The organism is Candidatus Endoriftia persephonae, assembly GCF_023733635.1.
In the GTDB taxonomy this organism is placed as follows: domain Bacteria; phylum Pseudomonadota; class Gammaproteobacteria; order Chromatiales; family Chromatiaceae; genus Endoriftia; species Endoriftia persephonae.
The window spans coordinates 1,377,641-1,608,326 of record NZ_CP090569.1 but is presented as its reverse complement, the minus strand read 5'-3'; the positions used below and the strand labels follow the sequence as shown (position 1 = coordinate 1,608,326).

At 58.7% G+C, this 230,686-nt stretch carries 187 protein-coding genes, 1 pseudogene and 1 riboswitch (2 of these 189 cut by a window edge); of the genes and pseudogenes, 91 read left to right on the top strand and 97 right to left on the bottom strand.

All coding sequences use genetic code 11. From position 1 onward, the window contains the following. From L0Y14_RS07210 to L0Y14_RS07165, 10 genes are all read right to left on the bottom strand, one after another. Positions 1-783, bottom strand: the 5' portion of a protein-coding gene (locus L0Y14_RS07210; RefSeq protein ID WP_039959646.1) for a PAS domain S-box protein. Its footprint begins 2,574 nt before the window's first position; 783 of the gene's 3,357 nt are visible here — the first part of the coding sequence; it begins with the start codon at positions 781-783; its stop codon lies beyond the left edge, outside the window. An 84-nt stretch (positions 784-867) separates the two neighbouring features. Beyond that, the gene (locus L0Y14_RS07205; protein ID WP_005959188.1) at positions 868-4,116 is read right to left on the bottom strand and encodes an EAL domain-containing protein; all 3,249 of its coding nucleotides are present in this window, start codon (positions 4,114-4,116) and stop codon (positions 868-870) included. After that, entirely contained in the window at positions 4,113-4,754 is a 642-nt protein-coding gene (locus L0Y14_RS07200; RefSeq protein ID WP_006474675.1) for a response regulator, read from the bottom strand. The genes L0Y14_RS07205 and L0Y14_RS07200 overlap by 4 nt, the downstream gene beginning before the upstream one ends. Before the next feature lie 202 nt (positions 4,755-4,956). After that, complete coding sequence (locus L0Y14_RS07195) at positions 4,957-5,991, bottom strand: cyclic di-GMP phosphodiesterase (protein ID WP_081417694.1); 1,035 nt, start codon at positions 5,989-5,991, stop codon at positions 4,957-4,959. Between the two features lie 56 nt (positions 5,992-6,047). Beyond that, positions 6,048-6,206: a rubredoxin gene (locus L0Y14_RS07190; protein WP_005959185.1), complete on the bottom strand. Its 159-nt coding sequence runs from the start codon at positions 6,204-6,206 to the stop codon at positions 6,048-6,050. A gap of 26 nt (positions 6,207-6,232) precedes the next feature. Further along, a complete protein-coding gene (locus L0Y14_RS07185; RefSeq protein WP_040819512.1) occupies positions 6,233-6,427 on the bottom strand; it encodes a hypothetical protein in 195 nt (64 codons plus the stop codon). Between the two features lie 102 nt (positions 6,428-6,529). Further along, entirely contained in the window at positions 6,530-7,105 is a 576-nt protein-coding gene (locus L0Y14_RS07180) for a hypothetical protein (RefSeq protein ID WP_006474680.1), read from the bottom strand. A gap of 117 nt (positions 7,106-7,222) precedes the next feature. Beyond that, positions 7,223-10,903, bottom strand: a complete 3,681-nt coding sequence (locus tag L0Y14_RS07175; RefSeq protein ID WP_251859291.1) for an EAL domain-containing protein — start codon at positions 10,901-10,903, stop codon at positions 7,223-7,225. A 338-nt stretch (positions 10,904-11,241) separates the two neighbouring features. Continuing rightward, on the bottom strand, positions 11,242-11,886 hold the full coding sequence (locus L0Y14_RS07170; protein WP_251859290.1) for a response regulator: 645 nt from the start codon (positions 11,884-11,886) through the stop codon (positions 11,242-11,244). A 165-nt stretch (positions 11,887-12,051) separates the two neighbouring features. Further along, positions 12,052-14,016: a PAS domain S-box protein gene (locus L0Y14_RS07165; protein ID WP_006474685.1), complete on the bottom strand. Its 1,965-nt coding sequence runs from the start codon at positions 14,014-14,016 to the stop codon at positions 12,052-12,054. A gap of 392 nt (positions 14,017-14,408) precedes the next feature. Here L0Y14_RS07165 and L0Y14_RS07160 point away from each other — a divergent pair, with 392 nt between their 5' ends. From L0Y14_RS07160 to L0Y14_RS07095, 14 genes are all read left to right on the top strand, one after another. Continuing rightward, complete coding sequence (locus L0Y14_RS07160) at positions 14,409-16,220, top strand: hybrid sensor histidine kinase/response regulator (RefSeq protein ID WP_006474686.1); 1,812 nt, start codon at positions 14,409-14,411, stop codon at positions 16,218-16,220. A 57-nt stretch (positions 16,221-16,277) separates the two neighbouring features. After that, the gene (locus L0Y14_RS07155; RefSeq protein ID WP_040819520.1) at positions 16,278-19,148 is read left to right on the top strand and encodes a chemotaxis protein CheB; all 2,871 of its coding nucleotides are present in this window, start codon (positions 16,278-16,280) and stop codon (positions 19,146-19,148) included. 326 nt (positions 19,149-19,474) lie between these two features. Then, on the top strand, positions 19,475-20,296 hold the full coding sequence (gene ppsR / locus L0Y14_RS07150) for a posphoenolpyruvate synthetase regulatory kinase/phosphorylase PpsR (protein WP_006474688.1): 822 nt from the start codon (positions 19,475-19,477) through the stop codon (positions 20,294-20,296). A 320-nt stretch (positions 20,297-20,616) separates the two neighbouring features. Further along, positions 20,617-21,279, top strand: a complete 663-nt coding sequence (locus L0Y14_RS07145; protein WP_240991639.1) for a response regulator — start codon at positions 20,617-20,619, stop codon at positions 21,277-21,279. Continuing rightward, positions 21,279-22,619, top strand: coding sequence for an ATP-binding protein (locus L0Y14_RS07140; RefSeq protein WP_006474689.1), 1,341 nt, complete (start codon positions 21,279-21,281; stop codon positions 22,617-22,619). The genes L0Y14_RS07145 and L0Y14_RS07140 overlap by 1 nt, the downstream gene beginning before the upstream one ends. Before the next feature lie 720 nt (positions 22,620-23,339). Then, the gene (locus tag L0Y14_RS07135; RefSeq protein ID WP_006474690.1) at positions 23,340-25,286 is read left to right on the top strand and encodes a hypothetical protein; all 1,947 of its coding nucleotides are present in this window, start codon (positions 23,340-23,342) and stop codon (positions 25,284-25,286) included. A 244-nt stretch (positions 25,287-25,530) separates the two neighbouring features. Further along, positions 25,531-26,910: an adenylate/guanylate cyclase domain-containing protein gene (locus tag L0Y14_RS07130; RefSeq protein WP_006474691.1), complete on the top strand. Its 1,380-nt coding sequence runs from the start codon at positions 25,531-25,533 to the stop codon at positions 26,908-26,910. Then, positions 26,907-27,857, top strand: a complete 951-nt coding sequence (locus L0Y14_RS07125) for a hypothetical protein (RefSeq protein ID WP_005964700.1) — start codon at positions 26,907-26,909, stop codon at positions 27,855-27,857. Before L0Y14_RS07130 ends, L0Y14_RS07125 begins: the two co-directional genes overlap by 4 nt. Before the next feature lie 124 nt (positions 27,858-27,981). After that, complete coding sequence (locus tag L0Y14_RS07120) at positions 27,982-32,421, top strand: EAL domain-containing protein (RefSeq protein WP_083825143.1); 4,440 nt, start codon at positions 27,982-27,984, stop codon at positions 32,419-32,421. Between the two features lie 198 nt (positions 32,422-32,619). Beyond that, entirely contained in the window at positions 32,620-34,281 is a 1,662-nt protein-coding gene (locus L0Y14_RS07115) for an NAD(P)-binding protein (RefSeq protein ID WP_006474694.1), read from the top strand. A gap of 3 nt (positions 34,282-34,284) precedes the next feature. Continuing rightward, entirely contained in the window at positions 34,285-37,860 is a 3,576-nt protein-coding gene (gene nifJ, locus L0Y14_RS07110; RefSeq protein ID WP_005964713.1) for a pyruvate:ferredoxin (flavodoxin) oxidoreductase, read from the top strand. Then, complete coding sequence (locus tag L0Y14_RS07105; protein ID WP_006474695.1) at positions 37,860-39,050, top strand: hypothetical protein; 1,191 nt, start codon at positions 37,860-37,862, stop codon at positions 39,048-39,050. Before nifJ ends, L0Y14_RS07105 begins: the two co-directional genes overlap by 1 nt. Positions 39,051-39,260: 210 nt before the next feature. Further along, positions 39,261-40,625: a hypothetical protein gene (locus L0Y14_RS07100; RefSeq protein WP_251859289.1), complete on the top strand. Its 1,365-nt coding sequence runs from the start codon at positions 39,261-39,263 to the stop codon at positions 40,623-40,625. Positions 40,626-40,936: 311 nt separating this feature from the next. After that, on the top strand, positions 40,937-41,986 hold the full coding sequence (locus L0Y14_RS07095; RefSeq protein ID WP_006474696.1) for a class I fructose-bisphosphate aldolase: 1,050 nt from the start codon (positions 40,937-40,939) through the stop codon (positions 41,984-41,986). A 64-nt stretch (positions 41,987-42,050) separates the two neighbouring features. Here the strand turns inward: L0Y14_RS07095 and L0Y14_RS07090 are convergent, their stop codons facing one another. Then, positions 42,051-42,596, bottom strand: coding sequence for a hypothetical protein (locus L0Y14_RS07090; RefSeq protein WP_240991640.1), 546 nt, complete (start codon positions 42,594-42,596; stop codon positions 42,051-42,053). Between the two features lie 23 nt (positions 42,597-42,619). Then, positions 42,620-44,434: an RNB domain-containing ribonuclease gene (locus tag L0Y14_RS07085; RefSeq protein ID WP_251859288.1), complete on the bottom strand. Its 1,815-nt coding sequence runs from the start codon at positions 44,432-44,434 to the stop codon at positions 42,620-42,622. Between the two features lie 141 nt (positions 44,435-44,575). Here L0Y14_RS07085 and ygfZ point away from each other — a divergent pair, with 141 nt between their 5' ends. The 4 genes from ygfZ to L0Y14_RS07065 are packed head-to-tail and all read left to right on the top strand — an operon-like array spanning position 44,576 to position 48,333. Continuing rightward, positions 44,576-45,592 (top strand): CAF17-like 4Fe-4S cluster assembly/insertion protein YgfZ, encoded by a 1,017-nt coding sequence (ygfZ, locus tag L0Y14_RS07080; protein WP_006474706.1) that lies wholly within the window; start codon positions 44,576-44,578, stop codon positions 45,590-45,592. A 1-nt stretch (position 45,593) separates the two neighbouring features. Further along, the gene (locus tag L0Y14_RS07075) at positions 45,594-46,433 is read left to right on the top strand and encodes an HDOD domain-containing protein (protein WP_005965292.1); all 840 of its coding nucleotides are present in this window, start codon (positions 45,594-45,596) and stop codon (positions 46,431-46,433) included. Between the two features lie 21 nt (positions 46,434-46,454). After that, positions 46,455-47,333 carry an ABC transporter ATP-binding protein gene (locus L0Y14_RS07070; RefSeq protein WP_006474707.1) on the top strand — a complete coding sequence of 293 codons (879 nt, stop codon included), beginning with the start codon at positions 46,455-46,457 and terminating at the stop codon, positions 47,331-47,333. A gap of 1 nt (position 47,334) precedes the next feature. Then, positions 47,335-48,333, top strand: coding sequence for an ABC transporter permease (locus L0Y14_RS07065; RefSeq protein ID WP_005965296.1), 999 nt, complete (start codon positions 47,335-47,337; stop codon positions 48,331-48,333). A 133-nt stretch (positions 48,334-48,466) separates the two neighbouring features. Here the strand turns inward: L0Y14_RS07065 and fusA (L0Y14_RS07060) are convergent, their stop codons facing one another. Further along, entirely contained in the window at positions 48,467-50,545 is a 2,079-nt protein-coding gene (gene fusA / locus L0Y14_RS07060; RefSeq protein ID WP_005965298.1) for an elongation factor G, read from the bottom strand. A gap of 370 nt (positions 50,546-50,915) precedes the next feature. Between fusA (L0Y14_RS07060) and L0Y14_RS07055 the strand changes: the two genes are divergently transcribed. The 3 genes from L0Y14_RS07055 to hypE all read left to right on the top strand — a co-directional run bounded on the left by L0Y14_RS07055 (position 50,916) and on the right by hypE (position 53,648). Continuing rightward, a complete protein-coding gene (locus L0Y14_RS07055; protein ID WP_005965300.1) occupies positions 50,916-52,046 on the top strand; it encodes an aminotransferase class V-fold PLP-dependent enzyme in 1,131 nt (376 codons plus the stop codon). A gap of 202 nt (positions 52,047-52,248) precedes the next feature. Beyond that, positions 52,249-52,536, top strand: a complete 288-nt coding sequence (locus tag L0Y14_RS07050; RefSeq protein WP_006474708.1) for a hypothetical protein — start codon at positions 52,249-52,251, stop codon at positions 52,534-52,536. A 104-nt stretch (positions 52,537-52,640) separates the two neighbouring features. Beyond that, on the top strand, positions 52,641-53,648 hold the full coding sequence (gene hypE / locus L0Y14_RS07045) for a hydrogenase expression/formation protein HypE (protein ID WP_005965304.1): 1,008 nt from the start codon (positions 52,641-52,643) through the stop codon (positions 53,646-53,648). A 27-nt stretch (positions 53,649-53,675) separates the two neighbouring features. Here the strand turns inward: hypE and sppA are convergent, their stop codons facing one another. Genes sppA through rluC form a run of 3 tightly spaced genes read right to left on the bottom strand, consistent with a single transcriptional unit; the run spans position 53,676 to position 56,329 of the window. Next, positions 53,676-54,665, bottom strand: coding sequence for a signal peptide peptidase SppA (sppA, locus tag L0Y14_RS07040; protein WP_005965306.1), 990 nt, complete (start codon positions 54,663-54,665; stop codon positions 53,676-53,678). Between the two features lie 43 nt (positions 54,666-54,708). Next, complete coding sequence (locus tag L0Y14_RS07035; protein WP_240991641.1) at positions 54,709-55,332, bottom strand: HAD-IA family hydrolase; 624 nt, start codon at positions 55,330-55,332, stop codon at positions 54,709-54,711. Between the two features lie 43 nt (positions 55,333-55,375). Further along, positions 55,376-56,329, bottom strand: coding sequence for a 23S rRNA pseudouridine(955/2504/2580) synthase RluC (gene rluC, locus L0Y14_RS07030; RefSeq protein ID WP_005965313.1), 954 nt, complete (start codon positions 56,327-56,329; stop codon positions 55,376-55,378). A gap of 633 nt (positions 56,330-56,962) precedes the next feature. On the opposite strand from rluC, the gene rne reads away from it, so the two are divergent. Further along, on the top strand, positions 56,963-59,965 hold the full coding sequence (rne, locus tag L0Y14_RS07025) for a ribonuclease E (protein ID WP_251859287.1): 3,003 nt from the start codon (positions 56,963-56,965) through the stop codon (positions 59,963-59,965). An 80-nt stretch (positions 59,966-60,045) separates the two neighbouring features. Here rne and L0Y14_RS07020 read toward each other — a convergent pair whose 3' ends face one another. Beyond that, positions 60,046-60,573: a low molecular weight protein-tyrosine-phosphatase gene (locus tag L0Y14_RS07020; protein WP_006474711.1), complete on the bottom strand. Its 528-nt coding sequence runs from the start codon at positions 60,571-60,573 to the stop codon at positions 60,046-60,048. Positions 60,574-61,336: 763 nt separating this feature from the next. Between L0Y14_RS07020 and L0Y14_RS07015 the strand changes: the two genes are divergently transcribed. The 4 genes from L0Y14_RS07015 (at position 61,337) to L0Y14_RS07000 (ending at position 70,293) form a co-directional block, all read left to right on the top strand. After that, the gene (locus L0Y14_RS07015) at positions 61,337-64,828 is read left to right on the top strand and encodes an immunoglobulin-like domain-containing protein (protein WP_083825144.1); all 3,492 of its coding nucleotides are present in this window, start codon (positions 61,337-61,339) and stop codon (positions 64,826-64,828) included. Positions 64,829-65,483: 655 nt separating this feature from the next. Beyond that, positions 65,484-66,410: an ABC transporter ATP-binding protein gene (locus L0Y14_RS07010; protein ID WP_005959788.1), complete on the top strand. Its 927-nt coding sequence runs from the start codon at positions 65,484-65,486 to the stop codon at positions 66,408-66,410. Positions 66,411-66,420: 10 nt separating this feature from the next. Continuing rightward, positions 66,421-69,321, top strand: coding sequence for a Gldg family protein (locus L0Y14_RS07005; protein WP_006474713.1), 2,901 nt, complete (start codon positions 66,421-66,423; stop codon positions 69,319-69,321). Positions 69,322-69,333: 12 nt separating this feature from the next. Beyond that, entirely contained in the window at positions 69,334-70,293 is a 960-nt protein-coding gene (locus tag L0Y14_RS07000) for a DUF4340 domain-containing protein (RefSeq protein WP_006474714.1), read from the top strand. A gap of 184 nt (positions 70,294-70,477) precedes the next feature. On the opposite strand, the gene kdsB is transcribed toward L0Y14_RS07000, so the two are convergent. From kdsB to L0Y14_RS06970, 6 genes are all read right to left on the bottom strand, one after another. Then, positions 70,478-71,242 carry a 3-deoxy-manno-octulosonate cytidylyltransferase gene (gene kdsB, locus L0Y14_RS06995; protein WP_006474715.1) on the bottom strand — a complete coding sequence of 255 codons (765 nt, stop codon included), beginning with the start codon at positions 71,240-71,242 and terminating at the stop codon, positions 70,478-70,480. Positions 71,243-71,251: 9 nt separating this feature from the next. Further along, positions 71,252-71,440, bottom strand: a complete 189-nt coding sequence (locus tag L0Y14_RS06990) for a Trm112 family protein (RefSeq protein ID WP_006474716.1) — start codon at positions 71,438-71,440, stop codon at positions 71,252-71,254. Continuing rightward, positions 71,421-72,479 carry a tetraacyldisaccharide 4'-kinase gene (lpxK, locus tag L0Y14_RS06985; protein WP_005959793.1) on the bottom strand — a complete coding sequence of 353 codons (1,059 nt, stop codon included), beginning with the start codon at positions 72,477-72,479 and terminating at the stop codon, positions 71,421-71,423. The genes L0Y14_RS06990 and lpxK overlap by 20 nt, the downstream gene beginning before the upstream one ends. A 15-nt stretch (positions 72,480-72,494) precedes the next feature. Further along, entirely contained in the window at positions 72,495-72,908 is a 414-nt protein-coding gene (locus L0Y14_RS06980) for an ExbD/TolR family protein (protein ID WP_005959794.1), read from the bottom strand. A gap of 4 nt (positions 72,909-72,912) precedes the next feature. Then, complete coding sequence (locus L0Y14_RS06975) at positions 72,913-73,533, bottom strand: MotA/TolQ/ExbB proton channel family protein (protein WP_005959795.1); 621 nt, start codon at positions 73,531-73,533, stop codon at positions 72,913-72,915. A gap of 83 nt (positions 73,534-73,616) precedes the next feature. After that, entirely contained in the window at positions 73,617-75,911 is a 2,295-nt protein-coding gene (locus L0Y14_RS06970) for a DNA internalization-related competence protein ComEC/Rec2 (protein WP_006474717.1), read from the bottom strand. Between the two features lie 162 nt (positions 75,912-76,073). Here L0Y14_RS06970 and L0Y14_RS06965 point away from each other — a divergent pair, with 162 nt between their 5' ends. After that, positions 76,074-76,556 carry a DUF2062 domain-containing protein gene (locus L0Y14_RS06965; protein WP_006474718.1) on the top strand — a complete coding sequence of 161 codons (483 nt, stop codon included), beginning with the start codon at positions 76,074-76,076 and terminating at the stop codon, positions 76,554-76,556. A gap of 53 nt (positions 76,557-76,609) precedes the next feature. On the opposite strand, the gene lolD is transcribed toward L0Y14_RS06965, so the two are convergent. Together lolD and L0Y14_RS06955 are read right to left on the bottom strand one after the other, a co-directional pair. Further along, entirely contained in the window at positions 76,610-77,296 is a 687-nt protein-coding gene (gene lolD / locus L0Y14_RS06960) for a lipoprotein-releasing ABC transporter ATP-binding protein LolD (protein ID WP_005959798.1), read from the bottom strand. Then, a complete protein-coding gene (locus tag L0Y14_RS06955; RefSeq protein ID WP_006474719.1) occupies positions 77,289-78,536 on the bottom strand; it encodes a lipoprotein-releasing ABC transporter permease subunit in 1,248 nt (415 codons plus the stop codon). The genes lolD and L0Y14_RS06955 overlap by 8 nt, the downstream gene beginning before the upstream one ends. A 106-nt stretch (positions 78,537-78,642) precedes the next feature. On the opposite strand from L0Y14_RS06955, the gene L0Y14_RS06950 reads away from it, so the two are divergent. The 6 genes from L0Y14_RS06950 (at position 78,643) to L0Y14_RS06925 (ending at position 82,723) form a co-directional block, all read left to right on the top strand. After that, on the top strand, positions 78,643-78,933 hold the full coding sequence (locus L0Y14_RS06950) for a hypothetical protein (RefSeq protein ID WP_006474720.1): 291 nt from the start codon (positions 78,643-78,645) through the stop codon (positions 78,931-78,933). 20 nt (positions 78,934-78,953) lie between these two features. Next, on the top strand, positions 78,954-80,000 hold the full coding sequence (locus tag L0Y14_RS06945) for an agmatine deiminase family protein (RefSeq protein WP_005959801.1): 1,047 nt from the start codon (positions 78,954-78,956) through the stop codon (positions 79,998-80,000). A 5-nt stretch (positions 80,001-80,005) separates the two neighbouring features. Then, positions 80,006-80,908 (top strand): carbon-nitrogen hydrolase, encoded by a 903-nt coding sequence (locus tag L0Y14_RS06940; RefSeq protein WP_005959802.1) that lies wholly within the window; start codon positions 80,006-80,008, stop codon positions 80,906-80,908. 60 nt (positions 80,909-80,968) lie between these two features. Beyond that, positions 80,969-82,078 (top strand): anthranilate phosphoribosyltransferase, encoded by a 1,110-nt coding sequence (locus tag L0Y14_RS06935; RefSeq protein WP_005959803.1) that lies wholly within the window; start codon positions 80,969-80,971, stop codon positions 82,076-82,078. 5 nt (positions 82,079-82,083) lie between these two features. Continuing rightward, a complete protein-coding gene (locus L0Y14_RS06930; RefSeq protein ID WP_006474724.1) occupies positions 82,084-82,395 on the top strand; it encodes a non-heme iron oxygenase ferredoxin subunit in 312 nt (103 codons plus the stop codon). Positions 82,396-82,564: 169 nt separating this feature from the next. Further along, complete coding sequence (locus tag L0Y14_RS06925) at positions 82,565-82,723, top strand: hypothetical protein (RefSeq protein WP_006474725.1); 159 nt, start codon at positions 82,565-82,567, stop codon at positions 82,721-82,723. Positions 82,724-82,753: 30 nt separating this feature from the next. Here L0Y14_RS06925 and moaA read toward each other — a convergent pair whose 3' ends face one another. The 11 genes from moaA to L0Y14_RS06870 all read right to left on the bottom strand — a co-directional run bounded on the left by moaA (position 82,754) and on the right by L0Y14_RS06870 (position 94,067). Beyond that, complete coding sequence (moaA, locus tag L0Y14_RS06920) at positions 82,754-83,734, bottom strand: GTP 3',8-cyclase MoaA (protein WP_005959805.1); 981 nt, start codon at positions 83,732-83,734, stop codon at positions 82,754-82,756. A gap of 332 nt (positions 83,735-84,066) precedes the next feature. Then, positions 84,067-84,633: a NapC/NirT family cytochrome c gene (locus tag L0Y14_RS06915; RefSeq protein WP_005959806.1), complete on the bottom strand. Its 567-nt coding sequence runs from the start codon at positions 84,631-84,633 to the stop codon at positions 84,067-84,069. Positions 84,634-84,721: 88 nt separating this feature from the next. Continuing rightward, a complete protein-coding gene (locus tag L0Y14_RS06910) occupies positions 84,722-85,150 on the bottom strand; it encodes a nitrate reductase cytochrome c-type subunit (protein ID WP_006474728.1) in 429 nt (142 codons plus the stop codon). Positions 85,151-85,203: 53 nt separating this feature from the next. Then, positions 85,204-86,112, bottom strand: a complete 909-nt coding sequence (napH, locus tag L0Y14_RS06905; RefSeq protein ID WP_005959808.1) for a quinol dehydrogenase ferredoxin subunit NapH — start codon at positions 86,110-86,112, stop codon at positions 85,204-85,206. Further along, positions 86,112-86,972: a ferredoxin-type protein NapG gene (napG, locus tag L0Y14_RS06900; protein WP_005959809.1), complete on the bottom strand. Its 861-nt coding sequence runs from the start codon at positions 86,970-86,972 to the stop codon at positions 86,112-86,114. Before napG ends, napH begins: the two co-directional genes overlap by 1 nt. Positions 86,973-87,058: 86 nt before the next feature. Next, positions 87,059-89,539 (bottom strand): nitrate reductase catalytic subunit NapA, encoded by a 2,481-nt coding sequence (gene napA / locus L0Y14_RS06895; RefSeq protein WP_305790626.1) that lies wholly within the window; start codon positions 89,537-89,539, stop codon positions 87,059-87,061. 43 nt (positions 89,540-89,582) lie between these two features. After that, positions 89,583-89,852, bottom strand: coding sequence for a chaperone NapD (locus tag L0Y14_RS06890; protein ID WP_005959812.1), 270 nt, complete (start codon positions 89,850-89,852; stop codon positions 89,583-89,585). Further along, positions 89,849-90,397, bottom strand: coding sequence for a ferredoxin-type protein NapF (gene napF, locus L0Y14_RS06885; protein WP_138921830.1), 549 nt, complete (start codon positions 90,395-90,397; stop codon positions 89,849-89,851). Before napF ends, L0Y14_RS06890 begins: the two co-directional genes overlap by 4 nt. Positions 90,398-90,705: 308 nt before the next feature. Then, entirely contained in the window at positions 90,706-91,359 is a 654-nt protein-coding gene (gene narL, locus L0Y14_RS06880) for a two-component system response regulator NarL (protein ID WP_005959814.1), read from the bottom strand. Beyond that, on the bottom strand, positions 91,352-93,253 hold the full coding sequence (locus L0Y14_RS06875; protein ID WP_050799376.1) for a type IV pili methyl-accepting chemotaxis transducer N-terminal domain-containing protein: 1,902 nt from the start codon (positions 93,251-93,253) through the stop codon (positions 91,352-91,354). Before L0Y14_RS06875 ends, narL begins: the two co-directional genes overlap by 8 nt. A 109-nt stretch (positions 93,254-93,362) precedes the next feature. After that, positions 93,363-94,067 carry a Crp/Fnr family transcriptional regulator gene (locus L0Y14_RS06870; protein WP_139042056.1) on the bottom strand — a complete coding sequence of 235 codons (705 nt, stop codon included), beginning with the start codon at positions 94,065-94,067 and terminating at the stop codon, positions 93,363-93,365. A 480-nt stretch (positions 94,068-94,547) separates the two neighbouring features. Here L0Y14_RS06870 and ccmA point away from each other — a divergent pair, with 480 nt between their 5' ends. The 12 genes from ccmA to L0Y14_RS06810 all read left to right on the top strand — a co-directional run bounded on the left by ccmA (position 94,548) and on the right by L0Y14_RS06810 (position 105,206). Further along, entirely contained in the window at positions 94,548-95,201 is a 654-nt protein-coding gene (gene ccmA, locus L0Y14_RS06865) for a cytochrome c biogenesis heme-transporting ATPase CcmA (RefSeq protein WP_050799335.1), read from the top strand. Beyond that, the gene (ccmB, locus tag L0Y14_RS06860; RefSeq protein WP_005959820.1) at positions 95,198-95,881 is read left to right on the top strand and encodes a heme exporter protein CcmB; all 684 of its coding nucleotides are present in this window, start codon (positions 95,198-95,200) and stop codon (positions 95,879-95,881) included. The genes ccmA and ccmB overlap by 4 nt, the downstream gene beginning before the upstream one ends. Position 95,882: 1 nt before the next feature. Beyond that, complete coding sequence (locus L0Y14_RS06855; protein ID WP_005959821.1) at positions 95,883-96,629, top strand: heme ABC transporter permease; 747 nt, start codon at positions 95,883-95,885, stop codon at positions 96,627-96,629. Beyond that, the gene (gene ccmD, locus L0Y14_RS06850) at positions 96,626-96,793 is read left to right on the top strand and encodes a heme exporter protein CcmD (RefSeq protein ID WP_005959822.1); all 168 of its coding nucleotides are present in this window, start codon (positions 96,626-96,628) and stop codon (positions 96,791-96,793) included. Before L0Y14_RS06855 ends, ccmD begins: the two co-directional genes overlap by 4 nt. Further along, positions 96,790-97,257 (top strand): cytochrome c maturation protein CcmE, encoded by a 468-nt coding sequence (gene ccmE, locus L0Y14_RS06845; protein ID WP_005959823.1) that lies wholly within the window; start codon positions 96,790-96,792, stop codon positions 97,255-97,257. The genes ccmD and ccmE overlap by 4 nt, the downstream gene beginning before the upstream one ends. Beyond that, on the top strand, positions 97,254-99,251 hold the full coding sequence (locus L0Y14_RS06840) for a heme lyase CcmF/NrfE family subunit (RefSeq protein WP_005959824.1): 1,998 nt from the start codon (positions 97,254-97,256) through the stop codon (positions 99,249-99,251). Before ccmE ends, L0Y14_RS06840 begins: the two co-directional genes overlap by 4 nt. Further along, positions 99,251-99,796 carry a DsbE family thiol:disulfide interchange protein gene (locus tag L0Y14_RS06835; RefSeq protein WP_006474123.1) on the top strand — a complete coding sequence of 182 codons (546 nt, stop codon included), beginning with the start codon at positions 99,251-99,253 and terminating at the stop codon, positions 99,794-99,796. Before L0Y14_RS06840 ends, L0Y14_RS06835 begins: the two co-directional genes overlap by 1 nt. Then, entirely contained in the window at positions 99,793-100,275 is a 483-nt protein-coding gene (locus L0Y14_RS06830) for a cytochrome c-type biogenesis protein (protein ID WP_005959826.1), read from the top strand. The genes L0Y14_RS06835 and L0Y14_RS06830 overlap by 4 nt, the downstream gene beginning before the upstream one ends. Further along, positions 100,272-101,540, top strand: coding sequence for a c-type cytochrome biogenesis protein CcmI (gene ccmI / locus L0Y14_RS06825; protein WP_005959827.1), 1,269 nt, complete (start codon positions 100,272-100,274; stop codon positions 101,538-101,540). Before L0Y14_RS06830 ends, ccmI begins: the two co-directional genes overlap by 4 nt. 154 nt (positions 101,541-101,694) lie before the next feature. Then, the gene (fusA, locus tag L0Y14_RS06820) at positions 101,695-103,725 is read left to right on the top strand and encodes an elongation factor G (protein ID WP_006474122.1); all 2,031 of its coding nucleotides are present in this window, start codon (positions 101,695-101,697) and stop codon (positions 103,723-103,725) included. Between the two features lie 281 nt (positions 103,726-104,006). Continuing rightward, on the top strand, positions 104,007-104,585 hold the full coding sequence (locus L0Y14_RS06815) for a tetratricopeptide repeat protein (RefSeq protein ID WP_005959829.1): 579 nt from the start codon (positions 104,007-104,009) through the stop codon (positions 104,583-104,585). A 342-nt stretch (positions 104,586-104,927) separates the two neighbouring features. Continuing rightward, positions 104,928-105,206, top strand: coding sequence for a hypothetical protein (locus tag L0Y14_RS06810; RefSeq protein ID WP_006474121.1), 279 nt, complete (start codon positions 104,928-104,930; stop codon positions 105,204-105,206). A gap of 122 nt (positions 105,207-105,328) precedes the next feature. Here the strand turns inward: L0Y14_RS06810 and L0Y14_RS06805 are convergent, their stop codons facing one another. Continuing rightward, positions 105,329-106,774 (bottom strand): multiheme c-type cytochrome, encoded by a 1,446-nt coding sequence (locus L0Y14_RS06805; protein WP_039959688.1) that lies wholly within the window; start codon positions 106,772-106,774, stop codon positions 105,329-105,331. Positions 106,775-107,216: 442 nt separating this feature from the next. Here L0Y14_RS06805 and mfd point away from each other — a divergent pair, with 442 nt between their 5' ends. Both mfd and L0Y14_RS06795 read left to right on the top strand, forming a co-directional pair. Beyond that, positions 107,217-110,690: a transcription-repair coupling factor gene (gene mfd, locus L0Y14_RS06800; RefSeq protein WP_006474119.1), complete on the top strand. Its 3,474-nt coding sequence runs from the start codon at positions 107,217-107,219 to the stop codon at positions 110,688-110,690. Between the two features lie 84 nt (positions 110,691-110,774). Next, entirely contained in the window at positions 110,775-111,632 is an 858-nt protein-coding gene (locus L0Y14_RS06795) for a CsiV family protein (protein WP_006474118.1), read from the top strand. Between the two features lie 41 nt (positions 111,633-111,673). Here the strand turns inward: L0Y14_RS06795 and L0Y14_RS06790 are convergent, their stop codons facing one another. From L0Y14_RS06790 to L0Y14_RS06775, 4 genes are all read right to left on the bottom strand, one after another. Continuing rightward, on the bottom strand, positions 111,674-112,291 hold the full coding sequence (locus tag L0Y14_RS06790; protein WP_138921752.1) for a PqiC family protein: 618 nt from the start codon (positions 112,289-112,291) through the stop codon (positions 111,674-111,676). Further along, a complete protein-coding gene (locus tag L0Y14_RS06785) occupies positions 112,291-113,334 on the bottom strand; it encodes an MlaD family protein (protein WP_005966256.1) in 1,044 nt (347 codons plus the stop codon). Before L0Y14_RS06785 ends, L0Y14_RS06790 begins: the two co-directional genes overlap by 1 nt. Before the next feature lie 31 nt (positions 113,335-113,365). Beyond that, positions 113,366-114,082 (bottom strand): ABC transporter ATP-binding protein, encoded by a 717-nt coding sequence (locus L0Y14_RS06780; protein ID WP_006474116.1) that lies wholly within the window; start codon positions 114,080-114,082, stop codon positions 113,366-113,368. 68 nt (positions 114,083-114,150) lie between these two features. Next, positions 114,151-115,293, bottom strand: coding sequence for an MlaE family ABC transporter permease (locus tag L0Y14_RS06775; RefSeq protein WP_006474115.1), 1,143 nt, complete (start codon positions 115,291-115,293; stop codon positions 114,151-114,153). Positions 115,294-115,454: 161 nt separating this feature from the next. Here L0Y14_RS06775 and L0Y14_RS06770 point away from each other — a divergent pair, with 161 nt between their 5' ends. Next, on the top strand, positions 115,455-117,185 hold the full coding sequence (locus L0Y14_RS06770; protein ID WP_006474114.1) for an ATP-binding SpoIIE family protein phosphatase: 1,731 nt from the start codon (positions 115,455-115,457) through the stop codon (positions 117,183-117,185). A gap of 40 nt (positions 117,186-117,225) precedes the next feature. After that, on the top strand, positions 117,226-120,675 hold the full coding sequence (locus L0Y14_RS06765) for a hybrid sensor histidine kinase/response regulator (protein WP_006474113.1): 3,450 nt from the start codon (positions 117,226-117,228) through the stop codon (positions 120,673-120,675). Positions 120,676-120,822: 147 nt separating this feature from the next. Here the strand turns inward: L0Y14_RS06765 and L0Y14_RS06760 are convergent, their stop codons facing one another. The 11 genes from L0Y14_RS06760 to mtnA form a co-directional block, all read right to left on the bottom strand. Then, a complete protein-coding gene (locus L0Y14_RS06760) occupies positions 120,823-121,149 on the bottom strand; it encodes an integration host factor subunit beta (RefSeq protein ID WP_005963820.1) in 327 nt (108 codons plus the stop codon). Between the two features lie 69 nt (positions 121,150-121,218). Next, on the bottom strand, positions 121,219-122,895 hold the full coding sequence (gene rpsA, locus L0Y14_RS06755) for a 30S ribosomal protein S1 (RefSeq protein ID WP_006474112.1): 1,677 nt from the start codon (positions 122,893-122,895) through the stop codon (positions 121,219-121,221). 143 nt (positions 122,896-123,038) lie between these two features. Continuing rightward, entirely contained in the window at positions 123,039-123,701 is a 663-nt protein-coding gene (gene cmk / locus L0Y14_RS06750; RefSeq protein ID WP_006474111.1) for a (d)CMP kinase, read from the bottom strand. Further along, positions 123,698-125,023 carry a 3-phosphoshikimate 1-carboxyvinyltransferase gene (gene aroA / locus L0Y14_RS06745; protein WP_005963808.1) on the bottom strand — a complete coding sequence of 442 codons (1,326 nt, stop codon included), beginning with the start codon at positions 125,021-125,023 and terminating at the stop codon, positions 123,698-123,700. Before aroA ends, cmk begins: the two co-directional genes overlap by 4 nt. A 144-nt stretch (positions 125,024-125,167) precedes the next feature. Next, positions 125,168-126,034 carry a prephenate dehydrogenase gene (locus L0Y14_RS06740; protein WP_005963805.1) on the bottom strand — a complete coding sequence of 289 codons (867 nt, stop codon included), beginning with the start codon at positions 126,032-126,034 and terminating at the stop codon, positions 125,168-125,170. Beyond that, entirely contained in the window at positions 126,031-127,137 is a 1,107-nt protein-coding gene (gene hisC, locus L0Y14_RS06735) for a histidinol-phosphate transaminase (protein ID WP_006474108.1), read from the bottom strand. The genes L0Y14_RS06740 and hisC overlap by 4 nt, the downstream gene beginning before the upstream one ends. Positions 127,138-127,191: 54 nt before the next feature. Then, on the bottom strand, positions 127,192-128,289 hold the full coding sequence (gene pheA, locus L0Y14_RS06730) for a prephenate dehydratase (RefSeq protein WP_005963800.1): 1,098 nt from the start codon (positions 128,287-128,289) through the stop codon (positions 127,192-127,194). Positions 128,290-128,306: 17 nt separating this feature from the next. Next, positions 128,307-129,488: a phosphoglycerate dehydrogenase gene (locus tag L0Y14_RS06725; protein WP_006474107.1), complete on the bottom strand. Its 1,182-nt coding sequence runs from the start codon at positions 129,486-129,488 to the stop codon at positions 128,307-128,309. Positions 129,489-129,623: 135 nt separating this feature from the next. Continuing rightward, the gene (gene serC / locus L0Y14_RS06720) at positions 129,624-130,706 is read right to left on the bottom strand and encodes a 3-phosphoserine/phosphohydroxythreonine transaminase (protein ID WP_005963794.1); all 1,083 of its coding nucleotides are present in this window, start codon (positions 130,704-130,706) and stop codon (positions 129,624-129,626) included. 98 nt (positions 130,707-130,804) lie between these two features. Further along, positions 130,805-133,390 carry a DNA gyrase subunit A gene (gene gyrA / locus L0Y14_RS06715; RefSeq protein WP_005963792.1) on the bottom strand — a complete coding sequence of 862 codons (2,586 nt, stop codon included), beginning with the start codon at positions 133,388-133,390 and terminating at the stop codon, positions 130,805-130,807. A gap of 130 nt (positions 133,391-133,520) precedes the next feature. Beyond that, on the bottom strand, positions 133,521-134,585 hold the full coding sequence (gene mtnA / locus L0Y14_RS06710) for an S-methyl-5-thioribose-1-phosphate isomerase (protein WP_251859286.1): 1,065 nt from the start codon (positions 134,583-134,585) through the stop codon (positions 133,521-133,523). A gap of 65 nt (positions 134,586-134,650) precedes the next feature. On the opposite strand from mtnA, the gene L0Y14_RS06705 reads away from it, so the two are divergent. The 9 genes from L0Y14_RS06705 to L0Y14_RS06665 all read left to right on the top strand — a co-directional run bounded on the left by L0Y14_RS06705 (position 134,651) and on the right by L0Y14_RS06665 (position 143,317). Further along, on the top strand, positions 134,651-135,970 hold the full coding sequence (locus L0Y14_RS06705) for a TRZ/ATZ family hydrolase (RefSeq protein WP_005963785.1): 1,320 nt from the start codon (positions 134,651-134,653) through the stop codon (positions 135,968-135,970). Positions 135,971-136,174: 204 nt separating this feature from the next. Further along, positions 136,175-136,888 (top strand): bifunctional 2-polyprenyl-6-hydroxyphenol methylase/3-demethylubiquinol 3-O-methyltransferase UbiG, encoded by a 714-nt coding sequence (gene ubiG, locus L0Y14_RS06700; protein WP_005963783.1) that lies wholly within the window; start codon positions 136,175-136,177, stop codon positions 136,886-136,888. Continuing rightward, complete coding sequence (locus L0Y14_RS06695; protein WP_005963780.1) at positions 136,885-137,538, top strand: HAD family hydrolase; 654 nt, start codon at positions 136,885-136,887, stop codon at positions 137,536-137,538. Before ubiG ends, L0Y14_RS06695 begins: the two co-directional genes overlap by 4 nt. Continuing rightward, a complete protein-coding gene (locus L0Y14_RS06690; RefSeq protein WP_005963777.1) occupies positions 137,526-138,362 on the top strand; it encodes a squalene/phytoene synthase family protein in 837 nt (278 codons plus the stop codon). Before L0Y14_RS06695 ends, L0Y14_RS06690 begins: the two co-directional genes overlap by 13 nt. Before the next feature lie 322 nt (positions 138,363-138,684). Further along, positions 138,685-140,052 (top strand): adenylosuccinate lyase, encoded by a 1,368-nt coding sequence (purB, locus tag L0Y14_RS06685; protein WP_005963775.1) that lies wholly within the window; start codon positions 138,685-138,687, stop codon positions 140,050-140,052. A 325-nt stretch (positions 140,053-140,377) separates the two neighbouring features. Beyond that, complete coding sequence (locus tag L0Y14_RS06680; protein WP_005963773.1) at positions 140,378-141,550, top strand: cupin domain-containing protein; 1,173 nt, start codon at positions 140,378-140,380, stop codon at positions 141,548-141,550. After that, a complete protein-coding gene (locus L0Y14_RS06675) occupies positions 141,543-141,980 on the top strand; it encodes a GNAT family N-acetyltransferase (protein ID WP_006474104.1) in 438 nt (145 codons plus the stop codon). The genes L0Y14_RS06680 and L0Y14_RS06675 overlap by 8 nt, the downstream gene beginning before the upstream one ends. 12 nt (positions 141,981-141,992) lie before the next feature. After that, positions 141,993-142,529 (top strand): DUF7931 domain-containing protein, encoded by a 537-nt coding sequence (locus tag L0Y14_RS06670; RefSeq protein WP_005963769.1) that lies wholly within the window; start codon positions 141,993-141,995, stop codon positions 142,527-142,529. Between the two features lie 53 nt (positions 142,530-142,582). Beyond that, positions 142,583-143,317, top strand: a complete 735-nt coding sequence (locus L0Y14_RS06665) for a hypothetical protein (RefSeq protein ID WP_040818873.1) — start codon at positions 142,583-142,585, stop codon at positions 143,315-143,317. Here L0Y14_RS06665 and L0Y14_RS06660 read toward each other — a convergent pair. Further along, positions 143,314-143,451, bottom strand: coding sequence for a hypothetical protein (locus tag L0Y14_RS06660; protein ID WP_006474102.1), 138 nt, complete (start codon positions 143,449-143,451; stop codon positions 143,314-143,316). The two genes, L0Y14_RS06665 and L0Y14_RS06660, sit on opposite strands and share 4 nt — an antisense overlap. 171 nt (positions 143,452-143,622) lie before the next feature. Then, positions 143,623-144,228: an NUDIX domain-containing protein gene (locus L0Y14_RS06655; RefSeq protein ID WP_006474101.1), complete on the bottom strand. Its 606-nt coding sequence runs from the start codon at positions 144,226-144,228 to the stop codon at positions 143,623-143,625. Positions 144,229-144,730: 502 nt separating this feature from the next. On the opposite strand from L0Y14_RS06655, the gene L0Y14_RS06650 reads away from it, so the two are divergent. Beyond that, on the top strand, positions 144,731-145,183 hold the full coding sequence (locus L0Y14_RS06650; protein WP_005964364.1) for a bacteriohemerythrin: 453 nt from the start codon (positions 144,731-144,733) through the stop codon (positions 145,181-145,183). Positions 145,184-145,439: 256 nt separating this feature from the next. Here the strand turns inward: L0Y14_RS06650 and L0Y14_RS16650 are convergent, their stop codons facing one another. Both L0Y14_RS16650 and L0Y14_RS16645 read right to left on the bottom strand, forming a co-directional pair. Next, positions 145,440-145,664, bottom strand: coding sequence for a helix-turn-helix domain-containing protein (locus L0Y14_RS16650; RefSeq protein ID WP_369126557.1), 225 nt, complete (start codon positions 145,662-145,664; stop codon positions 145,440-145,442). Continuing rightward, on the bottom strand, positions 145,579-145,785 hold the full coding sequence (locus L0Y14_RS16645; protein WP_083825118.1) for a transposase family protein: 207 nt from the start codon (positions 145,783-145,785) through the stop codon (positions 145,579-145,581). The genes L0Y14_RS16650 and L0Y14_RS16645 overlap by 86 nt, the downstream gene beginning before the upstream one ends. Here L0Y14_RS16645 and L0Y14_RS06645 point away from each other — a divergent pair. The 6 genes from L0Y14_RS06645 to acnB all read left to right on the top strand — a co-directional run bounded on the left by L0Y14_RS06645 (position 145,773) and on the right by acnB (position 155,138). Next, positions 145,773-147,056: a lysylphosphatidylglycerol synthase transmembrane domain-containing protein gene (locus L0Y14_RS06645; protein WP_006474100.1), complete on the top strand. Its 1,284-nt coding sequence runs from the start codon at positions 145,773-145,775 to the stop codon at positions 147,054-147,056. The genes L0Y14_RS16645 and L0Y14_RS06645 overlap by 13 nt on opposite strands. A gap of 74 nt (positions 147,057-147,130) precedes the next feature. After that, positions 147,131-148,582 (top strand): UbiA family prenyltransferase, encoded by a 1,452-nt coding sequence (locus tag L0Y14_RS06640; RefSeq protein WP_050798755.1) that lies wholly within the window; start codon positions 147,131-147,133, stop codon positions 148,580-148,582. Continuing rightward, on the top strand, positions 148,582-149,904 hold the full coding sequence (locus L0Y14_RS06635; protein ID WP_005964373.1) for an FAD-binding oxidoreductase: 1,323 nt from the start codon (positions 148,582-148,584) through the stop codon (positions 149,902-149,904). The genes L0Y14_RS06640 and L0Y14_RS06635 overlap by 1 nt, the downstream gene beginning before the upstream one ends. Further along, complete coding sequence (locus tag L0Y14_RS06630) at positions 149,901-150,638, top strand: SDR family oxidoreductase (RefSeq protein ID WP_006474099.1); 738 nt, start codon at positions 149,901-149,903, stop codon at positions 150,636-150,638. The genes L0Y14_RS06635 and L0Y14_RS06630 overlap by 4 nt, the downstream gene beginning before the upstream one ends. Positions 150,639-150,676: 38 nt before the next feature. Further along, positions 150,677-152,386 (top strand): hypothetical protein, encoded by a 1,710-nt coding sequence (locus L0Y14_RS06625; RefSeq protein WP_005964382.1) that lies wholly within the window; start codon positions 150,677-150,679, stop codon positions 152,384-152,386. Positions 152,387-152,570: 184 nt separating this feature from the next. Then, entirely contained in the window at positions 152,571-155,138 is a 2,568-nt protein-coding gene (gene acnB, locus L0Y14_RS06620) for a bifunctional aconitate hydratase 2/2-methylisocitrate dehydratase (protein WP_006474097.1), read from the top strand. Between the two features lie 165 nt (positions 155,139-155,303). Here the strand turns inward: acnB and sat are convergent, their stop codons facing one another. Beyond that, positions 155,304-156,494: a sulfate adenylyltransferase gene (gene sat / locus L0Y14_RS06615; RefSeq protein WP_005964387.1), complete on the bottom strand. Its 1,191-nt coding sequence runs from the start codon at positions 156,492-156,494 to the stop codon at positions 155,304-155,306. Between the two features lie 432 nt (positions 156,495-156,926). Continuing rightward, positions 156,927-157,826, bottom strand: a complete 900-nt coding sequence (locus tag L0Y14_RS06610) for an HDOD domain-containing protein (protein ID WP_138921749.1) — start codon at positions 157,824-157,826, stop codon at positions 156,927-156,929. 164 nt (positions 157,827-157,990) lie between these two features. Here L0Y14_RS06610 and L0Y14_RS06605 point away from each other — a divergent pair, with 164 nt between their 5' ends. The 4 genes from L0Y14_RS06605 (at position 157,991) to L0Y14_RS06590 (ending at position 162,247) form a co-directional block, all read left to right on the top strand. Continuing rightward, on the top strand, positions 157,991-158,206 hold the full coding sequence (locus L0Y14_RS06605) for a hypothetical protein (protein WP_005964393.1): 216 nt from the start codon (positions 157,991-157,993) through the stop codon (positions 158,204-158,206). 250 nt (positions 158,207-158,456) lie between these two features. Next, positions 158,457-160,868 (top strand): DUF1631 domain-containing protein, encoded by a 2,412-nt coding sequence (locus tag L0Y14_RS06600; protein ID WP_005964398.1) that lies wholly within the window; start codon positions 158,457-158,459, stop codon positions 160,866-160,868. Between the two features lie 9 nt (positions 160,869-160,877). Continuing rightward, on the top strand, positions 160,878-161,222 hold the full coding sequence (locus L0Y14_RS06595; protein WP_006474095.1) for a PilZ domain-containing protein: 345 nt from the start codon (positions 160,878-160,880) through the stop codon (positions 161,220-161,222). Between the two features lie 11 nt (positions 161,223-161,233). Further along, positions 161,234-162,247: a glycosyltransferase gene (locus L0Y14_RS06590; RefSeq protein WP_005964404.1), complete on the top strand. Its 1,014-nt coding sequence runs from the start codon at positions 161,234-161,236 to the stop codon at positions 162,245-162,247. A gap of 6 nt (positions 162,248-162,253) precedes the next feature. On the opposite strand, the gene L0Y14_RS06585 is transcribed toward L0Y14_RS06590, so the two are convergent. From L0Y14_RS06585 to hrpA, 3 genes are all read right to left on the bottom strand, one after another. Beyond that, on the bottom strand, positions 162,254-162,895 hold the full coding sequence (locus tag L0Y14_RS06585) for a transglycosylase SLT domain-containing protein (RefSeq protein ID WP_138921748.1): 642 nt from the start codon (positions 162,893-162,895) through the stop codon (positions 162,254-162,256). 159 nt (positions 162,896-163,054) lie between these two features. Beyond that, positions 163,055-163,543 carry a YchJ family protein gene (locus L0Y14_RS06580; RefSeq protein ID WP_005964409.1) on the bottom strand — a complete coding sequence of 163 codons (489 nt, stop codon included), beginning with the start codon at positions 163,541-163,543 and terminating at the stop codon, positions 163,055-163,057. 240 nt (positions 163,544-163,783) lie between these two features. After that, positions 163,784-167,644 carry an ATP-dependent RNA helicase HrpA gene (gene hrpA, locus L0Y14_RS06575; protein ID WP_006474093.1) on the bottom strand — a complete coding sequence of 1,287 codons (3,861 nt, stop codon included), beginning with the start codon at positions 167,642-167,644 and terminating at the stop codon, positions 163,784-163,786. Between the two features lie 153 nt (positions 167,645-167,797). Between hrpA and L0Y14_RS06570 the strand changes: the two genes are divergently transcribed. Together L0Y14_RS06570 and L0Y14_RS06565 are read left to right on the top strand one after the other, a co-directional pair. Next, a complete protein-coding gene (locus L0Y14_RS06570) occupies positions 167,798-170,629 on the top strand; it encodes an AMP-binding protein (protein WP_006474092.1) in 2,832 nt (943 codons plus the stop codon). A 157-nt stretch (positions 170,630-170,786) separates the two neighbouring features. Then, on the top strand, positions 170,787-172,016 hold the full coding sequence (locus L0Y14_RS06565) for a methyl-accepting chemotaxis protein (protein WP_240992108.1): 1,230 nt from the start codon (positions 170,787-170,789) through the stop codon (positions 172,014-172,016). Positions 172,017-172,277: 261 nt separating this feature from the next. On the opposite strand, the gene L0Y14_RS06560 is transcribed toward L0Y14_RS06565, so the two are convergent. The 9 genes from L0Y14_RS06560 to L0Y14_RS06520 form a co-directional block, all read right to left on the bottom strand. Continuing rightward, complete coding sequence (locus L0Y14_RS06560; protein WP_050798763.1) at positions 172,278-174,368, bottom strand: TonB-dependent copper receptor; 2,091 nt, start codon at positions 174,366-174,368, stop codon at positions 172,278-172,280. Positions 174,369-174,569: 201 nt separating this feature from the next. Further along, the gene (locus L0Y14_RS06555) at positions 174,570-175,739 is read right to left on the bottom strand and encodes a cation:proton antiporter (RefSeq protein WP_005965204.1); all 1,170 of its coding nucleotides are present in this window, start codon (positions 175,737-175,739) and stop codon (positions 174,570-174,572) included. A 36-nt stretch (positions 175,740-175,775) separates the two neighbouring features. Next, entirely contained in the window at positions 175,776-176,975 is a 1,200-nt protein-coding gene (locus L0Y14_RS06550; protein WP_005965206.1) for a tetratricopeptide repeat protein, read from the bottom strand. Next, the gene (locus L0Y14_RS06545) at positions 176,972-177,598 is read right to left on the bottom strand and encodes an energy transducer TonB (RefSeq protein WP_005965207.1); all 627 of its coding nucleotides are present in this window, start codon (positions 177,596-177,598) and stop codon (positions 176,972-176,974) included. Before L0Y14_RS06545 ends, L0Y14_RS06550 begins: the two co-directional genes overlap by 4 nt. Continuing rightward, entirely contained in the window at positions 177,595-178,008 is a 414-nt protein-coding gene (locus L0Y14_RS06540; RefSeq protein ID WP_005965208.1) for an ExbD/TolR family protein, read from the bottom strand. The genes L0Y14_RS06545 and L0Y14_RS06540 overlap by 4 nt, the downstream gene beginning before the upstream one ends. Next, the gene (locus L0Y14_RS06535; protein WP_005965209.1) at positions 178,008-178,433 is read right to left on the bottom strand and encodes a MotA/TolQ/ExbB proton channel family protein; all 426 of its coding nucleotides are present in this window, start codon (positions 178,431-178,433) and stop codon (positions 178,008-178,010) included. Before L0Y14_RS06535 ends, L0Y14_RS06540 begins: the two co-directional genes overlap by 1 nt. Beyond that, positions 178,417-179,772, bottom strand: coding sequence for a MotA/TolQ/ExbB proton channel family protein (locus tag L0Y14_RS06530; protein ID WP_005965210.1), 1,356 nt, complete (start codon positions 179,770-179,772; stop codon positions 178,417-178,419). The genes L0Y14_RS06535 and L0Y14_RS06530 overlap by 17 nt, the downstream gene beginning before the upstream one ends. Beyond that, positions 179,769-180,536: a DUF3450 domain-containing protein gene (locus tag L0Y14_RS06525; protein ID WP_006474085.1), complete on the bottom strand. Its 768-nt coding sequence runs from the start codon at positions 180,534-180,536 to the stop codon at positions 179,769-179,771. Before L0Y14_RS06525 ends, L0Y14_RS06530 begins: the two co-directional genes overlap by 4 nt. A gap of 148 nt (positions 180,537-180,684) precedes the next feature. After that, a complete protein-coding gene (locus tag L0Y14_RS06520; protein WP_006474084.1) occupies positions 180,685-181,539 on the bottom strand; it encodes a sterol desaturase family protein in 855 nt (284 codons plus the stop codon). A gap of 132 nt (positions 181,540-181,671) precedes the next feature. Between L0Y14_RS06520 and lpxL the strand changes: the two genes are divergently transcribed. Beyond that, on the top strand, positions 181,672-182,586 hold the full coding sequence (gene lpxL / locus L0Y14_RS06515) for an LpxL/LpxP family Kdo(2)-lipid IV(A) lauroyl/palmitoleoyl acyltransferase (RefSeq protein WP_006474083.1): 915 nt from the start codon (positions 181,672-181,674) through the stop codon (positions 182,584-182,586). A gap of 136 nt (positions 182,587-182,722) precedes the next feature. Here the strand turns inward: lpxL and L0Y14_RS06510 are convergent, their stop codons facing one another. The 5 genes from L0Y14_RS06510 to zwf form a co-directional block, all read right to left on the bottom strand. Next, entirely contained in the window at positions 182,723-184,858 is a 2,136-nt protein-coding gene (locus tag L0Y14_RS06510) for an FAD-dependent oxidoreductase (protein ID WP_006474080.1), read from the bottom strand. A 90-nt stretch (positions 184,859-184,948) separates the two neighbouring features. Then, positions 184,949-186,268, bottom strand: a complete 1,320-nt coding sequence (locus L0Y14_RS06505; RefSeq protein ID WP_006474079.1) for a TrkH family potassium uptake protein — start codon at positions 186,266-186,268, stop codon at positions 184,949-184,951. A gap of 190 nt (positions 186,269-186,458) precedes the next feature. Then, on the bottom strand, positions 186,459-187,859 hold the full coding sequence (gene gndA / locus L0Y14_RS06500; protein WP_006474078.1) for an NADP-dependent phosphogluconate dehydrogenase: 1,401 nt from the start codon (positions 187,857-187,859) through the stop codon (positions 186,459-186,461). Between the two features lie 40 nt (positions 187,860-187,899). Beyond that, on the bottom strand, positions 187,900-188,580 hold the full coding sequence (pgl, locus tag L0Y14_RS06495) for a 6-phosphogluconolactonase (RefSeq protein ID WP_006474075.1): 681 nt from the start codon (positions 188,578-188,580) through the stop codon (positions 187,900-187,902). Then, entirely contained in the window at positions 188,580-190,109 is a 1,530-nt protein-coding gene (gene zwf, locus L0Y14_RS06490) for a glucose-6-phosphate dehydrogenase (protein WP_006474074.1), read from the bottom strand. The genes pgl and zwf overlap by 1 nt, the downstream gene beginning before the upstream one ends. 95 nt (positions 190,110-190,204) lie before the next feature. Between zwf and L0Y14_RS06485 the strand changes: the two genes are divergently transcribed. From L0Y14_RS06485 to L0Y14_RS06470, 4 genes are read left to right on the top strand one after another with little or no spacing between them, the layout of a single operon-like run. After that, a complete protein-coding gene (locus L0Y14_RS06485) occupies positions 190,205-190,915 on the top strand; it encodes an ABC transporter ATP-binding protein (protein WP_005960705.1) in 711 nt (236 codons plus the stop codon). Beyond that, positions 190,912-193,293 carry an ABC transporter permease gene (locus L0Y14_RS06480; protein ID WP_251859285.1) on the top strand — a complete coding sequence of 794 codons (2,382 nt, stop codon included), beginning with the start codon at positions 190,912-190,914 and terminating at the stop codon, positions 193,291-193,293. Before L0Y14_RS06485 ends, L0Y14_RS06480 begins: the two co-directional genes overlap by 4 nt. Before the next feature lie 2 nt (positions 193,294-193,295). Then, entirely contained in the window at positions 193,296-194,594 is a 1,299-nt protein-coding gene (locus L0Y14_RS06475; RefSeq protein ID WP_005960703.1) for an efflux RND transporter periplasmic adaptor subunit, read from the top strand. Positions 194,595-194,596: 2 nt separating this feature from the next. Continuing rightward, complete coding sequence (locus tag L0Y14_RS06470; RefSeq protein WP_006474070.1) at positions 194,597-194,974, top strand: 1-pyrroline-5-carboxylate dehydrogenase; 378 nt, start codon at positions 194,597-194,599, stop codon at positions 194,972-194,974. Positions 194,975-194,981: 7 nt separating this feature from the next. Here the strand turns inward: L0Y14_RS06470 and L0Y14_RS06465 are convergent, their stop codons facing one another. Then, on the bottom strand, positions 194,982-195,221 hold the full coding sequence (locus L0Y14_RS06465; RefSeq protein WP_006474069.1) for a hypothetical protein: 240 nt from the start codon (positions 195,219-195,221) through the stop codon (positions 194,982-194,984). A 187-nt stretch (positions 195,222-195,408) separates the two neighbouring features. Here L0Y14_RS06465 and L0Y14_RS06460 point away from each other — a divergent pair, with 187 nt between their 5' ends. Then, positions 195,409-196,254: an NYN domain-containing protein gene (locus L0Y14_RS06460; RefSeq protein WP_005960700.1), complete on the top strand. Its 846-nt coding sequence runs from the start codon at positions 195,409-195,411 to the stop codon at positions 196,252-196,254. A gap of 11 nt (positions 196,255-196,265) precedes the next feature. Here the strand turns inward: L0Y14_RS06460 and pruA are convergent, their stop codons facing one another. Together pruA and L0Y14_RS06450 are read right to left on the bottom strand one after the other, a co-directional pair. Beyond that, positions 196,266-199,187: an L-glutamate gamma-semialdehyde dehydrogenase gene (gene pruA, locus L0Y14_RS06455; RefSeq protein ID WP_251859284.1), complete on the bottom strand. Its 2,922-nt coding sequence runs from the start codon at positions 199,185-199,187 to the stop codon at positions 196,266-196,268. Between the two features lie 78 nt (positions 199,188-199,265). Continuing rightward, positions 199,266-199,835, bottom strand: a complete 570-nt coding sequence (locus L0Y14_RS06450) for an NUDIX hydrolase (RefSeq protein ID WP_039959802.1) — start codon at positions 199,833-199,835, stop codon at positions 199,266-199,268. A 140-nt stretch (positions 199,836-199,975) separates the two neighbouring features. Here L0Y14_RS06450 and L0Y14_RS06445 point away from each other — a divergent pair, with 140 nt between their 5' ends. After that, complete coding sequence (locus L0Y14_RS06445; RefSeq protein WP_006474065.1) at positions 199,976-200,479, top strand: SixA phosphatase family protein; 504 nt, start codon at positions 199,976-199,978, stop codon at positions 200,477-200,479. A 70-nt stretch (positions 200,480-200,549) separates the two neighbouring features. Beyond that, positions 200,550-202,067: an exopolyphosphatase gene (gene ppx, locus L0Y14_RS06440; RefSeq protein WP_006474064.1), complete on the top strand. Its 1,518-nt coding sequence runs from the start codon at positions 200,550-200,552 to the stop codon at positions 202,065-202,067. A 111-nt stretch (positions 202,068-202,178) separates the two neighbouring features. On the opposite strand, the gene L0Y14_RS06435 is transcribed toward ppx, so the two are convergent. The 3 genes from L0Y14_RS06435 to parE form a co-directional block, all read right to left on the bottom strand. Next, positions 202,179-202,781: an SCO family protein gene (locus tag L0Y14_RS06435; protein ID WP_006474063.1), complete on the bottom strand. Its 603-nt coding sequence runs from the start codon at positions 202,779-202,781 to the stop codon at positions 202,179-202,181. A gap of 28 nt (positions 202,782-202,809) precedes the next feature. Then, on the bottom strand, positions 202,810-203,337 hold the full coding sequence (locus tag L0Y14_RS06430; RefSeq protein WP_006474062.1) for a hypothetical protein: 528 nt from the start codon (positions 203,335-203,337) through the stop codon (positions 202,810-202,812). A gap of 88 nt (positions 203,338-203,425) precedes the next feature. Then, positions 203,426-205,318 (bottom strand): DNA topoisomerase IV subunit B, encoded by a 1,893-nt coding sequence (gene parE, locus L0Y14_RS06425; protein WP_006474061.1) that lies wholly within the window; start codon positions 205,316-205,318, stop codon positions 203,426-203,428. Positions 205,319-205,469: 151 nt separating this feature from the next. Here parE and L0Y14_RS06420 point away from each other — a divergent pair, with 151 nt between their 5' ends. The 3 genes from L0Y14_RS06420 to folE2 all read left to right on the top strand — a co-directional run bounded on the left by L0Y14_RS06420 (position 205,470) and on the right by folE2 (position 207,668). Further along, positions 205,470-205,700 carry an exodeoxyribonuclease VII small subunit gene (locus tag L0Y14_RS06420; protein ID WP_005960690.1) on the top strand — a complete coding sequence of 77 codons (231 nt, stop codon included), beginning with the start codon at positions 205,470-205,472 and terminating at the stop codon, positions 205,698-205,700. Positions 205,701-205,719: 19 nt separating this feature from the next. After that, a complete protein-coding gene (gene ispA / locus L0Y14_RS06415) occupies positions 205,720-206,592 on the top strand; it encodes a (2E,6E)-farnesyl diphosphate synthase (RefSeq protein ID WP_006474060.1) in 873 nt (290 codons plus the stop codon). A 254-nt stretch (positions 206,593-206,846) separates the two neighbouring features. Beyond that, positions 206,847-207,668, top strand: a complete 822-nt coding sequence (gene folE2 / locus L0Y14_RS06410; protein ID WP_005960688.1) for a GTP cyclohydrolase FolE2 — start codon at positions 206,847-206,849, stop codon at positions 207,666-207,668. A gap of 85 nt (positions 207,669-207,753) precedes the next feature. Here folE2 and L0Y14_RS06405 read toward each other — a convergent pair whose 3' ends face one another. The 6 genes from L0Y14_RS06405 to ribBA form a co-directional block, all read right to left on the bottom strand. Then, positions 207,754-208,413, bottom strand: coding sequence for a retropepsin-like aspartic protease family protein (locus L0Y14_RS06405; protein WP_138921744.1), 660 nt, complete (start codon positions 208,411-208,413; stop codon positions 207,754-207,756). Continuing rightward, a complete protein-coding gene (locus L0Y14_RS06400) occupies positions 208,410-208,901 on the bottom strand; it encodes a phosphatidylglycerophosphatase A family protein (RefSeq protein WP_006474058.1) in 492 nt (163 codons plus the stop codon). The genes L0Y14_RS06405 and L0Y14_RS06400 overlap by 4 nt, the downstream gene beginning before the upstream one ends. Then, entirely contained in the window at positions 208,894-209,859 is a 966-nt protein-coding gene (thiL, locus tag L0Y14_RS06395; protein ID WP_006474057.1) for a thiamine-phosphate kinase, read from the bottom strand. The genes L0Y14_RS06400 and thiL overlap by 8 nt, the downstream gene beginning before the upstream one ends. A 100-nt stretch (positions 209,860-209,959) precedes the next feature. Next, a complete protein-coding gene (nusB, locus tag L0Y14_RS06390) occupies positions 209,960-210,382 on the bottom strand; it encodes a transcription antitermination factor NusB (RefSeq protein ID WP_006474056.1) in 423 nt (140 codons plus the stop codon). Next, entirely contained in the window at positions 210,382-210,849 is a 468-nt protein-coding gene (gene ribH, locus L0Y14_RS06385) for a 6,7-dimethyl-8-ribityllumazine synthase (protein WP_005960682.1), read from the bottom strand. Before ribH ends, nusB begins: the two co-directional genes overlap by 1 nt. A gap of 51 nt (positions 210,850-210,900) precedes the next feature. Then, on the bottom strand, positions 210,901-212,016 hold the full coding sequence (gene ribBA, locus L0Y14_RS06380) for a bifunctional 3,4-dihydroxy-2-butanone-4-phosphate synthase/GTP cyclohydrolase II (protein WP_006474055.1): 1,116 nt from the start codon (positions 212,014-212,016) through the stop codon (positions 210,901-210,903). A 463-nt stretch (positions 212,017-212,479) separates the two neighbouring features. Here ribBA and L0Y14_RS06375 point away from each other — a divergent pair, with 463 nt between their 5' ends. The 8 genes from L0Y14_RS06375 (at position 212,480) to L0Y14_RS06340 (ending at position 221,927) form a co-directional block, all read left to right on the top strand. Next, complete coding sequence (locus L0Y14_RS06375; RefSeq protein ID WP_005960680.1) at positions 212,480-214,048, top strand: XrtA system polysaccharide chain length determinant; 1,569 nt, start codon at positions 212,480-212,482, stop codon at positions 214,046-214,048. Positions 214,049-214,363: 315 nt separating this feature from the next. After that, positions 214,364-214,588: riboswitch (cobalamin riboswitch) on the top strand. A 210-nt stretch (positions 214,589-214,798) separates the two neighbouring features. Next, positions 214,799-216,619, top strand: coding sequence for a TonB-dependent vitamin B12 receptor (gene btuB, locus L0Y14_RS06370; protein ID WP_006474053.1), 1,821 nt, complete (start codon positions 214,799-214,801; stop codon positions 216,617-216,619). Positions 216,620-216,756: 137 nt separating this feature from the next. Next, positions 216,757-217,323, top strand: coding sequence for a cob(I)yrinic acid a,c-diamide adenosyltransferase (gene cobO / locus L0Y14_RS06365; protein ID WP_305790636.1), 567 nt, complete (start codon positions 216,757-216,759; stop codon positions 217,321-217,323). Positions 217,324-217,461: 138 nt separating this feature from the next. Further along, positions 217,462-218,991, top strand: a complete 1,530-nt coding sequence (locus L0Y14_RS06360; RefSeq protein WP_005960677.1) for a cobyric acid synthase — start codon at positions 217,462-217,464, stop codon at positions 218,989-218,991. Further along, complete coding sequence (gene cobU, locus L0Y14_RS06355) at positions 218,988-219,518, top strand: bifunctional adenosylcobinamide kinase/adenosylcobinamide-phosphate guanylyltransferase (protein ID WP_006474052.1); 531 nt, start codon at positions 218,988-218,990, stop codon at positions 219,516-219,518. The genes L0Y14_RS06360 and cobU overlap by 4 nt, the downstream gene beginning before the upstream one ends. Further along, the gene (cobT, locus tag L0Y14_RS06350) at positions 219,515-220,573 is read left to right on the top strand and encodes a nicotinate-nucleotide--dimethylbenzimidazole phosphoribosyltransferase (protein WP_006474051.1); all 1,059 of its coding nucleotides are present in this window, start codon (positions 219,515-219,517) and stop codon (positions 220,571-220,573) included. The genes cobU and cobT overlap by 4 nt, the downstream gene beginning before the upstream one ends. A 9-nt stretch (positions 220,574-220,582) precedes the next feature. After that, complete coding sequence (gene cobC / locus L0Y14_RS06345; RefSeq protein WP_005963970.1) at positions 220,583-221,182, top strand: alpha-ribazole phosphatase; 600 nt, start codon at positions 220,583-220,585, stop codon at positions 221,180-221,182. 1 nt (position 221,183) lies between these two features. Beyond that, positions 221,184-221,927 carry an adenosylcobinamide-GDP ribazoletransferase gene (locus L0Y14_RS06340; RefSeq protein WP_006474050.1) on the top strand — a complete coding sequence of 248 codons (744 nt, stop codon included), beginning with the start codon at positions 221,184-221,186 and terminating at the stop codon, positions 221,925-221,927. Positions 221,928-221,957: 30 nt separating this feature from the next. On the opposite strand, the gene L0Y14_RS06335 is transcribed toward L0Y14_RS06340, so the two are convergent. Together L0Y14_RS06335 and L0Y14_RS06330 are read right to left on the bottom strand one after the other, a co-directional pair. After that, positions 221,958-222,704 carry an Ig-like domain-containing protein gene (locus L0Y14_RS06335; RefSeq protein WP_039960290.1) on the bottom strand — a complete coding sequence of 249 codons (747 nt, stop codon included), beginning with the start codon at positions 222,702-222,704 and terminating at the stop codon, positions 221,958-221,960. Positions 222,705-222,866: 162 nt separating this feature from the next. Continuing rightward, a complete protein-coding gene (locus tag L0Y14_RS06330; RefSeq protein WP_006474048.1) occupies positions 222,867-223,460 on the bottom strand; it encodes a MarC family protein in 594 nt (197 codons plus the stop codon). Positions 223,461-223,704: 244 nt separating this feature from the next. Here L0Y14_RS06330 and L0Y14_RS06325 point away from each other — a divergent pair, with 244 nt between their 5' ends. Next, positions 223,705-223,962, top strand: coding sequence for a hypothetical protein (locus tag L0Y14_RS06325; RefSeq protein WP_305790624.1), 258 nt, complete (start codon positions 223,705-223,707; stop codon positions 223,960-223,962). A gap of 64 nt (positions 223,963-224,026) precedes the next feature. Here the strand turns inward: L0Y14_RS06325 and L0Y14_RS06320 are convergent, their stop codons facing one another. The 8 genes and pseudogenes from L0Y14_RS06320 to L0Y14_RS06290 all read right to left on the bottom strand — a co-directional run. Beyond that, complete coding sequence (locus L0Y14_RS06320; RefSeq protein WP_005963981.1) at positions 224,027-224,530, bottom strand: ferritin family protein; 504 nt, start codon at positions 224,528-224,530, stop codon at positions 224,027-224,029. Continuing rightward, a complete protein-coding gene (locus tag L0Y14_RS06315; protein WP_006474046.1) occupies positions 224,523-226,358 on the bottom strand; it encodes an FAD-dependent oxidoreductase in 1,836 nt (611 codons plus the stop codon). Before L0Y14_RS06315 ends, L0Y14_RS06320 begins: the two co-directional genes overlap by 8 nt. Then, positions 226,358-226,582, bottom strand: coding sequence for an NADH-quinone oxidoreductase subunit D-related protein (locus L0Y14_RS16440; RefSeq protein WP_305790635.1), 225 nt, complete (start codon positions 226,580-226,582; stop codon positions 226,358-226,360). Before L0Y14_RS16440 ends, L0Y14_RS06315 begins: the two co-directional genes overlap by 1 nt. A gap of 170 nt (positions 226,583-226,752) precedes the next feature. Beyond that, a pseudogene (locus tag L0Y14_RS16435) lies at positions 226,753-227,097 on the bottom strand (NADH-quinone oxidoreductase subunit D-related protein); the annotation flags it as partial. 410 nt (positions 227,098-227,507) lie between these two features. Further along, entirely contained in the window at positions 227,508-228,074 is a 567-nt protein-coding gene (locus tag L0Y14_RS06305; protein WP_006474044.1) for an NADH-quinone oxidoreductase subunit C, read from the bottom strand. Positions 228,075-228,128: 54 nt separating this feature from the next. Continuing rightward, the gene (locus L0Y14_RS06300) at positions 228,129-228,818 is read right to left on the bottom strand and encodes an NADH-quinone oxidoreductase subunit B (RefSeq protein WP_005963987.1); all 690 of its coding nucleotides are present in this window, start codon (positions 228,816-228,818) and stop codon (positions 228,129-228,131) included. A 77-nt stretch (positions 228,819-228,895) separates the two neighbouring features. Next, the gene (locus tag L0Y14_RS06295; RefSeq protein ID WP_005963991.1) at positions 228,896-229,792 is read right to left on the bottom strand and encodes a respiratory chain complex I subunit 1 family protein; all 897 of its coding nucleotides are present in this window, start codon (positions 229,790-229,792) and stop codon (positions 228,896-228,898) included. Continuing rightward, positions 229,792-230,686: the final stretch of a proton-conducting transporter transmembrane domain-containing protein gene (locus L0Y14_RS06290; protein WP_005963993.1), read on the bottom strand. 983 nt of this gene lie beyond the right edge of the window; the window shows 895 of its 1,878 coding nt (coding positions 984-1,878); its start codon lies off the right edge, out of view; its stop codon occupies positions 229,792-229,794. Before L0Y14_RS06290 ends, L0Y14_RS06295 begins: the two co-directional genes overlap by 1 nt.

The following is a 230,686-nucleotide window of genomic DNA, read 5'->3' as shown; positions in this document are numbered from 1 at the left end:
ACGGTAGTTCGGCGGCAGCTCGCCGTGCTCGAAACCAAGCATGGTCTCCCAACGCGGGCTGAAATAGGTCTCACCGGTCGCAACATGCCAGTCCCAGATACCGTCAGTGGCGTTCTCCAACGCCAGCGACAGCCGGGATTCGCTCTCACGCAGCGCCTCCTCGGAGTGCCGCTGGGCAGTGACATCAAACAGAGCGCAGTATGTATTGGCACAAATATCCCCAGCCTCTCCATGCCAGAACTCCCGATGCACACGGATCTCCACTTTCAGAATCAGCTCCCGACCATCACGATGGCACAGGAGCAGCTCTGTGCCCCCGATATCTTCGCCACGCAAAAAGCGGGCATAGGTCGCATCAAAGGCCGGTAGTCCCCGTTCGGAGATCAAGCTACGCATGGGGCGGCCCAAAGCCTCCTGCCGTGAATAGCCGGTCAAGCATTCCCACTGATGATTGACCTCACGAATGTTTCCCTTTGAATCGACAGACTGATAGGCGACCGGCGCCTCTGCGTAAAACTGGCGGTAGTGGTCCCGGTTCTCTATCAATGCCTGCCGATGGCGCGCGGCAATGGCCGCCTCACGTCGCAACAGCAGAAAGAAAATCAGCGAGATAACCAGCAGATGCAGCCCTTCCTTCCAGGCCTCCTGCCATTCGGGAGAAGCAGTGTTCGGGAAGAGCCCGCTGATAGCAGTATCGCCCCCCAACAACCAGAGCCCGGCCACTAGGGCAAAGATCAGGGTCAGCAGCAACGTGCGGCGGAGGCCGTCACCCCATGCCTTCACCGAAGCCTCCTCCACTGTCCGACCACCGCCCAGCGACAGGCAGTACTTGAGGTTATGATGAGTGAGGGGCAAGGGACCGTCACGTCAATGTCCGACATAGCGCTGGGTGAATAGCTTCGACGTCATGGGCCGCCCGAAGAGCCATCCCTGTCCCTCCTGGCAACCATGTTGTCGAAGGAAATCGCGTTGCGCCTCCGTCTCCACCCCCTCAGCAATAGTCTGCAAGCCAAGCCCCTGCCCCAGGGCGATCACCGCCCGCGCGATGGCCTTATCCTTACCTGCATTGGGCAGATTGCAGACAAAGGCCCGGTCGATCTTCAGTTTGTCCACCGGCAGGTGCTGCAGATAGCTGAGAGAGGAGTAGCCGGTGCCAAAATCATCCACCGAGAGCTGCACACCTAGGGATTTGAGTTCCTGCAGCATCGTCAGAGTCTGGCCCGTCTGTTCCATGATGACGCTTTCCGTGATCTCCAGCTCCAGGCGGGTGGGATCGAGGCCGCTCAGCTCCAGCGCCGTTGTCACCCGTTCCACCAGGGTGCCACGCCGAATCTGCACACCTGAGACATTAATCGCGATGCGGCCGAAGGAGATGCCTTGAACCTGCCATTCCACGGCTTGGCGGCAGGCGCTCTCCAGCACCCAGGCACCGATGGGTTCGATCAACCCCGTCTCTTCCGCCAGCGGGATAAACCTGTCAGGGGTCACCAATCCCTCCTGTGGATGATGCCAGCGCAGCAGTGCCTCGGCACCACACAGGCCGCCATCGGCAAGATTGACCTGAGGTTGGTAGTGAAGCTCAAACTCCTGACCCTCGATAGCTCTACGCAGTGCCGACTCCATGGCCAGACGCGCCCGCGTACCAGCACTCATCTCATCGTTGTAAAAATGATATTCACTGAGGCCACGCTCCTTGGCATGATACATGGCTATATCAGCATGCCGGATCAGTTCATCCGCACTCTCACCGTCGTTGGGATAGAGGCTGATCCCCATGCTTACCCGCAGAATGATCTCCGAGGTCTCCAGCCGGATCGGCACCTCCAGACCCTGCATCACCTTTCTCGCCACCAGCTCCGCCTCGCTGGCTGACTCCACATCTCCAATGAGAATCACAAACTCATCACCACCGAGTCGGGCGACGGTATCCTCCTCCCGCACCTGCCCGCGAACGCGCGCAGCCATCTCCAACAGCAACTGGTCGCCCATAGCGTGCCCCAGACTGTCGTTGATATCCTTGAAACGATCGATATCGAGGAACAGCACTGCCAACGCATGGCCGCCGCGACGTGCCTGACGCACGGCGACCTTGAGGCGATCCAGAAACAGCAACCGATTGGGCAGACCGGTAAGAGGATCATGGTTGGCCAGGTGCTCGATCTGTTCGAGGCTGTGCTTGAGGGGGGAGATGTCGGAGAAGATACCGACATAGTTGGTCACTTCTCCCTGGTCATCCTTGACGCTGCTGATGGTCAGCCAGGCAGGAAAGATATCCCCATCTCGATTCCTGTTTCGGATCTCACCCTGCCAGCGTCCCCGCTGGCGAATCGTCGACCACATGGCCTCATAAAAATCGGCCCTCTGCTTGCCGGACCGAAGCAGGCGGGGATTCTGCCCCCGCACCTCGGCCTCACTGTAACCGGTGATCTCGCTGAAGGCCGGGTTGACCGTCAGGATGGTTCCTTTTTCATCGGTGACCAGAATGCCGTCGTGGGTGTTGTCGAACACCGTGGTTGCCAGCCTCAGCCGACGCTTGACGGCCTTGCGTTCGCTGATGTCCTGAAAGGTGACAACGACTCCCTCCACCTCTCCCCCGTCAACCAGGGGGGAACAGGTGAATTCCACGGCTATTCCCCGGCCATCGCGATGAAAGAACAGCTCCTCGCCATGGACTATCTTGCCAGTCTGCAGACTCTGGTGGATGGGGCATTCCGAGAGAGGGTAGGTACTGCCGTCGGATTTCGCATAATGCACCCGGTCGTGGTGGGTGCCGCCTAGCAGCCCCTCCTCGCTGTGCCCCAGCAGACGGCAGGCAGCGCCATTCACGAAGGTGACCCTGCCATCTCGGTCGAGGCCGAAGAGACCCACGGTGGTCGCATCGAGAATGGCGGCAAAACGCTGGCTCAACTGGCTGTAGTCCACCACCGCCAAGCGGGAGGCGTCCTGCCGAGGCTGCCCGGCGAATTCGGCGGCATCCTCTTTCCGCCAGCGGCGTCCAGCGGAGGAAAGCTCCGCCTTCGCCAGTGGCGGTATGCTGGCCCGCTCCTTTGCCTCAGGCTCCAGATCCATGAGGCTCTCGACGATAGAAAAATCGTCCGGGGCGTTCTCTCCCCCGGCCGGGAGCTGCATCTGACCAAGCGATTCCTGGAGGAAATCGAGAAACCGACCAGCCAGTTCCGGATCAAGGCGCCCCAGGTCCCGCTCCCGCTCCAAATACCTGATGATCTCTCCGTGGGGCAGAACACCCTTGTAGGGCCTCTCTGCGGCCAGGGCGTCGTAGATATCGAGCAGTTGGAAGACCCGCGCAAGGTAGGGAACCTCCTCTCCCCGCAGACCATCTGGATAGCCACTCCCATCCCAATGTTCATGATGGTGTCGGATCAGCGGAACCAATGGCTCCAGCGCCTTGATACCGCTGCAGAGTCTGGCCCCTACCACCGGGTGCAGACGCATCACTCGCTCTTCCTGGGCATTGAGCTGTTCCTGCTTGAGCAGAATATGATCCGGGATCGCCAGCTTGCCGATATCGTGCAGGGTGCCCAGGTGCTCCAGCAACTCGATGGAGCGGTCATCGAGCCCAAGATATCGGCCAAACAGGGCCCCATTGTGGGCCAACCGAACACAGTGGCGGCCGGTGTGCCAGTCTCGCGCTTCCACCATGCGGGCGACCACAAAGTAGATCGACTCCACATGCTCCAACTGGTCGAGCAGACGCTTGTGGCTAGCCGCCGCCTCCACCCGGGCAATCAATTCAGTGGGGGTATAGGGTTTGCGGATGAAATCAGTGGCGCCGATGTTGAGGCTGCGAGCCAGCTCATCGCTGCTGCCCATGCCGGTCACCATGATCACCGGTAGCAGCCGGTCGTCCATCTCCTCGCGGATCCGGCGGCAGACCTCGTCGCCGGTCATGCCCGGCATGCGTTTATCCAGCAGGACCACATCGAAAGGGTGCTCTCTGATCGCCTTCAGGGCGGAGCGGCCATCGGTTGCCTCCCGCACCTCAAAATCGGGCGAGGAGAGGATCTCCCGCTGTAGGAACCGCTGCCCCGACTCATCATCGACCAGTAGCACCCGGTAGGGATTGGACTCGCTGAGCTGTCTGGCTGGCTGAGTCATCGTTTCAATCCTTTATCAGCGGCGGCATGACCCCTGATCTTCACCTCCGCCCCGGCAGCACCCTTCCCATCCAGACCCAACAGTGCAAAAAGCCTGTCGCGATCGAATGGCTTAGCCAGACAGACCTCGGCGCCAGCCTGCAGAATGCGCGCCTCATTCTCTGGGGTATGGAAGCCCGTCATGGCAATGATCCGAACGGCACGGGTGACGGGATCGCTTCGCAGCTGCCGGCACACCGTGAAACCATCGAGCCCCGGCATCATCAGGTCGAGGAGGATCACATCAGGATTGAAAGAGCGCACCTTCATGCCGGCTTCGAAACCGTCGTGGGCGCTCTCGACCACCTCCAACCCGGAACGATCCACCAGCAGCTCGGTCAGGTAACGCACCAGTTGCCGATCGTCATCGACAATCAGCAGCCGCAGATCCCCTCCCGGCCGGGTATGGAGACGAATGCCTCGCTCGTGAGCGAAGCGCTCTACTTCGCGCCACAGGAAACGGCGGTGACCACCTCCGGTCATCTCCGCATGCAGCCAGCCCTTCTGAGCCCATTGGCGCACGGTTACCGGTGCCACCAATAGCATCTCCGCCACCTCGGCAGGTGTCAGGTAGATGGCGCTGCCCTGCTTCTGTTTCATGCCAGTTTCCTCTGTTGACCGATCCATCATGAGAGCGATACCGAAAGGCAAACATCTAATCGCTATGCGCAATTCTATCGAATATAGCGATTTAACGGCGCCAGAGTAGGCAACTTTAGCAGGATAAGAGACAAGAGAAAGGAAATTGCTTTTATTCGCTCAATGACCGGCGCCTCTTCCATCGCCGCCATGAACCGCATATCTACTGAAACAGCAGCACGAATCGGCTAAACAGCTCTCTGTCAAAGTGGTGGGACATCTGCTGCTGCATTAGCTTCAGCGCATCAAAGGGCGTCATGGCCTTCTTGTAGGAGCGCTCCGCGGTCAGGGCATCGAATACATCCGCAATACCGCAGATATGTCCGTAGATATGTATCTCATCACCTTTGAGGCGCTTCGGGTAGCCACTGCCATCAGTAAACTCGTGATGTTGCATCACGATATATCGGCACTCCTCGGAGAGTGCTCCTGCTTCAGCCAACATCTTGTAGCCCTGGTAGGGGTGGGTGCGCATCCGCTGCATCTCCCGATCCGTCAGGCGACCGGGCTTGTTGATGATGGCAGTATCGACCTTGACCTTGCCGAGATCATGCAGAAAAAACCCCGCACCCAGTTCATGAAGGTCGTGGGCATCAGACTTGCTGAACAGTGCCTTGGCCAGCATGATCGCCGTCACCCCCACATTGACCGAATGGGTATAGGTATAGAAATCGTGGGAGGTAATGCGTAGCAGGCTTTTAGCTGTTTGATCATCAGAGAGGATCAGATCGGTGATGGCACTGACCGCCTGCTTGGAAGTCAGAATATTCTCGCTGGTTGGATGCTCCACCAGCCGCTCCATCATGCCCATGGAGTGTTGATACACCGCCTGAGCCTTTTCCTGCGGTGTCAGACTCTGGTCTTCGATGGCAGCGGTCAGCGCTTCCACCTTCAATCGGTTTGGGTCCCACCCCTCTGGCGGCGCCTGTGTCTTCGGATCTACAACCTTCCCCTCATGACTCAGATGTGCCAGCTCATCCAGTGAAGGCCCTGTATCCTCTGTTGCCGGTGGCACAGGTACCGTACTTTGAGCAGGATCAACAAAGACCTCCACTATGCCGGATTCGGCGATCTTTCGAATCTGGTCCTGGGACTTGATTCTGAAGCGGTTTCGCAAAAAAGGATGCGTGCTCCACGACCCCGGCAACAGGATATGCATACCGACTCGGAGTTGCTCCGTCCTTGCTTTCCTTAACATCTCATCTCCTCTGCCTATCAGACACAATGATCGTTCAATCTTTTCCGTGGTCGCACTCAGATTTGGTTGAATACGTCCTTGTCGGCACCGCAATCGGGACAGACCCACTCCTCTGGTATCTGATCGAGTGGCGTGCCTGGTGGAATCCCCTTCTCGGGCATCCCCTGTTTTTCATCGTAAACCCAACCACATATCTCACATTCATAACGATTCATCTTGGTTTCCCATTATTTCTATCACATCAGAACAGCTCGACTTCCCCGCCCGCTGCTTCGGCAACGGATTCGTAGCGTTTCTTTTCGTCGGTCAGTTGATCGAGGATGGCCATCAATGCCTGGCTTGCGGCCCCGAGCATTTGAAAATTTTCCAATACCAACTGTTGGTTTTCTTCAATATCCTCCCAGTCTGTTTTCAGAACCAACAGCGCCCTATGCATGGAACTGTGAACCTTTTCGTGGGGTTCCCGGAGCCGCTCATAGGCAGGAAGATGGGAGAACTCCTGGCGTCCGACACCGCTGTCGTACCATTTACCGAAACGTCAGTTGTGATGGTCCACCGCAACTGCCCGGCCAAACTCCGAATCAGCGCCGTGCATGAGCGTTGCATAGCCGTTCTGCATATAGATCAGGTGATCAACCTTGACCTCTGCCTCACTCAGGTTGGCCAGCAGGACCGTCCGGTTCAGTTCCTTCATCCGGCCGCTGATCTGCTGCAACGACCCATCCACCTGCCCCAGCAGGGCCAGAAAACCCGCATCGGATTCACCCTGATCGGTCATGCCACGGTAGACACCCGATACGGTCTCCTGCAGACCTTGGAGGATAGTCCGGCGAGTGCCATCCAGCCGCGCCATGGCGCTGTTCAGCCGGTCTGCGATATCGCCGAGGCGCCCCCCCCGGCTTGCCGAGCCGATACGATAGTCAAAGTGGCCGTCGTTCAGTGCGTCCGCAAGCCTCGAGATCCCTTCCAGCGCGCTCCGCGACTTACCGATACTCCGCCAGTAGCGGCTGAACAGCCCCATTCCGGCAAGTAGCAACAGGCTCTGCATCGGCAGGCTGATTATGCCAAGACCGGTCCCTGCCACCGATAGTGTCAGCAGGCCCAACAGAAGCATTGATGTCATCTCCTCCCGGACCAAAAGCGTGCTCATCTTCATAGCAATGCATCCCTTTGTAACCTTCCTCCATTTCCGAAATGGGGGCGTAAAATCTGCAGTGGCAAATCTCTACAGCTACATTGCTGCAGACCTGGAGGCACACGTCCTCCCCTGCTCAGCCTGATCCTGCAAAAACCGCGCAATCTCATCGACCGGCATCGGTCTAGCCATCAGGAAACCCTGGCCATAACTACAGCCCATCTCCCGCAGGCGCTGCATCTGCCACTCCTCCTCGATACCTTCGGCCACCACCTCCATATCGAAACTGTCTGCCAGATCTAGGATGGTTTTTATCATCTGTTCGTTACGCTCATGCTCCCCCATACGTGTGATGAACGAGCGGTCGATCTTGAGCACGTCCAGGGGAAAATTGTGCAGATAGCTGAGCGAAGAATAACCGGTGCCGAAATCGTCCATGCTGAGTCTGATACCCAGGGCCTTGAGTTCGCCCAGCACCTGGGCCGCCGACTCCGGATCTTTCATGATCACGGACTCTGTAATCTCCAGCTGCACCAGGCCCGGATCGATCCCGTGACCGGTCAGGAGGTTCTTCACCGTCTTGACCAGTTTGGCATCGGTGAGCTGTCGCGGTGACAGGTTGATGCTGATCCGAGGTGAAACATCCTCCGGATAGTGAGCCTTCAATTCATTCAGGAAACCGAAGGCACGGTGCATAACCCAGGTACCGATGGGCAGTATCAACCCGGTATCCTCAGCCACCGGGATGAATTCAGCAGGTGACAACCAGCCCCGTTCAGGATGCTGCCAGCGCAGCAGAGCCTCGAACCCCCGGATGCAGTGATCCGTCAGCCTGACGATGGGCTGCAGGTAGACCTCTAGTTCCCCATTGTTCAGCGCACTCTGTAGCTCGTTCTCCAGGTTAAAGCGGGCCATCGTGCCCTGGTGCATCTCACTGCGGAAGACTTCGAACGTGCCCCCGCCTCGCTCCTTAGCCCGGTACATGGCATTGTCCGCATCCCGCAGCATATCTTCAGGACGATGATACGCCTCACCGATAAAGGCGATTCCAATACTGGCGCCGGTCCTCACCAAATGCTCGTTCAGATCGATGGGGCGATCCAGCTCCTGCTGGATGCGGCGGGCGATCTCATACACCCTGACTTCCGTATCCATGCCCTCCAGCAGCACCACGAACTCGTCGCCACCGAGACGCGCCACCGTATCCTCCCTCCGTAGCAGGCCACGCAAACGCCGGGCCACCTCCACCAGCAGCTGATCACCGAGAAGGTGCCCCAGGCTGTCGTTGATCAGTTTGAAACGATCCAGATCCAGAAATAGTATGGCCACTTCATAATCCGGTCTTCTCTTTACCATTTGCAGGACATGACCCAGCCGTTCCACCAGCAACGCCCGGTTGGCGAGTCCGGTCAATGCATCATGAAAGGCATCATGCAGCAGCTGCTCCTCGATCGCCTTCTGTTGACTGATGTCGGTGGTGGATCCCACCATGCGATGTGGCTCGTTTTCCGTTCCCTGGATGGCCAGCCCCCGGCTCAGCCGCCACTGATACTCGCCATCTCGATGGCGCATCCGGTACTCGCAGACAAAATGATCGGAGGCGCCATCCAAGTGGCGCCTGATGGCCTGCTTCAGGTTGTCGACATCATCGGGATGGACCTGGGTCATCCAGGCCTCCGGCGGCTGCACCACCCCCTCCTCCGCATACCCCTGCATGGCGTGGTAACGGGGTGAAAAATAGATCTGGTTGGCCTTGAGATCCCAGTCCCAGAGCCCATCGTTGGTTCCCCGCATGGCCAGGGAGAACCGCTCCTCGCTGTTGCTCAGGGCCTCTTCAGCTCTGGCCCTTTCCGCGATACCGGCCAGGGTTACACAGGCGGTCTCAAGGAAGGTCGTTTCCTGCCCGGCCAGCTGGCGCCCGGCATCCAGATAGAGCATGAGCACGCCAATCACAGTGTCGTTGATGATCAGGGGCAAGAGATACTGCTCATTCTCCAGCCCTGCGCGACAACCACTTTTCAGCTGCACTTCTGCCTGACTTGCCAACAAGGGATGAGCATGCCGTACGACCCAGCCACAGGCACATTCACCGACAGGCACTCTGCTACAGACCTTCTGCAGCTCCACTGGCGTGTTGAGCTGTGCCGAAAGCCGCAGGTGACATCCTTCCTCTTCCATCAGCACGATCGCCCCTTTGGGCTGCAAACCCAGCCACTGCTGGGAACAGAGGATAGCGAGGGCAGATTCCAGCTTATCGCTCAGCGCACCTCTTGCCTGGTGGATCTGCAGCAGTTGGTTGAGGATCTGTTTCTGCTGCTTCTCCCGCTCGATGGTCTGCGTCCGCTCCTGAACACGCTGTTCCAGGGTCTGGGTCAGTTGCTGGAGTCCATTTTCCGCCCGCTTCCGCTGCCGGATCTCCGCCAGTAGGTTCTGGTTGATCTGCTCCAGCCTGTCGGCCCCCTCGATCCTGCGGATGATGGGATTGACCCTGAGCAGCACCGCCAGGGCACTGACCAGGATAACCAGACCCGCCAGCACCCCGGCAAACAGAAAGGCGTGAAGATAGGGGGCCACGATCTCTTCGGCCAACAGACCAACCACCAGACCCAGACTGGAATCAGGTACCGGACGGTAGGCCAACAGCCACTCCCTGCCCTGGCGATCCTGCCCCGTATAGACCCCCTGTTCCCCCTGCAGGGCCCGGCGCATGGCCTCATCCGGCGCATAGGCAAGCGGCTTTGTGATCTGTTCGACGTCTGCCAGTGCCCCTGAACCGTCCAGCCAGTGCAACCCCGTTCCCTGGCGGCGAGCAATCAGGGTCTCAGACGCCAGACTGTGCGGATCTCGGGGTAACCCGTTGCGATCATCATGCCGCAGGTAGTCCATCAGGAGCCCCTCTTGGCCCTCGGCGTCGTGGGAGAAGGCCTGAACGACGCCAGCCATCCTTTCCGCCTGCAGCATCAGGTGATTCTCTTCCTGCAGCCATTCCGAGTGGAGCAGTACCCGGCTTACCGTGACTCCAACCAGCAGTGATGCCATAGCCATAATCAGGGTTACATTCCACAGGATCCGCAAGCGCGCCTGTTTCGCGGAATCGAGCCAGTTGCTCAGATCCAGACCCTCATCACTCTGGCGACGCCATATCGATATCAGTTCCCAGCTCGTCCAGGCGACTGACAGACCACCGATACAGAAGAACAAAAAGGCGCTATGCAGGGCCATGCGGGTAAACGAGAACCAGCCATAACCGGATTCCAGCCCCGCCATGTAGCCAACCAACGATTCCAGTGCGAGATAGCTGATGAGGAGTCCAGCTACCTGCCCCAGACTCACCAACCAGCCGGTATGCCTGGTGAAGGAGAGGCTGAGCAGGACTATACCGCTGAGGGCAAACGCCAGTGCGGTATTGGGTGCCAAACGTCCCGGGCTTGAAACCCCGTGCTGCAGAGGCTGTTCCATCAGTAGCTGGTCGATACCGAAATCCGCTCCCATGGGATACTGAAGACCAGTTGCGATCCCTAGCACAATAACCAGCAGACCAAATATGGAAGCCAGGAGAGACCTCTGATGCGCAAGGGACCAGAAGCCCATACCCATCAGAATAAAACCGAGGGTGGTGTTGAGCTGCATGGGAGGGAGTGATGCCCGAAGCTGGATCAGGCCCTGAATGTCGAACGCCCAGCCGATGATCACCAGCAGGCTCATGGCGATCAACAGGACACTGCCCAACAGGGTCAGGGAGAACAACCATGGAGGTTGGGGGTGCGTATGCTTCAATTGTGATCTCTGTAATCCAAAAATCAACCCAAAGCGCTTTGCCGTGCGCGAGGGTCCTCCAAATCATTTCTTTGATTGATATGGAGATAGCGACCTGGAAACGGATCACTGTATAGCCTGCAGTCACAGAAAACTTCTGTTATCGTCACTACAAATGCCGGGACTTTTTCCCTCTTTTATCAGGAACTTTTCCCTCTCTCGCCCATACACGCAGCTCTACCAGAGCTTACGTCTTAGGGGTCGGAGTCAAATTTGATCGAAGCAACGGGGCATTCAGTGCCGCTGATTTCCATCAAACCTGACTCCACTCCCTTTACCTAAGGCTGTTTGCTGCGCGACTAGGTTTTGATCAGGCCGTGGCGGATTGCCAGGTGAACGACCTCAGCATCAGTGGATAAGCCCAGTTTTTTCTTGATCTGATGGGCATAGTTGGAGACCGTCTTGACACTGATGTGCAGAGTCTCTGCAATGGTGGCCCGTTTGTTGCCCGCCGCCATCATTAGGAAGATCCCGAATTCCTTTGCAGAGAGCTGGCTGAGCGGTGAGTTATTCTTGCTGATCTGGCGCAGTGCCAGCTCTTTCGCGATATCCGGTCCCAGATAGGTCTCACCTGCCGCCACCTGAGCCACTGCCTCCAGCAGAACGTCCGGATCGCTGGATTTGGTAATGTAACCCGACACCCCCATCCTCAGGGCGCGTTCTGCAAAGACGCTGCTGTCATGAATGGTGAAGATCAGGATACGCACGTGCGGGTGGTGAGAAAGCATCCGTCTGGCGGCCTCCATCCCGCCCATGCCCGGCAGGGAGAGGTCCATAATCACCAGATCCGGGTGATGTTTGTGATACTGTCGACAGGCCTCTGGTCCGTCACCTGCCTCAGCCACCACCTGGAATTCCGGCTGCATCTCCAGAAGACGCCGATAACCGGCTCGAACCACGGAATGGTCATCGACCAGCATGATAGTGGTTTTCTGATGGGGCATTCCAAGAGAATAGTATGTTTTTCCTGCACTCATAATAAGAGTCATCACTGCTTTGGATGATTGGCAAACGCTGCATGCTCGGGAACCGGAGCCCCTTCTGGACAATAACCCACTCCCAGAGTGACCAACGACGATGCATTGGCCAGCCAAACCGACAACAGCTCATCAGTCATTGCCGTCCAGCTTCGCCGGGGCGAGTGGCAATACCATACTCAACCAGAAACCCTGCCCGCCCACCGACCGACAGCATACAGCACCACCAACGGCCTCGGCACGCTGCTTCAATCCGTACAGTCCAAGACCATCATGGGTCGAAGCGGGGTCCATACCACGCCCATTGTCCTCCAGGGCCAATACCAGCCATTCATCCTCAAACCGCAGGCTTACAGTTACGTAATCGGCCTGGGCATGGCGGCTGATATTGGTGAGACCCTCCTGAACACAGCGATAGAGGGATATCTCCTGCAGATCCGACAGCCTCGGTATCTCATCCACCATCGACAGGCTGATCTTGGTATCACGATTACGCTGTCGCCATTTATCCACCAGCTCCTGTATGGCATCCAGAAGACCAAACTGGTCCAGCATCGGCGGTCGCAACCGCTGGGTGATCTCCCGGATGCCTTGGATGCCCTGAAACACGATATCCTGAATATCCGCTGTCACCGATGCCAGTTCGGTCGAATTATGGCCCCATTTCTTCTGGATATAGGCGACATCCATCTTGATTGCGCTCAACAGTTGTCCCATCTCGTCATGGAGTTCGTGGGCCAGCCGCTTTCGATCATCTTCCTGAATGCGCATACTGCGACGATGAAGCCGCTGGTTCTGTTTCAGGAGTTGTTGCAACTGTTGTTCGGTCTCTTTCTGTCTGGTGACATCCTGTACACTACCCCTCATGCCCAGCGGATTGTTCGAACCATCGAAGATCACTTCGCCCTGCTCATGCACCTCCCGCATGCTCCCATCCGGATGTTGGATTCGATGATCAATCGAATAGACAGCCCCTTCCCACAAGGCGGCATCCACCGCCGCTCTCACCCGCTCCCGGTCATCCGGGGCAACACATTCCAGAAAGCCCTCGTAACTGGTCACGAACCTGTCCGGGTCCACACCAAAGATCCTGTAGGTCTCATCGGACCAGACCAGCGAATTGTCATGCAGGCACCACTCCCAGCTCCCGATATGGGCGATCCGCTGGGCCTCTGACAGGCGTTGTTCACTGTTGCGCAGCGTGGTCTCCGCCTTTTCATGGGACAGATAGACACCCAGCATTTCAGCTGCCGTGCGCAGAACATCGACCTCCCCATCCAGCCAGTCCCGCTTGTTCCAGACATCGTCCAGACCAATGTACCCCCCCCATTTCTTATCGATCCAGATCGGCATAATCAGAATCGACAGGACCCCTCGTTCCAAAAGGCAGGCCTGCTCCTCCGCTGGCAGGTCATCCACCAGGCCTAAAACGGGTTGATTCTGTCTCAGCACCCGCAGCCAGCGTTGCGGTGAGCTGACCTGAAGGGAACCGCTCTGGAATTCTGGCTCTTTGAACCGGGGCTCGACGGCCGGGGCACACTGCTCATGGCTTGAAGCAATGCTGACTACCTGGTCCGGTGTATCTCCCACCTGCGCCAGATAGACCCGGCTGGCAACAGTGGCCTCCAGCAGATGCTTCAACGCACAGGGTATGGCATCTGGAGACGGCTGCAGAAGTCCCCGTGAGAAAGCGGAGAGACGGGTGACATATTGGAGGCGCCGCTCAAGCAGTGCCTCAGTTTTTCTGTGCTGAGAAATATCACGGGCGATGCTGAGCAGGTACTCCCTGCCACCATACCAGAATCTGGAACTGATCACCTCTACTGGAAAGATCTCCCCACCCTTGCGTCGATGGTGGGTTTCAAAGGTCCAGGAGCCAATCTGGGGCATCCTTTCCCAGTGCTTCATCCAGAGAGTTTTATCCGCATCCGGGTTGATGTCCATCACGCGCATCTGCAGCAACTCCTGACGCGTATAGCCGAGATTGCGTATTGCTGCCCTATTCACAGACCTGATGCAGCCGTCCTTCCCGAGAAGAAACAGGCTGTCGTGCATCTGCTCAACCGCTGCCTGGGTCAACTGCAGTTCCTGTTGCACCCTGGACAGCTGCCAGTCCTCCCTCTGCCGCCACTTCATAACCACGATGATACCCAACAGGCCAACCAACCATATCAGGAGATCAAGCGCAGTATGAATCCAGCCAGGATTGACAAAAACGCTCTGAAACTTAAGTTCTATGTCCCCAGCACGGTTGAGAAGGAAAAGGAAGAGGGGAGGTGTAACCACCACGCCCGTCCATAGAAGTGCAGCCATCCAAGTATGACGCCTGAGTGGGCGCTGATTTGACGGGTATTCTGCTGTCTTTTCCATGGCTTGTCAGATGAGATAGAGTCGATGGCTTTTGCTTGGAAACGTTTCCCAATGGGGCAAACCCCGGTTTTGTTACTCGCGCTTGCGAGTATTATAGGTGGAGGGTGAGAGGTGGAACCATGTCAAACGACGACTTCAAGAACACAAACAATAAACAACTGCTTGAGCGTCTCGAACGCCTGCAATCCACACTTTTACCGTCGGGGGAAAAACAGAACCTTTCCCAACTGTTGCACGATCTTCAGGTCCATCAGATCGAGCTGGAACTACAGAACCGCACCTTGCAGTCGGCCCAGGTAGAGCTGGAGGAGAGCCGCGACCGTTACGCCGCGCTCTACGACTTCGCGCCGGTAGGTTATCTCAGCCTTGATGCCCAGGGCATTATTCGCCAAATCAATCTGACAGGCGCACGGCTGCTCAACCGGGAACGGGGCCGGCTGCTGCAGACTCCCTTCTCCCGTTACCTGGCGCCGATGGAATCGGAGATCTTCTTCGGCCACCTGCGAGCGGTATTCCACAGCCGCGGCACACAGAACCAGCTGCTCTCTATCACCCAGCCCGAAGGCGAACAACGCCAGCTCCGCATGGAAAGCCTGGTTACCAGTGGAGAGGGGGAGCAGCAAGAGTGCCGTTCGGTGCTGTTCGACATCACTGAAGAGATCCGTGCCCGTGAGGAGAAGGCACGCCTACAGCGTGAACTGCAACAGGCGCAGAAGATGGAGAGCATCGGCCTGCTCACCGGCGGCATCGCCCATGACTTCAACAACCTGCTGGCGATCATTCGCGGACACACCCAGCTCATCCAGGAGCGGCTTAGCATCGATCCCCCAGAACGACAGGGCGAGCGGCTGGAACAGGTACTGGAGGCGAGCGGACGGGCCCGTGACCTGATCGCTGACCTGCTGAACTTCAGCCAGCGCCGGGAGGCCCCGCCCACAACGCTGGCCCCAGCCCGCAAGATCGCCGACATGCTGCCGCTGCTGCGGGCCACCTTCCCCAGCAGCATCAAGCTGCAGACCCGCCTGCGATCCGATACCCCTGCCATCCAGATCGCTCCCGTGGCCTTCGACCAGTTACTGATGAACCTCTGTCTCAACGCCCGGGACGCCATGGAGGGACAGGGTCGTCTGCTGATTGAACTCTGCCGGCAACAGCTCAGCGATAGCGAATGCGATGCCTGTCACCAACCGTTCACGGGAGAGTGGGTGGAGATAAGCATCAGCGACACCGGGAGTGGCATCCCGATGAGTGATCGGCACCGGCTCTTCGACCCCTTTTTCACCACCAAGTCCCCAGGACAGGGGACCGGCCTGGGGCTCTCGATGGTCTACAGCATCCTGAAACAGCATGGTGGCCATGTGCTGCTGGAGAGCCGACCCGGCCGGGGCAGCCGCTTCAGGCTGCTGTTCCCCCCGGTGGAAGCAACGCTCGGCAGCACTCCGGAAACGACAGGGACAATCTCATCCACCCCACCGCCTCCGGCTGGTGGCCAACAGATCATCGTTCTGGATGACGAGCCAGCCATCGCCCGGCTGCTGGGGGAGTTGCTCACCGCCTCCGGCTACCAGGTCAGCGTCCATACCGATGCTCCGGCCCTGCTGCGGGATCTGGAATCAGGCAAATACGCCCCCGACCTGCTGATCACCGACCAGACCATGCCCGGGTTGACTGGCGTCGAATTGATCCAGCATCTGCGTCCTGACTATGCCAAGCTGCCGATCATTCTTTGCAGTGGCTACAGCGAGGTAGTCAACGCCGCCAATGCCAATGCGTTCGGGGCTGATCGCTTCCTAGAAAAGCCGGTGGATGCCGCCAACCTGCGGGCACTGGTGCAGGAACTACTGGAGGCGAGTGGCACTGCGCGCTCACATGGGAAGACACACCCGTTCGAAAGAGAGGGTCGGAGTCAAACCAGGCAACGCTCCAGATAAACAGAACGGGGTAGCTCAGTTTGACTCCGACCCCGGGAAAATCATCATAATGGGCGAATGATAAAACGAGACGAGACCCAAACAAGCGATTCGACGGTTCTTCCCGTGGTCGGCATCGGCGCCTCTGCCGGCGGTCTCGAGGCCTTCCGCGAGCTGCTGAGCGCCCTGCCCCCCGACACTGGCATGGCCTTCGTGCTGTTGCAGCACCTATCGCCAGATCATTCCAGCCAGTTGGCCGAACTGCTCGCCGACACCACCAGCATGCCGGTGAAACCGGCCAAAGACGGCCAGCGGTTACAAGCAGACCACGTCTATATTGTCCCACCGGCCACACAGCCCGGCCTGCTGCACGGCCGGCTACAGCTACTACCGCTGCACCACAAGCCGGGAGCGCCGGTGGTGATCGATGAGTTCTTCAAAAGCCTGGCTGTCGATACCGGTCCCAAGGCAGTGGGGATCATCCTCTCTGGTGCCGGTTCGGATGGCGGTGGGGGACTGGAGGCGATCCGCGCCGCCGGCGGCGTCGCCTTCGCCCAGAGCGAGCATTCGGCGGCCTTCGACAGCATGCCCCACAGCGCCATCGAACGTGGCCTAGCGGACTATGTGCTACCACCGACAGCCATCGCCAGTGAACTTGGGAGGTTGGCACGAAGCCCACGCTTCACCCTCGGCAAGCGGCAACAGCTCCCCTTCGCCAGTTCCAGACAATCCCTGCAGAAGCTCTTTCTGCTACTGCGTCAGAGCACCGGCACCGACTTCAGCCTCTACAAACCCAGCACCATCCAGCGGCGGTTGCAGCGGCGGCTGATGCTGCACCACCTGAATCGGCTGTCCGATTACCTGAAGCTGATCCAGCAGCAGCCTGAGGAGCTGGAGCATCTATTCGATGATCTGCTAATCAACGTCACCCATTTCTTCCGCGAAGCGGAGAGTTTTCGCACCCTGGAGCAGTCTGTCTTTCCCGCGCTCGTGGAACAGAAGAGACAGGGTGAGCCGATCCGCATCTGGGTTCCGGCCTGCTCCAGCGGTGAAGAGGCCTACTCCGTCGCCATCACCTGGCTCGATTTTCTCGAACAGGCGCAGATCGACCGCCCCTTGCAACTGTTTGCCACCGACATCGACGCCGCTGCCATCAAACAGGCCAGGCGCGGCATCTTTGCCCCAGATCAGGTGGTCCCCCACCTCTCCCAGCGGCGGCTGGAATACTACTTCAACCGGACGCCCCAGGGTTGCCAGATCAACCCGGAGGTGCGCGACCTCTGCATCTTCTCGGTACAGGATCTATTACGTGACCCACCCTTCTCTCGTATCGACCTGATCTGCTGCCGCAACCTGCTGATCTACCTCAAACGCAAGCCCCAGCAACAGCTGCTGCAGACCCTCCACCGCTCCCTCAACCCCACCGGCTTCCTCATGCTCGGCGGTTCCGAATCCATCGGCGCCTCCTCCGACCTGTTTCAGGTGGCAAACAAGCGCACCCGCCTCTACCACAAGAAGACACTGCCAGGCGAGCTTTCGCAGCAGTTCCTGCGAACCAAGGGTCGCCTGCCGTTGGAACCGGTAAAACCGGTCTCCGAACCCCCCACTCCGAACAGCGCAGAGATGGCGATCAACACCCTGCGCGAACGCCGCTGCCCTCCTGGTGTGACGCTTGACCGAACACACAATATCCTGGCCTTTCACGGCGATGTCTCGCCCTATCTCGCTCACCCCCCTGGCAGGCCTGATCTTAAACTGCTACGGATGGTCCAGGGGGAGTTACGCACGGAACTCAATCTAATGGTCTATCGGGTGATCGAATCGGCCAAGGCCGAGACACGCACCCTCCGCCACACCATGCCCGATGGCCAACAGCACACGATCTCTCTCAGCTTCGAGCCGGTTCCCCGCAGCGACCACCAAGAGCCCCTGTTTCTGTTGCTGTTTCAGGATCTTGGCAAATGCGAGACACCATCTCCCGCGGCTGACGGTTCCAGCGACAGCCGCATCGCTGAGTTGGAGCAGGAACTGACCCGGGTGTGGCAGCACACCGAGCAGATGATCCTGCAGCTACGGGCTACCAATGAGGAGCTGCACACGGTCAGCGAGGAGAATCTCTCCGCCAATGAGGAGCTCCAGTCCACCAATGAAGAGCTGGAGACCGCCAAGGAGGAGTTGCAATCGAGTAATGAGGAGCTGAGTACCCTCAACCATGAGCTGCTGGCTGCCAACGAGGAGCTGCACCGGCTCAATGAGGAGCTGCGTCAGTTGCTGGAAAGCGTGGAACTGCCGATCCTGATGCTGACCCGCGAACTCAGGCTACGCCGATACACCCCGGCGGCCCTGCGGCTTTTCAACCTGCTACCCGGCGATCTCAACCGTCCTTTGAGCGACCTCCAACCCCGCTTCCACTCACCCAGTCTGGAGACGGAGCTCCATGATGTCATCCACAACCGCCAGAGCCGTACCCTGCAGATCGAGGACGGCGAGCGCAACCCCTGGTCCCTGAGCATCCTGCCCTTCTTCGACGAACAGGGGGCGCTGGACGGGCTGGTGCTGCGATTCATTGACCTGCGACCCTATCGCGAACTGGAACAGCACGAGCGGCTGCTACTGACATTTCTGCAAAACTCCGGCGAGGCAGTCATTCTCGAGGATCTCAACGGCACCATCCTGAGCTGGAATCGGGGCGCCGAGCGACTCTACGGATACAGCGCGGATGAGGCTGTCGGCATGAGTGTATTTAAGCTGATTCCGGCAGAAGAGCAGCCCCCCCTGCGGGAGATCATCGGACGCTTGGCGCTCAACGAAGAAGTTCAGCCCTTCGAGACCTGGCGCATCGGCAGGGATGGAACCCGCCATAGAATCCAACTCAGCCTCTCGGTGGTACGCGATGCTCACGGCCAGCCCGTATCCCTAGCCAGCACTGGCCGGGAGATCAGCGACTGACTCCAACCCCTGGGACATTCCCTATCGGGGACTCTAATTCCACTGCGTCAGCTTTCATCATCCTATAACCGATTGTTTCAGCAGATAATTTCAGCATTACCGGGTCGATAAACGCTTGTGAAAAAGGGCAAGTTCATCTCTCTCATCGGCCATCGATGAAATCCTTAGGTGGATCTGCCGCGGCCAAACGACGTTTCCAAGGATAGCAGCAGCAAAGAACCCAAGCTCCGGCTGGCAGGCTAATTATAACGAATCGATACCCTTGCCAGGTGAGGTCTGGAATGCGATCTTGTGGCCTGTCCCTTGATCCGATTTGGTGAGCCCCAATGACAAAGCGCAGTGTCTTTTTTCTCTCCGATCACACCGGCATCACCGTCGAGGCGATGGGGCGATCACTGCTCAGCCAGTTCCCGGCGCTGGAGTACGACACGGTGCACTGGCCCTTCATCGACACCATCGAGAAGGCCAAGCGGGCAGCTGGGCGGATCAACCAGGAGACAATGCGCTCCGGCGCTCGACCGCTGGTCTTCAGTACCCTGGTCGATCCCACCTTGCGCGCCTGCTTCCGTGACAGCGCCGGGCTGATCTTCGACTTCTTCGAGCACTTTACCCAGCCCATCGAAGAGGAGCTGCAGATCCCCTCCGCCCCCGCCCTGGGGCGCCTCCACAGCATCGGCAAACAGAACGCCTACAACGAGCGCATCCATGCGGTGAACTACGCCCTGACCAACGACGATGGCGCAGTGACACGCAACTACGACAGCGCCGATCTGATCCTGATCGGTGTGTCACGCAGCGGCAAGACCCCCACCTGCCTCTTCATGGGGCTGCAACACGGCATCCTCGCCGCCAACTACCCGCTAACCGACGATGATCTGGATGATCAGAACCTGCCCAGGGTGCTGCAACCCTACGTCGAGAAACTCTACGGGCTCACCATCGACCCCCGACAGCTGCAGCGCATCCGCAAAGAGCGCCGCGCCAACGGCCGTTACTCTTCCTTCGAGCAGTGCCTGAGTGAGGTGCAGCGAGCCGAACGACTGTTCAAACGCCACAGCATCAGATTTCTCGATACCACTGCCATGTCGATCGAGGAGATTGCCGCCCGCTTGCTACAAGAGGCCGGACAGGAGAGTCGGCTGGATTAATGACGACAGATCAAGTCAGGGAAAAAGATTCGTTTTTGATCAAAAAACAGGAGTAACACCTCTTTTTTTCGTCAAGAAGCGTCTCACGGGTACCGATATGAGCTTTTTTTGGGCCTTTTCAGATTTTCTGATCCCGGCTAGTGGCATCGCAAACAAGGCCCAAAAGACGTACCTGAGCCCCCCTTCAATCGTTCGCAGGATGTTACGCAAGTCTCTCCAGACTTGGTTTACCGGACTTGCTAGCATAGCCTCCAGGCAGGGTGGCAATGACATAACAAAAAAATATTGCTTTCCTTTCCGCACAGAAAGAAATGATGGCAATGCGCTTATTGTTGGTAGAAGACGACGAGTTGCTGGGGGATGGCCTCAAAACGATACTCTCGCTGGAAGGCCATTCGGTCGACTGGGTCAAAGATGGGAGGGCAGCGGATGTCAACCTGGCGGGCACAGCTTATGAGGCGGTAGTGCTGGATCTCAATCTGCCCTACCGCTCCGGTCTGCAGATCCTGGAGCAGCTGCGCAGACAGCGCAATCAGGTGCCAGTGATCATCATCACCGCCCGGGATCAGATTCAGGACCGCGTCTGCGCGCTCGACAACGGGGCAGACGACTATCTGGTCAAACCCTTCGACACAGACGAACTCTGCGCCCGGTTGCGCGCCATGCAGCGGCGTTTCTACCGGGTGGTGAACACGATCATCGAACACGGCAACATCCAGCTCGATCTCTCCTCCCACAGGCTGGAGATCAACGGCATCCCGGTAACCCTGTCACCACGGGAGTTCACTTTGCTGCAAGTATTGCTGGAGAACGCCGGACGCGTGCTGTCGCGTCAACGGCTAATCGAGTCGCTCTATGGCTGGGACGACAGCATCGACAGCAATGCGGTCGAGGTCTTCATCCACCATCTGCGTAAAAAGGTTGGCCCCGGTCTGATACGCACCGTCCGCGGTATCGGCTACCTGATTGAGCGGCCCGGCTGATGCGCTCCATCCGCTTTCAACTGCTCGCCCTGTTGCTCAGCCTGACCTTCTGCGGCTGGCTGCTGCTGGCGCTGCTCACCTCGTTCAGCGAACGACATGAGATCCGCGAGCTGCTGGATGCCCATCTTGCACAGGTGGCACGGCTGATCATGGTGACAGTCTTCCATGAAGCGGAGGAGAAGGACGGCCTGGGCTTTCAGAAAGACCTCCATCGCCTGCACAAATACGAATATTCGATCATTTTCAAAGTCTGGTCGAGAAACGGAACCCTGCTGTTTCAGACACCTAATGCCCCCGCTGAGCTGTTGCCTACAAGTCCATCCGGTTACTCCGATTTCGAACTGCAGGGAGAGATGTGGCGCCAGTTCAGCATCGAAGACCCCGACGCCGGCCACCGCCTGCTGGTGGCTGACCGCTACGGCGATAGAGACATCCTGGCATCGAAAATCATCTTCAACATGCTGCGCCCCTTCCTCTGGGTATCCCCCCTACTTACCGTGCTGATCTGGTTTGGCATCGGGCGTGGACTGGCGCCGCTGAGACGTCTCGCCACCGATATCCCGAATCGAGACTACAACTGCCTCAGCCCGGTCAGCATGCGCGATGTGCCGCAGGAGGTCGCCCCCCTGGTGCGCGAGCTCAACGCCCTCTTCTCACGCCTCGACAACGCCTACATGCGTTTCAGCCGCTTCACCTCCGATGCTGTCCACGAACTGCGCACGCCGCTAGCCGGCATCCGCGCCCAGGCCACCGTCGCCCTGCGCAGCCCCGACAAGGCGGGGCGGGAGCATGCACTGCGGCAGGTATTGAAGGGCAGCGACCGGGCAGCTCATCTGGTAGAACAGATGCTGCTGCTGGCCCGCGTCGATCCGAATGCGATTGCCACCTCGTTCAAGCCGATCGACCTACGCCAGGCCGCCTCCGAAGTGGTGGATGAGATGAGGTCAAAAGCCACTGAGCAGGGGCTCGAACTGCAGCTGGAGGCGCCACAATCAGTCAGTGTGCCTGGCGATCTCGAACTCATGAAGTTGCTGCTGGGCAACCTGATCGGCAATGCCATCGCTCACACCCCCTCCGGGGGGCGGATCCAGGTCCGCCTGGAGCAGCGGCAAAACCGGGTCGACTTAAGCGTGGAAGACACCGGCCCCGGGGTCGCAGCAGCGGAGCTGGAGCGGATCTTCGACCGCTTCTACCGCCATCCCGACAACCAACGCGAGGGGTTCGGGCTGGGCCTCTCCATCTCGCAGCGCATCGCGGAGCTTCATGGCGCCAAAATCAAGGCCAGCCCAGGCCAGCAAGGGCTGCGCATCCAGATCACCTTTCTCGACAGTGATTCTTAAAAAATTCTGGTTTCTTAACGAATCTTAATCTTCGCCTGCTAGCTTGCCAGTTGCGGGGACAGTAGAAGGCGGCAGAAAGCCCTCACACCCGACAGACTGTGCACAGCCACCTGCCCTAACGACCCAGGCAGCAACGGAAGAACGGCCTATCGCCGTGTTCTCCAAGCGAGGAGATCAGAATGAAAAATCCAAGGCGCGTCATACTCCCTTCCATCACCACTGGCCTGGCTCTCTGCCTGGCCGTCTCAACGACCACATGGGCCGACGAATTCAAGATCAAGCGAAGTCAATGGGAGGCAGAAGACAACCAGTTAAAAATAAAGGGTGAAGGCCAACACAACGAGAAGGTAAGCGTCAGCAATGCTGGGGCTGATGTGATCATCAGCAGTGTCACCGTCAACCAGAAGGGTAAATGGGAACTCACTCTCAACGACCTGGCAACCGTGCCCTGCCGGATCCACGCCGAGTCGGCCGGGCTCGTCCAAGAACGCGATGTACGCAAAGCCCCGGCTGACTGCGACACAGGTGCTGGTGGCGGAGGCGGAGGAACAGTGCAGACCAGCCCGTTCCGGGTGCTGGCCGCCAACGACCTCGGCATGCACTGCGCTGATCAAGACTACCAGATCTTCAGCATCCTACCACCGTTCAACGTGGTCCACGCCCAGGTAATCGAGATGGGCAGCGACGGCAGCCCCCCCCCGCATCCTCAGCGACACCGACGTGGATCTGGTCTACTCTGCCAGCAGCAACCTGAGAGACCCTGTCGGCCCCGCTTCCATCAACACCACCAGCTTCAACGGGCCGGGGATCTTCAAATCCAATTTCTGGGAGATCACCGACTCGGGCAACACCCAGGGTGCCCTCGGTTACGCCTCGCTCTATCCGAGTGTGCTGGCCGTGGGACTCGACAGCCTGTGCGATCCCAATCCGGCCATCGGCTGTCCCAGCGTGTTAACCGCCGCCTTCGACCCGATCCCCGGCGACCTTGGAATTCCGGTGCCAGATCCAGCGCATCTGCCGGGGCTGGTGGTCGGGCAGCAGGCGATGCCCAGCGCGGTCAACCATACACCCTTCATCACCTCGCCCTTCTCCGCCAACGAACCCCAGCCATTCGACCGATTCGATGTCGACCTGCCCTTTTTCACCGCTCTGCCCATCGGCACCACCGTACTGGGTGTCAACTGGTTCGCCGCGGACGGCATCCCGATGCTGCCGGTGGATGACCTTGGGCAGAGCAACGCCTACCCACTGATGAAGGTCTCGGCGATCAGCAAGGGTATGGCCCCCCATATCACGAATAACGTACTCGCCAGCACCGAGGTGGTGCTACCGGTGGCCTCGGAGGCCGACTGCCAGGGGTGTCACGCCGATCCAGCCGACTTCGGCAATGGCGCGGCGGCCAACTTCGCCTCGGTCTCCAACTACGCCGACGGCACCCCTTGGGAGGTGATGCTGACGGCAGATGCCCCCGGACCCGAGCCGCTGCTCAACGCCGCCAAGATCAACGTCCTGCGACTGCATGACGCCAAACACGGCGCCAACTACACCTCCAGCATCGATACCAGCCCACTGCCGTGCACAAGTGGCAGCGAGGCCTCCTGTCTCGACGTGCGCCGCAACATCCAGTGCTCCCAGTGCCACTACTCACCGGCCCTCGACCTGGCCCAGATCGGGCCGGTGGACGAACCCGAGCAGGGTATTCATGGCCGCCAACAGACCCGCCACATCAGCATGTCACGGACGATGCATGGCCATCACGGTGAGTTCACCGATCTGTTCCCCGAGATGCCTGCCCCCAGCGATCCCGCCCGCACCCCCGAACTACAGGCCCAAGTGTTGCAGGAGAGCTGCTACCAGTGCCATCCAGGCAAGCGCACCCAGTGCCTGCGCGGTGCAATGGCCAGCGGCGGCGTGGTCTGCCAGGACTGCCACGGCAACATGAAGCAGGTGGGCAATGACTTCAGCGAAGGACTGCCCGGCGGTACCGGCCTCGACCTCACCCGACGGGTACCTTGGGCCAACGAACCTCAGTGCCAGGCCTGCCACATCGGCGACGTGCTAACCATCGCCCAAGCCGACACCAGTGACTTCGAACTCGCCGTCGACGGCATCCGCCTGCGCCAGACCTATCGCAAGTCAGATGCCACAGCCGCCAGCCTCCCCTTCATCAGCGCACCCGGCTCGCGTTTCGCCGAAGACCAAGGTCTCTATCGTCTGAGCAAAGGCCACGGCGGCGTGATGTGTGAAGGCTGCCACGGCAGCACTCACGCCATCTGGCCGGTGCAGCCGGATGGTGATGATGTCAACTCGCCCTTCCTCGCCAATGACAACCTGGCCGCCATCGGCCTACAGGGCCATACCGGTACCATCACCGAGTGCGACACTTGCCATGCGCCTGGCAGTCTCGGCCTGACCCTCGACGGTCCCCACGGCATGCATCCGGTGAACGATCCCAACTGGACCCATCGCCACGAGAGCGTCGCCGAGCAGAACCCCAACAGCTGCCGCGCCTGCCACGGCAGCAACGGTGAGGGCAGTGTGCTGGCGCGCACCGCCGACCTGCGTATCCTGGAGAGCCATGACAAACAACCCGACGGGAGCAAGCAGATCACCCTCAGCCGAGATACCGAGGTGAGTTGCACCTTGTGTCACGAAAATAAGCTCTAAGGCCAACCCATCCCCCGCCGTAGCCTTGGCCCCTCTCCACGAGGGGCTTTTTTCTTTCCCAGTCACTTAATTGTTTTGGCAAATGATGCGATCAACCGCATACTAACTAGCGTGGAGAACTAAGAAAAATATCCCAAGTCATCTCAACCTTTTTGTAACCTAAGCCATCATGCCAGCTCCCTTTTTTCGCCAGATACGCGGTGTCTTTCGCAAAGCTGCCCTGCCCCTTGCGGTGAAGTGGACGATGGTAATCGGTGCTCTGATCGCGCTGGTCATGAGCGCCTTAGGCTGGCTGCTGATCACCCTGCAGGACCGGGTACACACAGCGGAGATCGAGATCTTTGGCGGGACCATCGTGCAGCAGTTCGCCCACTCCGCCAGCGAGCCCCTGCTGGCAGAGGACCAGCTCGCCCTGGAGGGCCTGGTCAATCGCCAGCTAAAAAACCGGAATCTGGTGGGAGCGGTGGTCTCAGGGATCAAACAACTGCACATCGCTGCTGGTACGAATCCAGAGAAGCTCCCCGATCCAAGCAAGCCCTACTACTGGACTGACCGCAGCAAACCCAATATCAAACGTCCTCTGGTCACCTTCAGCAACCCAATCCTGTTCAACAAGATCAAGGCGGGCGAGGCCTACGTCACCCTAGACAGAGCCTTTCTCGACAGCTACCGGCAAACCATTATCAACGTCATCGCCGGCGCCACCCTACTGCTGATCGTAATCGCCTCGTTTCTCACCTATGGATTGAGCCGGCAGCTGGCGCGACCAATCAGCCGCTTGGCGGAAGCGGGCCAGTCTGAATCCTCTGAGGAGCCGGCCTACTCTACCTACACTGACCGCCGCGATGAGATCGGCCAGGTCTACTCCCATTTTCAGCGCATGAGCACCGGCCTATTACAGAAGCAGCAGGTTGAAGAGGCACTGGCCCGCTATGTCTCCCCCAAGGTGGCGGAGATGATCCTCGCCAACCTCTCCGACACACGCCTCGCCAACAGTCAAATCAAGGGTAGTGTGCTGTTCTGCGACATCGTCGGCTTTACCAGGATGTCAGAGCATCTGCCGCCGGACCAGGTCGCTGAACTGCTCAATCTCTACCTAGGCAACATCGCCGAGGCGGCCCAGCACAGCCACGGCATGGTGGACAAGTTCATCGGTGATGCTGCGATGATCCTGTTCGGCGCCCCCGACCCGGACCCACACCACGCCGCCCATGCGGTGCGCTGCGCCTGCCTGATCGTGGCGCTGATCGACCGCATCAACCGCAACCGCCACCTCAACCATGAGCAGCCGATCCAGGTGCGCATCGGCATCAACAGTGGTGATATGCTGGCGGGCAACATCGGTATCCCAGAGCGACTCGAATACACCGTAATCGGCGACACCGTGAACGTCGCCTCGCGCCTCTGCGACCGGGCGCCAACCAGCGGCATCCTGATCAGCGAGGCTACCGCATCACCCCATGCGGTCAGGAATACGGTGGATCTCACCCTACAAGCACCGATCAACGTCAAAGGCAGAAAAGAGCCCGTCAGCACACTGCTGGTTAACGCACCTAAAGACAAGTTCGCCCGCCGGCTGGCGGCCACCGTGAAAAAAATCAGAAACAGCCAAGAAACAGCATGAAAAAAAGCAAGACATGGACGGCCCTGATCATGACAGCAGCCCTGAGCGGCTGCGCCAGCCTGCCGCCTGAACTGAAGCTGCCACAGTTGGGCGAACCCGAACCCAAAAAGGTCGAAAAACCACTGAAAACGGCCAACCAGCTGCTGAAGAAGGGTGAACTGGGTGAAGCAGTGGCCCTGCTGGAGAAGGCGATCATGGCGGGCGAGAAGGATAAGGCCGTGGTCAGGCTGCACAACAAACTAAGCGCCATCCAGACCCGTCGGGAGGAGCAGCTTGAGGATCAGTTGCTGCTGCAACAATACGATGCACTGCAAAAACAGTTGCCCCTGATAACGAAGCTGGCAGAAAACCGGCCGAGAGACGCCCACCTCCACTCCAAACTCCTCGATGCCCAGTCCGAGCAGGAGCAGCAACACCTCTACCTGACCCGCTGCGGCTGGCGGGAGTGGCGCCACCAACCCAAACTGGCGACCCGCTGCCTGACAGTGGCGCTGTCGATTAAGGAGGATGAAGATGATCGGCGCCTATTGAAGCTACTCAACTCCCGCTCCTCCAAAGCGGTTAAGCGGGCCCGGAAAATTAAAAAGTCGCAGCGCGCCGCGATCTCAAAGAAAGCATCCACCAACAAGCTCAAGCAGGCTCAGGTTCTGTTTGAGAAGAATGAGCTGAGCAAAGCCAAGATGCTGCTGCAGAAGTTGCTGCAAAAAGAGCCAAAAAACAGCGCCGTACGAGAGCTCTTGCAGCTGGTGCAGAAAGAGCTACAGATTCATCTGAAGAACCTATTCAAGACAGGCGACCGGCTATACTCACAGGGAGAGGTTGCCGGCGCTATTGCAGTCTGGGAGGCCGCCCAGAAGCTCGACCCCAACGACGATCGGGTGGTGGTGAAGATCGAGCGAGCACAGCGAATTCTGGACAACCTGGAGCAACTCAGGAAATCGAGGTAGTATCAGGATGATCGACGCGGCTAGATCGGCCAGTAGATTCTCGCGCTGGAGGCATTTGTCTAACGTGGCACCAGGATCAGCCCGACCTAGGGTTGACGGCAAGCAGCCATAGTGGCACCTCGCTATGCCCCCTCTTCATCCGTCCACACCAAACACTGCTCTCTCTTTCCTATCACGGCTACTGATCATCCTTCTCTGCTGGCTACCTCCTCCCAGCTTTGCAGATAACCACCTGGTACCGGTTACCCTGCAGCTCAAATGGAAGCACGCCTTCCAGTTCGCCGGCTACTATGCTGCTCTCGAGAAAGGCTTCTATAGCAATGCAGGGCTGGAGGTCAGGATCCTTGAACATCAGGGGGAATATTCACCTATCGAGGCTCTGTTGGAGGGCAGGGCCGAATACGCGGTTACCGCTGCCGATATTCTCATCCACCGTACCCAGGGCAAGCCAGTGGTGGCTCTCGCCAGCATCTTCCAGCACAGCCCCTACGCCTTTCTGGTCAAGGCGGAGTCAGGCATAAACAGTGTGACAGAGTTCGCTGGACAGCGGGTGATGCTGGGATCGGGCATCCAGGATGCTGCGCTCCGTGCCACCCTGCGTCGCGCCGGCCTGAGCCTCGACGATCTCACCATTCTACCCACCAGTTTCGATGTGCGCTCACTGATCCGAGGCGATACCGACGTCTTCAATGCCTATGTCACCGATCAGGGTTTTGCCCTGCAAGAGACAGGCACCGAGGGTCGCTATCTGTTACCCAAGCAGTATGGAATCGACTTCTATGGCGATGTTCTCGCCACCACTGAAGCCGAGGCAGAGCAGCATCCGCAACGGCTGCGTAACTTTCTCAAGGCGAGTCTCAGGGGCTGGGAGTACGCCCTCAACCACCCGGATGAGCTGATTGATCTAATCCTGGCCAAGTACAACACTCAGGAATTGAGCCGCAAACATTTGGAGTATGAGGCACGCACCTCCCGTGAACTGATTCAGCCACTGTTGGTCAGGATCGGTCATATGAATCCGGCCCGCTGGGAGCATATCCGCGACGTCTTCACCGAGTTAGAACTGATCCCGCCGGGCAGCCGCATCGCAGGACTGATCTACGCCGAAGATGACCAGGCCAGCAGTTGGGCGCGCTGGCTGGTCGAATACTGGAACCTCCTGCTCGCTGGCCTGGTCCTCTTCCTAGTCGCGTTACTGCTGCTGTTCAATCTGCAGATGCGCCGCCTGATCCGCCAACGCACCGCCGAACTCGCCCAGAGCGAGCACTCTCTGCGCACCCTGATCGATATGGAGCCCGCCTGCGTCAAGACTCTGGATCGCAAGGGCCGCCTGCTTACTATAAACAGAGCCGGCCTGGCGATGATCGATGCAGACAGGATCGAGCAAGTACGCGGCCATCCGATCACCGAACTGGTGGATAAGCCCTATCGAAAACAGTTCATCGAACTCATTAAGCAGGTTTTTGCCGGCCACTCCGGGAGCCTGCTGTTCCGTGCCACCGGGCTGAAGGAGCACAAACTGTGGCTGGAGACCCACGCCGTTCCCTTCCGCGAAGCCAATGGCGAGATCAGCCGCCTGCTCAGTGTTACCCAGGATGTCACCCAGCGCATCAAAGCGGAGAACACCGCTCTGCAGCAGCAGCGAAGCAACCAGTCGATGCTCGCCAACATCCCCGGCGCCATCTACCGTTGCATGTACGATCGCAGCCGTAGCATGCTGTTTATCAGTGACTATATCGAACAACTGACGGAATACCCGGCAGATGATTTCATCAACAACGCAGCAATCTCGTTTTTGGAGCTGATCCACCCGGCCGATATCGAACCGAGCCTCGACTATCTCGACAAACGGCTCTGGGATCACGACGACTACTACCTCGAATTTCGCATCATCCGCCAACATGACCGGGCAATCCGTTGGCTGGCAGACCGCGGCACAGCAAGCCGGGGGCAGGATGGGAAGATCCTCTGTCTGGATGGCGCCCTGTTCGATATCACCGAGCGTAAACAGACTGACGACGCACTGCACATCCTGGTCGAAAGCATGGTCGGCCTGACCGGTCAGGCCTTCTTCGACAAAACAGTCAGTGCGCTCTGCCGTTGGTTCAATGCCGATGGCGCCAGCATCGGGGTAATCGAAGATGATGAGTGGGTACAGGCGATTGCACTGACACTCGATGGCGAGCTGATATCTGACTACGGCTATCCACTGGCCGGCTCACCCTGCAGGGAGGTGACTGCCACTGCCACCTGCCTCTATCCTCAGGATGTCGCACAGCAGTTTCCTGAAGACCCGGAGCTGGAAAAACTCGGCGTCCAAGGCTATGCCGGCACACCAATTCGTGACCAGCATCACAAGGTTATTGGCATCGTCTGGGTTATATCGCGTCAGCCGCTCAACGTGCCCACCCACTGGGAGGATGCCCTGAACATTATCGCCGCCAAGGCCGGCGCCGAGATCCTGCGCAGGCGCACCGAGCGCTCCCTCAAAGAAAATATGGAGCGCTACCGGGCATTGGTCGAATCGACCCAGGACTTTGTCTGGGAGACCGACAGTCAAGGCCGCTACACTTACTGCAGCCCCCAGACAAAAACGATTCTCGGCTACAAGCCCGAGGAGCTGATCGGCAAAACCCCCTTCGACTTCATGCCCCCTGAGGTTGCTGATCAGGTCTCCAGCCAGTTCACGGCCATTATCCAACAGCGGCGTCCCTTCAGCTCCCTGGAGAACCTCAATCGGCACAAACAGGGCCATCAGGTAATACTCGACACCAGCGGCATGCCCTTCTTCGATGCCAACGGCGAACTGGCCGGCTATCGTGGCATCGACCGCGACATCACCCAACGCAAACAGGCCGAGAGTTATCTGCGGGAGAGTGAAAGACGCTTTCGCGAACTGATCGAGAGCCTGCCCAACGTGGCAGTACAGGGCTACGACAAAGAGCTCCGGGTGATCTACTGGAACGCCGCCAGCTCGCGACTCTACGGCTACACGGAAGAGGAGGCGCTCGGCGCCCAGTTGCAGGATCTGATCATCCCCGAGTCGATGTACGACTGCCTAGTCGAAGCCCACCACGCCTGGCTCGAGCGGGGGCAGCCGATCCCCCCCGGCGAGCTGGAGCTGCTACACAAGGACGGCCATCTGCTGCCTGTCTTCTCCAGTCATGTGCTACTCAACCAGGACACAGATAATCCCGAGATGTTCTGCATCGATGTCGATCAGTCAGAGCAGAAGCGGGCGCTAGACAAACTTGAACACCTCGCCACCTACGACCAGCTGACTCATCTGCCCAACCGCTACCTGCTGGAGAGTGAACTCAGCAACCGCATCAAGGAGGCCGAGCGGTTCGGGCAGAAACTGGCGATCCTCTTTATCGACCTCGACAATTTCAAGGTGATCAACGACTCGATGGGCCACGAGTATGGCGACATCCTGCTGCTGCAGGTGGCCAAACGCCTCTCCAGCCAACTACGGAAGTACGACACTGTGGCGCGCTTTGGCGGTGACGAGTTTGTGCTGATGATGCCGATGATCCAGGAGAATAGTGAGGTCGCTGCTGTAGCCAAGAAGATCATCCGTGAGTTTGCCACGGTGTTCGATCTCAAAGAACAGGAGGCCTTTGTCACCACCAGCATCGGTATCAGCCTGTTTCCCGATGATGGCCAGACTACCGGCGAACTGCTGCAAAATGCCGATGCCGCCATGTATCGAGCCAAAGATGCCGGGCGCAACCGCTACCAGTTCTTTACCCAAACGATGAATGACGAACTGCGCCGCTACCAGCAGATCGAGACCCAGCTACGGCGTGCCCTTGAGACTGAGGTCCTGCAACTTTACTACCAGCCACAAGTGGACCTGCGGAGCGGCAAGATCAAAAGCTGTGAGGCGCTGCTGCGCTGGCTGCCCGAAGATGGCGAGCCGATCTCACCGGCCGAGTTTATCCCGGTAGCAGAGCGCTCGGAACTGATCATCCGCATCGGCGAGTGCGTGATCAACGCCGCCTGCCGGCAACGAGCCGCCTGGAAAGCACGCGGGCTGCGCGACTTCCAGATCGACATCAACATCTCCGGACGGCAGTTTCTGTTTCACGATCTTTATCTGGTCATCACTAAAACTCTGCAGAAATACGGGCTCTCTCCTACCGATATCGGCATCGAGCTAACCGAAAACGTGTTGATCAAGGCGGATGAAAAGATCCTCTCCGACCTGAAACGGCTCCACCAGGCCGGCATGCAGATCGCCATCGACGACTTCGGCACCGGCTACTCCTCCCTCAGCTACCTAAAACGTTTTCCGGTCGACAATCTCAAGATCGACCGGGCGTTCGTGCGCGACGCCCCCCACGACAGCGATGACCGGTCGATCATGGAAGCGATCGTTGCAGTCGGCCACCGGCTCGGTATGAAAGTGGTGGTGGAAGGTGTTAAAAATCAGGCCCAGCACGCCCTCTCCATTGAGATCGGCTGTGATCTTGCACAGGGCTACTATTTCCACCGCCCGATGCCTGCTGAGCAGCTGGAGGCGCTACTGGAGTTTCCGGTCCCAGCACACAATAGCCACTGAAAAGCCAATACTAAGCATTAATTTTCTGTGGAAATCCCCGGTCGATTTCTCTATCCTGTGCCGCCATTGAGTTGCGGAACCAACCCCGGCAGCGGCCCTGCGGCGCGCCTGCCAGCAACAAAATTTCCAAAGAATAAACAGTAGGATAGGACGCCTTCCTAATCCTGCATCCTGCTATTCACTACAGGACAACTACCAATGACCGTAAAGGACATGACCGGGAGCACCGATCTGACCCGGTTCGACAAGGGCACAGGCGCGGTGCGTACCCGCCGCCCCGTCTACCTCGACTTCCTGCCCCCCTGCAATAGTGCCTGCCCCGCCGGGGAAGATATCCAGGGCTGGCTGGCACTGGCTCAGGAGCAGCGCTACGAAGAGGCCTGGCAGCTGCTGATCGAGAACAACCCGATGCCGGCGATCCACGGCCGTGTCTGCTACCACCCCTGCGAGACAGGCTGCAACCGCAACTTCACCGACAGCACCGTGAGCATCCACGCGGTGGAACGCTTCCTCGGTGACATGGCGCTAGAGCAGGGCTGGAAACCGAAGTTCGAGGCGAAGCCCGGCGGCAGCAAGGTGCTGGTGGTCGGCGGCGGGCCTTCCGGTCTCTCCGCCGCCTACCACCTGACCCGCCTCGGTCATCAGGTGGAGATCCGTGAGGCCGGCCCGATCGCCGGCGGTATGATCCACTTCGGTATCCCCGCCTATCGCATGCCGCGGAACGAGCTGGCCGCCGAGATCCGCCGCATCGAGGAGATCGGGGTCAAGATCAGCCTCAACCACCGGGTCAAGGATCTGCTCAAGGAGAAGCAGGAAGGCGGCTTCGATGCAGTCTTCATCGCCGTCGGCGCCCACATCAGCAAGAAGATCGAGATCCCTGCCCGGGATGCCGGCAAGATGCTCGACGCGGTCAGCTTCCTGCGCCAGGCTCACAGCGACAACCCGCCCAAGCTGGGTCGCCGGGTGGCGATCTACGGCGGCGGCAACACCGCCATGGACGCGGCCCGCACCGCCAAGCGCCTGGGCGTCGACGAGGCGATGATTATCTACCGCCGCGACCGCGCCAGCATGCCGGCCCACGACTTCGAGGCCGATGAGGCCCTCGAGGAGGGCGTAAAGATCAAGTGGCTGCGCACCATCAAAGAGATCGACCAGACCACCTTCAAGGTCGAAGTAATGGAGCTGGACGAGAATGGCCGCCCCCAACCCACCGGTGAGGTCGAAGAACTGCAGGCCGACGCCCTGATCCTGGCAGTGGGTCAGGACACCGATACCGGCTTCCTCGACTCAGTGCCAGGCATTGAATTCAACCGCGACGGCACCGTGATCGTTGGCGAGGACATGATGACCGGCGCCCCCGACATCTTCGCCGGCGGCGACATGGTGCCCAGCGAACGCTCGGTGACCATTGCGGTCGGCCACGGCAAAAAGGCGGCCCGCTTCATCGACGGCTACCTGCGTGGCAAGCCCTATCAACCCGCCAGAAAACATCCACTGGTCGATCACGAAAAGCTCCATCTCTGGTACCGCACCAACGCCCCCCAGCGGGAACAGCAACAGCTGCCGCTGGTGGAGCGCATGGACAACTTCGACGAGATCCTGCAGGGGTTGAACGAGGGCGAGGCGCAGTTCGAGGCGCAGCGCTGCCTCTCCTGCGGCAACTGCTTCGAGTGCGACGGCTGCCTCGGCTCCTGTCCAGAAGGCGCCGTGATCAAACTTGGCCCCGGCAAACGCTACCGCTACGACTACTCGCGCTGCACTGGCTGCGCGGTCTGTTACGAGCAGTGCCCCTGCCACGCCATCGAGATGGTGCCGGAGCCCGGCTCAATCTATGAAAAAGTCGGCATGAGCGGAGGCTGAGCCATGAGCGAGAACAACAAAAAATTTGTCACCATCGACGGCAACGAGGCGGTGGTTCACGTCGCCTACCGGGTCAGCGAGGTCTGCTCGATCTACCCAATCACCCCCTCCTCACCGATGGCGGAGTCGGCCGATGTCTGGTCTGCCAAGGGCACCACCAACATCTGGGGCCAAGTGCCCGATGTGTTCGAGATGCAGTCGGAGGGAGGCGCTGCCGGCACCGCCCACGGTGCCCTGCAGGCCGGCGCCATGACCACCACCTTCACCTCCTCCCAGGGGCTGATGTTGATGCTGCCGAACATGTACAAGATCGCCGGCGAGCTCACCTCCACGGTGTTCCATGTGGCGGCCCGCTCGCTGGCGGCCCAGGCGCTGTCGATCTTCGGCGACCACCAGGACGTGATGGCAGCACGCACCACCGGCTTCGCCATGCTCTGCTCCGCCTCGGTGCAGGAGGCCCACGACCTGGCGCTGATCAGCCACGCCGCCACCCTCGAGACCCGGGTACCTTTTATCCACTTCTTTGATGGCTTTCGCACCTCCCACGAAGTGAACAAGATCGAGCTGCTCTCTGACGCGCAGATCCGCGCCATGATCAATGAAGACCTGGTGATCGCCCACCGCCAGCGCGCCCTCAACCCAGACAACCCCTTCATCCGCGGCACTGCACAGAATCCGGATGTCTATTTCCAGGGCCGCGAGAGCGCCAACCCCTACTACGAGCGCATCCCCGGCATCCTGCAGCAGACCATGAACCGCTTCGCCGAGCTCACCGGCCGCCAATACAGCCTCTATGAGTATTTTGGCGATCCACAGGCGGAGCGGGTGGTCATCATCATGGGTTCCGGCATCGAGACGGTGCAGCAGACCGTCGAGCAGCTCAACGCTCAGGATGAACGGCTGGGTGTGCTGCAGGTTCGCCTGTTCCGCCCCTTCCCCGCCGATGATCTGCTGGCGGTGCTGCCCAGCAGCGTAAAGTCGCTCGCGATACTAGACCGCACCAAGGAGATCGGCGCCAACGGCGAACCGCTCTATCAAGAGATCATGACGCTGCTGATGGAGGCCTACACCCAGGGCACGATCAGCAACCTGCCGCGGGTGATCGGTGGCCGCTACGGCCTCTCCTCCAAGGAGTTCACCCCGGCGATGGCCAAGGCGGTGTTCGATGAGCTGGCCAAGGCAGCGCCGAAGAACCACTTCACCATCGGCATCACAGACGATGTGACCCATACCAGCCTTGAGTTCGACCCCAAGTTCAACATCGAGGGCGAGGATGTCACCCGCGCCCTGTTCTTCGGCCTCGGCTCCGATGGTACGGTTGGCGCCAACAAAAACAGCATCAAGATCATCGGCGAGAACACCGAGCTGAACGCCCAAGGCTACTTCGTCTACGACTCGCGCAAGGCGGGCTCAACCACCGTCTCCCACCTGCGCTTTGGCCCGCAGCTGATCAAGGCCCCCTACCTGATTCAGTCGGCTAACTTCATCGCCTGCCACAAGTTCGACTTCGTCTCCAAGGTGGAAGTACTGCGCGAGGCCGCAGAAGGTGCGGTGTTCCTGCTCAACAGCCCCTACAGCCCGGACGAGGTTTGGGAAAAATTACCCAGACCAGTGCAGCAGATCCTAATCGACCGACAGATCGCCCTGTATGTGATCGACGCCTCCACCGTAGCCCGAGAGGCGGGCATGGGGCGGCGCATCAACACCGTGATGCAGACCTGCTTCTTCGCCCTCTCTGGGGTGCTGCCGAGGGACGAGGCGATCGCACAGATCAAACAGGCGATCGAGAAAAGCTACTTCACCAAAGGCAAGGCGGTGATCGAGCAAAACTTCAAGGCGGTAGACGCCGCTCTCGATCATCTGCACAAGGTCGACTACCCCGATCAAGTCAGCAGCCAGCGCGAGCTCGATCCAGTGGTACCGCCCCAGGCCCCTGAGTTCGTACAGGAGGTCACCGCACCGATGCTGCTCGGCCGCGGTGATGAGCTACCGGTGAGCAAACTGCCGGTGGACGGCACCTACCCCAGCGGTACCACCCAGTGGGAGAAGCGCAACATCTCCGACTTCATCCCGGTGTGGGAGCCCGATATCTGCATCCAGTGCGGCAACTGCAGCTTCGTCTGCCCGCACAGCGTAATCCGCTCCAAGTTCTACCATGAGAAGAAGCTGGCGGACGCGCCCGACTCCTTCCCCTCGGCCCGGATCAGCGCCCGCGGCTTTCCCGAGACCCGCTACACCCTGCAGATCTATCTAGAGGACTGCACCGGCTGCGGCCTCTGCGTCGAGGCCTGCCCCGCGTACGACTTCGAAGATAAAACCACCAAAGCGATCAACATGAAGCCGAAAGCGCCGGTGTTCGAGGCGGGCAAGACCAATGTGGGATTCTTCGAGAGCCTGCCGGTCAACGACCGCGCCAAGGTCGACTTCTCCTCGGTGCGCGGCGCGCAGTTTCTGGAGCCGCTGTTCGAGTTCTCCGGCGCCTGCTCCGGCTGCGGCGAGACCCCCTACGTGCGGCTCCTCTCCCAGCTATTTGGCCCTCGCCTGCTGGTGGCCAACGCCACCGGCTGCTCCTCGATCTACGGCGGCAATCTACCCACCACCCCCTGGACCAAAAACAAAGAGGGCCAGGGCCCGGCCTGGTCCAACTCCCTGTTCGAGGACAACGCCGAGTTCGGCCTCGGCATGCGCATCAGCTCCGACCACCACACCACGATGGCTAAGAAGCTGATCAAAGAACTGGCTCCACAGCTGGGTGAGGAGTGCGTCAATGCCCTGCTCAGCACCGACCAGCGGGTCGGTAGTGAGCTGCGCGCCCAGCGCGAGCGAGTCGTCCAGCTGAAACAAAAGCTGAAAAACATCAACGATCCACGAGCAAAAAACCTGCTGTCGCTGGTCGACCATCTAGTGCGCCGCTCGGTCTGGCTGGTAGGCGGCGACGGCTGGGCCTACGACATCGGTTCCGGCGGTCTCGATCATGCACTCGCATCTGGGCGCAACATCAACGTGCTGGTGCTCGATACTGAAGTCTACTCCAACACCGGCGGGCAGATGTCGAAATCGACCCCCACCGCCGCCACGGCCAAGTTCGCCTCAGCGGGCAAGCGCATCGGCAAGAAGGATCTGGCAATGCAGGCTATCTCCTACGGCAACGTCTACGTGGCACGGGTGGCGATGGGCGCCAGTCCCCAGCAGACCCTGCTGGCGATGCGTGAGGCTGAAGAGTACGATGGCCCCTCGCTGATCCTCGCCTACAGCCCTTGTATCGCCCACGGATACGACCTGCGCCAGGGCCTGGAGCAGCAGAAACTGGCGGTGGAGAGCGGCTACTGGCCGCTAATTCGCTACAGTCCGGCGCTGCGCAAGGCGGGCCACCGGCCCTTCGTGCTCGATTCGCCGCGGCCGCGGATCCGCCTCAAGGACTACGCCTACAACGAGATGCGCTATAAGCTGCTGACCCGTACCCACCCGGATGAGGCGGAGCACCTGATCCAGGTGGCACAAGAGTTGGTCGATCTACGATGGGATACTTACGAACACATGGCCGAACAAGAGCCGACCGAGTTCCAGCCGGTCGCCTAATGCAGCGCGCGCTGCGACGGCTCTTCATCCTCTTCGCTCTGCTGCCACTCCCCCTGTTAGCGGGGGAGTGGTCGGGCTATATCGAGGCCCAAGGCCGCTATTTCAGTCAGCACCCGCTGGAACCTGAGCAACGCAGCAGCCTGCTCTCCCTCGCCGCCGAGCCGGAGTTCTACCACGCTTGGGATGACGACCGGCAGAGCCTGGTGTTCCGCCCCTTCTACCGCTGGGACTCAGCCGACAGCGAGCGTAGCCACGGCGACATCCGCGAGCTGCTCTGGACCTACGCCGCAGAAAACTGGGAGCTGCAAGCCGGCATCGGCAAAGTCTTCTGGGGTGTGACCGAGGCACGTCACCTGGTCGACATCATCAACCAGACCGATCTGGTGGAGAACCTGGATGCCGAGCAGAAACTGGGCCAGCCGATGATCCGCTTCTCTAGCGAGCGCGACTGGGGGCTGCTCGATCTGTTTGTGCTGCCCGGCTTTCGTGAACGGACTTTTCCGGGGATCCACGGACGGTTTCGCAGCCAGCCCCGGGTCGATCGTGACCTGACCCGCTACGAATCGGACAAAGAGGATCGCCACATCGACCTAGCGATCCGCTGGGCCCACAGCCTCGGCGACTGGGACATCGGCCTGGCCCACTTCCACGGCACCAGCCGCACCCCAGACCTGGCCCCCGCGAGCAATACCGCTGGCGAAACTGTGCTCGCCCCCTTCTACCCGCTGATCGACCAGACTAGCCTCGATCTGCAGGCCACCAAGGGCGACTGGCTGTGGAAACTGGAGGCGGCCTACCGCAGTGGCCAGGGCGACGCCTACAGCGCCGCCACCGGCGGTTTCGAGTACACCTACGTGGGAGTGCTGCAGAGCGATATGGACCTGGGGGTACTGATGGAGTATCTCTACGACGAACGCGGCGATGCTGCCCCCATCGCCTTTGAAAACGACCTCTTCATTGGCCTGCGCCTCACTGCCAACGACGCGCAGAGCAGCGAACTGCTCACCGGCGTGATCCGCGACCTCGATTCCGGTGCGCTGCTATTCAACCTGGAAGCAAGCCGACGCCTCGGCGACAGCTGGAAGGCCGCGGCGCAGATCCGTATCTGGAGCAACATCCCTGAAGATGATCAGCTCTACGCCTTCAGCCGGGATGACTATGTTGAGCTAAGTTTGGCGCGTTATTTCTAGGAAACAGTGCCCCCTACCTCTTGGCCTACCTACCTCTTGGCCTACCTACCTCTTGGCCTAATGCCGGCTCAGCCGGTATCAGGGGGGGACTCAGCCGCTAGCGGCTATGGATGCAGATCAATTGTTCTCTGACCCGGTTTTTCGTAGTTTCACCAAGGGAGACCAACTCACTGCACAATCGACTATTTATCTTATTGAAGGGATTTGCTTATGACCAAGAAAAGACTGATTGGATATGTATACCTGTCTCTCATGCTCTACTTCCCACTATCGGCCGAGGCGACGGAACTCAAGGCATCTCAAACACTTTCTCTGCATAAATCAGAAGCCAAAGAATCAGCGATCAAAGACGTAGGAAAGGAGACACTGGGTACGCCTCCGACAGTTCGACTAAATATGTGCGGTAAAGGTTTGTGGTTTAACAATAGATGCCAACGCAGGAATTTCTTCGTGGAAATGGTTCCGAAGGGCGAAGCATTTGTTAGCGTTTTCGGATCGCGACTACGGTCTGAAGGCCCGGGTTCAATCGTACTCTTTACAGTGGACAGCGATGCAGTCGCTCGTCAGTACCACATCTCTGCTGAGCGCTCTAGGGAGGCGCCAAGAACAAGCGATATAACTACTAAAGCCAAGGACTCCAGAAGTTTAGAAGTAAAGAACACTGGAGGCAAAGCATCAGACAGCCGAAGCATCAAGAAAAAAACAACTGGTGCTAAAGTTACGCCCCCAATCACTCATGTAGATACACCAATGATTCTACAGGCAGGGGATTTCAAGGGCTTTAAACTACTGAGCAGGGTCACGGAGACCCGAGGCATGCATGGCGGTTGGTCGAACATGTACTATGAGATTGCCACACCCAAGCCTACTGGTGATCTGACCCTATATTACAGCAAGTATCGCCAATATGGACCTTCGCGCTGGAGAGATACGATTTGCCGCAGCGACCAGTATCTCACCAACTCCGGCGAATCAGGCGACAGCGGTTGCCATTCAATAGGAGTCATAGCGAGCAGCAGCGGCCCCAGCATTCGTCAGCAGTGCATGGCCAGTGAAGTTATGGCGGGCGATGCGGTGAAGTGGACGGTAACAACAGGCTGCAATTCAATCGGCGGAGGCATTGTGGCTGCAGCCGCTATAAGAGCCAGCCTACCAATATTTGCTGCTGTCACTATCGAGACAGAGAACCCAATTGCGGGCGGAGTCGCCGGCCTTACCACACTCGCGGGTATCACGTTGGCAGGTGGTTATATTGTCGGCAACGCTTGCAATGTCGCAGGTGCACTTGCCGATGATCTGACGGGCAAGTTGACTGGGTGTGTAACAACTGGGCTTCCTGGGACTGCGGAAGAAATTGCTGACATCTACGATCAACTAGAGCTGCTTAAAAACGCAGCGAATGAATGGTTCACCGAACCCGGCACATGCATGGTCTGCAACGCAACTTCAGTTGAAACAGTCGGCGGTGGATGGAACGAACAAGAAGGCACCATGGAAGTGATTGGTGAAGTGGTTTGCTCAGACTGGAGTTGGTCACATGGTAATGACTCGAACGGTGATTTGTTTTGTGACTAGATGCTGAGCTCCCCAACTTCTCAACCACCCGTGGACTATGTCACAAGTCCACGGGTATTTTTCTACAAACAGGACCTACATTAGATCAAACAGAGTCCATTCAGGAAATTGTTCTCTGACCTGATTTTGTTATCGATTTACACCCTTTGACGATATTGGCGGAAATTGCTCTCTGACCCGATTTCGCGCAAAACATCACCGGCATTTTGCAAGCAGAGCTTCGATCAGTGCGGCCCTTTCCTTTTCAGTATTTTTCTCCTATCCAATAAGAGGAGCCAAAAAATACCATAAGCAATTCAGGAGGCCTGAAAATGTCCAATATCCAAAGCATACTGGGTAACGAGGCTGAAGATCTGCTACAGCACCGCTGTGCTGGTATTCCCAGCGAGCAGTTGCACCTGCCGGGGCCGGACTTCATCGACCGGGTGGTGGCCCAATCTGACCGCAAGCTCGGCGTGTTGCGAAATCTTCAGGCCATGTTCAACCACGGCCGGCTCAACGGTACCGGTTATCTCTCCATTCTGCCAGTGGACCAGGGGGTGGAGCATGCGGGCGGCGCCTCCTTCGCCCCCAATCCGATCTATTTCGACCCGGAGAAGATCATTGAGCTCGCCATCGAAGGGGGCTGCAACGCGGTGGCCTCCACCTTGGGCGTGCTCGGCTCGGTCGGCCGCAAATATGCCCACAAAATCCCCTTCCTGGTGAAGCTCAACCACAACGAGCTGCTCACCTATCCCAACATCTACGACCAAACTCTGTTCGCCAGTGTGGAACAGGCCTTCGACCTCGGGGCAGCGGCGGTGGGCGCCACGGTCTATTTCGGCTCAGCCGAGTCGCGCCGCCAGATCACAGAGATCAGCGAGGCCTTCCAGGCCGCCCACGAACTGGGCATGGTGACCGTACTCTGGGCCTACCTACGCAATCCAGCCTTCAAACACGAGGGTAGCGACTACCATTCGGCGGCGGATCTCACCGGTCAGGCCAATCACCTGGCCGCCACCATCGAGGCGGATATCATCAAGCAAAAACAGGCAACCCTGGATGGCGGCTACACCGCCATCAACTTTGGCAAGACCCACCCCCGGATCTATGAGGAGCTCTCCGGCAGCCACCCCATCGACCGGGTGCGTTACCAGGTTGCCAACTGCTACATGGGGCGTATCGGCATGATCAACTCAGGTGGGCCCTCGGGCAAGGATGATCTACACCAGGCGGTGCGCACTGCGCTAATCAACAAACGGGCTGGCGGCATGGGGCTGATCTCTGGGCGCAAGGCGTTCCAGAAGCCCATGACCGAGGGCGTGGCCCTGCTTAACGCCATCCAGGACGTCTACCTATCGCCGGAGGTAACCATCGCTTGAAACGAGCAAGCTGTCACCACGAAGTCACGAATGGGATAGAAAAAGTTTGTGGTGCCCGCAAGCGCTAGGGCAGAATCAGTGACGCATAACCTCCCAACGCCTGACGCATCGCATCGATGGAAGGTGGGCTGGCCCAGGCCATGTCATCCAGCCCGCCACGACAGGTCAGCCGCATCACGTCAGGCTGTCGGTCTGAGCCAATCCAGAGATGTAGCGCGCGCATGATCATCGGTCTCCCGCTGCCATCCATTCCGGCGGATCTGAGCCCAGCCAACTGTAGTGGCTGCGGATGGTAGACGATCTCTGAGGTTTGTGGCTGAACCCTTACCACCAGGAAGGCTTCAGGCTGGATAGTTCTGTCGGTTTCGCTCAGTTTTTTCAGCTCAAAATTACAGCTTGGATAGTAGCGATCCAGCGCCTTTTTTGTGACCACGACGCCGCGCTGCAGATAGACCCGGGTCTCTCCTCCTGGCACCGTCAATGCGGTTTTCAGCTCGATACTCGATCCCACCGGCGGCGCAGAGTAGACATTCGACGAATCCTGCTTGCCCCCACCCATGGCACATCCGGTGAGAAGCAGAAACGCCCAGAACAGCACGCTGTTTTTCATGCTCACCCCCAGTTTGTATAAAGCTAGCCCAGGACCCGGAAATAGCAGGCCAGATCGGGCAGATCGACCTCGCGAGGCGCGATCTTCACCACCGAGTTTAGTGCAGGCTTGCTCTTCATTCTGACTCGCGCCTCCATCGCCAGTTCCGGGATCAGCACACTGGCCCGCTCCCCCTCAATGGCGACCACCACCCCCTCCCCCTGCCATTTGGGGTGGTCACGCAGATAGACCATGCGCCAGTGGTTGTTGGATTGGCGTTCCGCCTTGCGGATCGACATGCTCCCCAGCTCCGCCTGACTGATGCGTTCCGAGATGGTGTGGATGTCGAGCAGCGGCTCACCTTTGAGATGCGCACGCAGCTGCTGGTGGGTAAGCAGATCGGAGTAGCGCCGCAGCGGACTGGTGGCGCGAGTGTAGCGCTGCAGGCCGAGGCCGCTGTGGGGCTCCGGCTGGGTCTTCACCTGAGTCGGCTTGAACTTGCGCACATAGGCGTACATGGCCGCCAAATCCTGCGGCGAGGCCGGCGTGTCAGGCGGCGCCTGGGTGGCGAAGGGCACAGGGATCTCATTATCGCTACAGTAGATCGCCACCGCCTCCCCCGCCATCAACATCAGGTCGGTGATCATCTCACGGCTCTTCAGTGCCGGCAGCGGGGTGATCGCCACCCCCTCTTCGGTTGCCCGTATCTTCACCTCCGGCAGCTGGATGAAGGCTGCTCCGGCTGCCTTCCGCCGCGCCCGGTAACAGGTCGCCTTCTGCTGCAGCGCCGCCAGCAGCGGCTCCTCCAGACGCTTATCGGCCTCATCATAGGAGAGACGCTCCACCTTCAGGCGGGTGAGTTGCATCTGCACGTCCATCACCTCGCCAGCTTCAGAGAGCAGAAAACCAATCGACAGCGCCGGCGACTCCTGCTGCAGCCCCAACCCCAGCAGATGGGTGATGCCCGGCGGTAGCATCGGCACGATCTGCTCTGGTGAATAGAGGTTAGAACCACGAGAGCGCGCCTCGATATCGATCTCACTCTCCGGCGTCACCAGCGCCGCGGCATCGGCCACATGTACCCAGATGCGCTCATCATCGAGGCTCACCGCGTCGTCCGGATCCTGGTTGCCCGCATCGTCAATGGCATAGGCGGTCAGATGGGTCAGGTCGAGGCGCTGATCCTCAGGCAGCGCCGGCACCGGCTGCTGCGGCGTCTCCATCTGGACACCCATCCGTCTCGGATAGGGGTTTTCATTCTGCGACCAATAACCAGTCTTCACCAGCAGTCGATGGGCATTCAGCGGTGACTCCTGAAAACCCAGCGCCTTGAGGATGCGGCTGTTTTCACGACGCCTCAACGCCAGCGCCTCCACCTCACCCATCGCTTTGTTATCCTCCGGCAGCAGCTGCCCCTGTTCCACCCGTTCGACAAACGCCTCCCAGGCCTGCGCCTCAGCCGCCTTCGCCTGCCGCTGCTCACGCTCCGCATGCACCAGATCCGCCGGACGGGCACGAATCGCGCCGGGCGTGCCCTCAAAATAGAGGCCATCGGTAACCAACTCCCAGGCGGCCCAGGCAGTGGCGGGGGTATAGTCATCAAACACCAGCTCGGAGAACTCGCCGATCTCGACCTCGCTGCCATCCAGCAGCTCCCAGTTCTCCTCGATCTCACCCTGTTGCGGGGTAAGGTCCTTGAGACTGGTCAGCGGGCCAGGGTGCAGCAGTACAACGTCTTTGTCCCTGACCCGCTTGCGCTTGCCGCCCTCCAGCTCGATCTCGATCTTGTCGCTGATCTCAACTACCTTTGCAGGACGGATTTTGTAGAGGACAAGGCTGCCGACAGAGGGTTTACTCATTCAATTCTTCCAGGCCAGAGAGACAAATAACCGCAACGACAGGGAGCCTGCCGTCGTCAGGATGATGGGGTATGATACCGGCTGCGGACAATCAAACCCACAAACCTACGGAGTCAGATGAACAGTCAATGGATAAGATTTATGCGTGAGCGCAGTGCCGCAGCAGACGAGGCAAACAGCGAGCCGCTCACCAAAGCCCCTCAGATTGAGGAGTGCGCACTGAACGATCTCTCGCATTTCGCCCTGATCCAGGTGGAGGGTGAAGACGCAGAGCAGTTTTTGCAGGGTCAGCTGACCAACGATATCCGGGAAGTCACCGAACAGCACAGCCAGCTGGCCGGCTGGTGCACCGCCAAGGGGCGCATGATGGCCTGTTTCCGCGTCTTCCGCCGCGGCGATACGTTTCTGCTGCAGACCCCGACGGGTAATCTCGACGCGCTGGTCAAGCGCTTGCGTATGTACGTATTGCGCGCCAAGGTGAAGATCAACGACCTCACCGAGGATCTGGTACGGATCGGACTCAGCGGTGGCTGTGCGCTCGATCTGCTGGGGGAGCACTTCTCCTCCATCCCCTGGGAAGAGAACGATGTGGTAATGGAGGATGAGGTCACCCTGATCCGCCTACCCGGCAGCCGTCCTCGCTTCGAACTGGTTGGTCCAACGGCGACGATGCGGGAACTCTGGCAGAAGTTTGAATCCCAGGCCGCCATCGCGGACGAATCTTTTTGGGCGCTACAGAAGATCCGGGCTGGCCAGCCCACCATCTTCCCCCAGACCAGCGAGGCATTCGTGCCGCAGATGCTCAATATGCAGCTGGTAGACGGCATCAGTTTCACCAAAGGGTGCTACGTGGGCCAAGAGGTGGTCTCACGCATGCATTATCTTGGCAAGCTGAAACGCCGCATGTATCTTGCCCATCTGGAGAGCGATCAGCCGCCACAGCCTGGCGATGAACTGTTCGCCGAGCAGAGCAGTTCCGGCCAGGGCGCCGGCAAGGTGGTGGATGCCCGCCCCACCAACGACGGCTACGAACTGCTGGCGGTAATCGAGATCGCCAGTGCGGAGAGCGGTCGGGTGCTATTGGGCAAGACGGGACCGGCACTGCAGCTGCGCGAGCTGCCCTACCCGTTCACTGAGGAAGTCGTAACCAAGGAATGAGATGATAGACGAACACGCCTTTCTGACGTCGCTGTTCAAGGCGATTGACAATCACAAACTGACTCTACCGACCCTGCCCGAAGTGGCGTTGCGGGTACGCGACTCGGTCGAGCGCGAGGAGAGCACGGCCAAGTCAATCGCCGATATCGTCGCCACCGATGCGGCCCTCTCCGCACGTCTGCTGCAAGTCGCCAACAGCCCGCTTTACCGTGGCCGGGTAGCGATCGACAATCTGCAGATGGCAGTGGCGCGACTCGGCACGCGCATGGTGCGCAGTCTGGTGGTCAGCCTGATCATGCAGCAGATCTTTCAGCCCACCAGCGAGCAGCTCGACCAGCGCTTTCGCCAGGCCTGGGAGGAGAGTGTTCAGGTGGCGGCCCTGTCCCGGGTGCTCACCTCCAACCTCAAGCACCTGGACCGGGAACAGGCGATGCTCGCCGGCCTGATCCACAATATCGGTACCCTGCCGATCCTCACCATGGCTGAGCACGACGCGAAGCTGATCGACGACCGGGAAGAGCTAGAGCGGCTGATCGAACTGATCAGCGCACCCATTGGGCAGCGTATCCTGCAGTCCTGGGGCTTCCCCGAGTCACTGATCAAGGTGCCGGGCAGCTATCAGGATCTCAGCTATGATGGCGGCGAGCTGGCCAACTATGTCGATGTGGTCCAGGTAGCCCGCCTGCAGACTCTGCAGGGCAGCGACCACCCACTCGCGCAGCTCGACTGGAGCAAGATCCCCTCCTTCGCCAAAGTTGGCATCGACCCCGAGGTCAGCGTAATCGAGATCGAGGGCGTGGCAAAGGATGTGGCCGAGGTCGAGGTGATCTTTCTCGGATGAGCCTGCGCGGATCCGATCAGCATGATTGAGGTAGAAAACCTTAGCAAGCACTATGCCGGCGTGCGTGCTGTGGATGGCATCAGTTTCTCTATCCCCCAAGGCATCTGTTTTGGGCTGCTTGGCGCAAATGGGGCAGGCAAAACCACCACCGTGGAGATGCTTGAGGGGATTAAGAAACCCAGCTCCGGCAGCATCCGCTATCGCGGCGAACCCTTGGGTGAACGGTTCCGCAGCGAAGCCGGCATCATGTTCCAGCACACCGCGCTGCAGGAGTATATCCGGGTCGACGAAGTACTACGGCTATTCAGTCGCTTCTATGAAAAAACCCGGCCGCTGCACGAATTGATCGAGATCTGCGCCCTGCAGGAATTTCTCGATCGCGACACCCACAAGCTCTCCGGCGGACAGAAACAGCGTCTGTTACTTGCCATCGCCCTGATCAACAATCCCCAGGTGGTGTTCCTCGACGAACCAACCACCGGCCTCGATCCGCAATCCCGGCGCAATCTGTGGCAGCAGGTGGAACGCATCAAGGCGGAGAACAAGACCCTGGTGCTGACCACCCACTACATGGAAGAGGCCTATGAACTGTGTGATGAGATTGTGATCATGGATCACGGCAAAATCATCAGTCAGGGCTCGCCGCGGGCACTGCTCGATCACCACTACGACAATACCATCCTGACCCTGCCCCTCGACGCGCTGCCCGACGATTTTCCCCTGCAGAACGGTGAGACACGTCACCCGGTTGGGGATCGTCTGGAGATCCTCTCACAGGATCCTGACCGCACCATCCGGCGTCTGGTCGAATCAAGTATCTCACTCAGACAACTACAGGTCCGCTCCCCCACCCTGGAGGATCTGTTTCTCGAACTGACCGGCCACCACCTCAGGTCCTGACATGTCGCCACGCCGCTTGTTTGCCATCTTTGTCGCCCGCAACAATGAGTTTCTGCGCGATCGCACCGCCATGGCCTGGAACATCCTGCTGCCGGTCTTCATCGTGATCGGCTTTGCCTTTGCCTTCACCAGCGGCGACCAACACCTCTTCAAGGTCGGGGTGTTTGGTGATGACAGCGGGGAGCCGGCGCTTGAGCGTTTTCTGCAGACCCGCCACATCCAGTTCATTGCGCTGCAATCCCTGGAGCCCGCGATCAGCAAGGTCGATCGCCATCAACTCGACATGCTGCTCGATCTGCAGGACGCGCAATACTGGATCAACAGCAACTCCGCCAACGGCTATGTGCTCGAACGGCTGTTGGGCGACAGCCCGCTGCAGCGCCAGGCGGTGAGCGGTGAGGAGATCCGCTACGTCGACTGGGTGGTGCCCGGGGTGCTGGGCATGAATGTGATGTTCAGCTCATTGTTCGGGGTCGGCTTCGTGATCGTGCGCTACCGCAAGAACGGGGTGCTGAAGCGGCTCCACGCCACTCCCCTAACCGCCTTCGAGTTCCTCACTGCCCAAGTCGCCTCGCGCCTGCTGATGATCCTGCTGGTCACCTCGCTGGTCTACACCGGCACCAATCTGCTGGTGGGCTTCAGAATGCACGGTGCCTACTGGCTGCTGTTTCTGATCCTCACCGCCGGCACCCTGAGCATGATCAGCGTCGGACTGCTGGTGGCCGCCCGCTTCAGCAGTGAGGAGGCGGCAAACGGCATCCTCAACCTGATCAGCTGGCCGATGATGTTGCTCTCCGGGGTCTGGTTTTCGCTCGAGGGTTCCAACCCGCTGGTGCAGCAGTTCGCGCTGCTGCTGCCGCTAACCCACATGCTGGATGCAGCCCGCGCAGTGATGATCGACGGCGCCGGCCTTCAGGATGTGTTGACAGAACTTGTCACTCTGTTCGGATTCAGTGCGCTGTTTCTCGCCATCGGGGCGCGCAGCTTTCGTTGGGAGTAACACCCGACAGATGCCCCTCCAACCTCCTCCCACACAAAATATGCGGGCGCAAAAAAACCGGGGACAGTAGCCTGTCCCCGGTTTTTTATTGCGATCCCACCGGGGCTGAACCCCGGATCAGATCACCATCTGCCTACTTGTTGCGCTCCTGCACTTCCTTGATAACCGCCTCTGCCACGTTGGCAGGGCACGGCGCGTAGTGGGAGAACTCCATGGAGAACTGGCCACGACCAGAGGTCATGGTACGCAGGTCACCAATGTAGCCGAACATCTCACTCAGCGGTGCATCGGCCTTGACGCGCACGCCGGTGGCACCGGCTTCTTGGGACTTGATCATGCCACGGCGACGGTTCAGATCGCCGATCACATCACCTACGTGGTCATCGGGGGTGAACACATCGACCTTCATGATCGGCTCCAGCAGCTGCGGCCCCGCCTTCGGGATCGACTGACGATAGGCCGCCTTGGCGGCAATCTCGTAGGCAACCGCCGATGAGTCCACGGCGTGGAAGCCACCGTCCATCAAGGTGATCTTGACATCGAGCAGTGGAAAACCAGCCAGGGTGCCCGACTCCATGCTCAGCGCAAAGCCCTTCTCTACCGCCGGCCAGAATTCACGAGGTACATTACCACCGGTCACCTTGGATTCGAACTCGAAGCCGCTGTTCTGCTCGCCCGGCTCGATGATGTAGTCGATCTTGGCGAACTGACCCGAACCACCAGTCTGCTTTTTGTGGGTGTAGCTATCTTCGATGCGCTTGGTGATGGTCTCGCGGTAGGCCACCTGGGGCTTGCCGACGTTGACCTCGACACCATGGGTACGCTTGAGGATGTCGACCTTGATGTCGAGATGCAGCTCGCCCATGCCCTTGATGATGGTCTCGCCGGACTCTTCGTCGGTCTCGACACGGAACGAGGGATCCTCCTGGATCATCTTGGAGATCGCGATACCCATCTTCTCGGCAGCGCCCTTGTCCTTGGGTGCGATGGCGATGGAGATCACGGGATCGGGGAATACCATCGGCTCCAGGGTAGCGGGCTTCTTCGGGTCACACAGAGTGTGGCCAGTCTGGGTATTTTTCAGACCGATCAGGGCGACGATGTCACCGGCCCGGGCGGAGTCGAGCTCTTCACGGGAGTCGGCATGCATCTCTACGATACGCCCGATGCGCTCGGTCTTGCCGGTGAAGGTGTTGAGCACAGTGTCGCCTTTGTTCAGCACACCGGAGTAGATACGGGTGAAGGTCAAGGCACCGAAGCGGTCGTCCATGATCTTGAAGGCCAGGGCGCGCAGCGGCCTACTTTCATCAACAATGGCGAACTCTCCGGTCTCGTTACCTTCCAGGTCCACCTCGGGCTGGGGCTTGACCTCGGTCGGGTTGGGCAGGTAATCAACGACGGCATTCAGCACCAACTGCACGCCCTTGTTCTTGAACGCGGAACCACAGTAGGTGGGGAAGAAGTCGAGTGCGATGGTGCCCTTGCGAATGCAGGCATGGATGGTATCGAGGTCAGGCTCTTCGCCCTCCAGATATTTCTCCATTGCATCGTCGTCCTGCTCGACGGCCTTTTCGATCAACTTCTCACGCCACTCTTCGACAGCGTCGGTCATATCGGCAGGCACGTCCTGGATCTCGTACTTCTCGGGATCCCCGGAGTCATCCCAGACCCAAGCCTTGCGGGTCAGCAGATCGACCACGCCGATAAAGTTCTCTTCGACACCAATCGGCAGCACCATCACCAGCGGGTTGGCGGCCAGCACATTCTCGACCTGATCCACTACCCGGTAGAAGTCGGCGCCAAGGCGATCCAGCTTGTTGACGAAGATGATACGCGCCACTTCGGACTCATTGGCGTAGCGCCAGTTGGTCTCGGACTGGGGCTCAACACCACCGGAACCGCAGAACACGCCCACACCGCCATCGAGCACCTTCAGGGAACGGTAGACTTCGATGGTGAAGTCCACATGTCCGGGGGTGTCGATGATGTTCATGCGGTGGCCGTTCCACTCACAGGAGGTAGCAGCCGACTGGATGGTGATACCGCGCTCGCGCTCCTGGTCCATGAAGTCGGTGGTGGCTTCGCCCTCATGCACCTCGCCGGTCTTATGGATCTTGCCGGTGAGCTTGAGAATTCGCTCGGTGGTGGTGGTCTTGCCCGCATCCACGTGGGCAAAGATGCCGATGTTCCGGTATTTAGTAAGGTCTGTCATTTCTGCTCTCTAGTTAAACCCAAATAAAGTTGCTGGAGACCACCCTCGAGCGTTACTCAGCGGGATCCAACGCTTCCTTCCGTAACGACCAGGAAACAGCCTATGGCAGGCAACTGCGGCCAGCATCCGGCATCACCGCCGAAAACCCCATAAGTAGCTGTTTCTTAACAACTTTTGTAGGAAGTCATTTTATCAAGCCGCACACTATACCATACCCACTTGTTTTCTCGTATCTTTATTGGGAAATTGCTGTAAGGCGACTAAAACGCAGGGAAAACGCCCCTCCTGTTGCTAAAAAGCGACAGTTTGGATCGATTTCGAGAGGCCATCTCTCTCCCTACACATACCCCTGCCACAAGAGACAATCCCCATGCAACCATTCTCTCTCGCCCCCGACATCATCTACCTAAACCACGCCGCTGTTGCCCCCTGGCCACAGAGCACTGTCGATGCAGTGGTGCGCTTTGCCCAGGAGAATGGCACCCTTGGCGCCACCAACTACCCCGCATGGCAGCAGGAGGAACTGGCTCTCAAGTCACTGCTAGCACGCCTGATCAACGCGGCGGATGACTCAGAGATTGCGCTGCTGAAAAACACCTCCGAGGCGCTCTCGATCATCGCCTACGGACTCCCCTGGAAACCAGGGGAGAACATCGTCAGCATCGCCCAGGAGTTCCCATCCAACCGCATCGTTTGGGAGTCGCTCGCCTCCCAGGGGGTCGAACTACGGCTGGTCGATCTGCAGCACTCGAGCGGGGAGCCAGAAGAAGCCATCGCCGAGGCAATCGACCAAAACACACGGCTGCTATCGGTCAGCTCGGTTCAGTATGCCTCCGGTCTGCGCCTCGACCTGGGTCGACTCGGTAAGACCTGCCGCAAAGCGGGGATACTATTTTGCGTCGATGCGATCCAGAGCCTGGGGGCTATTCCCTTCGATGTGCAGGCGTGCCAAGCCGACTTTGTGGTGGCGGATGGCCACAAGTGGATGCTCGGTCCGGAAGGCGTGGCGCTCTTCTATGTACGGCCTGAGGTGCGCGATCATCTCCGCCTACAGCAGTTTGGCTGGCACATGGTGGAGGCGATGATGGATTTCGATCGACACGACTGGAGACCCGCTCCGGACGCCCGGCGCTTCGAGTGCGGCAGCCCCAACATGCTCGGCATCCACACCCTGGCGGCGAGCCTGCGGCTGCTGCTGAAGACCGGCATCGAGCAGGTGGCGATCCGCATCAGGCATAATATGGATTTCGCCCTGCAGCAGGTGTCTGAATACGGATTTGAGAGCCTGACACCTGCTGCAGCGAACCGCCGCGCCGGGATTCTCTCTTTCCGCATCCCCGGCCATGACAATCAGCAGATCCAGCAGGCTTTGATGCAACAACAGGTGATCTGCGCCTATCGTGGCGGCGGGATTCGCTTCTCTCCACATTTTTACAATACAGCCAATGAGATAGGAGACGCTTTTAACGTCATCAGGCAGATCACCAAAGCTATCCGCTAAAGCACGCCACAGTGGCTCCATTAATATCCACTTATTTAATGATTTGCATCAAAAAAAAAGGAACCCGGTTTATCTATATTTGTTGCTGTAGTCCGCTTCTTCCCATTGGAAAAGCAAAGAAGCCTCAAGTAGTAATTGACCTTATTTTTCCAGGGAACCGCAGACCGTTTGTACCCTCGATCGTGACAATGGAGTAAGCAAGATGAAACGAACCCTGCAACTTGTAGCCGCAGCAGCACTGGCTGGTTCCGCAATGATGGCATCCACCTCCGCCTCTGCCTTCTGGGGACCTTTCGACTGGTTTGATGATGGTTATGGGCCTTGGGGCGGAGGGCCTTGGGGCGGCTATCCTTACTATGGTGGTTATCCCTACTACGGTGGTTATCCTTATGGCGGCGGCTATCCGGGCTGGGGTGGTTACACGCCCTACTATGGCTATCCCTATGCGGCTCCCGCGGCGCCGGCACAGCCAGCAGCAAAGGCTGAATGAGCCGACTACATCCGACTCCACAACAGAGCCCCGCCCAGTGCGGGGCTTTTGTTTCCCAACCCGCCACTGCTAAGCTGCCGTTTTGCAGCCAACACTAGTACAAGATGCAGGATAGACAGATCTCACTGGCCCACGGAAACGGCGGGCGTTTCATGCGCGAACTCATCGAAGAGATCTTTGCGCGCCACTTGGCCAATCCTGAACTCGACGTGCATGCTGATGCGGTGGCCTTGCCGTTGGAGCGGGACGGCGATCTGCTCTTCACCACCGATGGCTTTACCGTGCAGCCACTGGAGTTTCCGGGCGGCAATATCGGCTCACTGGCGGTACACGGCACCTGCAACGATCTGGCGGTGGCCGGCGCCCTGCCCCGCTATCTCAGCCTCAACGCCTTTATCGAGGAGGGCTTCGAGATCGAACAGCTGGAGCGGATTGTCAGGAGCATCGCCGCGGCGGCCAACGCCATCGATGTGCGAATTGCCGCCGGTGATACCAAAGTGGTGCGCCGTGGCGAGGGTGGCGGCATCTACCTCGCCACCACCGGTGTCGGGCTACGCCCGGCCGGAGTGCGGCCCGCACTGGACAGAATCCAGGCCGGAGATCGGGTGCTGGTCAGCGGTCCGGTGGGGGATCATGGCATCGCGGTGATGCTGGCGCGGGAGCAGTTCGGCCTGCACGGTGATCTCAGATCAGATGCCGGCAGTGTGCTGCGGCTAACCCAATCGCTGCTCGATCTGCCGGGGCTGCACTTTATGCGCGACCCGACCCGCGGCGGTCTGGCCACCGTCGCCCATGAGATCTGCCGCGCTACCGGCCTGCAGGTGCGGTTGAATGACAGCGCCATCCCGGTCAGGGATCAGGTACGCTCGGTGTGCGAGATCCTCGGCTACGATCCCCACTACCTGGCCTGCGAGGGCCGGGTGGTAGCGATTGTTTCACCTGATCAAGCTGAGACTGCGTTGGAACGCTGGCGGGGTTTTGATGAGGGGTGCGATGCAGCACTCATCGGCACCCTCCTGGCCGAGGATGCCCATGTCATCCTGCAGACGGAACTGGGGGGTGCGCGCATCCTCGAGGAGCTGGAAGACGACCCCCTGCCACGCATCTGCTGATGACCCAGCAGATACGTGGCAGTCGGATCACCTCAGACTCCAGCCTTCGGTCAGCCCTCCCATGCGGGCAATCGCCTGAGCCGCTCCAGTTCCGAGCTTTTCAGCAAAACGATCCCAGATATCCTCTTCCGGGGTGAAATCGACGATATCCTCGGCACCGATCACCTCCCGTGCGACGTAACTGCTGCTGCCGAAGGCGTCCACCAGCCCAATCTTCAGCCCCTCCTCGCCACTCCAGAAGAGCCCGGAAAAGAGCTCAGGATATTCATCCACTTTGAGGCGCTCACCTCGACCCTGCTTTACCGTCTCGATGAATTGGGCATGCAGTTGATCCAACATGCGCTGGATATGTTCCCGCTCATAGTCGTTCACCGGTGAGAAGGGATCGAGGATCCCCTTATGTTCGCCGGCGGTCATCAGACGGCGTTCGATGCCCAGCTCCTGCATGACATCGACAAAGCCGAAGCCGTTCATCAGCACACCAATCGAGCCGACAATGCTACCCTCATCGGCATAGATCTCATCCGCCGCCGCCGCGATGTAGTAACCACCTGAGGCACACATATCGACGATCACCGCATAGAGCGGGATATCGGGATATTTTTCCCGCAGCCGGGTGATCTCCTGATTGATGTAGCGCGACTGCACCGGACTACCGCCGGGTGTATTGAGGCGCAGGATCACCCCCTTGGTGTTTTTATCTTCAAAGGCATTGCGCAGGCCAGTCACCACCTTGTCGGCGCTCGCCTTGGTGTCGGGGGCGATGATGCCGTTGACCTCCACCAGCGCGGTGTGTTTTTCGCTGCCCGCCATCTTCACGTCGATATCATCCGACCACCAGATCGTCAGCAACAGGAATAGATAGAGGAAGGTAAGGGACTTGAAAAAGATACCCCAGCGACGGGCGCGACGGCCCTCGTTGAGGGAGGTCATCACCACCTTGTTGAGCAACTCCCGCTCCCACCTGGAGGGGTCGCCCTGCTTAGGCTGTGGGTTTTCGTGACTCTGATCCGACATAAACTACTCCTCTTATCCTTTTGATAATCTTCAATTACGTCTATCAGGCAATATCCGCAGAAAAGCTTTCGAGCCACTGTGGGATCTCGCTAACCCGGTCAACACAACCCAACGGATTGTGCTGTCGCAGACGCTCCACACTGTGCACCCCATAGCTCACAGCAAGGGATTTAGTGCCCGCATTGTTGGCCATCTGCAGATCATATTCGGTGTCGCCAATCATCAGCGACTCTTTGGGCAGAACCCCGAGTTCATCGAGAATCTGCTCCAACATCTCAGGGTGAGGTTTGGAGAACGCCTCATCGGCACACCGGGTGGAATGGAAATAGCTGCCCAATCCGCTGCTCTCCAGCACCATATCAAGACCTTGCCGACCCTTGCCGGTGGCCACCGCCAGCAGATAATCCTCAGCAGCCAAACGCTCGACCACCTCCCGTGCCCCTTCAAACAGCTCTGATGGGGTAGAATTTTCGCCCAGGAAGTGAACCCGGTAGCGGGTGACAATATCGTGATGCAGTTGATCATCTGCACCAGGGAAGAGCATATCAATCGCCTCCCGCAGACCCAGCCCAATGATATTGCGGATCGCCTCATCGCCAGGAGAGGTCAGCCCAAGGTCATCCACCGCAGCCCGCACACAGTTCACAATACGGGCCTCTGAGTCCATCAAAGTCCCATCCCAATCAAATATTAACAGCTTAAACTTCATCTTATTTATCAAGTTCATTTAAAACAGCTTCAAGCACATCTGGTAGCGGTGCCTTGAACTCCTGGTCACGCTTTTCGCCCGGCCAGCGGAATTTTATCGAATGGGCATGCAGAAACAGCCGCTTCAGTCCCAGTTGGCGCAACTGACGGTTAGCGATCTCATCCCCGTAACGCGTGTCGCCCAGGATCGGTGACCCCAACCAGGCACTGTGAACGCGAATCTGGTGGGTACGCCCGGTCACCAATTCTGCCTCAACCAGGGTGGCCTGCTTAAACCGCCGAACCCGTGTAAAACGGGTCAGCGAGGGCTTGCCAGCCGCATCGACCCTTACTACACGCTCACCGCCCTTGAGGGTGTTCTTCAGCAAGGGGGCATCAACCTCTTGTCTACCCTTGCGCCAACTTCCGGCCAACAGAGCCAGATAGCGTTTGTCGACAAGATTTTTCTGCATCAGTTCATGCAGGGATCGTAAGGCACTGCGACGTTTGCTCAGCAGCAGACAGCCCGAGGTATCTCGGTCGAGGCGATGCACCAGCTCAAGCGAGCGCTCCTCGGGGCGCAGCGCCCGCAACGCCTCAATTACCCCAAAGCTGAGACCGCTCCCGCCATGCACAGCCATGCCGGCCGGTTTATTGATCACCATGATGCGTTCATCCTCAAACAGGATCGACCGCTCCAAACGCTCCCGCTGTTCTCGCGAGAACCTGGGAGGGGCGGGTGAAGCTGCCAGCCGTACCGGTGGAATACGCACCTGGTCACCCAATTTTAGGCGGTAGTCGGCCTTCACCCGACCACGATTGACCCGCACCTCCCCCTTGCGGAGGATGCGATAGATATAGCTGCGTGGTGCACCTTTAAGCTCTCTCAGCAGAAAATTATCGATTCGCTGCCCCTCGCTGCCCTGTTCCACCGAGACCATCCGTACCGTCGGGGTTTTCTTTTGTCTATCTGGCATTTAGCTTCTGCTTTTGTTCCACGGTGATTGATGCCCTCGCCGAAGATTGTTATATTTCCAGGTGATTTTTTTGACGCTGGTGAATGCGAGGCACTCTCCGGCGTCAGCACGGCAAGAAATTTCATCCCCCCAGCCTCCGCAATTTTGGGGTGAGGGAACGATGTCAAAGCCACGCCGGAAGGCCTTAACGAGCCGGTACCTCAGCCTCTGCTTGCACTGTTCAGAGACCCGTACCGCCCTCAGCCGTTTCCGTCGTGGGATCGACCGAAAAGAATTGAGGTGCCGTCTGACTCGGCCACCCTCCCCTGCAACTTCAGTGCTGCGCCACGTCGGGAAAGCGCCGGAAATCCGCATGATTGCGGCCGTAGCGCCCCGGGACGCAAACGCGCCCATTCCGTGGCGAGCCTTTTCCGAGCAGGGGACTGGCCCCCAGACGGCGAACTTTAACAGTTTTTCAACTGTCCGAGCTAGCATGAAATCAGCTAGCTGATCCGGAGCCTGTGCCGTGAAATTTGGCCTGCTCTTGATCCAGACAATGCGCAACCGGCCCCGAGATTTATTGGATGAGGCCGCCGCATGGCCGAGGCTCTGCTGCTTTCCAGCTCGGACAGTTGATAATGGACACAACACAACATGAAAAGAATGCTGATCAACGCAACTCAGCCAGAAGAGTTGCGCGTTGCGACTGTCGATGGACAGAAGCTCTTCAATCTCGACATCGAGATTCCCGGCCGGGAACAGAAAAAAGCCAACATCTACAAAGGGAAGATCACCCGAGTCGAACCCAGCCTAGAGGCTGCGTTTGTCGAATATGGTGCTGAGCGCCACGGCTTCCTGCCGCTGAAGGAGATCTCCCGCAGCTACTTCACTGAAGCAGCCCGCCAATCCAGCGGACGCGTCAACATCCAGGAGGCGATAAAAGAGGGCCAGGAGGTCGTCGTCCAGGTGGAGAAGGAGGAGCGCGGGAATAAAGGCGCCGCACTGACCACCTTCATCTCACTGGCCGGCCGTTATCTGGTATTGATGCCTAACAACCCCCGCGCCGGCGGCGTCTCCCGCCGCATCGAAGGCCAGGACCGGGCCGAGCTCCGCGAGGCGATGAGCACGCTCGAGATCCCTGACGGCATGGGTCTGATCGTACGCACTGCCGGCATCGGCAAGAACGCCGAGGAGTTGCAATGGGATCTGGACTACCTGATCCAGCTCTGGCAGGCGATTGAAAAGTCGGCCACGGCCAAACCCGGCCCTTTCCTGATCTACCAGGAGAGCAACATCATCATCCGCTCGATCCGCGACTACCTGCGCGCGGATATCGGCGAGATTGTCATCGACGACGCAGAGGTCCACGCCCAGGCCCAGCGCTTCATCAGCCAGGTAATGCCGCAGTACAGCAGTAAGCTGCGTCTCTACGAGGACGAGGTACCGCTGTTCAGCCGCTATCAGATCGAGAGCCAGATTGAATCCGCCTTCGAGCGGCAGGTGCACCTGCCCTCCGGCGGCGCCATCGTGATCGACCCCACCGAGGCGCTGACCTCGGTCGACATCAACTCGGCCCGCGCCACCAGGGGTGCCGATATCGAAGAGACCGCACTCAACACCAATCTTGAGGCGGCGGATGAGATCGCCCGTCAGCTGCGCCTGCGGGATCTTGGCGGCCTGTTTGTCATCGACTTCATCGACATGACCCCCGCACGCAACCAGCGTGAGGTGGAAAACCGCCTCAAGGAGGCCCTCAAGCAGGACCGTGCGCGGGTTCAGATCGGGCGCATCTCCCGCTTCGGCCTATTAGAGATGTCACGCCAGCGGCTGAGCCCCTCGCTTGGTGAAGCCAGCGCTCAGGTCTGCCCACGCTGCAGCGGGCACGGCACCATCCGCAGCGTGGAGTCGCTGGCCCTGTCGATCCTGCGCATCATCGAAGAAGAGACGATGAAGGAGAATACCGGCAAGATCATCGCCCAGTTGCCGGTAGATGTGGCCACCTTCCTACTGAACGAAAAACGTCAGCCGATCCACGACATAGAAAAACGTCAAGGGATCACTGTGGTGCTGATCCCCAATCCCAACCTGGAAACCCCCCACTTCAATATCGAACGAGTCCGACAGGCTGATCTTGCAGAGGAGCAAGAGACCGAAGCGAGCTATCGCCTGGTCGAAACCCACGAGAAGGAGATACCCAGCTTCGCCCGCTCTGAACAGAAAAAGAGCGAACGGCCTGCGGTAAAGGCGATCGCTCCCAGAGCGCCCGCTCCCACCCCACAGCGCCAAGAGACACCCCCACCGACGACCGAAGAGAGTAGTTTCCTGAAAAAAATCTTCACCAGCATCTTCTCCCCCAAGAACGGGTCAGCCGAGCCCGTCGAGAACAGCAAACCGGAGAAGACTGAAGAGGAGAAGCGTGAGCCCCGCAGCAGAGGCCAACGCAATGGGCGTTCCCGCGGAGGACGCAAACGCTCAACCAGCGGCGAGCAGCGTCAAGGTGGACGTGACAGCAATAGAAAACCAGCTGGAAGCAGTGAGGCCGGCCAGCAACCCCAGGCTGAGCCAAAGAGCCAAGAGTCCCGCACAGCGGAACAGAAGCAGCGACCGAACGAGCCAGCCAAGGCAGATGAAGAGAAGAGCGCTCCCAAGCCCAAGGGCGCACGCCGCGGCAGACGCGGTGGTCGTCGGCGCCGTTCCTCAGGCGAACGGCAACAGCCGCAGAGCCAGAGTGATACCAAACAGGGGCAGCAATCAGAAGGCCCCCCCCCAAAAACAAACGCTCCAGACAGCACTGCCACAACTGATAGCAGCGCAGCAGCGATTAGCAAAGAGACGACAGCCTCCAGCGGCGACAAAGGACAGGGCCGTCAACGCAGTCAGCGCCGTCCGGCTCCCAAGAAAAAAGTCAGCGATTCGACGGAGCAGACAACTGCACCGACTCCCAGTCAGGAGAAGGCTCCAGGGCCTGCCCAGAAATCCGCTGAGAAGCCCGCTGAGAAGCCCGCTGAGAAGCCCGCTGAGAAGCCCGCTGAGAAGCCCGCTGAGAAGCCCGCTGAGAAGCCCGCTGAGAAGCCCGCTGAGAAGCCCGCTGAAAAGCCCGCTAAGAAGCGCGGTGATGAGAAACAAAAGGATGTAACAACCAAGCCAGAAAAAGCCCCGGACAAACCGCAAAAACCGGCAGCCAAAAAGCCACAGAAGCCAACTGAAGCGCCGCAAGCAGATAAGCCGGCTGTGGCAGAAAAGCCATCACCGGCCAACACATCTTCGGCTGAGGCCCCGCAGAAGAGCACTGCTGATCGGCCCAAGCCGTCGGTGCAGAAGAAGCCTCAAAAAGCGCCCTCTACAGCGGCAGATAACGCCCCTGGCACGTCTGAAAAAGCAGCGACCAATCGCTCGACCAAACCGGCGGCCAGTCAAAAAGCAGACATGCCGACGATTGAAAAAGCAGCTGCCAGTCGTTCGACCAAACCGGCAGCCAGCCAAAAAGCAGACACGCCGACACCCGAAAAAGCCGCCACTCGGCAGACCGCCGCGGCACCCAAAACAAAACTTGCAGAGGCCGGTCCCAAACTGGTGCAGATAGAGACCAAAAAGCCAGCAACGTCCGATCAGAGCAAGGAAAAACCTGCCCCGAAAAAAGGCAGTGATGGTGGGTAACTAAGAAAAGACAATCCGGTCAGGGATGACCGGTCTGTTGTTTGGAAACCAGAGGCGCTGTGTTACGCACAGCGATTCAGCTACTGGCAGCGAGTGCGGGGATCCTTTGCCGTACCGTCCAGCAGATGCTTCTCGCGAATCATCTGCAACAGCCCTTCAGACGCCGTCTCGATCAGATCGAAGACCCGCTCAAAACCAGCAGCCCCACCATAATAGGGGTCAGGCACCTCCTGCACCCCCACATGAGAGGCAAAATCCATCAGCAGATGAAGCTTCTCTTCCGATCCCCGGGGGCAGACTGAAGTTAGATCGTTGTAATTTAAACGATCCATCGCGATCACATAGTCGAACTTCTCAAAGTCGCTGCTTGAAACCTGTCGCCCCCTAAGGTCGCTCAGATCAACACCACGCTGTTTGGCAACGCTGCGAGCACGGCGATCAGGTTGTTCCCCGGCATGGATACCGATGGTACCGGCAGAGTCCGTCTGGATATTTTCCGAGAGCCCCTCCTTCTCAACTAGAGAGCGAAAGACACCCTGCGCGGTGGGTGATCGGCAAATATTGCCCATGCAAACAAACAACACCCGAACCGGCTCACTCTGGTTCATCTGTATCTGGCCCCTGTAGTAATTCAGCGCTCGAATATCCATATTAATATTTCTTCTGTTCTTTGATCAGCATCCCGAACGAATCGCTGAAGCAATCCATCCAGCTCCCAACATTCCTGTCCTTGTCAGCCGGATCCCGGCCGATCAACCAAGGCCATGTTGGCAAAGATTAAACAACGATGCTAGCGCAGGAGAGGGTCAATCAGCGAAATTCGCCCTTCTAGCATGATCGCTGAACGGCACCCGGAGCCGGCACTAACCTAAGACGAAAAACCAACCTCTTACAGCCACACCGGCAATTCGATCAATGCCTCGATAATCGAAACTATTTCTATATTTTTCATGCAATTATCGTTTCTGTTCGGCGTATCAATCCGCATCAGAAGCGGATCTGCCTAGACTAAACCCAAGCGCAGATCCCATCTAACAGATAACTGTCTGCGCACCCTGCCTGAAATCGGACATTATGCCCTAAAGATAAAAATTCCTAATTAAGCAACACCGATTTTTCTTCAAGGTGTGAATAAAATCACGATACAAAATTTTTTTATCTTGAGCTTGTTGACCGTCCCCGCGGAAAAGGAGAGTTTAGCCACAATTCCATTGAAGTAATTAGGAACAAAAGGCAACATGGACGCCATTTTTCGACCAAGCAACTGGCGCGATAGGCGCTATTGCTCCTGTCTCCTGTTACTTCCAGGCTTGGACAACAAAAACAAAAGACAGGCATAGATTCAGTTAATTCAGCGGGGAAATTGAAGCGATGTTTTATCCTAATCAGCGAGTGCTCTTATTGGGGGTGGCCGTCAGCGGGCTACTATCTGGTTGTGGCGGCGGAGGCGGGACAACCCCCGACACCACACCACCCACCATCAGCCGGAGCGGCGATGCTACCGTCATTTTAGAGGCGGGACCAACTGCCACCTACACTGACGCTGGCGCCACCGCTACCGATGACACAGACGGCAACATAACCGCCAACATCACTGTCAACAACCCGGTCGACCCCACCACTCCTGGTACCTACACGGTCACTTACAACGTGACAGACGCCGCCAGCAATGCCGCCACCCAGGTGACCCGCACCGTAACTGTGGTGGCAGCCGCAGCGCCGACCATCACCCTGGCCGGCGACAGCGTCATCACCCTGGAGGCAAGCGCCACACCCTTCACCGAGCCAGGCGTCTCTGCCGACGACAGCTTCGATGGTGACATCAGTGCCAGCGTCAACATCAGCGGCAGCGTCGACACCTCCACCGTCGGCTCCTACACCCTGACCTACAGTGTCACCGATGCTGCAGGCAATGCCGCCACCCAGGTGACCCGCACAATCAACGTCACCGCCGACCTGACCCCGCCGATCATCAGCGTCAACGCGCCTAACCCACACACCTGGGAGACCGGCCCCACCGTATACATCGATCCAGGTGTGACCGCCATCGATGCTCTGGATGGCGACATCACCCCTGTGCTCATAAGCGGCACAGTCGACACCAACACCCCCGGCAGCTACACCCTCACCTACAATGTCAGCGATTCCTCCGGTAACCCCGCAACACCCGTCACCCGTACGGTCAATGTGATTGCCGCGACCCCACCCAGCATCACCCTGCTCGGGGATGCCACGGTGACGCGAGAGGCTGGCAGCGTCGCCTATACGGATGCCGGTGCCACTGCCAGCGACAACATCGACGGCGACATCACCGCCAACATCCTTATCAATAACCCGGTCGATGCCACCACCGCCGGTAGCTACACCGTCACCTATGACGTAACAGACACCTCTGGAAATGCCGCCGCGCAGGTGACCCGCACCGTCACCATCCAGGCCGCCGCCGCACCAGTGATCACCCTCAGCGGTGAGGCTTCGGTCACCCTGGAGGCAGGCCCGACGCCCTACAGCGACCCTGGCGCCACCGCCAACGACAACATCGACGGTGATCTTACTGCCTCGATCCAGACCAGCGGCAGTGTCGACGCCACCACCCCTGGCACTTACACCCTGACCTACGATGTAACGGATGCCGCAGGCAACGCCGCCACCCAGGTGACCCGCACCGTCACGGTGCTGGCCTCAACCCCGCCGACCATTACCCTGACGGGCGATAATCCACAGACCATCGAGGGCAGCGCTGCCGCCACCTACACCGACCCCGGCTTCAGCGCTAACGACAATGTGGACGGAGACATCAGCGCAAGGGTCGTGACCAGCGGCTCGGTGGACCCGACGGCTGTCGGCACCTACACCCTAACCTACAACGTCTCCGATACCGCGGGCAACGCCGCCACTGCGGTCACCCGCACCGTCAACGTCGTCGACACCACCGCACCGGTGATCAGCCTCAGAGGGGACGACCCCGTCTATGTGGCGGTTGGCGAAAACTATACGGAACCTGGTGCTGAGGGCGTCGATGCGATGGATGGCGCGGGTTTCGACACCGCGCTTGACGCCACTGACCCCAAAGACATTACCAAAACCAACGATGTCGACACCAACGTGATGGGCCAGTACACCCGCGTCTATACCGCTACCGATGCGGCTGGCAATGTCGCCACCCTGACCCGCACGGTGATCGTCGGCCCAGCGGTGACCATGACGGCCGACAATAAGCAATTGCACTTCGACTGGCCCCTGCCCGCCAACACCACCCTCTATGCCAACCACGACCACTACCGGCTGCTGTTCGACCGGGATGGTAGCGGCACCTTCAGCACGGCGGATGCGGCCTCCAGCTCCATCGCCGGCACCAGCCACAGCGTCGATACCAGCGCTCATCTGTTCAACTGGAACGATGCCCGCTACCGGGTCGAATCCTGCGACGCGGCTGAGAGCGACTGCCTCGGCTCGCCACTCGGCAGGTTCAGGGGAGAGAACGAGCTCTTCAACGCTGGTTACTCAGTCGACATCATCAGCTACTTCAAGGCCAGCGACACCACCACCGGGGCACAGTTCGGCAACAGCGCCGCCGTCAGCTCCGACGGCACCACCATGGCGGTAGGAGCGCCGGATCAGGATAGTGGCATCGTCTACATCTTCGTCAGGGACACCAGCGTCACCCCGCCGGTTTGGTCACAGCAAGGCCGGGTCAGCGCAGGAGGGACTGGCGACAAGTTCGGCTTCTCCGTCGCCCTGAGCAGCGACGGCAGCACCCTGGCCGTGGGCGCACAACTGGAAGACAGCAGTGTCGGCGGTATCGACCCCACCGCCAACGATAGCGCCGCCGACGCCGGCGCCGCCTATGTCTTCACCCGCACCGGCAGCAGCTGGTCGCAACAGGCCTACATCAAGGCCGCCACACCCAGCGCCGGGGATCAGTTCGGCATTGCCGTCAGCCTCAGCGACGACGGCAACACCCTGGCCGTGGGTGCCGGTCAGGAGGACGGCAGCGCCAGCAACTCCGGCGCCGCCTACCTCTTCACCCGCTCTGGCACCACCTGGTCGCAACAGACCAAGCTGAAGGCCGGCACACCGACAGCGAACGATGGCTTCGGCTTCTCCGTCGCCGTCAGCGGCGACGGCAGCACCCTCGCGGTCGGCGCCGGCGCTCCTGTGGATGCAACCGGGGCCGAGGTGACAAACTCAACCGGCAAGGCCTATATTTTCACCCAGGCCTCCGGCTGGGCACAGCAGGCCGAGCTCCTCTCTGACAACGCCGATGCGCGGGACCACTTCGGCCATGCCGTCGCCCTGAGCGATAACGGTAACACCCTTGCCGTGAGCGCCATTGGGGAGGGCAGCAATTCCACCGGCATCAACAGCACGCCAACCAATGAGTTCGATAGAGCAGGCGCCGCCTATATCTTCACCCGCAGTGGCACCACCTGGACCCAGTCAACCTACATCAAGCCGGACAATCCGGATGCTGTGGCCTATTTTGGCCAGTCTGTGTCCCTGAGCGGTGATGGGGCCATCCTCGCGGTTGGCGCAGACCATGAGGACGGAAAATATGCCGGGGTCGGGCGCTTAGAGGATACGGGAGGACCGGACACCGGCGCCGTCTACATCTTCACCAACAGTGCTGGAGCCTGGAGCCAAACCAACTATGTCAAGGCCTCCAACCCCGGTCCCCGCGATCCTGTGGACGATCCGGCCCCGGATGACACTATCGGCGACCACTTCGGCTACTCTGTGGCACTGAGTGGGGATGGCAACACCCTCGTGGTCGGCGCCAAGGATGAGGACAGCGGCACCACCGGGGTCGATTCGACCCCCGATGAAACCGCCACCACCTCCGGTGCTGCCTATGTCTATTAAGGGGAGCTGAGCCAACTTCGGGTCATCAAACGCCCGAAACAGAAACGGCCTCTTCGGAGGCCGTCAGTTTGATGACAAACCCCGGTATTTTTACCGGGGTTTGTTTTTGAGAGGGATGCAGAAATCAGGCTGGCTGATTCAGCTGCTGCACAAGCACAAGGCAACCGAATCGCCCAAACGGCAGGCAAAACCTCCAATGGTGCAGCCTGGACGTTAAGAGACTGGGCAGTGGCGCCATGACTCCCAACGCACGATAGCCACGAAGTCTTCTTTCACACATCTGACTTCGTGCTTGCCCGAGCACACTCTTCCAGGGTACCAGCAAGGAAAGGAACAGAGTATCCAGACGTGCGTCGTCGAAACCTTCGCCGAGGCACGTGGAATTCCATGAGGCTTGAAATCTCGCGGACTATGTTCTAATCCCTCCCCCTCTGCCAACTCACAAAAAAACCGGCTCGCTGAGCCAGTTCTTTTGGCGATAAAAGCGGCGTGGTTAAGCGATTTGACTCCGACCCATTCAACCCTCAAATCGATAGTCGTTCCCTCCTAATTCTGTTGTTGCTCACCAGTTGAACTCTCCGTAAAAACCGTGGTCACTAAAATCGTTTGATTCTTTAGGGAATCTGTCAATCAATAACAAACGGGAGCTTTACGAATGATTCGAGTTGAAGCTTTGAGCCGCGTCTACGGTGATTTTACGGCGGTGGATAGGGTCTCTTTCGAGATCGGCCAGGGCGAGATCGTCGGCCTGCTGGGCCACAACGGCGCCGGCAAGACCACCATCATGAAGATGCTCACCGGCTACCTGGAACCCAGCGCCGGGACCATCGAGATCGACGGTCACGACATTGCCCAAACGCGCGAGGCGGTGCAGGCCCGCATCGGTTATCTACCGGAGAATGACCCCCTCTACCCCGAGATGACGGTGATCGACTACCTCGACTACGCCGCCTCTCTGCATGGGGTCGCCGAAGCCGAGCGTAATGCGCGTATCCGCGAGGCCATCGAGCGCACCGACCTGGCTGCCAAGGCGACCGATCCTATCGCCAATCTTTCCCGAGGCTACCGGCAGCGGGTGGGAGTCGCCCAAGCGATCCTCCACCTGCCACGACTGCTGATCCTCGACGAACCCACCAACGGCCTTGACCCAACCCAAGTGCAGCAGATGCGCAGCCTGATCCGCGCCCTGGCGGAGCATGCAACGGTGATCCTCTCTACCCATGTGTTGCAGGAGGTGCAGGCGATCTGCGACCGGGTGATCATCATCCGCAACGGCCAGATCGCCCTGGACGCCAGCATGAATGAACTGCGCGCCGGCAAGCGGCTGCTGGTAGCGCTGGACGCTGCTCCAGAGCAGGCCCTGCCCCTGTTGCAGGGGGTGGACGGGGTGTCCGCGGTGGAGGCCTTGGAGGGGCAGGAGGCCGGCTATGGCTACGCCCTCAATCTGGCCGCCGGTGGTGAGTTGTTCGAGACCGCCCCCCAGGTGGCCAGCCGGGTAGCGGAACAAGGGATGAAACTCTACAGCCTGCAACCCGAGCGCCGCGACCTAGAGACGGTCTTCGGCGAGATCTCGGCACAGTAGGAGGGGCACCATGAATTCCATTATCCGTATCGCACGCAAGGAGTTCGCTGGTTTTTTCTCCTCGCCCATCGCCTTCATCTTCCTCGGCGCCTTCCTGGCGGTGAGTCTGTTCATCTTCTTCTGGGTGGAGACCTTCTTCGCCCGTAATATCGCCGACGTGCGGCCCCTGTTCGACTGGATGCCGTTGCTGCTGATCTTCCTGGTGGCGGCCATCACCATGCGGATGTGGTCGGAGGAGCGCCGCGCCGGCACCCTGGAGTTTCTACTTACCGCACCGGTTGCCGATTACCAACTGGTGCTGGGCAAGTTTCTTGCTTGCCTGGGGCTGGTGGGGGTGGCACTGCTGCTGACCCTGCCCCTGCCGGTGACTGTCAGCCTGATGGGACCGCTGGACTGGGGGCCGGTGATCGGCGGCTACCTCGCCTCCCTCTTTCTGGCGGCGGCCTACGTGGCCATCGGGCTGTTCATCAGCGCCCGCTCCGCCAACCAGATCGTCAGCCTTATCCTCACTGCGGCAGTCTGTGGCTTCTTCTATCTGCTCGGTTCCGACGCTCTCACCGGGCTGTTCGGCAATCAGGCTTCGGAGTGGCTCAAACTGCTCGGCTCCGGCTCCCGCTTCGCCTCCATCACCCGGGGGGTGATCGACCTACGGGATCTCTACTACTACCTGAGCCTGGTGGGGGTCTTCCTCGCCCTCAATGTCTTCAGCTTGGAGTGGCTGCGCTGGTCCGGTAACCGGAGCAACCCCAACCACCGCCGCTGGGGCTGGCTGACCGGCCTGCTGGCGGCCAACTTCCTGGCTGCCAACTTCTGGCTGGCGCCGGTCTCGGCAGTGCGCACCGATCTGACCGATGGCCAGCTCTATTCGATCTCCGACGCTACCCGTAGCTACCTCGCCCAGTTGCAGGAGCCACTGCTGATCCGCGGCTACTTCAGCGCCCAGACCCACCCCCTGCTGGCGCCCCTGGTGCCGCGGCTGCGGGATCTGTTGGCGGAGTACGCGGTGGCCGGCGAGGGCCGGGTGCGGGTAGAGTTCATCGACCCCCTGGAGCATCCCGAGCTGGAGCGCGAAGCCAACGAGAAGTACGACATCAAGCCGGTGCCGTTCCAGTTCGCCAGCAAGTACCAGGCCTCGGTGGTCAACTCCTACTTCAACATCCTGGTGCAGTATGGGGACCAGTACGAGGTGCTCGGCTTCCGCGATCTGATCGACGTGAAGGTGCAGAGCGAGACCGATCTGGATGTGGAGCTGCGCAATCCAGAGTATGACCTGACCCAGGCGCTGAAGAAGGTGCTCTACGCCTACCAGGGCGGCGGCGATATCTTCGCCGGCCTGAGCCAGCCGGTCGCCTTCAAGGGCTACATCTCCCCCGAAGCGCAGCTGCCCGAGCTGCTGAAACCGCTGCGGAAAGGGCTCGATGAGTTGCTGGCCGACTGGCGGAAGCGCGCCGGGAAGAAGCTGAGCATCGCCATCGAGGATCCGGAGGCCAACGGCGGCGCCCTGGCGAAACGGCTGGAGGGCGACTATGGTTTCCGCCCGATGGTCGCCAGCCTGCTCGACACCCAGCCCTTCTGGTTCTACATGACCCTAGAGAGCGGCGAGCGGATCGTGCAGATCCCGCTGCCGGAGAAGTTCGACAAGGCGGGACTGGAGCGCGCCATGCAGGCGGGCATCAAGCGCTTCGCCAAGGGCTTCCAGAAGACCATCGCTCTGCACACCCCCAAGGCTGCCCCGGCCCTCGGCCAGTTTGGCATGGGCGGCGGCAAGCGTTTCGACTGGCTGCGCCAGACCCTAGCGGAGGAGCACAATCTGGCCGACGCAGATCTAAAAAACGGTCAGATCCCCGATCAGGCCGACCTGTTGCTGCTCGCCGCCCCCGACCAGCTGGATGAGAAGCAGCTGTTTGCCGTGGACCAGTTTCTGATGCGCGGCGGCACCCTGGTGGTGGCAACCTCACCCTTCGATATCGACACCAAAGGGGCGCTCTCCGCCAAGTCCCACAAATCGGGTCTGGACAAGTGGCTGGCCCACAACGGCATCGAACTGGAGCAGAAGATGGTGCTCGATCCGCAAAACACGGCCTTTCCGATCCCGGTCAACCGGCGCATTGGTGGCTTCGTGGTGCGGGAGACCCAGCTGGTGGACTACCCCTACTTTGTCGATGTGCGGGGTGATGGCATCGACAGCAAGAGCGGCATCGCCAGCGGCGTCAACCAGGTGACCCTCACCTGGCCATCGCCGATCCGGCTCGACGGGCAGAAGAACCAGGGGCGCAAGGTGACCCGGCTGCTGCAAAGCTCCGACCGGGCCTGGAACTCCGACAGTCTGGAGATCCAGCCCGATTTCAAGGCCCACGGCCAACAGGGCTTCGCGGAAAACGGCAAGCCAGGCCGGCAACTATTGGCAGTGGCGGTGGAGGGGCGTTTTGACTCCTTCTTCAAGGGCAAGTCATCACCGCTGTTGAAGCAGGACGAGAGTAGCAAGCAAAAGAGGGATGAGAAGAAGGGCGCCGATGACAATAGCAAGGTCGACCAGGCCCCGGTGATTGACCGGGTGATCGATCACTCGCCGGCGTCGGCGCGGATTATCCTTTTCGCCTCCAACAGCTTCCTCACCGATACCATGCTGGACCTAGCTACCTCCGGCCTGGGCACCCGCTATCTCAAACCGGTGCAACTGGTGGAGAACGCCATCGACTGGGCACTGGAGGATCGCGGCCTGCTCGTCCTACGTGGACGGGGCCACTTCTCCCGTACCCTCGACCCGATGGACCGGGATCAGCGGGTATTCTGGGAGTACCTCAACTACGGCCTGGCGCTGTTTGGGCTGCTGTTGGTTGGGCTGATTCGCCACCAGATCAAGCAGCGGTCACAAGGGCGTTATACGGCCTTGCTGGGTCAAATGAGTTAAGGGGAGGAGAGTATGATGAAGCATTGGATCAAATGGCTTGGCGCCCTGTTGGTGGCACAACTGGGGCTAGTCCTGGCCGTTCAACTGTCGGGCAACGACTACACGGCCTTCCAGCCCAAGGAGAGACTGTTGGCCTTCGACCCCCAGGCCGTAGATACCCTGCGTATCACCGAGGGTGAGGGTCAACCCCTGGAACTGCATCGTGAGGCGGATCACTGGGTGGTCATGGCGAGTGATGGATTTCCCGCCGATCCGGAGATGGTCAAGTCGTTGCTAAACAAACTCGCAGGCCTGCAGAAAGGCTGGCCGGTGGCTACCAGCAGCGCCGCTGCGGCGCGTTTCAAGGTGGCGGAGGATGGCTTCGAGCGCCGCATCACCCTGCTTGCTGATGAGCGAACCCTGGCCCGGCTCTACCTGGGGAGCTCCCCAGGCTACCGTAAGGTTGATGTGCGGCCTGACGGGGAGGATGCGGTGTTTGCTATCGAATTCGACACCTGGGAGGCCAGCGCCAAGGCCGATGACTGGATCGACAAGGGGCGCCTCAAACTCGATGCCCAGCAGATCGAACAGCTCCAGATGCCGGGTTTCACCCTGCTACAGGATGGGAATAAGGTCGAACTAGCCAACCTGAAAGCCGGGGAGCAGACCAACTCTGCCGCGGCTCGCTCCCTACTCAACAAGCTGGCGAACCTGACCATCGGCGCCCTGCTCGGGCAGGAGAACAAACCGGAGTATGGGCAGGAGAAGCCGGTATTGGAGATCGATCTGACCCGCAAGGGGGGTGACCCGCTGCACTATCGCTTCTCCCAGCCAGAGGGAGCTGATTACTATGTGCTGAAACGCTCCGATCTGAACCACTACCTCAAGCTTGCCGAGTTCAGCATGAAGCCACTGTTGGAAGCGACCCGGGCGAAACTGCTGCAGTCCACTGCCGCAGCGTCTGAGAAACCACCCGCCCAACCCACGGAGTGACACAAACCAACCTGGGTCAGCAGCCTGACGGCCTCTTCGGAGGCCGTTTTTTTATGCGAGGATTTATCGGTAGGGCGACCCGTGGCCGCCGCGTGTCATCGATTGATATCAAGGATAATGTCGGGCACAGTCCGGCCTATACGTGCCATCTTTCATTGCTGGATTAATAGATCCAGACTTCCATCTAAACATTACGCCGCAACTGTTCGGTCACCCGCTTCAAATCCCCTTGGGTATCCACGCCATGGCCCGGCTCTTGCGACGCCTGACTGACATGAATCCTGCCGCCATGCCACAGCACACGTAGCTGCTCCAGCGACTCAGCCAGTTCAATCGGCGCCGGCGGCCAGGCAACAAACTGCTTCAGATAGCCAACACGGTAGGCGTAGAGACCGATGTGACGGGCAAAGCTCACATTCTGGGGCAGCGGTCCGCTGTCGTTGATGAACTCATCCCGGTGCCAGGGGATCGGCGCCCTGCTGAAGTAGAGGGCATAGCCTTCGCTATCCGTCACCACCTTGACCACGTGGGAATCAAACAGCATCGGTTTTTCGCTGATCGGCGCAGAGAGCGTAGTGACCCCGGCCTTTTCATGGCTTGCCATATCCTGAGCCACCTGATCAATCAGCGCCGCCGGCATGCAGGGTTCGTCACCCTGCAGATTGACCACGATGGTCTGGTCGCTCCAGCCGCGGGACTCCGCCACCTCGGCGATCCGGTCTGAGCCGCTGCGATGGTGCGTGGAGGTCATGCAGGCATCGGCGCCAAAGGCCTTTGCCGCATCGGCGATACGCGCATCATCGGTGGCGATCACCACCTCCGTGGCGCCGCTCTCCAGGGCACGCTGGTGAACATGCTCGATCATCGGGCGGCCGGCGATATCGAGCAGGGGTTTACCCGGCAGCCGCACTGAGGCATAGCGGGCGGGGATTACGACCTTGAATTCCATTTGGATTGTCTAGCCCTCAGGCACCTCTTCATCCGCTGCCAGTTCTCGCGCCTCCTCCTGTAACATCACCGGGATGCCATCGCGCACTGGGAAGGCCAGACGGTCGGCTCGGCAGATCAGCTCCGCCGCCTTTTTATCGTAGTAGAGTTTGCCTTTGCAGAGGGGGCAGGCAAGGATTTCAAGCAGTTTTTTGTCCATCAAATAACCTGTCGATCAGTGCGTCGATGCGGCGCTGAAGGCTCGCATCCACTTCGGTATCAGCCGGCACATACCAGAATGTATCGCCAGCAAAGGATTCGCACTTTACCGCATCTTTCTCGGTCATGAGAACCGTTTGCCCCTCGAAGTCGCAAAAATCTTCACGGCTGAAGGGATGGTGATCGGCAAACGGATGGCGACTGATCTCCAGTCCCCGGGACTCAAGCGTTTGAAAAAAACGCTCCGGGTTGCCGATTCCGGCCACCGCCGCAATGGGTTCGCCCCGAAAGCTCTCCAGCGGGCGCTCCCGCCGTCTGCCGCTCAGATTGATGGCGCTGGACCCGCTCACCCGGATTTGCGACGCACCGCTCAGCGGCGCGCCGTTGCTGACCACCAGGTCGACGCTTTGCAAACGAGCCGGACGCTCGCGCAACGGTCCCGCCGGCAGGCACCAGCCATTGCCAAATCGTCGCACCCCGTCGACCACGACGATCTCTAGATCACGGGCCAGGGCATAGTGTTGCAGACCATCGTCGGAGAGCAGCAGATCACAATCATGCTGCGCCAGCAGTGCCCTGCCCGCCTCTACTCGCTCAGGGCCGGCAAATAACGGGCAACCGGTGCGGCGTCGCAACAGCACCGCCTCATCGCCCACCTCTACCGCTGGGGTGTCAGGCTCCACCGCCTGGGGCCAACTTTCTGCGGCACCGCCATAACCTCGGGTGATGATACCCGGTGAGTAGCCCTTCCGCATGAGATAACGGGCCAACCAGACGATCAGCGGAGTCTTGCCAGTGCCGCCGACACTGATGTTGCCGATCACGATCACCGGCACCGCCAACCGCTGCTGTCGCAGCAGCCCGTTTCGATAGGCGAGGCGTCGCAGCCAGACGATCAGACAGAACAGCCAGGAGAGAGGCACAAGCGCCAGGCTCACCAGATTGCGACTCTGCCAGTAGTGGTCGATCCGCTGCAAGCGCAGGAGCCCTAGGGAGCCTCTGAATGAATCATGGACGGCATCCTTGCGGCCCAAATTCATTCATAGGCTCCCTGATCAACGTGGTCGCCGGGCGGCGAAGGTCATCTTTACCAGACCAAGCTGGCTGGCCGCATCCATTGCCGTCATCACTGCCTGGTGGGGCGCCTTGCCATCCGCATTGATCAGCACTGGCAGATCGGTCCGGTCTCCCGCCACCTTGGCGATGGCGCGTTTTAGAATGTCGATCTCAGTGCTCACCACCTCACGCTGATTGATGTAGAAATTACCCCGCTCGTCGATGGTGATCTCGATCATCTCAGCGGCGTTCTCCGCATCCTCGCCGGCGGCCTCCGGCAGTTCCACCTTGATCTCGGTCTCCTTATCAAAGGTGGTTGAGACCATAAAGAAGATCAGCAGCAGAAACACCACGTCGATCAGCGGCGTGACATCCAGCTCTGGGGATTGTTTGCGATGGGGGCGAAGATTCACGGGCCTACTCCGAAGTCACTTCTCGTTCACCGTGGATCACTTCGATCAGCTTCAGCGCCTGCTCCTCCATCGCCACCACCAGCTTCTCCACCAGCCCCATGAAGTAGCGGTGAAACATCAGGCTGGGAATCGCCACCGAGAGCCCCGTCGCGGTGGTGATCAACGCCTCGGAGATGCCACCGGCTAGGATGCCGGGGTTGCCCACACCAGCTGTAACGATGGCGCCAAATACCTTGATCATGCCGATTACGGTGCCCAGCAGACCCAGCAGTGGGGTGATCGAGGCGATGGTACCGAGGGTATTGAGATAACGTTCAAGCTCCAACACCACCTGGCGCCCGACCTCTTCGATCGACTCCTTCATCACCTCTTTGGAGTGGCGGTGATTGAGCAGGCCGGCGGCGAGAATCCGCCCCAGCGGTGAGCTCTCCCGCAGCGTTTTCAGATCCGCCTTGTCGAGTTTTTTGTCCCGGTGCAGCCGCAGTATCTGCTGCATCAGAAACTCCGGCATCACCCGTTTACGCTGCAAAGACCAGAAGCGTTCCAGAACGATCGCACTGGCGACCACTGAACAGGTGATGATTGGCAGCATCAGCCAGCCGCCCGCTTTTACGAATTCAAACACTGGGAGTAGGCCCTCGTCGTATCAGATGCCGAGAAACGGCACACATCTTACTGTAACTCAGCAGCATACCGAAAGTGGCACACTCATTCTCCAGAACGCGGCGCTTGCGACCAGTAGTGCGGTTCCATCTGCCGGAATCCGATTGGCGTCAACCCAACACCTTCCCGCTCCGGACGAAACAGGATCGCCCCGCTGATCGCCGTATCGAAGAGCTGACTGCCCACCTGCTGCCAGCGCGCCACAACCTCAGGATGGGGAAAACCGTAGCGATTGCGCGCGCCTCTGGAAAATAGCACATACTTAGGCGATACCACCTCCACCAAAGCCTGGCTGGAGGAGGTTTTGGAGCCGTGATGCGACGCCACCAGGATATTCGATCCCAGCGTCTGACCATACTCAGCCACCAGACTCGCCTCACCCTTCTGTTCCAGATCCCCCGGCAGCAGCAGACTGGCCTGGTCATCGCTTACCTGCAGGACGCAGGAGCTGTCGTTGCCATGAAATACATCCCGTCCTTCGACTGGCGGATGCAGCACTCGGAAGCTCACCCCGTCCCACTGCCACTCCATGCCGGCGCTGCAGAGTTCCGCCTCGGGAAAACGCATAACTTCACCGCCTAACAGACGCGCCACCGTCAGTGCCTTCAACACCATCGGCACGCCCCCAGCATGATCATTATCGTTATTGCTGGCGATCAGCAGATCCACCCGCTGCCAGCCACGGCTACGCAGATAGGGCAGCAGTGCCGAGTCAGCCATATTGAAACCGGAGCGATAGGCGGCACCGGTATCATAGATCATCAGGTGGTGGCTGGTTTCTACCACAGCGGCCAATCCCTGGCCCACATCGAGCAGAGTAAACCAAAACCGCCCGGTGGCCGGCCGTTCGGGCTGATTCAGCAGCAATCCAGCCAGTATCACAACCGCAGGCAAACTGCCGGGCACGCCTCTCGGCAGCATCAGCAACGCACACGCCAACAACGAGACGACAATCAGCATCACCCCAGGCTGGGGAAAGCTGATCGCGGCGAATGGCAACTCTGCAACTCTTGCCAGCAGCCACAAAGTAAGACGGGCCGCCTCTGCGAGCAGCTCAAACCAGACCACCGCTGCTGCCGGATAGAGCAACAACAACACGCCGAGCAGGAGCCCCGGCACCAGCACGAAGCTGAACCAGGGTACCAGCAGCAGATTGATCAGCGGCGCAATCAGCGATGCCTGGGCGAAAAATCCAATCAGTAAGGGCAGCAATCCAAGGGCCACAGCGAACTGCACCTGCGACCATTGCCGCCAGTTGGCCGGGCGGCTCAGCCGGCCGGCCAGCGCCAGCACAATCACCGCCACCGCACCAAATGAGAGCCACAGCCCTGGACTCAGTAACGAAAATGGGTCGAGCAGAGTGACCGCTGCCAGCGCCAGTAGCAGCGAGCGTATCAACGACAGGGAGCGGCTGAAAAATAACGCTCCCATCAACAGACTCAGCATGATCAGGGCCCGCTGGGTCGGCAGGGAGAAGCCGGCCAGCGCCGCATAGCCCGCCGCTGCAGTGAGTGCTCCCAGCGCAGCGGCACGGGGGGCAGCGAGCTGTCGTGTCAGAAAAAAGCTGCGCCGCCACAAAGCCTGCAGCAGCCAGAAGATGGCAGCGGCCACCAGTCCCACGTGCAACCCTGAGATCGCAATCAGATGGTTGGTGCCGGTGCGCCGGAAGCGCTCCCACTGAGCTTCCCCAATGCCGGTGCGATCTCCCACCGCCAAGGCTCGCAGCAGGCCAGCAGCCGCACTATCTGGCGTCAGCTGCGCAATCTGTCTGGCAATCCGATAGCGCAGCCGCAACAGCCCGTAGCGCCAGTCAGCCTCACCGAGTTTGTGGTTGGCATCCCTGCCCCTCACATAGCCGGTGGCGGCGATGCGCCGACTCATCAGCCAGCGCTCGTAGTCGAAACCACCTGGATTGGCCAGCCCTCTGGGCCTTTTGAGCCTCAGCCTGAGACGCCACAGCTCACCCGGCTCGACAGCAATCGCACTGCGATACCAATTGATTCGCAGCCGTGCGCCAATCAATTGTGGCCACTCGCTCTGCTCAATATCAAACTCGAAGCGTTGTGCACCACCCTGGCGCCGGGGAAAATCGGCGATCCGCCCCACCACACTGAGATCTTTCCCTTCCAGCTCCTGTGGTAACAGCGATGCCTGGTAGATCCAAGCGTGACCAAAGGCCGACAACACCCCCAGCAGCAGCGCGGCAAACGGTCGCAGCTGGCGCAGCCCCAGCAGCGGTGGCAACAACAGAGCGCTATAAAACCAGCTGCTGTTGGGCAGTGCTGGCAGGGCCTGAAAGACCGCCGCACCGGCCACAAACAGAATCAGATTGAGATTCATGGACACTCCCTGTCACAGTGAAATCATCCTGCATAATTGTTTGAATAACGGTAGCAGTTCACAGGCCTGCATGCTTCAATAAGCCACCGCAAAGAAGCAGCAGACCGTACCGCGGAAGCCATGCCAAAGCACCTAATAAAGCGCCTCACACCGGATCACGAGATGATCCGCAATCACCGACATCTGCAGTGTTTTGGCAAACTGCTACACGATGCCAACCTGTGGCATCTCAATCGGCGTTCCGCTGCCGGTGCATTTGCGGTGGGGCTCTTCATGGCCTTTATACCGGTGCCGTTTCAGATGATCCTCGCTGCCGGTGCGGCGATCCTGTTCCGGGTCAATCTGCCGCTCTCTGTGGCACTGGTCTGGGTCACCAACCCGATCACCATCCCTCCCATCTTCTTTTTCGCCTATCTGGTCGGCACTTGGGTGATCGGCGCACCGCCCGAGATGGAATCCTTCGAGCTGAGCATGGAGTGGATCGAAAACGGCGGGTTGAACGGAGTCTGGGAGCCCTTCCTGCTGGGCTGTCTGATCTGCGGCACGGTCTCCGCCCTAGTGGGTTACTTTGGGATCCGCGGGCTGTGGCGACTGCACATCATCAACCACATAAAGCGCCGTCGTCAGCGGCGTAAAAGCGCCTGACAGGCCACTTCTAAAGCGGTTGTTTGCGGACTGAACTTTACACTAGCAAACTTTTAAGGCTCTTCAGTCAACTTGCCATCCACCAAATGCACGATGCGGTCCATGCGTGCAGCCAGATCCGGGTCATGGGTTACTACCACGAAACTGGTGCGGCGCTCCCGATTGAGTTCCAGCATCAGTTCATAGACCTGCCCGGCGGTGCGCCGGTCCAGATTGCCAGTAGGCTCATCCGCCAGCACACAGGTGGGGTTACCCACCAGCGCCCGCGCCAGCGCCGCCCGTTGGCGCTCCCCCCCCGACATCTCTGAGGGTTTGTGGTGGCTGCGATTTGCCAAGCCGACCCGTTCCAGCATCTCGGCAGCAGCAGTAACAGCCGCCTGGGCTGTCTGACCGCCGATCAGCAGTGGCATCGCCACATTTTCCAGGGCGCTGAACTCGGGCAGTAGATGATGGAACTGGTAGACAAAACCCATGCTGCGGTTTCGCAGCCGTCCCCGCTCCGCCTCACCGAGCGCAAACAGATCGGCACCGGCGAAGCGGACACTGCCCGCGTTGGGTCGGTCGAGCCCACCTAGGCAGTGCAGCAGGGTACTCTTGCCGGAGCCAGAGCTGCCGATGACGGCGATCCGCTCACCTTTGGCCAGCCGCAGATCAACACCCCGCAACACCTCCACCCGCAGTTTGCCTTGGGCAAAGGTACGTTGCAGACCACACGCCTCGAGTACCGCCGGATCACTCATAGCGCAGTGCCTCGGCCGGCTGGGTACGTGAGGCCTTGAGGGCCGGATAGAGGGTGGCTCCCAGCGTGATCAGGAAGGCGAAGCCACCGATGGAAAGGATATCGGAGAGGTGTGGGTCGGAGGGCAGCTCGCTAATATAGTAGATGTTAGGGTCGAGAAAGTGGATGCTGAAGAGCTGCTCGATCCACTTCACGATACCATCCACATTGTAGGCCAACGCCACACCGCCGAGCATGCCAAGCAGATTACCAACCACGCCGATGGTGGCCCCCTGGATGACGAAGATCCCCATGATCGAGCGGGGCGAGGCGCCCAGGGTGCGCAGGATGGCGATGTCTGACTGCTTGTCGGTCACCACCATCACCATCGTGGAGACGATATTGAAGGCAGCCACCGCAACGATCAGCGAGAGAATGATCCACATCATGCGCTTTTCAATCTGTAGCGCAGAGAAGAAGTTGCGATGCTGCATGGTCCAGTCGCTGATCCGATAGTAGCCACCCATCTTCAACGCCAGCTGGCGTGACACCTCGGGGGCCTTATAGAGATCATCAAGCTTCAGCCGCACCCCCGTCACATCGCCGCCCAGGCGCATCAGTTTAGCGGCATCCTGGATATGCAACAGCGCCACGCCACGGTCGTAGTCGCCCATGCCGACCTCAAAGATGCCGGTCACTTTGAAGCGCTTCAGACGCGGCATGATCCCGGCCGGGGTGACATTGATCTGCGGCGTCACCAGGGTCACCTTGTCACCCATGCCGACCCCGAGCAGATAGGCCAGTTCCTGACCAAGGATCACCCCGTAGCCGCCCGGCTGCAGGTCGGTGACGCTACCAACCTTCATCGCCTCAACCACCACTGAGACCTTACCCTCTTCCGCCGGATCAATGCCGCGCAGGATCGCACCGCTGACCTTCTGCCCATTGATGAACATGCCCTGCCCCTCAACATAGGGAGCACGACCTATCACATGGGGATTTTTGCCAGCCTGAGCCATCACATCGCGCCAGTCGGAAAGGCCGCCCTTGACCGCCGAGATAGTGGCGTGGGAGGCCATGCCGAGGATGCGCTCGCGCACCTCTTTGTGGAAACCGTTCATCACAGACAGCACCACAATCAACGCCACCACCCCCAGCATGATGCCGAGCGTGGAGATCAGTGAGATGAATGAGATGAAGTGGTTACGCCGCTTGGCACGGGTGTATCTCAGACCGATAAAGAGTTCAAACGGCTTGTACATAGCGAGCGCATTAAACCATATCCGACTGCAAAAGATCCCGAATTTTCTATAGTTAGGCAGGGGTGCTATATTTCCCTTTAGAAGCCGTCCCCTGGAGCTGTCATTGATGAAATTCTGGATTCCGCTGCTACTCGCCACCACCCTGATTCCGGCAACCCAAGTCGTTCAGGCAGAAGTATTGCTACTCGACGCGATCGCGGAAGAGCCTGTCAACAGCCCCGAAGGTCTACAACGCCCAACTCGCGGTTTGACCATGAATCAAGTCCGCATGCAGTTTGGTGAACCCGACTATGAGCACCCCTGGGTCGGCTCACCCCCCATCACTCGCTGGGACTACCCCGACTACTCCGTCTTCTTTGAGTTCGAAATGGTTCTGATCTCAGTCGTTCACCGCTGATCAGCCATCCCTTTTACCCTATGCGCCGATTGCCCGCGGAGTGGGAACCACAGTCCGCTACGCTCCTAACTTGGCCCCACACCGCCAGCGACTGGTCTGACATTCTGCAAGAGGCTGATGCAGCCTACACAGAGATCGTCGCCACCATCCTGCGTTTTCAGCCGGTGATACTGGTCTGTTTTGACCAATCGCACCGACAGCAGATTCAACGACGGCTGAACGCACAGGGGGTCGATCTGACCCATGCCAGCCTGGTGATCACCAAGACCAACGACACCTGGGTACGGGACTATGGGCCGATCACCATCCTGCACAACGATCAATCGTTGCTGCTCGATTTCCACTTCAACGCCTGGGGCGGCAAATTTGCAGCCGAGCTGGACGATGCCTGTAACCAAAACCTCGCAACACAAGGCCTGTTCGCTGGACTGCCCATGCAGTCGAGCAGCCTAACACTCGAAGGCGGCGCCATCGAGTGCGATGGCCAGGGCACCCTGATGATGGTAGAGCGAACCCTGCTCGACCCGGCGCGCAATCCAGGGCGTTCCAAACAGGCGATCGAGGAGCAGCTGCGCCGCAGCCTGGGGGCCCGCCGATTTCTCTGGCTCGAACAGGGTGGGCTGAGCGGCGACGACACCGATGGTCACATCGACACCCTGGCACGTTTCTGCACTCCAGACCGGATCTGCTACCAACAGTGCTTGGATCCGAACGACCCGGATTTCCTAGCACTGCAGGCGATGGAGGCGGAACTTCATAATTTGCGCCAACTAGACGGCGCCCCCTACGAGTTGATCCCTCTGCCACACCCTGGGCCAGTCTACGACCCACAAAGCGGCCGGCGTCTACCCGCCAGCTACGCCAACTTCCTGCTGCTCAACGGCGCCGTCCTGCTACCCATCTATAAGGTTGCAGCGGACAGCCTGGCAATGCAGCAGCTAGCGTGCTGCTTTCCCGACCGGAAAGTAGTGGGGGTCGACTGCCGCACGTTGATCCGGCAAAACGGCAGCCTGCACTGCGCCACCATGCAACTACCCGCTGCGGTTGCTCCCGCTGCCCCAGAGTAAACATCATGCTTCAGAAATCATTAAGCATTGGCCTGGTTCAACAGAAAGATTACGGCAGTCGTGAACAGAATCTAGAGAACTGCATCCAGGGAGTCCGTGAAGCCTGTGGCAGGGGGGCCCGGCTGATCCTGCTCCAAGAGTTGCACAACAGCCGTTACTTCTGCCAACACGAAGACCCGGAGCTGTTCGACCTGGCGGAACCAGTGCCCGGCCCCACGACCGAGCAGCTCGCCGTACTGGCTGCAGAGCTGGAGGTGGTGATCGTCGCCTCACTGTTCGAGCGACGGGCTGCCGGCCTCTATCACAATACCGCAGTGGTCCTGGAGAGTGACGGCACGCTGGCGGGGATCTACCGAAAAAAACATATCCCGGACGACCCTGGCTTCTACGAGAAGTTCTACTTCGCACCGGGCGATGGCCCCTTCAGCCCCATCCAGACCAGCATCGGCAGGCTCGGAGTGCTAATCTGCTGGGATCAGTGGTTCCCGGAGGCAGCACGCCTGATGGCACTATCCGGTGCAGAGATCCTGCTCTATCCCACCGCGATTGGCTGGGATCCGGGCGATGGCGCAGCCGAGCAGCAGCGCCAGTTCGATGCCTGGCAGACGGTGCAGCGTGGTCACGCTATCGCCAACGGACTGCCCCTGGTTGCCTGCAACCGCACCGGGTTTGAAACCGATCCCAGCGGCGTTACCTCTGGCATTCAGTTCTGGGGAGGCTCATTTATCTGTGGCCCTCAGGGTGAAATGCTAGCCCAGGCCAAGCAGAATGAAACCCAGGTTGTGCTCGCGAAGATCGACCTGCAGCACAGCGAGAAAGTACGTCGTATCTGGCCCTTTTTGCGGGACCGACGCATCGATAGCTACGCACCACTGCTGCAACTCTTCAATGATCCGCAGAATTCTTGACAACTTTAGTCAACTTTTTATACTCCACCCCTTCTTTTTCCAGCTTGGATGACCTGAACGATGACCGATATCGCCACCTCCCGTGCAGTTATGCACTCAATTATCCAGCGAATTGCCACTGGCCCTGAGCTCAGCAAGGATATCTCCCAAGAGGAGGCGAGGCTGGGCATGCAGGCGATCCTCAAGGGCCATGTGGACGATGTGCAGGCCGCCATTTTTCTCATCGCACTACGCATGAAGCGGGAGACCAATGAGGAGAATCTCGGCATCCTGGATGCAATCCTGCAGACAAGCCAATCGGTTACTGCCGAGGTCGATGAAGTGATCTCCATCGCTGATCCCTACGACGGCTTCAACCGCAATCTGCTGGTCGCACCCTTTCTACCAATGCTGCTTGCAGAGTGTGGTCTGCCCGCCATCAGCCACGGACTCGACAAGGTCGGACCGAAATATGGCGTCACCCATCGACATGTGCTTCAGGCGGCAGGAATGAGTGTGGATCTCACTGTTGAACAAGCGGCTGAACGCCTCGCTGACCCCGCGGTCGGCTGGGCCTACCTTGATCAGAGCAGCTTCTGCCCCGAACTCCACGACCTGATTCCGCTGCGTCAGCGCATCATCAAACGCCAAGTGTTGACCACCGTCGAAGTGATTGCCAAACCGATCTCCGGGCAGAAAAAGACCCACCTTGTCACCGGCTATGTACACAAGCCCTACCCTCCCAAATACGCCACTCTGGCACGTCATGCCGGCTTTCAGGGCGCCCTGCTGGTGCGCGGCACCGAAGGCGGCGTGATCCCCTCCTTGCGGCAGCAGGGCATGGTTTTTCGTTACGATAATTTTGGTGAAGAGGTCTCCCAGGAGATCAATCCGCATGCACTCGGGATACATCAGGAGGTTCGTGCCGTCCCCCTGCCCGAGGATCTCCCCAAACAGCCGCGCCGTGGTGATGAGGTAGCGATTATGGTGGATGTCAAGGCCACCGCAGCGGCAGCCGCCAAAGCCGGCATTGCGGCACTCAAGGGTGAGCCTGGGCCGACCTATGACTCACTGCTCTATGCCGGCAGTCTGATTCTCTGGCATACCGGCCGGGAGACCAGCCTTGAAGCGGCAGCCAATCGACTGCGCACGGTGCTCGACTCCGGCAATACTTTGAACCGTTTGAGATGATCGCGATGTCCAACAAGATCCTTGTTGCCGATCTGGGTGAGATTGCCCCAGGCAAGATGAAACGGGTGGAGATTGATGGCATGCGCTACTTGATAGCGAATCTGGCCGGAACCCACTATGCAGTGGATGATCTCTGCAGCCACGAAGAGGTCCCACTCTATCTGGGGTGTATCCAGGAAGACATGATTAAATGCTCGCTGCATGGCAGCCGCTTCAGCCTGAAAACAGGAGAACCGATGGAGGAGCCCGCAACTGACCCGATTGCGACCTATCCGGTCAAGGAGGAGGCAGGCAAGATTTACATCATCCTGGATTAAACTCGCACAGCGAGTTCATTTTCCGGAATCTGGTCACAAAATACTTAGGAACAAGGGGTGGAATTTAGGAACGATTTATCGTATATTCCGGTTGCGCAGGATATGCGCATAAAAAGCATCGGTCGAAAAGAACCGAATAAAACGCCAAAAAGGCTTTCCGGAGGGTTATATGAAATATCTGCTCGCATTTGCCGTTGCTTTTTCGGCAACACTTGTCTGGCAGACATCGAGCCAAGCGGACCGCAGTTTCGAGATTAAGGACATCGCTCACAACGGAACAGTGAAAAATTCGGGGAAAACCACTGCTCCCACTGGCATCCGTCTCTAAGCAACTCCTGCCTCGCTGGCGGCTTCCGATTCAGCCGCCGGTGAGGGACATTACCCGCATAACCTCCCCCGGATTTTCATTGAACTCATGCCGCTCCGGCTTGCGTGAGATCGCCTCGAAGATCGCCTCCTTCAGACCCTCATCGCTAATCCCCTGCCGCAACAGCGGACGCAGTTCAGCGTTGTCATGTTTGCCCAGGCAGAGATAGAGCGTACCTTCTATAGAGAGACGCACCCGATTGCAGGTCTCACAGAAATGCTGGGACATCGGAGTGATGAAACCGATACGCAGATCGGTATCGGCGACCCTGACGTAGGAAGCGGGCCCGGCACCGCGCATGGCGGCCGGCTCCAGCACGAAACGCCGCTCCAGCTCTTTACGGACCTCGCGCAGATCGACGTATCGATCAGTGGCGTTTTTACCGGTCTCACCCACCGGCATGGTCTCGATAAAGCGCAGAGTGAAATCGTGTTGCAAACAGAAGTCGACCATGTCACCTATCTCATGGTCGTTCACTCCCTTCATCACCACCATGTTAATCTTGATTGGATTCATGCCGGCCCGCTTGGCAGCCTTCAAGCCAGCCAGAACCTTATCCAGATCCCCTTGGGTGATGTGCCGAAAAAGCTCCCGATCGAGAGAGTCGAGACTCACGTTGATCCGGCTGACCCCGCTCTGTTTGAGCGAGTCAGCATACTTTTCCAACTGGGAAGCGTTGGTGCTGAGGGAGAGATCTTCGATCTGTGGCAACGCACCCAAACGCTGCACCAGCTCTGGCAGGTCTTTGCGCACCAGTGGCTCACCGCCGGTCAATCGCACCTTGCTGACGCCCATCTCGGAAAAGACCCGAATCAGGCGCTCAATCTCATCCAGCGTCAGCCAAGTATTGGGTGGGGTGAAATCCTTGAAGCCCTTGGGCAGACAGTAGAAACAACGAAAGTCGCACCGATCGGTAACCGAAAGACGGAGGTACTCGATGTTTCGTCCAAACGGGTCTCTTAGCATGGGCATCGGTGCGTCTCTTGTTGGAATGATTATTTATTCATTTTCTACCTGAAGCGACCTGCGAGCAACTTGTTCAGGGTCAAATGTTGTCTCTATAAGTCAATAATTTTTAAAGCAATCATCCTTTCTGAACAATTCCTGCAGAATGCCACTGGTCATTGAACAGATGTGAACAGTTCGTTCAATCCACATCACCACCAAGCTGTCAGCAGGTTCTGTAAACGCCTTTGATTACTGGAGATTGCCCTACATTACTTCTGTATTGGCAATAAAAAGGCAAAAAAGGTGCCAAAAAAAGAAGGCCGCCAAGTGGCGGCCTCTCTTCTTATGCTCTCCGTCTATTCTTCCCCACCCGGCAGATCCTCGGCTGGGTCGTAACCTTCCGGCAGAGAATGGGCAATACCCTTGTGGCAGTCAATACAAGTGTACCCTGCCTCAATCGCTTCGTCGTGCCGACTAGCACTACGCTCCTCCTGGCGATCAAAGTCCATGGAGTCGAAATTGTGGCAGTTGCGACACTCACGGGAGTCGGTCTCCTTCATGGTGCGCCAGACATTCTTAGCCAATTCTAGACGCTTCTCTTCAAACTTCTCCACTGTATCAATGGTACCCAGCATCTTGTGATAGAGCTCATTACTGGCCTTGATCTTGCGGATAACTTTATGGATCCACTCCTTAGGCACATGACAGTCCGGGCAGGTAGCGCGCACACCGGTACGATTGCTGAAGTGAATGGTCTCTTGCAATTCCTGGTAAACAGCCTGTTCCATCTCATGGCAAGAGATGCAGAATTCTTCAGTATTTGTCGCCTCCATAGCAGTATTAAAACCACCCCAGAGAACAACACCCGCTACGATTCCAATCAGAATCAGGGTGAACCCCCCCATTTTCTTGCCATTACTCATGTTTTATTACCTGGATTTCTGTAAAAAGCGATAGAAAAAATGCGTTCCCATCCGTCGGATGGGAACGCATCAACTGCGGAAATATACCTTACTTCGCACCCTCGAACATATTCTGTACCAAAGGCTCTGCACCCACCTGTGGGGCATGGCATTGGTTGCAGAAGTAGCGACGACTAGAGATTGTGCTCAAGGTCTTGCCATCACGGGTCACATAATGGCTGTCACCCACTTTTGGCGCCTTCTCTTTCTTATAGGTTTTCTCACTATGGCACTTCAGGCAGCCATTGTTCTTCAGATTGATCTTATATTTGTCAATCTTGTGCGGGACCATCGGCGGCTGCTGTTTATAGCTGCGGGCAATACCTCCCTTGACAGACTGAACCTTCTTCTTCGCGGGCGTTACGGCCATTGCCTCAAGATCGTCATTACCACGCAGAGACATTACTTCCGACATGGCTGATGCTGTAAAGAACAGAGTCAGCAGTGCCACCATCATGACCAGAATAGTTTTCTTCATTTCATTCTCCATCATCACTCTATATGTGAGTTGCGAATTCATAAGCAGACCCATCAGGCACGGGCCCCCTGTTTCTCAATCACCTCGGGGTTCAACCTTTTGACCTCGGAGACAGAACGACCGCCATAACTAAAAACATCTTTCGCGCAAATATCGATACAACGTCCACAATTGGTGCAATCGGAAAAGAGGATCACCGGGCTTATGCCCTTGCTTGCCCCTTTCAATGCCGGTTTGATCACCTGCGGTTCGGGGCAGACAACGAAACATTCCATGCAGTCATTGCACTCCGCCCTGTTGCTGGCGTTGACCCGCAACAGGCTTCGCTTTCCAATCAAATTGTAGAAAGCACCGACCGGACAGAGACGCCCACACCACCCTTCCTTGGCCACCAGCAAATCAAAGAGAAAGACCCCCAATATCACCATCCAGGCCGCCCCCATTCCGAAGACGATACCTCGAAACATCATGGAGACCGGGTTGATCAGTTCCCAGACGATGCCCCCGGATACCACCAACGGCAGAATCAGAGTCAAGGCAAGCATCCAGTAACGGGCATTACGGGAGATCTGAGAGGTCGTCCTGATACCCAGTTTTCGACGCAGCCAGCTAGCCAGATCGGTGATCATATTCACCGGGCAAACCCAGGAACAGTAGACCCGTCCGCCAACTACGAAGTAGAAGAGCAGCACGAGCACCACACCTATGATGGCGGCAGTCTCGGGTACCACACCGGAAAGTACCGCTTGCAGCAGCACATGCGGATCGGTCAGTGGCAATATGTCCAGCGTCAGACTTGAGGCCAGATTACCTTTCACAATCCACACCCCGAAGATGGGGCCGGCGAGGAACAGGGCGAGTATCCCCAGTTGACTCAAACGGCGCAGGATCAGCCATTTATGGGCCTTGATCCAGCCCTTGGCCGCAATGGAATCGTCACCTAATGTCGTCAGATCAACCATTACTTGTCATCCATAAAACCGCTATTGAGTGTGTCCAGAGGATTGGAAGAGAACGGCGTCTCCTCCGGTTTCTCTTCGATGATCAGCCCTTCGCCCTGCAGGTCGTAGCGTACCCCCTCGGGGAGGTTGTACTGATGCTCTACGTCCGGCGTGACCAAGGCCTCACCCGCTTTCTCTTTCTCCTTCCAGCCAAGCCGGTAATGTTTACCCAGTTCGCCCTTCGCTAGATCGGTCGGAAACACCTTGATTGCCGCCTCATCCAGAATGCAGGCCCGTTCGCAGAGACCGCAGCCGGTACAGGCGTCGGAGTGCACCACTGGTATGAACAGCGCGTGCTTTCCTGACCTGACGTTGTGCTGCATATTCAGCGTTATGGCTTTACCCCGAATTGGGCAGACATTGAAACAGACCTCACAGCGAAGACCGTGAAAGGCAATGCAGGTCTCCTGATCCACCACCACCGCAAGCCCCATACGGGAGTCCTCGATATTGGTGAGACCATGATCCAAGGCATTGGTCGGACAGGCGACGATACAGGGGATGTCCTCACACATCTCGCAAGGCCCGGTGCGGGCTACGAAATAAGGAGTCCCCGTTGCCACGTCGTCACCAACCTCACCAAGGAACAGGATGTCGTACGGACAGTCCCGTACGCACAACCCGCAACGGATACAGGCACCCAGAAAGTCCTCTTCCGGCAGCGCACCCGGTGGCCGGATATAGTGGGCAGGCAGGGCTGAGGCTCTATTGGAGTAGATCCCCAGACCCATGCCGACCAATCCGACCCCACAGGCTGTCTTGAGCATGTTGCCCAGGAACTGCCGTCGGTTCATCTCATGTTTTTTGTCTGTATCTGACATTACTGACTTGTTGGGTTGCTATCGATTACGCGTTTTTTCAGTTATGACGATCTCCGGTCTGGCGAACCAGACCGGATCCTGTCCGCCTAGGCCTTACTGATCTTCACCGCACACTTCTTGTAATCCGTCTCTTTCGAGAGCGGATCAGTGGCATCGAGGGTCAGTTTGTTGACCAGACGACCGGCGTCGAACCAGGGGATGAAGACCAACCCATCCGGCACCTTGTTGCGCCCTTTGGTATCCACCCGGCAGACAATCTCGCCACGACGCGAAGTGATCTTGGCCATTTGCCCATTACGCAGTTTGCGCTTCTTGGCGTCCTTCTTGCTCATGAAAACCACGGCATCCGGTACGGCACGATAGAGCTCGGGCACACGCCGGGTCATGGAACCTGAGTGCCAGTGTTCCAGAACACGACCGGTGCAGAGCCACAGATTGTATTCCTTGTCTGGACTCTCTGCCGCTGGCTCGTAGGGACCGAAGATGATGTTCGCCTTCTTGTCCTTCCTGCCGTAGAACTGTACACCGCTGCCTTTGGCCACATGCGGATCGTAACCTTCGCGGAAACGCCACAGTGTCTCCTTGCCGTTAACTACCGGCCAACGGATACCGCGTGCTTTATGATAGGCATCAAACTCGGCCATCTCATGGCCCTTCTTGAGAATGTTGGGCGCGGAGTTGAACAGCCGGTACTCTTCGAACAGACCCTTCTGTGCGTAAAAACCGAAGTGGTCCATCTCATCGTTGGCATACTCGTTGCCATCAGAGTCGGTCACCTTCTGTTTCGGGAACTTGTCGACTTGACCATTGGTGTAGAGAACGTCGTAAAGCCTCTTGCCGGCATATTCTGGTTTCTTGGCGATAAGATCCTCCGGCCATACATCTTCCACTTTGACATACTTGGAGAATTCCATGAGCTGCCACAGGTCAGATTTGGACTCGCCAGGAGCAGCAACCTGCTGGCGCCAGAACTGAGTGCGACGTTCGGCGTTACCGTAGGCGCCCTCCTTCTCAATCCACATGGCGGTCGGCAGGATCAGGTCAGCAGCCTGGGCCGATACCGTCGGATAGGGATCAGAAACGGTGATGAAATTTTCGGGTCTGCGCCAACCAGGATAGGACTCATCGTTCATGTTGGCAGCGGCTTGCATGTTGTTGTTACACATCACCCAGAAGCAGTTCATCTTGCCGTCTTTGAGCGCACGATGCATGGCAACCGCATGAATCAAAGTCTTGCCCATGACCGGATCCTTGGCACGGGGAATAGTGCCTTCCGGCAACTTCCATATCTTCTCGGCGAATTTGCAATGTGCGTCCTTCTTGACGACGAGGTCAGCCGGCAGACGATGGGTGAAGGTGCCTACCTCGCGGGCGGTGCCACAAGCAGAAGGCTGACCGGTCAGTGAGAAGGGGCTATTGCCAGGCTCGGAGATCTTGCCCATCAGCAGATGGATGTTGTAGACCAGGCCATTCATCCACACACCACGTGTGTGCTGGTTCATACCCATGGTCCAGTAAGAAGAGACCTTCTTGTTGGGATCGGCATAGGCTTTGGCCAGACGTTCCAGGTTCTTCTTCGGCACGCCGGACATCTTGCTGGCTTTTTCAAGGGTGTATTCCGAAACAGCCTTTGCATACTCTTCGAAGCTGACCTTATTGAACTTGCCCTTATTGGGGTTCTTGGCCGCCTTCTGCCTGGGATCACTGGGACGCAGGCCATAACCAATATCAGTCGTCGTGATATTGAAGTTGACATGTTTACCAATGAAGTCCTTGTTATAGGCCTTGTTCTGGATGATGTAGTTGGCGATGTAGTTGGCGATCGCCAGATCGGTCTGTGGTGTAAACACCATGCCATTATCAGCCAGCTCAAAGCAGCGATGCTTATAGGTGGAGAGCACATGCACTTCACAGCCCGGCTTGGTCAGACGCGTGTCGGTAAGACGTGACCAGAGGATCGGGTGCATCTCTGCCATGTTGGCACCCCAGAGCACGAATACATCGGCGTGTTCCAGATCGTCATAGCAGCCCATGGGCTCGTCAATGCCGAACCCGCGCATGAAAGCACCTACAGCAGACGCCATACAGTGGCGAGCATTGGGATCGAGGCTGTTGGAACGAAAGCCCGCCTTGATAAGCTTGGATGCGGCATAGCCTTCCCAAACGGTCCACTGTCCGGAGCCAAACATACCGACACCCTTCGGACCCTTAGCCTTACGGGCTGCCACCCACTTCTCGGCCATCGTCTTGAACGCCTCGTCCCAGGAAACCGCCTCGAACTTGCCGTTCTTATCGTACTTGCCGTTTTTCTTGCGCAGCATCGGCGTGGTCAGGCGATCTTTTCCGTAGAGAATCTTCGGCAGGAAATAACCCTTGATGCAGTTCAGGCCTTTGTTGACTGGCGCATCAGGGTCACCCTGACTGGCCACAACCTTGCCGTCTTTGACACCCATGAGAACGCTACAACCGGTACCGCAGTAGCGGCAGGCTGCTTTATCCCAACGGATACCATCATCACCTTCGGCTGCCGTAGCGGTTTTAATCGCCGGCAGGGTTACACCTGCCACCGAAGCCGCTGCAGCGACTGCATTGCTCTTAATAAAATCACGTCTAGTTAATTTCACGTTTCATCTCCTCCATTGATTCTTCACCACCATAGTGATAAATCAAAACTGTGCTAACGACCCCTTCTACATCTCTAAGCGCGTTCATCGTGTCGGAGACAGGTGAGAGCTCTTCCCCCTCATCCTCAACCGTCACGATCAGCTTGCCGACATCCTCACCTCCGTGGACCTCGACACCTGTCATCTCCGCCAATCGCTGAGAGACAACAGCTCCATTCTCCGGCTTGGTATGGACTACCAGACTACAGATATTCATGCTTGTTTAGCTCCTCCCACGGATGCTTGTGCTTCTGTCACCGCCGTCTCCGGCAGCCTATGGATTTGAATGGATTGAGTGGGGCAGATGGCGATGCACTCGCCACAGCCAGTGCATTCAGTTTCGTCCAACAGCGGGCGCGCCTTGCCACCAATCTCCAGCTTGAAGCGGATCACCGAGTCATCGCAGGCCTCCCCACAGCTGCGGCAGACAACCCCGTTGAGTGAAAGACAGTTGTCCTGGATCTGCGCGATGAGGTTCCAGGGTGCCTGCTCGAGATCATCAAAAAAGGCCAGCACCCCATGGGTGCAGGCCTTCACACAATCGCCACAAAAGGTGCAGCCGCCCTGACTGAAATCGACTTCTGGAAAACCGCCCTGGCCGCGCTTGAGAATGGTTTCGGAACAGGCTGCGATGCACGCATCGCAGCGTTCGCATGCATCAACAAAGCGAAACTCATCCGGCGCCCAGGGTGGCCGAACAATTTGACGAGAGCCCCGAAGATCGCCTCGAAGCAGCTGTATCCTGTTGATTGATGTTGTCACAAAAGATACCCCCAACGGATTAGGGAAATCCTGTCACTAATGAGTACGCGCAGCTTTGATATCAATCAATAATGCATTCATAAAAAATAAATAATTTACTTAACAATCAATGAGATGCCCATTATTTGGTAGCGCGCAAATACCCAGTTTTTGATATCAATTACCTATTTTTTGGTATATCCGTCCTTTTTATATATCATTTTATTGAACGATCCATTCAGAACAGCCACTTCTCACTGGAACGATTCAATTATTGAGGTTTACCACAATTTTTTAGTCTCACGCCCAATCATGCCATCCGGATTGAATTACTTTTCCAGATTTTTCAGCGCCCACACTGCAGCCTCCACCCGGGAATGGAGGTTGAGCTTTTTCAGCAGATGTTTGACATGCACCTTGACCGTTCCCTCTTTAATATCCAACTCCTTGGAGATCAAGCGATTGCTCATGCCGCAGGAGATCAGCCCTAGAATCTCCTGCTCCCGTGCGGTCAGTTCTACCTCGGCCAGGGCCTTAGGGGCTTCCGCCTCCTCCCGCAGGGCTCGCGCCAGCAGTTGTGTCAGGCGATCACTGATCACCACCTTGCCCTGCACCGCACTGCGCAAACACTCGAGAATATCCTCCGGCTCCATGTCCTTGAGCAAATAGCCATCGGCGCCAAGTCGTAGCGCGGCCACCACATCCTCTTCGTTGTCCGACACGCTCAACATCAGGATGCGTGAGTCGAGTTCCATCTGCTTGATCGCCTTGAGGGTCTCGATCCCGTTCATCCCCTTCATATTGATATCCAGCAGGATCAGATCGGGGTTCAGTTCAACTGCTAGGCGCAGTCCATTCTCGCCGTTAGCAGCCTCACCAATGAGTTGTAGCGACGCCTCCATGTCGATGAGATCTGCCACCCCCTTGCGAAACAGTGGATGGTCGTCAATGGCGAGAACGGAGTAGGTCTGCTGCTCATTCATAGCTTATTTTCTGGATTAGGTTTTCGTGGGAGAGCGTATGGTCACTGTCGGCGATGGAGAAGCTCAGCAGGACGCGGGTACCGCCGCTCTCCGGCTCGTTAATCATCAGCTCGGCCCCCAGCCAGTTGGCACGCTCCTGCATAATCGGCAGGCCATAGTGCTGCATCATGTCGCCCTCTTCATCAATGCCGATGCCGACGCCGTCATCCTCCACCAGGATGGTGACAATGCCGTCCATATCACATTCGATCTTGACCAGAGCACGGGTGGCATTGGCATGGCGGATCACATTCGACAACGCCTCGCGGATGATCTGGATGACATGGATCTCGGCATTCGGACTGAAGCGGCAGTTGGCGATGCGATCAATCAGTTCAATCTCCAGGCCGCCCCTCTCACGATACTCGCGCACTGTCTCATCCAAAGCCGCCCCAAGCCCCGCCTCGCTCATCCGCAGACGGAAGGTGGTCAGCAGCTCCCGCAGCTGGCGATAGGCGCCATTCAGTGCGGAGCGCAACACACCGGAGATCAACAGCAGATCATCCTTCGCCTGCTCTTCCGAGACCGCCTTCTCCAGCCGACTCACCTGGATCTTTAGATAGGAGAGCGATTGAGCCAGAGAGTCATGCAATTCGCGGGCGATCACACTGCGCTCCTCCAGCAGCGACAGCATACGGTTTTGCGAGACCCGCTGCGACAAATTGATCGCCATCGCGATATGGCTGGCGACCGTCTCCAACAGCCGTTGCTGCCACTCCTCCAGCTCTTGCTCAACATTAAACTCCACCAGCAGCACCCCATACTGCTGCTGCTGATCGCGGATCGCCGTGGAGAAGACGTTGACGCACTCGCCCCCCTCACAATCTACTTTAAAAGTATGGGTTTCGCCGTTACCGAGACAGCGCGAACAGTCCCCTCCTCCCGATATCTGCCGCTCGATATCGACCGGACTGGTGGAGGCGAGGCGGAAGGCCTGCCTGTCCCCCACCTGCCCCAGGCAGATGGTCCCACTGCGCACCCCCATCGCCTGTTCGATATCGTGGATCAGAGACTTCAGCACCTCGTCGCTCAGGGAGGAGTCGCTGAAGCGCTTGGCGGTGATATAGAGCAGCTCCAGCGAGCGATTGCTTCGCTCCAAATTAAGGGTCTTCTCCCTGACCCGCGCCTCAAGTCCTTCATAGAGCTTCGAGAGATCCGCCGCCATCACATTGAAGGCATCTCCCAGTTGCCCCAACTCATCCTCACTCGAATGATGACTGCGCACTGAGAAATCTCCACGTCGCGCCGCCCGGGCACAGACCAATAGATCTTTGAGCGGATTGAGCACGGTACGTTTGGTGAGATAGATACTGACTAGCGCCACAAATAGGGTCAGCATCAGAGCGACCAGCTGGATCAGCCTGAGCTGACGATTCTGCGCCTCGGCATCAAGCTCAAGCGCCTCGACAAAATGGTGGATATTGTCAACAAAACTATCGACATGGGAGAGATAGTAGTGACGTTGCTGGGCAATCTGCTGCGCGATGCCCCGCTCGCCAAATGCCGCAGAGGTCAGCTCAAGATAGACCTTGAGGTTGGGGTGGATCTCCCACTGCCACCGCTTCTCCACCCTGTTGTAGGCCTGGGTCACAGACTCACTAGGACCTTTAGTCAATACGGTATGGATACGCGGGCTGAATAGGCGGCGCTCGAACTCTGCAACCAGCTTGCGGGTCACCTCGCCACTCCTTGGCATATCACCAGGAATGCCGTTCGCCATACTGCTGGCAATGCGGTAGGACTGCATGCGCAGGGTGCCAGCCTGATTGATCGCCGCGGCAAATCCCTCACTGGTGTCAGCGATGAACACCGAGCTGAGCATACCTATGACTGCAAGGGCAAAGATGGTTGCCATTGCAATCCCGAGACGCAGCAAAAGCGACCGTTTCAAAGATCAGGCCTCACTCAATTTCGCCAGCTCAGAATAACACCTACGCCAGCCACTGGCCCTGCCTATGAGATAGTCACCCTCGACAATCGAGGCAGCGCAATCGATCCAGGTCATGGATTGCAACCCGATTACGGCTGACCTGGATCAGTCCGTTAGCGGAGAGCCGATGCAGTTCACGAGAAAAAGTCTCCGGCGTCAGATCGAGTGTCGAGGCGACAACCGACTTGGGGGCAGGAAGGGTCACCTCGATGACCAGTTCGTGAGGCGATTTGTCGGCCGCTATCCCGGCGAGATAACTCGCGACCCGCTGCGTGGCGGACTTGAGGCAGCAGGTCTCCAGATCCCCAACCAATCCATACAACTTAACGCTCATATGACGCAGCATTCTGTCGGCAAACTCAGGCCAGGTTTGCACCGCCTCTCGTATCAACGCCCGCCGCAACACCAACGCCTCACCATCTAACATGGCATAGGTAGTGACACGTGCCGGCTGCTCCGTAAAGAGTGTCGACGCACCGAAAGCCCCCCCCCGCGAGATGATACGAATCACCCGCTCAGCGCCATCCGCAGAAAAAATGCTCTGTTTCACCTGGCCCGACATCACCAGATAAAATCCGGCTGAAGTCGACCCACTGTCATAGACCAGCTGGCCGCGCTTGAATGCCAACACACTGGCTCCGGCCTCCAAGAACTCCAGAATCTCCTGCGCCAACCCGTTGAACGGATCACACTTAGAGATAAAGGTCTGATGAGGATGGACTGTGACCCTAATATCCATAAACCTCGGCTCCTTCTGAATAACTAGGCTCCAAGCCAGGAGCACGAGTCTCAATCAGAACGGACCCCTGGTCAACTGGAGAACTGACGGTTTCCATGTTTCACCAAGCGGGTGCTTTTTACGTTGACAATTGTCAATGGCATATTAGGCAGGCTGAATATTTCTATATTCTACTTCAGCGAGATACCCACCCATGAATACAACAACATACCCATTAATTAGTAGCTCCCAAGAAACAGCTTGCGACAGGGACAGCGCACACTACCGCCTGGTTGACAGGCACGCCTCGCACTCCCCCAGCCAATAAAATGGTGTTTTGTACGGTTGAGTGGCCCAGAGCGATCGGGTATGGTTGCGGCCTAGCGGATTTCGGCCTGTTCGACCAACCATTTAGCACAACAGAATAAAGCGGATGCAAGCTAGGGGATCCCTAAACGAAGCAGATTCGTTCAGAGGTTCCCTAGACATCGGCACACAGACGTGACATCGAGCGCCCCCAACCCCACAGCAACACCTGTCTTCGAGGCCAGATCACTGGAGTGCATCCGTGACGACCGAGTGCTATTTGAAGACCTCAGCTTCTGCATCAATCCCGGTCAGGCACTGGTTTTGGAGGGCCGCAACGGCAGCGGCAAGACTTCGCTGCTGCGTATCCTCTGCGGTATCCGGCTGCCGGAATCGGGACAACTGCTGTGGCAGGGCGAGGACATATTCAAACTTGGCCCCGAGTTCCATGAGCATATCTCCTATCTGGGGCACAAAGACGGCAGCAAACTCGATCTCACCCCGCTGGAAAATCTGCGCATCGCCCGCGGCCTGGGCAAGGCAAAAGAGGGCATCTCCCTGGAGGACGCTCTGGACCAGGTTGGCCTCTACGGCTTCGAAGATGTACCGACCCGCAACATGTCGGCGGGCCAGCAGCGCCGTCTCGCCATCGCCCGGCTGTTGGTCACCGAGGCGAAACTGTGGATCCTCGACGAGCCCTTCACCTCCCTCGACCGCAAAGGCATAGAGCATATGGAACGGCTATTCGAGAACCATCTGCGCAACGGAGGCATGGCTGCCATGACCACCCACCACCGCATCGGCTTCCAGAAGGTCGACCTGGTCAGGATCAACCTCTCCGAACGATGAGCACACTCTCTCTTACCAGCGCCTTTGGCCTACTGCTGAAGCGCGACCTAACCCTCGCCTACCGGCGGCGATCAGAGATGATCAATCCGCTGCTGTTCTTCGTTCTAGTGAGCGCCATGTTCCCCCTCGGCATCGGCAACGATCCGAAACTGATCCAGGCAGTGGGGCCGGGGGTGGTCTGGGTGGCCGCCCTGCTGGCCGCTCTGCTCTCACTCGACAGCATGTTTCGCTCCGATTTCGAAGACGGCTCGCTGGAGCAGTTCATGCTCAGCGCCCACCCGGTCTCGATCCTGGTGCTGGCAAAGATCCTCGCCCACTGGCTGATCACCGGGCTGCCGCTGTTCATCGTCGCACCACTGCTGGCGATCATGCTGAACATCCCAACTGAGGCGATCGGCACGCTGATGCTGACCCTAGTGCTGGGCACCCCGGTGCTGAGCCTGATCGGCTCTTTCGGGGTGGCGCTGACCGTGGGACTACGACGCGGCGGGGTGATCCTGTCGCTGTTGGTGCTGCCCCTCTATGTGCCAGTGCTGATCTTTGCCACCGATGCGGTGCAGACCGCGATCGTTGGCATCCCCACCACTGCACAGATCTCCATCCTGGCTGCCATGCTGGTTGGCTCCCTGGCATTGGCCCCGCTGGCCACCGCCGCTTCTCTGAGAATCAGTCTGAGTTGATATGATCGTTCGATTCTTTCACCAAATGGGCTCGCCCCGTTACTTTTATAATGTCGCCGGCAAGATGATCCCTTGGTTTGCCGTCTCATTCCTGCTGACTCTGCTTGCCGGCCTCTACTACGGGTTGTTTGTCGCCCCCGCTGATTATCAGCAGGGTGAGAGCTATCGCATCATGTATATCCATGTGCCGGCAGCCTGGATGTCAATGTTCATCTATATAGTGATGGCGGTTGGCGGACTGATCAGCCTGGTCTGGCGGATCAAGATGACTGAGATCATCATCATCAGCAGCGCCGGGATAGGCGCCTCTTTCACCTTTCTGGCGCTGGTCACGGGCTCCCTGTGGGGCAAGCCGATGTGGGGTGCCTGGTGGGTCTGGGACGCACGACTCACATCTGAGCTGCTGCTGCTGTTCCTCTATCTCGGCATCATCGCCCTCTACAGTGCCATCGAAGACAAGCGGGTGGCAGCCCGGGCGATCTCGATCCTGGCCCTAGTAGGGGTGGTCAATATCCCGATCATCCACTTCTCCGTGGAGTGGTGGAACACCCTGCATCAGACCTCTTCAGTGACCATGAGCGGCAAGTCTGCCATGAGCACCAGCATGCTGATCCCGCTGCTGATTATGTCGATCTCTTTTAAACTTTATTACGGCGCCGTGGTCCTAATGCGCGCGCGTGCCGAAATCCTCGAGCGTGAGCGCAACACCCGCTGGGTGCGGGAGCTGGTGGAGGCTGAGGTAAAATGAGCGAATTTTTCAACATGGGCGGCTACGCCATGTATGTCTGGCCCTCCTACGGGCTGACCTTCGTCATCCTGCTCGTGCACTTTATCGCGCCGCTATTGCAGCGCAAGCGCACCCTGAATGACATTGCCCGCAAGATCCGTCGGGACAGGAGAAAACAGCAATGAATCCGATCCGCAAGAAACGCCTCACCCTGATCGGCATGATGGTCGCCGGTATCGGCGTTGCCGCCTGGCTGGCGCTCAACGCCTTCGATGAGAACCTGATGTTCTTCTTCTCCCCCAGTGAGGTAGTTGCCGGCGAGGCCCCCACCGGCCACCCATTCCGGGTCGGCGGACTGGTGACAACAGGCAGCGTCAAACGCAAACCGGACGGGCTCACCACCGCCTTCACCGTCACCGACAACAAGGCCACTGTAACAGTCGAATATACCGGCATCCTGCCCGATCTGTTCCGCGAGGGCCAGGGCATAGTCGCAATGGGGCAACTCAACCCGGAAGGCACTTTCATCGCCAGTGAAGTACTGGCCAAACACGACGAAAACTACATGCCGCCTGAGGTGGCCGCCGCCCTGAAGACCAGCCACGAAGAGGGTGTGAACAAGATGCAGCAGCAGGTACAGATCCAGTGATACCAGAAATCGGCCACTATGCGCTGATCTTGGCGCTCAGCCTGGCGATCATCCAGGCAATCATTCCCCTTACCGGCTCCTACACCAACTCCTCAGCACAGATGGCGCTGTCGAGGCCGCTGGCCTGGGGGCAGCTGCTGTTTCTCAGCATCGCCCTGGTGGTGCTGGCCAACGCCTTTCTGCAGAACGACTTCTCGGTGCTCTATGTCGCTCAGCACGGCAACACCAAACTGCCCGATATCTACAAGGTCTCGGCGGTGTGGGGTGCCCACGAGGGCTCGCTGCTGCTGTGGGCCTTCCTGCTCTCCGCCTGGAGCGCTGCCATCGCCACTTTCAGCCGCAACCTGCCACTACCGATGGTGGCGCGGGTACTGTCAGTGATGGGCATGATCAGCATCGGCTTTCTGCTGTTCATGCTGCTCACCTCCAACCCCTTCGACCGAATGTTTCCGGTGCCTTTTGAAGGGCGCGAACTCAACCCGATGCTGCAGGATCCGGGGCTGGCGATCCACCCGCCGCTACTCTACATGGGTTATGTCGGTTTCTCGGTGGCCTTTGCGTTTGCCATCGCCGCACTGCTTGGTGGCAAGCTGGACGCCGCCTGGGCACGCTGGTCGCGCCCCTGGACCACGGTGGCCTGGGTGTTTCTCACACTCGGCATCGCGTTGGGCTCCTGGTGGGCCTACTACGAGCTTGGCTGGGGCGGCTGGTGGTTCTGGGACCCGGTAGAGAACGCATCTTTCATGCCCTGGCTGGTGGGCACCGCACTGATCCACTCGCTGGCAGTGACCGAGAAACGAGGCGCCTTCAAGAGCTGGACCGTGCTACTGGCGCTGTTCGCTTTCTCCCTGAGCCTGCTCGGCACCTTCCTGGTCCGCTCCGGGGTACTCACCTCGGTTCACTCCTTCGCCGCCGATCCGGCCCGCGGCCTGTTTATCTTGATCTTCCTGCTGGTGGTGATCGGCGGTTCGCTGATGCTCTACGCCTGGCGCGCGCCTTACATCACCGGCGGCGGACGTTTTGATATGGTCTCGCGGGAGTCGTTCCTGCTCGCCAACAACCTACTGCTGTCGGTGTTCGCCGGGCTGGTTCTGCTCGGTACTCTGGCACCGCTGATCTATGATGCGATGCAGTGGGGCAAGATCTCGGTGGGCTTCCCCTGGTTCAACAAGATGTTCGTGCTGCTCACCCCGTTCCTCGCACTGTTCGTCGGCATTGGCCCGCATGCGCGCTGGAAACACAGCGAGCCGACACAGCTGGTACGCCAGCTGCGCACCGCTTTCCTGATCAGCCTCGCCTTCGGCGCGATCACCCTGCTGCCGTTCTTCAGCGGCGGTGAGTGGCGGGTGGCACTGGGCATGGGGCTGGCGATGTGGATCGCCACCAGCCATGTGGTCAGCGTCAAAGACCGCCTCAAGCACAAGCAGGGCATGGCAGGTTTTCTCAAGGATCTGGCCGCTGGTGGACGCAGCTACTATGGCATGGTGCTGGCCCATCTTGGCGTCGCAATGTTCGTGGTCGGCGTCACCCTAGTCTCCAACTACGGCATCGAGAGCGACGTCCGCATGTCACCCGGCGATAGCGCCAAGATCGCCGGTTACACCTTCAAGTTTGGCGGTGTCAGCGACTACCCCGGACCCAACTACAATGCTCATCGCGGACGCTTCGAGGTAAGCCAGGAGGGTCAGCTGATCGCCGTGCTGGAGCCGGAGAAGCGCACCTACTTCGTGCAGACCCGGCCAATGACCGAGGCGGCCATCGAATGGGGCCTGACCCGCGACCTCTACGTCTCCCTGGGTGAACCCCTTGGCAACGGCGACTGGAGCCTGCGTCTCTACTACAAACCCTATGTGCGCTGGATCTGGCTAGGCGCCCTGCTGATGGCACTGGGCGGCATTCTAGCGATCACCGATCGACGCTACCGCACCGCCCGCAAGCGCGCCGCCCAGCGCGTCCCGGCGGCAAGTACCAAGACTATCGTGGAGGCAAATTGATGGGCCGCTATCTCAGATTCCTCATCCCTCTGGCGATCTTCGCTGTGATCGCCGCCTTCCTCTTCAAAGGGCTCGACATGAACCCGCGGGAGATCCCCTCGCCGCTGATCGGCAAGCAGGTGCCGGAATTCTCCCTGCCGAGCCTGCGCGATCCCGCGGTCATGATCAGTGACAAGGATCTGCGTGGTAAGGTTTATCTGCTCAACGTCTGGGCCACCTGGTGTGTCTCCTGCCGCGCCGAGCACAAGACCCTGGTACAGCTCAGCCGCATGGACCAGGTGGAGATCTATGGCCTCAACTGGAAGGATGATCGCGCTGGCGCCTTGACCTGGCTGCAACAGCTGGGAGACCCCTACATGGCCAATATCTTCGACAAGAAGGGTCGCACCGCCATCGACCTAGGGGTCTACGGCGCCCCCGAGACCTTTGTGGTCGATGCCAATGGCATTATCCGCTACAAGTATGCCGGTCCACTCTCCATCGAACTGATACGCGAGCAGATCCTGCCACTGGTCAAAAAGCTAAAACAGGGAGGTGGAGTATGATCCGTTCCACCATTTTCGCCCTGTGTCTGCTGCTGGTTGCGGCCAGCGCCAGCGCCGGAACCCTGGCTGAGTTCACCTTCGACGATCCGCAACAGACCCAGGCTTTCCGTGAGCTGACAGAAAAGCTGCGCTGCCTGGTCTGCCAGAATGAGTCGATCGCCGGCTCCAACGCCGAACTGGCCCAGGATCTACGCCAGGAGATCTACGAAATGATGCAGCAGGGCCAGAGCAAGGAGCAGATCCTCAGCTTCATGGTGGCCCGTTACGGCGATTTCGTACTCTACGACCCACCGGTCAAACCCTCCACCTATCCGCTCTGGTTCGGCCCGCTGATCCTGCTGCTGATCGGCGCGGTACTACTGGCACGCACCCTGCTGCGCAAGAAGCAGGCCAGTGAAACCGAGCTGGATGCGGAGGAGCAGGCACGACTGCAAAGCCTACTCAAACAATCGTCTGAACCCGGGAACAGCGATAAATGACTCTCTTTTGGACCATCGCGGCGGGGCTCACGCTGCTCGCCATGGGCTTTGTCGTGCTGCCACTGCTGCGCAGCCACATCAGCCAGACCATCACCTCTGATGAACTCAACCTGGAGGTATTCAAACAGCAACTGCAGGAGCTGGACGACGACCTCAACGCCGGCTTGCTCGACCAGGTGCGCTACGATGCCGCGCGCAAAGATCTGGAGAAGGGGCTGCTGCAGGATGTGAATAGCAAGGCTGAGGCTTCGCCGCAGGCCGATAGCCGCGGGCGCTGGGCGCTCGCCTCGGCGCTGCTGGTGCCACTTGTTGGCATCGCGCTCTATCTGAACGTCGGCAGCCCGCAGATCATCCCACAACTCGCGGCCAATCAAACGGGTGCCGCACCCGCCTCCCCCAGCACCAAAGACCTACCACCCATGGAAGAGTTGGTGGCGCGGCTCGCACAAAAGATGCAGGAGCAGCCAGAGAATCTGGAGGGCTGGCTGATGCTGGGGCGCAGCTATCTCTCGATGAAGCGCTACCCCGACGCTATCGCCGCCCTCGATCGGGCGGTGGCACTGGCTCCCGATAATGTCTCCGTACTGCTCGCCAGCGCCGAAGCGGTCGGTGCATCGACCGGCAATAACTTCACTGGTGCTGCCGCAGCACGCATCGAAAAGGCCGTCAGCCTAAGCCCAGGAGACCCCAGCGCACGCTGGATGATGGGCATAGTCGCCTATCAACGTGGCCAGTACCAAGAGGCGATTAGCCAGTGGCAGGCGGCAAAGCAGGCCCTGGGCGCCGAGAGTGATGATCTCGCCAGCATCGATAGCGCGATCGCCGATGCCCGTGAACAGCTCGGTGGCCGGGCTAAACTACCCTCGATCAAACAGTCCACCGACACTCCGGCCAACGCCCCTGAAATGGCAGCGGCTGGCACGGGCATTATCGTTGAAGTCTCCATCGACCCGGAACTGCTCAAACAGGCACGTCCGGAAGATACCGTCTTCATCTATGCCAAGGCGCTGCAAGGGCCACCAATGCCACTGGCCGCCGCGCGCAAACAGGTGAAAGATCTGCCGCTGAAGCTAACCCTCGATGACAGCATGGCGATGATGCCGCAGCTGAAGCTGTCAAACTTTACCCAGGTAAAGGTGGGAGCGCGGATTGCACGCTCCGGCGGCCCCACTGCCAAGTTCGGCGACTTTGAGGGCGAGATCAGCCCGGTGACTACCACTGGCGGAACCACCGTGCAGATCATCATCGATAGGGTCCACCCCTGAACACAGCACCCAAGCGCCCGGGGCTAACCCGGGCGCTTCCCCTACCCTCTACTTTCTCCGCAACAATTCACCCCAGAGCTGTCCCCGCTCAATGTCTGCTATCTCAGCTGTTGCTATAAATAATGAGCATCTGAGACACAAAGGAGGTAGCAGGATGCCCAGCCACTCCACACACGACATCCGCAATATCGCACTGGTCGGACATGCCAACGCAGGCAAGACCACCCTGATCGAGGCACTGCTGCACAAGGCAGGCATGATCGACAGCCCAGGCAGTATCGAGCGCGGCACTACCATCTGCGACTCAGACGATCAGGAGAAGCTGCTGCAGCACTCCCTCGATATCGCCATCACTCACCTGCACAGCGACGGCACACTGATCAATCTGATCGACACCCCCGGCTATGCCGACCTCATCGGTCGCAGCATCAGCATCCTCCCAGCGGTGGAAACTGCAGCGGTTGTGATCAACGCCCAAACCGGTGTGGAGCCGATCACCCAGCGCATGATGGAGGCCGCCAAGCGTCGCAACCTCTGCCGAATGATCGTGATCAACAAGATCAATGCCGAAGATGTCGATTATCAGTCGCTGCTCGGTGCGATCCGGGAAAATTTTGGTGACGCCTGCCTGCCGATCAACCTGCCCGCCAATGGCGGCCAGCGGGTCATCGACTGCTTCTTCCAGCCCGGCGGCGATAGCACCGATTTCTCCTCGGTGGCCGAGGCGCACAGCGCCATTATCGATCAGGTAGTCGAGGTCGACGAGGCACTGATGGAGGTCTATCTAGAGCAGGGCGAGGAACTCTCCCCGGAACAGCTCCACGGACCTTTCGAAAAGGCACTGCGGGAAGGCCATCTGGTACCGGTCTGTTTTGCCTCCGGGCAAAGCGGCGCCGGTATCGAAGAGCTGTTACACCTCTTCAGTCGTCTGATGCCAGATCCCACCGAGGGCAATCCGCCCCCCTTCATGAAGGGTGAAGGGGCAGAGATGCAACCAATCCAGGTCAGGCCCGACCCCGATCTCCACACACTCTGCCATGTCTTCAAGATCTTCAACGACCCCTACCGGGGCAAACTCGGCATCTTCCGGGTCCACCAGGGCAAACTCAAGCCCAACAGTCAGCTGTTCATCGGCGACGCCCGCAAGCCGATCAAGGCGACCCACCTCTATCGCCTGCAGGGCAACCAGCAGACCGAGGTGGAACAGGCGGTGCCAGGTGACATCTGCGCCATCGCACGCATCGACGATCTCCATTTCGACGCGGTACTGCACGACTCCCACGATGAGGACCACCACCATCTGCGCTCCATCGAATGCCCATTACCCCTGTTCGGTCTGGCAATCGAAGCGAGCCGCCGCGGTGACGAGCAGAAACTGAGCGATGCGCTGCACAAACTGCAGGATGAAGACCCCTGCTTTCACATCGAGCACAATCGCAGCCTCAACGAGACCGTGATGCGGGGTCTCGGCAATCTGCACCTGGAGGTGCTGCTGGAACGGCTGAAACGCCACTACAACGTGGATGTGGAGACCCACCCACCAAGCATCGCCTACCGCGAGACCATTACCAAACCGGCTGAGGGGCACTACCGGCACAAGAAACAGACCGGCGGTGCCGGCCAGTTCGGCGAGGTCTCACTGCGTATCGAACCGCTCGAGCGCGGCAGCGGCTTTGAGTTTGCCAACAAGGTCATCGGCGGTGCGATTCCCGGCCAATTCATCCCGGCAGTGGAGAAAGGTGTGCGTCAGGCTATCGAGGAAGGTGCCATCGCTGGCTTCCCGATGCAGGATATCCGTGTCACCCTGCTCGACGGCAAACACCACTCAGTGGACTCAAAAGAGATCGCTTTTTCCACCGCCGGCAAGAAGGCGTTCCTTGAGGCAGCGGAGAAGGCGGCAACGGTGATCCTCGAGCCAATCGTAAATATCGCCATCACCGCCCCTGACTCAAGCATGGGCGATCTGGCGGGTGATCTGGCAGCCAAACGGGGCCAGATCAACGGCACCGACAGCGGCAACAACGGTGAGATCATCATCAGTGGCTCAGTGCCACTGGCTGAACTCGGTAGCTACAGTACTGAACTCAAGGCACTGACCGGCGGCGAGGGTAGCTACAATATAGAGTTCAGCCACTATGAGGCGGTGCCCACCAACCTGCAAAAAGAGTTGGTCAGGCAGAAATAACTTGGCGAATTCCAGCACCAGTTCGAGTCGCTTCTTGAAACGCCCCGACAGCTGAAGCTTGTTCTCACTCCAGTACTTGTTATCTGCCGTAAGAGCGGCTTGAGTAGCGTCTGCTGCTGACGCAGACAGACTCCCTCCAGCACCCATTAAAATCTATATTTATCAATAATAATCAATACGTTACTATTTCTGTACGGACACTGTTCATGCAATTAGAATAAACCCGGCTCTGATATTAAAACAAAGTTAAAAAAACCAATTTCCAACTGAGGAGGAAAGTAATGAAAACGGTCTACGGAATCATTGCACACACAGTATTTGCACTGACCCTGACACTCTCTCAAACAGCAGCGGCTTCCGCTGATATCACCAAGGAAAACACTGGCATTCATGCAGCGATGAAGCTCTATTCCCAAGCGCTGCCTTTGGATATCGACTCCCCGAAGAGAGCAGAGCTACTGGATCAGTCCGCATCAATTCTGCAAAAGGTCATCGAGAACAATCCAGAATCACTGGAGGCACACCGTAAGTTGATGGGGGTCTATCTATTGAAACAGGATTACAGTAATGGAATCCGCACCATGCAGAGTGCAATCACCCTCTCCCCTGAAGACCCAAAACTGTTTATTACCCTGGCCTTCCTCTATGAGCATTCAGGCGCCTTCGAATACGCAAAAGCAATGCTGAACCAAGCATTGGCGCTAGATCCCAACCAGAAGATTGCTAAAGAATACAAAATCGTCATTCAGCAAAAAATCGACGCCCTGAACATGGATCAGCTCCACAAGGGAAAGAAGCTGATGGGGGCAAATCACGGAAAACCAGCAGATACTACACATTCCCCCGTTGATCCCAAATGATAACGGACAGATCCAACACCCACGAGAACTGTTTCGCTCCCTCTGAACCCTGCCTGCAGCAGGGTTCCGTTGTTTGCTAGAGAGACTGCTATTACACCCGATCCGCACCCCATAACCGATTGATTATAGGGCCTCATTCAGTGGGTTCTAAAGCTCCCTTCCCAATCTAACTGACTCTAAATTCCAAAGGTTGCCATGAAGAACTTTCGTAACTTCTCAAGAATCTCATGCAACGCATCTCTTCCTGACAAGGAGAGAGATTGGCGCATAAAGTCATTGAGAATACTGCTTACACCACTCGTTGCCTCTGTGTTGATCTGCAACTCAGCGCTTGCAGATGAGATGCGCCTGGAGCAGCGAATCACTGATCTGGAAAATCGAGTGACTGCGCTTGAGCGATTATTGGAGGAGACAAACGCCAAAGATCGCTGGAAGGACCCCATTCTCTGGCGACGAATCAAGAGAGAGATGAGCAGCGACGATATCCAGAAACTGCTAGGCAAGCCGGCTCGAATTGAACAACAGATATTCACCAGCTGGTACTACCATCCAAGCTCCAAGTTACACAGCTATGTATGGTTTGATGAAGGCAAGGTTCTTGGGTGGGAGGTGCCGGACTGATTATCAGGCATTGCGCATGACTTCATCGCACACGTACAGAATCACAACCCAGAAAAAAACCCTCCGCCCCGCAAGGGGTGGAGGGTTTTCCATCTAGAAAGACAGTCGTTTTAAAACGTTACTTAGTGTTCCTTGTAACGGTTTTTAAACTCTTCCTGACGTGCCTTACGAGCCTTGGCCTTGGCCGGATCCATCTTGCCAAGGAACCACTTGTGCTCTTCCATATTCAGCACCTCATCCAGAACCTTCGCCAGATTTTCTGCTGCCTTCTTGTCGGCTGCACTACCGTGCTTGCCATGCTCGATTAGCTCTTTCAGCTCAGGAACCAGCTCGGTGTAGAAGTTCTTACCCAGATCGTAAGTACCTTCCCAGTGAGTGATATCCGGCCCCTGCATGGAAGCCGCCATACGTGCACGACGTCCCTCATGATGCCATAGCTCAAACCAGATAAAGTCGATCTTGTTCGAGAACTTTGGCCCTTTGATCAGCGGCTTGGCAGCCTTCATCAGCTTCAACCCAGGCTCGCCATACTTGCGGTTGTAGAGATCGACCAGACCGTCATACTGGGTGTACCAGTTCTCTGTCCAACTCTCTTCATGGCAAGCGTTACAGACATCTTTCATCTTGTCGCGACGATCTTCCCATCCCACGGTACCTTTAACCCAACCCTGCTTCTTGGAGACAGGAGGACGGTTGTTCCAGCTCAGACGATCGCCCACATCATGGGTAATGCCCTGCTTTCTGGTTGCACTCATGTGGCAGGTAGCACAGGTTGGTGCTACGTAGTAGTCCTCACCCACGACCCACTTGGCGTTGTCCATGTTCATCTTCTCGCGGTCTGCGCGATAGGCGATACCGTGTTTGGACTCGTTGTAGATCTCGATCTGAGGATGATCTGGCCCCATGTGACACTTGCCGCAGTTCTCAGGCTGACGCGCCTGTGCTGCAGAAAACTGGTGGCGAGAGTGACAAGCTGCGCAGCTACCCTTGGAGCCATCCGGATTGATTCGACCAATACCGGTGTTCGGCCAAGTCGCTGGATCCAGTTGACCATCCTTCAGTACCTTCACCTGAGATCCGTGGCACTGCCAGCAACCATTAACTGCCGCTGCCGAGTTACCCTCAGGGAATCCTTCGGTAATGAAGCCACTATCGCCTTCAATAACCTCTGCGAGCAGGTTATCCAGAGAACCCATAATCTTACCGGCATCCGCATGGTGAGATTTCTTCATCTCTGCCGCTTCAGCCTCATGACAGTTCGCACAGTCTTTAGGTGAAACGATAATCGAGATATGTTTCTTCACCTTCTTGTCGTCATGGATATAGGCATCCGGGTCTTTGGCATCCGCCGCATGACACTCGTAACAACCTACATTGGCACCATAGTGTTTGCTGGCACCCCATGCCTGAATCAGGCCAGGGTTATTCTTTTTATGGCACTTAACGCACGCCTTGGTTTCAGTAGACATCTCTTTCGGAGGGGCTTTGACCGACGCGACTGCAAACCCGTGGGTAAGCAGCAGTGCGGCACCAATCCCCAGTAGCCACCATTTTCTCATCGCTTTCATCTCCTCAGCAATGTTGAACGCCGGTAAGGGTACCGACAACCTGATCAGGGAAAGCGAAAGCGTTGCAATCCAATCCGTGTTACCAACCAGAAGCAGAAAAAATGATTGAACCTTCCAGTATCGACACACTTCTACAAGCGATAGTCGACTCGGAATACATCATTAACCCGGACAGGAAAAAGTGATAAAGGCTGGGAGTGTTTTCTCCCACCAACCCTACAGATACAACTAGACAGGGACAGCATGGCTTCGCAAACTGCGCGAATTTCCTTCTTATTCTTCAGCTTTCGCGAGGCGAATGCTCACATCCTGTTCGTGGAGTCACCTTGATCGTAATCAAGAATGCTTATAGGGGTTTACCTTAATACGACCCCGACCCCTCCTAACCTTAAACACCGCTTTATGCGACAATTCCGTCGCCTGTTTATCGCACGGAATTCTGATGACCTCAGCACAGCTCAGACCTCACTCCCCCTTCCAGCCCCCATTTCCTGAAGGTGACGCAGAGCGTCTGCAGTGGGGCGGGTTGCGTGGCAGCAGCATAGCGCTCGCAATCGCCCGCAGCGCAGAGGCCTTTGAGGGATTGACGCTGGTGGTCACCGATGAGGTCCAGAGCGCCAACCGGCTGGAAAGCGCGCTGGGGTTCTTCCTCGAAGAGCAGGGCCTGCCGGTGATCGCCCTACCCGACTGGGAGACCCTCCCCTACGACGTCTTCTCGCCGTTGCCGGAGTTGATCTCACAACGTCTGCTGACGCTCTACCAACTGCCGCGCACCCAGCGGGCGATTCTGGTGCTGCCGGTCAGCACCCTGATGCAGCGTCTGCCGCCGCCATCCTTCCTCGAACACCACGCCTTGATTATCGACATCGGTCAGCAACTCAATCTGGACCAGACCCGCAGGCGTCTGGAGCGCAGCGGCTACCAGTGCGTCTCCCAAGTGCTGGGACATGGCGAGTTCGCGGTGCGCGGCTCGCTGCTGGATGTGTTCCCGATGGGCAGTGAACAGCCCTTCCGCATCGACCTGTTCGATGACGAGGTGGAGACCATCCGCACCTTCGATCCGGAGAGCCAGCGCTCGCTGGAGAAGATCGACAAGATCCACATGCTGCCGGCCCGCGAGTTCCCCCTCGACGAGGCTGGCACCACCCTGTTCCGCCGCAACTACCGCAATCAGTTCGAGGGCGACCTGCAGCGCAGCCTGATCTACCAGGAGGTCAGCGAAGGCCGGTTGCCCGGCGGGCTGGAGTACTACCTGCCGCTGTTTTTCGAACAGACCGCCACACTCTTCGACTATCTGCCAGAAAATCGCCTGCTGATGATCGATGCAGGGGTGCGGGAGCAGGCCGAAGCCTTTTTCCAACAGGTAGAGGAACGCTTCGCAGAGCGCCGCCACGACATCGAGCGTCCTCTGCTACCACCTCAGCAGCTCTACCTCAGCCCGGACGAACTCTCCACCGCACTCAAACAGGGTGCCTCTATCCGCTACCAGTCGAACGAGATCGCCCAACGTAGCAAAGGCTATAGCGCGCCCATCAACTTCGACAGCCAACTGTTGCCGCCGCTGGCAATCCAGGCCCGGGCGCAGCACCCCGCCGCAGCGCTGCAGGCGTTTCTCGCCGACCACAACCACCGGGTGTTGTTTATCGCCGAGAGCGCCGGCCGCCGTGAGATCCTGCTGTCGACCCTGAAAGACTTTGGCATCAGCGCCCAGCTGGTCGAGAATTGGCACAGCTTCCTCGCCAGCGACATCCCGATCGGCCTAACCGTCGCGCCTCTCGAACAGGGGCTGCTGCTAGACGATATCGCCCTGATCACCGAGGCCCAACTCTACGGTGAACGGGTGCGTCAGGAGCGGCGCCGGCGCAAGGTCAGCCAAGACCCGGACCAGATCGTGCGCAACCTCACCGAGCTGCACGTCGGCGCGCCGGTGGTCCACGAAGAGCATGGCGTCGGCCGCTACCTCGGTCTGCAGACCCTGGAGGTCGGCGGCATGACCACCGAGTTTCTCACCCTGGAGTATGCCAAGGGGGACAAGCTCTACGTGCCGGTCGCCTCACTGCACCTGATCAGTCGCTACGCCGGCGCCTCACCGGAGAACGCACCGCTGCACCGGCTCGGCAGCGACCAGTGGGAGAAGGTCAAAAAGCGCGCCGCCAAGCAGGTGCGCGACGTGGCGGCGGAACTGCTGGAGATCTACGCTCGCCGCGCCGCTCGTCAGGGTGTCGCTTTCCCCGAGCCCGATGCCGAGTATCAGGCCTTTGCTGCCTCCTTCGAGTTCGAGGAGACCCCGGACCAGCAGCAGACCATCGAATCGGTGCTGGCCGATATGGCATCACCTCAGCCGATGGACCGGGTGGTGTGCGGCGATGTCGGCTTCGGCAAGACCGAGGTGGCAATGCGCGCCACCTTCATGGCGACCCAGGGCAACAAGCAGGTCGCGGTACTGGTCCCCACTACCCTGCTCGCCCAGCAGCACTATCAGAACTTCGCCGACCGTTTCGCCGACTGGCCGGTGCGGGTCGAAAGCCTGTCGCGCTTCCGCACTGGCAAGCAGCAGCAGAAGGTGATCGACGGCCTAGCCGACGGCACCATCGACATCGTGATAGGCACCCACAAACTGCTCTCGGATAGCATCAGCTTCAAGGATCTGGGCTTGGTTATCATCGACGAGGAACACCGCTTCGGGGTACGCCACAAGGAGCGGTTCAAGGCGCTGCGCAGCGAGGTCGACCTACTCACCCTCACCGCCACCCCGATCCCACGCACCCTCAACATGGCGATGTCGGGGATGCGCGACCTATCTGTGATCGCCACCCCACCGGCGCTGCGCCATCCGGTCAAGACCTTCATCAGCCAGTGGAACGACGCGCTGATCCAGGAAGCCTGCCAGCGTGAGCTGAAGCGCGGCGGGCAGATCTACTTTCTGCATAACGAGGTCAGCACCATCGAGAACATAGCGCAGCGTCTCGAAGAGCTGCTGCCCGGAGTGCGCCTGCAGGTGGCCCACGGCCAGATGCGCGAGCGCGAGCTGGAAGGCATCATGCGTGACTTCTACCATCAGCGCTTCAACCTGCTGGTCTGCACCACCATCGTTGAGAGTGGCATCGACGTGCCAACCGCCAACACCATGATCATCAACCGTGCCGACAAACTGGGGCTGGCCCAGCTGCACCAGATCCGCGGTCGGGTCGGGCGCTCCCACCACCGCGCCTACGCCTATCTGCTAACACCGCCACCCCGCACCCTCACCGCCGATGCCAGGAAGCGGCTGGAGGCGATCGAGTCACTGGAGGATCTGGGAGCGGGCTTCACCCTTGCCACCCACGACCTGGAGATCCGCGGCGCCGGCGAGCTGCTGGGGGAGGGGCAGAGCGGACAGATCCAGGAGATCGGCTTCACCCTCTACACCGAGTTGCTGGAACGGGCGGTGCAGGCACTCAAGGCCGGCAGGCAACCGGAGCTCGACCGCCCCCTCGACCACGGCACCGAGATCGAACTGCAGATCCCGGCGCTGCTGCCCGACGACTACCTGCCCGACGTGCACAGCCGTCTGGTGCTCTACAAACGCATCGCCAGCGCTGCCAACCAGGATGAGCTGCGCGAGCTGCAGGTGGAGATGATCGACCGCTTTGGCCTGCTGCCGGAGGCGGCCAAGAACCTGTTCGAGATCACCGCCCTGAAGCTGCGCGTGCATACACTCGGCATCCGTAAGATCGAGGGCGGACCTCAGGGCGCCCGAATCCTGTTCGACCGCGAGCCGAAGATCGATCCGGCCCAGTTGATCCGCCTGATCCAGAGTCGACCCTCGATGTATAAACTGGATGGGGCGGACAAACTGCGCTTCTTCGATGATCTAAGCGACCCGGCCAGCCGGGTCGAGCGCATCGGACGGTTGATCGATACCCTGATGGGTTAGACAATGCCGGCAACCGCAGGAACGACGCTCGCGGCGCTCCTATCTACTAGAACAGAACCGATTCAGAGAGAGGCACTATCCAGCGTGAAGACCGCCCCATTTATTCGATCTCTGCTGGCGTGGCTCTGCCTCGCCACCAACCTGGCCTGGGCCGAAGAGCTGCCGCAAAGCGAAGCGCCGCCCTGGTACCAGTTTGAGATCATCATCTTCGAGCGCACCGCTGCAGGCGCAGGTTCAACAGAGTACTGGCCCAACGATGGCGAGCGACCATCCGTGTTGAACGCCCTGCCGATCGATCTTGGCCCCCAGCCTGAGCCGTCTGTGGAAGATGAAGCCAGCCCTGTCGCCTATCAGCCACTGCCTGCCAGTGAGCTGCAACTCTCTGCTGAGGTGGCACGGCTACAACGCTCCCGTAACTACCGGCCACTGCTGCATGGCGCCTGGCGCCAGCAGGTGGTCAAACCTGCTGAGGCACAGACTCTGCTTATCCACTTTGATAATAGAGATGGCAGCGTTCAGGAGGCACAGAACGCTGCGCCAACCTGGCTGGAGGGCACTCTCAGGGTGGGGGTCAAACGCTACCTCCATCTGGAGGCTGATCTGCTGCTGCGCAAATGGCCTTTAAATGGAGCCACCGACACTGCAGGCGGCGACTTTCGCAGCTACCGGATGCGGGCAAACCGCCGCATGCGCAGCGGCGAGCTGCACTATCTTGATCACCCACTGCTCGGCATCCTGTTCACCGCCAGCCGCTATCAGCTACCGGAAGCTGAAGAGCCGGCAGAGGAGACGACTGTTGAGGTTGCTGAGCCAACCCCGCAGAGCGCCCCTGCCGAAGCGGCCCCGACTTCGCCAGCCACGTCACCGACAACTGAGCCAACTGAGCCAACTGAGCCAACTGAGCCAACTGAGCCAACTGAGCCAACCGAGTCTGGGCAGTAGGCGCCAACAGGCCCGCAATTGTGGGGCTGGCTTCTCTCTGACTATGGCTTGAGATGGGGTGAAATCTGCTTGGCTAGACGATCTCCAAGACGCGCCACCACCACTGCAGTAGCCGCCACAATCGCCTCCGCATCTGCGCCTGCGCCTGCGATCGCCTCACGCAGGCTGATCCTGCCCAGCGCCACCAGCTGTCTCCCGGCCGGTGCATAGAGGGTCCAGCGCCCCCTCAATGTGAGATCGCCTGCCTGGGTAGCATCGAGCTGATCGATCTGCAGCGACAGCTCATAGGCGGGGCGCAGTGCATCATGCCAGGGGGCGACTATCACCTGCTCTGCACCGAAGTGCTGTTCCAGTGAGCGGCTCAATACGCTGCGCAGATTCTCCTGCAGCGGGCCTGCCCAGCGATCGAACTCATTCAGCTCCAGCCGATGCGGGCCGTTGCGAACCAGGATCTGGGGTCGGTCAAGATAGTCGGCCAGCCCTACGCTGCTGATCCCCAACAACGGCTGTGTGGTGATCATCCGACTCTGTTCCAGCGTCTCCTGCAGGGGAGACATCAGGTAGAAGCGGCTCGACTGGGACGTGGTGCTGCAGCCGGTCAACAGCGCCAACACAATCAACGCTACTCCTGTCACCCCTCTCCTCTCTACTCTGTTCATTACTGCTTTCCTCTGATCAGCGCCTCCGGATGGCGCTCAAGGTAGTCGGCCCAGATGCTGATCGAATGGGCGGCAGCGGAGAGCTCCTGCAGCGCCCGTTTGATCTCGCCGTTCAATGGTTCCGCACTCTTCACCAAATTTTCCGCAGACTCAAAGCTGTCGCTGGCCTTGACGAATGCTGCATCTCCCGAGGCCATGGTCTTGTCCCAGCTCGCCAGCGCCCTCTGCAGGCTGCCATCGGCCTGGGCCACCAGTTGGCGTGAGTCCTGGGCCACCTGGGTCCACTCTTTCAGCAGCGGCCCCGTTTGTTGTCTCAGTTCGGCGACAGCCTGCCGAATCTCAACTGTCATCTGCAGACTGCTCTCCATCAGTTCAGGAGTCTGCTCCTCCAGTTGCTTACTGAGGCGTTCAAGCCGTCCGACCAACACAGCCACTTGCTGTGCCATGGCCGGGAAATCGGCACCATTGACGATCTTTTCGATGCCGTTGAGGATGCTAATGGCGGTCTGTGTAATCTCCTCCAGGGGCAGATCTTCCAGGGTTCTGGCGATCTTCTCCATCCCGGTGACGATGGTCGGCAGTTCACGGTAGTCACTCTGACGATTCATCAATCGCACCCTGGTATCGGGATGAAACCCCAGCTCCACCTGCAATTGGCCGGTCACTAGGCTCTGCAGGGTAAGGCTGGCGCGCAATCCTTTTTTGATCAGCTCTTCTACCAGCTTGCCATCCTTTTCCGGCACTATCTTTCGGCTTATGCCGACCTTATTCATATCGACGCTGATCACAACCGGGATATCCACCCGCAGGCTCTGTTCATCAAACAGCACCGAGACACTCTCGACCTGACCAATATGCACGCCGCGGAAGGTCACCGGCGCTCCCACATTCAGCCCCTTCACATTACCTTCAAAATAGAGAATAAAACGTACACTCTGTTCGGAAAATCCACGGCCACCAACGAACATTATCGCGACGATGCCGAGTGCCAATGCACTCAGAACAAACAGGCCGATCAGAGTCGGATTAGGCCGGTTCATCATGGTTCTCGTTCCTTGTGCTTATCAAATCAGGTCAGCCCGCTTCACCGCGGGTCAGAAAACGTTTCACCCGTGGGTCTTCTGTCTCCTGCAGAAGATACTTGGGGTGGCCCCAGGCGATCATGGTCTTGCTGTCGGGGTCGAGAAAGATGGAATTGTTGCCGATGGCGAAGATGCTCGCCAGTTCGTGGGTCACCACCACCACTGTCGCCCCCAGGCTCTCGCTCAGCTCCAGGATCAGATCGTCGAGCATGCGTGCGCTGACCGGATCGAGACCAGCGGAGGGTTCGTCAAAGTAGAGGATCTCCGGATCGAGCGCCATCGCCCGCGCCAACCCTGCCCGCTTCTGCATGCCGCCACTGATCTCCGAGGGGTAGTACTCCTCAAACCCCTTCAGCCCCACCAGCGCCAATTTGTAGGAGACCAGATCACGGATCTCCGCCGCCGACAGCCGAGTGTACTCCTGCAGCGGCAGAGCGATGTTCTCCGCCAGGGTCATGGAGCTCCACAGGCCGCCATTCTGGTAGAGCACTCCGGCGCTGCGCATCAGCTGGTCGCGCTCCTCCGGGTGCAGGGTCCAGAACGATTCACCGTTGATCAGAATCCGCCCGGCTGCCGGCTCTTTCAGGCCGATCAGGTGGCGCAGCAGGGTGCTCTTGCCACAGCCGCTTCCACCCATGATGATGAAGATGTCACCGTGCCGAATGCGAAAATCGAGATCCCGCTGGATCACGAAATCTCCATAGGCCATGGTCAAACCCTCCACCACCAGGTGGGACTCGATCGATCCTCCGGCTGCCAGCCGATCCAGTCTATCCATCAGATCCCCAAGCGATTGTAAATGATGGTGGTGATGGCATCCCAGACTACGATCAGCAGGATCGCTGTAACCATCGCTGAGGTCGTAGCCTTGCCCACCGCGGCTGAGTTGCGCTCACTCTGCAGCCCGCGTAAACAGCCGGAGAGTGCGATCACCACCGCGAAGATCAGGCCCTTGATCATCCCAGTCAGCACATCCATCAGATTAATCGCTTCCTGGGTCTGCTGCAGGTAGTGCAGCAGACTGATATCGAGCAGTGCGGCGGCAACGATCAGGCCACCGACGATCCCCAGCACATCGGACCAGATGCAGAGCAGTGGCAACATCAGAATCAGCGACAGGCTGCGTGGCAGCACCAGATACTCCATCGGTGAGATACCAAAGGTGCGCAGCGCATCCACCTCCTCGTTGACCTGCATCGAGCCAAGCTGGGCAGCATAGGCAGAGCCGGTGCGACCAGCCATGATGATGGCGGTCATCATCGCCCCCATCTCGCGCACCATACCCAAGCCAACCAGATTGGCGACATAGATCTGCGCACCGAACATCTGCAGCTGCACCGCACCAACAAACGCCAGCACCGCCCCCACCAGCAGACTGATCAGGCTAACGATGGGTAGCGCCTCAACCCCCGCCGATTGCAGAAAGTGGCCAAAATCAACCCAGCGGAAGCGAGCCCGGCCGCTAAAGAAACGCAGCAGCGCCAGCAGCCATTCACCGATAAAGGTGACAAACGCCGCCAGGTCGGTGACAAAGGCGATCGCCCATCCTCCCAACACAGAGAGCAGGGTTTGGCGCTTTGGCTCGCGGCGCGCACCCTCGCGCTCTGGTACCGCTTGGGCAAGCCTCAGTAGACGTCTGGCACCGCCCGGCACCCCCTCATCATCGAATGCGACTGATTCGGAGCCGGCCCACTCCGAGAGTCTCAGCAACAGGGTGACAAATCCGCTATCCCAGCCTGAGAGTGCACTTGAATCGAATTCAATCCGAGTCAGCGAGCTGCCGGCCGCCCTGATCTGCTCAATCAAGCCGTTACCATCCAGCGGACGCCCATCACCAAGCCAGGCGCCAACGAACGAGATCTTCAGCGTTGTCTCATCCGCAGCGTCGATTCTCAACGATGCCGGCTCACGCGCCTCCACACTCCCCCCTGAAATGCTGTTCCACAACCGCCCCGATCATCAAACCCTGGAGCGCAGGCGTCAAGGATCAAGTTTCCTTGAGGATGGCCGCTAGCCTCTTGGGAATAAAAAACAATCACTAAAACCAGCATCAAGCCGGCCCGACAGAGATGATAGAGACCGTGAAAGCAGACGCTCCCAATCTAAAACTCCATGGCACCGCACTGGTCGCCGACGATGAACTCTCCAACCGGGTCATTCTGAATGCCCTGCTGAAAAAACTGGGCTACCAGGTCATCCAGGCGGTCGATGGTGCCGATGCCGTCGAGAAGTTCCGCCAACACAGCATTGATATCGTGTTGATGGATGTGATGATGCCGGTGATGGACGGCTATGCCGCTACCGAGATCATCAAATCGGAGACTGCCGACAAATTCATCCCGGTACTGTTCCTCACAGCGATGACTGACGACAAGGCGCTGGCCCGCTGTATCGAGGTTGGCGGTGACGACTTTCTCACCAAACCCTACAACCACACCGTGCTCTCCGCCAAGATCCAGTCGATGGAACGCATCCAGAACCTGCATCAGGATATCCGCATGCTCTACAACCGCATGCAGATGGACGAAGAGATAGCCGAGCAGGTCTTCAGCGGTGCGGTGTTGGCGGGCAATGTGGTACTCGATCAGATCTCGCATCTGCACAAGCCCGCCAGCATCTTCAGCGGTGACATCATGCTGACTGCCTATTCGCCCTCCCACGATCTGCATGTGCTGTTGGGGGATTTCACCGGTCACGGGCTGGCCGCCGCACTCGGCGCCCTGCCGACCTCTGAGGTGTTCCGCTCGATGACCGCCAAGGGCTTCTCGCCGCCGCAGATCCTGCAGGGCATCAACAGCAAGCTCCACAAGATGCTGCCGACCGGCATGTTTCTGGCCGCACAGTTCGTCAAGATCAGCGCCTCGCTCGACTACATCACGGTCTTCAACTGCGGCATGCCTGATCTATTCGTCATCGATGGCAACACGCGCCGTATCAAGAACCGCCTGGAATCCCGCAGTATGCCCCTAGGGATCATACCCGACTCCAATTTTCAGGAGGATGCCCAGCATATCCGGGTCGGGCTGGGTGACCGGGTGCTTCTCACCACCGATGGCGTCTCTGAGGCGCGTGATCCGACAGGTGAATACTTCGGCTCCGAGAGACTTATCACCGCCATCGAGCAAAGTGGCGAGCAGGCGTTTATTCTCGACAATGTCTCCTCGGCGCTCGACCGCTTCTGCAGCGATGCCCCGCAGGATGATGACATCACCATGGTGGAGCTGCCGCTGTTGCCCGAGCTGCTACCCTCCTGGCGGGTCGATCAACTGCTCGCCGAGCAGACACATGTCGACCCCAACAGCCTGCTCGATCACGACTCCGATAGCGTCGAGTTCCATATCACCCTGCGCGGCATGCAACTGCGCAAGGCGGACCCGGTGCCGCTGCTGATCAACTATATCCAGGAGATGGTGGGGATACGCACACACAATCAGGTGCTCTTCACCATCCTCACCGAGCTCTTCATCAACGCCCTGGACCACGGCGTACTCGGCCTCGATTCGAGCCTCAAAGAGGGGCCGGATGGCTTTACCCGCTACTTCGAGGAGCGCGATCGGATGCTCAGCCAACTCAACGAAGGCTCGGTACACATTGGACTGAGGATACACCCCCAGGCTAACGGCGGATGGATCGTCATACAGATCGAAGACAGCGGCCCAGGCTTTGATTTTGCCAACGCAACCAGCGCGCAGGGGGAGAAACCATTGTTCAGCGGCCGGGGCATCCAGCTTCTCTCCAGCCTGTGTGAATCGTTCTCTTACCTAGAGCCAGGAAACAGAGCCGAAGCGATCTATGCCTGGACCAATGAATAAGCGGGCATCTGCCAATCACCATGAGCGGTAGCCCTGAAGTATGAACTCCCTTAAGACAGGCAGCAGAGACACTGACCGCCAGAACTACGCTGAACTCGCTCTCTCGATCCAGCAACAGACGAATGATCTGCTCTACACCAATCTGGCTTCCTCTCTGCTCAGCGCCCTGATTGCCAGCTTGTTGACCAGCTGGATCCTCTGGGCTCCGGAACACGCCACCCAACTGAGGATCTGGCTGTTGGTTCTGTTCGGCATCACAGGGATACGCTATCTGCTCAGAATGCACTATTTCCGAACCCGCCACTTGAGAGGCAAAGTCAAAGCAGGTCGAGCCAGTTTTATCGCCGCCAGTTGGGCTGCCGGCCTCGCTTGGGGCAGTCTAGTGATATTCATCGATCCAACTGACAATTTTTTCAGCCTGATGATCATCAGCTGCATCCTGATTGGTGTCTCAGCGGTCGCCATCTCCTCTCAGGCAGCGTCCATGACAAGCTCCATCGGCTTTTTACTGCTGGCACTGCTGCCACTCCTTGTCTATTTCATGACCGAGCCATCCATGCCTGACACCGTCCCGGTTGTGCTGATCCTGCTGATGCTCGGCATCCTATTGAAAGCCGCAAAACAGCAGAACCAGGTCATTCTCAACAATATCACCCTGGCCGCTGCCTCCAATTTCCGGGAGCAGGCGCTGCGCGAATCTGAAGAGCGACTCGAGAGCCATTTCAAACACACACCGCTGCCTGCCATCGAATGGTCGCTTGATGGCCGGGTGATCGCCTGGAATCCGAGTGCGGAGCGACTGAGCGGTTACAGTCGGGATCAGGCACTGCACAAACATATCTCCGAGCTGCTTGCCAAACCGCAGGATGAGAACCCCAACAAGCCCAAACTGTTTGACGAGGAGCGGAAAGAGACGGAGCCACCGCAGAGTTGGCGCTCATTGCTCGACCCTAACCATAGCGGTACATTTCTCTTCGATATCACAGCGCGGGACGGCACCCGGCACAACTGTGAATGGCACAACGCGCCAATCAAGCGCGCAGACGGCTCAGTCAGCGGGGTTTCGTCATTCTTGTTGGATCGAACTGAGGAAGTCACCGCCAGAGAGCGTCAACAACGGCTCATCGACATCATTCAGAATACCACCGACTTTGTTGCCATCTTCAATCTGGAGGGCGACATCCTATTCATGAACCGGGCCGGTCGGGAGATCATGGGTTACAGCCTGGACGACGATCTCGCCGACAAGAACCTTGCCGGGATCTTCCCCGCTTCGGAGATCGATCAGCTGCTCAACGAGGGTGTGCCTTCGGCCTACATGAACCGTACCTGGAGCGGCGAAACCCAGCTCATCTCCATCGATGGCAGGATGATGACAGTTGACCAGCTAATCGTGCTGCATGAGGCCACCAAGAGTGGGCAACACTACTTCTCCATGGTGATGCGCGACATTAGCGATCGCAAACAGGTCGAGCGTGAACTGTTTGAGGCGAAGGAGAAGGCCGAGAGCGCCGCCAAGGCAAAGTCTGAGTTTCTGGCCATGATGAGCCATGAGATCAGAACCCCCATGAATGGCGTATTGGGCATGGCGGAGTTGCTCGCTGGTACCAAACTCGATGATGAGCAGCAAGAGTTTCTGGAGGTAATCACCCAATCTGGCAACTCGCTACTTGGGATCATCAACGACATCCTCGACTTCTCCAAGGCGGAAGCGGGCAAGATCGAACTGGAAGCAATCTCCTTCGACCTGGAGCGCACCATCTATGATGCAGTCAGGCTGCTCAGCGCCAACGCCTCCAGCAAAGGACTGGAGCTGATCATCAGCTACCCGCCAGAACTGCCACGGCAGGTGATGGGCGATGCCGGGCGCATCCGCCAGATCATCACCAACCTGGCCGGCAATGCCATCAAATTCACCCAGCAGGGACACATCGCCATCAATGTCGAAACCACCAAGGCAACGGATGGCACATCCAGATTCCGCATCTCAGTAATCGACACCGGCATTGGCATCCCCGAAGCACAGCAACAGCGGTTGTTCAAATCGTTTACCCAGGCCGACAGCTCTACCACACGAAAATATGGCGGCACCGGCCTGGGTCTGGCCATCAGCAAACAGCTGGTGGAGTTGATGGGCGGATCCATCGGCGTCTCCAGCACACAAGGCGAAGGCTCCACCTTCTGGCTGGAGATACCGCTCGGATTGAGCCAACCCAGGGAGCCCCTTGGGCACGCGGATCTCAGCCGGCTGAAGTGCCTGATCCTGGATGACAACCTGCTCAATCAGCGTATTTTCAGAGATCAGCTGCGCAGCTGCGGGATGCAGATCCATACTGTCACTACCGGTGACGAAGCGCTCACCCTCGCAACAGAGATGGCATCAGCGAACAAGCCTTTTGATATCTTCCTGCTCGATTTCAACCTGCCGGGCATAAACGGTGAACAGATCGCTCTGAGACTGCGCCAGATGCCGGCCTACAAAGAGACACCGATGATCCTGCTCACCTCCTCAGGCAACCGTGGCGATGCAAAACATTTTGAGGAGGTCGGCTTCGACGCCTATTTGATCAAACCTGTACCCCATCAGATCCTGCATGAAGCAATCGAGGGTGTCGTCTCCAACACCCTGCAGCATAAGGAACAGGAGATCATCACCCAGTACCATGTCATAGAGGGGCACACTCAGCCTTCCAATAAAACAGAGCACATTGATGCAAAAATTCTTCTGGTTGAAGATCTGCTACCCAACCAAAAGGTGGCCAGCTCTGTGCTGTCAAAGATGGGATGCACGGTAGAGATTGCTGATAACGGCCGCATCGCCCTGGAGCGACTGGCGGAGGATTCATTCGATATCGTCCTGATGGACTGTCAGATGCCTGAGATGGATGGGCTTGAGGCCACCCGGGCAATCCGCCAGAGAGAGAGAGATACCGGTACCCACACACCGATCATCGCCATGACCGCAAACAACATGGCATCAGACCGCAAGCAGTGCCTGGAAGCAGGCATGGATGACTTCATCTCAAAACCCTTTGAACGAGAACAGTTGGCGAAATTGCTGGGTAAATGGCTCAACCCGAAAAGCCCCTCGGCAGCTGAAGCAGAGATGCACTACGAGGCAACAGAATTCGCGGTTCCGACGAGCATGCTCGAAAGCCTCGAAGTGATCGATCAAAACGGCCTGGAACAGATGCAACAGCTTTTAGGGGATGAATTCGGTGAACTGCTTGATGCTTTCTTCATCAGTCTAGATGAACTGATCAGCCTGCTGCCACAGGCCCTGGCAGATAGTGACCAGCAGGAGATAAGGAGGATCGCCCACAGCATCAAATCAGCGGGCAACAATGTCAGTGCACGACGGCTTGCCAAGCTAGGCAGCCTGATGGAGGCCTGCGCTCTAGAGGGTGCCTTCCAGCAATTTGAAGGGTATCAGGATCAGCTGCAACAGGAGATTCAGCTGGTAAGCGACGCCCTGGCGGAATATCGTTGATTTTCCCTCCCTTCAATCAAAGCCGCAAAGCCAGGAAGGAGCCTGGAGTCAGAGGCACTTGCCAGCGATGAGGGTAAAGATCGGATCGACAAGATAAGTCAGTAGTCTCAGGCCATTCGAGCTCGTGATACTCGCTCCATGCTTTTATTATGGATTGTTACCGCTCGCCAGCGAGGGATCACTGACTTCGGTGGCAACTCTGTTAACGCGTTCGCGCAACTCCTTGCCGGGTTTGAAATGGGGGACATATTTGCCAGACAGGGCGACGGTCATACCCGTTTTTGGATTACGGCCCATCCTGGGTGGACGGTAGTGAAGAGAGAAACTACCAAACCCACGAATCTCTATCCGCTCCCCGGAGGAGAGAGCCTGGCTCATCTGCTCGATCATGCACTTGATGGCAAGCTCTATATCACGATACGCCAAGTGACTCTGATCTTTGGCAATAATTTCGATCAACTCGGATTTAGTCATTATTTTCAGCTACCCGAAGTCAATAAGGGGCCGGTTACCCGGCCCCTATTATTCCCTGAAGAGGCAGAATTAATCGCCCTGATTTTCCATCTGCTCCTTCAGAAGGTCGCCCAGCGTCGGAACGGCGGTGGCCGCATCACGAGCATAACCCTTGATGGCTTCAGCCTCTTCGGCCGCATCCTTCGCCTTGATGGAGAGAGAGATAGTACGATTCTTGCGATCCACACCGATAAACTTGGCTTCGATCTCCTGGCCCTCTTTCAGCAGGGTACGGGCATCCTCCACCCGATCACGCGAAAGCTCCGAGGCGCGCAGATAACCCTCCACGCCGTCAGCCAAATCAATCACTGCACCCTTGGCATCAACCGCACCGACCACACCATGGACGATGCTACCCTTGCTGTTGGTGGCAACATAGGTGGAGAAGGGATCCTTCGCCAGCTGCTTGATGCCGAGGGAGATACGCTCACGCTCCGGATCGACAGAGAGGACAACCGTCTCAACCTCGTCACCCTTCTTGAAGTTGCGGATCGCATCCTCGCCGGCATCATCCCAGGAGATGTCGGAGAGATGGACCAGGCCATCGATACCGCCATCCAGACCGATGAAGATACCGAAATCGGTGATCGACTTGATCTTGCCGGAGACGTGATCGTTCTTGTTGTGGGTGACGGCAAACTCATCCCAGGGATTCGATTTGCACTGTTTGATACCGAGAGAGACACGGCGGCGCTCCTCGTCGATATCCAGCACCATGACCTCCACCTCGTCACCCAAGGTGACCACTTTGGAAGGATGGATGTTCTTGTTGGTCCAATCCATTTCGGAGACATGCACCAGACCCTCAACACCCTCTTCGATCTCCACGAAGCAGCCGTAGTCGGCGATGTTGGTGACCTTACCAAACAGACGGGTGCTCTCAGGATAGCGACGCGCCAGTGCGACCCACGGATCATCACCCATCTGCTTCAGACCGAGGGAAACGCGATTGCGCTCGCGATCGAACTTCAACACCTTGACAGTAATCTCGTCACCGATCTGAACCACGTCGGAGGGGTGCTTGACCCGCTTCCAGGCCATGTCAGTGATGTGCAGCAGACCATCGATACCGCCCAGGTCGACGAAGGCACCGTAGTCGGTAAGGTTTTTGACCACACCTTTGAGCTCCTGGCCCTCCTGCAGGTTCTCCAGCAGCTTTTCACGCTCTGCGCTGTACTCCTGTTCAACCACAGCACGGCGCGAGACGACCACGTTGTTGCGACGGCGATCCAGCTTGATTACCTTGAACTCGAGATCCTTGCCTTCTAGATAGGCGGTATCACGAACCGGACGCACATCCACCAGCGAGCCCGGCAGGAACGCGCGGATATCGCCAAGCTCAACGGTGAAGCCACCCTTGACCTTGCCATTGATGCGGCCGTTGACAGTATCTTCTGCCTCGAACGCCTTCTCCAGAAACTTCCAGGCCTGGTCGCGCTTGGCTTTTTCACGGGAGAGACGAGTCGCTCCAAAGCCATCCTCTACGGCATCCAGCGCAACTTCCACCTGATCACCCACCTCAACCTCGATCTCGCCATTGGCGTTGAGGAATTGGACACGGGGGATGACACCTTCCGATTTGAGGCCAGCATTGACGATTACGGCTTCGGAGTTGATGTCCAGAACGGTGCCGATAATGATAGCGCCGGGACGGAGTTGGGTGTTGGAGAGACTCTCTTCAAACAGTTCTGCAAAACTTTCGGTCATGGGTTGGATTTCCTGCAACACGAGGGCTGCAACGGCGACCCTGTAAGAATCGCCAGGTTCAGAAGTTAAACACAAGCCGGCATCACCGGCATTTATCGAATTTAGCGGCAAATCGCCGCCATTTTCCGACTCAGCCCACGCAATCAAAGGCCGGGTAAGCGACTCCTTACCCGCGCCATTACGCTCGCGTAGACTGCATCGACATCCATCTCGGTGGAGTCCAACTCCAGCGCGTCAGACGCCGCCTTAAGCGGCGCAATGGCGCGATTACAATCGCGCTCATCGCGCTCCCTGATCTCCACCGTGAGGCCGGCAAGATTAGCACTCAACCCCTTTTCTTTCAACTGTTTATAGCGCCTCAGAGCACGCTCCTCCGGGCTCGCTGTAAGAAAGATTTTCACCTCAGCATTGGGAAAAACCACCGTCCCCATGTCCCTCCCATCGGCCACCAGACCGGGGGCGCGGGCAAACTCACGCTGCCATTCGAGTAGCGCCTCGCGCACCTCGGGAATCGCAGCAACTTTCGAGGCAGCGTTGCCGACCGCCTCGGTACGAATCAGAGCGGAGATCTCTTTGCCATCGAGCAGCACCTTATCCTGCCTGAAGTTAAGTGGCATCGCCCTAGCCAGTGCAGCCAACGCATCGACCTCCTCCGATCCAATCCCCTGCTGCTCCGCGTAGAGGCCGAGCGCCCGATAGATCGCGCCACTATCGAGAAAGTGCCAGCCGAGACTCTGCGCCACCCGCTGTGCGATGGTTCCCTTGCCGGATCCGGAGGGGCCATCGACAGTGATAACCGGGATCATGCCGCCTCCTCACTACGAATCGACAACCCCGCCCCGCTCGCCAGTTCGACAAAACCTGGGAAGGAGGTGTTGACGTTGTCGCAGTCGTCGATCTCGATCTCGCCCGAAGCGCGCAGGGCGGCCATCGCAAACGACATCGCGATGCGGTGATCGCCGTGGCTGTCGACCCGCCCCCCTCCAAGCGAGCCTCCTTGAATGACAATCCCATCCGGGGTCGCTTGAGCATCGATCCCCAAAGTCACCAGGCCATCGGCCATCACCTGGATGCGGTCGCTCTCCTTGACCCGTAACTCCTCGGCACCGGTCAATACCGTCTCCCCCTCGGCACATGCGGCAGCGATGAACAGCGCCGGAAACTCATCGATCGCCAGCGGCACCTGCTCTTCTGGAATGTGAATCCCCTTCAAACGACTGGCGCGCACGCGGATATCGGCCACCGGCTCACCGCCCACGGTACGTGGATTGAGCACCTCGATATCGGCCCCCATCAGCCGCAGGATGTTGATCACCCCATCGCGGGTAGGGTTAATGCCGACATGCTCCAGGGTCACATCTGAACCCTCGGCAATGCAGGCCCCGACCATGAAGAAGGTTGCTGAGGAGATATCCGCCGGCACATCGATGCTGCAGGCGCGTAGAGAACCGCCTCCCGAGAGACATGTGCGCGGGCCATCACGGCGGATCGCATAGCCAAACCCCTCCAGCATGCGCTCGGTGTGATCCCGGGTCGGTGCAGGCTCAGTGGTGCAGGTTTCCCCTTGCGCATAGAGCCCGGCCAGCAGCACCGACGATTTCACTTGGGCGCTGGCCATCGGCAGCTTATAGTCGATACCCGTTAGCTGCCTGCCACCGTGAATACTCAGCGGTGCGGTGCCGCCCTCATCGGTATCGATCTGCGCCCCCATCTGCCCCAGCGGATCAGTTACCCGCTGCATCGGCCGACCCGACAGGGAACTGTCGCCGACCAGAGTGACATCGAACCCCTGCCCTGCCATCAGCCCGGAGAGCAGCCGCATCGAGGTGCCCGAGTTGCCTAGATCAAGCGGTGCGCTCGGCTGCTTGAGGCCCTGCATGCCGACCCCGTGGATCACTACCCGACCCGCTTTGGGGCCTTCAATCTCGACACCCATGGCACGGAAGGCATTGAGGGTAGCAAGACTGTCCTCACCCTCGAGAAAGCCCGTTACCTCGGTCACGCCCTCGGCCAGGGAACCGAGCATGATCGAGCGATGGGAGATCGATTTGTCCCCCGGCACGCGCAGCCGACCATTCAGCCTGCCGCCCGGACTGGCCTTAAAGATGACATTAGATTGTTTACTCAACAGACTGATCTCACAGAAAATTCATATTCCACAACCCAGCATTAAAACAGACCCTTTTCGGTCCGTCTTTAGACGGACAGGTCGGGCTTTAGCCCGACCTACAGCAAGCCTATGTGCTGGCCAGTGCACTATTGTGGGGTTACATTACTCGGCCCGGTCGATATAGCGATCCCTGGCCGCTTTGGCCCGGGCGAAGATCTGCTCCAGCGCCTCGCTGTCCCCCGCCTTAAGCACCGCCGCCATCTCATGCAACTCATCGGCAAAGCGTTTCAGCATCCCACCCAGGGCATCCTGATTGGCGATACAGATGTCGCGCCACATCACCGGATTGCTGGAGGCGATGCGGGTGAAGTCACGAAATCCCCCCGCCGCGTAGCGGAAGATCTCATCGTTCTCCTTCATCCGCGCCAGTGAGTCGACCAGACTAAAGGCAAGCATATGGGGCAAATGACTGGTCGCGGCCAGCACCTCATCGTGGTGTTCCACCGCCATCTTTGTGACCACCGCGCCGCACTTTTGCCAGGCCCATTCGACCCGTTCCAGCGCACCTTGATCGGTGGTCTCCAGAGGGGTCAGGATCACCCGACGGTTGCGGTAGAGCTCCGCGAAAGAGGCCTCCACCCCGCTGCGCTCGGTGCCGGCAATCGGATGGCCCGGCACGAAGAACGGCGGCACCTCGCCGAACACCTCGACGGCATCCCGCACCACGCTGCCCTTAACGCTGCCCGCGTCGGTGACCACTGCATCCTCTGCCAGATGGCCTTTCATCGCGCGCAATGTGTCCGCCATCGCCCCCAGTGGCACGGCGAGCAAGACCAGATCGGCACCGCGCACCGCCACCGCCACATCGTGGCTGTAGTGGTCGATCACCCCCAGTGCGACGGCCTTCTCCAGATTCTCCCGGTTACGGCCACAGCCGACGATCTCCTGCACCACCCCTTCATCCCGCAGGGCGCGGGCCATGGAGCCGCCGATCAGACCGACGCCAATGATTGCCAGCTTGCGAATCACCGCTTCAGCACCTCTTCAAGAGCATCGAGAAAACGACTGTTTTCCTCTGCCAGCCCGACACTTACGCGCAGATGCTCAGGCAAACCATAGTTGGCGACTGGGCGGGTGATGCAGCCCTCGCGCAGCAGCGCCTGGTCGATTTCCGCTGCCGGCCGATCGAGCCTGAGGGTGACAAAGTTACCTACCGAGGGGATATATTTCAGCCCCAGTCGCTGGAAACCTGCGGTCAGCTGCGTCATACCCTGCCGGTTGCTCTCCACCGAGCGCCGGATGAAGGCCTGATCACCCAAGGCCGCCAGCGCCCCGGCCTGGGCCATCGCATTCACATTGAACGGTTGGCGCACCCGATTGAGCAGACCGGCCAGATCCGGGTGAGAGAGCGCATAACCGACCCGCAGCGAAGCGAGTCCGTAGGCCTTGGAGAAGGTGCGGGTGACGATTAGGTTGGGAAACTCGTCGAGCCACAGGGAGGCATCGGGGTAGTCGGGCTGATCCACATACTCGATATAGGCCTCGTCCACCACCACAATCACCTGCTCAGGCAGATCGGCGATGAAGGACTTCAGCTCACCACGCTTCAGCCAGGTGCCGGTGGGATTGTTGGGGTTGGCGATCCAAACCACCCGGGTTCGCTCGCTAAGCCGCTCGCGCATCGCTTGCAGATCGTGCCCGTAATCCTTCGCCGGAGCGATCACCAGTTCGGCCCCCACCGCCTGACTGCTGATCGGGTAGACCGCAAAGGCGTATTGGGAGAAGAGCGACTCGCACCCAGGTCCAAGAAATACCCGCGCAATCATGTCGAGCACGTCATTGGAGCCGTTGCCCAGGGTGATGCAGGCGGGATCGCAATCGTGCTTCGCCACCAGCGCCTGACTCAGCTCGAAACCGCTACCATCCGGATAGCGGGCAATCTCGCTCATCAGCGCGCCGATTGCCTCGGCCACCCTGGGACTGGCACCGAGCGAATTTTCGTTGGAGGCGAGCTTGATCGAGCCGCTGATCCCCAGCTCCCGCTCCAGCTCCGAGATCGGCTTGCCCGGCAGGTAGGGCTTGAGCTGGGCAATGCCCGCACTGCACAGTTGAATAAAACGATTATCTGACATGGAAGCCTGGTTTCGCTACGGATGGTCCCGGATTAGGCGCAGAAAGCGCCTGGATCAAAGCACCGCCTTCGGGTAGGAGCCGAGCACACGAAACAGCGACGCCTGCTGCTCCAGTTGCCGCAGCGCCTCGGCCACTGCCGGATCACTGCGATGGCCGTTGATATCAACAAAGAAGACATAGTCCCAGATGCCGCGCCGGGAGGGACGCGACTCGATACGGGTCATGCTGATGCTGTGCTCGGCAAAGGGCGACAGCAGCCCATGCAGCCCGCCGGCCCGGTTCTGGGTCGAGAGCAGCAGACTGGTCTTGTCGTCGCCGCTGGCACCGGCATCTTTTTTACCAATCACCAGAAAACGGGTGGTATTACCCGCTTCATCCTCAATGTTGCTCACTAGTTGCGGTAGTCCATAGATCTCCGCCGCGGTCTCACCGGCGATCGCAGCAACCCCCGCATGCTGGGAGGCCATGCGCGCCGCCTCTGCGTTGCTGCCCACCGCAACCCGCTCCGCCTGGGGCAGATGGCGATCGAGCCAGCCACGACACTGGGCCAGCGACTGCTGGTGGGAGTAGACAGTCCTGATCTGCTGTAGCCCAGACTCAGACGAGAGCAGGTGGTGGTTGATGCGCAGGGTTACCTCGCCACAGATCAAAAGCGGTGAGCTGACAAAGCTGTCGAGGGTGTGGCTGATCACGCCCTCGGTGGAGTTCTCCACCGGCACCACGCCATAGTGGCAGGCCCCGGACTCCACCTCGCTGAAGACATCGCCGATCGAGCCCATCGGCAGACACTGCACCGAGTGGCCAAAATGCTTCAGCGCCGCCGCCTGGGTAAAGGTGCCCTCAGGGCCGAGAAAGGCAACCTGAAGGGGCTGTTCCAGCGCCAGGCAGGCGGACATGATCTCACGAAACAGCCGCGCCACCTCCTCTGGGTCGAGCGGTCCGCTATTGCGTTCCTTGATCCGGCGCAACACCTGGGCCTCCCGCTCCGGACGGTAGAACTGCGCCTGGGGATCGGCCGCCAGCTTGATCCTGGCGACCTCCTGGGCCGCCTCTGCACGGGCATTAAACAGGCGCTGGATCTCCTCATCGATCGCATCGATGCGATCACGGATCGCCGCCAGTTTCTGATCGTCACTCACTGCTTCATCCATTACCCAGCAGCGCCAGCTCAGTCTTTATCTGGGCAACCGAGACAACGCACCGACAACACACCCTCGATGGCGGCCAGCTCATCGACCACGCTCTTTGGCGGCTCACGGTCGATATCCAGCAGGGTGACGGCGATATTATCCCGAGACTTGTTGAGCATATCGACGATGTTCAGACCAGCGTTACCCAGATCGGTAGATATCTGCCCCACCATGTTCGGCACATTGCTGTTGACCACCGCCAAGCGAAAACCGCCGTTGCGTGGCAGGTTGATCTCGGGGAAGTTGACCGAGTTGGTGATGTTGCCGTCCTCGAGATACTCCCGCACCTGATCCGCCACCATGATCGCGCAGTTATCCTCCGCCTCTTTGGTGGAGGCACCGAGATGCGGCAGGGTAATCACCCGCGGGTGATCCTTCAGCAGGTTGCTGGGGAAGTCACAGATATAGGCGTAGAGCTGGCCTTCATCGAGGGCAGCCACCGCCGCCTCGTCATCGATGATGCCGTTGCGCGCGAAATTGAGCAGCACCGAGCCCTTCTTCATCAGCTTCAGGCGATCGGCGTTGATCATGTTGGCGGTGGCATCGTTAAGCGGCACATGGAAGGTGACAAAGTCCGCCTTGGAGAGCAGATCGTCGACACTCAGCGCCTGCTCCACATCGGCCTCCAGCTTCCAGGCGCTCTGTACCGTGATGGTGGGATCGTAGCCGATAACATTCATGCCCAAGGCGCGGCAGACGTTGGCCACCTTGACGCCGATGGCGCCCAGGCCGATCACGCCCATGGTGCGCCCAGGCAGCTCGAATCCGACGAAGTTCTTCTTGCCCGACTCCACATTTTTGGAGATCACCGCGTCGTCCCCTTCGAGCCCGGTGGCGAACTTCCACGACTGGCTGATGTTGCGCGCCGCCAGCAGCATACCGGCGACCACCAGCTCTTTTACCGCGTTGGCGTTGGCGCCCGGGGCATTGAACACCGAGATGCCCCGAGCGGTCATCTTGTCGACCGGGATGTTGTTGACGCCGGCACCGGCGCGGCCGATCGCCTGCACCGTCTTCGGGATCTCCATATCGTGCATCTTATAGGAGCGCAGCAGGATCGCATCGGGGTGCGCGACCTCTGAGGCCACTTCGTAATTGTCGCGCGGCAGGCGATCCAGGCCAGCCACCGAGATATTGTTCAGGGTCAGGATCTTGTACATTTTACTTCAACCTTGGTGCGATCAACGCGGAGGTCGCTGAGACACAGGGAACGCAAAGATCATTTATTTCTAACTTTCTGAAATAAATATTAAATGTATCTCTGCGACCTTTGCGTCTCCGCGATCTCGGCGTTTTTATCCGTTTACTCGTTCGAACTCAGCCATGTAGTCGATCAGGGCCTGCACGCCCTCTTCCGACATGGCATTGTAGATGCTGGCGCGCATACCACCCACCGAGCGGTGGCCCTTGAGGGTTTTGAGGCCCGCGGCGCTGGCACCCTCCAGGAACTTGGTGTCCAGTTCAGCATCGGCCAGGGTGAAAGGCACATTCATCCAGGAGCGGCAGCTCGGATCCACCGGATTGGCGTAGAAGTCAGAACCGTCGATGGCAGCGTAGAGCGCCTGCGCCTTGCGCTGGTTGATCTCCGCCATGGCGCTCAGCCCGCCCTTCTCTTTAAGCCACTTAAACACCAAGCCTGCCAGATACCAGCCATAGGTGGGGGGTGTGTTATACATCGAGCCTGATTTGGCATGGGTGGCGTAATTGAACATGGTCGGCGTGCCATCGCTAGCGTTGCCGATCAGGTCATCGCGCACGATGACGATGGTCAGACCGGCAGGGCCGATATTCTTCTGCGCGCCGGCGTAGATGATGCCGTACTTCGAGACGTCGATGGGGCGCGACAGGATGGTGGAAGAGAAGTCTGCCACCAGCGGCACATCTCCGGTCTCCAGCACATAGGGGAACTCGACGCCATGGATGGTCTCGTTGGGGGTGTAGTGGACATAGGCGGCATCGCCGCTGAGTTTCAGCTCGTTCTGCCCAGGCGCGATGGTGAACTTGCTGTCGCTGGTGTCCGCAGCGAGATTGACCTCAGCATAGCGTTTCGCCTCAGCCACTGCCTTCTTCGACCAGGAACCGGTGATCAGATAATCAACCTTTTTGTTATCACGGGTCAGATTCATCGGCACCATGCCAAACTGGCTGGAGGCACCGCCCTGCAGGAACAACACCTTGTAGTTATCAGGCACCGCCAGCAGCTCGCGCAGATCCGCCTCGGCCTGCACCGCGATCGACATGAACTCCTTACCGCGATGGCTCATCTCCATCACCGACATGCCCGCACCGTGCCAATCGAGCAGCTCTTCACCTGCCCGTTTTAGAACTGCCTCAGGCAGCGCCGCCGGACCGGCGCTAAAATTGAAGACTCGTGACATCTTTTCCTCTCAACATCTTGTTTAATTTAAGACTTTAATAAGCCTCTATAGGCGAGACCATACTGAAGCAATGACCGGTCTCCAGCCACCGGAGGAGATCAATCTGCCGACTCATCGGAAGCGCCATCCGACACCTCTTCCCCGGCATCCTGCTCCTCTTCCAGATTTTCAATTCGCTCAATGCCGATCAGCCGCTCCGCCTTGCCGAGGCGGATCATGGTGACGCCCTGGGTGTTGCGCCCCATCTGCGAGACATCCCTCACCGGCGTTCGCACCAGGGTACCGCCATTGGTGATCATCATGATCTCGTCATCTTCCTGGACCTGCACAGCCCCCACCACCGGGCCATTGCGCTCGGAGGTCTGCACCGAGATCACGCCCATGCCACCGCGGCCATGTACCGGGTACTGAGCCACCGGGGTACGCTTGCCGAAGCCGTTTTCAGTCACCGTCAGGATATCACCCTGATCACCGACGATCAGCGAGACCAACTGCTGCTCCGGGGCGAACTTGATACCACGCACACCGCAAGCGGTACGCCCCATCGGCCGCACATGGGACTCATGGAAACGCACCGCCTTGCCGGAGCTGGCAAACAGCATCACATGCTGATCACCATCGGTGATCTCGACCCCGATCAGCCGATCGTCAGGTCTTAGATCGACCGCGATGATGCCACTGGCGCGGGGCCGCGAAAAGGCCTCCAGCGGAGTCTTTTTGACGATGCCGGAACGGGTCGCCATGAACACGTAGCGGTCTTCGGGGAACTCACGCACCGGCAGGATCGCGTTGATCCGCTCCTCTTCGCCCAGCGGCAGCAGGTTGACCATCGGCTTGCCGCGTGCGCCGCGACCGGCCTGGGGCAGCTCATAGACCTTCAGCCAGTAGACCTTACCGTGACTAGAAAAGCAGAGAATGGTGTCGTGGGTGCTGGCGACAAACAGCTTGTCGACAAAATCCTCGTCCTTGGTGGCAGTCGCCGACTTGCCCTTGCCACCGCGCCGCTGCGCCTGATAGACGCTGATCGGTTGAGCCTTCGCATAGCCCTTATGCGAAAGCGTCACCACCACATCCTCTTCGGTGATCAGATCCTCCAGAGTGAGGTCGAGTCGGTCCTGGATAATCTGGGTACGGCGCGGGTCGTTGTACTGCTCGCGAATCGCCAGCAGCTCGTCGCGAATCACCTCCATCAGCCGGAAAGAACTGGAGAGAATATCGAGCAAATTCGCAATCTTTTCGAGTAACTCCTCGTACTCCTTGATGATTTTGTCCTGCTCAAGACCGGTCAAGCGGTGCAGACGCAGATCCAGAATCGCCTGCGCCTGGATCTCCGTGAGACGGTAACCCTGTTCAGAGAGCCCAAACTCCAGCGCCAGACCCTCCGGACGGGTGCTGTCGGCACCGGCGCGCTGGAGCATCGCCTCCACCGTGCCCGACTGCCAGTGCCGTGCCAGTAGCGCGAGCTTCGCCTCAGCCGGACTGGAGGCCGCCTTGATCAGCGCAATCACCTCGTCAATATTCGCCAAAGCAACCGCCAGCCCCTCCAAAACATGGGCCCGATCCCGCGCCTTGCGCAACTCGAACAGGGTACGGCGAGTCACCACCTCGCGGCGGTGGCGGATGAAATACTCCAGCATCTGCTTCAGATTGAGCAGCCGCGGTTGGCCGTCCACCAGGGCCACCATATTGATACCGAAGACGCTCTGCATCGCCGTCTGCTGGAACAGGTTGTTAAGCACCACCTCCGCCACTTCGCCGCGGCGCAGCTCGATGACCATGCGCATGCCATCTTTGTCGGACTCATCGCGCAGTTCGGTGATACCCTCGATCTTCTTCTCTTTGACCAGCTCGGCGATCTTTTCCAGCAGACGCGCCTTGTTCACCTGATAGGGCAGCTCGTGAACGATGATGCGCTGTCTGTTACTACTGTCGAGACTTTCGATCTCGGTGCGGGCGCGCATATAGATGCGGCCGCGGCCGGTCCGATAGGCCTCTTTGATACCGTGGGCGCCGTTGATAATAGCGGCGGTGGGAAAGTCGGGCCCCGGCAGATACTGCATCAGCTCACTCATGCTGATCGCCTCATTGTCCACCAACGCAATACAGGCATCGATCACCTCGCCCAGGTTGTGCGGCGGGATGTTGGTCGCCATGCCCACCGCAATACCGGTGGAGCCGTTGATCAGCAGATTGGGGATGCGCGCCGGCAGTACCGCCGGCTCATGTTCGCTGTTGTCGTAGTTGGGGACGAAATCGACGGTCTCTTTGTCGAGATCATCGAGCATGCTGTGGGCGATCTTCGCCATGCGCACTTCGGTGTAACGCATGGCGGCAGGCGCATCGCCATCCACCGAGCCAAAGTTGCCCTGACCATCCACCAGCATGTAGCGCATGGAGAAAGGCTGGGCCATTCGCACGATAGTGTCGTAGACCGCAGTATCGCCATGGGGGTGATATTTACCGATCACGTCGCCGACCACGCGGGCCGACTTTTTATAGGGCTTGTTCCAATCGTTGCCGAGCACGCTCATCGCATAGAGCACACGACGATGGACTGGCTTGAGTCCGTCACGAACATCCGGCAGCGCCCGCCCTACGATTACGCTCATCGCGTAGTCGAGGTAGGACTGACGCATCTCGTCTTCGAGATTGACCGGCAGGACTTCTTTGGCGAATTCGCTCATAGGCGCTGGTTTCTGTTCCGCTCACGCCTCAGAGGATTCAGGAGGCGTTAAAATTGCCGGATTGTAACATAGCCCCGCCCCCCTTTGTTGTACAAAAAGCGCCTGAAAACAGTTTCCTGGCGCTCTGAGCTCAAGATTCCATCAGCTGCCGCATCTTTTCTACATTTGGCGAGAGCACAACACCCTTCTCGGTGACGATGGCATCGACCAACTCCGCCGGCGTCACGTCAAACACCGGATTCCATACCTCCGCACCCTCGGCGGCAATACGCTGCGCACCGCAGCAGAGCAGCTCATCGCCGCCACGCACCTCGATTGGGATCTCCTTGCCAGAGGCGACCTGCATGTCGATGGTAGAAGTGGGAGCCACCACCATCACCTTCACGCCGTGGTACTTGGCTACCACTGCCAGACTGAAGGTGCCGATTTTGTTGGCCACATCGCCGTTGGCGGCGATCCGGTCAGAGCCGACGATAATCCAGCCGACGCCCCCCTGGGCCATCCGGTTGGCCGCGGCACCATCCGCCAGCAGGGTCACCGGGATCGCGTCCGCCAGCAGTTCCCAGGCGGTCAACCTTGCCCCCTGCAGCCAGGGACGGGTCTCGTCAGCATAGACCTTATTGATACGCCCCGCGGCGTGAGCGTTGCGGATCACCCCCAGCGCAGTGCCGTAGCCGCCAGTAGCCAGCGCCCCGGCGTTGCAGTGGGTGATGACACCAGTGGGGCCGTCGATCAGCGCCGCCCCCAGCTCCCCCATGCACCGGTTCGCCGCCACATCCTCGGCGTGGATCTGCTCGGCCTCCTGCAGCAGCTGCGGCTCAGGGTTGGCCTCATCGTCCAGGCTGTCGATCAGCCCCCGCATGCGATCCAGCGCCCAGAACAGGTTCACCGCAGTGGGACGAGAATCCCGCAGCCGACCCAGGTCGAGCTGGATCGCGCTCTTCCAGCCGGAGCCGGCTGCCGCGTAGGCGGTACGGGCTGCCAGCACCACCCCGTAGGCGGCGGTGATGCCGATCGCCGGCGCGCCCCGCACCACCATCTCGCGGATCGCATCAGCAGTGGCCTCGGCACTCCTCAGTTCCAGATACTCGGCGCTGGCCGGCAGTTTGCGTTGATCGAGCAGCCAGAGCTGCTTGGCGTGCCAGGCAATGGCGTTGTCAGGCGAGGGGTTCAGGGCAATGTGGTCGGCTTCCATCTGATCGAATCTCGTGGCAAATTTGGCGGTCATTTAGAACAAAGCGATAAAAAAAGGCAAGCGCTATGCAGCAACAGATCGACACCCTGATCCAGGCCGAGTGGATCATCCCGGTGGTTCCCGAAGGCGAAGTGTTGGAAAACCACGCGCTTGCCATCGATGGCGGGCGGATCATCGGGCTCCTGCCGGTGGATCAGGCCGCATCCCGATATCAGGCAGAGAACCGTCTGGAGCTACCGGGGCAGGCGCTGATCCCCGGTCTGGTCAACGCTCACACCCATCTCGCTATGTCACTGCTGCGCGGACTGGCCGATGACCTGCCACTGATGAGCTGGCTCAACCAGCACATCTGGCCGGCGGAGCAGCGCTGGGTGAGCGAGGAATTTGTCCACGACGGCAGCCAGTTGGCAATGGCGGAGATGCTGTGCGGCGGTACTACCTGCTTCAACGACATGTACTTCTTCCCGGATGTCACCGCCCGCGCCGCTCACGCCGCCGGCATGCGCGCGATGGTCGGCCTGATCACCATCGATTTTCCGTCGGTCTGGGCCGCAGACTGGGAGGAGTATCTGCACAAGGGGCTGGAGGTACACGACCAGTTCCGCAGCAACGGCCTGATCAAAACCGCTTTCGCCCCCCATGCCCCCTACTCTGTCTCCGATGCGCCACTGGAGCGCATCCAAGTATTGTCCGACGAGTTGGATATCCCGGTGCACATTCATCTGCACGAGACCAACGACGAGATCGTGCAAGGATTGCAGCAGCATAACGACCGGCCGATGGCACGGCTGCAGCGACTGGGTCTGCTCTCCCCTACCCTGCAGGCGGTGCACATGACCCACCTGGAAGAGGGGGAGATCAGCCGCTTCGCCGAGAGTGGCGGCCATGTGATCCACTGCCCGGAGTCGAATCTGAAGCTCGCCAGCGGCTTCTGCCCGGTGGCGAAGCTGCTGGAGGCCGGCGTCAACCTGGCGCTGGGCACCGATGGCGCTGCCAGCAACAACGACCTCGACATGTTCAGCGAGATGCGCAGCGCCGCCCTGCTGGCCAAAGGGGTAGCCGGAGATGCCGCCACCCTACCCGCCGCCCAGGCACTCTCGATGGCCACCATCAACGGCGCCCGGGCACTGGGGCTGGAGCAGGAAATCGGCTCCCTAGAGGTCGGCAAATCGGCCGACCTGGCAGCCGTGGATCTGAATCGCCTCAACACCCAGCCGGTCTACCATCCAATCTCACAAATCGTCTACGCTGCCGGGCGTGAGCAGGTCAGCCAGGTCTGGGTCGCCGGGCGCCAGCTGGTGCGCAACGGTTGCCTCACCACCCTCGACAGTGGTGAGCTGATCAGCCGGGCCGCCAGCTGGCGGGAGAGGATTGCCGAGGGCTGAGGAGCCTCTGAACAAGTCATGAACTCGTATCTTGCGCCCAGAATGCCCAACTTTTTCCTCGCCTACATGAACGTAAGCTTTACGTGCGATTTGCGTCTTGAATCTGAATATTCTGAATCACAATCGACTGCGTCCAGACTTATTCAGAGGCTCCATGACGCGCTATAATCGTTCGTTCCATCCGCTACCCCGGTCGCAGCAACAATGAGCCAGGAATCCATCAACGTCGATCACGCCGAAATCAGCAAGTTCGAGGCGCTCGCCTCTCGCTGGTGGGACCCCCACAGCGAGTTCAAACCGCTGCATGAGATCAATCCACTGCGCCTCGGCTATATCGACCAGATCGCCCATTTGGCCGGCAAGGAGGTGCTGGATGTGGGCTGCGGCGGCGGCATTCTCGCCGAGAGCATGGCGGAGCGCGGCGCCCAAGTAACCGGCATAGATATGGGTGAGGCGCCACTGCAGGTCGCACGACTGCATCTGTTCGAATCAGGACTGGAGGTCAACTACGAACGCATCCCGGTGGAACGGCTGGCCGAGGAGCGCCCGGCGGCTTTCGATGTGGTGACCTGCATGGAGATGCTGGAGCATGTGCCCGATCCCGCCTCGGTGATCAACGCCTGCGCGCGGCTGGTCAAACCCGGCGGCCACGTCTTCTTCTCCACCCTCAATCGCAATCCGAAATCCTATCTGTTTGCCATCGTCGGCGCGGAATATCTGCTGCGGCTGCTGCCCAAGGGCACCCACGACTTCGCCAAGTTCATCAAGCCGGCGGAGCTGGACCGCTGGATCCGCGCCGCCGGACTGGAGACCTGCGACATCACCGGCCTGAGCTACAACCCGCTGAACCAGCGCTACTCACTGGGCAGTGATGTGGATGTCAACTACATGGTCCACACGGTCCGGGCTGACGCATGACAATCCGCTGTGTCCTGTTCGACCTGGACGGGACCTTCGCCGACACTGCCCCCGATCTGCACCAGGCCCTCAATCGGGTACGCGCCGGCGAGGGCCTACCGCCGATGCCGTTCGCGCAGGTGCGCCCGGCGGTCTCCCACGGCAGCCAGGCGATGATCAGGGTCGGCTTTGGGCTGGAACCTGGCAATGCCCGCTACGAAGCGCTGCGGCGGGCCTTTCTCGACGACTACCTGGCCAATATCGCAGTGCACACCCGCCTGTTCGACGGCATAGAGCCCTTGCTGGATGCACTGCAGGAACGCCACATCCCCTGGGGCATAGTCACCAATAAACCGGCCTGGCTGACCGAACCGCTGATGCGCCAGCTCGCCAGGGGGGAACAAGCCGCCTGCATTATCAGCGGCGATACTGCGGCATACCCTAAACCCCACCCAGCGCCGATCTACCACGCCTGCCAACAGGTAGGCGTGGAGCCGTTTGAGTCGCTCTATGTGGGCGATGCCGAGCGCGACATCGAAGCGGGCCGCAACGCCGGCACCCTCACCCTCGCCGCACTGTTCGGCTATCTCACCGAGGATGACCGGCCAGAGAGCTGGCACGCCGACGGCCTAATCCGCCATCCGCAGGAGATCCTGGATTGGATCGAATAGTCGCAGAGCACCTGCGGCGGCTCGTCCCACCCGGTTCTGCCAACTACTACGCGATTCGCTTTTCACCACGTAACGGACGCGAGCAGATCGGACTGCTGTTCGCCTGGCGTGAGGAGCTGTTGCGCATCGCACGGGAGTGCAGTGATGCTGGAGTGGCGCAGGCGCGCCTCGAGTGGTGGCGAAGCGAGACCGCTAACGCCTGCCGGGGCCATGCCCGACACCCCCTGGCACAGGCCCTGATTCCGCTTGTATCTGATGAGAAGCTTCCACTCGCACTGTTCGATCAGATGGCGACAGCGATGAAGCGGCAACTAGCGGGCACCCCGCCTTCAGACTGGGCTGAGCTGCAACAGCATGCCCGGCAGCTGGATGGCAGCTTCTGCGAACTGCTGGCGAGAAGCCTGCAGATTCCTGAAGATAAGATCGAGGCCGCCCGCCAGATCGGAGCCTACTCCTGGCTGGTGGGGACCATACACAACCTGGGCTGGGAGTTGCGCCAAGGCAGATACCTGCTAGCTCACGAGCCCCTGCAACAATACAAGTTGACACCTGATAAGTTGCTGCTGCAGACATATGCCCAAGAAACAGCTGCCTTTATTGACGAGGCGCTGGAAACAGCCGAGCAGTGGCGCCAGAGCACCACACAACATCTCGAAAGACACCCGCTGCCGGCGCTACGGCCGAGCCTTAATCTCTATGCTTTGGCCCATCGACACCAACGGCTGTTAGCACAGGAGAGGGCCAAGATCCTGCAGCGGCGGCCGGAACTCTCCCCGCTTGAGATACTTTGGCATACCGTGATCGCTGGGTGGTTGAGATTCTGAGTGGCTTTGTGTGGAAGCTTGCTCCGTAATATTGAGGGGCTCATCAAGAGAAAATGGTCTGGCCGTGCGGTCAGGCCATTTCTTGATCAACAAACACTGTAGTCGGAACTCCATGAAAGTCATCTCTGTTGACAGAAAATCATTCGATCACCCTGACGACTCCAATCCATGCGGCATCCCAAACTGCAGCAATCAGATCAGCCCCATTATTAACGACTAAGGAGCCTCTGCTTAAGTCTGAACGAAAGCGAGCGACGATTTCCCGCCTCCCCAATGGATTGGGTATACTCGCCCTTTTTTCAGATCAGGCAGGCAGAAAACCATGCAACTCTCCACATTGACCGCAGTCTCTCCGGTGGACGGGCGTTACGGCAGCAAGACCGATGAGCTGCGCCCTATCTTCAGCGAATATGGCCTTATCCGTCACCGGGTGCTGGTGGAGGTGCGCTGGCTACAGGCACTGGCGGCGGCCGATGAGGTCAGCGAGGTGCCACCGCTCAGCGAGCATGCCAACAAGATCCTCAACAATATCGTGCTGAATTTCAGTGAAGAGGATGCCCAACGGGTCAAAAATATCGAGCGCACCACCAACCACGATGTGAAGGCGGTGGAGTACTTCCTAAAGGAGAAGATCGCCGGCAACGACGAGCTGGAGGCGATCAGCGAGTTTATCCACTTCGCCTGCACCTCGGAGGACATCAACAACCTCTCCCACGCGCTGATGCTGCGCGAGGGACGCGGCCAAGTGCTGCTGCCGCAGATCGACGAGGTGATCGAGGCGGTCCGCGCCCTGGCCCACGAACTGGCCGATACCCCGATGCTCTGCCGCACCCACGGCCAGCCCGCCTCCCCCTCCACCATGGGCAAGGAGATGGCCAACGTGGTCTACCGGCTGCATCGTCAGCGCGAGCAGATCGCCGGCCTGCAGATGCTGGGCAAGATCAACGGCGCGGTGGGCAACTACAACGCCCACTTCTCTGCCTATCCGGAGATCGATTGGCCCGGCTTTGCGCAGCGCTTTATCGAATCACTGGGCCTCGACTGGAACCCCTACACCATCCAGATCGAACCCCACGACTACATGGCCGAGCTGTTCGATGCGGTGGCGCGCTTCAATACCATCCTGATCGACTTCTGCCGCGACATCTGGAGCTACATCTCGCTGGGCTACTTCAAGCAGAAGACCATCGCCGGCGAGGTGGGCTCCTCCACCATGCCGCACAAGGTCAACCCGATCGACTTCGAGAATGGTGAGGGCAATCTGGGCATCGCTAACGCCCTATTCGGCCATCTCACCGCCAAACTACCGATCTCCCGCTGGCAGCGGGATCTGACCGACTCCACGGTGCTTCGCAACCTCGGCGTCGGCTTTGCCCACACCAGCATTGCACTGCAATCGATCCTGCGCGGTATCAGCAAGCTGGAGGCGAACCGCGAGGCAATGCTGGCCGACCTGGAGGGCAACTGGGAGGTGCTGGCGGAGCCGATCCAGACCGTAATGCGCCGCTACGGGGTGGAAAAACCCTACGAGAAACTGAAGGAGCTGACCCGCGGGCAGCGCATCACCCCAGCGCAGCTGGCCAGCTTCATCGATGGCCTGGAGATCCCCGATGCGGCCAAGGCATCGTTGAAACAGTTGACCCCACAAGGCTATATCGGAAATGCGACCGAGCAGGCAAAACGTATTTGACTGCCATCATAGAGAACCAGGACCTTGATCAAGGATTGCTTGGACTTTGTGAACCAAAGCACGGTTTCACTTGGAGAATTTAGTTCATAATATCTCTGCAGACGGTAGCCGATTGGCTTGTCCTCCCGCTCGTGTCCGCAATACGAGTCGCTCGGTCCGTCTGCATTCAAACCCGGCCTACCGCCCCCCAGCCTGGTATGCCGGGTTTTCTTTTTTCTGCAGTCGGGCCTGGATCACATCCCAGGGCAAAATCAGAACTCACTTCCTGCTGATCGATCCCTAACCTGGGTCTATAATCCCATCCTTCTCAGGCAGGATTTGTCCCATGCAGCAGCTCAACTTCCCCAACGAGATCACCCCGAAAAGCTTCCTGAAAAGCTATTGGCAACAGAAGCCGTTGCTGCTGCGCCAGGCCCTACCCAAGTTTAAGTGTGGCCTGGATGCGGATGAGCTAGCCGGTCTCGCCTGCGAGGCGGATGTGGAATCCCGCCTGGTGCTGGAACGGGGTAAGACCCCTTGGGAGGCACGCTTCGGCCCCTTCACTGAGGCGACCTTTGCCGAGCTACCGGAGAGCCACTGGACCCTGCTGGTACAGGATGTGGACAAGCATCTGCCACCAGTTGCGAGTCTGCTCGACTACTTCCACTTCATCCCCGACTGGCGTCTCGACGATGTGATGGTCAGCTATGCTGCGGATCAGGGCTCGGTCGGCCCCCACATCGATGACTACGATGTGTTCCTCTATCAGGCCAAGGGACGGCGGCGCTGGAAGATCCACTACCAGCCAGTTTCGGAGGAGGATTTTATCCCCGGTCTCGACCTACGCATCCTGCCCGATTTTGAGGCGGAGGAAGAGTGGCTGCTGGAGCCCGGTGATCTGCTCTATCTGCCGCCCAATGTTGCCCACTGGGGGGTAGCCGAGGGCGACGACTGCATCAGCTGCTCGGTGGGATTCCGCGCCCCCGCCTACCGCGAGATGGCCAACGCCTGGTGCGAGGCACTGGGCGAGCAGCTCGCCGCTGAAGGGCGCTATAGGGATCTTCCCATGACGCCACAACAGGCCAGCGGTGAGATCCTGCCAACTGTTGTGGAGGAGGTCAGCGCCAGTTTGCAGCGGATGCTGCAGACAGATGACGAGTTCAAACGACGCTGGTTCGGCCGTTTCATCAGCGAGAGCAAACCAAACCTGCAGCTGGAACCCCGCCAGACACCGCTCTCCCCCGCCGCCTTCCACGAACGCTTTCGACAGGCGTCGATGATCCATCGCAACGCATACTCGCGCATGCTGTTCAGTCGCGGCAGCCAAGGCCAGGACAGCCTGTTCGTGAATGGCGAAGAGTATCAACTCCCCTCTGAATCAGGGGACTTTCTCGCCATCCTCACCCATCATCGCTTGCTCCACTTCGGCTATCTGGAGAACTGGCTGGAACAGCCCGACTGCCTGCAGCTTGTGTGTGACCTCTACAATGACAACCACCTCATCTTCGACGATGAGTAGCACCCAGTTTCAACTGCGGCAGGCCGATTGGCCAGCGAGTGCGGAGGCACTCAAACAGCTCCGCGAGACGGTCTTCATCAAGGAGCAACAGGTGCCGCCCGAACTAGAGTGGGACGGTCTCGACGAGACGGCACTGCATCTGCTGGCAGAAACCCCGGACGGTCAGCCCATCGGCTGTGCGCGGCTACTTCCCAACGGGCAGATCGGTCGCATGTCGGTGTTGCGGTCCTGGCGCAATCAGGGAGTCGGCAGCGCAATGCTCAGAGAGCTGCTTCAACTCGCCGAACAACAGGGTTTTCCAGCCTGCTTTCTGCACGCCCAAACCCACGCAGTCGCTTTTTATCGACGATTCGGCTTCCACCCAGAGGGAGAGATTTTCATGGATGCGGGCATTCCCCATTTGAGCATGCGGCTTGATAAGGAAGATTAATAAGGAAGAAGAATGATCATACTGGCACCGGAAACCACACCGACAGCTGACGCCTATCAGCTCGGCGCAGAGAGCGGCCTGATCTCACTCACCTCGGTAGATGAATTCGCCCAGTTTGCCTTGAACATGGCGACACAGGCGCATCGCACCATCGATATCTTCAGTCACGACCTGGATCATCCGCTCTACGACCAGAGCGACTTTGTTGTGGCGATCAAAGAGCTTTCGTTGCGTAGCCGCTTCTCGCAGATCCGCATCCTGCTGCAGAACAATCGCACGATCCGCCGCAAAGGCCATCGACTGGTTCATCTGGCTCAACGCCTCACCTCCAGCATCGAGATCCGCCGGCCAGGGGAACCGCTCCTCAAGGCACTGGAAAACTTTCTGCTAGCGGACGAATATGGCTACATCCACCGCAAGATGGCCAGCTACTACGAGGGCCGCTGTGATTTCAATGACCGCCTGCGGGTCGCGCAGCTGGCTGAGCGCTTCAACGAGGCGTGGGAGAGCGGTGAACCGGACCGGGAGCTGTTGCGACTCTATCTTTAAGATCCAATCGCTATACTGCCTGTGACTGAACAAGTTGAAGGCAGACAATCCTGATGACCCGGCGATGGATACTACTATTCCTGGCGCTTTTCTCCCCGTTGAGCGGACGGGCCGAGCCCGCGATTGAGTTTGTGCCGCTGATGCACCAACCGGCACAGACACTGATCCCGATGCTTGCACCCCTGCTCGGACAGGACGCACTGATCAGCCCGGCAGGCACTGGTCTGCTGCTCAAGGCAGAGACTGCACGGCGGGCGGAGCTTATCAGACTGATCGGAGAGCTTGACCGGCCTGCAAGACGACTCCTGCTCCAGCTAAGCAACGTCAATCCTGCTGGCAACCAGCATACTCACAGCTATCGCACCCGCTCCCGCTGGAGCCGGCCACTGCAGCTGCAGACGCTGGATGGGCATCAGGTCTATATCAGCCAACAGGAGCGCCGGAGGCTGGATCGGGGTGGCGCGCTGACAGTGGTTGGCCCCCTGTTTGGATTTTCCCACCAGGCAAATTACCAACAGTTACAACGTGGCCTTATACTCACCCCTCGAGTGGTGGGCGATAAGATCCGAGTCGAGATCAGCGCATGGGCTTCGCAGCCAGCAGGGCTCAGCGGGGATTCCGTTGGCCTGCGTCTGATCAGCGTGATTGAGATTGAACCAGGCCAGTGGAGTGCGATTGGCGGCTCGGGGCACAACGTGAGTGAATCGGCCCGGAGTGGCGGCCTGCGAGGATCTACCCGGTCACGCAGAGAGCAGACATTCTGGCTGAAGGTTGAGCTGCTGCCCTAGGAGTCTAGGGCTGGCGTGATCTTCTGCTTGTCGTTGGGCTGTTGGCTGATATGGTTTTCCTCGATCAGGTAAGAATCGATATCGACTGCAGCCTGTGCATTGTAGGCTTGTACGAAGCCCTCTGAGGAAAGCATGATGCGCGACGCCTCACTTGAACAACCCCGTGACCTTGGCAACCACCAGCATCTGCACAAACAACCCTTCTAATTCCTTCAGAAAACACTTTCGGAAAGCCTCGATTTCGCTCCATTATTGTTCGCATATTTATATTTTACTGGCTCCGCGGATTAAATTCGACAGACTACCTAGCCCTCTGCAAGCCAGCGCTGCCGCAGCTGTTCCCGGTTCAGTTGAAACCACTGCAGGGCAATGATAATACTGGTGGAGTTGGCCCGTCCGCCATAGAGTTCGGCAAGCGCCTGATCAGCATCCATCACCACCACCCGGATATCCTCACCCTCATGCTGAAGCCCATGCACCCCACCCGCGGCTGAGGCATCCACTTCTCCACAGTAGAGATCGATTCGGTCTACCGAGAGACCGGGGCTCACCATGAATTGGGTGATATGCTCAAGCCGCCCAACCTGACAGTTGGCCTCCTCCATCGCCTCACGCCTGGCCACCTCTGCCGAACTCTCTGCCTCCCCGACATAACCACCGACAACCTCCAGCACCCAAGGTGGCTTTACCGCTCCCAAGGCGCCGATGCGGAACTGCTCGACCAGAATCATTTGATCGCGGTGGGGGTCGTAGAGCAATACCATCGATGCTCTGAGCTGTTCAACTCGCTCACGCACCAACTCACGGCTCTCACCCCCTTCGTAGAGCTCATGCCTGAGACGATAGCGATTGAGTTTTAGAAAGCCATCGTAGACCCGTTCTGAGTCCACTATTCGATAACCATATTTCATAAACGATAGAGTCTCCTTGGTGCCAGTGAAAAGGGTGTCAAGCAGCATCCGCCTTTGAAAAACTGAGCACCAGTCGCGCCGCCATGAATTTAGATCCCAATCATCTACCAATCGGCTTCCCAAACTGAAGGGGCAATCATAAAACACAATAAAAGAATGAAAAAAGGCATTGACCGATCCGGCAATCAATACTATATAAGTATTTAATTATTTACTAGTCGAGGTGCACTATGAAAGACATGCTCTCCCTGACCTGCGAGGAATTCCGGGAAATCTCAGAGACCAATCCCAATGAGGTCGAAATTATTGTAGAGATGCTTATCGAGGCTGAAGTGGAGCTCTGCAAAGAGTCCAGTTAACAGCAAACCGACCTTCGCCCCGAACCGACCGCAAAAATTGCGGTCGGTTTATTGCGTGATACTGGACCAATCTCCCAGATTTCCCCGCCCGATTGATTATCATTTAACCGGCTACGTTGCAGTAACCGCAAAGGTATGAAGATATGGCCTATCTGGAATGGGATAAATCGCTCGACACGGGCATTAACGTAATCGATCAGCAACACCAGCGAATCGTCGACTATATCAACCGCTTGCAAGCAGCTATTGAGTCTTGGGATCGAGACGAGATCAGCGACGTATTCCAGGAACTCATTGATTACACTGAGACCCACTTCGCCTTTGAAGAGAGCCTTCAAGAACAGGCTGGTTATGAATTCTTGACCGGGCATCAGCGTATTCATCAACTTTTCATCAAACGCCTGTCCGGGTTTCACTCCCGATTCGAGCAAGGTGATCCTGCTGCTGCCACGGAAGTATCCGCCATGCTACGCACCTGGCTGATCAACCACATCAAAACCGATGACAAAGACTACGTTTCTGTCGTTCAGGGTACTATTAGGCAAGAGAAGAAGGGCGGCTGGCTTGGTAAACGACTGAAGAAATTTTTTGGCTAGAAGCCCCTGATGGATTGAAATGAGCTTTGCTACCTGCTGTTTCATATCCGTTACAAAGACTTGCTGGACACGCATAATCTGTCCTCTGTGCTTAGAAATGGTTTCTACTAATATTAGCAAATGCAGTCGGCTAACGCTTAGTTAATGACATTGCAGTAAGGGTGAATCTAGTTTAGCCGACTATCAGGCCCGAAAATGACGATCATGACATCACTATATGGCCTTGGGAAGGCAGTCTCATCAACACCGACGGCCTTCACCTCGCTGAGGTCCTCCTGCTCACAGGCGCCGTCCACAAGTGGTGGAGCATGCACCAGATCGTATCATCACTGACATTGAGGTGTGTGGCAACAGCGTTGACTGGCATCTGTCTGAACAGAGTGATCACCAGCGCCTCAAACCGCTCTGAGTAAATCCTGTCTGAGAGCGACCTGTGTTGTCTTACCGCACTGCTTGCAGCGTACTCGTGGCAGGTCGACATGAATGTAGGCTTCGTGCTGAAAAAAGTTGAGGTGGCACCACATTCTCGGCTTGGTGGCATGGGCTGCCTGGCCTTCGCCCCGCAAGACGGGCAGGTGAAGCGGCTTCCATGCTTGAAGCATACCTTGAAGTCGATTCGACTCTTATCAGGATCAAACTCAACACTCTGAACCTCCCAGGGAGCAGGCAATCCAACGGTGCGGTGAACAGGTCAGTAGGTTTCATTGAGGGAGTCGCTTCCAGTGGTTCAAAAAATGATCATGGCAGTAACCAATCAAGTTACCCACACAATCTGCAATATAAGCCTAAAATATATACTGCTGCTCCTATTATTAGACCTATATACAAGGCCAAAGTAATAAGAAATCCTACGATGCCTACAAACTCAGGTAACATACAATCCGCCGGAATAATAATGGCCAGTTACATCAAACCCCTAATCTACTCAGCGCTTATTGGGATCCTTCTTTACGTGCTGATGACGATATATGCCGGCAAAGATAACATCCTATCTGCATTAACAAATCTCACCCCACTCGCATTAATTATCATTCTTGGTTTATCAATATTCAACTACATTATCCGCTTTGCTAGATGGAACTGGTATGTCAATCAATTCGGGCATCACATCCCCGCCAACAAACACATTCTCTATTACTTTTCAGGCTTTTCCCTCACAACCACGCCAGGTAAAGTGGGTGAAGCCATTCGGTTCGTATACTTAAAAAGGTACGGCATAAGCCTTACAAAAAGCCTTGCCGCACTATTTGCTGAAAGATTCTCTGACTTGCTTGCAATGTGCATTCTTGCCGGCTTCGCTGCAATTCACTTCGACAAGTATAAAAATATCGAGATCGGAATAGTCGCAATAATCTCTCTCGCACTTTTAGTGCTACAGAGCAAACGTACAATTGAATATTCAGAAGCAGCTCTGACTCCATCACCCCATACAAAATTATCAGTTTTTGTTAAAAAAGCATTCCAAATGATCCATTTATCAATGCCGCTATTAAAATCCTGGATATTGGCTGGAGGCCTTCTTCTAAGTCTCCTATCCTGGGGTGCGGAAGGATATGCATTTTATTTCATAACACAACTTATGGACATATCAGTCACCATCTGGCTAGGCATTGGCATCTATGCAATCAGTGTTCTCATAGGGGCTCTTTCATTTATTCCCGGCGGCCTTGGCAGCACCGAGGCGGTTATGGGATTCCTGCTAGTCGCTGCCGGCGCCTCACCAGGAGATGCTGTTGCCTCAACAATCATTTGCCGCGTATCCACCCTGTGGTTTGCGGTATTCATTGGCTTAGTGTGCATGAGCTGGTTGGAATTGAATGAACCATCTCTTCTAAAATTCAGAAAAAATAACGAGACCAACACAAAATCTTGACGCGACTCAGTACAACCCCAAAAACCTTGGCTTCTGTTAACAATCTTGCGCCATCTACAATAGCAGGACACCTAATGAACACAACGCCAAACAAGCAGAGTTACCCACTCCCACTATTTGTAGACCTTGATGGAACACTTACTAGGAGCGACATTCTTTTTGAGTCTTTTTTTGAGCTTGTAAAAAGCAATCCACTTTATGTTTTTTTAGTGCTTTATTGGGCAATAAATGGGAAAGCATATCTGAAGCAGAAAATTGCAGATAAAGTAGACATTGACGCATCAATCCTGCCTTACCAAAGCAACCTGGTTGAGTATCTGCACCATGAATACACCACAGGAAGAAAAATCTATTTAGCAACAGCATCAAATAAAAAATATGCACAAATAATTGCACAGCACTTTGGTATATTCACGGATATAATCGCCAGTTCAACAAACATAAACATGTCAGGAAAGAGGAAACTTGCCGCCATAAAAGAAGTCGTCGGGGATGGAGAGTTTGAATATGCGGCCAACTCAATGGTCGACATGCCCATCTGGGAACACTCACAAACTTGCATTTTGGTCAATCCCAGCCGTAAAACAGAGCGGCTTGCAAAGCATAGATTTATCGTTACACATATCTTCAAGGATCAACCGGCCAATATAGGACGCTACTTTAGCGCTATTAGAATCCATCAATGGATGAAAAATATCCTTCTATTTTTACCATTATTAACAGCCCACAAGATAAACGAAGCCGGACTCATTGTTGACACGCTATTCGGTGCAATAGCTTTCAGTTTTTGCGCTTCATCTGTTTATATTTTAAATGACCTCCTTGACCTTAGTGCAGATCGAAACCACTCGCGCAAAAGGAAGCGGCCATTTGCATCAGGCGACATTCAACTGTTACATGGCGTATTGATGATACCGGTACTACTGCTTCTCAGCCTGTTGATTGCCGCCTTTCTTTCAGAAGAATTCCTGGTAGTACTAATATTTTACTTTCTGGTTACTCTCGCATACTCATTCGCATTGAAACGAATTGTCCTGATTGATGTACTTGTTCTGGCAGGACTTTACGTAATTCGCGTTATTGCAGGCTCTGCAGTCTCCGGCATCTCATTATCATTCTGGCTTCTTGCATTCTCAATGTTTATTTTCTTGAGTCTTGCCCTTGCCAAACGCAGCGCAGAACTTGTATCACTACGGAGAGATGAAAAGAACAATACCGTTGGCCGCGGGTATATTGTTCAAGATCTTGACTACTTACATAGCATGGGAACTGCAAGTGGATATATGTCAGTCCTAGTAATGGCGCTATACATTAATAGCCCAAATGTAATGGCACTGTATCCTAATCCGGAAATCATATGGCTTATCTGTCCCACACTACTCTATTGGATCAGTCGTGTCTGGCTGAAGACCGGTCGCGGCGAGATGCCCGATGACCCCCTCGTCTTTGCATTTAAAGACAGACAAAGTCAAATTCTTAGCGTCATCGTTGCGATTATCACAATTTCAGCAACAAACATAAGCTAATGAAAAAAATTCAATCCTGGGGAAAATTCCCAAAGACAAAACACTCCGCATGTAATTTTGTTTGGCGAAACGGTATGTTACCGCAACCAGCCAGAGACCACGGTACTATTTTACCTTTCGGCAACGGCCGAAGTTATGGTGACAGTTGCCTTAACCACAACGAAACACTGGTATTAACAAGAAAACTAAATCACTTTATCTCATTCGACCCATCCAGTGGAATTCTATGCTGCGAGTCAGGCCTTTTACTATCTGAGATACTTCGTCTCATTATTCCACAAGGGTGGTTTCTTCCGGTAACACCAGGCACGAAACTAGTGACATTAGGAGGTGCAATTGCAAATGATGTCCACGGAAAAAACCACCATAATGCCGGCACCTTCGGCTGCCACGTCATTGAATTTGAACTATTAAGATCAGACAAAGGCCGCTTGATTTGCTCACCAAGATCCAATAAAGACTTATTTTCCGCAACAATTGGAGGTCTAGGATTAACAGGAATAATAACCTGGGCAAAGCTTCGTTTACTACGCATCTCCAACCCCTTTATGGAGATTGAAAATATTCAATATACCAATCTCAATGAGTTCTTTGATTTATCACACGATTCAAATGATGACTATACATACACAGTGTCATGGCTAGACTGCATGGCGAAGGGAAAATCACTTGGCCGAGGCATCTTTTCCCGTGCAAATCACGCAGCACCATGTCTGGATAAAACACCATCCACACCATGCGATAAGACAATAAACTTTCCAATTGACGCCCCTCAGTTCTTATTAAATAGATTTACGGTAAAAACATTCAACCAACTTTACTACCACAAGCAACTCAAACCTGCCAAACAAAAAAAAGGATATTTTGACCCCTTTTTCTACCCCCTAGACAGCATTCACAACTGGAACAGGTTATATGGTAAAGCAGGATTTATGCAATATCAGTGCTTGATTCCATTTGAAGATGGCAATAAGTCTTTGGAAAGCATGCTCAAACTGATTGCCTCATCGGGATATGGATCTTTCCTTGCTGTACTTAAAACTTTCAGCGATATTAAATCCCCAGGCATGATGTCTTTCCCCAAAAAAGGAGTTACTCTTGCGCTAGACTTCCCCAATCACGGACAGAATATATTTACCTTACTAGACAAACTGGATTGCATAGTTAGAGACTCAGGAGGAAGCGTTTATCCTGCCAAGGATGCCCGAATGTCTTCCTGTAGTTTCCAACACTACTTTCCTCAATGGCAAGAGTTTCAGAACTATATTGACCCAATCTTCTCATCCAGTTTCTGGAGACGTGTTACCGGAGAACTCTCATGAAAAAAACAATCATTTTTGGCGCAACATCTGCCATTGCACAGGAAACTGCCAAAATACTAGCGCAAAATGGGCACGCGCTTTTTTTAGTAGGAAGAAATAAAGAGAAGCTAAAGATAATTGCTGATGATTTATCTGTTAGAGGGGCTCACAAGATAATAACTAGCACAGTAGATATCAACAATACATCTGAGCATTCAGCAATCATTCAAAATGCAATCGACGAGATGAATGGACTGGATATCGCATTAATCGCACATGGAACTCTATCAAACCAGAAAGCATGCGAAATTTCCTACACTGAAGCATATACTGAATTCAAGACGAACTGCTTAAGCGCAATATCACTTTTAACATTAATCGCCAACCACTTTGAACAGCAGGCCAGTGGCACCATCATTGCTATCTCATCAGTAGCTGGAGACAGGGGAAGGCAAAGTAACTATGTCTATGGATCAGCAAAGGCGGCTATCAGTATATTCCTCCAAGGACTCAGAAATCGCCTGCACAAAAAAAACGTGCGTGTAATCACAATTAAGCCGGGGTTTGTTGATACCCCAATGACAAAAGACTTTGAGAAGGGCATACTTTGGGCTGACCCCAGTGTCATTGCACAAGGAATCATCAAGGCGATTGAAAAAAAAATGGACGTTGTTTATCTACCATGGTTTTGGCGTTACATCATGGCAGTTATAAAACTCATCCCAGAGCGCTTATTTAAAAGGCTATCGCTATAAATCGCAGATAAAACCCTTCAGGTCATGCAGACACAGCCATGGAAATCAAGCTTAAAACATTCGACCAGTGGCTGGCATCCACCCTAAGTCACGGTAATTCGCCACAATTTATCTTTATTATAATTGGTGCTGTATATATTCTATTCCCAACCCAATACTGGAATTATGCAGATGACTCCATCCGCTGGGCATATGAAATCTCCATTGACTCTGGAATCATCAATACGCATCACCTGTATTTAAATATACTTCGCCCAATCTATCAGTTTTCATCCAACACCTTCACCATCGACCCCCTTACTTTCCTCTCACTATACTCCAGTATATTCGGCATAATTGGGCTTTTTTTTCTAAACAAAATTTTAATTGAGACCACCAGCAAGGATATCGCCTTACTTGGTGTAATTTTCTGCGCCACAAGCGCCGGCTATTGGTCCTATTCCATAGTAGGGGATAATTACATACCAGCTGTAGCTCTGATGCTAGGCGGCTTCTATTATCATTTCAAAACACTAACCCTTTTTGGTAAAGGGCGTTATATTTCCAGCCTGGCTGCATCAATTGCATTCTTCATAGGCATGATTCTGCACCACCAAGCCCTCGCCATCATTGTTGTTGGGCTTTTCCCAGGAACCCTCATCGCCACCCAATTTCCGATTCAAACCAGACTAAAATTTGGAATCATTGCACCAGCACTTACTGGAATAATCACAATTGGGATATATTTATGCGTATACGCTTATGACACTGAGCGCAACCAACTTCAAACACCTACTGAATACATGGCAGGTTACGCAGAAACCTTCAAAAAAAACCCTGACATGAAAAGTTTATCGATAAAGTCTCTTGCTAACGCAGCCATGGGTATTGGTAAAAGCCTTTTGTCGAGCAATTTTATTTTTTCATCCAATTCTATTATAGACTCCCTTCAAAAGAGATTTCCGTACCGACATATACACCCCTACCCATTTTTAGTTCACAGCCTGGGGACTTCAACATACAGCATCATTGTTGTATCCATTTTTATATGCACAATAATGCTATTGATTCTAATACCAAGTGGCGGCTACCTTGGTCTAACAAGTCAATCAATCGCCACTTCTATCTTCACAGCATCGTTTGTGCAAATGACTTTCTTCATATGGTGGGAAGCAATCTCAGATGAATTCTGGATCTGGTTCCTACCTATCGCGACGATTGCAATATCAATAGCTATCGCAAGAAAGCTCAATCATCCAAGAGTTATCTACACTCTATTAATCATACCCTTGATGGCCAGCACCTATCTTGGTTCCATCAATATCTATCAAGACAAATCCAACGACCTTGACCTTGTAAATAAATCATTTGTCTACGATTTAAAAGAGCATGATTTACTGATCGCAATGGACGAAATAATTTCACTCAACAGGAATCGTCTCGCAAGAATCAACCAAGGGTTCAATTACTTCAATATTTTTGTACGTGCTTCAAAAGGAAAGCAGCTCGACATTAACCTGCTAAAAGAATTGATCGCAGATACCAACAGAAATGGAGGAACCATCTATATCGGCCCATATGTTTCCACACCGCCGAAATCCTACATCGAGTTAATCAACATGAACAACCCTGACTTTATTAACGAATACACTACAATCATTGGAATAATAAACAGTCAGGACAATTTAAAGGTCAAATGGATAGAAGCCAAGGTCGCACCAAGTAAGTATTTCGGCTCTCTCAGTCCCCAAAAAACCGATCAGAATTAGCACGGGCCCTCCATTAGCTACCGCGAGGCAGGCCGGACATCAACCCCAGAATTTACAGGCAGAAAGTGGGCTGGGTTTAAGCTATAAGTATCATACTTAGGATTCTCAGAGTTGAATCCTATAGCTTTGAAACAATGCACTCAAAGCATCCAACCTATTTGTTCTTTTACGAGGGTATCCACCGTTGCTCAATTCCTACCGCACACACTCAGCAGAGCGCGCAAAAGAGGGCATTCCTCCACTCCCCCTCAGCTCTGAGCAGACTGCAGAACTGGTAGAGTTGTTGAAACGTCCTCCTAGTGGGGATGAAGCTTTTCTACTGGAGCTGATTTCAAACCGAGTACCTGCTGGTGTCGACCAGGCCGCCTATGTAAAAGCAGCGTTCCTGTCTGACCTGACCAAGGGTGCATGCAGCTCGCCATTAATTGATCGGATCAAAGCAACACAGCTACTCGGCACCATGCTCGGGGGTTATAACATCGCCCCACTGATCAATGCACTGAATGACGCCCAACTAGCACCCACTGCCGCCACTGCGCTGAGTACTACCCTGTTGATTTTCGACGCCTTCCACGATATTAAGGAAAAGGCCGATGAGGGCAATTCGCACGCCCAGGCAGTTCTGCAATCCTGGGCCGACGCGGAATGGTTCAGGCGCCGTCCAAAACTGCCTGAGAAGATAACATTGACGGTGTTCAAGGTGCCCGGCGAAACCAACACCGACGACCTCTCGCCCGCCACCGAGGCTTGGTCGCGCCCTGACATCCCGCTACACGCCAACGCCATGCTGCAAAACCCCCGCGAGGGCCTGGAGGGCAAGCCGCTCGAGATCATCGCCGAGCTGAAAAAGAAAGGTCACCCGCTGGTCTATGTAGGGGACGTGCTCGGCACCGGTTCCTCACGTAAATCTGCCACCAACTCACTGCTTTGGCACACCGGCGATGACATTCCTAATATCCCCAACAAGCGCGCTGGCGGCTTCTGCATCGGTGGAAAGATCGCGCCGATCTTCTTCAACACCCTGGAAGATGCCGGGGCCCTACCGATCGAGTGCGATGTCTCAAAGATGGCGATGGGGGATCAGATTGACATCTACCCCTACGAAGGGGTAATCCGCGCGCACCATACCAATAAAACCATCAGCACCTTCAAACTCAAGACTGAAGTGCTGCTGGACGAGGTTCGTGCGGGGGGACGCATCCCGCTGATCATCGGGCGCAGTCTCACTGCTCGGGCCCGCGAGGCCCTCGGACTGCCTGCCTCCGATATCTTCAAGTCGCCAGTGACGGCAGAAGAGAGCACCAAAGGCTACACCCTGGCACAGAAGATGGTGGGGCGGGCCTGCGGCCTAGATGGAGTGCACCCCGGCAACTACTGCGAACCACGCATTACCACCGTCGGCTCACAGGACACTACCGGCCCAATGACCCGCGACGAGTTGAAAGACCTGGCCTGTCTCGGCTTCTCCGCAGACCTAGTGATGCAGTCTTTCTGCCATACCGCTGCCTACCCCAAGCCGGTGGACATCAAGACACAGCACACACTGCCCGACTTCATCTCCTCCCGCGGTGGGGTCTCGCTGAAACCCGGCGACGGCATCATCCACTCCTGGCTCAATCGTATGCTGTTGCCCGACACAGTAGGCACCGGCGGCGACTCTCATACCCGTTTCCCGATCGGCATCTCATTCCCCGCTGGTTCCGGCCTGGTGGCCTTCGCCGCCGCCACAGGAGTAATGCCGCTGGACATGCCCGAATCGGTGCTGGTGCGTTTCAAAGGAGAGATGCAGCCCGGTATCACCCTGCGCGACCTGGTCAACGCCATCCCCTACCAAGCGATCCAGGATGGCCTACTGACGCTGGACAAAGCGGGCAAGAAAAATGTCTTCTCCGGCCGCATCGTCGAAATCGAGGGGCTGCCAGAGCTCAAGGTGGAACAGGCCTTTGAGCTCTCCGACGCGACCGCCGAGCGCTCAGCCACCGGCTGCACCATCAGGCTCGACAAGGCACCAATCATCGAATACCTCAACTCCAACATCACTCTGTTGAAGTCGATGATCAGCAACGGATATCAGGACGCCCGCTCCCTGGCTCACCGAGTCGAGGCGATGGAGGCCTGGCTTGCAAACCCGGAACTGCTGGAAGCCGACGCCGACGCCAAGTACGCGGCAGTGATCGAGATCGATCTGAACAAGATCAAGGAGCCGATCCTCGCCTGTCCCAACGACCCCGACGACGTCAAAGTGCTCTCCCAGGTGGCCGGCACGAGTATCGACGAGGTCTTCATCGGCTCCTGCATGACCAACATCGGCCACTACCGCGCCGCAGGCAAGGTGCTTGAATCAGCGAGCAGCATCCCTACCCGGCTGTGGATCTGTCCGCCAACCCACATGGACGAACGCCAGCTGGTCGAAGAGGGTTACTACAGCATCTTCGGCCGTGCCGGTGCGCGCACCGAGATGCCAGGCTGCTCGCTCTGCATGGGCAACCAGGCGCGGGTCGCTGATGGCGCCACGGTAGTCTCCACCTCCACCCGCAACTTCCCCAACCGACTCGGCAAGGGGGCGAATGTCTATCTCGGCTCGGCGGAGCTGGCGGCAGTCTGTTCGATCTTGGGGCGAATCCCGACGCTGGCGGAGTATCTGCAGCAGGTCGGCAATCTCGAACCGATGGCAGATGAACTCTACCGCTATCTTAACTTTGACCAGATGGATGAATACCGGGAGCAGGCTGTCCAAGTCAAACTGCAATAGCTGGGCAAGCCGAAATTTGACCTGGAGTAATCATTAGCCAGTCGAAGAGCGTTTTTCCATGTTCGCTACGGCTACGGCTTCAGCCGGACAGGCTGCCTGCCGCGCATAAAAAAACCCGCCACCGGCCTACGCCGGGGCGGGTTTTACCACTGAACCAGATCAGGATCAGCTGTTGATGGACTGGTAGTAGTCCATCAGGATCTTCGCCACCTCAGGGCGGGAGAACTCAGGCGGCGGCGCAATGCCCTGGCCCAGCATCTCGCGCACCTTGGTGCCGGAGAGCAGTACGAAGTCTTCCTTGGTGTGATCCGGCACGTCGCGCATCATCACAATCTTGTTCAGCTTCTTGGAGTAAGCCGTGTGGTCGGCACGGAAGATCTCGATCTCCATGGCGCCCTCTGGCACTTCGTCATCGAAGATGGTCTGGGCGTCGAAGGCACCGTAGTAGTCACCCACGCCGGCGTGGTCACGACCGATGATGAAGTGGGTGGCGCCCATGTTCTGACGGAAGTAGGCATGCAGTACCGCCTCACGGGGACCAGCATAGAGCATGTCGAAACCATAACCGGTGACCATCACGGTGTTCGGCGGAAAGTAGACTTCGGCCATGGTGCGGATCGCAGCATCACGTACGGGGGCTGGGATATCGCCCTTCTTCAACTTACCGAGCAGCATGTGGACGACCACACCATCGGCATCCAGGGACTCCATCGCCATGCGGCAGAGCTCCTCGTGAGCGCGGTGCATCGGGTTGCGGGTCTGGAAGGCGACGACCTTGCTCCAGCCATGCTCTTTGATCTCGTTACGGATCTCCACCGCGGTACGGAAGGTGTCGGGAAAATCAGCCTGGAAGTAGGAGAAGTTCAGCACCTGGATCGGCCCAGAGACGGCCACGCGGCCCTGGCTGTTAAAGGTCTTGACGCCGATGTGGTCCATATCGGTGGTACGGTAGACCTTGTCGGTCATTACTGCCATCTGCTCATCACTGACCTCTTCGATGGCTTCGATGTCCATCACGGCCAGAACCGGGTTACCCTCGACGTTGGGGTCACGCAAGGCAATGCGCTTGGCATCACCGATGGCATCAGTGTTCTCAAGCAGGCAGAGCACGGGAACAGGGAAGAAACTACCATCGCTGAGAGTCATCTTCTCTGCGGCACCCATAGCATCAGCTACATTCATGAAACCCTGCAGGGGGCTGAAGTAACCGGCACCCATCATCACCGCGTTACCCGCGGCCTGGGAACTGATCACGACGGAGGGCAGGCTCTCGGCCTCGTGGGAGAGTTTGTGGTGCTCTTCCGGGTCATAGACGAACAGAGGTTTCAGTTCATCGGAACCAACAGGCTTGATCATGACGATTCGTCTCCTTCATGTTTCGAACGATAAGGCTATTCAGCCGGGACTGGCAGGCATCCCACCTGCCCCAGCGTACCCAGTTTGGCCTCCAACAAGCCACCCTGCAGAGACAACAAACTGGATCAACAATACATTCTATCTATTTGTTTTTAGAGAGAAACAGATGAGCACCTGATTCACTCCACCAAATTCCACCCCATACACTACCACAACCTAAAATTTTCCTTTCCCAGTTTGTGTTTATACCGTCAGCAAATTTGCATAGGCCAGAAAGAAACCTCTGCAGCCGCACCAGCCAAAAGACTGGTCCAGCACCAGATACAACCAACACAATAGGGGGAAGCTGAGCGCTTATGCAGGGGAATAAAGCGGACTGAAACCGCTTGGTAACGCCTGCTTGATAACCGGTGGGAGCGCTATTTTGACACGTCAGCTTCGTGCAGAGGGGAGGCTGCTGGAGGGCTGCATCGGCGCGAGCACCACCTCCATCACCTCAGCAACCTGTACGGGCACCTGCTCCATCATGGTTAGGACCTCATCGTCCATCAGGCCGGTAATCTCCCACACCTCAGGATGGATGTTATCGATCACACCATCCAGGAATTCGCCCATCAACTCAGCATAAGCCAGTCTACTGGCGATATGCACCAGAGCCGTTTCCAGCCGGTACTCTGGCGTCTCCATGGGGTGATGATGAAACTGAACCGTGGCTACGATACTCTCGGGCAGTTTCCAACGCTTCAGCAGTGCCGCCCCCACATCCATATGTGTAAAGCCCAACACCCCAGACTCCGCCTGCGGCAGAAGCTCATCACTGCCTGCGGTGATCAGCAGTATATCCCGAGCCTTGTCTGCCGCCTTCAGATAGATGACCAGTCGCCCCACATCATGCAACACACCCATCACAAACAGACGCTCTCCATGTAGAACATTGCAGCGCTCGGCCAATTCCCGCGCAATCACCCCGGTGGTCAGTGAGTAGCGCCAAAACTCCACCATATCGACGAGGTCAGCGGGGATACCTCTAAACACCTCTACAGCAGATGTTGCCAGCACCAGGTTTCTCAGCTCCTTGGTACCGATTATGGTGACTGCCCGCGAGATCGTCTCCACCGGGGCCTGCAGCCCAAAAAATGCGCTATTGACCAGCCGCAGAAGACGTGCCGAGAGGTTCGCATCCTGCATGATCACATTGCCGATATCGAGTGCTGAATACCGGGAAGAATCGGCCATCATGTTGACTCTCACGCAAATATCTGGCAGCGAAACCAGATGTTCAACGTCTGCAACCAGTTTTTCTGAAGGTGAATACACGTTGCGATGCTCCATCGTCTGCGTCCACAATTGTCAACTCAAGCAGCACACCGGGATATGCCATCAACACCCACTCAACTGATCCTGGGCTACCGGCAGACTGCCTAGATCCTCTAAAATCGTTCTATTCGTATATAGCGGAACATCTACAAAAACTTTAGGCCAATCAGGAAATAGAAATGCCGTTCTATATTTTTAAAATCACCCCAGATAGCCAGCTCGAGCACCTTGATGAAAAGGAGAAGTATCGAGAGGCAAAAACCGCCATTCGCAAGCTGAGAGCAGCCGAGGAAGGAAAAGTAAACACCTACCGGATGGTGTTTGCTGCAAGCGTCGGCCAGGGCGAGAAGCTATTGAGCGCCACCAAGGAGACCCGCATCATCGGCGATGACTGACCCGACGCCAAGATGAGTGCCAACCCGACAGCAAATCTAGAAGCAAAACATCACTTCCGCTCCAACACGACCCAACTTGGCGTTCATTAATAGGACACTACATGCTACTCTCACGCTTTCACAAGAATTAACTATGATCACCCCGATTTCCAGTCGGATCGGGTAGAGAAAAATGTAAAAGTCAGCGGTCTCTCTGGGTAACTAGATCCCCGCTGTATCGGGTCATCTCTGCATTCAAGGATAATCTAAGGTGTCTTCGCTGGACCCCCGCAAAAGCAAGTACCAGAGGCAGTTTCGCCCCCTGCTCAACCGCTGCAAGGACATGGTGCTCGTCTATGTCAGCGCACTACTGACCGAACTCTTCGCCAATTCAGACAAGGCGCTGATGAGTTTCGCGCAAAAGGCCGAAACCAACGAAGTGCAAAACCGCTTTTTCGAGGCGATGGCCATCATCCGCAACCGCCGTGGCCTTGTCGAACACGAGTTCCGTGAACAACTGAGCGAAGGGTTCGACCATTTCTGGGAATCATCCAACAGCCACTCCGGCGGCTTGGGCATGGGCAGCGACATGGAGCTCGAACTGGTGGACCGGGATGCCATGGACCAGACCACTGCACTCGAAAACATGGTGGCCAAAACTATCAGCGAGCACCGCACCGAGCTCTACGCACTCAGCCAGCGCCTCTCCGTCGTCTACGGCGGCAACGAAGTCAAATCCAAGCGAATCCCCGCCGGCCCCTATCAGCTGACCATCGCCTTCAACGATGCGATCGACGGCCTGGGTCTGGAATCCCGCATTCGCATCATCGTACTGGCACTCTTCAACAAGTACGTGTTGAAGCAGCTTGGCAGCCTCTACGAAGACTATAACAACAATCTCAAAGAAGCCGGTGTGCTGCCTCATCTGCGCCCGGCTGTGCGGAAATCTGAAAGCGCTGCCAGTCAGCCCAAGGCAAAGCAGGAGTCCCAGGCGGATGACGCACCCCAGACCAGTCAGGAGCTGGGCGAGGAGCTATTCGGTTCGATACTCGACCTGATGTCGAACCGGCGTCATGCTGGTCCACCCCACTCCACCCTCGGCTCAGCCGATGACCACAAAGCCCGCCCCAAGGGGGAGCTGCCCTCAGACAGCATCTACCACAATTACGCTTCGGCAGCTACGCCAGCTGATCGCCAAGGGCCCCCGGTCGCCAAAGAGAACATCGTCTCCGCACTCAACGAGATTCAGCCGGAGGCGCACGGAGACTATCTGCCTGACCTGCAGAGCGCCACGCCCTTCATCCCCAATGTGGAGCTCGACGAGCAGTTTCTCGATCGCATCAAGCAGACTCTGATCGAGGAACGCCACAAGCTCTACAATCAGGTCGACCGTAACCAGCTCGACACGGTGGACGAAGACACTATCGACCTGGTCGGCATGCTGTTCGAATACATGCTGAACGATCCCGTCCTGCCTGCGGTCGCCAAGGCACTGATCAGCCATCTGCACACCCCCTACCTAAAGGTCGCCATCATCGACCGCAGCCTGCTGACAGACTCCAACCATGATGCAAGACTGCTACTCGACAGTCTGGTTGAAGCCGGCAGCCACTGGATCGACGAGCACAACCTGAAACGTGGCATCTACCCCGCCATGCAGGACGTGGTCGACACCGTATTGAAGGAGTTCACCGACAACATCGGGCTCTTCTCCGAGCAGCTGAACTCATTCCGGCTGGAGATGGATAACTTCCGCAAAAAGACTGAGGTTCTCGAGAAGCGTGCTCAGGATTCAGCCAAGGGTCGGGAGAAACTCACCATCGCGCGGCAACGTGCCAGCCAGGAGATGAAGGCACGCACCTTCAACGCCTCCCTGCCGCAAGTCGCCAAGGATTTTCTGGTTCAGACCTGGACCGACAAGCTTATCTTCATCCTGCTGCGTCATCCGGACGGCGAGCTTAGTGAAGACTGGAAAGAGGCCTTGCGTGTCGCCGACGAACTCACTTGGGCATTCGAGCCGAAAAGCTCGCAGAGTGAGATGTCCGACCTGGAAAACAGCCTCCCCAATCTGCGGGACTCAATCCAGGAGGGGCTTGAATCCCTCGGAGACATCCATCAGGAGAAGAGCAAGGCGCTGTTTGAGCTGCTCGCTACCCCAGAGTCAGCAATTGCCGCCGGTGCCGCCGTACTGGCCGAGCCGCCGTCAAAGGCAGCTCTTCCCCATACCGCATCCGAACCAGTAGAGATCACCGGCACATCCGCAGACATCGAAGAGGCAGAGGCTGAACAGCAGGGAGCCGAAATCCCGCAAGATGAACTGGATATGATGGAGAAGTTGCGTAAGGTGGAGTACGGCACTTGGTTTGAACTCGACGATCCCACCAGTGGGGAGAACAAGCGGGTCAAACTTTCTTGGCTGAGCCCGCTTACCGGTTCCTGTATGTTTGTCGATCGCGCTGGTGTACAGACCGCCATCAAACCCTTGCGAACCTTGGCGCAAGAGGTCATCGCCGGCAAGTCCCGGATGCTTGAAGAGAGCAATGACCCGTTTGTCGATCGCACCCTGCACGCCATCCGCCGTATGCTGCAACGCTCCCTGCAGGCAACCGAAGACCTGGCCAGCGAACTTCTGGAAGAGGACTCATCCGAACCAGAGAGCGAGTTGCAGTTCCCCCTGAAATAGACAGAAACAATGGTAGAAAAACGCAAACTGTCGCGAAAGATCGCAAACGATCGTCTGGTTATCAAAGACCAGATTAGCGGATCCAAAGTCGGCACCGTGGTCAACATCAGCGCTGCTGGCTTTATGCTGCTGAGCGAAAAAGCGATTAAAACCGGCAACATCTATCAATTTGACCTCCTGATGCCCCAGCTTGTCGAGCAACACAGCCAGATCAGCTTTGGCGCTGAGGCGCTCTGGTGCAGTGAAGCCGCCCAGGCCGGGAGCTACTGGACCGGCTTTCAGATCATCGACATCTCCAATCGTGACGAGGCGATCATCAGTAAACTGATTGAAGGCTGGAGCATCCAGGAGTAACCAGCCCCCCAATGGGGCCCCGGGTCAGCGTTCTCCTGCCGCTACGCAATGCTGCGGCCACTCTCGATGAATGTATCACCTCGATACAGTCCCAATCCCTCCAGGATTTTGAGCTGCTGGCGATCAACGACGGCAGCAGTGATCAGACCCTGGCCATTCTTGAGCGATATGCAGACAGGGACCAACGCCTGCGCATCTTGAGTAACCCTGGCAAGGGGCTGGTGGATGCACTCAATTACGGCCTCGCTCAGGCCGGCTCCCCACTGATCGCCCGCATCGACGGCGACGATCGCATGCATACTGAACGCCTCAGCCGCCAGCTTGCTTTTCTACAACAGAACCCGAATGTCACCCTGGTTGCCAGCCAGGCAAGAATCTTCCCCGAGGAACAGCTCCAGGCCGGCTTTCGTGAATATATACGCTGGCAAAATCGCTGCCTCTCGGCAGCAGAGATCGCGCACAATATCTATATCGAATCCCCCTTCCCCCATCCCTCGGTGACCTTTCGCCGCACGCCGATCATCCAGATCGGTGGCTACCGCCAGGGCCCCTTCCCTGAGGATTATGACCTGTGGTTAAGGCTGCATCAGGCGGGACACCGGATGGAGAAACTGCCCCATAAACTGCTCGACTGGCGCGAAAGCCCAGGCCGAGTATCGCGTACCGACCCACGCTGCAGCCGGGAAGCCTTCGACTCTCTGCGCGCGCGCTATCTGGCGAAAGAGCCACGACTGCTGGAACGCCGCCATGATCTGGTTGTCTGGGGGGCTGGGCGCAAGACCCGTAAGCGTTGCCGATACCTGCTCGATTATGGCTTCAAAGTAAACGCCTGGATCGACATCGACCCACGTAAGATCGGCAATCGGATAGACAACGCACCTGTGGTTGACCCAGAGTGGCTAAACCAGAAAAAACGCCCATTTGTGCTGGTCTACGTCAACAATCACGGCGCACGCGAGTTGATCGGCGAGCAGCTTTCGAGCTTTGGATATCGTGTGGAAAAAGACTTTCTGATGGTCGGCTGAAGCCGATCAGTTGAGCATTGCCTGACGGTTCTTACGATAGACGCCCAGCACCTTTTCGACATATTGCTGAGTCTCAGGAAAGGGAGGGATCCGATTGCCATACTTTTTCACCGTACCCTCCCCGGCATTGTAAGCCGCCAGCGCCAGCCCCAGATTGAACTCAAATCTCTTAAGCAGATGTTTCAGGTAGCGGGCACCACCTTTGAGATTCTCCTTGGGATCGAAAGAGTCACTGACGCCATAGTGATTTGCAGTGGCCGGCATCAGTTGCATCAACCCTTTGGCCCCCTTGCTGGAGACCGCCTTGGGATTGTAGGATGACTCCACATCCACAATAGCGTGCAAAAGCCCGGGATGAAGCCGAAGTTGCTTGGCGGTGGCATCGATCAGAGGGGTCAATTTCTGACGATTTTTTGACAAGTTTACAGCGGATTTAGAGGAAGCCTTTTTTGCCGGCTTCTTGGAGATCGACTTCCACAACAGCCGATAGTTGCCCTTCATCGGCCGATCGGAAAAAAGAATGTGGCCGTCCGCTCCCCGATATTTGTAGATATCGGCGCTCACCGTCGTGCTGACCAGCAGCATACCGACACTCAGCAAGATCCAGCGACAGTGCCGACCCCGCAAAATATTCTCTCCTCTACTCATCACATCCAGGTCCTATCTTAAGATATGCGTATCCCAGCGGGAAAAATGTACCAAAAGTAACGACTCAAAACTGAACTCCTTTAACAAAAGTCAACATCTTTCTTCCAGCCCGATCACACTTTCCATTGCTCAGGCCGATTCTTTCCGACTATAGAACACTCAGCGACCGCAGCACTTTTTATATTTTTTCCCACTGCCGCAGGGACAAGGCTCGTTGCGTCCCACTTTCGGCTGACCGCGGGTCTCCGTCTTCGGCATCACCAGACGCCCCTCAACAAAATACCAGGCCCCGTCAACCCGCTGGAACTGGCTCACCTCGTGATGAGGATGGATCACACCGCGCTCTTTATAGGTGGCGATGAACTCCACCGTGCCCTGCTCGTCATCCGCAGCGCCGTCTTGTACATCGAGCACATCCAGGTTAAGCCATTCGGAATTCTCCGCCCAGCGCCGGGTTGCGGCCAGATCGTGGTCCTGACGATGCTCCGGATGGAGCGACTCATGCAAAAACTCAGTTCGCCGCGCAGCAAACGCAGTGTAGCGGGCACGCATCAGCGCCTCGGCGGTTTTGGCAGCTTCCGCGCCATCCAGAATCGGCTGACAACAGGTCTCGAAGGGTTGGCCGGAGCCACAGAAACATTGAGTCATGAAACTATTCCGTCACAGAAAAACCGGACGGAACGATAGCATGCAGGGAGGGGCAGCCCAAGCCTTGCGACCGGCTCAGGCCAATCGTTCTTCAGACCGGCAGCAGCTGACATAAACGGAATCCGCGATTCAGCCGACAAGTAAATACGGAACAGCGGCCAAGTCCTAAAAGGCCGATCAGCGCCGGCTATTATGAGCATTTCTGACACACAGGAAGACTCTCGCAGCATGGAGACCTGCTTACAGCCCCAACTCCTTCCAACGCTTCTCGATTCGTTTCAGCGAGATCGGCCGCTCAGTACCCAGCTCCTGGGCAAACAGTGAGACCCGCAACTCTTCGAACTGCCAGCGCATCTCCTCGATGCGCTCATCGAAGCGGCCACTCTCCAGACAGCTGTGATCCCACTGCTGCCACTGCTGATAGGCCTTGGCCATCTCGCGCATCCGCTGCTGATCCTTTGCTGCGGCGTGGCTGAGCTTGTCAATACGCCGCTCTAGCGCCTTCAGATAGCGGGGGAAGGCCTGCAACCGATTCACCTGTGTGTGCTGCAGAAAGCCCCTGAACAGCAGCCGGTCGAGCTGCTGCTGCATATCCTGCACTGAGGCGAGCCAGTTGATCTGGGTGATACCGGCCAGCCCCTTGCGCACCCGCTGGTAAGCGTCAAGGATCTCCCCCACCTGAGCACAGGCCCGGTTGCTCAGGCTCATCATCTCCCCCCGCGCCTGTTCGATGCGCTGCTCAAAGGTTGCCTGGTCACGGATCTCCGGCCGGCCGTCGAGAAAGGTCTGGTCAACGATGAAAGCGACCAGCTCATCCTCCAGCCCCTTGTAGCGCTCCACCACCAGCCCCTTGGGCGGCTCGGCGACCTTGGCGTACTGCAGCCGCATTCGCGCCAGACCCGGCAGGTTCTTGCGCAGATAGCGCATCTCCTTGGCCATACCCAACATGATCAGCCGTCGCACCCCCGCCTGGTGAGCCCGCTCAGCGTTGGCCTGGGAGTCGAGCACACGGATCGCGACCGTCTCCCCCTCATTGACCAGCGCCGGAAAGCCCTTCAGACGAATCGCCCCGCGCTGCACATCCAACGTGGCGGGGACGCTGCCAAAATCCCAGCGGGTCAAGCCCCCCTGCTCGATGGTCTGACCGCTGAGCCTGTGCCCCTGCCCCGCCTCACCGCCAGCATGACGCTGACGCAGCGGATTCACCTCACGGCCACTCTCCAGGGTGCGACCTTTCTCATCCACCACCCGCAGACGCATCCGCAGATGCTCCGGCAGGGTCGACTCATCCCAGGCATCCTCCGGCACATGCACCCCGGTAAGCTGCTTCAGCCGCTCGCCAAGCACCTGCACCAACGGCCGATCACTCGGCTCCAGCCCTTTCAGGCAGCGGGCGGCGGTCTCTGGCACCGGCACAAACGACTTGCGCAGCGCCTTCGGCAGGCCACGCAGCAGCGCCACCACCCGCTCCTGTAACAACCCCGGCACCAGCCACTGGCAGCGCGCCTCGGAGACCTGATTCAACACATCCTTTGGCACCACCAGGGTGACACCATCCTCTTTGCTGCCGGGCTCGAAGCTGTACTCCAGCGGTAGCGCCATGCCGTTGATGTCGAGGTGATCGGGAAACTGTCCGTCAGCGACCCACTCCGACTCCTCGCGCAGCAGCTCGGCCTCACGCATGTAGAGTTTTTTCGGCTGCTGTTTCGCGTCCTGTTTTAGCCATTTCTCGAAGGCAGGTGTGGTGCTGATCCCCTCCGGGATGCGCTGGTCGTAGAAGGCGTAGATGCGCTCCTCATCCACCAGGATGTCACGGCGGCGCGACTTCGCCTCCATCTCGTGCACCGCCTCGATCAACTCCTGGTTATGCCGCCAGAAGGGAGCGCGGGTCTGGAAGTCGCCCTCCACCAGGGCCGAGCGGATGAAGATCTCCCGCGCCAGTAGCGGATCGATGGGGGAGAAGTTGATCTTGCGCCGCGGGATCAGGGTCAGACCAAACAGGGTAATCTTGTCGTAGCCTGCCACCTGACCGCGCCTTTTCTCCCAGTGGGGCTCCGAGTAGCTGTGCTTGATCAGATGGCCAGCGGCAGCCTCGATCCACTCCGGCTCAATCTTCGCCAGGGTACGCGCGTAGAGTTTGGTGGTCTCAACCAGCTCCGCCGCCATCACCCACTTTGGCTGAGCCTTGAACAACCCCGAGCCGGGGAAGATATGGAAGCGACTGTTGCGTGTGCCCAGGTAGTCGCGCTCCTTACTCTTGAAACCGATGTGGCTCAGCAGGCCGCTGAGTAGCGCCCGGTGGATCTGCTCATAACTTGCCTCCTCGCTGTTCTCCTTGAAACCCATGTCGTGCAGCTGCATACGCAGCTGGGTGTGGATCTCCTGCCACTCCTGCACCCGGGTCGAGGAGAGGAAGATCGAACGGCAGTATTTGCGGAACTTGGCCCGGGAGAGGTGTTTGCGCTGCTCTTGCAGATGCTCCCATAGCTGCAGATAGCCGATGAAGTCGGACTGCTCGTGGCGAAACAGGGCATGGGCTTGATCCGCCTGCTGCTGCTTATCCATGGGACGATCACGCGGATCCTGCACGCTCAGCGCTGCGGCGATCACCATCACCTCGCGCAGACAGTGGCTGTGGGCGGCGCCCAACAGCATGCGACCGATGCGCGGGTCCACCGGCAGCCGCGCCAGCTGACGGCCAAGACGGGTGATCTGTTTGTCACCGCCGATCGCACCAATCTCCTCCAGCACCCGGTAGCCGTCTTTGATCAACCGCGAGTCGGGCGGATCGACAAACGGGAAGGCCTCGATCTCGCCGAAGCCGAGTTGCTTCATCTGCAGGATGACCGAGGCGAGGTTGGTGCGCAGGATCTCCGGTTCGGTGAACGCAACCCGTGATTCGAAATCCTCCTCCGAGTAGAGGCGGATGCAGACACCTTTGGCGACCCGTCCACAGCGCCCCATGCGCTGATTCGCCGAGGCCTGGGAGACTCGTTCCACCGGCAGCCGCTGCACCTTGCTCCTGTGACTGTAGCGGCTGATGCGGGCAAAGCCCGCGTCGATCACATAGCGAATGCCGGGCACGGTGAGTGAGGTCTCCGCCACGTTGGTGGCAAGTACGATGCGCCGCGCGCCGTGAGGTTTGAAGATCCGTGCCTGGTCGGCGGGGCCGAGTCGGGCGTAGAGCGGCAGCACTTCGGTCAGCGGCAGCTTGTGCTTGCGCAGGGTCTCGGCGGTCTCGCGGATCTCTCGCTCGCCGCTGAGAAAGATCAGGATATCGCCACGATCGATACGCGACAGCTCATCCACCGCATCGACAATCGCCTGCTGCATCGGATCCTCCCGCTCATGGGCCCCCTCCTCCTCCAGCGGCCGGTAGTACAGTTCCACCGGGAAGGTGCGGCCGGAAACTTCGATCACCGGCGCATCGCGGAAGTGTTTGGCGAAGCGGTCCGGGTCGATGGTGGCTGAGGTGATGATCAGCTTCAGGTCGGGACGCTTCGGCAGCAGCTGCTGCAGGTAGCCCAACAGAAAATCGATATTCAGGCTGCGCTCGTGGGCCTCATCGATGATCAGGGTGTCGTACTGATTCAGATAGGGGTCCTGCTGGATCTCCGCCAGCAGAATGCCATCTGTCATCAGTTTGACATGGGAATTTGGTCCCACATGATCATGGAAGCGCACCTTGTAGCCCACCGCATGGCCTGTCTCGCTGCCCAGCTCGGCGGCCACCCGCGCCGCCAGGCTGCGCGCCGCAATGCGCCGCGGTTGAGTATGGCCAATGTAGCCCGCCACACCGCGCCCCAAGTCGAGACAGATCTTCGGCAACTGGGTCGACTTGCCGGAGCCGGTCTCACCACACAGCACCACCACCTGATTTTCCGCGATCAGCTTGCGGATATCATCGAGACGCGTGGTGATCGGCAGCTCGGGCGGGAATTCGGGGGTCGGCAGGCTCTCTTGTCGCTGAGCAAGGCGCTCGCTTGAGCGATCCATATCCCGGCGCAGCTTGAGCAGCCCCTGATCGTAGGGCTGGTTGTTATTCTTCCGCTGCTGCAGACCACGCAAACGCCGGCGGAAGCTGTGGCGGTCCGCCAGCATGCATTGCTCAATCGATTCAGGGCTGGGGAGTTTGTTGTCGGCTATGGTCACAGGCAGCACAGGAAAACAGCGGAAAGGCGAGATTCTACCGTAAAACGGGGTCGATCCGACTCTGCTATATAGTCATAAGTAGTCATAAAATTGGCCCCCTCCATGGAAGCACCACAACAGCTCCACTCAGAAAAACACGCGGCCACTCCTCTACTGGAGATCATCGCCACCCTAGCCAGAGAACTCCATCCTCTACAAACAGCTTGGCGGCCGCCTACACTCGACTCTCATCTGGAGCGGGATCTGGGCTTCGACAGCCTGGGACGGCTGGAACTGGTCGCCCGTCTGGAACGCCAGTTCGGCGTCAGCCTGCCTGAGCAGAGCTTCGCTGAGGCGGAGACCCCACGCGATCTGCTACGTGCAATTCTCAGCAGTCCGACTACGACCAGCTTGGAGGGAACGCCTCCTGTCATCCCTGAGGCGGGCAGATCCAACGAGGCACCGGAACAGGCCGGCAGCCTTACCGAAATGCTCGACTGGCATGTCGCGCATCATGGGGAGCGCACGCATATCCGCCTCTACAGTGACAGCGATGAGGGTGAACGGATCAGCTATCGACAGCTGCATGAAGGGGCCCTCAAGGTTGCCGCTGCTCTGCAACGGCACGGTCTGCAACCGGGTGAGGCGGTCTGTCTGATGCTGCCGACGGGGTCCGACTACTTCTACAGCTTCTTCGGCGTGCTCTATGCCGGCGGCGTGCCGGTGCCGATCTATCCTCCGCTGCGGCCCAGTCAGCTGCAGGATCATCTCCGGCGCCAGATCTCGATTCTCTCCAATGCCAAGGCCACCTATCTGATTACCATCGAGGCGGCAAAATCTCTGGCTAAACTGCTGAAGGCGGAGGTGGAGAGCCTGCGCGAACTGCTGACTCTGGATGCACTGCACGGTAATCCACAGGCGCTCTCGCCGGTGATCCTTCGGTCGATCGATACAGCATTCCTGCAGTACACCTCTGGCAGCACGGGCACCCCCAAAGGGGTGATCCTGACCCATGCCAATCTGCTGGCGAATATCCGCGCCGATGGCGCTGCCATCGAGGCAAATGCCAGCGATATCTTTGTCAGCTGGTTGCCGCTCTATCACGACATGGGGCTGATCGGCGCCTGGCTTGGCTCACTCTACTTTGGCGCGCAGCTGGTAATCATGTCGCCGCTGAGCTTTCTGGCAAAACCCGAACGCTGGCTCTGGGCGATCCACCGCTATGGCGGCACCCTCTCCGCCGCCCCCAATTTTGCCTACCAGCTCTGCTGCAGCCGAATCGATGATAAAGCACTGGAGGGGCTCGATCTGAGCCGCTGGCGGGTCGCGCTGAATGGCGCCGAGGCGGTCAGCCCGGAGACCGTGCAAAGCTTTCAGGCGCGCTTCTCTGCCTACGGCTTTCATGCGGAGGCCCTGTGCCCGGTCTACGGCCTGGCGGAGTCGAGTGTCGGGCTCACCTTCCCGCCACTGCATCGCAAGCCGCTGATCGACCGGATCAGACGCCTCGAATTCAGCCGCAGTGGCCAGGCAATAGCCGCCGAACCGGACGATCCACGGGCACTGCACTTTGTCGCCTGCGGGCATCCCCTCCCCCACCATGAGGTGCGGGTGGTGAATGCGGCTAGCCATGAACTGCCAGAACGTCAACAGGGGGCGATTCAGTTCCGCGGCCCCTCAGCCTGCAGCGGTTACTTTCACAACTCCCAGGCCACCCGTGAGCTGTTTGACGGCGAGTGGCTACGCTCAGGGGATCTCGGCTACTTTGCAGACGGGGACCTGTTTATCACCGGTCGCAGCAAGGATGTGATCATTCGTGCTGGCCGCAACATCTACCCCGAAGAGTTGGAAGAGGCCATTGGTAACCTGGAGGGTATCCGCAAGGGTCGGGTGGCCATCTTTTCCAGTCAGAACCAGAACCAGCCGGGCGAACGACTGGTGATACTGGCCGAAACCCGCGAGCAGGATCCGGCCAAGCGGGAAGCGTTGAGCGCCCGGATCGACAGCATCGCCACCTACCTCACCATGATCGCACCGGATGAGATCATCCTCGCCGCACCAGGCATCATCCTCAAGACATCGAGTGGCAAGATCCGGCGCGGCGCATGCCGAACACTGTTTGAACAGGGCGCAATCAAGGCCCACCCCAGACCAGTCTGGCAACAACAGTTGCAGCTCTCCCTCTCCACGCTTCCAAACCGCATCCGGCGCATTGTTGGCAGCGCCAAAGATTGGGCTTATTCGCTCTATACCCGTGGAATCTTCTATATTCTGGCCGCTTTCACCTATCTCTCTGTGATGCTTCTGCCCACGACTTTTCGCTGGCCTCTGATGCGCGCCATGGCTCGCCTGCTGGCCAAGGCCAGCGGCACCCGACTGACACTACGCGGAGCAGAGTATCTCCCCACCGTCACTCAGCCCGTCATCCTGGTCGCCAACCACTGCAGTTATCTCGACGGCATTGCGCTGGTCGCGTTGCTGCCCTTCTCTTTTCGCTTTGTCGCCAAATCAGAGCTGCGTCGAAACTGGATCGCCCATACCTTTCTCAAACGCATCAATACCCTGTTTGTGGAACGGTCTGATCCCCGCCAGGCAGTGACTGATTCCTATACTGCACAGCGCAGTGCACTGCAGGGTGAGTCTCAATGCTATTTTCCAGAAGGCACCTTCAGCCGCAGACCCGGGCTGCTACCGTTTCATATGGGCGCCTTTTCCACCGCCGCAAACGCCGCTCTGCCAGTGCAGCCCATTACAATCCGTGGCACCCGTTCTATCCTGCATGCCAACGACTGGTTCATCCATCCCAGCCAGATTAGCCTGACCCTATGCGAGCCAGTTGTCCCTGTCCCGGGGATAGAGGATGCCTGGCAGCAGGCGATTCTGCTGCGCGACCGGGCCAGGACAGAGATTCTACGCCACTGCGGCGAACCTGATCTGGCTAGCGAGAAGCGAGTCTGAGACTGTTTCAATCGCCCCTCGTACACACAAAATTGACTCTTTTCCTGCCGAACCTATTAAGAACAAAAGATTTCCAACTCTCTGCCGATTTACATTCTTGAAGCGAAAGCAGGCCGACTTGCAACCGCCAGACTGCAACAATGATGGACAATTCATAGTGAACCAAAAACTCTTCTACGGCTCATTGGCAGGGATCCTGCTTTTCTCTGTGATGACAACCGTCTCACTCCTGGCGCAGTTACCAGATTGGCTACTGCTCCTGCTCAGTACCACACCCGCCCTGATCGTCATCATCCTGTTGGTCGCTTCACGTAGCAGAGACAAACAATCCGCCGAAGCTGAGCGAAAAAAAGAGGCGATTGCCCGTATGCTCGGCAATTATATGGCGACATCCAATGGTGCCTTCGATGTTGTCAGTGAACAGTTCAGCAGTCTTCGACGGGAACTGAATCAGGCCAAAGATATTCTGCACAGCGCCACCGAAAAACTCGCCGGCAGCTTTACCGGTCTGGACAACGAAACCGAAGATCAGCGCCAGCGCCTGCAGGTGCTGGTCGAAGAGCTCTATAACGTGGCCCGCGGCAACCAGTACAAGGAGCAGACAGAGGGCATCAATCGCTTCAGCACTCAGAGTCAGGAGATCGTCACCAACTATATTTCCACCCTTTCAGAGATGAAAAATAACAGCAGTGCCATCGTCGACAACTTCAGCGAAATGACCGGGCAGGTCAACTCAGTGGTCTCACTGCTCAACGATGTCAACGATATCACCAGTCAGACAGATCTACTGGCTTTGAATGCCGCAATCGAGGCAGCCCGAGCGGGTGATGCAGGGCGCGGCTTTGCGGTGGTAGCCGATGAGGTGCGCAACCTCTCCCGCCGCACCAACCAGTTTAGCGACCAGATCCGCGACCTGATCCTGCAGACCCAGAGCACCATGGAGCGCGTCTCAGTCAATATTCAGGAGATGGCAGAGGCTGACATGTCAAACGCACTCGAGGCCCAAGATCAGGTTGGAAACATGTGGGAGGAGATGCGGGCGCTCAACAAGGGTGCCACCACCCAAGCAGAGACCATCAATGAGCTTTCCGATAGCATCCGCCAGCACGTCAATACCGGCATACTTTCCCTACAATTTGAGGATATTGCTGTACAACTGGTCGATCACATCGCCCAGCGCTCAGAACAGATCGAGGCTTTCATCAACGGACTGATCGCCCTCCATTTCGAGCAGTCCGACTTCGAGCAGCAGATTGAACACTTCCAGACCCGTCTCTCCGACCTGGAGAAAATCATCAACAATGGCAAGCAGGGCTTCGCACAGCTGGATCAGAACAAGGCGGTAGCACAACAGAATGTCGAGAGTGGTAGTGTCGATCTCTTTTGACCTGCTTCCCACCATCCTCTGCACAAGAAAAACCGGTCACATCGACCGACTGGCTATCCCAAAACAACCTCTCTTTCGTCGATAGATAATGTCCGTCCAGAAACAGTAAAAACGATACGCAGAGAAGCGCGGAGATCACAAATATTATCTATAAACATCTGCGTTCTTTGCGCTTCTCTGCGTCCAAACATGGCGTTTCCGGACGGACACTACCTTATGACTGCCTGGCTTATCACCTAGATGACCTCCGCCAGAACACGCTCAGAATTTAAGCGATGCCTTGACCCACACCTCACGACCCGGCTCATTCACCTGAATCGCTTCGGGACTGAAGGGATCAAGGTTGGCCCGGTTCACATGATAGGCATACTCTTTGTCAAACACGTTGTTGATGCCGAAGCGGATATCGGCACGGTCGTTGAAGCTGTAGCTGCCGTTCAGATCGAGCACCGCCCAGGCGGGGGTCTCCTGCACATCCTGACCGCTGCCGTCGATCAGATCGGCCCGAGTCTGTTTGGCATTTGCCCGCACCAGACCACCCAACGCCCAATCACCGCGGGTGTAGTCGAGGCCCAGGGTCAGTTCCAGCGGTGCGATCTGAGCAATATTGCGGTTATCAGTCGTGTTCTCAGCACGTACATAGGCCAACCCGGCATTGCCTGAGAACTGATCACTAAACTGATACGTGCCATCCCACTCAAAACCGGCAAAGCTGGCATCTACGTTACGATAGATGGTGGCTGTGGCGTTGTTAACCAGGATGCCATCCTGAGCCCGTGCCAAATCCCTCAGAATGTAGTCGGTAACCTTATTGTAGTAGAGGCTGAAACTGCTACTCCATACTGCATCGGCCAACTCAACTCCAACCTCAATCTGATGATTTTTTTCCGGCTCAAGCTCCGGGTTACCAACCCAGCTAGTATCATTGCCCATCATCACAATCCAGCTGGCAACATAGCGTTCAGAGGCATCTGCGGTTCGCACGCTGCGGCTGACTCCTGCATAGAGTTTACCCATGGTAATGGCGTGCTCATAACGCAGGAAACCACCTAGATTGTTTTCGCTCTTGCTCTCTGAGGTGCTAGCGTAGTAGGTGGCATAGAGGTCATTGGGAGTTGGGCTTGTGCTCACTTCGGGCTTCTCATCACCGCGGGAGATAGACGCATCGACCTTGTCGTAACGCAACCCCGCCTTGAAGCTGTCCTCACTGCCCACGGGCATCTCGATTTCGGCAAACAAGCCAGTCTGCTTCAGTTCGGCACCCGGCCACATGATCGACTGCACCACTGAGGGATCATCCGTCAGCGCCGTGGTGGCGCCCTGCAGGCGCTCTGCATCGCGGTCGTTTTTCTGGTAGTCAACACCCAGAGTCAGGGTCTTATCGCCCAACATGAGATCACCGCTGATGCGGCCACCCAGGGTATCTGAAGTGGTCGGCGTCTTCATATTGCGCGCGGCGGTACGGGTGCGCAGTGAATAGTTGTCCATCAAATGTTTGACATCGGAATTGTAGGCCTCCACCTTGAAACCTGCGAGCACACCTGCATCGGGCTGATGCTCAATCTTGAAGCGGATGTTGTCCGCATCGCTGTAGGGGGAGTCCATATTGGCACCAGGGAACAGCACATCATCCTCACGGGTCGCCTCGAGATTAAGCTCCAGACGAGTCTCCGAACTCGGCGTCAGGCCGAGAATCAGGTTGCCTGACTTGTTGCTGTAGGCGGAGCGCACTTCGTTGCCAGCACCATCTTCATAGTTATCGGCATCCTTGTAACCAACAATAGCGCGGGCATAGCCCTGTTCTGCTCCTGCCGCCAGATCCGCAGCCAACTCCTTGGTATTGGAGTTGCTCATAAAACCCACATCGACCTTGCCCTTAAAACGCTCGCCCTCCTCAAACTCAGGCACGCCACGCTCAAACAGCACGGTGCCACCGCCGCCACCTCCCCCGTAGAGCACTGTCTGGGAGCCTTTGATCACGGTCACGCTGTCGTAGCTCTCGATGGCGGAATAGGCAGTGGGCGGATCCATGCGGTTGGGACAGCCACCATGGATGTAGGCGCCGCCCATCAGGATGTTGAGTCGGTTCTGACTCTGGCCACGAATGATCGGTTCAATGCCATGACCACCCATACGGGCGCCACTGACGCCGGTTACCCCGCGCAACAGCTCAGCCGCGTCAGCAGGGATACCTTTTTTTGCATCCTCCATCGGCATCACCGACAGCGCTGGAGAAGACAGTGCCTCACCCTCCACCACCAGTTCCGAGAGGTTTTCGGCCACCTCTTCTGCAACTACCTGGGGGAGAACAGCAATCCCGCTGATCGCGAGGGCCAAGGGGGTCAACTTCATCGATACGTCCTCTTGCATTTTGTTAGTTGGAATATTCCAGAGGTCTTATGCAAGAGCATTGCCAGCTTTTTCTATCCTTTTAATTCAATATGTTACCGAACTGTTTCAATATGTATCCAAGAAAAAACAGGGTATTTGCCACAATAATAAGCCATATCACCCAGTTCCAGAGGCTGAACAAGATGCACCCTTGCCCGCAATTCATCCCCGCCGCTCTCCTCTTTGAAGTGCCCAGCGGGAAAAAACCGGACCGATCAGTTCAAAAAAAATACTCGTTCCGATCACTACCGAAAGCAGCATCTGCCGATGCTCGGGAAACCGAGTCGATGCCACCAGCGCCATACCGATTGCAACACCCGCCTGGGGCAGCAACGCAAGCCCCATCCATCGTCTTACCCTCTCTCCTGAGCCACCCCAAATCGCGCCCAGCCAAGCTCCCAGCAGCTTGCCGGCACTGCGGCAAACCACATAGGTCACACCAATCAAACCCACCCCCACCAGGGCATTCAGTTCGAGCGATGCGCCGGCGAACACAAAGAAGATCACCATCATCGGCGAATCGACATTCTCGATCGCATGGAATGGATAGTCGTGATGTCGGGCTAGGTTGACAATCACTGACCCCATCACCATCGAGGCAATCAGATACGAGAGATCGAGCCAGATAGCGATCCCCCCACAGAGAAAAACCAGCCCCAACGCCTCGATCAACATCGGTTGGCCGGGCCGTATCCGTCCGCTCAGATAGGCCGCCGGCACACCGATGGCCAGCCCCAGCAGCAGCGCTCCACCGATCTGCCAGAACGCAGACAGGATCGTCGCCGCCCCTTCTTCGTTGCCCATCATGAGAGCCACCAGAGAGACACCGAAAGCGAACAGGATCAGCGCCCAGACGTCATCGATGGCAACGATCTCCAGTAGCAGATTGGCGAAGCGCCCCTTGGAACCCGTTTCGACAACAACATCCAGGGTGGCTGCAGGCGCGGTGGCGGTGGCAACACAGGCCAGCAGGATCGCCACTTCCAGCTGCACGCCGATTGTCAGCAACCCGAGCAACACTGCCAGCCAGGTCCCGGCCACCGCACTGACAGAGATCCAGAATAGTTGGCTGCCGCAGCTTCTCAGCGACTCGCCAGTGAGCTTCCCCCCCAGCAGGAACCCCACCATCAGCAACGCGATATTAGTGATGATCTCGAAACGTTCGCTCACCACCGACGAGATCAGGTCCAGCCCCTCATGGCCAATCAACAGACCAAACAACAGCAACAGGGTCACTCTGGGCAGGAAGGTATGGCGCCCAAGAAAATCAGTCAGCAGTCCAAACAGCAGGACGCCACCGATGGTAGTCAGAAATTCGGCCGTGTCATCCATTGTCTCCTCTTAACGTGAAGTATGGACAAGGATCGACTATCGCTGAAGCTGATGCTCCAGATAGCCCAGCCACTCCACCAGCTGCTTACGCTGTGGTTCACCTTTGGCCAACGGCTCTGCCCGAGTGAATGCCGCCTGCGCCTCTGGAAATTTGTTCAGGCGGATATAGACAGCCCCCAGCAGCACCCAGTTGTCATAACTGGGTCGTTTCAGCTGTTTTACAGCCCGTTGCAGGCGTTCCGCCGCTTCATCCCAACGCTCCAGCTCCACTAGCTGTTCCGCGCCGCGCAACTCCCAGCGGCCACTCTGATCGAGCTTGGCCAATGCATCGAATACCGGCAACGCCTTCTCCGGCTCCCGTGCCAGCACCCAGGCCTGGGCGAGCAGCTCCAGTGCCTTCTGGTCCTGCTCCGCCACCCCTGTCGCCAGCAGCTGCACCGCCAGCTGCGGCATCTTTTGATGCAGGTAGAGCTGTGCCAGCCAGAGGATCTCCCGCTGCTTCAGCTGGCCTCTGGAATGCGCCAGCTCCAGAGTCGCCAGCGCATCCCGCTCCCGTCCCAGTTCCATCTGCAATCCGGCCAATTGCCGCCAGTAGGCCGCCGTCGCCGGAAAGCGGACGATCATCTTCGATAATAGGGCAACCGCCTGTTTAGTCTTCTTCGCGTCGAGATAGAAGCCGACCAACAGTTGAAACCAGGGTTCTGCGGGATCATCACTCAGCCGGATTGCCGTCTCGAGATCATCGATCGCCGCCTCGATCTGATCCAGGGCACGGTGGATCTGCGCCTTCAGCAGATAGACGCGGGGCGGAGGTTTTGCCTCAAACTTCATCCAGCGGATCAAGAGCTGCAGTGCGGCCGCCGCATCATCCTCCTGAAACAGCAGCTGGACCAGCGTGTAACTTAGCTGGTGCGACACCTCCGCGGGCAGTTGCGCCGAATCCACTGCGGCCCTGAAGTGGCGAATCGCACTCGGATACATCTCCCGACCGATCTCCACATAGCCAAAACTCTGATGTACCAAGGCGGTTTCGTAGCCATTGCCCGCGACACGCTGCAGCAACCCCTCAAGCTCCAGTGCCGCTTCATCGTAACGCTGATGGCGCATCAATGCCTCCACCAAAAACAGGTATTCGTAGGTAAGACGGGAGGCGAGCTGAGCGGGCGGCGGCTCCTTGGCACAGGCGTCGCTGGCGAAGGCGATCAACAGCAGAGGGAGCAGTAACAGCTTGATCATTTTTTCAGGGAGAAGCGGATTGTCTGGGTAGCTGAACGCGCCACGGCCACGCCATTTTCCAGCTGGGGCTGGAACTTCCAACCGCGAATCGCGCGCAGCGCAGCCTGCTCAAAAAAACCCTTCGGCTCGGCCTCCACCACTTTCGGATCACTCACCCCGCCATCGGGGTCGATGGTGAACTGCACCACCACATGGCCCTCGCTGCGGCGCAGCAGGGCTCGCCGCGGATAGCGTGGCGGAATCCGCACCAGCGGCACCGGCTCCGCCGGCAGCGGGGGTGGTGGCGGTGTCGCGAAGCCCCCCAGGTAGGGACCATTGCCTACATCCAGCGGCAGCGCAAGATTCGGCGCCTGCCAGGAGGGCAGTTCAATCTGAGGATTTTTCGCCGCGGCCGCAGCAGGCATCGGCCGCGGCAGCTCAGGCGTCGGCTCCTCCGCTTCAGACGGTGGCTCCTCAGCTGGCGGCGGCGGTTCCTCGGGGGGCAGGCGCACAAAGTCGATCGGTAATGCCTTGGATAGCTGCGTGTTGCCCCGCTGGTGATCGGGGGTAACCATCGACTGCATCAGTTTCAGTAACCCGAAATTAACCAACAGTGCGATCAGCAGCGCCAGCCCCCATCTCACCGCCCCGGCACCTCGCTGGCAGCGATAGAGACACTGGCAGCACCGGCAAGACGCGCCTGATCGAGCACTTGGATCACCACCCCGGTAGGCGCCTGTCGGTCGGCCTGGATCACTACCGCTCCCTCGGGGTTCTCGGCCCGCAACCGCTCCACATTGGCACGCACCGCACGCGGGTCGATGCGCCGCTTGTCGATCCAGATTTCACCGCTGCTGGTAACCGCGATCAGGATCGCAGCCTGCTCCTGGCGCAGCGCGGTAGCAGCGCTGGGCCGGTCCACCTCCACCCCAGTCTCTTTGACAAAAGAGGAGGTCACCATGAAAAAGATCAGCAGGATGAAGACCATATCAATCAACGGCGTCAGATTGATGGTGACGCTGCCTGTCTCACCCTCGGTATGCCGGTGGCGCATCAGCCCCCCTCCCGATTGCGGCCCGGGTCGAGAATCCGGTGGCGCAGATCATTGACAAAATAGAAACCGGAGAGGGAGCTGACCAGTCCCGCCATGGTGGTGATCAGGGCGGTGGAGATGCCTGCCGACATGCCGCGAATATTGCCCGAGCCGTGGCTCGCCATCACATGGAACAGATCGATCATGCCCTCCACCGTGCCCAGCAGACCGAGCATCGGCAGAATCTGCACCATCGCCTCGACCAAGCCGAGATAGTCACCCCGGTGATTGTCCGAACCGCCCCTTGGCCACCACTGATGCGAATAACAGAGCGCGATCATCAACCACATCAGCAGCGACAGCAGCAGGATCAGCCACAGCACCGGCCCGCCCCGGTCGAGGAAGGCGGCGGTCTCCATCGGCATCCACTCAAACAGCCGGTCCATGCCTCGACTCCGCCCGTTCAGCCACCATCGCGGCACTCTGTTCATCCAGAATCTGGATCAGCCGATTGCTGCGCCCGGAGATAAAACTGTGCAGCAGCACCAGTGGGATCGCCGCCGCCAGCCCCAGTTCGGTAGTCACCAGCGCCTGGGAGATGCCACCGGACATCAGACGCGGATCCCCGGCACCGAACAGGGTAATCGACTGAAAGGTCTCGATCATGCCGGTAACCGTGCCGAGCAACCCCAGCAATGGTGCCACCGCAGCCAGGATGCCGACCAACGGCAGACCTCGGCGCAGCCGCGGGATCTCCTTCAGGATCGCCTCGTCGAGGCGCAATTGCAGGGTCTCCGCATCCACCTCGGCCTCGCCGCTAACCGCCTGGCGCACCCGACCCAGGGGATTATTCCCGCCTGGCGCTTCGAGCTTGAGCTGTCGTTTCATGCGGCGACCGAGCAGGCCTAGCACCGCCAACCGCTCGATCACCACCAACAGACCGACCACCCCCAAGGCTATGATCAGGTAGCCGATCACACCACCCTGGCGAATCCGCTCTTCAAGGGTTGGCGTCTGCACCAGCTGCGCCAGAATCGCACCGCGGGAGGGATCGATGGCCATCATGCCGCCCGCCTCACCCGCCGCTTCGAAACGCCTGGCGACAAGTTGATAGCGGTGATCCGGCTGCCGCCCCAGCTCCACTAACCGGCCGCTCTGCGGCAAATAGCGCAGATAGCGGCCAGCAGAGACTGCACTGAACGGGCCGATGCGGGTCACGCTCTGCTCGCGTTCCCGCCCATCGGCGCCGATCACCTGGCTCTGCAGGCGAACCACCTTGCCAGCCGCCAGGGTGCGCTCGAACAGCAGCTGCCAGAAGCTCTGCAGTTTGTCGATGGAAGGCAGCTCGCGGCTTTCGGCCAGCGACTTCAACTGCTGCAGATCACCCGGCCTCTCGATGTTGATCAGCGAGTCGGCGAAGCGTTCACGACTCTGTGAGGCCGCCTGACGCACGCTGCCGAACAGCTCACCCAGCTCAGCGCTGGCCTGCTCGAGCAACTCACGCCGCTGCTGCAACAGCCGTTGGTTCTCAGCGAACTGCGCATCCTGCTGCTGGCGCTTCTGCTTCGCGGCCTGCAGCGCTTGCAGCGTCGACTCAAGTATCTCCTGGCGCTCCTCCCTGCGCTGCAGAAACCGCGCCTCTCGCTCGATGTGGCGCTGACGCTGCATCAGCCGGGTATCGCGCACCTGCTCCAGCAATCCATCCAGGGTGGCGTTGGCAGGCAGCTCCGCCCACGCCGGTAGACAACAGAACATCGCCAGTGGCAGCAACAGCCAGCGCTTCATTGCACCACCTCCGCCGCAGGCACCGGCAACAGCAGCAGGTCCGGCGGCAACTGCTTGCGTGCCACCCGGATCGCACGGTCGATCTCCCGCCCAGCATCCTCATCGAGGCCTCGCCAGCTCTTATCCGCGACATCCCAGATACCGGCCTGGCTGCCATCGAGGGTCCGGTAGAAGAGCCCAACCCGCCCGATGCGCAGGAAGTCGACCATACGTTCGCCGCCGTCCGCCTCCAGCACCCCCTGATAGGCCTCGATAGTGCGCCCATACTCAGACTCGATCTGATAGGCCTCCAGCAGCCGGCGAAAGCGTTCTGCAAGATCAGTATCAGGTTGACTCTCCAGCTCGCGCAACTGCTGCACCCGCTGCTGGCGCTCCTGCAGCAGAAATGGGATATCGAGCGCCACAAACTGCTCCAGCACCTCAGTCATGCGGCTGGTGAGTGGGCCGATCTCATGCCGAGTCTGCTGCAGCGCCTGCTGTTGCCGTTCCAGGCTCTCAAGCTCCTGCTGCTGGGCGACCAGCTGTTTCTCCCGCAGGCGGTTGTAGCTCTCAACCCGCGCCAACTCCGCCGACGCCTGGCGCCACTGCTCGAGCAAATGCCGCGCCTCATCGTCCAGCTGCTCGACACGCTGCTGCGATGTGATCGCCTCTTGGTCGGCGCGCCGCTGCTCCTGCAGCGCTTGCTGCAGCGGATCGGCCTGGAGATTTGCAGCGAGATTAAGCCCCAGCAGCAGCGCGAAGCCAGGCTTCAGCGAGATCCTCATAGCTTTGTGTTCCTGTCGTAATCAATCGAACTGGCGTCAGCGAATACTCCGTGCCGCCAGTGGCGCAACAATTCAGCACACTTGCATGCGCAGCGCAATGATGAGTCTCAACCCGCCAGGCGAGCGAGTAGAAAGAGGACGACAGGCGCTAACTCTCCTTGTCCTGCCACTGGCGGCGGTTGATGGCATAGCCGCTGATCTGCCCGATAAAGGGCAGCAGCAGCATGCCTGGCAGCCGATCCACCTGCTGCGCGTTACGGAAGTGGTGGATGCCGATGCTCATCCCCTCATGCCCCGCCCGTGGCTGCTGCCGATAGGTGCCAAACAGCCGGTCCCAGATCGAGAGGTTGAAGCCGAAATTGGAGTTGGCCTCATCGTCTTCCACCGAGTGGTGAACCCGGTGCATGTCGGGGGTCACCAGCAGGCTCCGCAGGGTGCGGTCGAGCGCCTCAGGTAGCTTCACATTGCCGTGGTTAAACATCGCCATGCCATTGAGGATCACCTCGAACAGGATCACTGCCACCACCGGCGGCCCCAGCAGCAGGATGGTGGCAAACTTGATCAGCATCGAGAGGATAATCTCGATCGGGTGAAAGCGCGCTCCGGTGGTGACATCGTAATCAAGATCGGCATGGTGGACCCGGTGCAGCCGCCACAGCAGCGGCACCGCATGCACCATCACATGCTGCAGCCAGATCACAAAATCCATCGCGATCACCGCGATCAACAGCGCCGGCCAGAAGCCAACCTGGTAGTGGTTCAGCAGGCCCCAGTCCTGTTCCGCCGCCACTGCCGCCACGCCTACCGCCGCAGCCGGAAACAGCAGTCGCAACAGCAGAGTATTGAGCGCCACCAGACCCAAATTATTGGCCCAGCGCAGCAGTTTGGGGACGCTGAGCGCACGGCGCGGGGCAATCAGCTCCCAACCCGCCATGAGGGCAAAGATGCCGAAAAAACAGCCCAACCGGATAGTGACCTCATGGGCCTCGATAAACGCCTGCATCTGTGATCCCCCCACCTGATAGGGCCATACTCTAGTGTGGTTTGGTGGTTCATCCAAGGCCGGCCGCCTCCAGGCCACACAAATCACGTACCATATCGGCCAACAAGATGCAGCACAGCCAAAGGAGACAGCGTGACCGACAGCACAACACAACACAACCTCTTCGCCCCCCGCCACTGGCCAAGCTGGATCGGCATCGGCCTGCTGCGGCTCGCCTGGCTGCTACCCTACCGACCGCGTATGGCGCTGGGGCGGGCACTCGGGCGACTGGTGCTGCGGCTGGCGTCACGGCGCGCGCGGATCGCCCGCATCAATCTAGAGCTCTGCTTCCCGGAACTCGACCCGCAGGCCCAGCAGCTGTTGCTCAAACAGCACTTTGAATCCCTCGGCATGGGGTTGATGGAGACCCTGATGGCCTGGTGGGATGATGGCAAATCACTCAGTCAACGGGTGGAGTTTCATGGCCTGGAAGAGCTACAGAAGCGGCTCGATGCTGGCCAGGGGGTGATTCTGCTCACCGCACACTTCACCACCCTGGAGATAGGCGCCCGCTTTCTCATGCGCTACTTCCCCAAGCCGTACTGTGTCTACCGTCCTAACCAAAACCCAATCATCGACCAGCAGATCATCAACGGATGCACCGGCCAAGGCGCGGTGATGATCGCCAGGGATAACGTGCGCGAGATGATCCGGCAGCTGCGCAAGGGACGGCTGCTCTGGTATGCCCCGGATCAGAACTACGGCCACAAATACAGCCTGTTTGTCGATTTCTTCGGCATCCCCGCCGCCACCAACTCCGCCACCTCCCGCCTCGCGCAGATGGGGCAGGCCCAGGTCGTCGCCTACTACTGCCGGCGTAAACCCGACCTGAGCGGCTACCAGATCCGCTTCGAGCCGATCCCCGAGATCCCCTCCGGCGATCCTTTTGAAGACACCACCCGCATCAACCAAACCTTCGAGCGCTGGGCGCGGGAATCCCCCGCCGACTACTTCTGGCTGCACCGGCGCTTCAAGGACCGGCCTGAGGGCGAAGAACGCTTCTATTAAGGTGCCTTCAGCCGGCAATCAAATAGATTGCATCTCTGTAGATGGGTGGGGCGATGCCCATCAGCAGCGCTAGCCCAACCGGGGTAAAGATGAGTTTAGTTACACTCACCCTATAGGGATGGCTATCTGGCCGATATCATCCCCGCCGCCAGGCATGGAAACGCCCCACCCACTCAAGCAGCTTTTGCGGTGCATGGGCCCGCTTCCACTCACCGGCGGCATATTTATTGGCCTCAAGCAGGGTCGGATAGATGTGGATGGTGCCGAGGATCTTGTTGAATCCAAAGCCGTGTTTCATCGCCGCGGTGAACTCGCCGATCAGCTCACCGGCATTCTCGCCGACGATGGTGGCGCCGAGGATACGGTCCTTGCCCGGCACCGTCAGCACCTTGACCATGCCATGGGCCTCCCCCTCGGCGATCGCCCGGTCCAGCTCCGAGAGATCGAAACGGGTCACCTCATAGCTCACCCCCTGCTGCTGCGCCTCCTGCTCGTTGAGCCCGACCCGCGCCACCTCCGGATCGGTGAAGGTGGCGAAGGGGATCACTGAGTAGTCGACCCGAAAGCGGCGAAATCCGCCAAACAGTGAGTTGACCGCCGCATACCAGGCCTGGTGGGCGGCGGTGTGGGTGAATTGATAGGGACCGGCCACATCACCGCAGGCGTAGATGCTGGGGATCGGGCTCTGCAGATAGTCGTCGACCTGGATAGTGCCGTTGGGATTGAGCGGCAGCCCCAGCTCCTCCAGACCAAAACCGCTGGTATTGGGACGCCGCCCCACCGCCACCAGCACCTGATCGAAGGGGACGATCACCGCATCGCCGCCACGATCGCAGCGGAGCCGCTTCTCGCCATTCTCGATCAGAAACTCGGTGGCGCGATGGCCAGCCAGCACCTCGATCCCCTCCTCCTCGAAGCGCGCCTGCACCAGCGCGGCCACGTCTTCATCCTCTCGGATCATCAGTCGCGGCGCCATCTCCACCATCGTCACCTTGGCGCCGAAGCGGGCGAAGGCCTGAGAGAGCTCACAGCCGATCGGCCCGCCGCCCAGTACCAACAGACGCTGCGGCAGCTCACGCAACTGCCAGAGGTTGTCGGAGGTCAGGTAGTCGATCTGATCCAGGCCGGGGATCGGCGGCACAAAGGGGCGCGCGCCGGTAGCAACAATGATGTTGCGGGTAGTCAGCTCCCGACCGTCCACCTCCACCGTGTAGGGCGAAGTGATACGCGCTTCACCCTCGATCACATCGACGCCGAGGCTGCTGTAGCGCTCCACCGAGTCGTGTGGCTCCACCTGTTTCACCACCCGCTGCACCCGCTCCATCACCCGACCGAAGTCGAACTTTACATCCATCGAGTCGAACCCCCACTCCTGAGCGCGACGGCTCTGGGCGAGCAGACGCGAGGAGCGGATCAGCGCTTTGGAGGGCACGCAGCCGGTGTTAAGGCAGTCGCCGCCCATCTTGTGTTTCTCGATCAGGCTCACCTTCGCCTTCACCGCCGCAGCGATATAGGCGGAGACCAGCCCGGCGGAGCCGCCGCCGATCACCACCAGATTGCGATCGAAAGATCTGGGCCTGATCCAGCCCGCCAAGGCACGCCGGCGCTTGATCAGGGTGACGATCCGCTTGGCGATCAGCGGGAAGATCCCGAGCAAGACAAAGGAGCCGATCAGCGCCGGTGAAAGGATGCCGGAGAGCGAATCGAGCCCCGCCAGCTGGGTGCCGGCGTTGACATAGACCAGGGTGCCGGCGAGCATCCCCAGCTGGCTCACCCAGTAGTAGGTCCAGGTGCGGATCGGCGTCAGCCCCATCACCAGGTTGATCACAAAGAAGGGAAACAGCGGCACCAGCCGCAGGCTGAAGAGATAGAGCGCACCATCCTTCGTCATGCCCACGTTGATCGACTGCAGCCGATCGCCAAAACGCTGCTGCACCGCATCGCGGAACAGAAAACGGGCCACCAGGAAGGCCAGGGTCGCGCCGATAGTGGAGGCGAAGGAGACCAGCACGAAGCCCCACACCAGGCCAAAGATCGCACCGATCGCCAGGGTCATCACCGTCGCGCCGGGCAGCGACAGGGCGGTCACCAGCACATAGACCAGAAAGAACCCCAGGGAGCTGAGCAACGGCGCCTGATCGCGCCACTGTTGCAGGCCGTCGCGCTGCTGCTTGAGGTTCTCCAGGGTCAGATAACTGCCCAGGTCGAAGACAAAGAAGGCCGCGATCAGAGCCAGAAGCAGCGCCAACAGGATGATCTTTTTCTTATCCATAACGATTCCGTTTGCGAAACAATGTGTCAGCCTTTACGCCGTACCTCCCGGTTTAGATGCAGAAAAGATGCGCCCAGGCGGGGCCACCGATTATTTTCGCCAGAAGCCTGGAGAGAGCAGCACCAGGATGGTGAAGATTTCCAGCCGACCCAACAGCATCGCGATCACCGCCACCAACTTGCCCATCGGGCTGACGCTCTGGAAGTTGTACGCCACCTCACCCAGCCCCGGCCCCAGATTGTTCATACTGGTGGCGACCGCGGAGTAGGCAGAGACCTGGTCCAGACCGGCGTGTATCATGACCAGCATCAAGCCCCCGAAAGTGGCGACATAGAAGGCGAAGAAGCCCCACACGCTCTGCATCAAGCGTGGCTCGACCACCCGCTGGCCGATCCGCACCGGCAGGATCGCGTTGGGGTGGATAAGACGGCGGATCTCATGCTGTCCCTGCTTCACCAGCAGCAGCACCCGCATCACCTTGATTCCACCAGCGGTAGACCCACCACAACCTCCCACGAAGCTGATAAAGATCAGCAGTACCGGCAAAAAATCGGGCCAGTGGGCAAAGTCAACCGTGCCGAAGCCGGTGCTGGTGACTACCGAGACCACCTCAAAGGTGGCATCTCGCAAGCTGGATGGGAGCTGTTCATAATTGCCCTCTAGCCTGAGTGTCAGGCCGACCAGCAATACCATCAGCAACACAAACAGCAGAAAGCTGCGTGATTCGATGTCCGTCAGATATTGGCGTAGGTTTCGGTTGTGCCATGCAAAATAGTGGACCCCGAAATTGATCGCAGCCAACACCATGAAAAAAATGGCTACCGCCTCGATCGCCGGACTGGCATAGAAACCCAGACTGGCGTCATGGGTAGAGAAACCGCCGGTAGAGACGGTGGAGAAGCTATGGGCAATGGCATCAAAAGGGGTCATGCCCGCCAGCCAGTAGGCAATGGCACAGCTGATGGTCAGCCCCAGATAGATCGTCCAGAGCGCGCGCGCAGTATCTGCCAGCCGGGGTGTGAGCTTCTCCTCCTTCATCGGGCCAGGAGCCTCGGCACGGTACAGCTGCATGCCACCGATGCCCAACATCGGCAGCACTGCCACGCCGAGCACAATCAGCCCCATACCCCCAAGCCACTGCAACTGTTGGCGGTAGAAGAGGATAGACTTGGGCAGATCATCCAGCCCGGTGATCACCGTGGCACCAGTCGTTGTTACCGCTGAGGTCGACTCAAACAGCGCATCCACCAGCCCGAGGTGGACACTCAGGATCAGAGGCCAGGTACCAAGCAAGCTAAGCAACACCCAAAAGGCGGAGACAATAATATAGCCATCCCGGTTGCTTAGCCGGATACGACTGCGGCCACCTACCAACCACAACAGCCCACCCAAGGCCAGGGTGCCAAGCATGGGTATCAGAAAATTCGTCAGCTCGGCTTCCTGGTACCAGATAGCGACGCCCAGGGGGCCACACAGGGAGAGTCCGAAAATGATTGCCAGGGCCCCCGAAACGCGAGCAATGATCCGTGTGTGCAAGATATCTACTTAAAAGATGAAAAACAGGATAGCGATTTTATCACTATGCCTTGGAGACACGCCGCTACCACTCACTATGGATCGCCCCCCGCTCCGGCTGGTCGATGCGTTCATAGGTGTGAGCACCAAAGGCATCGCGCTGGGCCTGGATCAGGTTCTGCGGTAGCCGTGCAGTGCGGTAGCTGTCGAAGTAGCCCAACGAGGCGCTCAGCACCGGCACCGGGATGCCGTTACCAGCGGCCTGACCGACCACCCGCCGCCAAGCCCCCTGCAACCCCTGCAGCTGCAGGCTGAGATCCCCCGTCAGCATCAGGTTGGCGGGCTGCTGATCGGAGTAGGCATCACGGATCGCATCGAGCAGCCGTGCGCGGATGATGCAGCCGCCCTTCCAGATACGCGCCACCTCGGCCAGATCGACCCCCCAGCCGTAGCGCTCTGAGGCACTGCTGATAAGCGCCAGCCCTTGGGCATAGGCGGCGATGCGTGAAGCGTAGATGGCGCCGTGCAGATCTGCTACAAAGGCCTCGCGGTCGGTGATGGATGACGTCTCGGGGCCTTGCAACCGATGTGCCGCATGCTCCCGTTGCGCCTTGGCCGCCGATAGCACCCTGGCATCCACCGCTGCGGCAATGCTGGGCACCGCTACCCCCTGCTCCAGCGCCGCCTGCACGGTCCAGCGGCCGGTGCCCTTCTGTCCCGCCTTGTCGAGGATCTGTTCCACCAGCGGCCCACCGCTCTCCTCATCCTGCACCCGCAGCACCCGGGCAGTGAGTTCTACCAGAAACGACTCCATCGGCCCCTGGTTCCACTGCTCGAACACCTCGGCCATGGCATCGGTGGAGAGCCCCAAACCGCGCTTCATCAGGTCATAGGCCTCCGCCAGCAGCTGCATGTCGGCATACTCGATGCCGTTATGCACCATCTTCACGAAGTGGCCAGCGCCGTCACCCCCCACATGGGTGACGCAGGCCCCCGCTTCGGTCTTGGCCGCGATTGCCTGCAGGATCTCCCCGAGGGCGGCATAGGCTTCAGCAGAGCCACCCGGCATCAGTGAAGGACCGCGACGCGCCCCCTCCTCGCCACCGGAGACCCCCATGCCGACAAAGTGGATACCCTTTTCGCGCAACGCAGCCTCACGCCGCCGGGTATCCTCAAACCAGGAGTTACCACCGTCGATCAGGATATCCCCCGGTTCCAGGTACGGCAGCAGCCGCTCGATCATCTGATCCACCGGCTCACCCGCCTTGATCATCAGCAAAATGCGGCGCGGACGTTCCAGCATCGCGGCAAAACCGGCCAGATCAGCCTCCCCACCAAATACCTTGCCCGGCTGCTGCGCCAAAAATGCGTCGATCGTCTCTGGGTGGCGACCCCAGACCGCCACGCCATAACCCGAATCCTCGATATTGAGTGCCAGGCTGCTGCCCATCACCCCTAACCCAACCAGCCCTATCTGATACGCCATTACCTGTCACTCCCGTTGGGCAGAGCTGCCCCTTGTACATTCACTCTTCTGCAGGGAGCGCCTGTGCCGCTCCCCGGTCCATCAACCAGTCACCAGTATCAGCCAGAGCCGACGGCACATCGCCCTCCTGCAACGCGCGACGCACGGCCTCGGCCTTGCTCTCCCCCTTTGCCAACATCAGCAGATGGCGGGCCGCGCGGATCACCGCCGGGGTCACGCTCAAACGCCGTGGTGGCGGTTTACTGCCAACCACTGTCACTACCCGCCGCTGCCACTCCTGCAGCGCCGGTGAGCCGGGGAACAGCGAGGCGGTGTGGCCATCCTCCCCGATCCCCAGCAGCAAGATGTCGAGCTGGGCCGGCAGCACGCCTTCGTAGTCACGGGCAGCTTGCTCCGGTTCATCCTCACCGCGCATGCGATAGAGGATCAGCTCATCCGGCTTGCCATGAGGAAACAGCGCCGCCTTCACTGCCCGGTAGTTGCTCGCCTGATGCTCCGGCGGCACGCAGCGCTCATCGCCAAAAAAGAGGGTCAGACGCATCCAGGGCAGCCGGTCCCGTTCGGCCAGCAGCCGGTAGACCGAGAGCGGCGTGCCACCGCCAGCAAGCATCAGGTGACAGCGCTCTGCCTGTTGCAAGCTCTGCTCGACCCGCGCCTCAATCCACTCCGCGGCGACCCGATCATAGTCGGCGGCATCGACGATAATCCGCCGTCCCCCCATCAGCCTATCTCCCGCCAACGCCTGTCGTAGCGGCGCATTAGTCGCTCCGCCTCTATCGGGCCATCACTGCCCTCGGCGTAGAAGAGTGGCCCGATGCGCTGCGCATCCTCCCAAGCCTTGAGAATTGGTGAGACGAAGCGCCAGGCATGCTCCACCTCGTCGCGCCGGGCAAATAGGGTCGCATCGCCGCGGATCGCATCCAACAGCAGCCGCTCGTAGGCCTCTTTGATCGGCCGCTTAAAGGTCTCTGAGTAACTGAAATCCATCACCACCGGACGCACATCCAGACTCTCCCCCGGTCGCTTGCTGACGATCTTCAGATCGATCCCCTCATCGGGCTGGATGCGGATGGTAAGCACGTTCGACTCGAGCTGCTGACACACTTCATCCCGGCCGAACAGGCAGAGCGGCACCGGGCGGAACACCACCGAGACCTCGGTCATGCGCGCCCGCAGCTGCTTACCAACACGCAGAAAGAACGGCACCCCCTGCCAGCGCCAATTGTCGATGAAGCACTTCATCGCGGTATAGGTCGGGGTGCGCGAGTCAGCGGCGACGTTCGCCTCGTCCCGGTAGCCACGGTACTGACCGAAGATCACATCCTCGAACACTTGGCTGCCGGTGATCTGGCGCAGCGAGCGCAGCACCTCCACCCGCTTGTCGCGGATATCGTCCGCGGCGAAGGAGAGCGGCGCCTCCATGGTGCAGAGCGAGAGCACCTGCAGCAGGTGGCTCTGCACCATGTCACGGATCACCCCGGTCTGGTCGTAGAAGCGGCCTCGCCCCTCGACCCCAATCGCCTCGGCAGCAGTGATCTGGATGTGGTCGACATATTTGCGATTCCAGAGTGGCTCAAAGATGGTGTTACCGAAACGCGCCACCAGGATATTCTGCACCGTCTCCTTGCCCAGGTAGTGGTCGATGCGGTAGACCTGATCCTCCCCCAGCACCTCGCCGACAATCCGATTCAGCTCCTGCGCCGAATCCAAATCCCGGCCATAGGGTTTCTCCATAATCACCCGGCTCCAGGGGCTGCTGCTGCCGCTGGTGTTGATCAGCCCCGCCTCCTGCAAGCGATGCAGGATAATCGGCGCGGCAGATGGGGGCGTGGCTAGATAGAAGAGCCGGTTGGCGCTGCCACCAGCGGCCTCCAGCTGTTCAAGCCGGTCACGCAGCTCACGATAGCCTTCAGGGTCTTCAAAATTGGCGCTGAGGTAGTGAATGCGCTCAGCAAAGGCTACCCACTCCGGCTCCTGCAGCGGCTCCCGGGTATGTTCAGCCAACGCCTGTTTCAGCAGCTCGCGATAGCCATCAGCATCCTGCTCCCGGCGGCTCAGACCGATCACCGCAAACCGCTCATCCAGCGCTCCCTCACGCAGCAGATTATAGAGCGCTGGCATCAGCTTGCGCCGAGTTAGATCCCCGGCACCGCCGAAGATCACCAGAGTGCAGCTATCCTGTTGGGTAGGCGTGAGCAGCGCCGCCCCAGCATCGGAGATCTGCGCGAATCGAAGTGTCTGGTCTGACATGCATGTTCCTTGTTCGGTTACGGCGACGAAGCAACTATAGAACAATAGAGGAATGAAAACGTTTACTCTTCACAAAGGGATAGACCATTTTCCTAATGCACCAAAAGATCTTGCTTTCGGTTAGAGGCGCAAGCCGCATCTTCAGCATGGGGGACGTGCAGGTGCCCGCCTTGCGCGACGCCTCCTTGGAGATCTACGATGGCGAGTTTCTGGTAATCGTTGGCCCCAGCGGCTCAGGCAAAAGTACCCTGCTGAATCTGATCGGCGGCATGGATCGCCCGACCGGGGGTGAGGTGCTGTTTCAGGAACTCGACCTGGCCCAGGCCTCGGAGCAGGCGCTGACCGAATATCGCCGTCACCAGGTCGGTTTCGTTTTCCAATTCTACAATCTGGCGCCAATGCTGACTGCTCTGGAGAACGTGCAGGTGGCCAGCGAGATCGCACAAGATCCGCTTGACCCGGCGCAGGCCCTGGCGCTGGTCGGACTGAGTGACTATCAGGAACACTTCCCATCACAGCTGAGTGGCGGCCAGCAGCAGCGGGTGGCGATCGCCCGCGCCCTGGCAGGTAATCCGCGGTTGCTGCTCTGTGATGAACCCACCGGCGCCCTCGATCTGGCCACCAGCCGCCAAGTACTGGGGCTACTGCTGCGGCTCAAGCAGGAGCTGGGCAAGACCCTGGTGCTGATCACCCACAACAGCGCCATCGCCGGCATCGCCGACCGGGTCGCCACCATCCGCGACGGCGCCATCCACTCACTGCATGAGAACCCCCATCCGGTGCCAGTGCAGGAGGTCTCCTGGTGAACCCGGTATTACAGCGCAAACTGCGGCGTGATCTCTGGCAGCGCAAGTGGCAGCTGTTGACACTATTTTCCATCATCGCCATCGGTGTTGGTGCCTACATCGGCATGGCCGGCACCTGGCGTGACATGGACGGCGCCCGCCATGCTTACTACCGCGACTATCACCTAAGCGACTTCCTCATCGATTTGAAGCGTGCACCGGAGTGGGCGGTAACGGATGCGGCCCACCTGCCCGGCATGATCAGGCTGGAGGGTCGGATCTCCCTACCGGTACTGCTCGATCTGCCCGGCACCAACCAACCGATCACCGGCCAAGCCATCTCCCTCCCCGACCAAAGAGAACCTGCCTTCAACCAGCTGCTGTTGCGCAGCGGCAGCCGCCTCTCCGACCCGGACCGGGCCGAGGTGATCCTCAACCACGCCTTCGCCGCGGCTCACGGACTCAAGCCGGGGGACCGCATCCGCGCTCTGCTGCTGGAGAGCCAGCAGGATCTGCTGGTGGTGGGTACGGCCCAGTCGCCGGAGTTTGTCTATCTGATCTCGCCCTCCGGTGGCCTCGCACCGGACCCGAAAAACTTTGGTGTGATCTATCTGGGCGAATCTTTCCTGCGCCAGCGCAGCGACCTGCAGGGCGCTTACAACCAGGTGCTCGGCCGGCTCGCCGACCCACGCCCGGCGGCGGTGAAAAACAGTCTGCAGGCACTCGCCGAACGACTCGACCCGTTTGGCGTCAGCCTCACCACCCCGCTCAGCGAACAGGCCTCATTCCGCTTTCTGCAGGACGAGCTGACGGGGCTGGAGGTGCAGTCCCGCATCATGCCGATGATCTTTCTCAGCGTGGCAGCACTGGTATTACACGTATTGATCGGCCGGCTGGTCAACCAACAACGCACCCTGATCGGCACCCTGCGCGCCCTTGGCTACGCACGCAGTACACTGATCCGTCACTATCTCGCCTATGGGCTGGCAGTGGGGACGATCGGCGGACTACTGGGGATCATGTTGGGGATCTGGCTACAGTCCGCGATGGTGGCGATCTACCGGGGGTTTTACGAACTACCGGGCCTGGTCGCACACCATTACTGGGATCTCAGCCTGATCGGTCTGGCCATCAGCCTGCTGTTTGCCGCCCTCGGCAGCCTGAGTGGCGTGAGGCGGGCGACCCAGCTGCAACCGGCGGAAGCGATGCGCCCGCCCGCACCACAGAGAGGTGGGCATATCCTGCTGGAATCGGTGCACCCACTGTGGCGGCGCCTGAACTTCCGCTGGCGCTCAATCCTGCGATCAGTGTTCCGCAACCCCTTTCGCTCCTTTGTCAGCCTGCTCGCCAGCCTCATCGCCACCGCGCTGATCTTCGCCACCTTCAGCATGATCGATGCTCTCGATCATCTGATGGGTTATGAGTTTGAACAACTCTCCCATCAGGATCTAACGATCAGCCTGCGCGACCCGGTGGCGCTGGCGGCAACCCGGGAGATCGTGTCGCTACCGGGCATCAGCCTGATCGAGCCGGAACTGCTGGTGAGCTGCGACCTGGTAAACGGGCCGCGGCAAAAGCGCATTGCCATCACCGGCCTGAGCCCTGATGCCCGCCTGCACACCCCCCTGGACTCGCAGGGCCGGCGGGTGGCAATTCCGCCCCGAGGGCTGATCCTGGGGCGCAAGCTAGCGGAGATCTTGCGGCTGGCACCCGGCGACCGGGTTGAACTGCGCCCACTGATCGGCCGACGGATTCCGGCTGAAGCGACAGTGGCCGCCGTGGTAGAGAGCTATCTAGGGCTGGCGGCCTATGCCGATATTACCTACCTGAGCCGTCTGCTGGGGGAGCAACCCCTGGCAAACCAATTGCTGGCCAAAAGCGCAGGCGCTGGCATCGGAGAGAGGCTGCAGCATCAGCTGCAACAGCGTCCCGCCTATCTGGGGGCGAGCGAGCGCCGTCAGGTGCTGGCACAACTCGACGCCACCTTTGGTGAGACCATGGGCAGCATGATCTTCGTGATGGTGCTGTTCGCCGGGATGATCGCCTTCGGCAGCGTGCTCAACACGGCGATGGTGTCACTCAACGAACGCCAACAGGAGATCGGCACTCTGCGGGTCATCGGCTACTCCTCGCTGCAGGTGAGCGGGCTGTTTTTTGGCGAGAGCCTGCTCCTGAACACACTTGGCATGGCGCTGGGGCTGTATGGCGGCGTATTGCTGAGCCACGGCCTGTCGCTACTCTACAGCACCGAACTCTACCGTTTTCCCGCCATCATCCTACCCGGCACACTGCTGATCAGTGCGCTGTTGATGCTGCTGTTTCTGCTGCTTGCGCAGGGGCTGGTCTATCTCATCATCCGTCGGCTCAACTGGCTCGAGAGCCTCAAGGTCAAGGAATAACCGTGTTAGCCAAAAGACTCATCACCGCCCTGCCTGTTCTGCTGTTGCCGCTGGCTGGCTGCGAACAGAGCCCACAGCTGCAGAGCACCACACCGGTCAGAGGGGAAATCCGCGCCTCCTTCACCGAACCCGCCCAAACCCGGCTGGCGCGAGACTATCCGATTAGCATGCCGCTGGATGGGCGCATCGGCCCGATCAGGCTGCAGCCCGGCGACCGGGTGAAAAAAGGAGAACAGTTGGTGGCAATTGACCGGCTACCGTTTGAACAAGCGGTAGTCGAGGCCAGGGCCGCAGTGGCCGAGCTGCAACAACAGCTGCTGATCAACGCCTTCAACCGCATCGAAGCAACCCTCAGCGTGGAGCTGCAGGCGACCATCGACGCGGCACGGGAGGCGCTCAGGGCAGCCGATGCCCAAGTGGAGAGCCAACAGGTACGGGCCGCCTGGGCCGACAAGGTCGAGCAGCGCAACCGCGAACTCGACGCGGAGGGCAGTGTCTCGCAACAGCAACTGGATGATACGGTGCTGACAGCGCAGACCGCGCAGATCGAGCTGAAACAGGAGGAGTTCATCCGCGCCGCCCTCAACACCCTCTTCACCGCAATCCAGCTGGGGCCCAAATATGTGGAGCAGTGGCTGCAGCGCAAACAGCTGTCGCGGGAGGTGATCGTGGAGCAACTCAACCAGGCTCGCGCACGCCTGGCCCGGGCGGAGCATCAATTGACGCTGGCGCAGCTGCGCGCACCGGTGGATGGGGTGGTGCTACACCGCCATGAATCGGGGCCAAGCAGCTTCCCGGCCGGACATCCGCTGCTGGAGATCGGCAACTTCAGCGATCTGGAGGTGGTTGCCGAGCTGCTCACCGAGGATGCAATGCAGCTTGAGCCTGGGGCCCTGGTTGAGTTCTCCAGCGGGATAGCAAAGCGTCCCATCAGCGGCCGGATCAAGCGCATCGAACCGGCCGCCTTCACCAAGCGTTCATCCCTCGGGGTGGAGCAGCAACGGGTCAGGGTGATCGCCAGCCTGGATCAGGTTCCAGCCACCCTGGGGGTGGGCTTCAGGCTGCAGGGACGTTTTTTCACCGGTATCAGCCATAACACCCTGATTCTGCCCCGCTTCAGTGTATTGCAGGCCACCGATGGCTCCCACTATGTGCTGCGTAACGACCACGGCCGGCTGCACAGACAGCCGGTCATCATCGGCTTACACAACGACCGCCAGCTGGAGATCCTTGAAGGCCTGAGCGACGGAGAAAGCATCGTCGCACTCCCCGATGCCGATATGGAAGTTGAAACGGAGTAGCCATGGCCCTACAGCAAACCCTCTACATCAGAATCTATCGCAACCGCATCACCATCCAGGATGTCGAAAGTCAAGCAATCAGCAGCGTCGATACGGTCAGCCCCTTCACCACCGACAGACTGCTGGTCGGCCAGTTCTCCACCGCGGTTGAGACCCTGCAGAAGGCGATCCGACAGATCCACACCGGCTGGCGCGCCCTGCTGATCCGCCCGATCATCCTGATCCAGCCACTAGAGATGATCGAAGGCAGCCTCTCCGAGGTGGAAGAGCGCATCTTCAAAGAACTGGCCGCCAGCGCCAAGGCCAACCGGATCGTGGTGTGGACAGGGCCTGAGCTTTCGCCTCAGCAAGTGATGGAACAGACTAAGAACGCCCGTTAGGACTCGCCTACCCCCGCATCCGCTTCAACAACTCATAGTGCGATGGCAGGGCGCGTTTGATCTGCCCCTTCATAGTCGCTACCTGGTTGGCGTATTTGATCCAGTCGCTCTTGGCCAGGAACCGCTCCGCCGGGAACTGGAACCCCTCGAAATCGTAGGGGGATGGCATGAACGATTTCCACAGCCCCTGGTTCTCCTGCAGCAGAGCAAACGCCTCCACCCCGCCCGCCGCCAGGCACCAGGACATCCAGACGCTCACCGCAGTGAGTGGGTGAAACCGAATCGTTTTGAGTGAGATCAATCGTTAAATCGCGATCGGGATAGGGCTGCCGGACATGTCACAAATTTGCAATCCACAGCCACGATCAGCCCCCGGCTCTGCTATCATCTCCGCCATTTATCTGATCGTTGCACCAAGAAAGGCGTGAATTAAGTTGCAGAAAAACATCAATATTGGCGTGTTTGTAGACGCCGAAAACGTGCGTTACAACGGCGGCTATCAGCTCCGCTACGACATCCTGCGCCGCTTTGCCGCGCGCTCCGGCGGCAACCTGCTGCGCCTCAACACCTACATCACCTTCGACCAGGAACGGGCCAGCGAAGACTACGAGTATCAGAAACGCGCCTACGCCTACCAGCAGATGGTACGCGACTACGGCTGGAAAATTCTGGTCAAGAATATACGCCGCTATACCGACGAAGATGGCAATGTCACCACCAAAGCGAATGCCGACCTCGATATGGCAGTGGACGCTATGATCCAGTCGGAGAAGCTCGATCTGGTGCTGATGTTGACCGGCGACGGCGACTTCCTGCAGGTTGTCACCGCGTTGCAGGATCGCGGCTGCCGGGTTGAGCTGGTCGGTTTTCGCAACGTCTCCCGCGAGCTGCAGCGCCAGGTCGACACCTACTACTCCGGCTTCCTCATCCCCGACCTGCTGCCGGTCTCCTATGAACCGCGCAACGAGTGGGGTCAGCCAGGCTCCTGCGTGCGCGGTGTCTGCCAGAAGTGGTTCCCCGACAAAGGCTACGGCTTCCTGCGCTTCATGTCGCGTATCGACGACAATCTCTGGATCACCGACACTCGCGAGCCCGATTCCCCTTACACCAGCGTTTTCTGCCACGTCAATGAGCTGGCCGACGGAGTCTCTGACGAGCTGCTGAAAAACCGGGATACGGTGCTTGAGTTCTACATCGAACAGAGTGACAAGGATGAAGGCCTGGTCGCCAACAACGTGCGCTTGGTGCCCTCCTACGGCAAGCACGGTTTACTCGAATGAGTCCGACCCGACTATGGCGCCTCTGAGAGCGGCGCCACCCCACGTCGCAGGGTGTTCTCAGTGACGCATCGCGGCTCCATAAACTGCAGCAGGTAATCACGGCCACCGGCCTTGCTGCCGATGCCGCTCATGGCGAAACCGCCAAACGGCTGGCGATTCACCAAGGCGCCAGTGATGCCGCGATTGAGGTAGAGGTTGCCGACCCGGAACTCCCGCGCGGCCCGTTCAAGATTGGCCGGGCTGCGCGAATAGATACCGCCGGTCAGTGCATAGCGGGTGGAATTGGCCAACGCCAGGGCCTGATCCAGATCCTGCGCCGGCAGCAGTGCCAGCACCGGACCGAAGATCTCCTCCTGGGCCAGCGGGCTGTTCGGATCGACCTCACCGAACAGCGTCGGCCCCACATAGTGACCGGACTCGAAGCCACGGCTCTCCATCCGATAGAGCAACCGCCCCGCCTGTCGCCCCTGTTCGATCGCCTGCTGGATGCGTGACTCTGCCGCGGCATTGATCACCGGGCCGATATCACACGCCGAATCGGTCGGGTCAGCCATGATCAGGCTCTCCGCCGCCTCGCACAAGCGCCGGCTGAAATGCGCATATTGATCCCCCACCAGGATCACCCGCGAGCAAGCGCTGCACTTCTGCCCCTGGAAACCGAACGCCGACTTCAGTATCCCATCGATCGCCTCATCCGGATCGGCGCTCTGATCGACAATGATGGCGTTCTTGCCACCCAGTTCCGCGACCACCCGCTTGATGTGGCGCTGCCCCGGCCTCGGCTCGGCCGCCAGTCGGAGAATCCCCTGCCCCACCGCCAAGGAGCCGGTAAAGGCGATCAAGTGCACTGCGGGATGACGCACCAGATAGTCACCCACCACCTCACCTGGGCCAGGCAGGAAGTTCATCACACCCGCGGGAAAACCCGCCTGCTGCATCAGATCCACCAGCCTGGCAGCGATCACCGGGGTGTCAGAGGCGGGCTTGAGGATGGCGCAGTTGCCGGTCACCAAAGTGGCGCTGAGCATACCGGTGACGATCGCCAGCGGGAAATTCCAGGGCGGGATCACCACTCCAACACCCCGTGGCTGATAGAAGTAGCGATTGTGCTCCCCTGGCAGCTTCACACTGGCGCCTGCCGCCAGCCGCTCCGCCTCGTCGGCATAAAAACGCAGGAAGTCGATCGCCTCGCAGACATCGGCATCGGCCTCGCGCCAGCCTTTGCCCGCTTCTAGGATCTGCCAAGCGGCAAACTCATCACGTCGCTGCGCCAGCAGATCTGCGCTTTTGCGCAGCAATTCAGCACGGCTCTCTGCCGGACGCTCACGCCAAGAGGGAAAGGCAGCCTCGGCAGCCCGGATGGCGCGATCGGCATCTTCCTGGCTGGCACAGGCCGTGGTGCCCACCAGCTGAGCACGATCAGCCGGGTTGAACGACGCGATACACGCTGCGGTGTCCCGCCACTCACCATCGATCAGCAGCGGATAGTGATGGCCAAGCTGTCCCCTGACTTGATCGATGGCGTGTTGAAACGCCTGACACTCATCCGGCTTCAGCCAGCTACGCAGCGGGGTGTTCTGAAAACCCGCTTCAGGCCGCTCAGCTGGCAACCGGGTCTCCACCTTGGGTGGGGCAAAACAGCTGGCCGCATCCTCGTTCGTAACCTGCCAGCGCGTCATCGACTGACTGCTGGCGTTTTCCAGTAGCCGCCGCACCAGATAGGCCATACCGGGGATCGGCTCACCGAAGGGCAGATAGGTGCGCAGCCGGTAGCCCAGCTTCACCAACGCCTGCTGGTAGGACGTCGACATACCGTAGAGCATCTGAAACTCGAACTGCTCAGTCGCCAGCCCGAGCCGCTCCACCTCGGCCATGCCCAGCGCCAGACTACGCAGATTGTGGCTGGCGATGGCAGGATAGACCCCAGGCGCAGCCGCCAGCAGCCGCTGCAGGCAGGCCTCATAGTGGCGGTCGGTCTCAGCCTGCTGTTGCCAGACCGGGATCGGCCAACCATTCTGCTGCGCCTTCACCACCTCCTGATCCCAGTAGGCGCCGCGCACCAGTCGGATGGCAAACGGCGTCTGGCGCCGCCCTGCCAGTTCGATCAGCTGTTCCAGATCCTCCCCCCCCTGCCGCAGGTAGGCCTGCAGAGCGATGCCCAGGCCGTCCCAGTCCCGAAACTCAGGATCAAACAGCAGCCACTCAAAAAGTGCCAGGATCACCGGCCGGCGCTCCGAATCCTCCATATCGAGGGTCACCGCCACCCCCTGCCGACGCGCCTTGAGCAGCAGCGGCCTGAGCCGTTTAACCATCACCTCAGTGTTGGCCGTGACCCGTTCTGGCAGCAGCCGCGGCAGCAGTGACGAGGGCTTCAACGACAGCTGCAGCGACTGATCCGGCTGGACACTCAGCACATCCAACAGCTGCAGATAACCGTTGAGGTAGTCATCTGCCTCGCGATGACTGAGGGTGAGTTCGCCCAGCAGATCGAGGGAGACCAGACGCCCCTGGCGCTGCAGACCACTCAGGGTTTCGCGGATGGTGGTTGGCTCCCGGCCTGCCATGAACTGCCGCGAAAGCAGACCGATCGCCTTACGGATCGCCGCCGCCAACTGATGCGGCCCGAGCAGGCGACCGGAGCGGATCGCCAGCCGGCCCAACCTGGGCAGGGGAAACTCCTGAGCATCGCTGAAATACTCATCAAACAGCCGCACCACCTCGGCGTCCTCCTGCAGTGCAGGCAGCAGATCAACGAAACGCAGGGCACGAATGCGAAAATCGGGGTTTTGATGCAGCCGGCTCAGCAGCGACTGCAGCCAGTGAGAGACGGGATTATGCGGCTCAAACGCCTCGGCGGCCTGCAGCAGCGCATCACCATGCTGGCGGATGCGGGCTTCCTGGTCGCTCTGCGGGTTCGGCGGGGTGGTATGCATTACTTGACCTCAGCGGAGGGGCCTCACTCAAGTATAGAAAGCGATGCGGGTCACGCTTCGATGCCCCCTCGGGCGAATTTAAAAGACCTCGGTGCGATAGCGGCGGGGATGCTCTGAAACACGCAGGATGGAACCACTGCGCAGCCGCAGACTGTCGGTGCTGCGGTCCGCGAAGAAGAGCTTGAGGGTCTCCTTTACCACCGGGAAGGCGAGCTCGTCCCAGGGGATCTCTGACTCGTCAAACAGTGCCACCTCCAGACTCTCGCTGCCGGGGCCAAAATCGAGTGACTGCAGACGGCTGAGAAACAGCAGGTAAACTTGATCGATATGCGGCAGGTTGAACAGGGTATAGAGCTCCCCCATCTCGACTCGCGCCTGGGCCTCCTCCCAGGTCTCCCGAGCCGCACCTTGCTGGGCAGTCTCACCGTTCTCCATGAATCCGGCGGGCAGGGTCCAGAGACCATAGCGGGGTTCGATGGCACGACGGCAGAGCAGCACCTGCTCCTCCCATAACGGGATGCAACCCACCACCATCTTGGGATTCTGGTAGTGGATAGTGCGGCATTCAGGACAGACATGGCGCTGCCGGTTATCCCCCTCAGGGATCAGTCGCTCAACCTCGGTACCGCATTGACTACAAAACTTCATCCGTTTCCCCATCTTCAACAAGGGCCCACCTGCGGGCAGAGAGAGTGAATCAAGCCCTCTTTATAGCAGGCGCGACAACTCTCCACATCCTCTCTGTTTTTGTCTATTATCGCGCCACCCGTTTATCCCCGGAGTTCGAGATGGAGATTCTCCTGATCCGACACGCCATCGCCGAAGAGCGCACCCTGTTTGCCCATACAGGCCAGCCAGATGCGCAGCGGCCACTTACCGAAAAGGGCCGCAGCCGCATGCGCAGCGCCATCAATGGGCTGAGGCGGGTGATGCCACAGATCGACACCCTCGCCAGCAGCCCGCTGCTGCGAGCTGTGGAGAGCGCCCAGCTGCTGGCTGAGGGGTATGGCCTGGAGACGCCGCTGCAGCTGCCACTATTGGCGCCAGGCGGTGACTTTGATGCCATCGCCGCCTGGCTAGCCGGTCACGATGAGGCCTCACGGGTCTGCCTAGTGGGTCATGAACCTGACCTCTCCGAGCTGATCGGCTGGCTCACCGCCGGTAGTGGCGAGAGCTTTATCCACCTAAAAAAGAGTGCCGTCTGCCTGCTCAGATGTGACCTGCTGCCTGAGCAGGGCACCTGTGAAATCGAGTGGCTGCTGGCGCCGAAACAGCTGCGCCAGCTGGGCTGATTCAGCGATTAGAAAATACCCTCATGCTGCGGTAGAGTGAAGCCACTTTTTCACCGCAACCAACTGTCTGATGCAGCAACAAAAAGCAGAAACAGCGGGACAGGAACAAACCGTCGCCGCCATCGACCTCGGCTCCAACAGCTTCCACATGATCGTCGCCCGGGTCCACGATGGCAGTCTGCAGATCATCGACAAGATGCGCGAGATGGTGCGTCTCGGCGAGGGTCTGACCGACGACAAACACCTCACCCCCGAAGTGGCCGCCCGCGCCATCGCCTGCCTGGAACGCTTTGGTCAGCGCCTTGGCAGCCTGCCATCAGAACACGTCATGGCGGTCGGCACCAACACCCTGCGACAAGTTAGCAGCGCCGATGCGTTTCTCACCGCCGCACAGCAAGCGCTCGGCCATCCGATCGAGATCATCGCCGGCCGTGAGGAGGCGCGACTGATCTATCTCGGTGTCTCCCACGGACTCGCCTCCAGCGGTGAGGCCAAGCAGCTGGTGATCGACATCGGCGGCGGCAGCACCGAGCTGATCGTCGGCGAGGGTTTCCGCACCGAGCGACGCGAGAGTCTGCACATGGGCTGTGTCTCCATCAGCCGCAGCCACTTTGCCGATGGTCTGATCAACTCAAAACGTATGAAGCAGGCTGAACTCGCCTGCGCGGTGGTGATCCGGCCGGTACGCAGCTTTTTCCGCGACGCTGGCTGGAGCCGCGCAGTCGGCAGCTCAGGCACCATCAAGGCGATCCGCAAGGTGGTCACCGAGGAGGGCTGGAGCCAGGAAGGGATCAGCGCCCGCTCCCTGGAGAAACTGCGCAAGCGCATGATCGAGGCGGGTTCCCTCGACAAGCTGCAGCTGAAGGGGCTATCGGAAGAGCGCAAGCCCGTCTTCGCCGGCGGCGTGGCGGTACTCTCCGCGCTGTTCAAACATATCGGCATCGAGCAGATGCAGGTCTCGAATGAGGCACTGCGCGAAGGTCTGATCTACGACATGATCGGCCGCAGCCGCCAGGAAGATGCCCGCGAGCGTACCGTCAGATCCCTCAGCAAGCGTTACAACGTGGATCAGGAACAGGCGCAGCGGGTGGAAAGCACTGCACTAGCGCTCTATCACCAAGTGATCCGCCCCTGGAAGATGCTCGATTCGCGCTACTCATCGATGCTCAGCTGGGCGGCCCAGCTGCATGAGGTGGGGCTCACCGTCTCCCACAGCCAGTTCCAAAAACACGGCTCCTACCTGCTGGAGAACTCCGATCTATCCGGCTTTACCCGCCAGGAGCAGCGGGTACTGGCGGCAATGGTGCGCGGCCATCGTCGCAAGTTCCCGACCTCGGTATTCGAGGCCCTGCCGCAGGAGGTGGTACTCTGCACCAAACAACTCTGTGTGCTGTTACGCCTGGCGGTGCTGATGCACCGCTCCCGCTCACCAGTCGCCAAACCGCAGGCACTGCTGGATGTGAACGGCTTATCTCTCACCCTGGAGTTCCCTGCAGGCTGGCTGGCCTCGCACCCATTGACCCGTCTGGAGCTGAAGCAGGAGGCCAGCTATCTGCAGGCGGCCGGCTTCAGCCTCACCTTCTCCTAACCGCGGCTCTACCCGCAAGCTAGATTATGACTCGTCCAGAAATGCCCCTGTTAAACGCAAAGGTCTCAGCGTGCTCAGCGTTTATTCCCAGATTTCTGGATGGAAACCAGATCAGAGCAGACGTCGCAGGGCAGCCAGAATGGCCTCCGGCTCAGTGCCGTGAGAGAGCGTCTCGCGCAGCACCCCCTGGCGATCGATCAGATAGAGATCGGCCGAGTGATCCACCACATAGTTGGTCTCTGAAGGCTGTTCGACCCGGTGATAGGCCGCGCCATATTTTTTTGCCACATCGGCCAGCACCTCGGCCGAGCCGGTCACACCAAGGATCTTCGGGTGAAAATAGTGACTGTACTCTTCAAGGCGCTCTATGCTATCCCGCTCCGGATCGACACTGATGAAGAGCACCTGCAGCCCTTCCTGCTCCGCCTCGTTCAGTTCGTTGAGCGCCATCGACAGCATACCCAGACTCGTTGGGCAGATATCGGGGCACCAGGTGTAGCCAAAATAGAGTACTACCACCTGCCCATGTAGATCGCTCAGCGAGAGCGGGCCATTGGCCGAGACCAGCGTAAAGTCACCACCGGTGGGTTTTGCCTGCAGCGACAACACCTGGTGTTTGGCAGGCTCCTGGCCAGCCGGATTCCAGAACAGACCAACCAACAACAGTGCGCCGCCCAACAGCAGAATCACGCCCCAGAGAACATATCTTTGCATCAACTTCTCCCAAAGATATCGGATCGTTTCAGGCGTCACTCTCCAGGGGCTTGCCCAGCGCTGTATCCACAGCATTGGCCAGCACCTCAGAGTATTCGATCAACTGCCTGATCAGATTGTCATGTTTGTGCAGCAGTTTACGCGCCGCCTCATCCTGATCAACCACCTTGTAGTGCTGGTCATCCACCCAGGCTTCGAGCGTCTTTAGCTCCCTGGTAAAACGCTGATACTGCCGCCGAAGGTTATCGACCAGCAGATGGGAGCGCAGCGGATTGACCGGCTCCTTCAGGTAAAGATCAAGCAGCTGCCCGAGGACCTGCTGCGCCTTGCTCATCTGGCGCTCGAGGCCGGAACTGTCGAATTTTCTGGCTTCAAGTCCGTGCAACCCCCTCAACTGGATGCGCAGCCGCGGCGCCATCTTTTTCATCCTGGCAGCCGATTTTTGCAGCAGTCGCAAGTCTGCTCCATCCAGCAGTTTTTTCGTTTCCTGAGCCAACCGCGGCAGTTCACCAAGCGCCGAAGAGTCCTGACGAGCAACCGGGGCAGTTTCAGCCATTGCCCCTCCCGTCACTATCGACACACTCAACATCAACCACCACTTTTTATAGTTATTTCGCATCTCCCATCTCCCGATCTTATTTTTTCTAAAGCTCTGCCAGATCCCCCTTCTCCTGCAGCCAGCGCTTGCGGTCTGCGGCCCGCTTCTTCGCCAGCATCATATCCATCACACGGCTACTGTCGTCACCCGCCTCGATGGTGAGCTGGACAAGCCGTCGCGTATCCGGATGGATAGTTGTCTCCCGCAACTGCGGGGGATTCATCTCACCCAGTCCCTTGAATCTCTGTACATTGACCTTACCGCGGATTTTCTCCGCCTCGATCCGGTCAAGCACACCCTGCTTCTCACTGTCATCCAAAGCATAGAAGACCTGCTTACCGACATCGATACGGTAGAGCGGAGGCATTGCCACATAGACATGACCCTGTAGCACAAGTTTCCTGAAGTGGCGCAGAAACAGGGCGCACAGCAGGGTGGCGATGTGCAGGCCATCGGAGTCCGCATCGGCGAGGATGCAGATCTTGCCAAAGCGCAGCTTAGAGAGATCATCGCTGCCCGGCTCAACGCCGACTGCCACCGAGATATCGTGCACCTCCTGGGAGGCGAGCACCTCGGCGGAGTCGACCTCCCAGGTGTTGAGGATCTTGCCGCGCAGCGGCATGATCGCCTGGAACTCCCGATCCCGCGCCTGCTTTGCCGAGCCGCCGGCAGAGTCACCCTCCACCAGAAACAGCTCAGTGCGACTCGGATCGACCGCACTGCAGTCGGCCAGCTTGCCCGGCAGCGCCGGCCCCTGGGTGACCTTCTTGCGCTTTACTTTGCGCCCGGCGCGCATCCGCGACTGGGCGGCGTCGATCGCCATCTCCGCGATGCGTTCAGCGACATCGGTATGCTGGTTGAGCCAGAGACTGAAGGTGTCCTTCACCACCCCGGAGACAAACGCTGCACACTCCCGCGAGGAGAGGCGCTCCTTGGTCTGGCCGGAGAACTGTGGATCGTCCAGCTTGGCCGAGAGCACGTAACTGACCCGGCTCCAGACGTCGTCGGGGGTCAGTTTGACACCCCGCGGCAGCAGGTTGCGGAACTCGCAGAACTCGCGCACCGCATCGGTCAGACCGCTGCGCAGGCCGTTGACGTGGGTACCACCGAGAGTGGTGGGGATCAGGTTGACATAGCTCTCGGTGACCACCTCAACACCACCGCTCTCTTGCAGCCAGACAACCGCCCAGGAAACCGCCTCACGATTCCCCTCCATCTGCCCGACAAACGCCTCCTGGGGCAGCCATTCAGCGCCACGCAGCGCATCGAGCAGGTAGTCTCTCAGACCATCCTCGTAGAACCACTCATCGCGCTCGCCCGACGACTCATCGAAGAAGCTGACCTTCAGCCCCGGGCAGAGCACCGCCTTGGCGCGCAACACATGACGCAGCCGACGCAGCGAAAACTTAGCGCTATCGAAGTAGCTGGGGTCGGGCCAGAAGCGCACCCGGGTGCCGGTATTGTTGCGCCCGACTTTGCCGATCGCCTCCAACTCCGACACCTTGTTGCCGCCAGCAAAGGCGATGTTGTATTCTTGGCCGCCACGCCGCACCCACACCTCCAGGTGCTTGGAGAGCGCATTCACCACCGACACGCCGACACCATGCAGCCCGCCGGAGAAGCGGTAACTCTTGTTGGAAAACTTGCCGCCGGCATGCAGCTTGGTGAGGATCACCTCGACCCCGGGCAACCCCTGCTTGGGGTGGATATCCACCGGCATGCCACGGCCGTCATCGATTACCTGCAGCGAACCATCCTTGAACAGGCTGACCTCGATGCTGCTGGCGTAGCCGGCGACTGCCTCATCCACGCTGTTGTCGATCACCTCCTGCGCCAGATGGTTGGGGCGGCTGGTGTCGGTATACATGCCCGGTCGTTTGCGGACCGGATCCAGGCCACTCAGGACCTCAATCGCCGAGGCGTCGTAGCTAGCACTCATGGAGACAATTCAACTGTTTAATAAACCTTATCGTTTACAGAAACCTGACCAGAATTCTACACATCCCACTCTGCTCATGCGAGCAGACCCCATTGACCGGCACAAACCGCCTGGGGTAGCTTTACGCCACCCCAACTACTAGTAAACAGCTGTGCCGAGAAGAAAAAAGACCCCCCCCTTCGAAGAGGCGCTTGCCGAACTCGAATCCCTGGTCGAGACCCTGGAGAGTGGCGAGCTGCCGCTGGAGGAGTCGCTAAAGACCTTCGAGCGGGGCGTGGAGCTGACCCGCAACTGCCAAAAGGCCCTCGATGATGCAGAGCAGAAGGTCAGAATCCTCAGCAACGAGGGCGGCGCAACGGAGCCTTTCGAACGTGAGCAGTAACACCGCCTTGAGGGAGTTCATGCTGTTCTGCCAAAATCGGGTAGAACATGCGCTGGATAAGAGCCTGCCTGCCGAGAGCACATCCCCCGCTCGCCTCCATCAGGCGATGCGCTACGCAGTGCTTGGCGGCGGCAAACGCATCCGCCCGATTCTCACCTACGCCACCGGTCAGGCACTCGGCGTAGAGATCAACCAGCTCGACACCGCCGCCTGCGCAGTAGAAATGATCCACGCCTACTCGCTGGTACACGACGACCTGCCGGCAATGGACGACGACGAGCTGCGCCGAGGCCGCCCCACCTGCCATAAGGCCTACGACGAGGCCACCGCAATCCTGGTCGGCGATGCGCTGCAGACCCAGGCGTTCCAGATCATCTGCACCAGCGGCAACTTGCACGCCAGTGCCGAGACCCGCCTGGAGATGATCGAGACCCTGAGCCGCGCCAGCGGCTCCCGCGGCATGTGCGGTGGCCAGGCCCTTGACCTCAACGCAGTCGGCCAGGAACTCTCTCTGGCGGAGCTGGAGAACCTGCACATCCACAAGACCGGCGCGCTGATCCGCGCCAGCGTCAATACGGCCAGCCTGCTAGCACCCCGCCTAGAGCCGGAACAGGCACACCAGCTCGACCACTACGCCAAATGCGTCGGCCTCGCCTTCCAGATTCGCGACGACATCCTCGACGTGGAGGGCGACACCGAAACCCTCGGCAAGACTCAGGGCAAGGACCAAGCCCAGGATAAACCCACCTACCCCGCCCTACTCGGCCTCAACGGCGCCCGTGAAAAGGCCGCCGAACTGCAGGCCGACGCCCACCGCTCCCTCACAGGCTTCGACAGCAAGGCCGACCCGCTGCGCTGGCTCGCCGACTACATCATCGGACGGGATTACTGAACCACAGCTGCCAGGAGAGCTTGGCGGGTTGGGAGATGCTGGCGCCGGTGGATGAGTGAGGCGCTCCTACTTGCGCCGGCGGGCATCCGTTGGGATAATCGCGCGTTTTCGCGCTGACACGCACCGAGCGGCCCTGTGCCGAAATAACCCGAGGTTTCATCGGTTGTTGCTGACCGTCCACTGGACGATGATGCAGGCGCATCATCTTTGCCCGATTACAACGCCCACGCCCGTCGCCTGGCAGGATCTCTTACATGGCTGAAAATATTAGCACCGCTTCGTCTCAAATCGCCGACGTTCAGAGCAGCGCCGACACCCGCCAGATCGCCATCAACAAGGTGGGCATCAAGGACATCCGCCATCCGGTGCGTATCAAGGACCGCAGCGAGGGCGAGCAGCACACCATCGCCAACTTCAACATGTATGTTGACCTGCCCCACAATTTTAAGGGCACCCACATGTCGCGCTTCGTGGAGATCCTCAACAGCCACGACTACGAGATCACGGTGGAGTCGTTCAAAGATATGCTGACGGAGATGGCAGAGCGGCTGGAGGCGGAGTCGGGCCACATCGAGATGAACTTCCCCTTCTTCATCAACAAAACTGCGCCGATATCCAAGGTGCAGAGTCTGCTCGACTATGATGTCACCCTGATCGGCGAGATCCACAGCGGCAAGCCGGAGATCGACATCAAGGTGGTGGTGCCAGTAACCAGCCTCTGCCCCTGTTCGAAGAAGATCTCCGAGCGCGGCGCCCACAACCAGCGCTCCCACGTCACCATCCAGGCGCGCACCGCCGGCTTCATCTGGATCGAGGAGATCATCGAGATAGTCGAGCAGGAGGCCTCCTGCGAGCTGTTTGGCCTGCTCAAGCGTCCCGACGAGAAGCATGTCACCGAGCGCGCCTACGACAACCCGAAGTTTGTCGAGGACATGGTGCGTGACGTGGCGGTACGTATGAACAACGAAACGCGCATCAGCGCCTATGTGGTGGAATCGGAAAACTTCGAGTCGATCCACAATCACAGCGCCTACGCGCTGATTGAGCGGGACAAGCTGAAAGACCCGGTTAGCTGAGGCGGCAGCGCCGGCCATCAAATAGATCGTGCAGGTCGGGATTTATCCCGACCGAGATCACTAGGTCAGGTGGATTGATAAAAGCTCAGAACCTGCTCTCCAGCAGCAGGTAGGCGCCCTTATCCTGCATCGTGAGCTGGCTCAGGAAGCTCATCCCCAACAACACCTGGGTGGGACTGTTGCCTTCAATTATAAAGCCGCGCACCCCGCGCCGGGTAATCGCCCCCACCCGCACCTCTCTTAGCGTCACCTCATAGGCGCGCGCCATGCCCGAGGCAGTGCCCACCGCAATCGGCGTTCCCTTGCGCTTGTAGGCGATGCCCAGACGGCGCGCCTCGACCCCACTCATCGCCACCGCCGTGGCACCGGTATCCAGCAGAAACTGCACCGTGCGGCCGTTGATACTGCCCAAGATGGTGAAAGAGCCGGTCTCATCCCGCCAGACCTTGGCACTCTGACGCTCTGGCTCGGAATAGCTGCTGGAGACATGCCGGCCAAGGTTGTAGGTGTCGCGCTTGCCATCCACCTCGATCAGCGCCTGGCGGCTGTCGGAGGAGATCAGCAACACGCCTTCGGGAGAGGCCTTGCCGGGCTTTAGCATGCGCCGCTTGCCATCGATGGAGACCATCACCTTGTTGGCGAAGAGCGCCTCCACCACCAACCGCTCCACTGCCAGTGCCATTGCGTGCGGCACCAACCACAGCAGACAGCAGAGCAGAGCCCTGTAGGGCACAGAGCACGTCATTGGATCACTCCTGTCAGCTCAATGGCCTGCATCACCACCAGAGCAAACAATCCCGCCAGCAGATCGTCAAACATGATGCCGAACCCACCGCTCACCCGCCGGTCGATCCAGCGGATCGGCCAGGGCTTGAGGATATCGAACAGGCGAAACAGCAGAAAACCGAGCACCAGCCACAGCCAGCCGGGTGGAGCGAGGCTCATGGTCACCAGATAGCCGACGACCTCGTCCCAAACGATGCCGCCGTGGTCATGTACTCCCAGATCGTCAGAGGTTCTGCCGCAGATCGGGATGCCGATCAGAAACAGGCCCAGCAGGATAGTCAGATAGGCGGGCAACGGCTGCGACTGCAGCAGCAGATAGATCGGGATCGCCAGCAGGGTGCCGAAGGTGCCCGGCGCAAATGGCGCCAGCCCGGAACCAAAACCAAAGGCGATCAGGTGGTGCGGGCGACGCAGATCGGGCCGGGCAGGTCTGTTGGCTTCACTCATGGGATGCAAAGTGGTCGTAGCCCTTGGCTGATGGTCTCCAAATAGTAGCATCAGCCTGCTCACAGACCAGCCCCGGCGCGGCGGTGATCTCACCGATCTCGCTGACAGCAAGCCCCAGTTGCTCGCTGAGCGGCCACAGGCGGGAGAGTTCGGCGGGCGGCAGGGTGAAACAGAGTTCGTAGTCGTCGCCGCCGGCGAGCGGCAGGTCCCAGTCAGCCGTGCGACGCACCGCATCGCTGAGGGGCAGGCGCGCCAGCTGCAACCGGGCACCCACACCGCTGGCTTGCAGGATATGCCCCAGATCGGCCAGCAGCCCGTCGGAGATGTCGATGGCCGCGCTCGCCAGGCCGCGCAGCGCCTGCCCCAATGCAAGCCGTGGCTGCGGGCGTTGCAGACGGTCGATCAACTGACTGCGCTCAGGTTCGGAAAGATTGGCCTCTCCCTGTAACAGGCGCAGGCCGAGTGCCGCATCGCCGAGCCTGCCGCTGACACAGATTCGGTCCCCCGGCTGCGCGCCGTCGCGCCGCAGCGCGCTGCCGCGGGGCACAAAACCGTGGACCTGCAGGGTCAGCGTCAGCGGTCCACGGGTGGTGTCGCCACCCACTAGGCTCACCCCAGCACGACTCGCCAGCGCCGCAAAGCCGCGGCTGAACGCCTCCAGCCAGACCTCATTCACCTCAGGCAGGGCCAGCGCCAGGGTCACCCAGGCGGGCTCGGCCCCCATCGCCGCCAGATCACTCAGGTTGACTGCCAGTGCCTTGTGCCCAAGCGTCTCCGGTTCGACATCCGCCAGGAAGTGGACCCCGGCCACCAGGGTATCGATGCTGACTGCCAGCTCCATCCCCTCAGGCACATCCAACAACGCACAGTCATCACCGATACCGAGCGCCACATCATCACGGAGCGGGGTCAGATCGCTGAAGTAACGTCGTATCAGGTCGAATTCAGAGAGCGCCATGAGAATATAGGGTGAATGGGGCCATCCTGACCCTGCTGACCTTTGTCCTGAAAGCGGGCCGCTGGCGTCGTCCGGCCAACGACCCGAAGAGCAACTGAGCTCAGCCGCGTATCTCCGCAGCACGCACCGACTTCGCCACCCGGTCGAGCACGCCGTTGACAAAGCGGTGGCCCTTCTCGGCACCGAATACCTTGGCCAACTCCACCGCCTCGTTGATCACCACTCGGTAGGGCACCTCCATGTGGTGTTTCAACTCATAGACGCCGAGCCGCAGCACCGCCCGCTCGACCGGATCGACGCTCTCGATGGCGCGATCCAGCGCCGGCTTGAGCAGCCCATCCAGCTCCTGCAGATTATTCGGCACGCCGTGTAGCAGGTCCTTGAAATAGGGCACCTCAAACTGGCTGAGATCCTGCTCGCCAAGGAACTGCTCGTAGATTGCTGCCAAATCCTGTCCGGCCATCTGCCACTGATAGATCGCCTGCACCGCATGACGGCGCGCCTGACTGCGTTTTTTGCTCATCAGATCTGGCGCAGCAGATTGACCATCTCAATCGCGGAGAGGGTCGCTTCCGCGCCCTTGTTACCCGCCTTGGTGCCGGCCCGCTCGATCGCCTGCTCGATGGTGTCGACAGTCAGCACGCCAAAGGCGATCGGCACGCCGTGCTTCAGGCTCACCTGGGACATGCCCTTAACGCACTCCCCTGCCACATAGTCGAAGTGCGGGGTGCCGCCGCGGATCACCGCGCCGAGAGCGATGATCGCGTCATATTCACCCTTCTGCGCCAGCTTCTCCAGCAGCACCGGCATCTCGAAGGCGCCTGGCAGGCGAACCAGGGTGATCTCCTCCTCCTTGGCGCCGTGGCGCTTGAGGGTATCGATCGCGCCGTCCACCAGGCTTTCGACCACAAAACTGTTAAACCGCGCCGCCACCACACAGAAGCGCGCGTTCTCCACCACCAGTGAACCTTCGATTGTATTGATAGCCATCTATTCTGGATCCTGATCAGTTAAATCTTCTGGGAAGTCGGATGCCAAGGGCTATTCGCACTCGACATACTCCACCACTTCCATATCGAAACCGGAGAGACCGTGAATACTCTTTGGCGCACTCAGCACCCGCATCCTGCGCACTCCCAGATCCGACAAGATCTGCGCACCGACGCCGTAGGTGCGTAGCTCTTTGCTGTTGTCGCTCTTCACGTAGCCCGTTTCTGCGCCGCCCTGCACCTGACGATCCATCATGCGCTGCACGATCTCACGCGGTGTATCGTGATTGCGCAGCACCACGATCACCCCTTCGCCCGCCTCGCTGACCTGCTTCATGGCGTTAGCCAGGGGCCAACCGCAGTCGCCCCCCTCGGCGGAGAAGAGATCACACAGGCTGTTCTGCATGTGCACCCGCACCAGCACCGGTCGATCCGGCGTGGGCTGGCCCTTGATCAACGCCAGGTGGATCTCATTGTCGACCACATCCTGGTAGGCGGCGAGGCGGAACTCACCATGCTCAGTGGGCAGGTGGCACTCGCTGACCCGCTCCACGGTATGCTCGTTGCGCACCCGGTAGTGGATCAGATCAGCGATGGTGCCGATCTTCAGGCCATGTTCGGTGGCGAACCGTTCCAGATCGGGACGGCGCGCCATGGTACCGTCCTCATTGAGGATCTCGACGATCACCGAAGCGGGCGAGAAGCCGGCCAGCCGCGCCAGATCGCATCCTGCCTCGGTGTGACCGGCACGCACCAGCACACCGCCGGGTTGGGCCATCAGCGGAAAGATATGGCCGGGCTGGACCAGATCGCGCGGCTCAGCACCAGGAGCCACCGCCGCCAGCACCGTGGTGGCCCGATCGGCCGCCGAGATGCCGGTGGTCACGCCCTCCGCCGCCTCGATCGAGAGCGTGAAGTTGGTGGCCGAGAGCTCATCATCGGTCGGCACCATCAGGGGCAGGCGCAGCTGACTGCAGCGCTCTTTGGTGAGGGTCAGGCAGATCAGGCCGCGGCCGTAGCGGGCCATGAAGTTGATCGCCTCGGGGGTGACGCTCTCCGCGACCATTACCAGGTCGCCTTCGTTCTCCCGGTCCTCGTCATCCATGATGATGACCATCTTGCCCAAGCGCAGATCTTCGATAATTTCTTCTGTGGTATTGAGAGGCATTGATCTTTTATCGTGTCGTTCAAAGCGAACCGGCGATTCTATCAGAGCAGCCCCACCTAAGGAACGCCTGTATCCCTCATCGAAATGCCAGTCTGACTGGGGCGACCGGCACCACTGGAACTGCCGGAGAGACGCAGGAAATGGTATCAGCCAGGGTTCAGCAGTATGATTGCCCGCACAACGGATCCTGGGCCACTGGGGAGAGAGACCTGATCAGCACTTCAGCGCATTCTAGCGACAACTTGCCCGGTTTTTGCTATAGACTCCTGCCTGGACATGAAAATACCGTGGATCTGCTCTGGAGGGGCCCTCAGCCAAGATAAAGGCAGCGGCCTCTAGCTCAGAGTCAGGGATCAACACTAACCCCCCGCGCGCGCAAGAGCATGGTTCGGGTTGGTATTATTCAGAATCAACACCAGGCGCCGGAAACAGCGCGATAATTTATTTTTCAGACAGTTAAACGATGAAAGACGCGATATTTGAGATAAGCAATCAAATCCGATCGGCCTGGAGATACCGCTGGTACGCCATGGTGGTTGCCTGGACCATTGCCGTGGGTGGCTGGTCCTGGGTATTTGCAATGAACGACCAGTACGAATCGAGCGCCAAGGTCTTTGTCGATACCGAAAATCTGCTACGCCCCCTATTGAAGGGCATCGCGGTGCAGACCGACCTAAATCAGCGCCTCAACCTGATGACCCGCACCCTGCTGAGCCGCAAGAATCTAGAAAAAGTGCTGCGCGAGAGCGACCTGGACCACTCGGTAAAAAACCTGGAAGAGCGCGAGATTCTGATCAAGCAGCTGCAGGAGAAGATCGCCATCGGCCATGAGCGCCGCCAGGACTTCTACACCATCGCCTACACCTATAAAGACCCCTATGTGGCCAAAAAAGTGGTGGAGACTCTGCTCAACATCTTTGTTGAGTCCGCCCTCGGCGATACCCGTATCGAGTCGGATAGCGCACAGCGCTTCCTGGAAAAACAGATCCAAGAGTATGAAAAGCGCCTGGTGGAAGCGGAGAGCCGACTTACCGAATTCAAGCGCCGCAATCTAGACACCCTGCCCTCACAGAGCGGCGACGCTTTCAACCGTCTGCAGCGCACCCAGGCGCAGCTTGAGGATCTGCAACTCGAGCTGAAAGAGGCCACCATCAAACGTAACGAATTGAAACGGCAGTATCAGGCCGCTGAAAAAGAGGCCGAGGCCAAGCAGGCGGCAGGCGGGGTGATACTCGGCTCCCCCAATGCGCAACGCATCCAGCGAATGGAGTCCAAGCTCGATGAACTGCTGCTGAAGTATACGGAAGCGCATCCCAACGTGCGCGAACTGCGGGACACCATCAAGCAGCTGAAAGTGGCCGAGGATGTGGTCATCTCCTCAGGCGATGGGAGCAGCACGTTGGCGGCAGATACCGCGGTGGAGCAGCTGAAACTGGCCTATCGCCAGGCCGAAGTGGAGCTGACATCGACCCGCGTACGTGTCAAAGAGTACGAAAAGCGCATCAAGGCGCTGAAAGAGAAACTCGCTTTCCTGCCCAAGGTTGAGGCTGAACTGAAAAGGCTCGACCGCGACTACCACATCAACAAGAAAAACTACGAGGAGCTGGTGCAGCGTCTGGAGTCTGCTCGCATGTCGGTACAGGCCGATGTTGCCGGCGACAGCGTCAAATTCCGTATCGTGGAGCCCCCCAAGGTGCCGCTGGTTCCGGTCGGCCCCAAACGCATCGCCTTCAGCATAGGCATCCTGGTGCTAGCTCTTGGGCTAGGCGGTGGTCTGGCCTTCATCATGGGTCAGCTGCGCCCAGTCTACTACGATGTGATGGGGCTGCGCCGTGGCACCGAGGTACCAGTACTGGGCCAGGTCACTCGAGTCTGGACGCGAAAACTGGCGGTCAAGCGCAAGCTCGAGGTAAGCGGCTTCTTCACCGCCACCACGATGCTATTTCTGCTCTTCGTATCGTTGCTGGTGATCTATCAGATGGGTTACCGTGATGAACTTGTCGGCCTGATCAAAGGGGTGGTCTCAGCTTGATCGCCCCACCCTGGTGCAGAATCGCGCCAGGGTGGGCCTCAGCTCAATCTGAACCACGCCATACCAGCACTGCCCCGGCTCCTACCCAATCACCTGACAACTCTCTCGTCACACCACCCGCCCCTTCTGTCATTCACAGCAAACGGCCTCTCTCTTCCCAAAACGCTCCAAGTTGAAGCCAAATAGGGCCAGACTGTCGAGACCATTACGCCCGCTCAACTCCGTGCAGGACACAACGGCAAGCTTGGGAGAGGCTGAATACAGCATTTGCAGTATTGCTTTGTTTCTTGACGCGTCATCTATGTTGCTATATTTTCCTGCGGCTCTGCTTCAGGTGTCCCAAGGGTATCCACCCCCAAGGGATGAAACGGGAAGCCGGTACGTACTGGTGAAAATCAGAACAATTCCGGCGCTGCCCCCGCAACGGTAGGCGAGTTGCGGCGGATCATACAGCCACTGCGTTTCGACGTGGGAAGGCGATCCGCCAGGTCTGCAAGACCACTCGCAAGCCCGGAGACCGGCCTGGAGCCCAAGGAACCTCTAAACGGACCATGGACCGCAAGGCTGCCGTCCAGATTCATTCAGAGGCTCCCCAAGGTTGGCATTGCGGAGGGCGATGCGGCGACTAACGAGCCATTATAGCTGCGCGCGTTTCGCGCCATGCCTCTGCTCGCGTCAGATTCTCCTCCTCCGCTTATGTCTGTGCATCACCGATTCGCGCGCGGGTGAGCGCGCCGGAGGGAATTAAAAATGAAGAGACACTATCTGTCTGCAGCGGCACTGCTGCTGAGCTCCCACTCTGCTTTTACCGTCGAGCTCGATCCCGTCATCGTCACCGCAAGCCGCACCGCGCAGACGGTAGACGAAAGCCTCGCCTCGGTAACCGTCATCACGCGCCATGATATCGAGCGCCAGCAGGCGCAATCCATCCAGGACCTGTTGCGCGGCGTACCGGGCGTTAGCATCAGCAACAACGGCGGCCCCGGTAAAGCCACCTCGATACACCTCCGCGGCACCGAATCCGACCACGTGCTGGTGCTCATCGACGGTGTCAAAATGGGTTCTGCGACCCTCGGCACCACCGCCTTTGAGCAGATTCCCATCGAGCAGATCGAACGCATCGAGATCGTACGCGGTCCACGCTCCAGCCTCTACGGCTCCGAGGCCATCGGCGGTGTGATCCAGATCTTCACCCGCAAAGGCGGCGGCGCGCTCACGCCATTTTTCAGCATCGGTGGCGGCAGCTACAGCACCTATACCGCCTCGGCAGGGATTTCAGGGGGCGGCGAACGCGGTTGGTTCAACCTCAACGCAAGTGGCATCGACACCGAGGGCTTCAACGCCTGCACCGGCAAACCGTTCCCGGACGGTGCCGGGTGTTTTACCACCGAGCCCGACAAGGACGGTCACCAGAACCTGTCCAGTTCCCTGCGCGCGGGCTACCGGTTTGAAAACGACATTGAGGTTGATGCCCACGCGCTGCGTGCCAGCAGCAACACCGAATTCGATGGGGACTTTGTCAATGAATCAGAATCTATCCAGCAGGTCATCGGCGGGACGATCCGTTTCTCGCCGATAGAGATCTGGCAGCTCACGCTGGCAGCGGGCCGCAGCCGGGATGAGTCCGACAACTTCAAGGACGGCACCTTTGTGACCCGCTTCGATACCGAGCGCGATACTGCTTCCTTGCAGAACGATCTCTACATCGCGGATGATCATCTGCTCACCCTGGGTATCGACTACCAGAGCGACAAGGTCGATAGCAACACCGCCTATGTGGTCAGCTCCCGCGACAACAAGGGGCTGTTCACCCAGTACCAGGGCACATTTTCCGCCCACGACCTGCAACTCTCCCTGCGCCGTGACGACAACGAGCAGTTTGGCCAGCGCACGACTGGCGGGGCAGCCTGGGGTTACGCATTGGCTAACAGCCTGCGGCTCACCGCCTCTTACGGCACTGCTTTTAAGGCGCCGACCTTCAATGAGCTCTACTTTCCCGGCTTCGGTAATGCCGACCTGCGGCCCGAAGAGTCGCGCAGTTTCGAGCTTGGCCTGAGTGGCTCGGTCAGCTGGGGGCACTGGTCGCTCAACGCCTATGAAACCCGCATCGACGATCTAATCGCCTTCGACCCAACCACCTTCGTCCCCGCCAACATCGACCAGGCACGCATCCGCGGCCTTGAAGCGATCGTCAGCACCCAGATCGGGGGCTGGAACCTCGACACCAATCTCACCCTGCTCGAGCCAGAGAACCGCTCAAGCGGCACCAACAACGGCAAGCTGCTGCCGCGGCGTGCCAAACAATCCCTGCGCTTCGATGCGGATCGCCAGTTTGGTAACTACGCGCTCGGCGCAACGCTGCTGGCAGAAGGCAAACGCTATGATGACCTGGCCAACAGCCGTAAACTCGGCGGCTATGCCACAGTCGATTTGCGCGCCGAATACAACCTCGCCCGAGAGTGGCGGCTACAGGCGCGCCTCGAGAACCTGCTCGACAAAGAGTACGAGACCGCTGCTTTCTACAAACAGCCTGGGCGCAGTTTCTACCTGACCTTGCGTTACCAACCCTGATCCATCGCAGAGGAGAAAACCGTGCTTAGCCCCTCCACACGCCATCAGCGACTGCCCTGCCCCGTCCTGACCGCTTTGATGACTGCGGGAGCGAAGCCGTGAGCAGCGATCAGCCGGAGCAGCGCCACCGCGGCCGCATGCAGCGCAAGAAGGCGGCGGTGGATGCCGCCATCACCCGCGCGGACCGGGACCAGGGCCTGTTGCTAGTGCTTACCGGTAACGGCAAGGGCAAGTCCAGTTCGGCCTTCGGCATGCTGGCCCGCGCCCTGGGGCATGGCATGAAAGTCGGTGTGGCGCAGTTCATCAAGGGTCGCTCGGACACTGGAGAAGAAGCCTTCTTCCAGCGCCAACCCGGCGTGGTCTGGCATCTGCTCGGTGAAGGCTTCACCTGGGAGACGCAGAACCTCACCCGCGACATCAAGACCGCGCAACGCGGCTGGGCCGTGGTACGGGAGATGTTGCGCGATCCATCTCTGGGCCTGATCGTACTCGATGAGCTCACTTATCCCCTCAAGTATGGCTGGCTGGAGATCGATACCGTGCTGGCCGACCTCAAAGCCCGCCCACCGATGCAGCACGTGGTCATTACCGGCCGCGGCGCACCTCAGGCGCTGTGTGACGCAGCCGACACCGTGACCGAACTGCGCGACATCAAACACGCCTTCCGTGCCGGCGTGCGGGCGCAAAAGGGGATCGATCTGTGAGTTCGCTCCCGCTATCCATGGCTCCCACAAAATTAGTGCCTCTCTGCGCTTCACTGCCAGGCAGACCGAAGCGCAGTAGCCGCGACTGGACGCGGCATTGGCCAGGCTGACAGTGGTTGATCTCGCCGAGGCCAGCAGATGAGCGCCCGCACGCTGATGATCCAGGGCACCACCTCCGATGCCGGCAAGAGCCTGCTGGTAACGGCCCTGTGCCGCTGGCTGCTCCGGCAGGGTGTGCGCGTCGCACCCTTCAAGCCGCAGAACATGGCACTGAACAGTGCCGTGACAGCAGATGGTGGCGAGATCGGCCGCGCCCAGGCAGCGCAGGCACTGGCCTGCGGCCTGCAACCACACACCGACATGAATCCGGTGCTGCTCAAGCCCAATACCGATGTCGGGGCCCAGGTCATCATTCATGGCCATGCGGTCGACACCATGGATGCCCGCGCCTACCACGACTACAAACGCACCGCCCGCGCCGCGGTGCTCGAATCGCACAACCGCCTCAGCGATGCCTTTGACACAATCATCGTCGAAGGCGCTGGCTCACCGGCGGAGATCAATCTGCGGGCAAACGACATCGCCAACATGGGTTTTGCCGAGGCGGTGGACTGCCCAGTGATTCTGGTCGCCGATATCGACCGCGGCGGCGTGTTCGCCCATCTGGTCGGCACCCTCGCCCTGTTGAATGAAAGCGAACAGGCGCGGGTCAAGGGCTTTGTCATCAACCGCTTTCGTGGCGACATTCGGCTGCTGCAATCCGGACTGGAGTGGCTCGAACACCACACCGGCAAACCAGTGATCGGTGTGCTGCCCTGGTTACATGGCCTGCACCTGGAGGCAGAGGATGCGCTGCCGCGTGAACCCAGCCCAGCCTCGCAATCAGACACACCGTGCATCCGCATCATCGTCCCTGCCCTACCACGTATCAGCAACCATACCGATTTCGATCCACTACGCCTGCATCCGCAGGTGGATCTGCAATTTGTCGCGCCAAACGCAGCCATTCCCGCCGCCGATCTGATCATCCTGCCGGGCTCCAAGAGCGTGTGCCAGGATCTCGCCTGGTTGCGCGAGCAAGGCTGGGAAGCGGCAATCCAGCGTCATCTGCGTTATGGCGGCAGACTGATCGGTATCTGCGGCGGCTTTCAGATGTTGGGCAGAGCGATACACGACCCAGCAGGTCTCGAAGGTGATCCAGGCAGCAGCGACGGCTTGGGCTTACTCAATCTGGAGACAACACTGGAGCCGGAAAAACAGCTACGCAATGTGCGCGGCAGACTCGCCATCAACGACGCGCAGGGATGCACAAGTGTCACGGGGGGCAGGATGCCGGGAGCGACTGAGGCAGAGATAAGCGGCTACGAGATCCATGCCGGCGTCACCCGCGGCCCGGCTCTTGACCGACCGGCGCTGCAGCTCAGCCAGGGTCCGGATGGGGCGATCAGCGACGATGGGCTGATCCTCGGCAGCTACCTGCACGGCCTGTTCGAATCGCCCTCCGCCTGTACCGCGCTGCTCGGTTGGGCCGGACTGAGCGATGCACAACCAGAGGATTACCTGGCACTGCGTGAGGCAGCCATTGAGCGGCTGGCCGATGCGGTGGAACAACACTTGGATACCGCCCGGCTACTGTCATTGCTTGAACTGAAGGCGGTATCGACATGATGAACGCCAAGACCCTGATCCTCGGTGGCGTCCGCTCCGGCAAGAGCCGGCTGGCCGAACGCCTCGCACGTGATAGTCAACAGCCAGTCAGCTACATCGCAACCGCAACGGCGCAGGACGAGGAGATGCGCGCACGCATTGCCGCACATCGCCGTCACCGGCCAGCGCATTGGCAGCTGATCGAGGAACCGATCCAACTCGCCGCTGTGCTGAACACACACGCGCTTGCTGGACACTGCCTGCTGGTTGACTGCCTGACACTCTGGCTCACCAACCTGCTGATGGCAGAGGACTCAAGCCTGTTCGAGCGTGAGCGTGCGGCTCTGCTGGCGGTGCTGCCGACGCTGCAGAGCCAGATCATTCTGGTCAGCAATGAAACCAATATGGGTGTGATGCCGCTGGGTGAACTCAGCCGCCGCTACTGCGATGAAGCCGGCCGGCTGCATCAGGAGCTCGCACAGGCTTGCGACCAGGTGATCCTAACGGTCGCTGGCCTGCCTCACATATTAAAGGGAGGTCCACTTTGAACACGACCACCGAATGGTTGCAGGCACCAGCCGCCACCCCGGACGACACAGCCCGGCAGGCAGCCGAGGCACGTCAGGCAGTTCTCACCAAGCCCCCTGGCGCCCTGGGGCTACTCGAGCAGACCGCGATCCGCCTGGCAGCGCTGCAAGGCAGCAAGCGACCCAGTGTGGAGCAGCTCTATATCGCCGTGTTTGCCGCCGATCACGGCGTAGTGGCTGAAGGCATCTCTGCCTTTCCACAGGCAGTCACCACCGAGATGGTGAAAAACTTCGCCCGCGGTGGCGCTGCGATCAGCGTGTTGGCCCGCGAACTTGGCGCAGAGCTGGAGGTGATCAATCTGGGTACGGTCAACGACCCCGGCCCTCTGGAAGGCGTGCTAAACCTGCCGCTTGCTCCCGGCACCGCCAACCTCTGTCGAGAGCCGGCCATGGACGAGCAGCAGCTTGCACGCGCCATGCATGGGGGGCGACAGGCGGCCGAACGCGCCAAGCTCGCTGGCGCCCAGCTCTTCATCGGCGGCGAGATGGGCATCGGCAACACCACCGCCGCGGCGGCGCTGGCCTGCGCCCTGCTCGATGCCCCACCTGAACAACTCGCAGGCCCAGGCACCGGCCTGAATGCGCAGGGAGTGGCGCACAAGAGCGCGGTGATCCACCAGGCGCTGGAACGGCACAGCCAGCACCTTGGTACACCATTGGAGGCGTTGCGTCGGCTTGGTGGCTTCGAGATCGCTGCCCTGACCGGCAGCTATATGGCGTGCGCACAGATGGGCCTGCCGGTGCTGGTGGATGGCTTCATCAGCTCGGTGGCGACATTCACAGCTGCACGGCTCTGCCCTGGTGCCGAAGACTGGTTTCTTTTCTCCCACGCCTCAGCAGAACCAGGCCATCGAACCGTGCTCGATGCACTCGATGCTCGCCCCTTGCTGGATCTCGGCATACGCCTGGGCGAGGGCAGCGGCGCAGCCGTCGCAGTGCCGCTGATCCGGCTCGCCTGCACGCTGCACAACGAGATGGCCACATTCGCCGAGGCAGCGGTCTCAGAAAAACTCTGATCTGACGTCATGGAAGGCATCATCCATATCGATCTCCTGCGCCATGGCGAAACAGAAGGCGGTCCCCGGTTTCGCGGCAGCACGGACGATCCGCTGACCGATATCGGTTGGGATCAGATGAGGAGTGCCACCAACGGAGAGCCTCACTGGGATCGAGTGATCAGCTCACCGCTCAAACGCTGCGCCGGTTTCGCCAGAGAGTTTGCACAACAACATTCGCTGCCTCTCACCATCGAGCAGCGCCTGAGCGAGATCCACTTCGGCGCTTGGGAAGGCCGCAGTGCGGCCGAACTGATGGAGGAAGACCCGGATGCGCTAGTACGCTTCTGGGCCGATCCGGAGCAACACACACCGCCCGATGGCGAACCGCTGACGCAGTTTCAAGCGCGTGTGCTCACCGCATGGAACAGCATCATCCATGCTCACACAGGAGAGCGTGTGCTGGTCGTCACCCACGGCGGCGTGATCCGCGTGCTGCTCTGTCAGGTACAACAACGTCCGGTTGGCAGACTACTGGAGATCGAGGTCAAACATGGAGCCTTATACTCCCTACGCACCTCAATTGATGCGCAGGAAACCCCATCCACCAAACAGATCGAACAGCTCTGACATGTTCCCGCCCCGCCCCTTCCTGGTCGCCCTGCAGTTTCTCACCGTACTGCCTGTACGGCTCAAGGAACCGCCGGATAACAAGACGATGGGGCGTTCGCTGCTCTACTATCCGCTGGTTGGACTGGTCATCGGCGCGCTGCTTGCCGTCCTCGTCCTGGGGCTTAATGAAGCGCCCACATTCGTAGCCGCAGCCTTGGCACTCACGCTCTGGGTATTGTTGACAGGGGCACTCCACCTGGATGGATTGGCCGACAGCGCCGATGCCTGGATCGGCGGCTTGGGTGATCCCAAACGGACGCTTGCGATCATGAAAGATCCCTATTGCGGCCCGGCGGCGGTGGCCACCCTGGTGCTGGTTCTGCTGATCAAATTCACAGCACTGCAACACCTCATCACCTGCGAAAACTGGCAAGCCCTGCTGCTGGCTCCCGTGCTTGGGCGCACAGCACTGGTGCTGCTATTCCTCACTACGCCCTATGTCCGGTCAAACGGCCTTGGAAGCCTGCTCTCAGGCCATTTGCCCCGCCGCGTGAGCCTAGTCGTGACTCTTTCCACTCTGGCTGCGGTTCCGATCTTTATTGGCATCCCAGGGTTTTGGCTGCTGTTTACCATGGCGGGCATATTCTTTCTGCTACGCACTCTCATGCTGAGGCGAATCGGCGGTACCACCGGCGACACCGCCGGGGCGTTGGTTGAGATTACCGAAACAATGATGCTGCTTACTGCAGCCCTGATGGCATGACTATTTTTCCCGAAAGCAGCCTGTTCACGGCTAAAGAACGATAATCGCCTCTTTGGAGTAGCCCGACTCCTGGCCATCCTTGTCCACCACTGTCACCGCAAAGAAGTGGCTGCCCAAATCCGCCAGCTCGATCTCGAACACGGTCTCTAGGTTTGGAACCCAGTGGCGATCCGGATAGTCGCCGGAGTTGAGCCCGTGGTAGACATAGTAACCTGTGACGTCGTCGCTCTTCTCAATCGACCAGGAGAGTCGCACCGGGTAGCTGCACTCACCCGCCTGTGCGTCACAGGAGACACGGATATCAACCAGCGCCGATGCAATCTCGCCGTTCTCGTCCTCAATCTGATAGACGAAGGAATCGCTCCCTTCAAAACCCGCATGCGGACTGTAGATCACCGAGCCATTGGCCTCGACGACCAGCTCCCCGGCATTCGGCCAGCTGATAATGTCGAGCCTGACAATCTCAGCATCGGGAGAGTTGTCATTTTCCAGCACCGGAATCACCACATTGGCGTTCTTCGTCGTTGAAACAAAGTCGGGGTTGGCCTCAGGCGCACTTTTCTCCACCACCGGGGTGCTAATCTCAACAGGATTGGACGTCACCGTGCTGACACCGGACTCTCCAACAAAGCTGTTGTCCACAGCCTGAGTATCGATAACGCTGCTGTTAGAAGTGGATACGCTCTGCAGGGTTACACTATCGGTCCCACAGCCCGTCAGTGCGGTGGCGGCCAGCAGGCTGAGTGCAAAAAACGTGTTGTACGAGTAGCTTGACATGGTTTCCTGTTGCTCCGGTTAGTCACTGTCAGGAAGCTTACTCTGCTGCAGGAATAAGTATCGTGACCGAGCAGTCGGAACCCGGGGAACCCGGTTCACACTTCATCCACCTTTGCGCTTAAACTGTGATTTCAGACACTTACCAACCGCTGATGAACATCATCAAGTGCAACAGGAAAGATAGTCACTGACCCCGTCGAGCAGAAACTGCACAGCCAGGGCGATCAGGATCATGCCCATGAGTCGCGCAATCGCCTCCAGCCCCTGACGGGAGAACACCCGATAGAGAAAGGTCGAGGCCAGCAAAATAGTAGAAGTCGCCAACCAGGCGAGTAGTGCCGCAATTAATAGTGTGCCACGGGCGTCAGGTTCCGTGGCGGTAAATACCAGCAATACCGCCAGCAGCGAAGGACCGGCGATAAGCGGCACTGCCAGAGGCACCAGCAGTGGTTCGTCCTCGAACTCATCATCCGCTGCCGCCTCCTTCTCAGGAAACACCAACCGCAAGGCGATCAGAAACAGAATGGCGCCACTGGCGATGGTTACCGCCGCCCGGCTCAAACCAAACAGGCTCATCACTGTCCCGCCAAAAAAGACAAACAGCAGGATCACCACTAGGGCCAGCAGCAGCTCCCGCGCCAGCACCACCCGGCGCCGCTCTTCCGTCACCCGCGCCAGGATCGACAGAAACACCGGGATATTGCCGAACGGGTCCATGATCAGAAACAGGGTAATCGCTATCGATAGAATCTCCATCGCCCCGGCACACCTCACCTACTATTTGGCTCAGCAAGTCGCCAAGCATACGCTGAACACTTTCTCTATATAGTGGTTCAATATCAGCTGGATGACAGCCAGCCGTAGGATGCTCTAGAGAGACACAACCAGCTGGTGGATTGACTAAAATTCCAATAGGGGAGTTGTTCGCAACCAGCCGTTGCCTATCAAGAGGAGGTCGACCATGAAAGCTGCCATGTTATTCACCGGAAGTGGACCTATTGTGATTCTCACCTCGTACGCCTCACTGGAGGACCCAGCATTGCTGAAGCGACTGGATGGCAAGGGGATCAGCAAATTCCTCGCCTTTGATGTACCGATCGAGATGGCGGAGGCCCGCTACGGCGGTCATTTCCAGAACGTACTGCACAACCTGCACGAGAGCGATGACCTGAGGGTTCTGGACTACAACGGCCAACGTGCAATGCAGTTGTTTAGTTTCAAGGAGTTGGGAGAGCCCGTCTACCACGAGGCCGCATAACGCGAGAAACTTCTAGGGCCCAGATCAGTTGGGCCCGTTCTCCTGCTGGCCCGCCATAAACGGGCTAGACGCCGCCGCTGTGCACGACTTCGTAATAGAGCTTTTCCAGCTCATTCTTGTGCTGGGTTTCTTCGTTGGCGAGAAACGCAAACAGCTCTTTGATTGGGCCGGAGTTGCTGTTGTCAGCCAATGAGCGGTATTGCTCCATAGCGGCATGCTCACGGCCGAGCGCATACTGGAGTACCGACTGGTCGTCCGGTTTCGCCCCCAGGTCGGGAAGCTGGATGGCATCCGAAAACCTGTGATCACTGGCCGGCGTCTTCATCTTTATCTTAAGCTGCTGCTCGATATCGGGTCGGGAGCGCAGCTCACAGAAGAGATCGTAGTGGCGCTGCTCCTCCTCCGCCAACTCCTCAACCAGCCAGCGAATCTGCTTGCTCACCTTGGGGATCAGGTCGCGATAGAAGTCTCGTGCCGTTCGTTCAAACTCGATGGCGACAGCCAGGATCTCATCCAGGCTCTTCTGTGACTTCAGTCTGTCGTGACCGGAGGCGTTGCCCTCACTCATGATCCGCCCTCTCCTTCAAATTCAGCCAGCCGTCGATGCTGGCCGCAATTCGGTGTCCATCCGCCACCGCGTGCACCACGTCCGGTCCGTTGACACAGTCGCCAGCGGCCCAGAACCCATCCACTGAGGTACGACCGTTTTTATCCACCTGGATACGTCCCCGGTTCCACGCCAACTGTTCGGTCAGCGCATCACCCAACAGACTGACATCCGCCATCTGGCCGATCGCCTCGACCACCATCTCACCGGGGTGGAGCTGTTCGTCAGACTCGTCATAACTGGGGGCGAAGCGTCCCTGCTCATCGAAGATGGAGCGCACCCGCCAGCTTTTCAGCCCCTTCAGTTCGTCCTCCTCCACCACAAACTCCTGGGGGCCGCGGGCGTCGAGAATCTCGATCCCCTCCTCATGGCACTCCTTGATCTCCACCGGATCGGCCAGGAAGTGGGCCTGATCCTCCAGCGCGGTGACCGTCACCTGCACCTCGCCAAACTGCTGCTTCTGCAGTCGGGCCAAAGAGCGGGCAATATCCATCGCCACGTTGCCGCCACCAATCACCACCGCCTGTCGCGGCAGCTCGAACGGCTGCTCGTCGGTGATGGCACGCAACAGCTCCACCGCTTTCTTCACCTGGGCATGGTCGCTGCCTGGAATACGGGTGGAACGCCCCAGGTGCAGGCCGATAGCCAGTGCCACAGCGTCGTAATCTCGCTGCAGCTGCGGCATGCTGATGTCGACCCCAACCTGGGTGTTGCACTCGATCTTCACCCCCAGGGAGGTGATGACGTCGATGTCCCGATCCAGCATATCGTAGGGAAGCCGGTACTCCGGGATGCCGTAGCGGGTCATACCGCCCGGCTTCTCCCGCGCCTCAAACACGGTGACCTCGTGCCCCTTGCATGCCAGGTCATAGGCGGCGGTGAGCCCGGCGGGGCCGGCGCCGATGATAGCGATACGGTGACCGGTCAGGTAGTCGGCCTTGCCCTCGGCAGCGATCGCCTTGACGCGCGCATGGCCCACCGCATCCATGGCGTAGCGTTTGAGCCAGCGGATCGCCACCGGGTCGCCGCGGCGACCGATGGAGCAGGCGCTCTCACAACGGCGGGTGCAGACCCGACCACAGACGTGGGAGAAGGGGTTGGAGCGGTAAATCCAGCGTACTGCGCCTTCCAGATCCTCCTGCCAGATGGCGCGGATGTACTCCGGCGCATCCATATGGGTCGGACAAGCATCGTGGCACATCCCACACTGCACGCAGCGGGAGGCCTCCAGCACCGCCTGCTGCAGGGTAAAACCGGCAACAATCTCGTCAAAATTGTCGATGCGTTGCTCAGGCTCCAGCTCCGCCATCGGCTGGCGTCCCAGGTCCAGCAGGTCGGAGTCAGCGGTTTTGGTCCAACCTTGACCATGGAACTCACCATGAATGCCGATCTCATCGGGCAGGACGAAGTAGCTGTCGATCTGCGCCTGGGTGCAGGTATGCACATACTCCCGGGAGAGAGTGATCGCCCCGGTGGGACAAATATCGACACAGAGCGCGCACCAGCAGCAGCGGCCATAGTCGATAGCCGGGCGCAGGTTGCGGATGCCCTGCACCGGATCCTCCCGCAGATGCGGCACCTTGACCATGGTGATGGCGGCGTTGTCACACACTTTCTGGCAGGAGCTGCAGCCGATGCATTTTTCGTGATCGTTGAGGTGGAAGCCACGATAGTTCTCCGCTGCTGGCCGCGGCTCGAGCGGCTCTGTCACCGGCTTGCGAGCGAAGAACTGCAGACTCTTCAGCGGATTGAGGATACTGCCCTTATCCTTATAGTCGATGTCGGACATCAGCGGTCGACCTCCGGTGGACAGGCGTCCAGCGAGAACATGGTCTGTGCCACGTCCTCGATACGCGAGCCCACAGCGAGTTTTTCCAGCACCTGCACCGCATGCATGGATGATGGCCCACGCACATGCACCCGGTAGGGTTTAGGGCCGCCATTGGAGACCACGAAGTAGCCGAGCTCACCCTTGGAGGATTCGACCCGGCTGTAGGTCTCCCCCGCCGGCACGTTCCACGCCAGGGGATTGGGAATCGGCGCACGGAGCGGCCCTTTGATGTCAGGCAGCGCCGCAACCACCTGGCGCAGGATGCGGATGCTCTGCTGCAGCTCGGCGCGGCGCGGCGCACCAGGGTGCGGGCCCAGGCGTCCCCCGCATCTTGCGTGGGGATCTCGAAGTCGATCTGATCGTAGATTAGGTAAGGGTCATCTCTGCGCACATCGAAGGCCAGGCCGGTGGCACGCAGGTTGGGTCCGGTCACCCCCCACTCCAGGGCCTGCTCCTGGCTCATCACCCCAACCCCCTTAGCGCGCTGCACAAACACCTGGTTGGTGAAGAAGAGGTTGTCGTAGTCGGGCAGGCGCGACTCGATGTAATCGAGGGTATCGGCGAGGCGTTTGAGAAACCCGGTCGGCAGTTCCCTGCGCACCCCACCGGGGATGTTGTAGATGCTGTAGACCCGGCCGCCGGTGAACTCCTCAAACAGATCGAGCAGAAGGTCACGGTCCGCCACCCCCCAATACATGGTGCTGTACATGCCGGTGGTGGCCGCATGGCCGCCGAAGGTAAAGAGATGCGCGGCGATGCGCGACAGCTCCAACTGCATCACGCGGATCCACTGGGCCCGTTCCGGCACCTCCAGGCCGCACAGATCCTCCACCGCCATCGAGTAGCAGACTTCCATGGGAGAGGGATCGGGCACACAGATACGCGGCACCAGGGCGATATTTTGAATCCACAAGCGCTGCTCCATCAGCTTCTCGAAGCCTCGGTGCAGATAGCCACCGTCGGCCTTGGCCTCGATCACCTTGTCACCATGCAGCTTCACCTTGAGAGCGTAGTTGCCCTCAATGCCTGGGTGGTTGGGCCCGAAGTTGAGTTCGTACTCGTTGCTCGGCGGCTGGCTAATCGCCTGGTAGTTCTCCGGTCGCATGGTTAGTTCCCCACCTTGCCTTTCTGGCTGAAGCGCTGCTCCTCCGGCGGCACCTCGATACCCCCACCCTGCTCCACCAGATCCAGCAGCCAGTCGGGCTGATAGTTCTGCCAGTTGAGGTGTTGGTTGACATAGGCCTCGCTATCGAACTCCTTGCGCATGGGAGGTGGCCCCTCCCACTCGGTGAGGATGAACCTTTCCATGTTGGGGCTACCCTCGAACCAAAGACCGTACATCTCGTGGATGTCACGCTCAAAGAAGGCGGCGGGCTGGTAGATGTCGTAGACCGAAAGGTAGACGCCGGGATCGCGGGCGATGCGCACATGGGCGGAAACCAGCGACTGACTCTCGTAGGACCAGACATGGTAGACCAACTCAAACTCTCCCTCATCGATCCAGTCGACACAGCTGATGGCGGAGAGGTGCAGATAACCGGCCTTGCCCTGCAACAGCTCCAGCAGCGCCGGCAGCGCATCGGCGGGCAGATCGACCCGCACCCGCCGCGAGCGCTTGCGCCGCACCTCTATGCCTTCAATCTCTTTCAGTACCTTGTCGAGCTGCTGTTCCATCAATCCAACTTCTCAGTTATGAATTGTGAGTTGTGCAAATACCACCACTGCAAACTATTTAAGCCGCATCTCCAGCGCCTCCAGCGGCTTCTGATGCTGTTGCAATAGCGCCGTGTGCCGTCCCAGGGTCTGATCGCCGATCAGGCCATAGTGCTCCGCTTCGGCGATCACATCGGTGGGGGTCTGCCAGTTGTCACCGAACAGGTGCTGCTGGTTCCCCAGGTACCAGTCGTATCGGCGGTAGTAGTCCTGCCAGCGGTTGGCCTCTCCATGCCTGATCTGTTCCATCAGCTGCCGCAGGCCGGTAATCACCGCCTCGGGGCGCGGCATACAACCGGCGATGTAGAGATCCACCGGCATGTACTCATCCAGCTTTTTGGCAGTGGCGTAGCTCTGCCAGTACATGCCGCCGTTGACGGTGCAGGAGCAGATGCCGATGACATACTTAGGCGAGCCCATCTGCTCGTAGGTGAGGATCACCCGCTTCAGGGTCTTGATCGAAACATAACCCGTTATCAGCAGGATATCGGCCTGACGCGGCGAGACCATCGGCTGAAGACCCAGGCGCTCCATGTCGAAGCGGGAGGTCATCGCCGGCGGCAACTCAATCGCCCCGCAGCCGGTGCAGTAGTGGAGGATGAACAGCGAGCGGGAGCGGCAAAATCGCACCAGTTCATCAAAGACACGGGCCAGCGGATTGCCCCGCCGTCCTGCGACTACCGGTATCTTTTTCAAATCACTCATATCATCCAGATCCCGTAGGAGCGCCGCTTACGGCACGAAATACGTAGGCTATAGAATTCGCGCTACTAACAGCGCTCCTACATAACAAAGGCCAGGCCGATCAACCCCAGCATCACCGGCCACTTCCACATCAATCTGATCATATCCTCGGTGCGGTAACGCGGAAACAGAAAGGCGATGGTCATGGGAATGGCGACTACCAGGAAACTCTTCAACAACAGATCGGGCCAGTTGTAGCCACCGCCAAGGAACAGCACCACGTAGAGCACAGCGCTGGTGTAGAGCTGAAAACACTGCATCACAAACAGCCCACCCAGGTACTTACCGCCCATCTCAACCATCGGGCCGGTGGCGATCTCTGCCGGGGCGACATAAATCTCAAACGGCTGTTTGCCCAGCGAGGCCTGCATCGCGAACAGTCCGGCGATGGCCAACAGCGGCATCTCAATCGCCCCCCAGCTCGCCATGCCGCCCGCCTGCTGGGCGGCGATGACCTCCACCAGGTTGGTAGTGCCGAAGTGATAGGCAACACCGAAGATCACGATCACGAAAGGGATGTCGTAGGCGAGCATCGCAGTCAGCGCTCTGGCGATGCCGATGGAGCCGTTGGGGTTGGCGCACTGCCCTACCCCCAGCGCCAGCCCCAAAGAGGGGATCATCATTAGATAGACCAGGGTGATGATGCCACCCTTGGCGGCAATGCCCTCCATGCCCGGCACCGGCAGTAGGGTCTCGGCGGCGATGTAGCCCCCCACCGCCATGATGATACCGATGTCATGGATCAAACCGTGGGAAACCTGGGTCGCCTTGCTGTGCAGTTTGACGATGTCATACAGCGGCTGCAGTAGTGGTGGACCGACCCGGCGCTGCAGTTTGGCCGCGATACGACGCATCATCAACACCATCCCCATACCGGCCAGGAAGGCGATCAATGGCATCAGCAGCAGTTCGAGCAACAGTCCCAGTGCCATCATCAGATCACCACCCAGGCCAGCAACACGACGGTTGTCATCAGCAGATAGAGCTCGGCCGGTGCCCGCCGGTAGATGCCCTGCATACCCAATGAGAGAAATTCGACGAACGAAACCAAGGCCCGCTCCAGCCATATAAAACTCTGCCGATACCAAGGGCCGATCAGGTGCATCAGGCCGGCGTAGAAATTGTCGCTGTACTGGTAGCGCACATCAGCGGAGAGAAAGTGGCCGCCTGCGTAGTTATCAAGCTGATGCACCCGCTTGCTGGGGCCAGCGGAGTAGAAGATCAGCGCACCGATACCGAAACCGGCAAACAAGACCCCGCTCACCCAGATCATATCCAGGGAGCCGCTGACCGACTCCACCCCGCCCAGGGTGTAGCTGGGCACCGGCAGCCCCACCGCCTGCTGCACCGCGGCAACCCAGGTCAGTGGGATACCCGGCAGCAGCCCGCTGGCAAAAATGATCACGCAGAGGATCAGCATCGGCGCCAACATACTCCAAGGGGCCTCTCGAACTTGTTCGTGCTCCACCCGCAACTGGCCGAGGAACATATTGTGAATCAGCTTGTAGACCGAAAGGATGGTGCCCAGAGTGCCTATCACCGTGGCAACAAAGAGCAGCGGCATCCCCTCATTCAACAACGAACGGTAGACCAGCCACTTGGAGACAAAACCGTTCATCGGCGGCAGACCCGCCAGACCGATGATGCCGATCAGCAGGGTGAGGAAGGAGAGCGGCATGCGTGTCACCAGTCCACCCAGTTGGTTCAGATCCGCACTACCTGTGCGATGCACCACCGCGGTCACTGCCAAAAACAGGGCCGCCTGACAGGTCGCATAGTTAAACACGTGCAGAAGACCACCGGCACTGCCCATGGCGTCCGCCACCACC

Bases quoted from the DNA above. Each gene is read 5' to 3' on its own strand.
- L0Y14_RS06910 (WP_006474728.1), bottom strand. From the start codon at position 85,150: ATGAAGAAAACTATTCTGGTCATGATGGTGGCACTGCTGACTCTGTTC.
- L0Y14_RS07015 (WP_083825144.1), top strand. From the start codon at position 61,337: ATGTTTTATCCTAATCAGCGAGTGCTCTTATTGGGGGTGGCCGTCAGC.
- L0Y14_RS07160 (WP_006474686.1), top strand. From the start codon at position 14,409: ATGTCAAACGACGACTTCAAGAACACAAACAATAAACAACTGCTTGAG.
- L0Y14_RS06585 (WP_138921748.1), bottom strand. From the start codon at position 162,895: ATGAGTAGAGGAGAGAATATTTTGCGGGGTCGGCACTGTCGCTGGATC.
- nusB (WP_006474056.1), bottom strand. From the start codon at position 210,382: ATGAGCAAAAAACGCAGTCAGGCGCGCCGTCATGCGGTGCAGGCGATC.
- ribBA (WP_006474055.1), bottom strand. From the start codon at position 212,016: ATGCCTCTCAATACCACAGAAGAAATTATCGAAGATCTGCGCTTGGGC.
- L0Y14_RS06505 (WP_006474079.1), bottom strand. From the start codon at position 186,268: ATGCTTGGCACCCTGGCCTTGGGTGGGCTGTTGTGGTTGGTAGGTGGC.
- L0Y14_RS06660 (WP_006474102.1), bottom strand. From the start codon at position 143,451: ATGCTTTCCTCAGAGGGCTTCGTACAAGCCTACAATGCACAGGCTGCA.
- L0Y14_RS07035 (WP_240991641.1), bottom strand. From the start codon at position 55,332: ATGGACTCAGAGGCCCGTATTGTGAACTGTGTGCGGGCTGCGGTGGAT.
- mfd (WP_006474119.1), top strand. From the start codon at position 107,217: ATGACCTCAGCACAGCTCAGACCTCACTCCCCCTTCCAGCCCCCATTT.
- L0Y14_RS06580 (WP_005964409.1), bottom strand. From the start codon at position 163,543: ATGACTCAATGTTTCTGTGGCTCCGGCCAACCCTTCGAGACCTGTTGT.
- L0Y14_RS07115 (WP_006474694.1), top strand. From the start codon at position 32,620: ATGACCGTAAAGGACATGACCGGGAGCACCGATCTGACCCGGTTCGAC.
- L0Y14_RS06535 (WP_005965209.1), bottom strand. From the start codon at position 178,433: ATGGACCGGCTGTTTGAGTGGATGCCGATGGAGACCGCCGCCTTCCTC.
- L0Y14_RS06705 (WP_005963785.1), top strand. From the start codon at position 134,651: ATGCAGCAACAGATCGACACCCTGATCCAGGCCGAGTGGATCATCCCG.
- purB (WP_005963775.1), top strand. From the start codon at position 138,685: ATGCAACTCTCCACATTGACCGCAGTCTCTCCGGTGGACGGGCGTTAC.
- L0Y14_RS06680 (WP_005963773.1), top strand. From the start codon at position 140,378: ATGCAGCAGCTCAACTTCCCCAACGAGATCACCCCGAAAAGCTTCCTG.
- L0Y14_RS06805 (WP_039959688.1), bottom strand. From the start codon at position 106,774: ATGAAAGCGATGAGAAAATGGTGGCTACTGGGGATTGGTGCCGCACTG.
- L0Y14_RS06470 (WP_006474070.1), top strand. From the start codon at position 194,597: ATGGCCCTACAGCAAACCCTCTACATCAGAATCTATCGCAACCGCATC.
- L0Y14_RS07200 (WP_006474675.1), bottom strand. From the start codon at position 4,754: ATGAAACAGAAGCAGGGCAGCGCCATCTACCTGACACCTGCCGAGGTG.
- moaA (WP_005959805.1), bottom strand. From the start codon at position 83,734: ATGCCCATGCTAAGAGACCCGTTTGGACGAAACATCGAGTACCTCCGT.
- L0Y14_RS06375 (WP_005960680.1), top strand. From the start codon at position 212,480: ATGAAAGACGCGATATTTGAGATAAGCAATCAAATCCGATCGGCCTGG.
- L0Y14_RS06675 (WP_006474104.1), top strand. From the start codon at position 141,543: ATGAGTAGCACCCAGTTTCAACTGCGGCAGGCCGATTGGCCAGCGAGT.
- L0Y14_RS07055 (WP_005965300.1), top strand. From the start codon at position 50,916: ATGCAACCATTCTCTCTCGCCCCCGACATCATCTACCTAAACCACGCC.
- L0Y14_RS06810 (WP_006474121.1), top strand. From the start codon at position 104,928: ATGCGCCTGGAGCAGCGAATCACTGATCTGGAAAATCGAGTGACTGCG.
- L0Y14_RS06935 (WP_005959803.1), top strand. From the start codon at position 80,969: ATGACCGATATCGCCACCTCCCGTGCAGTTATGCACTCAATTATCCAG.
- rluC (WP_005965313.1), bottom strand. From the start codon at position 56,329: ATGCCAGATAGACAAAAGAAAACCCCGACGGTACGGATGGTCTCGGTG.
- parE (WP_006474061.1), bottom strand. From the start codon at position 205,318: ATGAGTGCTAGCTACGACGCCTCGGCGATTGAGGTCCTGAGTGGCCTG.
- L0Y14_RS06300 (WP_005963987.1), bottom strand. From the start codon at position 228,818: ATGAGTGATTTGAAAAAGATACCGGTAGTCGCAGGACGGCGGGGCAAT.
- thiL (WP_006474057.1), bottom strand. From the start codon at position 209,859: ATGGCGCTCTCTGAATTCGACCTGATACGACGTTACTTCAGCGATCTG.
- L0Y14_RS06625 (WP_005964382.1), top strand. From the start codon at position 150,677: ATGGAAATCAAGCTTAAAACATTCGACCAGTGGCTGGCATCCACCCTA.
- sat (WP_005964387.1), bottom strand. From the start codon at position 156,494: ATGATCAAGCCTGTTGGTTCCGATGAACTGAAACCTCTGTTCGTCTAT.
- ccmD (WP_005959822.1), top strand. From the start codon at position 96,626: ATGAGCGAATTTTTCAACATGGGCGGCTACGCCATGTATGTCTGGCCC.
- L0Y14_RS06780 (WP_006474116.1), bottom strand. From the start codon at position 114,082: ATGGCCTATGGAGATTTCGTGATCCAGCGGGATCTCGATTTTCGCATT.
- L0Y14_RS06570 (WP_006474092.1), top strand. From the start codon at position 167,798: ATGGAAGCACCACAACAGCTCCACTCAGAAAAACACGCGGCCACTCCT.
- L0Y14_RS06605 (WP_005964393.1), top strand. From the start codon at position 157,991: ATGCCGTTCTATATTTTTAAAATCACCCCAGATAGCCAGCTCGAGCAC.
- L0Y14_RS07000 (WP_006474714.1), top strand. From the start codon at position 69,334: ATGATGAAGCATTGGATCAAATGGCTTGGCGCCCTGTTGGTGGCACAA.
- L0Y14_RS06925 (WP_006474725.1), top strand. From the start codon at position 82,565: ATGAAATATCTGCTCGCATTTGCCGTTGCTTTTTCGGCAACACTTGTC.
- L0Y14_RS07095 (WP_006474696.1), top strand. From the start codon at position 40,937: ATGTCCAATATCCAAAGCATACTGGGTAACGAGGCTGAAGATCTGCTA.
- L0Y14_RS06650 (WP_005964364.1), top strand. From the start codon at position 144,731: ATGGCCTATCTGGAATGGGATAAATCGCTCGACACGGGCATTAACGTA.
- L0Y14_RS07075 (WP_005965292.1), top strand. From the start codon at position 45,594: ATGATAGACGAACACGCCTTTCTGACGTCGCTGTTCAAGGCGATTGAC.
- L0Y14_RS07170 (WP_251859290.1), bottom strand. From the start codon at position 11,886: ATGCCCCATCAGAAAACCACTATCATGCTGGTCGATGACCATTCCGTG.
- L0Y14_RS06875 (WP_050799376.1), bottom strand. From the start codon at position 93,253: ATGGCAACCATCTTTGCCCTTGCAGTCATAGGTATGCTCAGCTCGGTG.
- L0Y14_RS06445 (WP_006474065.1), top strand. From the start codon at position 199,976: ATGGAGATTCTCCTGATCCGACACGCCATCGCCGAAGAGCGCACCCTG.
- L0Y14_RS06335 (WP_039960290.1), bottom strand. From the start codon at position 222,704: ATGTCAAGCTACTCGTACAACACGTTTTTTGCACTCAGCCTGCTGGCC.
- L0Y14_RS07195 (WP_081417694.1), bottom strand. From the start codon at position 5,991: ATGTTAAGGAAAGCAAGGACGGAGCAACTCCGAGTCGGTATGCATATC.
- ygfZ (WP_006474706.1), top strand. From the start codon at position 44,576: ATGCGTGAGCGCAGTGCCGCAGCAGACGAGGCAAACAGCGAGCCGCTC.
- lolD (WP_005959798.1), bottom strand. From the start codon at position 77,296: ATGAGTGATCCGGCGGTACTCGAGGCGTGTGGTCTGCAACGTACCTTT.
- pgl (WP_006474075.1), bottom strand. From the start codon at position 188,580: ATGGGGGGACGGCGGATTATCGTCGATGCCGCCGACTATGATCGGGTC.
- L0Y14_RS06890 (WP_005959812.1), bottom strand. From the start codon at position 89,852: ATGAATATCTGTAGTCTGGTAGTCCATACCAAGCCGGAGAATGGAGCT.
- L0Y14_RS06360 (WP_005960677.1), top strand. From the start codon at position 217,462: ATGAGCGCCCGCACGCTGATGATCCAGGGCACCACCTCCGATGCCGGC.
- L0Y14_RS06665 (WP_040818873.1), top strand. From the start codon at position 142,583: ATGACCCGGCGATGGATACTACTATTCCTGGCGCTTTTCTCCCCGTTG.
- L0Y14_RS06695 (WP_005963780.1), top strand. From the start codon at position 136,885: ATGACAATCCGCTGTGTCCTGTTCGACCTGGACGGGACCTTCGCCGAC.
- L0Y14_RS07130 (WP_006474691.1), top strand. From the start codon at position 25,531: ATGGTAATCGGTGCTCTGATCGCGCTGGTCATGAGCGCCTTAGGCTGG.
- cobU (WP_006474052.1), top strand. From the start codon at position 218,988: ATGATGAACGCCAAGACCCTGATCCTCGGTGGCGTCCGCTCCGGCAAG.
- zwf (WP_006474074.1), bottom strand. From the start codon at position 190,109: ATGTCAGACCAGACACTTCGATTCGCGCAGATCTCCGATGCTGGGGCG.
- fusA (WP_005965298.1), bottom strand. From the start codon at position 50,545: ATGACAGACCTTACTAAATACCGGAACATCGGCATCTTTGCCCACGTG.
- L0Y14_RS06990 (WP_006474716.1), bottom strand. From the start codon at position 71,440: ATGGACAAAAAACTGCTTGAAATCCTTGCCTGCCCCCTCTGCAAAGGC.
- L0Y14_RS07155 (WP_040819520.1), top strand. From the start codon at position 16,278: ATGATAAAACGAGACGAGACCCAAACAAGCGATTCGACGGTTCTTCCC.
- L0Y14_RS07185 (WP_040819512.1), bottom strand. From the start codon at position 6,427: ATGCATAGGGCGCTGTTGGTTCTGAAAACAGACTGGGAGGATATTGAA.
- L0Y14_RS06955 (WP_006474719.1), bottom strand. From the start codon at position 78,536: ATGTACAAGCCGTTTGAACTCTTTATCGGTCTGAGATACACCCGTGCC.
- cmk (WP_006474111.1), bottom strand. From the start codon at position 123,701: ATGATCCCGGTTATCACTGTCGATGGCCCCTCCGGATCCGGCAAGGGA.
- L0Y14_RS07090 (WP_240991640.1), bottom strand. From the start codon at position 42,596: ATGAAAAACAGCGTGCTGTTCTGGGCGTTTCTGCTTCTCACCGGATGT.
- L0Y14_RS07010 (WP_005959788.1), top strand. From the start codon at position 65,484: ATGATTCGAGTTGAAGCTTTGAGCCGCGTCTACGGTGATTTTACGGCG.
- ppx (WP_006474064.1), top strand. From the start codon at position 200,550: ATGCAGCAACAAAAAGCAGAAACAGCGGGACAGGAACAAACCGTCGCC.
- napG (WP_005959809.1), bottom strand. From the start codon at position 86,972: ATGTCAGATACAGACAAAAAACATGAGATGAACCGACGGCAGTTCCTG.
- L0Y14_RS06315 (WP_006474046.1), bottom strand. From the start codon at position 226,358: ATGTCCGACATCGACTATAAGGATAAGGGCAGTATCCTCAATCCGCTG.
- L0Y14_RS07180 (WP_006474680.1), bottom strand. From the start codon at position 7,105: ATGCTTCTGTTGGGCCTGCTGACACTATCGGTGGCAGGGACCGGTCTT.
- L0Y14_RS06785 (WP_005966256.1), bottom strand. From the start codon at position 113,334: ATGATGAACCGGCCTAATCCGACTCTGATCGGCCTGTTTGTTCTGAGT.
- rne (WP_251859287.1), top strand. From the start codon at position 56,963: ATGAAAAGAATGCTGATCAACGCAACTCAGCCAGAAGAGTTGCGCGTT.
- L0Y14_RS07050 (WP_006474708.1), top strand. From the start codon at position 52,249: ATGAAACGAACCCTGCAACTTGTAGCCGCAGCAGCACTGGCTGGTTCC.
- L0Y14_RS06530 (WP_005965210.1), bottom strand. From the start codon at position 179,772: ATGAAGCGCTGGCTGTTGCTGCCACTGGCGATGTTCTGTTGTCTACCG.
- L0Y14_RS07120 (WP_083825143.1), top strand. From the start codon at position 27,982: ATGCCCCCTCTTCATCCGTCCACACCAAACACTGCTCTCTCTTTCCTA.
- ubiG (WP_005963783.1), top strand. From the start codon at position 136,175: ATGAGCCAGGAATCCATCAACGTCGATCACGCCGAAATCAGCAAGTTC.
- L0Y14_RS06815 (WP_005959829.1), top strand. From the start codon at position 104,007: ATGAAAACGGTCTACGGAATCATTGCACACACAGTATTTGCACTGACC.
- cobC (WP_005963970.1), top strand. From the start codon at position 220,583: ATGGAAGGCATCATCCATATCGATCTCCTGCGCCATGGCGAAACAGAA.
- L0Y14_RS06725 (WP_006474107.1), bottom strand. From the start codon at position 129,488: ATGTACAAGATCCTGACCCTGAACAATATCTCGGTGGCTGGCCTGGAT.
- L0Y14_RS06965 (WP_006474718.1), top strand. From the start codon at position 76,074: ATGATCCGCAATCACCGACATCTGCAGTGTTTTGGCAAACTGCTACAC.
- L0Y14_RS07140 (WP_006474689.1), top strand. From the start codon at position 21,279: ATGCGCTCCATCCGCTTTCAACTGCTCGCCCTGTTGCTCAGCCTGACC.
- ribH (WP_005960682.1), bottom strand. From the start codon at position 210,849: ATGGCTATCAATACAATCGAAGGTTCACTGGTGGTGGAGAACGCGCGC.
- L0Y14_RS06305 (WP_006474044.1), bottom strand. From the start codon at position 228,074: ATGGAACAGCAGCTCGACAAGGTACTGAAAGAGATTGAAGGCATAGAG.
- narL (WP_005959814.1), bottom strand. From the start codon at position 91,359: ATGAATGAGCAGCAGACCTACTCCGTTCTCGCCATTGACGACCATCCA.
- L0Y14_RS06915 (WP_005959806.1), bottom strand. From the start codon at position 84,633: ATGAGTAATGGCAAGAAAATGGGGGGGTTCACCCTGATTCTGATTGGA.
- L0Y14_RS06760 (WP_005963820.1), bottom strand. From the start codon at position 121,149: ATGACTAAATCCGAGTTGATCGAAATTATTGCCAAAGATCAGAGTCAC.
- L0Y14_RS06400 (WP_006474058.1), bottom strand. From the start codon at position 208,901: ATGAGTGAAGCCAACAGACCTGCCCGGCCCGATCTGCGTCGCCCGCAC.
- L0Y14_RS06295 (WP_005963991.1), bottom strand. From the start codon at position 229,792: ATGATGGCACTGGGACTGTTGCTCGAACTGCTGCTGATGCCATTGATC.
- L0Y14_RS07065 (WP_005965296.1), top strand. From the start codon at position 47,335: ATGTCGCCACGCCGCTTGTTTGCCATCTTTGTCGCCCGCAACAATGAG.
- L0Y14_RS06485 (WP_005960705.1), top strand. From the start codon at position 190,205: ATGCACCAAAAGATCTTGCTTTCGGTTAGAGGCGCAAGCCGCATCTTC.
- L0Y14_RS06630 (WP_006474099.1), top strand. From the start codon at position 149,901: ATGAAAAAAACAATCATTTTTGGCGCAACATCTGCCATTGCACAGGAA.
- L0Y14_RS06940 (WP_005959802.1), top strand. From the start codon at position 80,006: ATGCTTCAGAAATCATTAAGCATTGGCCTGGTTCAACAGAAAGATTAC.
- mtnA (WP_251859286.1), bottom strand. From the start codon at position 134,585: ATGGAAGCCGACCACATTGCCCTGAACCCCTCGCCTGACAACGCCATT.
- L0Y14_RS07190 (WP_005959185.1), bottom strand. From the start codon at position 6,206: ATGAATCGTTATGAATGTGAGATATGTGGTTGGGTTTACGATGAAAAA.
- L0Y14_RS06520 (WP_006474084.1), bottom strand. From the start codon at position 181,539: ATGCAGGCGTTTATCGAGGCCCATGAGGTCACTATCCGGTTGGGCTGT.
- L0Y14_RS06635 (WP_005964373.1), top strand. From the start codon at position 148,582: ATGAAAAAAATTCAATCCTGGGGAAAATTCCCAAAGACAAAACACTCC.
- ccmE (WP_005959823.1), top strand. From the start codon at position 96,790: ATGAATCCGATCCGCAAGAAACGCCTCACCCTGATCGGCATGATGGTC.
- L0Y14_RS16645 (WP_083825118.1), bottom strand. From the start codon at position 145,785: ATGCTTCAAGCATGGAAGCCGCTTCACCTGCCCGTCTTGCGGGGCGAA.
- L0Y14_RS06870 (WP_139042056.1), bottom strand. From the start codon at position 94,067: ATGGATATTAGGGTCACAGTCCATCCTCATCAGACCTTTATCTCTAAG.
- lpxK (WP_005959793.1), bottom strand. From the start codon at position 72,479: ATGAATTTGGGCCGCAAGGATGCCGTCCATGATTCATTCAGAGGCTCC.
- L0Y14_RS07105 (WP_006474695.1), top strand. From the start codon at position 37,860: ATGCAGCGCGCGCTGCGACGGCTCTTCATCCTCTTCGCTCTGCTGCCA.
- L0Y14_RS07125 (WP_005964700.1), top strand. From the start codon at position 26,907: ATGAAAAAAAGCAAGACATGGACGGCCCTGATCATGACAGCAGCCCTG.
- L0Y14_RS06855 (WP_005959821.1), top strand. From the start codon at position 95,883: ATGATCGTTCGATTCTTTCACCAAATGGGCTCGCCCCGTTACTTTTAT.
- btuB (WP_006474053.1), top strand. From the start codon at position 214,799: ATGAAGAGACACTATCTGTCTGCAGCGGCACTGCTGCTGAGCTCCCAC.
- hisC (WP_006474108.1), bottom strand. From the start codon at position 127,137: ATGTCAGATAATCGTTTTATTCAACTGTGCAGTGCGGGCATTGCCCAG.
- L0Y14_RS07070 (WP_006474707.1), top strand. From the start codon at position 46,455: ATGATTGAGGTAGAAAACCTTAGCAAGCACTATGCCGGCGTGCGTGCT.
- ispA (WP_006474060.1), top strand. From the start codon at position 205,720: ATGCTGTTCTGCCAAAATCGGGTAGAACATGCGCTGGATAAGAGCCTG.
- rpsA (WP_006474112.1), bottom strand. From the start codon at position 122,895: ATGACCGAAAGTTTTGCAGAACTGTTTGAAGAGAGTCTCTCCAACACC.
- sppA (WP_005965306.1), bottom strand. From the start codon at position 54,665: ATGTCGGATCAGAGTCACGAAAACCCACAGCCTAAGCAGGGCGACCCC.
- L0Y14_RS06340 (WP_006474050.1), top strand. From the start codon at position 221,184: ATGTTCCCGCCCCGCCCCTTCCTGGTCGCCCTGCAGTTTCTCACCGTA.
- L0Y14_RS06645 (WP_006474100.1), top strand. From the start codon at position 145,773: ATGCTTGAAGCATACCTTGAAGTCGATTCGACTCTTATCAGGATCAAA.
- L0Y14_RS06550 (WP_005965206.1), bottom strand. From the start codon at position 176,975: ATGATCAAGCTGTTACTGCTCCCTCTGCTGTTGATCGCCTTCGCCAGC.
- L0Y14_RS06765 (WP_006474113.1), top strand. From the start codon at position 117,226: ATGAACTCCCTTAAGACAGGCAGCAGAGACACTGACCGCCAGAACTAC.
- pruA (WP_251859284.1), bottom strand. From the start codon at position 199,187: ATGCATACCACCCCGCCGAACCCGCAGAGCGACCAGGAAGCCCGCATC.
- L0Y14_RS06610 (WP_138921749.1), bottom strand. From the start codon at position 157,826: ATGGAGCATCGCAACGTGTATTCACCTTCAGAAAAACTGGTTGCAGAC.
- L0Y14_RS06320 (WP_005963981.1), bottom strand. From the start codon at position 224,530: ATGAGTGAGGGCAACGCCTCCGGTCACGACAGACTGAAGTCACAGAAG.
- L0Y14_RS06555 (WP_005965204.1), bottom strand. From the start codon at position 175,739: ATGGATGACACGGCCGAATTTCTGACTACCATCGGTGGCGTCCTGCTG.
- L0Y14_RS06670 (WP_005963769.1), top strand. From the start codon at position 141,993: ATGATCATACTGGCACCGGAAACCACACCGACAGCTGACGCCTATCAG.
- nifJ (WP_005964713.1), top strand. From the start codon at position 34,285: ATGAGCGAGAACAACAAAAAATTTGTCACCATCGACGGCAACGAGGCG.
- L0Y14_RS06640 (WP_050798755.1), top strand. From the start codon at position 147,131: ATGAACACAACGCCAAACAAGCAGAGTTACCCACTCCCACTATTTGTA.
- folE2 (WP_005960688.1), top strand. From the start codon at position 206,847: ATGGCTGAAAATATTAGCACCGCTTCGTCTCAAATCGCCGACGTTCAG.
- ccmB (WP_005959820.1), top strand. From the start codon at position 95,198: ATGAGCACACTCTCTCTTACCAGCGCCTTTGGCCTACTGCTGAAGCGC.
- L0Y14_RS06510 (WP_006474080.1), bottom strand. From the start codon at position 184,858: ATGGATAAGAAAAAGATCATCCTGTTGGCGCTGCTTCTGGCTCTGATC.
- hrpA (WP_006474093.1), bottom strand. From the start codon at position 167,644: ATGCTGGCGGACCGCCACAGCTTCCGCCGGCGTTTGCGTGGTCTGCAG.
- L0Y14_RS06590 (WP_005964404.1), top strand. From the start codon at position 161,234: ATGGGGCCCCGGGTCAGCGTTCTCCTGCCGCTACGCAATGCTGCGGCC.
- kdsB (WP_006474715.1), bottom strand. From the start codon at position 71,242: ATGGAATTCAAGGTCGTAATCCCCGCCCGCTATGCCTCAGTGCGGCTG.
- L0Y14_RS06945 (WP_005959801.1), top strand. From the start codon at position 78,954: ATGCGCCGATTGCCCGCGGAGTGGGAACCACAGTCCGCTACGCTCCTA.
- gndA (WP_006474078.1), bottom strand. From the start codon at position 187,859: ATGGCGTATCAGATAGGGCTGGTTGGGTTAGGGGTGATGGGCAGCAGC.
- L0Y14_RS07205 (WP_005959188.1), bottom strand. From the start codon at position 4,116: ATGACTCAGCCAGCCAGACAGCTCAGCGAGTCCAATCCCTACCGGGTG.
- hypE (WP_005965304.1), top strand. From the start codon at position 52,641: ATGCAGGATAGACAGATCTCACTGGCCCACGGAAACGGCGGGCGTTTC.
- fusA (WP_006474122.1), top strand. From the start codon at position 101,695: ATGCCCAGCCACTCCACACACGACATCCGCAATATCGCACTGGTCGGA.
- ccmI (WP_005959827.1), top strand. From the start codon at position 100,272: ATGACTCTCTTTTGGACCATCGCGGCGGGGCTCACGCTGCTCGCCATG.
- L0Y14_RS06540 (WP_005965208.1), bottom strand. From the start codon at position 178,008: ATGCGCCACCGGCATACCGAGGGTGAGACAGGCAGCGTCACCATCAAT.
- L0Y14_RS06435 (WP_006474063.1), bottom strand. From the start codon at position 202,781: ATGCAAAGATATGTTCTCTGGGGCGTGATTCTGCTGTTGGGCGGCGCA.
- L0Y14_RS06450 (WP_039959802.1), bottom strand. From the start codon at position 199,835: ATGAAGTTTTGTAGTCAATGCGGTACCGAGGTTGAGCGACTGATCCCT.
- L0Y14_RS06655 (WP_006474101.1), bottom strand. From the start codon at position 144,228: ATGAAATATGGTTATCGAATAGTGGACTCAGAACGGGTCTACGATGGC.
- L0Y14_RS06405 (WP_138921744.1), bottom strand. From the start codon at position 208,413: ATGACGTGCTCTGTGCCCTACAGGGCTCTGCTCTGCTGTCTGCTGTGG.
- L0Y14_RS07005 (WP_006474713.1), top strand. From the start codon at position 66,421: ATGAATTCCATTATCCGTATCGCACGCAAGGAGTTCGCTGGTTTTTTC.
- L0Y14_RS06465 (WP_006474069.1), bottom strand. From the start codon at position 195,221: ATGTCCTGGTGCCTGGCGGCGGGCGGGGTGGAGGCGTTTGCTCTGCTG.
- serC (WP_005963794.1), bottom strand. From the start codon at position 130,706: ATGTCACGAGTCTTCAATTTTAGCGCCGGTCCGGCGGCGCTGCCTGAG.
- L0Y14_RS06430 (WP_006474062.1), bottom strand. From the start codon at position 203,337: ATGGCTGAAACTGCCCCGGTTGCTCGTCAGGACTCTTCGGCGCTTGGT.
- L0Y14_RS07085 (WP_251859288.1), bottom strand. From the start codon at position 44,434: ATGAGTAAACCCTCTGTCGGCAGCCTTGTCCTCTACAAAATCCGTCCT.
- L0Y14_RS06525 (WP_006474085.1), bottom strand. From the start codon at position 180,536: ATGAGGATCTCGCTGAAGCCTGGCTTCGCGCTGCTGCTGGGGCTTAAT.
- L0Y14_RS06950 (WP_006474720.1), top strand. From the start codon at position 78,643: ATGAAATTCTGGATTCCGCTGCTACTCGCCACCACCCTGATTCCGGCA.
- L0Y14_RS06790 (WP_138921752.1), bottom strand. From the start codon at position 112,291: ATGAACAGAGTAGAGAGGAGAGGGGTGACAGGAGTAGCGTTGATTGTG.
- L0Y14_RS06595 (WP_006474095.1), top strand. From the start codon at position 160,878: ATGGTAGAAAAACGCAAACTGTCGCGAAAGATCGCAAACGATCGTCTG.
- L0Y14_RS06835 (WP_006474123.1), top strand. From the start codon at position 99,251: ATGGGCCGCTATCTCAGATTCCTCATCCCTCTGGCGATCTTCGCTGTG.
- L0Y14_RS07100 (WP_251859289.1), top strand. From the start codon at position 39,261: ATGACCAAGAAAAGACTGATTGGATATGTATACCTGTCTCTCATGCTC.
- napH (WP_005959808.1), bottom strand. From the start codon at position 86,112: ATGGTTGATCTGACGACATTAGGTGACGATTCCATTGCGGCCAAGGGC.
- L0Y14_RS06560 (WP_050798763.1), bottom strand. From the start codon at position 174,368: ATGAAGTTGACCCCCTTGGCCCTCGCGATCAGCGGGATTGCTGTTCTC.
- L0Y14_RS06970 (WP_006474717.1), bottom strand. From the start codon at position 75,911: ATGAATCTCAATCTGATTCTGTTTGTGGCCGGTGCGGCGGTCTTTCAG.
- L0Y14_RS16650 (WP_369126557.1), bottom strand. From the start codon at position 145,664: ATGTCGACCTGCCACGAGTACGCTGCAAGCAGTGCGGTAAGACAACAC.
- ppsR (WP_006474688.1), top strand. From the start codon at position 19,475: ATGACAAAGCGCAGTGTCTTTTTTCTCTCCGATCACACCGGCATCACC.
- gyrA (WP_005963792.1), bottom strand. From the start codon at position 133,390: ATGAGCGAATTCGCCAAAGAAGTCCTGCCGGTCAATCTCGAAGACGAG.
- L0Y14_RS06930 (WP_006474724.1), top strand. From the start codon at position 82,084: ATGTCCAACAAGATCCTTGTTGCCGATCTGGGTGAGATTGCCCCAGGC.
- pheA (WP_005963800.1), bottom strand. From the start codon at position 128,289: ATGGATGAAGCAGTGAGTGACGATCAGAAACTGGCGGCGATCCGTGAT.
- L0Y14_RS06830 (WP_005959826.1), top strand. From the start codon at position 99,793: ATGATCCGTTCCACCATTTTCGCCCTGTGTCTGCTGCTGGTTGCGGCC.
- cobO (WP_305790636.1), top strand. From the start codon at position 216,757: ATGCAGCGCAAGAAGGCGGCGGTGGATGCCGCCATCACCCGCGCGGAC.
- L0Y14_RS07145 (WP_240991639.1), top strand. From the start codon at position 20,617: ATGCGCTTATTGTTGGTAGAAGACGACGAGTTGCTGGGGGATGGCCTC.
- L0Y14_RS07020 (WP_006474711.1), bottom strand. From the start codon at position 60,573: ATGAACCAGAGTGAGCCGGTTCGGGTGTTGTTTGTTTGCATGGGCAAT.
- L0Y14_RS06330 (WP_006474048.1), bottom strand. From the start codon at position 223,460: ATGGAGATTCTATCGATAGCGATTACCCTGTTTCTGATCATGGACCCG.